The sequence below is a fragment of the Frigoribacterium sp. AP1 genome (assembly GCF_056680555.1).
In genome coordinates this window covers 3,002,781-3,233,466 of sequence record NZ_CM155288.1, presented here as the reverse complement: position 1 = coordinate 3,233,466, position 230,686 = coordinate 3,002,781, and the positions used below count along the sequence as shown (strand labels likewise).

200 protein-coding genes, 7 tRNA genes and 1 other RNA gene (2 of these 208 only partly in view) are annotated in these 230,686 nt (G+C 70.7%); 158 read left to right on the top strand and 50 right to left on the bottom strand.

The features are described 5' to 3' along the window. Positions 1–753, bottom strand: partial view of an aminotransferase class IV gene (locus AC1MBW_RS15295; protein ID WP_480025000.1) — the 5' portion only. The gene continues 75 nt to the left of window position 1, outside the view; 753 of the gene's 828 nt are visible here — the first part of the coding sequence; its start codon is at positions 751–753; its stop codon lies beyond the left edge, outside the window. 32 nt (positions 754–785) lie between these two features. Here AC1MBW_RS15295 and AC1MBW_RS15290 point away from each other — a divergent pair, with 32 nt between their 5' ends. The 5 genes from AC1MBW_RS15290 (at position 786) to holA (ending at position 9,214) form a co-directional block, all read left to right on the top strand. Further along, the gene (locus tag AC1MBW_RS15290; protein WP_480024999.1) at positions 786–2,210 is read left to right on the top strand and encodes an anthranilate synthase component I family protein; all 1,425 of its coding nucleotides are present in this window, start codon (positions 786–788) and stop codon (positions 2,208–2,210) included. Positions 2,211–2,390: 180 nt separating this feature from the next. Further along, positions 2,391–4,937, top strand: a complete 2,547-nt coding sequence (gene leuS / locus AC1MBW_RS15285) for a leucine--tRNA ligase (protein ID WP_152970061.1) — start codon at positions 2,391–2,393, stop codon at positions 4,935–4,937. Positions 4,938–5,043: 106 nt separating this feature from the next. Beyond that, the gene (locus AC1MBW_RS15280; protein WP_480024998.1) at positions 5,044–5,733 is read left to right on the top strand and encodes a ComEA family DNA-binding protein; all 690 of its coding nucleotides are present in this window, start codon (positions 5,044–5,046) and stop codon (positions 5,731–5,733) included. Then, a complete protein-coding gene (locus AC1MBW_RS15275; protein ID WP_480024997.1) occupies positions 5,730–8,279 on the top strand; it encodes a ComEC/Rec2 family competence protein in 2,550 nt (849 codons plus the stop codon). The genes AC1MBW_RS15280 and AC1MBW_RS15275 overlap by 4 nt, the downstream gene beginning before the upstream one ends. Beyond that, positions 8,180–9,214, top strand: a complete 1,035-nt coding sequence (holA, locus tag AC1MBW_RS15270) for a DNA polymerase III subunit delta (RefSeq protein ID WP_480024996.1) — start codon at positions 8,180–8,182, stop codon at positions 9,212–9,214. Before AC1MBW_RS15275 ends, holA begins: the two co-directional genes overlap by 100 nt. A gap of 117 nt (positions 9,215–9,331) precedes the next feature. Here holA and rpsT read toward each other — a convergent pair whose 3' ends face one another. Continuing rightward, a complete protein-coding gene (rpsT, locus tag AC1MBW_RS15265) occupies positions 9,332–9,592 on the bottom strand; it encodes a 30S ribosomal protein S20 (RefSeq protein WP_043596189.1) in 261 nt (86 codons plus the stop codon). Between the two features lie 244 nt (positions 9,593–9,836). Here rpsT and AC1MBW_RS15260 point away from each other — a divergent pair, with 244 nt between their 5' ends. The 9 genes from AC1MBW_RS15260 to hemW all read left to right on the top strand — a co-directional run bounded on the left by AC1MBW_RS15260 (position 9,837) and on the right by hemW (position 18,591). Then, positions 9,837–10,988: a pyridoxal phosphate-dependent aminotransferase gene (locus AC1MBW_RS15260; protein WP_480024995.1), complete on the top strand. Its 1,152-nt coding sequence runs from the start codon at positions 9,837–9,839 to the stop codon at positions 10,986–10,988. A gap of 54 nt (positions 10,989–11,042) precedes the next feature. Continuing rightward, positions 11,043–11,351 carry a DUF4190 domain-containing protein gene (locus AC1MBW_RS15255; protein ID WP_480024994.1) on the top strand — a complete coding sequence of 103 codons (309 nt, stop codon included), beginning with the start codon at positions 11,043–11,045 and terminating at the stop codon, positions 11,349–11,351. A gap of 265 nt (positions 11,352–11,616) precedes the next feature. Next, the gene (gene lepA, locus AC1MBW_RS15250; protein WP_480024993.1) at positions 11,617–13,467 is read left to right on the top strand and encodes a translation elongation factor 4; all 1,851 of its coding nucleotides are present in this window, start codon (positions 11,617–11,619) and stop codon (positions 13,465–13,467) included. Positions 13,468–13,628: 161 nt separating this feature from the next. Further along, a complete protein-coding gene (locus AC1MBW_RS15245; protein ID WP_480024992.1) occupies positions 13,629–13,910 on the top strand; it encodes a recombinase family protein in 282 nt (93 codons plus the stop codon). 571 nt (positions 13,911–14,481) lie between these two features. Then, positions 14,482–14,814, top strand: a complete 333-nt coding sequence (locus AC1MBW_RS15240) for a hypothetical protein (protein WP_480024991.1) — start codon at positions 14,482–14,484, stop codon at positions 14,812–14,814. Further along, positions 14,811–14,945, top strand: coding sequence for a hypothetical protein (locus tag AC1MBW_RS15235; RefSeq protein WP_480024990.1), 135 nt, complete (start codon positions 14,811–14,813; stop codon positions 14,943–14,945). Before AC1MBW_RS15240 ends, AC1MBW_RS15235 begins: the two co-directional genes overlap by 4 nt. Positions 14,946–16,240: 1,295 nt before the next feature. Further along, the gene (locus AC1MBW_RS15230; RefSeq protein WP_480024989.1) at positions 16,241–16,450 is read left to right on the top strand and encodes a hypothetical protein; all 210 of its coding nucleotides are present in this window, start codon (positions 16,241–16,243) and stop codon (positions 16,448–16,450) included. A gap of 138 nt (positions 16,451–16,588) precedes the next feature. After that, positions 16,589–17,362 carry a DUF1990 family protein gene (locus AC1MBW_RS15225; RefSeq protein ID WP_480024988.1) on the top strand — a complete coding sequence of 258 codons (774 nt, stop codon included), beginning with the start codon at positions 16,589–16,591 and terminating at the stop codon, positions 17,360–17,362. 2 nt (positions 17,363–17,364) lie between these two features. Next, complete coding sequence (gene hemW, locus AC1MBW_RS15220; RefSeq protein WP_480024987.1) at positions 17,365–18,591, top strand: radical SAM family heme chaperone HemW; 1,227 nt, start codon at positions 17,365–17,367, stop codon at positions 18,589–18,591. Between the two features lie 123 nt (positions 18,592–18,714). Here the strand turns inward: hemW and AC1MBW_RS15215 are convergent, their stop codons facing one another. Then, the gene (locus AC1MBW_RS15215) at positions 18,715–19,200 is read right to left on the bottom strand and encodes a DUF4870 domain-containing protein (RefSeq protein WP_480024986.1); all 486 of its coding nucleotides are present in this window, start codon (positions 19,198–19,200) and stop codon (positions 18,715–18,717) included. Between the two features lie 180 nt (positions 19,201–19,380). Between AC1MBW_RS15215 and hrcA the strand changes: the two genes are divergently transcribed. From hrcA to leuA, 13 genes are all read left to right on the top strand, one after another. Next, positions 19,381–20,403, top strand: coding sequence for a heat-inducible transcriptional repressor HrcA (hrcA, locus tag AC1MBW_RS15210; protein WP_480024985.1), 1,023 nt, complete (start codon positions 19,381–19,383; stop codon positions 20,401–20,403). A 109-nt stretch (positions 20,404–20,512) separates the two neighbouring features. After that, a complete protein-coding gene (dnaJ, locus tag AC1MBW_RS15205; protein ID WP_054146219.1) occupies positions 20,513–21,631 on the top strand; it encodes a molecular chaperone DnaJ in 1,119 nt (372 codons plus the stop codon). 2 nt (positions 21,632–21,633) lie between these two features. Next, positions 21,634–22,377, top strand: coding sequence for a 16S rRNA (uracil(1498)-N(3))-methyltransferase (locus AC1MBW_RS15200; protein WP_480024984.1), 744 nt, complete (start codon positions 21,634–21,636; stop codon positions 22,375–22,377). Positions 22,378–22,427: 50 nt separating this feature from the next. Next, positions 22,428–22,805 (top strand): histidine triad nucleotide-binding protein, encoded by a 378-nt coding sequence (locus tag AC1MBW_RS15195; RefSeq protein WP_480024983.1) that lies wholly within the window; start codon positions 22,428–22,430, stop codon positions 22,803–22,805. Beyond that, positions 22,795–23,910, top strand: coding sequence for a PhoH family protein (locus AC1MBW_RS15190; protein ID WP_480024982.1), 1,116 nt, complete (start codon positions 22,795–22,797; stop codon positions 23,908–23,910). Before AC1MBW_RS15195 ends, AC1MBW_RS15190 begins: the two co-directional genes overlap by 11 nt. After that, positions 23,907–24,368: an rRNA maturation RNase YbeY gene (gene ybeY, locus AC1MBW_RS15185; protein WP_054146222.1), complete on the top strand. Its 462-nt coding sequence runs from the start codon at positions 23,907–23,909 to the stop codon at positions 24,366–24,368. The genes AC1MBW_RS15190 and ybeY overlap by 4 nt, the downstream gene beginning before the upstream one ends. 7 nt (positions 24,369–24,375) lie before the next feature. Next, positions 24,376–25,674, top strand: coding sequence for a hemolysin family protein (locus AC1MBW_RS15180; RefSeq protein ID WP_480026129.1), 1,299 nt, complete (start codon positions 24,376–24,378; stop codon positions 25,672–25,674). Positions 25,675–25,735: 61 nt separating this feature from the next. Further along, positions 25,736–26,674, top strand: coding sequence for a GTPase Era (era, locus tag AC1MBW_RS15175; protein ID WP_480024981.1), 939 nt, complete (start codon positions 25,736–25,738; stop codon positions 26,672–26,674). A gap of 135 nt (positions 26,675–26,809) precedes the next feature. Continuing rightward, positions 26,810–28,072, top strand: coding sequence for a sensor histidine kinase (locus AC1MBW_RS15170; protein WP_054146223.1), 1,263 nt, complete (start codon positions 26,810–26,812; stop codon positions 28,070–28,072). Beyond that, positions 28,069–28,761 carry a response regulator gene (locus AC1MBW_RS15165; RefSeq protein ID WP_480024980.1) on the top strand — a complete coding sequence of 231 codons (693 nt, stop codon included), beginning with the start codon at positions 28,069–28,071 and terminating at the stop codon, positions 28,759–28,761. The genes AC1MBW_RS15170 and AC1MBW_RS15165 overlap by 4 nt, the downstream gene beginning before the upstream one ends. A gap of 196 nt (positions 28,762–28,957) precedes the next feature. Further along, positions 28,958–30,289 carry an alpha/beta hydrolase gene (locus AC1MBW_RS15160; protein ID WP_480024979.1) on the top strand — a complete coding sequence of 444 codons (1,332 nt, stop codon included), beginning with the start codon at positions 28,958–28,960 and terminating at the stop codon, positions 30,287–30,289. Next, complete coding sequence (locus tag AC1MBW_RS15155) at positions 30,286–32,886, top strand: phosphatidylglycerol lysyltransferase domain-containing protein (protein ID WP_480024978.1); 2,601 nt, start codon at positions 30,286–30,288, stop codon at positions 32,884–32,886. Before AC1MBW_RS15160 ends, AC1MBW_RS15155 begins: the two co-directional genes overlap by 4 nt. A 207-nt stretch (positions 32,887–33,093) precedes the next feature. Then, positions 33,094–34,854 carry a 2-isopropylmalate synthase gene (gene leuA / locus AC1MBW_RS15150; RefSeq protein ID WP_480024977.1) on the top strand — a complete coding sequence of 587 codons (1,761 nt, stop codon included), beginning with the start codon at positions 33,094–33,096 and terminating at the stop codon, positions 34,852–34,854. 271 nt (positions 34,855–35,125) lie between these two features. Here the strand turns inward: leuA and AC1MBW_RS15145 are convergent, their stop codons facing one another. Continuing rightward, positions 35,126–35,788, bottom strand: a complete 663-nt coding sequence (locus AC1MBW_RS15145; protein WP_071253766.1) for a trimeric intracellular cation channel family protein — start codon at positions 35,786–35,788, stop codon at positions 35,126–35,128. Between the two features lie 34 nt (positions 35,789–35,822). Here AC1MBW_RS15145 and recO point away from each other — a divergent pair, with 34 nt between their 5' ends. Both recO and AC1MBW_RS15135 read left to right on the top strand, forming a co-directional pair. After that, positions 35,823–36,566: a DNA repair protein RecO gene (recO, locus tag AC1MBW_RS15140; RefSeq protein ID WP_480024976.1), complete on the top strand. Its 744-nt coding sequence runs from the start codon at positions 35,823–35,825 to the stop codon at positions 36,564–36,566. After that, the gene (locus tag AC1MBW_RS15135; RefSeq protein ID WP_480024975.1) at positions 36,563–37,360 is read left to right on the top strand and encodes an isoprenyl transferase; all 798 of its coding nucleotides are present in this window, start codon (positions 36,563–36,565) and stop codon (positions 37,358–37,360) included. The genes recO and AC1MBW_RS15135 overlap by 4 nt, the downstream gene beginning before the upstream one ends. An 11-nt stretch (positions 37,361–37,371) precedes the next feature. Here the strand turns inward: AC1MBW_RS15135 and AC1MBW_RS15130 are convergent, their stop codons facing one another. Together AC1MBW_RS15130 and AC1MBW_RS15125 are read right to left on the bottom strand one after the other, a co-directional pair. Continuing rightward, complete coding sequence (locus tag AC1MBW_RS15130; protein ID WP_480024974.1) at positions 37,372–38,037, bottom strand: hypothetical protein; 666 nt, start codon at positions 38,035–38,037, stop codon at positions 37,372–37,374. Positions 38,038–38,069: 32 nt separating this feature from the next. Then, the gene (locus tag AC1MBW_RS15125) at positions 38,070–39,026 is read right to left on the bottom strand and encodes a LysR family transcriptional regulator (protein WP_480024973.1); all 957 of its coding nucleotides are present in this window, start codon (positions 39,024–39,026) and stop codon (positions 38,070–38,072) included. 81 nt (positions 39,027–39,107) lie between these two features. Here AC1MBW_RS15125 and AC1MBW_RS15120 point away from each other — a divergent pair, with 81 nt between their 5' ends. The 5 genes from AC1MBW_RS15120 to AC1MBW_RS15100 all read left to right on the top strand — a co-directional run bounded on the left by AC1MBW_RS15120 (position 39,108) and on the right by AC1MBW_RS15100 (position 44,043). Beyond that, the gene (locus tag AC1MBW_RS15120) at positions 39,108–40,148 is read left to right on the top strand and encodes an aminotransferase class V-fold PLP-dependent enzyme (protein ID WP_480024972.1); all 1,041 of its coding nucleotides are present in this window, start codon (positions 39,108–39,110) and stop codon (positions 40,146–40,148) included. Positions 40,149–40,226: 78 nt separating this feature from the next. Continuing rightward, on the top strand, positions 40,227–41,612 hold the full coding sequence (locus AC1MBW_RS15115; protein WP_480024971.1) for a glycine--tRNA ligase: 1,386 nt from the start codon (positions 40,227–40,229) through the stop codon (positions 41,610–41,612). Positions 41,613–42,129: 517 nt separating this feature from the next. Beyond that, positions 42,130–43,098: a hypothetical protein gene (locus AC1MBW_RS15110; RefSeq protein WP_480024970.1), complete on the top strand. Its 969-nt coding sequence runs from the start codon at positions 42,130–42,132 to the stop codon at positions 43,096–43,098. Between the two features lie 106 nt (positions 43,099–43,204). Beyond that, positions 43,205–43,873 (top strand): DsbA family oxidoreductase, encoded by a 669-nt coding sequence (locus AC1MBW_RS15105; RefSeq protein WP_480024969.1) that lies wholly within the window; start codon positions 43,205–43,207, stop codon positions 43,871–43,873. Beyond that, positions 43,870–44,043, top strand: a complete 174-nt coding sequence (locus tag AC1MBW_RS15100) for a hypothetical protein (protein WP_480024968.1) — start codon at positions 43,870–43,872, stop codon at positions 44,041–44,043. The genes AC1MBW_RS15105 and AC1MBW_RS15100 overlap by 4 nt, the downstream gene beginning before the upstream one ends. Here the strand turns inward: AC1MBW_RS15100 and AC1MBW_RS15095 are convergent. Continuing rightward, positions 44,033–44,557: an aminoacyl-tRNA deacylase gene (locus tag AC1MBW_RS15095; protein ID WP_480024967.1), complete on the bottom strand. Its 525-nt coding sequence runs from the start codon at positions 44,555–44,557 to the stop codon at positions 44,033–44,035. The two genes, AC1MBW_RS15100 and AC1MBW_RS15095, sit on opposite strands and share 11 nt — an antisense overlap. 15 nt (positions 44,558–44,572) lie before the next feature. On the opposite strand from AC1MBW_RS15095, the gene dusB reads away from it, so the two are divergent. The 10 genes from dusB to AC1MBW_RS15045 all read left to right on the top strand — a co-directional run bounded on the left by dusB (position 44,573) and on the right by AC1MBW_RS15045 (position 57,086). Then, complete coding sequence (gene dusB, locus AC1MBW_RS15090; protein ID WP_480024966.1) at positions 44,573–45,730, top strand: tRNA dihydrouridine synthase DusB; 1,158 nt, start codon at positions 44,573–44,575, stop codon at positions 45,728–45,730. 47 nt (positions 45,731–45,777) lie between these two features. Continuing rightward, positions 45,778–47,049, top strand: a complete 1,272-nt coding sequence (locus AC1MBW_RS15085) for a deoxyguanosinetriphosphate triphosphohydrolase (protein ID WP_255364116.1) — start codon at positions 45,778–45,780, stop codon at positions 47,047–47,049. Positions 47,050–47,156: 107 nt separating this feature from the next. Next, positions 47,157–49,064: a DNA primase gene (gene dnaG / locus AC1MBW_RS15080; protein ID WP_480024965.1), complete on the top strand. Its 1,908-nt coding sequence runs from the start codon at positions 47,157–47,159 to the stop codon at positions 49,062–49,064. A 229-nt stretch (positions 49,065–49,293) separates the two neighbouring features. Then, a complete protein-coding gene (locus tag AC1MBW_RS15075; RefSeq protein ID WP_054146238.1) occupies positions 49,294–50,916 on the top strand; it encodes an ABC transporter substrate-binding protein in 1,623 nt (540 codons plus the stop codon). 158 nt (positions 50,917–51,074) lie between these two features. Beyond that, positions 51,075–52,169: an ABC transporter permease gene (locus AC1MBW_RS15070; protein ID WP_055972446.1), complete on the top strand. Its 1,095-nt coding sequence runs from the start codon at positions 51,075–51,077 to the stop codon at positions 52,167–52,169. Positions 52,170–52,171: 2 nt separating this feature from the next. Then, entirely contained in the window at positions 52,172–53,185 is a 1,014-nt protein-coding gene (locus AC1MBW_RS15065; protein WP_480024964.1) for an ABC transporter permease, read from the top strand. Then, positions 53,182–54,924, top strand: coding sequence for a dipeptide ABC transporter ATP-binding protein (locus tag AC1MBW_RS15060; RefSeq protein WP_480024963.1), 1,743 nt, complete (start codon positions 53,182–53,184; stop codon positions 54,922–54,924). Before AC1MBW_RS15065 ends, AC1MBW_RS15060 begins: the two co-directional genes overlap by 4 nt. 2 nt (positions 54,925–54,926) lie before the next feature. After that, the gene (locus AC1MBW_RS15055) at positions 54,927–55,826 is read left to right on the top strand and encodes an ATP-binding cassette domain-containing protein (protein WP_480024962.1); all 900 of its coding nucleotides are present in this window, start codon (positions 54,927–54,929) and stop codon (positions 55,824–55,826) included. A gap of 161 nt (positions 55,827–55,987) precedes the next feature. Then, positions 55,988–56,899, top strand: coding sequence for an NAD(P)-dependent oxidoreductase (locus AC1MBW_RS15050; RefSeq protein WP_480026128.1), 912 nt, complete (start codon positions 55,988–55,990; stop codon positions 56,897–56,899). 114 nt (positions 56,900–57,013) lie between these two features. Further along, a tRNA-Asn gene (locus AC1MBW_RS15045) sits at positions 57,014–57,086 on the top strand. A gap of 161 nt (positions 57,087–57,247) precedes the next feature. Here AC1MBW_RS15045 and def read toward each other — a convergent pair. After that, on the bottom strand, positions 57,248–57,814 hold the full coding sequence (gene def, locus AC1MBW_RS15040; protein WP_054146240.1) for a peptide deformylase: 567 nt from the start codon (positions 57,812–57,814) through the stop codon (positions 57,248–57,250). Positions 57,815–57,855: 41 nt separating this feature from the next. Between def and AC1MBW_RS15035 the strand changes: the two genes are divergently transcribed. The 9 genes from AC1MBW_RS15035 (at position 57,856) to AC1MBW_RS14995 (ending at position 66,620) form a co-directional block, all read left to right on the top strand. After that, positions 57,856–58,770 (top strand): DMT family transporter, encoded by a 915-nt coding sequence (locus AC1MBW_RS15035; RefSeq protein ID WP_054146248.1) that lies wholly within the window; start codon positions 57,856–57,858, stop codon positions 58,768–58,770. Positions 58,771–58,865: 95 nt separating this feature from the next. Continuing rightward, a complete protein-coding gene (locus tag AC1MBW_RS15030) occupies positions 58,866–60,149 on the top strand; it encodes a glycosyltransferase (protein WP_480024961.1) in 1,284 nt (427 codons plus the stop codon). A 57-nt stretch (positions 60,150–60,206) separates the two neighbouring features. Next, positions 60,207–60,280 (top strand) — tRNA-Ile (locus AC1MBW_RS15025). Between the two features lie 115 nt (positions 60,281–60,395). Next, the gene (locus AC1MBW_RS15020) at positions 60,396–60,749 is read left to right on the top strand and encodes a hypothetical protein (RefSeq protein WP_480024960.1); all 354 of its coding nucleotides are present in this window, start codon (positions 60,396–60,398) and stop codon (positions 60,747–60,749) included. 688 nt (positions 60,750–61,437) lie between these two features. Further along, entirely contained in the window at positions 61,438–62,574 is a 1,137-nt protein-coding gene (locus tag AC1MBW_RS15015) for an LLM class flavin-dependent oxidoreductase (protein ID WP_054146581.1), read from the top strand. A 19-nt stretch (positions 62,575–62,593) separates the two neighbouring features. Next, positions 62,594–63,235: an FMN reductase gene (locus AC1MBW_RS15010; protein ID WP_071253733.1), complete on the top strand. Its 642-nt coding sequence runs from the start codon at positions 62,594–62,596 to the stop codon at positions 63,233–63,235. 104 nt (positions 63,236–63,339) lie between these two features. Next, entirely contained in the window at positions 63,340–64,215 is an 876-nt protein-coding gene (locus tag AC1MBW_RS15005; RefSeq protein ID WP_480024959.1) for a DUF1684 domain-containing protein, read from the top strand. 42 nt (positions 64,216–64,257) lie between these two features. Further along, entirely contained in the window at positions 64,258–65,919 is a 1,662-nt protein-coding gene (locus AC1MBW_RS15000; protein WP_480024958.1) for a bifunctional 3'-5' exonuclease/DNA polymerase, read from the top strand. 197 nt (positions 65,920–66,116) lie between these two features. Beyond that, a complete protein-coding gene (locus AC1MBW_RS14995) occupies positions 66,117–66,620 on the top strand; it encodes a DUF3145 domain-containing protein (protein WP_054146577.1) in 504 nt (167 codons plus the stop codon). Between the two features lie 106 nt (positions 66,621–66,726). Here the strand turns inward: AC1MBW_RS14995 and AC1MBW_RS14990 are convergent, their stop codons facing one another. From AC1MBW_RS14990 to aceE, 6 genes are all read right to left on the bottom strand, one after another. Then, positions 66,727–67,965, bottom strand: coding sequence for a beta-ketoacyl-[acyl-carrier-protein] synthase family protein (locus AC1MBW_RS14990; RefSeq protein ID WP_480024957.1), 1,239 nt, complete (start codon positions 67,963–67,965; stop codon positions 66,727–66,729). A gap of 156 nt (positions 67,966–68,121) precedes the next feature. After that, a complete protein-coding gene (locus AC1MBW_RS14985; protein ID WP_043592609.1) occupies positions 68,122–68,370 on the bottom strand; it encodes an acyl carrier protein in 249 nt (82 codons plus the stop codon). Between the two features lie 81 nt (positions 68,371–68,451). Continuing rightward, positions 68,452–69,462: a beta-ketoacyl-ACP synthase III gene (locus tag AC1MBW_RS14980; protein WP_480024956.1), complete on the bottom strand. Its 1,011-nt coding sequence runs from the start codon at positions 69,460–69,462 to the stop codon at positions 68,452–68,454. Next, a complete protein-coding gene (locus tag AC1MBW_RS14975; protein WP_054146574.1) occupies positions 69,459–70,379 on the bottom strand; it encodes an ACP S-malonyltransferase in 921 nt (306 codons plus the stop codon). The genes AC1MBW_RS14980 and AC1MBW_RS14975 overlap by 4 nt, the downstream gene beginning before the upstream one ends. 106 nt (positions 70,380–70,485) lie before the next feature. Further along, positions 70,486–71,712, bottom strand: coding sequence for a PucR family transcriptional regulator (locus tag AC1MBW_RS14970; RefSeq protein WP_480024955.1), 1,227 nt, complete (start codon positions 71,710–71,712; stop codon positions 70,486–70,488). Positions 71,713–71,719: 7 nt separating this feature from the next. Next, positions 71,720–74,464: a pyruvate dehydrogenase (acetyl-transferring), homodimeric type gene (gene aceE, locus AC1MBW_RS14965; protein WP_480024954.1), complete on the bottom strand. Its 2,745-nt coding sequence runs from the start codon at positions 74,462–74,464 to the stop codon at positions 71,720–71,722. Between the two features lie 264 nt (positions 74,465–74,728). Between aceE and AC1MBW_RS14960 the strand changes: the two genes are divergently transcribed. From AC1MBW_RS14960 to AC1MBW_RS14950, 3 genes are all read left to right on the top strand, one after another. Further along, the gene (locus tag AC1MBW_RS14960; protein WP_043592615.1) at positions 74,729–75,202 is read left to right on the top strand and encodes a peroxiredoxin; all 474 of its coding nucleotides are present in this window, start codon (positions 74,729–74,731) and stop codon (positions 75,200–75,202) included. 84 nt (positions 75,203–75,286) lie between these two features. Next, positions 75,287–75,359 (top strand) — tRNA-Val (locus AC1MBW_RS14955). Positions 75,360–75,449: 90 nt separating this feature from the next. Further along, positions 75,450–76,412, top strand: a complete 963-nt coding sequence (locus AC1MBW_RS14950) for an alpha/beta hydrolase fold domain-containing protein (RefSeq protein WP_480026127.1) — start codon at positions 75,450–75,452, stop codon at positions 76,410–76,412. Between the two features lie 122 nt (positions 76,413–76,534). Here AC1MBW_RS14950 and AC1MBW_RS14945 read toward each other — a convergent pair whose 3' ends face one another. Next, a complete protein-coding gene (locus AC1MBW_RS14945) occupies positions 76,535–76,816 on the bottom strand; it encodes a GlsB/YeaQ/YmgE family stress response membrane protein (protein WP_043592839.1) in 282 nt (93 codons plus the stop codon). Between the two features lie 119 nt (positions 76,817–76,935). Between AC1MBW_RS14945 and AC1MBW_RS14940 the strand changes: the two genes are divergently transcribed. Continuing rightward, positions 76,936–77,604, top strand: coding sequence for a response regulator transcription factor (locus AC1MBW_RS14940; RefSeq protein WP_396598827.1), 669 nt, complete (start codon positions 76,936–76,938; stop codon positions 77,602–77,604). Between the two features lie 35 nt (positions 77,605–77,639). Here AC1MBW_RS14940 and AC1MBW_RS14935 read toward each other — a convergent pair whose 3' ends face one another. The 3 genes from AC1MBW_RS14935 to AC1MBW_RS14925 all read right to left on the bottom strand — a co-directional run bounded on the left by AC1MBW_RS14935 (position 77,640) and on the right by AC1MBW_RS14925 (position 80,067). Continuing rightward, the gene (locus AC1MBW_RS14935; RefSeq protein WP_480024953.1) at positions 77,640–78,281 is read right to left on the bottom strand and encodes a histidine phosphatase family protein; all 642 of its coding nucleotides are present in this window, start codon (positions 78,279–78,281) and stop codon (positions 77,640–77,642) included. A gap of 30 nt (positions 78,282–78,311) precedes the next feature. Further along, entirely contained in the window at positions 78,312–79,712 is a 1,401-nt protein-coding gene (locus AC1MBW_RS14930) for a dihydrolipoyl dehydrogenase family protein (protein ID WP_480024952.1), read from the bottom strand. An 85-nt stretch (positions 79,713–79,797) separates the two neighbouring features. After that, positions 79,798–80,067: a hypothetical protein gene (locus AC1MBW_RS14925; RefSeq protein WP_054146568.1), complete on the bottom strand. Its 270-nt coding sequence runs from the start codon at positions 80,065–80,067 to the stop codon at positions 79,798–79,800. Between the two features lie 181 nt (positions 80,068–80,248). On the opposite strand from AC1MBW_RS14925, the gene AC1MBW_RS14920 reads away from it, so the two are divergent. Genes AC1MBW_RS14920 through AC1MBW_RS14900 form a run of 5 tightly spaced genes read left to right on the top strand, consistent with a single transcriptional unit; the run spans position 80,249 to position 86,787 of the window. After that, a complete protein-coding gene (locus tag AC1MBW_RS14920) occupies positions 80,249–81,916 on the top strand; it encodes an ABC transporter substrate-binding protein (protein WP_480024951.1) in 1,668 nt (555 codons plus the stop codon). Further along, positions 81,913–82,860 carry an ABC transporter permease gene (locus AC1MBW_RS14915; RefSeq protein ID WP_480024950.1) on the top strand — a complete coding sequence of 316 codons (948 nt, stop codon included), beginning with the start codon at positions 81,913–81,915 and terminating at the stop codon, positions 82,858–82,860. Before AC1MBW_RS14920 ends, AC1MBW_RS14915 begins: the two co-directional genes overlap by 4 nt. Next, entirely contained in the window at positions 82,857–83,825 is a 969-nt protein-coding gene (locus AC1MBW_RS14910) for an ABC transporter permease (RefSeq protein ID WP_480024949.1), read from the top strand. Before AC1MBW_RS14915 ends, AC1MBW_RS14910 begins: the two co-directional genes overlap by 4 nt. Continuing rightward, complete coding sequence (locus AC1MBW_RS14905) at positions 83,822–85,564, top strand: dipeptide ABC transporter ATP-binding protein (RefSeq protein ID WP_480024948.1); 1,743 nt, start codon at positions 83,822–83,824, stop codon at positions 85,562–85,564. The genes AC1MBW_RS14910 and AC1MBW_RS14905 overlap by 4 nt, the downstream gene beginning before the upstream one ends. Next, the gene (locus tag AC1MBW_RS14900) at positions 85,561–86,787 is read left to right on the top strand and encodes an acyl-CoA dehydrogenase family protein (RefSeq protein ID WP_480024947.1); all 1,227 of its coding nucleotides are present in this window, start codon (positions 85,561–85,563) and stop codon (positions 86,785–86,787) included. The genes AC1MBW_RS14905 and AC1MBW_RS14900 overlap by 4 nt, the downstream gene beginning before the upstream one ends. Before the next feature lie 40 nt (positions 86,788–86,827). Here the strand turns inward: AC1MBW_RS14900 and AC1MBW_RS14895 are convergent, their stop codons facing one another. Then, positions 86,828–87,196 carry a winged helix-turn-helix transcriptional regulator gene (locus AC1MBW_RS14895; protein ID WP_480024946.1) on the bottom strand — a complete coding sequence of 123 codons (369 nt, stop codon included), beginning with the start codon at positions 87,194–87,196 and terminating at the stop codon, positions 86,828–86,830. Between the two features lie 91 nt (positions 87,197–87,287). On the opposite strand from AC1MBW_RS14895, the gene AC1MBW_RS14890 reads away from it, so the two are divergent. The 4 genes from AC1MBW_RS14890 to AC1MBW_RS14875 all read left to right on the top strand — a co-directional run bounded on the left by AC1MBW_RS14890 (position 87,288) and on the right by AC1MBW_RS14875 (position 90,398). Then, positions 87,288–88,145 (top strand): NAD(P)H-binding protein, encoded by an 858-nt coding sequence (locus AC1MBW_RS14890; RefSeq protein ID WP_480024945.1) that lies wholly within the window; start codon positions 87,288–87,290, stop codon positions 88,143–88,145. A gap of 142 nt (positions 88,146–88,287) precedes the next feature. After that, the gene (locus AC1MBW_RS14885; protein WP_480024944.1) at positions 88,288–89,010 is read left to right on the top strand and encodes a histidine phosphatase family protein; all 723 of its coding nucleotides are present in this window, start codon (positions 88,288–88,290) and stop codon (positions 89,008–89,010) included. A 33-nt stretch (positions 89,011–89,043) separates the two neighbouring features. Further along, positions 89,044–89,595, top strand: coding sequence for a DUF3090 domain-containing protein (locus tag AC1MBW_RS14880; protein WP_054146561.1), 552 nt, complete (start codon positions 89,044–89,046; stop codon positions 89,593–89,595). A gap of 35 nt (positions 89,596–89,630) precedes the next feature. Then, complete coding sequence (locus AC1MBW_RS14875; protein WP_054146582.1) at positions 89,631–90,398, top strand: SCO1664 family protein; 768 nt, start codon at positions 89,631–89,633, stop codon at positions 90,396–90,398. Here AC1MBW_RS14875 and AC1MBW_RS14870 read toward each other — a convergent pair. From AC1MBW_RS14870 to AC1MBW_RS14855, 4 genes are all read right to left on the bottom strand, one after another. Next, positions 90,367–92,364: a vWA domain-containing protein gene (locus AC1MBW_RS14870; protein ID WP_480024943.1), complete on the bottom strand. Its 1,998-nt coding sequence runs from the start codon at positions 92,362–92,364 to the stop codon at positions 90,367–90,369. The two genes, AC1MBW_RS14875 and AC1MBW_RS14870, sit on opposite strands and share 32 nt — an antisense overlap. Positions 92,365–92,372: 8 nt before the next feature. After that, positions 92,373–93,758 carry a magnesium chelatase ATPase subunit I gene (locus AC1MBW_RS14865; protein ID WP_480024942.1) on the bottom strand — a complete coding sequence of 462 codons (1,386 nt, stop codon included), beginning with the start codon at positions 93,756–93,758 and terminating at the stop codon, positions 92,373–92,375. 100 nt (positions 93,759–93,858) lie between these two features. Then, on the bottom strand, positions 93,859–95,328 hold the full coding sequence (cls, locus tag AC1MBW_RS14860; protein WP_480024941.1) for a cardiolipin synthase: 1,470 nt from the start codon (positions 95,326–95,328) through the stop codon (positions 93,859–93,861). A gap of 75 nt (positions 95,329–95,403) precedes the next feature. Further along, positions 95,404–96,348, bottom strand: a complete 945-nt coding sequence (locus AC1MBW_RS14855; protein WP_480024940.1) for a septum formation family protein — start codon at positions 96,346–96,348, stop codon at positions 95,404–95,406. 170 nt (positions 96,349–96,518) lie between these two features. Between AC1MBW_RS14855 and AC1MBW_RS14850 the strand changes: the two genes are divergently transcribed. From AC1MBW_RS14850 to rnpB, 6 genes are all read left to right on the top strand, one after another. Beyond that, positions 96,519–97,658 (top strand): FAD-dependent oxidoreductase, encoded by a 1,140-nt coding sequence (locus AC1MBW_RS14850; RefSeq protein ID WP_480024939.1) that lies wholly within the window; start codon positions 96,519–96,521, stop codon positions 97,656–97,658. Next, a complete protein-coding gene (locus tag AC1MBW_RS14845) occupies positions 97,655–98,461 on the top strand; it encodes an alpha/beta fold hydrolase (protein WP_054146555.1) in 807 nt (268 codons plus the stop codon). Before AC1MBW_RS14850 ends, AC1MBW_RS14845 begins: the two co-directional genes overlap by 4 nt. Positions 98,462–98,576: 115 nt before the next feature. Next, on the top strand, positions 98,577–99,998 hold the full coding sequence (locus tag AC1MBW_RS14840) for a hypothetical protein (RefSeq protein WP_480024938.1): 1,422 nt from the start codon (positions 98,577–98,579) through the stop codon (positions 99,996–99,998). A gap of 9 nt (positions 99,999–100,007) precedes the next feature. Next, positions 100,008–100,823: a Nif3-like dinuclear metal center hexameric protein gene (locus tag AC1MBW_RS14835; RefSeq protein WP_480024937.1), complete on the top strand. Its 816-nt coding sequence runs from the start codon at positions 100,008–100,010 to the stop codon at positions 100,821–100,823. Between the two features lie 112 nt (positions 100,824–100,935). Next, positions 100,936–101,679 carry a zinc ribbon domain-containing protein gene (locus tag AC1MBW_RS14830; RefSeq protein WP_480024936.1) on the top strand — a complete coding sequence of 248 codons (744 nt, stop codon included), beginning with the start codon at positions 100,936–100,938 and terminating at the stop codon, positions 101,677–101,679. 71 nt (positions 101,680–101,750) lie between these two features. Next, an RNA gene (gene rnpB / locus AC1MBW_RS14825) (RNase P RNA component class A) lies at positions 101,751–102,131 on the top strand. 76 nt (positions 102,132–102,207) lie between these two features. Here rnpB and ppgK read toward each other — a convergent pair. Further along, entirely contained in the window at positions 102,208–102,969 is a 762-nt protein-coding gene (gene ppgK / locus AC1MBW_RS14820) for a polyphosphate--glucose phosphotransferase (protein WP_054146000.1), read from the bottom strand. A 13-nt stretch (positions 102,970–102,982) separates the two neighbouring features. Continuing rightward, a complete protein-coding gene (gene map, locus AC1MBW_RS14815; RefSeq protein WP_054146001.1) occupies positions 102,983–103,846 on the bottom strand; it encodes a type I methionyl aminopeptidase in 864 nt (287 codons plus the stop codon). A gap of 66 nt (positions 103,847–103,912) precedes the next feature. Here map and AC1MBW_RS14810 point away from each other — a divergent pair, with 66 nt between their 5' ends. After that, positions 103,913–104,083, top strand: coding sequence for an SPOR domain-containing protein (locus AC1MBW_RS14810; protein WP_123570143.1), 171 nt, complete (start codon positions 103,913–103,915; stop codon positions 104,081–104,083). A gap of 47 nt (positions 104,084–104,130) precedes the next feature. On the opposite strand, the gene AC1MBW_RS14805 is transcribed toward AC1MBW_RS14810, so the two are convergent. Beyond that, positions 104,131–105,912 carry an NAD+ synthase gene (locus AC1MBW_RS14805; protein WP_480024935.1) on the bottom strand — a complete coding sequence of 594 codons (1,782 nt, stop codon included), beginning with the start codon at positions 105,910–105,912 and terminating at the stop codon, positions 104,131–104,133. A 37-nt stretch (positions 105,913–105,949) separates the two neighbouring features. Here AC1MBW_RS14805 and AC1MBW_RS14800 point away from each other — a divergent pair, with 37 nt between their 5' ends. The 5 genes from AC1MBW_RS14800 to AC1MBW_RS14780 all read left to right on the top strand — a co-directional run bounded on the left by AC1MBW_RS14800 (position 105,950) and on the right by AC1MBW_RS14780 (position 115,407). After that, positions 105,950–107,287 carry a glutamine synthetase family protein gene (locus AC1MBW_RS14800; protein ID WP_043592660.1) on the top strand — a complete coding sequence of 446 codons (1,338 nt, stop codon included), beginning with the start codon at positions 105,950–105,952 and terminating at the stop codon, positions 107,285–107,287. Between the two features lie 21 nt (positions 107,288–107,308). After that, on the top strand, positions 107,309–110,254 hold the full coding sequence (locus AC1MBW_RS14795) for a bifunctional [glutamine synthetase] adenylyltransferase/[glutamine synthetase]-adenylyl-L-tyrosine phosphorylase (RefSeq protein WP_480024934.1): 2,946 nt from the start codon (positions 107,309–107,311) through the stop codon (positions 110,252–110,254). Between the two features lie 507 nt (positions 110,255–110,761). Next, positions 110,762–112,348 (top strand): glycosyltransferase family 2 protein, encoded by a 1,587-nt coding sequence (locus AC1MBW_RS14790; protein ID WP_480024933.1) that lies wholly within the window; start codon positions 110,762–110,764, stop codon positions 112,346–112,348. Further along, a complete protein-coding gene (locus tag AC1MBW_RS14785) occupies positions 112,341–113,921 on the top strand; it encodes a glycoside hydrolase family 26 protein (protein WP_480024932.1) in 1,581 nt (526 codons plus the stop codon). Before AC1MBW_RS14790 ends, AC1MBW_RS14785 begins: the two co-directional genes overlap by 8 nt. A gap of 55 nt (positions 113,922–113,976) precedes the next feature. Then, complete coding sequence (locus AC1MBW_RS14780; RefSeq protein ID WP_480024931.1) at positions 113,977–115,407, top strand: UDP-glucose dehydrogenase family protein; 1,431 nt, start codon at positions 113,977–113,979, stop codon at positions 115,405–115,407. A gap of 190 nt (positions 115,408–115,597) precedes the next feature. On the opposite strand, the gene glnA is transcribed toward AC1MBW_RS14780, so the two are convergent. Then, positions 115,598–117,022, bottom strand: a complete 1,425-nt coding sequence (glnA, locus tag AC1MBW_RS14775; protein WP_123517913.1) for a type I glutamate--ammonia ligase — start codon at positions 117,020–117,022, stop codon at positions 115,598–115,600. 138 nt (positions 117,023–117,160) lie between these two features. On the opposite strand from glnA, the gene AC1MBW_RS14770 reads away from it, so the two are divergent. Then, the gene (locus AC1MBW_RS14770; RefSeq protein ID WP_480024930.1) at positions 117,161–117,604 is read left to right on the top strand and encodes an RDD family protein; all 444 of its coding nucleotides are present in this window, start codon (positions 117,161–117,163) and stop codon (positions 117,602–117,604) included. A 92-nt stretch (positions 117,605–117,696) separates the two neighbouring features. Here the strand turns inward: AC1MBW_RS14770 and AC1MBW_RS14765 are convergent, their stop codons facing one another. Next, the gene (locus AC1MBW_RS14765) at positions 117,697–118,419 is read right to left on the bottom strand and encodes a DUF4191 domain-containing protein (protein WP_071253490.1); all 723 of its coding nucleotides are present in this window, start codon (positions 118,417–118,419) and stop codon (positions 117,697–117,699) included. 122 nt (positions 118,420–118,541) lie between these two features. On the opposite strand from AC1MBW_RS14765, the gene AC1MBW_RS14760 reads away from it, so the two are divergent. Further along, on the top strand, positions 118,542–119,882 hold the full coding sequence (locus tag AC1MBW_RS14760) for a hypothetical protein (protein WP_480024929.1): 1,341 nt from the start codon (positions 118,542–118,544) through the stop codon (positions 119,880–119,882). A 23-nt stretch (positions 119,883–119,905) separates the two neighbouring features. Here AC1MBW_RS14760 and sucB read toward each other — a convergent pair whose 3' ends face one another. The 3 genes from sucB to AC1MBW_RS14745 form a co-directional block, all read right to left on the bottom strand. After that, entirely contained in the window at positions 119,906–121,390 is a 1,485-nt protein-coding gene (sucB, locus tag AC1MBW_RS14755) for a 2-oxoglutarate dehydrogenase, E2 component, dihydrolipoamide succinyltransferase (RefSeq protein ID WP_480024928.1), read from the bottom strand. Between the two features lie 91 nt (positions 121,391–121,481). Next, the gene (lpdA, locus tag AC1MBW_RS14750) at positions 121,482–122,855 is read right to left on the bottom strand and encodes a dihydrolipoyl dehydrogenase (protein WP_480024927.1); all 1,374 of its coding nucleotides are present in this window, start codon (positions 122,853–122,855) and stop codon (positions 121,482–121,484) included. A 174-nt stretch (positions 122,856–123,029) separates the two neighbouring features. Further along, positions 123,030–124,508: a leucyl aminopeptidase gene (locus tag AC1MBW_RS14745; protein ID WP_480024926.1), complete on the bottom strand. Its 1,479-nt coding sequence runs from the start codon at positions 124,506–124,508 to the stop codon at positions 123,030–123,032. A gap of 86 nt (positions 124,509–124,594) precedes the next feature. On the opposite strand from AC1MBW_RS14745, the gene AC1MBW_RS14740 reads away from it, so the two are divergent. From AC1MBW_RS14740 to AC1MBW_RS14720, 5 genes are all read left to right on the top strand, one after another. After that, a complete protein-coding gene (locus AC1MBW_RS14740) occupies positions 124,595–125,521 on the top strand; it encodes a proteasome assembly chaperone family protein (RefSeq protein WP_054146170.1) in 927 nt (308 codons plus the stop codon). A gap of 87 nt (positions 125,522–125,608) precedes the next feature. Next, positions 125,609–126,964 carry an MFS transporter gene (locus tag AC1MBW_RS14735; RefSeq protein WP_480024925.1) on the top strand — a complete coding sequence of 452 codons (1,356 nt, stop codon included), beginning with the start codon at positions 125,609–125,611 and terminating at the stop codon, positions 126,962–126,964. 240 nt (positions 126,965–127,204) lie between these two features. Then, on the top strand, positions 127,205–128,464 hold the full coding sequence (locus AC1MBW_RS14730; RefSeq protein WP_054146171.1) for an RNA polymerase sigma factor: 1,260 nt from the start codon (positions 127,205–127,207) through the stop codon (positions 128,462–128,464). Between the two features lie 4 nt (positions 128,465–128,468). Further along, positions 128,469–129,728 carry a MurT ligase domain-containing protein gene (locus AC1MBW_RS14725; RefSeq protein ID WP_071253479.1) on the top strand — a complete coding sequence of 420 codons (1,260 nt, stop codon included), beginning with the start codon at positions 128,469–128,471 and terminating at the stop codon, positions 129,726–129,728. Further along, positions 129,725–130,477, top strand: coding sequence for a type 1 glutamine amidotransferase (locus AC1MBW_RS14720; RefSeq protein ID WP_480024924.1), 753 nt, complete (start codon positions 129,725–129,727; stop codon positions 130,475–130,477). The genes AC1MBW_RS14725 and AC1MBW_RS14720 overlap by 4 nt, the downstream gene beginning before the upstream one ends. 100 nt (positions 130,478–130,577) lie before the next feature. Here the strand turns inward: AC1MBW_RS14720 and AC1MBW_RS14715 are convergent, their stop codons facing one another. Beyond that, on the bottom strand, positions 130,578–130,805 hold the full coding sequence (locus AC1MBW_RS14715) for a DUF7455 domain-containing protein (protein WP_043592677.1): 228 nt from the start codon (positions 130,803–130,805) through the stop codon (positions 130,578–130,580). A gap of 224 nt (positions 130,806–131,029) precedes the next feature. Between AC1MBW_RS14715 and AC1MBW_RS14710 the strand changes: the two genes are divergently transcribed. After that, positions 131,030–133,144, top strand: a complete 2,115-nt coding sequence (locus tag AC1MBW_RS14710) for a DNA gyrase/topoisomerase IV subunit B (RefSeq protein ID WP_054146014.1) — start codon at positions 131,030–131,032, stop codon at positions 133,142–133,144. An 84-nt stretch (positions 133,145–133,228) separates the two neighbouring features. Here the strand turns inward: AC1MBW_RS14710 and AC1MBW_RS14705 are convergent, their stop codons facing one another. Beyond that, positions 133,229–135,742, bottom strand: a complete 2,514-nt coding sequence (locus AC1MBW_RS14705; RefSeq protein ID WP_054146015.1) for a DNA gyrase/topoisomerase IV subunit A — start codon at positions 135,740–135,742, stop codon at positions 133,229–133,231. 61 nt (positions 135,743–135,803) lie between these two features. Between AC1MBW_RS14705 and AC1MBW_RS14700 the strand changes: the two genes are divergently transcribed. Then, positions 135,804–136,934 carry an alkaline phosphatase family protein gene (locus AC1MBW_RS14700; RefSeq protein WP_480024923.1) on the top strand — a complete coding sequence of 377 codons (1,131 nt, stop codon included), beginning with the start codon at positions 135,804–135,806 and terminating at the stop codon, positions 136,932–136,934. Between the two features lie 25 nt (positions 136,935–136,959). On the opposite strand, the gene sepH is transcribed toward AC1MBW_RS14700, so the two are convergent. Further along, positions 136,960–138,114: a septation protein SepH gene (gene sepH, locus AC1MBW_RS14695; protein ID WP_480024922.1), complete on the bottom strand. Its 1,155-nt coding sequence runs from the start codon at positions 138,112–138,114 to the stop codon at positions 136,960–136,962. A 198-nt stretch (positions 138,115–138,312) separates the two neighbouring features. Here sepH and AC1MBW_RS14690 point away from each other — a divergent pair, with 198 nt between their 5' ends. Beyond that, a complete protein-coding gene (locus tag AC1MBW_RS14690) occupies positions 138,313–138,606 on the top strand; it encodes a DUF4193 domain-containing protein (protein ID WP_043592858.1) in 294 nt (97 codons plus the stop codon). On the opposite strand, the gene AC1MBW_RS14685 is transcribed toward AC1MBW_RS14690, so the two are convergent. After that, positions 138,581–139,036 carry a DUF3093 domain-containing protein gene (locus AC1MBW_RS14685; RefSeq protein WP_480024921.1) on the bottom strand — a complete coding sequence of 152 codons (456 nt, stop codon included), beginning with the start codon at positions 139,034–139,036 and terminating at the stop codon, positions 138,581–138,583. The genes AC1MBW_RS14690 and AC1MBW_RS14685 overlap by 26 nt on opposite strands. Before the next feature lie 39 nt (positions 139,037–139,075). Between AC1MBW_RS14685 and dut the strand changes: the two genes are divergently transcribed. The 5 genes from dut to dxs all read left to right on the top strand — a co-directional run bounded on the left by dut (position 139,076) and on the right by dxs (position 146,060). Next, positions 139,076–139,537, top strand: coding sequence for a dUTP diphosphatase (gene dut, locus AC1MBW_RS14680; RefSeq protein WP_480024920.1), 462 nt, complete (start codon positions 139,076–139,078; stop codon positions 139,535–139,537). Between the two features lie 83 nt (positions 139,538–139,620). Next, a complete protein-coding gene (locus AC1MBW_RS14675; RefSeq protein WP_480026126.1) occupies positions 139,621–140,253 on the top strand; it encodes a DUF3710 domain-containing protein in 633 nt (210 codons plus the stop codon). A gap of 6 nt (positions 140,254–140,259) precedes the next feature. Beyond that, positions 140,260–141,018: a DUF3159 domain-containing protein gene (locus AC1MBW_RS14670; protein WP_480024919.1), complete on the top strand. Its 759-nt coding sequence runs from the start codon at positions 140,260–140,262 to the stop codon at positions 141,016–141,018. 151 nt (positions 141,019–141,169) lie between these two features. Continuing rightward, entirely contained in the window at positions 141,170–143,986 is a 2,817-nt protein-coding gene (gene acnA / locus AC1MBW_RS14665) for an aconitate hydratase AcnA (RefSeq protein ID WP_480024918.1), read from the top strand. A gap of 127 nt (positions 143,987–144,113) precedes the next feature. Beyond that, positions 144,114–146,060, top strand: a complete 1,947-nt coding sequence (dxs, locus tag AC1MBW_RS14660) for a 1-deoxy-D-xylulose-5-phosphate synthase (protein WP_054146020.1) — start codon at positions 144,114–144,116, stop codon at positions 146,058–146,060. An 80-nt stretch (positions 146,061–146,140) separates the two neighbouring features. Here the strand turns inward: dxs and AC1MBW_RS14655 are convergent, their stop codons facing one another. The 4 genes from AC1MBW_RS14655 to AC1MBW_RS14640 form a co-directional block, all read right to left on the bottom strand. After that, positions 146,141–148,264: a 3-hydroxyacyl-CoA dehydrogenase NAD-binding domain-containing protein gene (locus AC1MBW_RS14655; RefSeq protein ID WP_054146021.1), complete on the bottom strand. Its 2,124-nt coding sequence runs from the start codon at positions 148,262–148,264 to the stop codon at positions 146,141–146,143. Beyond that, a complete protein-coding gene (locus AC1MBW_RS14650) occupies positions 148,261–149,466 on the bottom strand; it encodes a thiolase family protein (RefSeq protein WP_054146022.1) in 1,206 nt (401 codons plus the stop codon). The genes AC1MBW_RS14655 and AC1MBW_RS14650 overlap by 4 nt, the downstream gene beginning before the upstream one ends. Before the next feature lie 73 nt (positions 149,467–149,539). Then, positions 149,540–150,859 (bottom strand): HRDC domain-containing protein, encoded by a 1,320-nt coding sequence (locus AC1MBW_RS14645; protein ID WP_480024917.1) that lies wholly within the window; start codon positions 150,857–150,859, stop codon positions 149,540–149,542. A gap of 43 nt (positions 150,860–150,902) precedes the next feature. Then, a complete protein-coding gene (locus tag AC1MBW_RS14640) occupies positions 150,903–151,499 on the bottom strand; it encodes a DUF3000 domain-containing protein (protein WP_480024916.1) in 597 nt (198 codons plus the stop codon). A 111-nt stretch (positions 151,500–151,610) separates the two neighbouring features. Here AC1MBW_RS14640 and AC1MBW_RS14635 point away from each other — a divergent pair, with 111 nt between their 5' ends. Continuing rightward, positions 151,611–152,828: an alpha/beta hydrolase family protein gene (locus AC1MBW_RS14635; protein ID WP_480024915.1), complete on the top strand. Its 1,218-nt coding sequence runs from the start codon at positions 151,611–151,613 to the stop codon at positions 152,826–152,828. Here AC1MBW_RS14635 and AC1MBW_RS14630 read toward each other — a convergent pair. From AC1MBW_RS14630 to AC1MBW_RS14620, 3 genes are read right to left on the bottom strand one after another with little or no spacing between them, the layout of a single operon-like run. Continuing rightward, a complete protein-coding gene (locus tag AC1MBW_RS14630) occupies positions 152,786–153,541 on the bottom strand; it encodes a dihydrofolate reductase family protein (protein WP_054146024.1) in 756 nt (251 codons plus the stop codon). The genes AC1MBW_RS14635 and AC1MBW_RS14630 overlap by 43 nt on opposite strands. Then, entirely contained in the window at positions 153,538–153,981 is a 444-nt protein-coding gene (locus AC1MBW_RS14625) for a SufE family protein (protein ID WP_054146025.1), read from the bottom strand. The genes AC1MBW_RS14630 and AC1MBW_RS14625 overlap by 4 nt, the downstream gene beginning before the upstream one ends. Then, on the bottom strand, positions 153,978–154,877 hold the full coding sequence (locus tag AC1MBW_RS14620) for a sulfurtransferase (RefSeq protein WP_480024914.1): 900 nt from the start codon (positions 154,875–154,877) through the stop codon (positions 153,978–153,980). Before AC1MBW_RS14620 ends, AC1MBW_RS14625 begins: the two co-directional genes overlap by 4 nt. A 176-nt stretch (positions 154,878–155,053) precedes the next feature. Between AC1MBW_RS14620 and zapE the strand changes: the two genes are divergently transcribed. Both zapE and AC1MBW_RS14610 read left to right on the top strand, forming a co-directional pair. Further along, positions 155,054–156,070 carry a cell division protein ZapE gene (gene zapE / locus AC1MBW_RS14615; protein WP_480024913.1) on the top strand — a complete coding sequence of 339 codons (1,017 nt, stop codon included), beginning with the start codon at positions 155,054–155,056 and terminating at the stop codon, positions 156,068–156,070. Between the two features lie 220 nt (positions 156,071–156,290). Then, the gene (locus AC1MBW_RS14610; protein ID WP_480024912.1) at positions 156,291–157,571 is read left to right on the top strand and encodes an ammonium transporter; all 1,281 of its coding nucleotides are present in this window, start codon (positions 156,291–156,293) and stop codon (positions 157,569–157,571) included. Between the two features lie 166 nt (positions 157,572–157,737). On the opposite strand, the gene AC1MBW_RS14605 is transcribed toward AC1MBW_RS14610, so the two are convergent. Further along, positions 157,738–159,432, bottom strand: coding sequence for a glycoside hydrolase family 13 protein (locus AC1MBW_RS14605; protein WP_480024911.1), 1,695 nt, complete (start codon positions 159,430–159,432; stop codon positions 157,738–157,740). Between the two features lie 124 nt (positions 159,433–159,556). Next, a tRNA-Val gene (locus AC1MBW_RS14600) sits at positions 159,557–159,629 on the bottom strand. Between the two features lie 174 nt (positions 159,630–159,803). Here AC1MBW_RS14600 and AC1MBW_RS14595 point away from each other — a divergent pair. From AC1MBW_RS14595 to AC1MBW_RS14585, 3 genes are all read left to right on the top strand, one after another. Further along, positions 159,804–159,875, top strand: a tRNA-Gly gene (locus AC1MBW_RS14595). 65 nt (positions 159,876–159,940) lie between these two features. Beyond that, positions 159,941–160,014 (top strand) — tRNA-Cys (locus AC1MBW_RS14590). Between the two features lie 81 nt (positions 160,015–160,095). Next, positions 160,096–160,167, top strand: a tRNA-Val gene (locus AC1MBW_RS14585). A 133-nt stretch (positions 160,168–160,300) separates the two neighbouring features. On the opposite strand, the gene AC1MBW_RS14580 is transcribed toward AC1MBW_RS14585, so the two are convergent. Together AC1MBW_RS14580 and AC1MBW_RS14575 are read right to left on the bottom strand one after the other, a co-directional pair. Continuing rightward, positions 160,301–161,806: a serine/threonine-protein kinase gene (locus AC1MBW_RS14580; protein WP_480024910.1), complete on the bottom strand. Its 1,506-nt coding sequence runs from the start codon at positions 161,804–161,806 to the stop codon at positions 160,301–160,303. Further along, positions 161,803–163,155 carry a bifunctional phosphopantothenoylcysteine decarboxylase/phosphopantothenate synthase gene (locus AC1MBW_RS14575; RefSeq protein WP_480026125.1) on the bottom strand — a complete coding sequence of 451 codons (1,353 nt, stop codon included), beginning with the start codon at positions 163,153–163,155 and terminating at the stop codon, positions 161,803–161,805. The genes AC1MBW_RS14580 and AC1MBW_RS14575 overlap by 4 nt, the downstream gene beginning before the upstream one ends. Before the next feature lie 177 nt (positions 163,156–163,332). On the opposite strand from AC1MBW_RS14575, the gene AC1MBW_RS14570 reads away from it, so the two are divergent. The 4 genes from AC1MBW_RS14570 (at position 163,333) to AC1MBW_RS14555 (ending at position 166,526) form a co-directional block, all read left to right on the top strand. Next, complete coding sequence (locus AC1MBW_RS14570; protein ID WP_480024909.1) at positions 163,333–164,079, top strand: NRDE family protein; 747 nt, start codon at positions 163,333–163,335, stop codon at positions 164,077–164,079. Between the two features lie 131 nt (positions 164,080–164,210). After that, complete coding sequence (locus AC1MBW_RS14565; protein WP_071254597.1) at positions 164,211–165,065, top strand: amino acid ABC transporter substrate-binding protein; 855 nt, start codon at positions 164,211–164,213, stop codon at positions 165,063–165,065. A gap of 2 nt (positions 165,066–165,067) precedes the next feature. Beyond that, positions 165,068–165,733, top strand: coding sequence for an amino acid ABC transporter permease (locus AC1MBW_RS14560; RefSeq protein WP_055972644.1), 666 nt, complete (start codon positions 165,068–165,070; stop codon positions 165,731–165,733). Further along, positions 165,723–166,526 (top strand): amino acid ABC transporter ATP-binding protein, encoded by an 804-nt coding sequence (locus AC1MBW_RS14555; protein ID WP_480024908.1) that lies wholly within the window; start codon positions 165,723–165,725, stop codon positions 166,524–166,526. Before AC1MBW_RS14560 ends, AC1MBW_RS14555 begins: the two co-directional genes overlap by 11 nt. A 78-nt stretch (positions 166,527–166,604) precedes the next feature. Here AC1MBW_RS14555 and AC1MBW_RS14550 read toward each other — a convergent pair whose 3' ends face one another. Further along, positions 166,605–167,831 carry a cobalamin-independent methionine synthase II family protein gene (locus AC1MBW_RS14550; RefSeq protein WP_480024907.1) on the bottom strand — a complete coding sequence of 409 codons (1,227 nt, stop codon included), beginning with the start codon at positions 167,829–167,831 and terminating at the stop codon, positions 166,605–166,607. A 211-nt stretch (positions 167,832–168,042) separates the two neighbouring features. Between AC1MBW_RS14550 and AC1MBW_RS14545 the strand changes: the two genes are divergently transcribed. From AC1MBW_RS14545 to AC1MBW_RS14475, 15 genes are all read left to right on the top strand, one after another. After that, positions 168,043–169,395 carry an aminotransferase class V-fold PLP-dependent enzyme gene (locus tag AC1MBW_RS14545; protein WP_480026124.1) on the top strand — a complete coding sequence of 451 codons (1,353 nt, stop codon included), beginning with the start codon at positions 168,043–168,045 and terminating at the stop codon, positions 169,393–169,395. Next, the gene (gene sufU / locus AC1MBW_RS14540) at positions 169,392–169,841 is read left to right on the top strand and encodes a Fe-S cluster assembly sulfur transfer protein SufU (RefSeq protein WP_480024906.1); all 450 of its coding nucleotides are present in this window, start codon (positions 169,392–169,394) and stop codon (positions 169,839–169,841) included. The genes AC1MBW_RS14545 and sufU overlap by 4 nt, the downstream gene beginning before the upstream one ends. 193 nt (positions 169,842–170,034) lie before the next feature. Continuing rightward, positions 170,035–171,972 (top strand): threonine--tRNA ligase, encoded by a 1,938-nt coding sequence (gene thrS, locus AC1MBW_RS14535; protein ID WP_235451020.1) that lies wholly within the window; start codon positions 170,035–170,037, stop codon positions 171,970–171,972. A gap of 2 nt (positions 171,973–171,974) precedes the next feature. Next, positions 171,975–172,559: an HIT family protein gene (locus AC1MBW_RS14530; protein WP_480024905.1), complete on the top strand. Its 585-nt coding sequence runs from the start codon at positions 171,975–171,977 to the stop codon at positions 172,557–172,559. Positions 172,560–172,582: 23 nt separating this feature from the next. Next, positions 172,583–173,497 carry a pyridoxal 5'-phosphate synthase lyase subunit PdxS gene (gene pdxS / locus AC1MBW_RS14525; protein ID WP_054146179.1) on the top strand — a complete coding sequence of 305 codons (915 nt, stop codon included), beginning with the start codon at positions 172,583–172,585 and terminating at the stop codon, positions 173,495–173,497. 19 nt (positions 173,498–173,516) lie between these two features. Next, positions 173,517–174,125: a pyridoxal 5'-phosphate synthase glutaminase subunit PdxT gene (gene pdxT, locus AC1MBW_RS14520; RefSeq protein WP_480024904.1), complete on the top strand. Its 609-nt coding sequence runs from the start codon at positions 173,517–173,519 to the stop codon at positions 174,123–174,125. 37 nt (positions 174,126–174,162) lie between these two features. Then, positions 174,163–174,924 carry a YebC/PmpR family DNA-binding transcriptional regulator gene (locus tag AC1MBW_RS14515; RefSeq protein WP_055972661.1) on the top strand — a complete coding sequence of 254 codons (762 nt, stop codon included), beginning with the start codon at positions 174,163–174,165 and terminating at the stop codon, positions 174,922–174,924. Between the two features lie 9 nt (positions 174,925–174,933). Continuing rightward, positions 174,934–175,509: a crossover junction endodeoxyribonuclease RuvC gene (ruvC, locus tag AC1MBW_RS14510; RefSeq protein WP_054146040.1), complete on the top strand. Its 576-nt coding sequence runs from the start codon at positions 174,934–174,936 to the stop codon at positions 175,507–175,509. After that, positions 175,506–176,120 (top strand): Holliday junction branch migration protein RuvA, encoded by a 615-nt coding sequence (gene ruvA, locus AC1MBW_RS14505; protein WP_480024903.1) that lies wholly within the window; start codon positions 175,506–175,508, stop codon positions 176,118–176,120. The genes ruvC and ruvA overlap by 4 nt, the downstream gene beginning before the upstream one ends. Continuing rightward, positions 176,117–177,142, top strand: a complete 1,026-nt coding sequence (gene ruvB, locus AC1MBW_RS14500; RefSeq protein WP_054146042.1) for a Holliday junction branch migration DNA helicase RuvB — start codon at positions 176,117–176,119, stop codon at positions 177,140–177,142. Before ruvA ends, ruvB begins: the two co-directional genes overlap by 4 nt. Before the next feature lie 79 nt (positions 177,143–177,221). After that, positions 177,222–177,635 carry a preprotein translocase subunit YajC gene (gene yajC / locus AC1MBW_RS14495; RefSeq protein WP_055972674.1) on the top strand — a complete coding sequence of 138 codons (414 nt, stop codon included), beginning with the start codon at positions 177,222–177,224 and terminating at the stop codon, positions 177,633–177,635. 96 nt (positions 177,636–177,731) lie between these two features. After that, positions 177,732–179,495: a protein translocase subunit SecD gene (gene secD, locus AC1MBW_RS14490; RefSeq protein WP_054146044.1), complete on the top strand. Its 1,764-nt coding sequence runs from the start codon at positions 177,732–177,734 to the stop codon at positions 179,493–179,495. Then, on the top strand, positions 179,495–180,505 hold the full coding sequence (gene secF, locus AC1MBW_RS14485; protein WP_480024902.1) for a protein translocase subunit SecF: 1,011 nt from the start codon (positions 179,495–179,497) through the stop codon (positions 180,503–180,505). Before secD ends, secF begins: the two co-directional genes overlap by 1 nt. Next, positions 180,502–180,852 (top strand): rhodanese-like domain-containing protein, encoded by a 351-nt coding sequence (locus tag AC1MBW_RS14480; protein WP_082383327.1) that lies wholly within the window; start codon positions 180,502–180,504, stop codon positions 180,850–180,852. The genes secF and AC1MBW_RS14480 overlap by 4 nt, the downstream gene beginning before the upstream one ends. A gap of 237 nt (positions 180,853–181,089) precedes the next feature. Then, positions 181,090–183,234 (top strand): RelA/SpoT family protein, encoded by a 2,145-nt coding sequence (locus tag AC1MBW_RS14475; protein ID WP_235451021.1) that lies wholly within the window; start codon positions 181,090–181,092, stop codon positions 183,232–183,234. Here AC1MBW_RS14475 and AC1MBW_RS14470 read toward each other — a convergent pair. From AC1MBW_RS14470 to AC1MBW_RS14460, 3 genes are all read right to left on the bottom strand, one after another. Beyond that, positions 183,213–183,854 carry a type IV toxin-antitoxin system AbiEi family antitoxin gene (locus AC1MBW_RS14470; RefSeq protein ID WP_480024901.1) on the bottom strand — a complete coding sequence of 214 codons (642 nt, stop codon included), beginning with the start codon at positions 183,852–183,854 and terminating at the stop codon, positions 183,213–183,215. The genes AC1MBW_RS14475 and AC1MBW_RS14470 overlap by 22 nt on opposite strands. A gap of 101 nt (positions 183,855–183,955) precedes the next feature. Continuing rightward, on the bottom strand, positions 183,956–185,185 hold the full coding sequence (locus tag AC1MBW_RS14465) for a DUF349 domain-containing protein (protein WP_480024900.1): 1,230 nt from the start codon (positions 185,183–185,185) through the stop codon (positions 183,956–183,958). Positions 185,186–185,274: 89 nt separating this feature from the next. Beyond that, positions 185,275–186,066 carry a peptidylprolyl isomerase gene (locus AC1MBW_RS14460; protein ID WP_480024899.1) on the bottom strand — a complete coding sequence of 264 codons (792 nt, stop codon included), beginning with the start codon at positions 186,064–186,066 and terminating at the stop codon, positions 185,275–185,277. A gap of 65 nt (positions 186,067–186,131) precedes the next feature. On the opposite strand from AC1MBW_RS14460, the gene AC1MBW_RS14455 reads away from it, so the two are divergent. The 40 genes from AC1MBW_RS14455 to AC1MBW_RS14260 all read left to right on the top strand — a co-directional run. Further along, positions 186,132–187,541, top strand: a complete 1,410-nt coding sequence (locus tag AC1MBW_RS14455) for a replication-associated recombination protein A (protein WP_082383329.1) — start codon at positions 186,132–186,134, stop codon at positions 187,539–187,541. A gap of 220 nt (positions 187,542–187,761) precedes the next feature. Then, entirely contained in the window at positions 187,762–188,391 is a 630-nt protein-coding gene (gene rpsD, locus AC1MBW_RS14450) for a 30S ribosomal protein S4 (RefSeq protein ID WP_043592736.1), read from the top strand. A 123-nt stretch (positions 188,392–188,514) separates the two neighbouring features. Next, positions 188,515–188,706, top strand: coding sequence for a hypothetical protein (locus AC1MBW_RS14445; RefSeq protein WP_054146050.1), 192 nt, complete (start codon positions 188,515–188,517; stop codon positions 188,704–188,706). 56 nt (positions 188,707–188,762) lie between these two features. Beyond that, positions 188,763–191,435, top strand: a complete 2,673-nt coding sequence (gene alaS / locus AC1MBW_RS14440) for an alanine--tRNA ligase (protein ID WP_480024898.1) — start codon at positions 188,763–188,765, stop codon at positions 191,433–191,435. Positions 191,436–191,443: 8 nt separating this feature from the next. Continuing rightward, positions 191,444–191,953 (top strand): Holliday junction resolvase RuvX, encoded by a 510-nt coding sequence (gene ruvX, locus AC1MBW_RS14435; RefSeq protein WP_480024897.1) that lies wholly within the window; start codon positions 191,444–191,446, stop codon positions 191,951–191,953. Positions 191,954–191,956: 3 nt separating this feature from the next. Beyond that, positions 191,957–193,300, top strand: a complete 1,344-nt coding sequence (gene mltG, locus AC1MBW_RS14430) for an endolytic transglycosylase MltG (protein WP_152970227.1) — start codon at positions 191,957–191,959, stop codon at positions 193,298–193,300. Positions 193,301–193,400: 100 nt separating this feature from the next. Continuing rightward, positions 193,401–194,606 (top strand): chorismate synthase, encoded by a 1,206-nt coding sequence (gene aroC / locus AC1MBW_RS14425; protein ID WP_054146052.1) that lies wholly within the window; start codon positions 193,401–193,403, stop codon positions 194,604–194,606. A 32-nt stretch (positions 194,607–194,638) separates the two neighbouring features. Next, positions 194,639–195,118, top strand: a complete 480-nt coding sequence (locus tag AC1MBW_RS14420; RefSeq protein WP_054146183.1) for a shikimate kinase — start codon at positions 194,639–194,641, stop codon at positions 195,116–195,118. Beyond that, positions 195,115–196,203: a 3-dehydroquinate synthase gene (gene aroB / locus AC1MBW_RS14415; RefSeq protein WP_480024896.1), complete on the top strand. Its 1,089-nt coding sequence runs from the start codon at positions 195,115–195,117 to the stop codon at positions 196,201–196,203. The genes AC1MBW_RS14420 and aroB overlap by 4 nt, the downstream gene beginning before the upstream one ends. Positions 196,204–196,288: 85 nt before the next feature. Next, on the top strand, positions 196,289–196,852 hold the full coding sequence (gene efp, locus AC1MBW_RS14410; RefSeq protein WP_043592746.1) for an elongation factor P: 564 nt from the start codon (positions 196,289–196,291) through the stop codon (positions 196,850–196,852). Positions 196,853–196,855: 3 nt separating this feature from the next. Further along, entirely contained in the window at positions 196,856–197,266 is a 411-nt protein-coding gene (gene nusB, locus AC1MBW_RS14405; protein ID WP_480024895.1) for a transcription antitermination factor NusB, read from the top strand. A gap of 132 nt (positions 197,267–197,398) precedes the next feature. After that, positions 197,399–197,992: a bifunctional pyr operon transcriptional regulator/uracil phosphoribosyltransferase PyrR gene (pyrR, locus tag AC1MBW_RS14400; RefSeq protein ID WP_480024894.1), complete on the top strand. Its 594-nt coding sequence runs from the start codon at positions 197,399–197,401 to the stop codon at positions 197,990–197,992. After that, a complete protein-coding gene (locus tag AC1MBW_RS14395; protein WP_480024893.1) occupies positions 197,989–198,945 on the top strand; it encodes an aspartate carbamoyltransferase catalytic subunit in 957 nt (318 codons plus the stop codon). Before pyrR ends, AC1MBW_RS14395 begins: the two co-directional genes overlap by 4 nt. Then, entirely contained in the window at positions 198,942–200,312 is a 1,371-nt protein-coding gene (locus AC1MBW_RS14390; RefSeq protein WP_480024892.1) for a dihydroorotase, read from the top strand. Before AC1MBW_RS14395 ends, AC1MBW_RS14390 begins: the two co-directional genes overlap by 4 nt. Then, positions 200,309–200,830: a PH-like domain-containing protein gene (locus tag AC1MBW_RS14385; protein WP_480024891.1), complete on the top strand. Its 522-nt coding sequence runs from the start codon at positions 200,309–200,311 to the stop codon at positions 200,828–200,830. Before AC1MBW_RS14390 ends, AC1MBW_RS14385 begins: the two co-directional genes overlap by 4 nt. Further along, a complete protein-coding gene (gene carA, locus AC1MBW_RS14380) occupies positions 200,823–202,007 on the top strand; it encodes a glutamine-hydrolyzing carbamoyl-phosphate synthase small subunit (RefSeq protein ID WP_480024890.1) in 1,185 nt (394 codons plus the stop codon). Before AC1MBW_RS14385 ends, carA begins: the two co-directional genes overlap by 8 nt. Continuing rightward, on the top strand, positions 202,007–205,282 hold the full coding sequence (gene carB / locus AC1MBW_RS14375; RefSeq protein WP_480024889.1) for a carbamoyl-phosphate synthase large subunit: 3,276 nt from the start codon (positions 202,007–202,009) through the stop codon (positions 205,280–205,282). The genes carA and carB overlap by 1 nt, the downstream gene beginning before the upstream one ends. Next, entirely contained in the window at positions 205,279–206,133 is an 855-nt protein-coding gene (gene pyrF / locus AC1MBW_RS14370; protein ID WP_054146059.1) for an orotidine-5'-phosphate decarboxylase, read from the top strand. The genes carB and pyrF overlap by 4 nt, the downstream gene beginning before the upstream one ends. Then, positions 206,121–207,035: a guanylate kinase gene (gene gmk / locus AC1MBW_RS14365; protein WP_055972721.1), complete on the top strand. Its 915-nt coding sequence runs from the start codon at positions 206,121–206,123 to the stop codon at positions 207,033–207,035. The genes pyrF and gmk overlap by 13 nt, the downstream gene beginning before the upstream one ends. 77 nt (positions 207,036–207,112) lie before the next feature. Continuing rightward, complete coding sequence (gene rpoZ, locus AC1MBW_RS14360) at positions 207,113–207,379, top strand: DNA-directed RNA polymerase subunit omega (protein ID WP_043592764.1); 267 nt, start codon at positions 207,113–207,115, stop codon at positions 207,377–207,379. Between the two features lie 126 nt (positions 207,380–207,505). Then, on the top strand, positions 207,506–208,732 hold the full coding sequence (gene metK, locus AC1MBW_RS14355; protein WP_054146184.1) for a methionine adenosyltransferase: 1,227 nt from the start codon (positions 207,506–207,508) through the stop codon (positions 208,730–208,732). 2 nt (positions 208,733–208,734) lie between these two features. Further along, positions 208,735–210,810 carry a primosomal protein N' family DNA-binding protein gene (locus tag AC1MBW_RS14350; RefSeq protein ID WP_480024888.1) on the top strand — a complete coding sequence of 692 codons (2,076 nt, stop codon included), beginning with the start codon at positions 208,735–208,737 and terminating at the stop codon, positions 210,808–210,810. A gap of 15 nt (positions 210,811–210,825) precedes the next feature. Beyond that, entirely contained in the window at positions 210,826–211,803 is a 978-nt protein-coding gene (fmt, locus tag AC1MBW_RS14345; protein ID WP_480024887.1) for a methionyl-tRNA formyltransferase, read from the top strand. Further along, positions 211,800–213,170: an RsmB/NOP family class I SAM-dependent RNA methyltransferase gene (locus AC1MBW_RS14340; RefSeq protein WP_480024886.1), complete on the top strand. Its 1,371-nt coding sequence runs from the start codon at positions 211,800–211,802 to the stop codon at positions 213,168–213,170. Before fmt ends, AC1MBW_RS14340 begins: the two co-directional genes overlap by 4 nt. Positions 213,171–213,179: 9 nt before the next feature. Then, positions 213,180–213,845 carry a ribulose-phosphate 3-epimerase gene (gene rpe, locus AC1MBW_RS14335; protein ID WP_054146063.1) on the top strand — a complete coding sequence of 222 codons (666 nt, stop codon included), beginning with the start codon at positions 213,180–213,182 and terminating at the stop codon, positions 213,843–213,845. Continuing rightward, the gene (locus AC1MBW_RS14330) at positions 213,842–214,105 is read left to right on the top strand and encodes a phosphoribosyl-ATP diphosphatase (protein ID WP_480024885.1); all 264 of its coding nucleotides are present in this window, start codon (positions 213,842–213,844) and stop codon (positions 214,103–214,105) included. The genes rpe and AC1MBW_RS14330 overlap by 4 nt, the downstream gene beginning before the upstream one ends. 64 nt (positions 214,106–214,169) lie before the next feature. Next, the gene (gene hisG / locus AC1MBW_RS14325; RefSeq protein WP_054146064.1) at positions 214,170–215,009 is read left to right on the top strand and encodes an ATP phosphoribosyltransferase; all 840 of its coding nucleotides are present in this window, start codon (positions 214,170–214,172) and stop codon (positions 215,007–215,009) included. Positions 215,010–215,011: 2 nt separating this feature from the next. Continuing rightward, entirely contained in the window at positions 215,012–215,818 is an 807-nt protein-coding gene (hisF, locus tag AC1MBW_RS14320) for an imidazole glycerol phosphate synthase subunit HisF (RefSeq protein WP_480024884.1), read from the top strand. Positions 215,819–215,903: 85 nt separating this feature from the next. Further along, positions 215,904–216,320 carry a phosphoribosyl-AMP cyclohydrolase gene (gene hisI, locus AC1MBW_RS14315; protein WP_054146066.1) on the top strand — a complete coding sequence of 139 codons (417 nt, stop codon included), beginning with the start codon at positions 215,904–215,906 and terminating at the stop codon, positions 216,318–216,320. Further along, a complete protein-coding gene (locus tag AC1MBW_RS14310; RefSeq protein ID WP_480024883.1) occupies positions 216,313–217,845 on the top strand; it encodes an anthranilate synthase component I in 1,533 nt (510 codons plus the stop codon). The genes hisI and AC1MBW_RS14310 overlap by 8 nt, the downstream gene beginning before the upstream one ends. Then, the gene (locus tag AC1MBW_RS14305; RefSeq protein WP_071253383.1) at positions 217,845–218,489 is read left to right on the top strand and encodes a Trp biosynthesis-associated membrane protein; all 645 of its coding nucleotides are present in this window, start codon (positions 217,845–217,847) and stop codon (positions 218,487–218,489) included. The genes AC1MBW_RS14310 and AC1MBW_RS14305 overlap by 1 nt, the downstream gene beginning before the upstream one ends. 81 nt (positions 218,490–218,570) lie before the next feature. After that, positions 218,571–218,849 (top strand): DUF6704 family protein, encoded by a 279-nt coding sequence (locus AC1MBW_RS14300; RefSeq protein WP_054146186.1) that lies wholly within the window; start codon positions 218,571–218,573, stop codon positions 218,847–218,849. Next, positions 218,850–219,623: an indole-3-glycerol phosphate synthase TrpC gene (trpC, locus tag AC1MBW_RS14295; protein WP_480024882.1), complete on the top strand. Its 774-nt coding sequence runs from the start codon at positions 218,850–218,852 to the stop codon at positions 219,621–219,623. 2 nt (positions 219,624–219,625) lie between these two features. Next, positions 219,626–220,834 carry a tryptophan synthase subunit beta gene (trpB, locus tag AC1MBW_RS14290; RefSeq protein WP_054146069.1) on the top strand — a complete coding sequence of 403 codons (1,209 nt, stop codon included), beginning with the start codon at positions 219,626–219,628 and terminating at the stop codon, positions 220,832–220,834. Then, on the top strand, positions 220,831–221,637 hold the full coding sequence (trpA, locus tag AC1MBW_RS14285; protein WP_480024881.1) for a tryptophan synthase subunit alpha: 807 nt from the start codon (positions 220,831–220,833) through the stop codon (positions 221,635–221,637). The genes trpB and trpA overlap by 4 nt, the downstream gene beginning before the upstream one ends. 85 nt (positions 221,638–221,722) lie before the next feature. Further along, positions 221,723–222,724 carry a prolipoprotein diacylglyceryl transferase gene (lgt, locus tag AC1MBW_RS14280; RefSeq protein WP_480024880.1) on the top strand — a complete coding sequence of 334 codons (1,002 nt, stop codon included), beginning with the start codon at positions 221,723–221,725 and terminating at the stop codon, positions 222,722–222,724. A 288-nt stretch (positions 222,725–223,012) separates the two neighbouring features. After that, entirely contained in the window at positions 223,013–227,590 is a 4,578-nt protein-coding gene (gltB, locus tag AC1MBW_RS14275; RefSeq protein WP_480024879.1) for a glutamate synthase large subunit, read from the top strand. Continuing rightward, positions 227,583–229,040: a glutamate synthase subunit beta gene (locus AC1MBW_RS14270; RefSeq protein WP_480024878.1), complete on the top strand. Its 1,458-nt coding sequence runs from the start codon at positions 227,583–227,585 to the stop codon at positions 229,038–229,040. The genes gltB and AC1MBW_RS14270 overlap by 8 nt, the downstream gene beginning before the upstream one ends. A 78-nt stretch (positions 229,041–229,118) precedes the next feature. Beyond that, positions 229,119–230,567, top strand: a complete 1,449-nt coding sequence (pyk, locus tag AC1MBW_RS14265; protein ID WP_054146074.1) for a pyruvate kinase — start codon at positions 229,119–229,121, stop codon at positions 230,565–230,567. A gap of 85 nt (positions 230,568–230,652) precedes the next feature. Beyond that, positions 230,653–230,686, top strand: the 5' portion of a protein-coding gene (locus AC1MBW_RS14260; protein ID WP_480024877.1) for a hypothetical protein. It continues 593 nt past the right edge of the window; only the first 34 of its 627 coding nucleotides appear in the window; it begins with the start codon at positions 230,653–230,655; the stop codon falls past the right edge of the window.

Here is a 230,686-nt window from a genome sequence, read left to right as displayed (position 1 = left end):
CGCCGGGCCGTCGACCCAGCCGGTGACGATGCGGATGCCGTGCAGTGCGCTGAGGCTCCACACCTCGAACCCGTCGAGCTCGTCCGGCCGGGTGTGGTCGTGCAGCACGTCGACGCCGAGGACGGCGGCCAGCGTCGTCAGGCTGCGGACCGTCACGCCCGGGAGGCGGGGCAGGTCGTCCGCCGGCAGGCACAGGGCGTCGCCGCGCCACCAGACGATCGAGCTCCAGGCGCCCTCGACGACGTGCCCCTCGGGCGAGAGCAGCACCGCCTCGTCGGCCCCTCGGGACCGGGCGTCGGCCACGAGCGACCCGAGGGCCGCGAGGTCGGGGCCCTTGACCGTGGGCTGCGTGCGGGGGTCACGGTCGGCCGTCGCGAGGACGACCGATCGGCGGCGCGGGGGAGCGGGCCGGAGGCGCAGCCGCAGCCGTGCTCGGCCGTCGGCGTCGGTTCCGTCGCCGGCGACGAGCTCGGCGCGCGGGAACCAGGCACCCGACCGGGGCAGGACCGCCACGGCCGCCGTCCAGAACGCCGAGACCTCGTCCGCGTCGGGCCCCCCGGCCACCTCGGCGACCGAGCCGGCGAACCGGTCGCGGTGCACGTCGAGCGCGAGCGTCGAGCCGTCGTCGACCAGCCACGAGTCGGCCACCAGGAGGCGCGGGTCGGCCTCGCCCGTCGCTCCGTCCCCGCGCGTCGTCAGCTCGTCGCCCTGCCAGACGTTCAGCACGTCGCCTCCCGGCCGCTCGGCACTCATCGGGTCGGGGCTCCACTCATAGGATCAAGGGTATGCGCCCCGCGGTCGTCCGATCCTCCCTGCAGTGGCGCGACCCCGAGGCCGTCGTCCGGCACCTGGCCGCGACCGGCGACGTCGTCTGGCGCGACGCCGGCGTGGCCGCCACCCGGGGCCGGTCCGTCGTCGGGTGGGGCCCGGCCCGGACGGGCGACGTCCGCGACGGTGGCGCCGACCGGCTCTGGCACGAGGTGCGCGACGACCTGGCCGACGTCGAGCCCGACAGCCACCCGCTCGGCTGGGCCGGCTGGCTCGGCTACGGCTTCGGCTGCCGACTGCTCGACCGCGATGCCACCGAGGGGCACCGCCCGGCGGCCACCGCCTCGACCGTCGCCGCCGACGGAGACCCCGCCGACCTCGCCCTGCTCGACGTCGACCGCGCCCTGGTCTTCGACCACGCCGCATGCTCGGTCGAGGCCGTCGCGCGGGTCGGCGACCCGTGGCCCCGCTCGGTGGCCGAGACGTGGGCCGACGTGCCGCCCGAGCCCCCGGTGCCCGGGCCGACCCGCGCCTCCTCGGAGGGCTCCGCCTCGCCCTCCGTCCGCTGGCGACACCGTCCGGACGAGTACCTCGACCTGATCGAGGGCTGTCGGCGGGCCATCGCGGCCGGCGAGGCGTACCAGCTCTGCCTGACGACGGCGGTGGACGTCGACGGGCCGGTGGACGCGCTCGAGGCCTTCGCGCACCTCCGTCGGTCCTCGCCGGCTCCGCACGCCTCGTTCGTGCGCATCGGCGACGTGGCCGTCGTCGGGGCGTCGCCCGAGTCGTTCGTCGAGGTGACGACCGGCGGCCGGGTGTCGTCGTCGCCGATCAAGGGCACGCGACGCCGCGGGTCGGGCGTCGACGACACGGTGCTCGCGCGCGAGCTCGTCGAGAGCGAGAAGGAGCGCGCCGAGAACGTCATGATCGTCGACCTGGTCCGCAACGACCTCGCCCGCGTCGCCCGTCTCGGCACGGTCGAGGTGTCCGAACTGCTCGCCGTGCACTCGTACGAGCACGTCCACCAGCTCGTCAGCACGGTCCGGGCCCGGCTGGGCGCGGGGTGCACCGCGGCCGACGTCGTCGAGGCGGCCTTCCCCGCCGGCTCGATGACCGGCGCGCCGAAGCGTCGGGCCGTCGAACTGCTCGCCGACCTCGAGGGGGCGCCCCGGGGCGTCTACTCGGGCGCGACGGGCTGGCTCGGACGGGACGGCTCGGCGAGCCTCGCGATGACCATCCGGTCGATCGTGGTGCACGGTGCCCGGGCCGCGAGTGCGGGACGGCCCGCACGACCGGCGGGTGCGCGCGTCGGCGTCGGCGGCGGCATCACCATCTCGTCGGTGCCGGTCGACGAACGGGACGAGGTCGAGCTCAAGGCGTCGGCCCTGCTCGCCGTGCTCGGCGTCCGTGCCGCCGACGGGGCCCCGGTGCGCATGTCGTGACGGGGCGCGCCGTTCGGTAGCCTTGGCGAGGATCGCTGAGCCCAGCGCACGTCGCCGTGCCCTCGCGCGGGCGGTCCGCACCCACCGCACCGACTGCCAGCAGTGATTGAGAGCCCCGTGGCACACGAGCACGACACGACCGCGACCGACGCCCCCTCGGCCACCCCGCCCCACGACGGCGTGCCCGAACGCGAGTACGACGTCGCCCGCCTGCAAGAGAAGTGGCAGGCCCGGTGGGACGCCGAGCAGCCGTTCGTCGTCGACCCCGACGACAAGCGCCCCCGCAAGTACATCCTCGACATGTTCCCGTACCCCTCGGGCGACCTGCACATGGGTCACGCCGAGCAGTACGCGCTCGGCGACATGGTGACGCGGTACTGGCGGCAGCAGGGCTTCAACGTGCTGCACCCCATCGGCTGGGACAGCTTCGGCCTGCCCGCCGAGAACGCCGCCATCAAGCGCGGCGTCGACCCCCGCGAGTGGACCTACGCCAACATCGCGCAGCAGAAGCAGAGCATGAAGCTCTACGCCCCCTCCTTCGACTGGAGCCGGGTGCTGCACACGAGCGACCCCGAGTACTACAAGTGGAACCAGTGGCTGTTCCTCGAGATGTACAAGAAGGGTCTGGCCTACCGGAAGGACAGCTGGGTCAACTGGGACCCGGTCGACCAGACCGTGCTCGCCAACGAGCAGGTGCTGCCCGACGGCACGAGCGACCGGTCGGGTGCCGTCGTGGTCAAGAAGAAGCTGACGCAGTGGTACTTCAAGATCACCGACTACGCCGACCGCCTGCTCGACGACCTCAACCAGCTCGAGGGTCGCTGGCCGACCAAGGTGCTCAACATGCAGCGCAACTGGATCGGCCGCTCGATCGGTGCCGACGTGCACTTCACGATCGAGGGCCGTGACGAGAAGGTCACGGTCTTCACCACGCGTCCCGACACCCTGTACGGCGCGACCTTCATGGTGGTCGCCCCCGACTCCGACCTCGCGGCCGAGCTCGTGGCCGACGCGACCGACGACGTCAAGGCGACCTTCGCCGAGTACCTCGTCGAAGTGCAGAAAGCGACCGAGATCGAGCGCCAGTCGAGCGAGCGTCCCAAGACCGGCGTGCCGCTCGGCCGGGTCGCGGTCAACCCGCTCACCGGTGACCCGATGCCGGTCTGGGCCGCCGACTACGTGCTGGCCGACTACGGCCACGGCGCGGTCATGGCCGTGCCCGCGCACGACCAGCGCGACCTCGACTTCGCCCGCAAGTACGACCTGCCGGTGCGCGTCGTGGTCGACACGAACGCGCCCGTCACGGGCGTGATCCCCAAGCTCGAGCTCGACGAGGACGGCCAGGCGATCCTGCCCGACGACCTGCCCGACCTGAACCCCCGCGAGACCGGCGTGGCCCTGACCGGCGACGGTCGACTGATGAACTCGGGCGCCCTGACCGGCCTCAGCAAGTCGAACGCGATCAAGCGCGTCGTCGAGCTGCTCGAGGCGTCCGGCGACGGCAAGGCGGCCAAGACGTACCGCCTGCGCGACTGGCTGATCTCGCGCCAGCGTTTCTGGGGCACGCCCATCCCGATCGTGCACGGCGCCGACGGCGTCGAGGTGCCGGTGCCCTACGACGAGCTGCCGGTCCGGCTGCCGTCGACCGAGGGGCTCGACCTCAAGCCGAAGGGCAGCTCGCCGCTCGGTGCCGCCGAGGACTGGGTGAACGTGCCCGACCCGCGCGACGGGTCACCGGCGCGCCGCGACGCCGACACGATGGACACCTTCGTCGACAGCTCGTGGTACTTCCTGCGGTTCCTCGACCCGACCGACGCCGACCGCGCTTTCGACCCGGCGCAGGCCAGCAAGTGGGCCCCGGTCGACCAGTACGTCGGAGGCGTCGAGCACGCCATCCTGCACCTGCTCTACGCGCGCTTCATCACCAAGGTGCTCTTCGACCTCGGCCACGTCGACTTCACCGAGCCCTTCAGCGCGCTGCTGAACCAGGGCATGGTGCTGCAGGACGGCGCGAAGATGAGCAAGAGCAAGGGCAACGTCGTCAGCCTCTCCGACGAGATCGACAAGCACGGCGTCGACGCCATCCGCCTGACGATGGCCTTCGCCGGCCCGCCCGAGGACGACATCGACTGGGCCGACGTCTCGCCCGCCGGCTCGGCCAAGTTCCTGGCCCGGGCGTTCCGTCTCGCGAGCGACGTCGACAGCTCGCGCGACGTGGTGTGGGCCGACGGCGACCAGGCCCTGCGCCGCGTGACGCACCGGTTCCTCGCCGAGGCCCCGGGGCTCAGCGAGGCGTTCAAATACAACGTCGTCGTCGCGCGCCTGATGGAGCTCACCAACGCCGTCCGCAAGGCCATCGACTCGGGTCCCGGTGCGTCCGACCCGGCCGTGCGCGAGGCGACCGAGACCGTCGCTCTGGGACTGTCGCTGTTCGCTCCCTACACCGCCTCCGAGATGTGGGAGAAGCTCGGCTACGACGGCGGTGCCCTCGCCACGTACGGCTGGCGGAAGGCCGACCCGACGCTGCTCGTCGAGACGAGCGTCACCGCGGTCGTCCAGGTCAACGGCAAGGTGCGCGACCGGCTCGAGGTGTCGCCCAAGATCGGCTCCGACGAGCTCGAGGCGATGGCGCGCGCGTCCGCGGCCGTGCAGCGCGCGATCGGTGAGAAGCAGATCGTCAACGTCATCGTGCGGGCGCCGCGCCTGGTGAACATCGCGGTGAAGTAGCCGCCCGGGGGCGCGTCTCGTCCCCACCCGTCGACGGCCGTCCTGGTTCCCCAGGGCGGCCGTCGACGTCCGTGCGGGCGGGTGCTCGCTCGTACCGTGACGGGTCATGACCGTCAGCTTTCGCACCGCCGTCGACCCGTCCGAGCCGGGTGGTCCGAGGTGGCGTGTGGGGCTCGGCGCAGTCGTCGTCCTGCTCTTCGTCGTGCTGGCGGTGAGCGTCGCCGTGTCGGCGTTCGCCACCCGAGGAGGCGCGGCGGACGAGCTCGTGACGGTCGAGCCGAGCACCGGGGCCGAGGCCGTCGCAGGGGCCGCCACCGCGCCTCCCGGGGGTGCTCCGGTCGTCTTCGTGCACGTGCACGGCCGGGTGGCGGCGCCCGGCCTGTACGAGCTGGCGCAGGGCGCCCGCGTGGTCGACGTGGTCGCCGCGGCCGGCGGGTTCACGGCCGACGCCGATCAGGCGGCCGTCAACCTCGCGCGGGTGCTCGTCGACGGCGAGCAGCTCCGGGTGCCGGCCGTGGGCGAGACCGTGGACGACGGAGCGGCGGGCGGTGGTGACGCGGCGGCGGGTGGACCGGTGCCCGGGGGAGGGGCGGCGGCCGGTGGCGGAGCGGTCGATCTCAACCTCGCGGACGATGCGGCGTTGCAGACGTTGCCCGGTGTGGGGCCGGCGACTGCGGCCGCGATCCTGTCCTGGCGCGACGAGAACGGGCGCTTCCGCAGCGTCGACGACCTGCTCGGCGTGCCGGGCATCGGTCCGAAGACGCTCGAGAAGCTGCGCGACCGGGTGCGGGTGTGACGCCCGGTCGCGTCCTCGACCTGCGGCTCGGGGTGCCCGTGGCCGTGGCGTGGGTGGGGCTCGCGGTCGGCTCGACCCGGCCCGGGCTGCTGCCCGTCGTGGCAGCGGTCGCCCTCGTCGTCTGCGTCGTCGCAGTCGCCCTCGTGGTCGTGGCGCGGGTGGGCGTCCTCGCGGCCGGGCAGGTGCTGCTGGTGGTCGCCCTGAGTGCCGGGGCGTGCGCCGGGCTCACGGGCCAGGCGGCGGTGCGCGACGACCGCCGCCACCCGTCGGGGCTCACGACGTCGGTCGGACACGCGGTCACGGTCGAGGGGCGACTGCTCGACCGGGTCGAGGGGCGGTCCGACGTCCTGACGATGTCGGTCGATCGGCTCGACGTCGGCGCGGGACCCGCGGCGCTCGGGGCTCGTGTGCCGGTGCGGGTGTTCGGGGTGCGACTCGACGGGCGGCGTTCGGTCGAGATCGGCGCCCGGGTCTCGGCACGGCTCGTCCTGGCTCCGGTGCGGTACGGCGAGTCGGTCGCGTTCGAGGGGCGGGCGGTCGAGCCGCTCGGCGTCCGCGCCGAGCCCGGACGGGCGTCGGCCTGGTCGAACGGGCTCCGGGCGGCCTTCCGCGCCGTGGCCGCCGGCCTGCCGGGTGACGGCGGGGCGCTGCTGCCCGGGTTCGCCATCGGTGACACGTCGGGCGTCCCCGACGACCTCGACGACGACATGACGCAGGCGTCGCTCAGCCACCTGACGGCCGTGTCGGGCTCGAACTGTGCGGTGCTCGTCGCACTCGTGGTGCTCGTCGGGTCGCTGCTGAAGGTGCCGCGGTTGCTGCGGCTCGCGGTGGCCGTCGTCGTGCTCGTCGCGTTCGTCGTGCTCGTCACGCCCGAGCCGAGCATCGTCCGGGCCACCGTCATGGCGGTGCTCGTGCTCGTGCACCTCGCCGTCGCCCGACCGATCGCCGGCGTGCCCGTCGTCGCGCTGGCGGTCGCCGGTCTGTTGTTCACCGACCCGTGGTTGGCCCGCGACCTCGCCTTCGTCCTGTCGGTCCTCGCGACGTCGGGGCTGGTCGTGCTCGGTGGGCCGATGACCGTCCTGCTGGCGCGCCTCGTGCCCGAGCCGGTGGCGGCGGCCCTCGCCGTGCCCACGGCCGCGCAGCTCGCCTGCCAGCCCGTGCTGCTCGCCCTCGAGCCGAGCATCGCGCTGCACGGCGTCGTGGCGAACGTGCTCGCCGGCCCGGCGGCTCCGGTGGCGACCGTGGGCGGGCTCGTCGTCTGCGTGCTCGCGCCCTGGGTGCCCGGGGCAGCCACGGCCGTCGCCTGGGCTTCGTGGCTGCCGTCGTCCTGGGTCGCGGCCGTCGCCCGGTCGGCGTCGAGCTGGCCGGGCACGCGACTCGGGTGGGACGCCTCGGCGCTCGGCGTCGCCTCCCTGGTCGGCGTCACGGCCCTCGTCGTCGTCGCCGTGGTGGCCCGAGCCCGGGGGCGCACGCGGGCTGTCGCGACGACGCTGCTGGTGGGCGTCCTCGTGGCGACAGTCGGCGTGGTGGGCGGGCGCACCGTGGTGACCCGCGCTTCCGTACCCGACGACTGGGTCGTGGCCCAGTGCGACGTGGGACAGGGCGACGCCGTGCTCGTGCGCAGCGGGCGGGCCGTCGCCCTGATCGACGTGGGCGACGACGGGGCCGCCCTCGACCGATGCCTCTCGACCTTCGGCGTCCGGCACGTCGACCTGCTCGTGCTCACCCACTTCGACCGTGACCACGTCGGGGCGATCGACTCCGTGGTCGGTCGGGTCGGTACAGCCCTCGTCGGGCCCGTGGGGCGCTCGGACGACGCCGAGGTCGTGACGGCGTTGCGCGACGGTGGTGCCGAGGTCCAGGAGGCGCGGGTCGGCACCCGGGGGCGTCTCGGCCGGCACACGTGGCGGCTGCTCTGGCCGCCGGCCGACATCCCCGCAGGAAACGACGCGAGCCTCGTGCTGCGTGTCGACCCCGGCGCGGCCTGCCGGACCGGGTGCCTCTCGCTGCTCGGCCTGGGCGATCTCGGCGAGACCGCGCAACGCCGCCTGGCCTCGTCGCCCACCGGTGAGGAGGGGCTCGGGCGGGTCGACGTCGTGAAGGTCTCGCACCACGGGTCGGCGGACCAGCACGCCGAGCTGTACGAGCGGGTGTCGGCTCGAGTCGGCCTGATCGGGGTGGGGTCCGACAACTCGTACGGGCACCCGACCGACGTCGCGCTCGACCTGGTCCGGCGCGGCGGGGGAGTCGTGGTCCGCAGCGACGAGGCCGGTCAGGCCGCGGTCACGCCCGTCGATCGTGGGGACGGCGTCGTCGGCCTGCGCATCTGGCGGGAGCACGCGGGCCCCGAGACCGTGACGGCACGTCGGGCACGTCGGTGGCGTCCTCTAGCATCGGAGGTGGCGCGGCGGGCCCCGCGTCCGTGGGACGACGTCCGAGAGGCAGCATGGCAGCGCGAGCGAGTGGCAAGACGGCGAAGAAGGCCTCGGTCGCGATCGACCAGGTGGGGTGGGACAGAATCCGGCCCGCGGCCGTCGTGCTGGTGAGCGGGCCCGAGCAGTTCCTCGCCGATCGGGCCTCACGACAGCTGCGCGACCAGCTCGCCGCCGAAGACCCCAGCCTCGAGGTGCACGACCTCGAGGCCGACCACTACCAGCCCGGCGAACTCGTGACCCTGGCGAGCCCGTCGCTCTTCGCCGAGCCCCGTCTCATCCGCGTCTCGAACGTGGAGAAGTGCACCGACGCGTTCCTCACCGAGACGCTGCGCTACCTCGAGACGCCCGCCGACGACACGACCCTGGTGCTGCGCCACGGGGGCGGTGTCCGCGGCAAGAAGCTGCTGGACGCCGTCCGGGGCGGCACCGGCCGCGGCCTCGAGGTCGTCTGCGCCGAGCTCAAGAAAGACACCGAGAAGCTCGCGTTCGCGGCCGCCGAGTTCGCCGCCGAGCGACGACGCATCTCGCAGGGGGCCCTGCGGGCGCTCGTCACGGCCTTTAACGACGACCTGGCCGAGCTCGCCAGCGCCTGCCAGCAGCTGATCAGCGACGCCGCGGCCGAGATCACCGAGGCCACCGTCGAGAAGTACTACTCGGGCCGGGTCGAGACGAACGCCTTCAAGGTGGCCGACGCGGCCATCGCCGGCCACCAGGGCGAGGCCCTCGTGCTGCTCCGCCACGCGCTGTCGACCGGGGCCGACCCCGTGCCCGTGGTGGCGGCGTTCGCGATGAAGATCCGCACGATGGCCAAGCTGCAGGGTTCCTACGGCGGCTCGGGTCAACTCGCCTCACGCTTCGGGCTCGCCCCGTGGCAGGTCGAGCGGGCGCAACGCGACCTCCGTGGCTGGTCCGAGGACGGGCTGGGCCGATGCATCGAACTGCTCGCCGAGACCGACGCGGCCGTCAAGGGCGCCGAACGCGATCCCGTGTACGCACTCGAGCGGATGGTGACCATGATCTCGACGCGTGGTGCCCTGCTGTCGTGAACCGCGCCTCCTGACCGTCCGGGCGTCGGTCCCGCCGACGTCCGGGTACGACGAAGGCCCCGTCTCGATCGAGACGGGGCCTTCGTCGTCGAGCCCGGGGGCTCGGGGGAGGGGAGCCTAGAGGGCGCCGACCTGCTTCGCGATGGACGACTTGCGGTTCGCGGCCTGGTTCTGGTGGATGACGCCCTTGCTGGCGGCCTTGTCGAGCTTCTTCGACGCGAGGAGCAGAGCCGAGGTGGCCTTGTCCTTGTCGCCGGCGGCGATGGCCTCGCGGGTGGCGCGGACGGCGGTCTTGAGCTCGCTCTTGACCGCGCGGTTGCGGTCCTGGGCCTTCTTGTTGGTGCCGATGCGCTTGATCTGCGACTTGATGTTTGCCACGTGAACTACTTTCTGGATTCTGTGTCTCGGACGGGTGTGCGCCAGCCGAGCGTCCGACCGACGTTGATCGGTGGACCCGGTGCTGCCGCCGGTGATGGCCACCGGAGCGGCTCTCGGCTGCGATCGCGTTCCGCCACTGCAGACGTAACGCGCAAGCCAACAGGCAACGTTACCAGCAGCAGGCCCGACTCTCAACGATCGTCGGCCCGACGGCGTGCCGTGTCGTGCGTAGTACCGTGCCATCATGCCCCAGCTCGCGCCCCACATGACCACCGTGCCCGCATCCGGGATCCGTCGGGTGTTCGAGCTCGCCGCCCAGCTGGACGACGTGGACATGCTCGTGGTGGGCGAGCCCGACGTGCCCGTCGCCCGCCACATCGCCGACGCCGCGCGCCGCGCCTGGGCCGACGACCGCACCGACTACACGCCGAACGGCGGCATCCCCGCCCTGCGCGAGGCGCTCGTGGCCAAACTCGCCCGCGAGAACGACGTGCACGTGGACCTCGAGCAGGTCTGGGTCACCGTCGGCGGGACGCAGGCGTTGCACCAGACGATGGGACTCCTGCTCGCGGCGGGTGACGAGGTGCTCGTGCCGGACCCCGGCTACACGACCTTCACGATGAACGCCCACATGCTCGACGCGGTGCCCGTGCCCTACACGCTGGCACCCGACCTCGGCTTCCACCCCGACCTCGACGAGCTCGAGAACCTCGTCGGGGACCGCACCCGCGCCCTCATCGTCAACAGCCCGTCGAACCCGCTCGGCGTCGTCTACCCCGAAGAGACGTTGCGGCGCCTGCTGGACTTCGCGCGGAGGCACGACCTCTGGGTGATCAGCGACGAGGTCTACGAGTACTTCACCTACGGGCCGAAGCACGTCAGCCTCGCCTCGCTCGACACCGACGACCGGGTGTTCAGCGTCTTCTCGATGAGCAAGACCTACGCCATGACGGGCGTACGGGTCGGCTACCTCGTGACGCCGAAGGGCCTCGCCGAGACGATGCGCACGGTCCAGGAGGCGGCCATCAGTTGCGTCGCCGAGCCCGACCAGCACGCCGCCCTCGCCGCCGTCATGGGGGATCACCAGCCCGTGGCCGACGCCCGCGAGCACTACCGGAGCAACCTCGACCTCGCCACGACGCTGCTCGCCGAGCGGGGCATCCGGTACCTCGAACCCAGCGGTGCCTTCTACCTCTGGATCGACGTGAGCCACGCCACCCAGGGAGACGTCGCGGGGTGGGCCGAGCGCTTCCTGCTGTCGGAGCGCGTCGCGGTCGCACCGGGCAGTGCGTTCGGCCGGAGCGGCGAGGGGTGGATCCGCGTCTGCCTCGCGTCGTCGCCCGAGGTGATCACCCGCGGGCTCGGCAAGCTGCCGGCGCCGGGCGACCCCCGCTGAGATCCGGGGGTCAGCCCCCTGGGGTCGCCTCGAGGGGCTTCCTAGGCTCGGAGCATGACGAACCAACCCGTACACACCACCGTCTCCGCCTCCACCACCGGCGTCCGCTCGCCCCTCGCCGTCTGGAGCCTCGTCCTCGGCCTCGCCTCGATCGGCTTCGGCTTCACCTTCGTCGTGCCAGTCGCCGGCCTCGTCCTCGGCATCCTGTCCCGCCGCCGTGAGCCCGAGGGGCGCACCATGGCGCTCGTCGGCATCATCTCGTCGACCGTCATGCTCGTCGGCACGTTGATCGCCCTCGCCGTCGGCCTGGCCGTCGTCGGAGGCGCGGGCGTCATCGCACTCCTCCCCGGCATCGCCGCCTGACCTGCGACCCCGCCGCCTGGTCCGCCCAGCCCCTCGGCCCCGGACCCCGGCTCGGCGGCCTGACGCGCGGTCCCGCCGACCGGTCCGCGTCGGCAACTCCTGCCTGCAGCCGCCGCCCGAGCGGCGGACCGGGGAGGCGCGGTGCCGTCCGCGGCACCAGGCAGGAGTAGCCGACCGGCGGGCCCCGCGCGGCCCGACGCCCGCTCGGTCGCCCGGGCGTGGGAGAATCGAGCGGTACCCCCGCCCACCACCCCCAGAGGATCGTGTGAGTCCCCAAGCAACCCGCGCACTCGAGCCGGCGTCGACCGAGCCCGAGTCCCTCCGCAACTTCTGCATCATCGCGCACATCGACCACGGCAAGTCGACCCTGGCCGACCGCATGCTCGGCATCACCGGCGTGGTCGAGTCGCGCGCGATGCGTGCCCAGTACCTCGACCGCATGGACATCGAGCGCGAGCGCGGCATCACGATCAAGAGCCAGGCCGTGCGCATGCCGTGGGAGCGCAACGGCGAGACCTTCGCGCTCAACATGATCGACACCCCCGGCCACGTCGACTTCAGCTACGAGGTATCCCGCTCGCTGGCCGCCTGCGAGGGCGCGATCCTGCTGGTCGACGCGGCCCAGGGCATCGAGGCGCAGACCCTGGCGAACCTCTACCTGGCGCTCGAGAACGACCTCGAGATCATCCCGGTGCTCAACAAGATCGACCTCCCGGCGGCCGACCCCGACAAGTACGCCGCCGAGCTGGCGGGCCTGATCGGCGGCGACCCCGCCGACGTCCTGCGCGTCAGCGGCAAGACCGGCATGGGCGTCGAAGAGCTCCTCGACCGCGTGGTCGACCGCATCCCCTCGCCCGTCGGCGTCAAGGACGCACCGCCCCGGGCGATGATCTTCGACTCGGTCTACGACAGCTACCGCGGCGTCGTCACCTACATCCGCATGATCGACGGCACCCTGCACCCTCGCGAGAAGGTGCAGATGATGTCGACGAAGTCGACGCACGACATCCTCGAGATCGGCGTCTCGTCGCCCGAGCCCGTCCCCAGCCAGGGGCTGTCGGTCGGCGAGGTCGGCTACCTCATCACCGGCGTGAAGGACGTCCGCCTGTCGAAGGTGGGCGACACCGTCACGACGGCGGCCAAGCCCGCGACCGAGGCGCTCAGCGGTTACACCGAGCCGCTGCCCATGGTCTTCTCGGGGCTCTACCCGATCGACGGCAGCGACTACCCCATCCTGCGCGAGGCCCTCGACAAGCTCAAGCTGTCGGACGCTGCGCTCGTGTACGAGCCCGAGACCTCGGTGGCCCTGGGGTTCGGCTTCCGCTGCGGGTTCCTCGGCCTGCTGCACCTCGAGATCGTCACCGAGCGCCTCGAGCGTGAGTTCGGCCTCGACCTCATCACGACGGCGCCGAGCGTCATCTACGAGGTCACCACCGAAGACAGGCAGACCGTCACGGTCACCAACCCCAGCGAGTTCCCGGGCGGCAAGATCACCAGCGTCAGCGAGCCCATGGTCAAGGCGGGCATCCTCGCGCCGAAGGACTACGTCGGCGTGATCATGGAGCTCTGCCAACAGCGCCGCGGCACCCTGCTCGGCATGGAGTACCTCGGTGAGGACAGGGTCGAGATCCGCTACGCGATGCCCCTCGGCGAGATCGTGTTCGACTTCTTCGACAGCCTCAAGTCGAAGACGGCGGGCTACGCCAGCCTCGACTACGAACCGATCGGCGACCAAGAGGCCGACCTGGTCAAGGTCGACATCCTGCTGCAGGGCGAACAGGTCGACGCGTTCAGCGCGATCGTGCACCGCGACAAGGCCTACGCCTACGGGGTCCTCATGACGGGCCGGCTGCGCGAGCTCATCCCGAGGCAGCAGTTCGAGGTGCCCATCCAGGCCGCCATCGGTGCCCGGATCATCGCCCGCGAGAGCATCCGCGCCATGCGCAAGGACGTCCTGGCCAAGTGCTACGGCGGCGACATCTCGCGCAAGCGCAAGCTGCTCGAGAAGCAGAAAGAGGGCAAGAAGCGCATGAAGACCATCGGTCGGGTCGACGTGCCCCAAGAGGCCTTCATCGCCGCCCTCAGCGGCGACACGGAGATTAAAAAGAAGACATGAACAAGAGAGCCGCCCTCTACGCCCGCATCCCGCAAGCCGTGGAAGACGTAGACAAGGTAGCGAATCAGGTAGCCCGTCTCCGCGCGAAAGCGCAGGAGGCGGGCTATTCCGTTGTCCACGTCTTGGAGGATGACGATATTTCCGCTTACTAAGGCGAAAAGGTGCGGCCTGGATTCCTCGCTCTTCTCGGAGCCATTTCGGCCGGAGAAGTAGATGTAGTCATGGCCACCGAGCCCGATCGTCTCGTGCGTGGATCGGCCACCGAACTCGACACCCTGAACCTGTTGTGCGCTCAGGCCGGTGCCGTCATTCACTACCTCTCAATGGGTGTGCAAGACCCGTCGAGCCCACACACTTGCCTCATTCTCGGCATCCTCGACCTCGTTCGCGGGGCAGAGGTTGCAATCAAAAACACGACGTCAGTCAGCCCGCAACGAGGATGACCTGTCCAAAGGTGTGCCCCGCCTAGGGCAACGCCCGTTTGGTTTCGAAATCGACAAAATGACTATCCGCGAGTCCGAGACCAAGCACATTCGGGAGGCATACCGCGCGCTCATAGCGGGGGAGTCCACCCTCTAAGGCATTGCCAAAACCTGGAACGCCCTGGGCCTCCGCACTTCCCGAGCCGGTCTCGAATGGAAAGACCGAGACGCACCGGCTAGTGGGCTTTGGAACACGAATAACGTGCGGGCGAACCTGACCCGTCCAGGGGTAGCGGGCATTCTCGTGAGTAAGGGTGTGGAGCGACCGTCCAACCTTCCCGCCATCGTGAGTCGAGAGGATCGAGATACCCTGCTCGCGATCTTGGCCGACCCGTCCCGTGTACCAAAGCACGGACCAAAGGTGACTCATCTTCTGAGAAGCATCCTGACGTGCCCGTGCGGTGGGACCATGCAACGGGCCGTCATCTCGTCCGGACCCAAATATAGGTACGAGACCTATCGGTGCAAGCTGAGCCGGACGCCGGGGTTGGGGTCGCACAGCTACATCAGTCAGGCCGAGGCGGATGCCTACGTGGACTTGAACGTGTACATCCTCATGGCCTCGCGCGCGGCCAAGGGTGCCCCGGTCGAGACCCCGCGGATTGCGAACCTCGTCCGAGACCTGGCAGAGCTTCGGCGGAAGCGTGGAGTTGTTCAGACTATAGCCACGATGGAGGGCGCGGACCTATCCAAGGTCGCCACCGACCTGGCCGACCTCGGGCCTCAAATCTCAGAGGCTGAGTCGGAGCTTGAGAGGGAGTGCTCCGCACAAGCAGGAACGCAGCTTCTCGACCAGATCACGTCGAGCGTCGTCGCCGGTGACATGGCCACGAGGAGAACGCGGCGGTCAAAGAACGCTTCATGAAGTACTGGCACGGACTCCCCATCGAGCAGCGCCGCGAGGTTGTCCGCTCGATCATGAAGCTGCAATTGCTTCCGAAGCTTCCAGCGAAATGGAAAGGCAATTCGAGAATCATTGTCGAATTCATAGTGTGAAGTTGGGCTTCGGGTATCTACCTCTACAGGCAGACAAAAGGCAGGCATGCCCTGATATTTGCTGTAGGCAAACTATCAGGTAGATCGACCAGAACCCCGTAAATACGGGGCTTTAGCTGTGGATAAGTAAGCCTAGTTGGCCCCCACACTGATGACTTGGTCTAGCCCCTATTTGGACACCGCATCTAGTTGTGCCCCCTGATGTCACGCTTCGCCGGTAGACTCGACCTACAAGCCGAAAGCCCCAAATGACTAGCGTCAAATGAGGCTTTCGATCATTCAGGTCAACGAGCTACTTACCAGGGCGGATCGTTGACCGCAATCGGATTGGATGGACATGACTGTCTATCGGCAACCCTGCACCCGTGGGTGCATGTTCCAGAGTAGCAGGATGAGCAATCCTGCCAACCACATCTGTGGAGAAATCCACGAACGGCGAGCCGTAATTTTTACCGTACTTAGAATCGTGCGGTGGATCGGACAGACGGTGTTACTCGTCTACTCCGCGCTGGACCGGCTGGGCATGCTCAGCTAAGCGGTTGGAACGCCCTCACCAGGAATGGTGGGGGCGTTTTCGATTTCCCTCGCCACCGCATGTAACCCTCAACCGACAGATGAGGGTCGTTTCCCTGATCGTCACACGACACGGCGCGCCGGATGGTGCGAATACCAGTCCCGCGACCTACCGTGGTGTAGAGGCGAAAACCCCCCGACCATCAGGCCGAGGGGTTGCGCATAGGAACTGGGGTTGCCGCCCCGGAACCGATGACAGTAAAGGAAGTCCCGTGCTGGACCGCATCGAGATTCACATCACCAGTCCCGCTCAGTGTAGCCACTGTGCCACACACGCTGCACCTGCTCCCCGGCGTGTTTCCTGGGGGTTGGAGGGGGTAATCCCACTCATTCCAGGGATGGCCCGCCTCTACGACACGTTCAGGCGAGACGGCAGCTAGCTAATAAATGAGAAGGTCCCCGCGGTTTTCCGCGGGGACCTTCTCGGTTGGCCTTGAAATATCGATCGTTTGGGATGTGATTCACTTTCAAGAACATTAATGGCAACTCGTCCAAGCTCATCGCGGCTGTCGAGCAGCTTCAGGCGCAGCTTCGAACTACCGTCCTCACGGATGACGAGTTGGACGCACTCAAGAGGGACGCGGACAAGCTGCCGAAGCACCCCGAATAGTCTGACCCCGAACCCCGCTCACGCCCCCGCTAAGCGAGGTTTCCCACGCCGACCGGACTTCTGACCTAGTATCCGTGCGCGGCACCGACGCAGGTGCCCGGACGGAGGACAAGTGGATCAGATCGGCGGCTACCCCTTGGATCACGAGAGGGCAGCGGAAGCAATGAAGAAGCAAGCTGACCAGGCTCTCGCTCAGTTCCTGGAAGTCGAGTTCAATTTCGACCCGGACATGAAGAATGAGCCCTACGCCGACGTGATCGTGACGAGGACTTACCGAGTCTCGGACACGATGGCAAAGGACATCCTTAGGGAAGCTCTCTAGGCGCGTCCAGGAACCCCACCCGGACCGGCCTCCGGGTGGGGTTTTCAAGGCCAGGTAGTCTGTACAGATGCTTGTCGATGTTTATGCACCCAATTTTACTTCCGGTGACGTCGAGAAGAAAGACAAGAAGTAGGGCGCATGCGTCGAGCCACCCACACCGAGACCCGCACGACCTACGGCGAGGTCGGGGCGACGCAGGCCCCCGACCTCATGCAGTACCCGCCGAAGGGCTTCAAGCCGGCCGAGTACCGGGCCCGCGTCGGCCACGGCGACGCCCGCTTCGCCGCGGCCTGGATCGCCACGATGACCTGGCAGATCCAGGAGCGCAGCGGCATCCGTGTCCGGGTCGACAGCGTGCCGCCGGCCGACGAGAGCGAGTACACGCCCGTCCAGTTCGACGAGCACGGGCAACCGGTCGACGCGGCCGGGTGGGCGGCCGCGCGGGACGAGTCGCGGTACTCGCCCGACGGCACGCCCCTCCTCACGGCGGGCACGACGGCCACGCTCAGCATCGAGGCCTACGGGCGCACGGTCGAGGCGCCGGTCCGCGTCGTCTACGTCATCGACGAACCGAAGCGCAAGGGCTTCGCGTACGGAACCCTCGACGGCCACCCCGAGAGCGGCGAGGAGTCCTGGATCGTCGACCAGACCGACGACGGTTCGGTCTGGCTCTCCATCCGGTCGTTCTCGAAGCCGTCGAGCGCGAAGTGGCGCCTCGTGGCACCCTTCCTGCGACGCACGCAGGCGCAGTACACGAAGCGGTACCTGCGGGCCCTGAGCCTCAACGACAAGGGCGAGCAGACCGACGAGGTCGTCGTCGTCGAGGACACCGAGGCCGGGGTCGGCGATCCCCGCGGTGACGACCGGCCCCCGACCGGCCCGCGCGGCGACGCCTCGGGAACCGGCGCCTGACGGTGCCCGGAGCCCTTCCCCTCGGCGATCCCGCCCCCGTCGACGGACGCCTGCCCGAGACCGTCGCGGTCGGCGCGGACGACCGCAACTTCGGGGTCTACCTGCACGTCCCGTTCTGCCGTGTGCGCTGCGGGTACTGCGACTTCAACACGTACACGGGCGACGAACTGCGGGGCGCGCGCCGGGACGACTACGCCGGGCAGGCCGTCGCCGAGATCGAGCTCGGGGGCCGGGTGCTGCGCGAGGCGGGGCTGCCGCCGCGCCGCGCCTCCTCGGTGTTCTTCGGCGGGGGCACCCCGACGATGCTGCCCTCGGGCGACCTCACGTCGATGCTGCACGCGATGGTCGACACCTGGGGTCTCGAGCCGGGTGCCGAGGTGACGACCGAGGCGAACCCCGACTCGGTCGACGCCGCGTACCTGCAGCAGCTCGCCGACGCCGGTTTCACGCGCGTCAGCTTCGGCATGCAGTCGGCCGTGCCGAGCGTGCTCGCCACCCTCGAGCGCACGCACGATCCCGAGCGCATCCCGTTCGTGGTGCGCTGGGCGCGCGACGCCGGGCTCGACGTCAGCCTCGACCTCATCTACGGCACGCCCGGCGAGACCCTCGACGACTGGAGGCGTTCGCTCGACGTCGCCCTCGAGCAGCAGCCCGACCACCTCTCGGCCTACTCGCTGATCGTCGAGGACGGCACGAAGCTCGCCCGCCAGATCAAGCGCGGCGAGGTCCCCATGCCCGACGACGACACGGCGGCCGACATGTACGAGATCGCGGACGACCGGCTCGCCGCGGCGGGGTACGACTGGTACGAGGTCAGCAACTGGTCGCGTGGCGTCGAGCACCGCTCCCGCCACAACCTGGCCTACTGGCAGGGCCACGACTGGTGGGGCGTCGGCCCGGGCGCGCACAGTCACGTCGGTGGCGTCCGCTGGTGGAACGTCAAGCACCCGGCCGCCTATCAGCAGCGCATGGCCGCGGGTGAGTCGCCGGCCGCGGGGCGCGAGACCCTCGACGACGAGACCCGTCGGGTCGAGCGCGTCCTGCTCGGGGTGCGCATCCGCGAGGGGCTGCCGACCACCGAGCTCGACGACGACGGTCGCCAGGCGGTCGCCGGACTCATCGCCGACGGCTGGGTCGAGGGGCGCCCGGCCCTGCAGGGTCGCGTGGTGCTCACCCGCGAGGGTCGCCTGATGGCCGACGCCGTCGTGCGGCGCCTGCTGCCCGACTGACCGCGTGCCCTCCTCCTGCGCTTCGCGCACGGTGGACCGAGGAGGCGCGGGCCGGGAACGCAGGAGGCGCGGCTCCCGGGGGAGTCGCGCCTCGCGTCGTGCCCGTCCGGGCCGGTCGACCGTCTACTTGATGAACTCGATGGTCAGCGGGTACTTGTACCACTGGCCCTTGTTGGCCGCGACGGCGGCGATGATCGAGAAGATGACGACGAGGATGCCGGCGACGAGTGCGAGTACGCCGCCGATGACGATGACCGTCAGGATCGCCGAGATCACGTAGACGATGGCCATGGTGATCTGGAAGTTCAGAGCCGTCTTGGTGTGCTCCCGGATGAACGGGCCGCGGTCCTTCAGCACGAGGTAGCCCACGAGAGCCGGGACGAACGCGAAGATGATGCCGCCGAGGTGGATGAGCGTGGCCCAGAGCTTCTCGTCCTCGGGGCGCATCGGCTGGACGGGCTGTTGCTGGTAGCCAGGCTGCTGACCGTAGCCGACGCCGGGCTGCTGGCCCTGGCCGTAGGGCTGCCCGGGCTGCTGGCCTTGGCCGTAGGGCTGGCCGGGCTGACCGTTCTGCGGGCCGTTCGGCTGGGCGGGAGGGGTCTCGGTCATGGCTGCACCTGTTCGTGAGTGTCCTGCGGATGTCCCCGCCACCCTAGGGCAGCCGGGCGCGGCGCGAGTAGGCCTCGCGACGGAGGTGTCGTACGATTGGCAGTCCGGCACGTCGAGTGCCAGGCCCGGTCGCCCGGCGTGCGGACGACCCGGGGGGCGTCGAGCGAAGAGAGGTGCGTCATGGTCTCCGAACGCGGTCTCGAAGTGCTGCGCGTCATCGTGCACGACTACGTCGCGTCCCGCGAGCCGGTGGGGTCCAAGTCCATCGTCGAGCGACACCAGTTCGGCGTCTCGGCGGCGACGATCCGCAACGACATGGCGCTGCTCGAAGAAGAAGAGCTCATCGCGGCCCCGCACACCTCGTCGGGTCGCGTGCCGACCGACAAGGGCTACCGGCTCTTCGTCAACCAGCTCGCCGACCTGCGACCGCTCAGCGCCGCCCAGCGTCAGGCCATCGAGACCTTCCTCGGCGACTCCACCGACCTCGACGAGGTGCTGGGGCGGACGGTCCGTCTGCTGTCGCAGCTCACCAACCAGGTGGCGCTGGTGCAGTACCCCACCTTCTCCCGGGCCCGCGTGCGTCACGTCGAGCTGGTCAGCCTGGGCGACGGCCGCGTCATGACGGTGCTCATCACCGACAGCGGCCAGGTCGAGCAGCGGGTCGTCGACATCCGCACCACCGTCGACGAGTCCTTCCTGTCCGAGCTGCGGGCCGCCATCAACGCCGCGGTCGACGGACGGCCCCTGGGCGAGGCCTCCACGGCCCTCACCGACCTGCCGACGCGCTTCCGCCCCGACCTCGCGGCGGTCGTCGGCGTCGTCGTCGCGAGCCTCACCGAGCAGATCGCCGCCGGACGCCAGGACCGCCTCGTCATGGCCGGTGCCGCGAACCTGGTGCGCACGGGCGACGACTTCAGCGGCGACCTCTTCCCGGTGCTCGAGGCGATCGAAGAGCAGGTCGCCCTGCTGCGGTTGTTCGGCGAGATGCAACTCGACGCCGTCGACGTGGCCGCGAGCATCGGGCGTGAGAACGCCTCGTTCGGGTTGTCGCAGGCGTCGGTGCTGGCCAGCGGATACTCGACGCAAGGCAGCGAGATCGCGAGGCTCGGCGTCCTCGGGCCCATGCGCATGGACTACTCGACCAACATGGCGGCGGTGCGTGCCGTCGCCCGCTACCTGTCGTCGCTGCTCGCCGAACGGTAGCCGACGCCGACGGCCCCGGCCGTCCCACGACCCCCATCCCCGTCCCGGCCCGCCGGGCCCGGCCCCGCCGGGAAGACCACCACACCACACCAGAGGCAGACGAGAACCAGTGGCAGATCATTACGACGTCCTCGGAGTCGACCGTCAGGCGACCCCGGAAGAGATCAAGAAGGCGTACCGCAAGCTCGCCCGCGAGCTGCACCCCGACGTCAACCCCAGCCCCGAGGCGTCCGAACGCTTCAAGGACGTCACGCACGCCTACGACGTGCTCAGCGATCCGCAGCAGCGCGAACGGTACGACCTCGGCCCGCAGCCCGGTTTCGGTGGCGGTGGGGGAGGCGGGGCCGCCGGCTTCGGCGACATCTTCGACGCGTTCTTCGGCGGCGGGGGTGGCCAGGGTCAGCGCCAGGGCCCGCGATCGCGACGCGAGCGAGGGCAGGACGCCCTGCTGCGCCTCGAGGTCGACCTCGAGGACATCGTCTTCGGCACCCAGCGCGACATCGAGGTCGACACGGCCGTCCTCTGCGACACGTGCAGCGGCTCGTGCTGCGCGCCCGGCACGTCGCCGCAGACCTGCGACATCTGCGGTGGCTCCGGCCAGATCCAGCGCACCGTGCGCTCCCTGCTCGGCAACGTCATGACGTCGAGCCCGTGCGGCACCTGCCGGGGCTACGGCACCGTCATCCCCAACCCCTGCCCGACCTGCCAGGGGCAGGGCCGCGTGCGGGCCCGTCGCTCGATCCCCATCGACATCCCCGCGGGCGTCGACACGGGCCTCAGGCTCCAACTGCCCGGCCAGGGCGAGGTCGGCCAGGCCGGCGGCCCGAACGGCGACCTCTACCTCGAGGTCAAGGTGCGCCACCACGACACGTACAGCCGCAACGGCGACGACCTGCTGGCGACGCTCGAGGTGCAGATGGCCGACGCCATCCTCGGCACGTCGACGACGCTCACCGGGCTCGACGGCGAGATCGAGGTCGAGATCAGGCCCGGCACCCAGAGCGCCGACATCATCACCGTGAAGGACCGCGGGATCACGCGTCTGCGCGGAACGGGTCGCGGCGACCTCAAGATCGGCGTCCAGGTGGTCACCCCGACCAAGCTCAGCCACAAGGAGCGCGAGCTGATCGAGAAGTTCGCCTCCGGTCGGCGCTCCCCGGCTCCCGAGTTGTCGCACTTCCAACAGGGCCTCTTCGGCAAGTTGCGCGACCGCTTCCTGAACTTCTGATCGTGGCGCACTTCTACCTGGTCGACGACCTGGTCGTCGCCGACGTCGGCGGGACCGTCGCGCTGACCGGTTCCGAGGCCCGGCACGCGGTCACGGTCAGCCGCGTGCGGGTGGGCGAGGCACTCACCCTCGGCAACGGTCGGGGCTTGGTCGTCCAGGGCGAGGTGACCGAGGCGGCTCCCGAGCGCTTGGTGCTGCTCTCGACGCGGGTGGTGCGGCACGAGCCGCCGACGACGCGGCTGGTCCTCGCCCAGGCCCTCGCCAAGGGCGACCGCGACGAGCTCGCGGTGCAGGCCGCGACCGAGCTCGGCGTCGACGAGATCGTGCCGTGGGCCGCGGCCCGCAGCATCTCCCGGTGGGAGGGCCCCAAGGTCGCCAAGGGGCTCACCCGCTGGTCGACGATCGTGCGCGAGGCGACCAAGCAGTCCATCCGTCCGTGGGCACCCGAGGTGTCCGGGCTCGCGACGACGCGGCTGCTGGCCGAGCGCGCCTCCCGCGATCTCGTGCTCGTGCTCGAGCCGTCTGCCGAGCAGGCGCTGACGGCGGTCGACCTGACCGCAGGAGGCGCGGTGCCCGACCGCGTCGTCGTGGTCGTCGGTCCCGAGGGCGGGGTGTCGCCCGCCGAACTGCAGCAGCTCGCCGAGGCGGGTGCCCGCGCCGTGCGCCTCGGGGACGCCGTCCTGCGCACCTCCACGGCCGGCCCCGCCGCGCTCTCCGTCCTGAGCGCACGTCTCGGCCGCTGGTGACCTCGACGCCCCCGGGGGCCGTGTCGGCGGTCGTCGCTACGATGGGCAGCATGTCCGAGAACTCCGACGAGCCCACCGTCTTCAGCCGCATCGTCGCGCGCGAGATCCCCGCCGACATCGTGTTCGAGAGCGACACGGTGATCGCCTTCCGCGACATCGCGCCCCGGGCACCCGTCCACCTGCTCGTGGTGCCCAAGACCCAGGCGTACCGCGACGTCGTCGAACTCGCCGCGGGCGACCCGGCGCTGCTCGCCGAGCTGGTGGCGACCGCCTCCCGGCTCGCGGCCGACCCGGCGGCGTTCGGGGAACACTCCGGGTCCGAGTTCCGTTTGATCTTCAACACCGGCGCATCCGCCGGGCAGACCGTGTTCCACGTGCACGCCCATGTGCTCGGCGGACCCCTGGAGGAAGGCACCCTTGCCCACTAGCGACACGAACGCCACCGGCCCCTCGACACCGACGACGGGCGACGACGTCCGGCGCGTCGACGTCACCGTCGACGGCGTCGCCATGGTCCAGCTGCTGGGCCCGCAAGACCGCCTGCTCCGTGCGGTCGAGAAGCAGTACCCCGAGGTCCGCGTGCTCGTGCGCGGCAACGAGGTCACCCTCGAGGGGCCCTCGTCCGCCGTCGACCGGGCCGAGGGGCTCGTCGACGAGCTCGTCTCGATGGTCCGGGGCGGCCACGACCTCGGCCCGGCCGAGGTCGCGACGTCGGCCCGTCTGCTCGACTCGGGGCAGGGCAGCCCGTCCGAGGTCTTCGGTCAGCCCATCGTCACCAGCCGCGGCAAGGGCGTCCGGGCGAAGACCCCGGGTCAGAAAGAGTACGTCGACGCGATCGACCAGCACACCATCACGTTCGGCATCGGTCCGGCCGGTACGGGCAAGACCTACCTGGCCATGGCCAAGGCCGTCCAGGCGCTGCAGCGCCGCGAGGTCCAGCGGATCATCCTGACGCGTCCCGCGGTCGAGGCCGGCGAGCGGCTGGGGTTCCTGCCGGGCACGCTCACCGACAAGATCGACCCGTACCTCCGCCCGCTCTACGACGCGCTCAACGAGATGATGGACCCCGAGATCGTGCCCAAGCTGCTCGCGGCCGGCACCGTCGAGGTGGCCCCTCTCGCCTACATGCGCGGTCGCACCCTCAACGACGCCTTCGTCGTCCTCGACGAGGCGCAGAACACGACGCCCGAGCAGATGAAGATGTTCCTCACCCGTCTCGGCTTCGGTTCGCGCATGGTCGTGACGGGCGACGTCACCCAGGTCGACCTGCCCACCGGGGCCAGCGGCCTCCAGCTCGTCACGACGGTGCTCGGCGGCATCGACGACATCCACTTCGCCCGTCTCACCAGCGACGACGTCGTGCGGCACACGCTCGTCGGCCGCATCGTCGACGCGTACACGACCTACGACGCCGAGCGTCAGGCCCAGCAGCACCGCCGTCACGAGGCGGCACACGAACAGACCGAGTCGGGCAACCGCGCCGAGCGGCGGGCCGACGCCCGCGACCGCCTGCCCAAGAGAGGAACCCGGTGAGCATCGAGGTCGCCAACGAATCCGCCGTCGAGGTCGACGAGGCCACGGTCCAACGTCTGGCCACCTTCGCCCTCGACCAGATGCACGTGCACCCCGAGGCCGAGCTCGCGATCGTCTTCGTCGACGAGGCCGCGATGGAGCAACTCCACGTCCAGTGGATGGACGAACCCGGCCCGACCGACGTCCTGAGCTTCCCGATGGACGAACTGCGTCCGGGCACCGAGGACGAGCCGACGCCGGCCGGCCTGCTCGGCGACATCGTCGTGTGTCCGCAGGTGGCCGTCGCCCAGGCGGCCACGGCGGGGCACACCCCTCTCGACGAGATGCTGCTGCTCACCTGCCACGGCATCCTGCACCTCCTCGGGTTCGACCACGCCGAGCCCGACGACGAGCGCGAGATGTTCGGTCTTCAGCGCGAGATCCTCGCGGCCTTCGCCGCGGCCGACACGAGCAGGTGACGCGGTGATGGTCACGGTCTTCGTCGTCGTGGCGGTCTTCCTGGTGGTCTTCGGCGGCCTGCTGGCCGCGGCCGACTCGGCCCTCGGTGTGCTCAGCCGCCAGGACCTCCTCGACGAGGCCGACGACGATCCGCGTCACGCGACCGCGCTGACCGCCATCGCGGCCGACGTCGGGGCACACGTCAACGCCGTCAACTTCGTGCGCATCCTGGCCGAGACGTCGGCGGCCGTCCTCGTGTCGTTGTCGTTCGCGTTCTCGGTCGAGCCCTGGTGGCTGGCCCTGCTGCTCTCGGCGCTCATCATGACGGTCGTGTCCTTCGTCCTCGTCGGCTCCAGCCCGCGCAGCGTCGGTCGCGCCCACGCCCGTGGTCTCGTGCGGCTCACCTCGGGGCTCGTGCGGTTCGTCCGGGTCGTCCTCGGGCCGCTGGCCGACGCCCTGGTGGCCGTCGGCAACCGGGTGACCCCCGGCCGTCCGCGCAGTGCGTCGTTCTCGTCCGAAGAGCAGTTGCTCAGCATGGTCGACGAGGCGACCGAGCTCGACGTCCTCGAAGAGGACGACCGCGAGCTCATCCACTCGATCTTCGAGTTCAGCGACACCGTGGTCCGCGAGGTCATGGTGCCCCGCACCGACATGGTCACCCTCGACGCCACCGCCTCGGTCGGATCGGCGATGAGCCTCTTCCTCGGCAGGGGCGTGTCCCGGGTGCCCGTCGTCGGCCGCGATTCGGACGACGTGGTCGGCATCGTGTACCTGCGCGACCTCGCCCGACGGTTGCACGAGCACAGCGGCGACGACTCGGCTCCCGTCACGACGCTCGCCCGCCCGGCGGTCTTCGTGCCCGAGTCCAAGAAGGCCGACGACGCGCTGCGACAGATGCAGCTCGACAAGAACCACCTCGCGATGGTCGTCGACGAGTACGGCGGCATCGCCGGCCTCGTCACGCTCGAGGACCTCATCGAAGAACTCGTCGGCGACATCAGCGACGAGTACGACCGCGAGGTCGCCCCGCAGCGCGAGGTATCCGCGGGGGTCTTCCGGGTGAGTGCCCGTCTCCCCGTCGACGAGCTCGGCGACCTCTTCGGCCTCGAGCTCGACGACGACGATGTGGACTCGGTGGGCGGTCTGCTCACCAAGGTCCTGGGGCGACTGCCCGAGCAGGGGTCGGTCGTCCGCGTGTCGGGCCTCGTCCTCACGGCCGATCGCACCGAGGGTCGTCGTCACGATCTGCAGACCGTCCTGGTCGAGCGTGATGCCGACCTCGCGGACGCCCAGGCCGCGTTCGCCGACGCCGCTCAAGACGACTGAGCGCCGGGTCGTCGCGACCCGCCACCTCCCACCCGTTCCACCACGTTCACGAAAGGCCCCCATGTCGACCACCGGAGACGACCTCACCCCCTCGGCCGCGCCTCCTCGGGGGTCGACCTACCGAGCCGGGTTCGTCTCGTTCGTCGGGCGGCCCAACGTCGGCAAGTCGACGCTGACCAACGCCCTGGTGGGCCAGAAGGTGGCCATCACCTCGTCGAAGCCGCAGACGACCCGCCGGGCCATCCGCGGCATCGTGCACCAAGCGTCCGGTCAGCTGGTCCTGGTCGACACCCCGGGCATGCACCGTCCGCGGACGCTGCTCGGCGAGCGGCTCAACGACATCGTCCAGACCACGCTCGGCGACGTCGACGTGATCGGGTTCTGCGTGCCGGCCGACGAGAAGCTGGGCCCGGGCGACCGGTTCATCAACGAGCAGCTCGACCAGTACCCGAGGGCCAAGAAGGTCGCGATCGTCACCAAGACCGACGCGACGTCGCGGCCCGCGGTCGCCGAGCAGCTGCTCGCGGTCAGCCGGCTGCGCGACTGGGAGGCCATCATCCCGTTGTCGGCCGTCAGCGACGTGCAGCTCGACGTCCTCACCGCCGAGCTCATCAAGCTCATGCCGGTGTCGCAGCCTCTCTACCCGTCCGACGCGGTGACCGAAGAAGGTCTGACCGACCGGGTGGCCGAGTACGTCCGCGAGGCCGCGCTCGAGGGCGTGCAAGACGAGCTGCCGCACTCGCTCGCCGTCACGATCGACGACATGGTCGAGCGTGACGACAAGGACCTCCTCGAGATCTACGCGAACCTGTTCGTCGAGCGCGACAGCCAGAAGGCCATCGTCATCGGCAAGGCCGGTCAGCGACTGCGCGAGGTCGGCGAGCGTGCCCGGGCGCAGATCGAGCCGCTCGTCGGCAAGCAGGTGTTCTTGTCGATCCGCGTGAAGGTCGCGAAGGACTGGCAGCGCGACCCGAAGCAGCTCGGTCGGCTGGGGTTCTGACCCGTCTCACCGTCGACCGGCCTCGTCCCTCTCGGACGGGTCGGCCTCGTCCCTGCGGATGATCGCGATGGTCCCGAGGTCGTTCGCGCCCGGCGGCCGGCCCGATCCGGCCGCCGAAGGTCGTACGGTGGTCGGGTGATCTTCCGACGCCTCGCGCCTTACCAGGTCGCCGTCGACCTGTCGGCGGCGTTCCTGCTCGGCGTGGTCGGCTTGGTGTTGAGCGACGGCGTCGCGACGACACCGTTCGTCGTGCTGGGCATGACGGTCACGTTCGCCCTGCGTCGGCTGTCGCCCGGGCTCGCCCTGACCCTCGCCTGGCTGGTCGCCGCGTCCCAGATGATCACGGGCAGCACGCCCGGTGTCACGAACCTCGCGATCTGCGCGGTGCTGTACTCCACGGCCGCGTACGGCACCGACCGGGTCAAGTGGTCGGGCCTGGTCTCCGTGGGCGTGGGGGCCCTCCTGGGCACGTTCTACCTCTCGTTCGTGCAGCAGAGCCTGTTCGGCGTCGACTACGACATCTACGCGGTGACCGACGTCGTCCGCATCCTCCTGCAGCTGGGGATCAGCCTCCTCGGATTCCTCGCCCTGCTCGGTCTGCCCTGGGCCGGGGGACTGCTGGCCCGGGCGCGATGGTCCGAGCGGCTCAGCCGTGAGGCGCGGCTCATCGCCGAACGCGAGACCGCCCGTGCCGAGAACGATGCCGCCCGGGCCGAACGCGAGGCCGCCCGAGCCGAGCGAGACATCGCCGTCGAGCAGGAACGCAACCGGATCGCCCGGGACATGCACGACGTCGTCGCCCACTCGCTGGCCGTCGTCATCGCCCAGGCCGACGGGGCCCGTTACGCCGCCCGGGTCGACCCGACCTCGGTCGACGGGGCGCTCACCACCATCGCCACGACGGCGCGCGAGGCACTGGGCGACGTCCGCGTGCTCCTCGGTCAGCTGCGGCACAGCCAGGGCGAGGCGCCGCAGCCCGCCCTCGGTGACCTCGACCGTCTGCTCGACCAGATGCGCGGCTCGGGCCTCATGGTCGACCTGCGCGTCACGGGCGAGCCCCAGGTGCTCGGGACCAACCGGCAGCTCGCCGTGTTCCGCATCGTGCAGGAGAGCCTGACCAACGTCCTCCGACACGGTGCCGTCGACCAGCCCGTGGGCCTGCACTTCGACTGGCGCTACGAGGCGCTGCACCTGGTGATCTCGAACGTCGTGCGGCCGCCGACGCGTCCGGTCGACACGACCGGCGACGAACGGCGGGGCGGCCACGGGCTCGACGGCATGCGCGAGCGTGCCACCCTGGCGGGCGGCTCGCTCACCACCCAGAACGCCGACGGACGCTTCGTCGTCCACGCCATCGTGCCGACCCTGGCACTGACCCAAGAGGTACGCATCCGATGATCGACATGCCCGGCCGCTCGACGGCATCCATCCGCGTCGCGCTGGTCGACGACCAGGCCCTGTTCCGTGCGGGCATCAAGATGCTGGTCGGCTCGCAGCCCGACCTCGAGTTCGTGGGCGAGGCCAGCAACGGCGACGAGGGCGTGGCCATGGTCGCGCGCACCACGCCCGACGTCGTCCTGATGGACATCCGCATGCCCGTCATGGACGGCATCGCCGCCACCACCGCCGTCCTGGCTCAGGCCGAGGCGGCCTCCCGTCGTCCGCCGCGCATCATCGTGCTGACGACGTTCGACCTCGACGAGGCCGCCACCCGGGCCATCCGAGGAGGCGCGAGCGGTTTCGTCCTCAAGGACGCCGACCCCGAGTTCCTCCTCGCCGCCATCCGGACCGTGCACGCGGGCAACGCCGTGATCGCGGCGTCCGCCACCCGTGAGCTCTTCGAGCACTTCGACGGACGCGCCTCCCGCGCCCGGGCCGTACCCGAGTCGTTCGGCACCCTCACCACCCGAGAGCGCGACATCTTCGACCTCGCGGCGCGGGGCCTCAGCAACTCCGAGATCGCGTCGCGGGAGTTCCTCAGCGAGGCGACCGTCAAGACCCACATCAGTCGTGTGCTGTCGAAGCTGTCCCTGCGTGACCGGGTGCAGCTCGTGGTCTACGCGTACGAACACGGGCTCGCCGAGTAGGCCCGAGACGGCGGCGCGACACGGTCGGTCGTCGACGGAGCGTCGTGCGATCGACCTGCGGGTGCCGTGTGGACGCTGACCGCACCTGATGAGACTGCTGTGATCGAGCGGCACGGTTCGTGTCGACCGGCTTCGTGGCGGCAGAGTGTCACCTGGGTGGTCACCACCCCGACACTCCGCTGAAAGAAGCCCTCGCATGAACTGGTTGCTGTCGGTCCCGTTGCTGTCGTCGACGGTGCTGTGGGTGGTCGACGTCGTCGCCGCCCTGGTCGCGATCGGACTCCTCGTCCGTCCGCGGACCCGCCGGACGTGGTGGCGGTGGATCGCCCTCGCGGTCCTCGTCGGAGCCGCCCTGGGCGCCGTCGTCACGTGGTGGCTCGGCGACGTGCGCGACGTGCTGGGCCTGTCGCCGACCTGGGTGGACCGCCTCTGGGTCGCCGCGGTGGGCGCCGGCCTCGGGGTCGTCGTCGTCAACCTGTTCCGCACCCGGTGGTGGCGGAAGGTCGTGGCCGTGGTGGCGGTCCTGGTGTTCGCCCTGGCCGGGGGCCTGGCGCTGAACCGCGACGGCAGCGTGTACCAGAACCTGCCGCAGGCGCTCGGCCAGGACGAGGTGCCGCCTCTCGCGGCGACCGCCACCGCGCCTCCGTCCGCGGCTCCTGGCTCGACGGAGTTCGACCCGACCCTCTGGTCGACGTGGAAGGCCCCCGCCGACCTGCCGGCCACGGGCCGGTACGGCAGCGTGTCCATCCCCGGGACGGTCTCGCACTTCCCGGCACGCGACGCCGTCGTCTACCTGCCTCCCGCGGCCCTCGTGGCGAACGCCCCCGCCCTCCCGGTGATGATCATGATGTCGGGGCAACCGGCCGAACCGAGCTCGGTGGTCACGGCCGGCCACCTCGTCCGGACGCTGGACGCCTTCGCGGCGAAGAACCACGGTCTCGCGCCGATCGTCGTCGTGCCCGACCAGCTGAGTGCCGACGCGCACAACCCGATGTGCGTGGACGGCGCCCTGGGCAACAGCGCCACCTACATCACCACGGACGTGGTCGACTACATGACGAGCCACTTCCACGTGGCCTCCGGCTCGAGGGCGTGGGCGATCGGCGGGTTCTCGCAGGGGGGCACCTGCTCGATCCAGTTCGCCGCGGCGCGACCCGACCTGTTCTCGACCTTCATCGACGTGTCGGGTGAGCTCGGCCCGTCGATCGGCGACGAGAAGACCACGATCACCCAGGGCTTCGCCGGGAACCGAGCCGCGTACGAGGCCGCTCAGCCCCAGGCGATCATGGCCGAGCACGCGCCCTACGCGGACACCGCGGCGTTCTTCGCCGTCGGTGCCACCGACGCTCGGTACGGTCGGTTCATGACGGCGAACTCGGTGGCGGCGGCGAAGGCGGGCATGTCGGTGACGCGTTACGTGTCACCCGGCAGCGGACACGACTGGACGACCGCGACCGACGGCTTCGCCCACGGCATCGGGCAGTTCTACCCGCGCCTCGGCCTGAGCGCGGCGGTGCAGACCCCGTGAGCGACGACGAGACCGTGGCCGGCCCGGACGCACCGACTCCGCCCGACCCCCGCGAGCCCGAGCCCCACGAGCCGGGGCGGGTGCGACAGGCCGCAGAGGGCATCGGCACCCGCGTCGTTGCGTTCGTCCGCGCCCGTCCCGTGAGTCTCGTCCTCGCCCTGCTGCTCGTCGTGCTGGCCGTCGCCTCGGGCAGCCTCACGCACGCTCCGAGCGAGCGACTCCGGGACCTCGTCGGCGCAGGTCTCGACCCGTTCGAGGACCGCACCTCGTGGCTGCTCGTCTTCGGCTCGGTGTTCTTCGCCGGCGGTCCCGCCCAACTCGTCCTGGCCGTGGTCGGCGTCCTCGTGCTCGTGGGCGCCGCCGAGCGCCGCATGGGCTGGCGCCGCACGGTCGCGGCCTACCTCGTGACGGCCGTCGTGGCGACCGGCGTCGGCGTCGCGGTGCAGGCCCTGGGGCAGGCGGTCGGCGAGACCTGGGCCCTCGAGGTGGCCGCCGAATCCACCCTTCACCCGCTCACGCCCGCCCTCGGCACGATCATGACCGCCAGCGCGTTCTTCGGACCGCTCTGGCGCCGCCGCATCCGGTTGGTCGGCTTCTCGTTCGTGTTCGCCTTCGTGCTGTACGACGGGCATCCCTCGGGTCTCTACGCGCTCCTCGGTGCCCTCGTCGGACTCGTGTTCGGGGTGGTGCTGGCCGGTCGTCCCGCCGAGAGCGGATGGCTGCGCAGCTCGCACCACGAGGTGCGCCGTCTCGCGTCGACCATCGTCGCGGTGACGGCGGTCGGTCCCGTCCTGACCCTGCTCACCCGCAGTCCGATCGGGGCCCTCTCGCCGCTCGGCATGCTGTTCCGCGACGTCCTGCCGGGGCGGTCGCTCTCGGCCGCCTGCGCGGCCGCGGGACAGGGCGCACCCGACCGGCACGCGCCTCCGATAGGGGCCTGCGCGCGGGCCGCGGCCCTCGCCGGCATCGACTCCGTGCCGACCGTCCTGCTCAGCCTGCTGCCGCTGGCCGTCCTGCTCGTGTGCGCCTGGTACCTGCGGCGGGGTCGTCGCCTCGCCCTCGACGTGGCCGTCGCGGTCGACGGGCTGCTCGCGGTCTTCGCCGGTCTCTACTACGTGGTGCTGCCCGTCACGACCGACCCGGTCGTCGACCAGCCCCGTCACGTGGTCGAGAGGGTGGTGCTCGCCGTCCTGGCGGTCGCCGTTCCGGCCGCGGTCGCCGTCGGGCTCTTCCTCCTCCGCCGCCACTTCGGCGTCGGGGCCGAGGGGACGCGACGGCCCCGGTTCGCCCTCGTCGTCGTGCTGTCGGGTGTCGTGCTGGCCGTGACGTTCGCCGTCCTCGCGTGGCTGGGACGCGCCTCCTTCGTCCCGGCGATCGAACCGTGGACGCTGCTGCTCGACGTGCCCGAACGCTTCGTGCCGGTCGGGTTCGTCGGGCTCACCCGCATCGGGCCGGTGCCCGACGGCGGCGTCGTCCGGGCCGCGTTCGAGTGGGTCGGGCCGCTCTGGTGGCTCGTCGTGCTGGTCGGGCTCGTGGTGGGTGCGACACGGCCGGGCGACGTCCGTCCCGACGCGGCGCGTGCCCAGGTGCGCGAGATCATCCACCGGGGGACGTCGGGCACGCTGTCGCACATGGCCCTGTGGGAGGGCAACCGGTACTGGTTCACGGCCGACGGTCGCGCCGCGGTCGCCTATCGCGTCGTCACGGACATCGCCATCACCACGGGTGAGCCGCTGTGCCCGGCCGACCGGCTCCCCGAGGTGACCCGTGAGTTCGCCCGCTGGTGCGACGACCAGGGCCTCACCCCGGTCTTCTACAGCGTGCGGGGCGAGCTCTCGCCCCTCTACGCCGAGATGGGCTGGGCGACGCTGCCCGTCGGCGAAGAGACCGTGCTCCACCCGGCCACCTTCGCCATGACCGGCAAGAAGTGGCAGGACGTCCGGTCGAGCATCAACCGCGCGACGAAGAACGGGGTCCGGGCCGAGTGGACCCGCTACGCCGACCTCCGTCCCGCGGTCGCCCGCCAGATCGGCGAGATCAGCGAGCAGTGGGTCGCCGAGAAGAACCTGCCCGAGATGGGCTTCACCCTCGGCGGCGTGGACGAGTTGCGCGACCCCGACGTGGCGCTGATGCTCGCCCTGGACGAGGACGACTCGGTCCAGGCCGTGACGAGCTGGCTGCCCTCCTGGCGCGACGGAGAGGTCGTCGGCTGGACGCTCGACTTCATGCGCCGTCGACCGGACAGCATGAACGGCGTGATGGAGTTCGTCATCGCGTCGTCGGCCCTGGCCATGAAAGAACAGGGCGTCGAGTTCCTCAGCCTCTCGGCGGCACCCCTCGCGACCAGTGCACCGTCGGACGGCCCGGCGACGCAGACCGAGCGCGTGCTGACCTTCCTCGGGCGCGTGCTCGAGCCGGCCTACGGATTCCAGACCCTGCTGACCTTCAAGAAGAAGTTCCAGCCCGAGTTCGTGCCGCTCGTCATGGCCTTCCCCGATCCCGTGCAGCTGCCGGCCATCGGCACGGCCCTCGGCCGCGCCTACCTGCCCGACCTCTCGGTCGGGGCCGTCGTGCGGCTCGTCCGCACGGTGGTCTGATCGGGCGGGGGAGCCGAGGAGGCGCGGTGCCGGTCCGCGACGAGCCGCGCCTCCTCGGTCGGTGCTAGCCTCGTCACGTGTCCACCGGCCTGCTCCTCCTTAGCTGCCGCGGCGAGTCCTGACCCAGGCCCCCCTCGTCGCGGAGTTCGTCGTCGGCCGACACCCCCGCGAAGAGCAGCCCCTCGAGGGCGAGAGAGACCACAGGACATGAAGAACGCACAGCAGCCGTCGGCCATGCCGATCCACAAGTACCGGCCCTTCCACGAGCAGATCGCGGTCGACCTGCCCGACCGCACGTGGCCCGCCAAGCGCATCACCGAGGCACCGCGTTGGTGCGCCGTCGACCTGCGGGACGGCAACCAGGCGCTGATCGACCCGATGAGTCCCGAGCGCAAGCGCATCATGTTCGACCTGCTGGTCGGCATGGGCTACAAAGAGATCGAGGTCGGCTTCCCGAGCGCCTCGCAGACCGACTTCGACTTCGTGCGCAGCCTCATCGACGAGGGCGCCATCCCGGACGACGTGACGATCCAGGTGCTGACCCAGGCGCGCGAGCACCTGATCGCACGCACCTACGAGTCGATCGCTGGCGCCAAGCAGGCCATCGTCCACCTGTACAACTCGACGAGCGTGCTGCAGCGCGACGTCGTGTTCCGCACCGACCGTCAGGGCATCGTCGACATCGCGCTCGAAGGCGTCCGGCTGTGCCTCGAGGCCGAGAAGACCATCCCCGAGACGGCCGTCTTCTACGAGTACTCGCCCGAGAGCTACACCGGCACCGAGCTCGACTTCGCGCTCGACATCTGCAACCGGGTGATCGAGGCCTTCGACGCGACGCCCGACCGCCCCGTGATCGTGAACCTGCCGGCGACCGTCGAGATGGCGACCCCCAACGTCTACGCCGACTCGATCGAGTGGATGCACCGTCATCTGACCCGTCGCGACAGCGTCATCCTGTCGCTGCACCCGCACAACGACCGGGGCACGGGCATCGCCGCGGCCGAGCTGGGCTACCTGGCCGGGGCCGACCGCATCGAGGGCTGCCTCTTCGGCAACGGCGAGCGGACCGGCAACGTCGACCTCGTCGCGCTGGGCATCAACCTGTTCACCCAGGGCATCGACCCGCAGATCGATTTCAGCGACCTCGACATGGTCAAGCGCACCGCCGAGCACTGCAACCAGCTGCCCGTGCACGAGCGCAGCCCCTGGGCCGGCGACCTCGTCTACACGGCGTTCTCGGGCTCGCACCAGGACGCCATCAAGAAGGGCTTCGAGGCCATGGCCGCGACCGCGGCGTCACGTGGGGTCGACGTCGACGAGCTGGAATGGGCGGTCCCGTACCTGCCGGTCGACCCCAAAGACCTGGGTCGCAGCTACGAGGCGGTCATCCGCGTCAACTCGCAGTCGGGCAAGGGCGGCGTGGCCTACCTGCTCAAGGCGGACCACGCGATCGACCTGCCGCGCAAACTGCAGATCGAGTTCAGCGGCGTCGTCCAGTCACGCACCGACGAAGAGGGCGGCGAGATGACGAGCGCCCACATCTGGTCGATCTTCCAGGACGAGTACCTGCCCGCCGACGACACCGACGACAAGTGGGGTCGCTTCGAGCTGACCCGGACGAGCACCTCGAGCGACATGTCGGGCGAGACCGTGCTCGACGTCGACCTGCGGGTCGGCGAGATCGTCGAGTCGACCTCGGCCCGCGGCACCGGGCCCATCGCGGCGTTCATCGCCGTGCTCGCCGAGCAGGGCGTCCAGGTCAAGCTGTACGACTACGTCGAGCACACCCTCAGCGCGTCGGGCGACGCGCAGGCCGCTGCCTACGTCGAGCTCGACGTCGACGGCACCCGGCTCTGGGGCGTCGGCATCGACGCCGACATCTCGACGGCCTCGCTCAAGGCCATCGTCTCGGCGGTGAACCGTGCCATCCGCACGACGACCGACGTGCGCGAGCTCGCCTCGGTCTGAGCGGCCTGCCCCGTCCGGACCCGCACGTCCCGACCCGCCCCCGGTGCCCTCGGTGCCGGGGGCGTCGTCGTGCCGGACGGGTGCCGGCGTGGGGCCGGGGTGTCGGTCTGCGGCCTGAGGTGCGGGCAACTCCTGCCTGGTGTCGCGCGCGGGTGCGGGTGTGCGGCGTGTCGGGGTCCGCTGGCGCAGGGGGCAGGAGTTGCCGACACGGGCGGCGCCGGGCCGACGGGGTGCAAGGGCCGGTACCGCGCGCCGAGCGCCGGCAGCGGGGTCAGCGGGGCCGGCGCCAGCGGGGGAGCCGGCTGAGGGCGCGCTGTTCGGGCAGGGTCCACCCGAACCGCACCGCCAGCATGCGGATGACCAGCGTGATCGACGTGCCCGCGATGGCGGAGACGGCCACGGGTGCCCCGAGCGACACGGCCACCACCAGGACGACGGTGCCCCCGGCCGCCGCCACGGCGTAGAGCGACCCCACGTGCATCATCGCGATGGTGAGGTTCATCAGCAGGTCGCGCAGCACCGAGCCGCCGACGGCGGCGATGACCCCGACGAACACGGCGGGGATCTCGGGCAGTCCGAGCGAGAGCGCCTTGGTCGACCCGATCGCGCCGAGCAGGCCGATCGTCAGGGCGTCGAGCACGGTGATGACCCCCGCCAGCCGGGTGAACACCCGCTGCAGAGCCATGCCGACGATCGCGGCCGCGACGGCGACGAGCAGGTACCAGTTGCTCGTCATGGCCCGGGGCACCTCGCCGAGCAGGACGTCGCGCAGCACGCCGCCGCCGAGTCCGGTGGCGATGCCGATGATGGCGATGCCGAGCAGGTCGAGGCGGCGGTCCTTGTACTCAGAGGCGAACATCGCCCCCTGCAGGCTGCCGATGCCGACGGCGAGGAGGTCCACCCACAGGGGTACGGCGAAGGCTGTGGCGTGCACCTGACGTTTGTACCACGCGTGCGATGCTTGGTCGGTGCCCGTCTACCGTGATGAATGCGTCGTGTTGCGCACCCACAAGCTGGGTGAGGCCGACCGCATCCTCACGATGCTCAGCCGCAACCACGGCAAGATCCGGGCCGTGGCCAAGGGCGTCCGGCGGACCGCTTCGAAGTTCGGTGCGCGCCTCGAGCCGATGATGGTCGCCGACCTGCAGCTCTACGAGGGCCGGTCGCTCGACATCGTGCAGCAGGCCGAGTCGCTCGGCTCGTACGGTGCCGTGATCGCGGCCGACTACGAGAGCTACACGGCCGGCAGCGTCATGGTCGAGACCGCCGACAAGCTGACCGAGGCCGAGGCGGGTCTGCAGCAGTACCTCCTGCTCGTCGGGGCCCTCCGCTCGCTCGCGCGCCACGAGCACGCCCCCCAGCTCACGCTCGACTCGTACCTCCTGCGCGCGCTCAGCATCGCGGGCTGGTCGCCGAGCTTCGGCGACTGCGCCGTCACCGGTGAACCCGGGCCGCATTCGGCCTTCGTCGTGCAGCTGGGTGGTGTGGTGGCCGACTCGCACGCGCCTCCCGGCGCTCCGCGGTTGACGCAGGAGGCGCTGGCCCTGTTGGGTGCGTTGCTCACGGGGGACTGGGGCCACGCCGAAGACGCGCCCGACGCGACCCGCAACCAGGCGAGCGGCGTCGTCGCCGCCTACACGCAGTGGCACCTCGAACGGGGACTGCGATCGTTGCAGCACGTCGACCGGGTGCCCGGAAGAGAGAGACCGTGAAGAAGACCCACCGCGACGCCGCCGACTTCCGCCCGCTCGACTGGACCGGCGTCCATCCGCCGGCGATGCCGAAGGGCGCCGTGCCTGAACACGTCGCGATCGTCATGGACGGCAACGGGCGCTGGGCCAACGGGCGCGGGCTCACCCGCGTCGAAGGGCACAAGGCGGGCGAGATGTCGCTGCTCGACGTGGTCGCCGGGGCGATCCAGATCGGCGTGAAGCACCTCAGCGTGTACGCGTTCTCGACCGAGAACTGGAAGCGCTCGCCCGACGAGGTGCGCTTCCTGATGGGCTTCAACCGCGACGTGCTGCACCGCCGACGCGACCAGCTGAACGCGTGGGGGGTGCGGGTCCGCTGGGCCGGGCGGAAACCACGGCTGTGGGGGTCGGTCATCAAAGAACTGCAGTTCGCCGAAGAGCTGACGAAGGGCAACGACGTCCTGACGCTGACGATGTGCGTCAACTACGGCGGGCGGACCGAGATCGCCGACGCGATGCGCTCGATCGCCGACGACGTCGCCGCCGGGCGGCTCAAGCCCTCGGCCGTCGGCGAGAAGCTGATCCAGAAGCGGCTGTACGCTCCCGAACTGCCCGACGTCGACCTGTTCGTGCGCAGCTCGGGCGAACAGCGGACGAGCAACTTCATGCTCTGGCAGTCCGCCTACGCCGAGATGGTGTTCCTCGACCAGCTGTGGCCCGACTTCACCCGCACCGACCTGTGGCAGGCCGTCGAGACGTACGCCTCGCGCACCCGTCGGTTCGGGGGAGCGGTGGACGCCCCCAGCCCGGCCTGACCGGTCGGCCGTCAGAACTGGATGTTCGCGCCCAGGAAGATCCGCTCGGCCGGCCACAGGAACTGCAGGGTCAGCGGACCGTCGCTCGCCCGGTGGAACCAGGCGTTGGCGAAGACCGTGGACTCGCCGGGCAGCAGGTACCAGTTCGCGCTGTCGGCCGGGAACTTCGACTCGAGCGAGGTCTCGTAACCCATCTGGGTCAACAGGTCCTGCCCGGCGAAGACGTCCTGCGTGGCGAGGTCGTTGCCGTACGACGAGTAGTCGGCGCTCAGGTCGGTCAGGTCGAGCCGACGCTGCGAGTTGTTCGTCAGGACGTAGGCCGTGACCTCGACGTCGGTGCCCGCCGGGTAGGGGTCGGTGCCGTCGGGGCGGGCGTAGATCGAGGGGGCCGTGGTCGTCAGCTCGCCGACGCCGTAGACGTAGATGGTGAGGTCCTTGTAGTTGACCTGGCCGAGCAGCGTGCCGCCGGGGGCGAGGGCGTCGGGTTGCGACCCGGTGCCCCCGCCGGTTCCGGGCGCGCCTGTCACCTGGGGCTGAGGGGCGCCGCTCGCGCCCGAGGTCGGCGTCGACCCGTCCGCACCGACGGGCGTGAGGTCGTCGAGGCTCGGGAAGCAGCCGGTCAGCCCGACGAGGGCCAGCACCGAGACGGCGATGCCGACGGTCAGTCTTCTGCGCACGACCTGCACCTCTCCTGGTTCGTCGGGCCAGCCTAACCCGGAGCCACGGACAGCTCGCCCCGTCGGACCGGCACGAGGCCCAGCGCGTCGCCGTCCACCTGCTCGAAGGCGTCCAGGACCGCCCGCACGCTCGGCACGCGGTCACCGCCGCGTCCGTGGACGACGTGCACCACGCGGGCGAGCCCCTCGTCCAGGCCGACCACGCGCACCCCGGGAGGCACCGCGGCGGAGATCAACGACAGCCCCGGCAGCAGCGCGACGCCGAGCCCCGCCGCGACGAGCCCCAGCACGGCGAGGGCGTTGTCCGTCTCGAGCACGATCTCGGGCTCGAACCCGGACGCGGCGCACGTGGCGAGCAGGTGACCCCGGCAGCGCGGGCATCCGCCGATCCACCTCTCGTGTGCCAGGCCGGCGAAGTCGTCGCCGCGGACGAACGGGTGCGCCGTCGGCAGGACCAGCACCGTGCGGTCGACGAAGGAGGCGCGGTGCAGCAGCCCGTCGAGGTCGCGTTCGCCCCCGGGGTCGCCCCCGTGGCGGAAGGTGACCGCGACGTCCGCCGAGCCGTCCCGCAGTCGTGCCAGCGCCTCCGGCGGTTCCGCCTCGACGTAGTCGACCGTCAGGCCGGGATGCCGGTCGCGCAGCCGCGACAGCACGTCGGGGACGATCGTCGACGAGGCGCTGGGGAACCCGGCCAGCGTGACGCGGCCCGTGGCGACGCCGCCCAGGGCGTCGAGGTCCTGTCGCGCGGCGTCGAGAGCGGCCTGCACGTGGACGGCGTGGGCCGCGAGCCTCTGCCCGGCCTCGGTCAGGGCGACGCCGCGTCCCGCGCGCAGCACGAGCGGCTGACCGACCTGGCGTTCGGCCCGCCGGAGCTGCTGGCTGACGGCGGGTTGGCTGTAGCCGAGCAGGGCGGCGGCCGCCGTGATCGTGCCGGTGTCCGCGACGGCACGGACGACGCGTAGCGACGCGAGGTCGAGATCGTCGGTCATGCTCGAATCATAAGCCGGTGTGATGGATGACCTCAGACACTGGCGGTTGTCCCGCGATCTCGGCGGGTGGAGCCTGAGGGCATGACCGAGCCCCGTCCCGACCTCTTCGCCCCTGCCCCGGGCTACCTCGCGGCCTGCACCATGGGCTTGCCGATGCGGTCGACGGTCGACGCGCTCCGCATCGACCTCGACCGGTGGTCGTCCGGTCAGGCCGGTCCCGTCGCCTACGGCGCCGTCGTCGAGGAGGCGCGCGCGGCCTTCGCCCGGCTGGCCCGGGTCGACGTCGGCCGCGTCGCCATCGCGTCCCAGACGTCGGCGATGGTCGCCGTGATCGCGGCCTCGGTCCCGGACGGGGCCGAGGTGCTCGTGCCCACGAGCGACTTCAGCTCGATCGTCTACCCCTTCGTGGTTCAGGAGGCGCGGGGCGTCCGGGTCCGGAGCGTCCCGCTCGACGAGGTGGCCGGCTCCGTCGGGCCCGGCACGCACCTCGTGGCCTGGTCGGCCGTCCAGTCCGCCACGGGAGAGGTCGCCGACGACGCGGCCATCGTCGACGCGGCGGCCCGTCACGGGGCGCTCACGCTGTGCGACCTGACCCAGGCCGCGGGCGCGCGACCCGTCGACGCCTCGCGGTACGACGCCAGCGTCACCCACGCCTACAAGTGGTTGTGCTGCCCGCGCGGGGTGGCGTTCCTCACCCTGGGGGAGCGGCTCCAGCGCCTCCTGGTGCCGGCACAGGCTGGCTGGTACGCGGGCGACGACGTGTGGGGCTCGTGCTACGGCCCCGAGATGCGACTCGCCGCGGACGCCCGGGCGTTCGACGTCTCGCCCGCCTGGCAGGCCTGGGCCGGGGCGCTGCCCGCGCTCCGCACGTTCGCCGGGCTCGACGCCGACGAGACCTGGGCGCACGCCGCCGGGACGGGTGACGCGCTCTGCTCGCGGCTCGGGATCGAGGCGCAGGGCCGCGCGATCGTGACCTGGGCCGATCCCGACGGACGCGACCAGCGCCTCCTCGGCGACGCCGGTCTCGTGGTGTCGGGGCGCGCCGGTCGCGTCCGCGTGGCGTTCCACCTCTGGAACGACGAGAGCGACGTCGAGGCCGTCGCCGTCGCGCTCGGCCGGTGACGCGCCGCCGCTAGAGTTGCCGGGTACCTCGACCGACCGGGCACCCAGCTCGGGCCTCAACTCATCGGAGCATCACACGTGGCAGCACCCAACCGTCTCGATTCCGTCATCGCCCTGGCCAAGCGCCGCGGCTTCGTCTTCCAGTCGGGAGAGATCTACGGCGGTTCGCGCTCGGCCTGGGACTACGGGCCCCTCGGCGTCGCCCTGAAGGAGAACATCAAGCGCCAGTGGTGGCAGACCATGGTGCAGGGCCGCGACGACGTCGTCGGCCTCGACTCGGCGGTCATCCTGCCGCGTCAGGTGTGGGAGGCCTCGGGCCACGTCGAGGTCTTCAGCGACCCGCTGGTCGAGTCGCTGCACACCCACAAGCGCTACCGCGCCGACCACCTGCTCGAGGCGTACGAGGCCAAGCACGGCCACCCGCCCGAGAACGGCCTGGCCGACGTCCGCGACCCCGACACGGGGCAGCCCGGCTCGTGGACCGAACCGCAGAACTTCTCGGGCCTGCTCAAGACCTTCCTCGGCCCGGTCGACAACGAGCAGGGCATGGCCTACCTGCGGCCCGAGACCGCGCAGGGCATCTTCACCAACTTCGACAACATCCTGCAGTCGTCGCGCATCAAGCCGCCGTTCGGCATCGGTCAGATCGGCAAGAGCTTCCGCAACGAGATCACGCCCGGCAACTTCATCTTCCGCACGCGCGAGTTCGAGCAGATGGAGATGGAGTTCTTCGTCGAGCCCGGCACCGACGAAGAGTGGCACCAGTACTGGATCGACCAGCGGTTCCAGTGGTACGTCGACCTCGGCATCGACCCCGAGAACCTGCGCCTCTACGAGCACGCCGCCGAGAAGCTCTCGCACTACTCGAAGCGCACCGTCGACATCGAGTACCGCTTCCGGTTCGCCGGCGGCGAGTTCGGCGAGCTCGAGGGCATCGCGAACCGCACCGACTACGACCTTAAGACCCACGCCGCCGCCTCGGGCAAGGACCTGACCTACTTCGACCAGGCCAAGAACGAGCGCTGGACGCCTTACGTCATCGAGCCCGCGGCAGGCCTGACCCGCTCGCTCATGGCATTCCTCGTCGACGCCTACACCGAAGACGAGGCGCCGAACGCGAAGGGCGGTGTCGACAAGCGCACCGTCCTGAAGCTCGACCGGCGCCTGGCCCCGATCAAGGTCGCCGTCCTGCCGCTCAGCCGCAACGAGCAGCTGTCGCCGATGGCCCGAGGGCTCGCCGCCGACCTCCGCAAGTACTGGAACGTCGACTTCGACGACGCGGGGGCCATCGGCCGCCGCTACCGCCGCCAGGACGAGATCGGCACGCCGTTCTGCGTCACCGTCGACTTCGACTCGCTCGAGGACGACGCCGTGACCGTGCGCGAGCGCGACACCATGGCGCAGCAGCGCATCCCGCTGGCCGGGCTGAGGGCCTACCTGGCCGAGCAACTGCTCGGCGCGTAGCCGCCCGGGTCGCCCCCGCCCCCGACGGGCCCTCGTCGTGCACCCGCTGCACGTCGAGGGCCCGTTCCCTCGTGTCGGCAACTCCTGCCTCCTGCGCCGCCGCGCCCCGGGCGCCCGGGTCTCGTCGGCTCGAAGGGCACGGAGCAGGAGTTGTCGACCACCCTGGCCCGCGTCCGCCCTCGCCTCGCGGCCCGGCCGCCTGAGCTCCTGCCCGCACTCGCTCGCGCCCACCCGGCGCTCATCCACCCGGCGCTCATCCACCCCGCGCTCATCCACCCCGCGCTCACCCACCCGGCCTCAGCCCACCCGCCCTGGCGGCAACTCCTGCTTCCTGCCGCGACCTGAGCCCAGCACGCGGCGTGTCGTCCGTGGACGATGCACGAGGCAGGAGTTGCCCGCGCCCGACTGACGCTCCGTGCGACGAGGACTCGCCCCCAGGGTTCCCAGGTGAGGCCGCCGTCCCCAGATCGCCCGTACTCTCCACGGCAGAGGGGTGCCTCCCGGGACGCTGTGGGGCATGACCACGATCTCCGAACTCGTCTCCGACGCCGGTGGCTTGCTGCACAAGCGTGATCTCGTCGCGGCGGGTGCGACGGACCGCCATCTGACCGTCGCCGTCAGCTCCCGCACGGTCCGTCGACCCCGCCGCGGCTGGTATTCGACGTGGCCGCGCCATGATCCGCGTTTCGTGGCCGTCGCGGTGGGGGGACGCCTCACCGGTGCGGCCGCCCTGCACCAGCTCGGGGCGTGGTCGTGGCGACGTCCGCCGATCACGGTCTCGGTGCCCGAGACCGCGTCTCGCCTCCGACGGCGACGGGGCGTCCGCGTCGTCTGGGACCCCGTCGAACTCGGTTCCCGTGGCTCGACCTGGGCGGTGGACCCACGAGACGCTCTCGCCCGCGCGGTGGTCGAAGCGAAGTCCCTCGAGGACGCGGTCATCTTGGTCGACTGGGCACGCAGCGTCGGCATCGTGACCGACGACGAGGACGCCGCCGAGGTCCTGGCACGGAAACGCGCTGACGCTGCTGGGCTGGTGGCCTGGAGCGACGGGGGAGCCGAGAGCATCCTCGAGTCGACGGCCGGGACGAGGCTTCGGCGGGCCGGACACCACGTCGTGCGACAGGTGCCCGTCGGCACCACGGGCAAGATCCTCGACATGCTCGTCGACGGTGTCGTCGGTCTCGAGACCGACGGTCGCGAGCACCACGAGAGCCGCTTCGACCGGGACCGTCTCAAGGACGCAGACATCGCCCTCGACGGACATGTCCCGTTCCGGGCGGGGACGATCATGGTGCGAGACCTGTGGGCCCGCACGTCGGCCGCGATCGAGGCCCTGATCACCACGGCGGGCGGCCCGAGACCGGTGTCACGTGTCGGCAACTCCTGCCTCCCGCGTGTGCTCGGGCCGCGGGGCCGCAGGAACTGGCGGCTCGCCGCCCCGGGCCGACGCAGGAGGCAGGAGTTGCCGACAGGGGAAGGCGGGTGAGGGCCACGCGCGACGGGGTGAAGTGCGTGAGGGCGAAGCGGGACGGGGCGGTCGGAGTGGTGAGGGCGCGGGGAATGGTGAGGCCCCCGCGCGAGTTGGTCCTGCCGTGACCGCAGACTCCGCCACCCCGTCCGCGACCGTCAAGGTCGACATCTGGTCCGACATCGCCTGCCCGTGGTGCTTCATCGGCAAGCGCAAGTTCGAGGAGGCGGTCCGACGTTTCGACGGCCCCGTCGAGGTCGAGTACCACTCGTTCGAGCTCTCACCCGATACCCCGGTCGACTTCGAAGGCAACGAGGTCGACTTCCTCTCGAAGCACAAGGGGATGCCCGCCGACCAGGTCCGCGGCATGCTCGACACCGTCGCCGGCATCGCGTCCGAGGTCGGCCTCGCCTACGACTTCGACCACCTGCAGCACACCAACACGGTCAAGGCGCACGAGCTGCTGCACTTCGCCAAGGCCAACGGTCGCCAGGCCGAGATGAAGGAACGCCTCCTCCACGCCTACTTCGAGCAGGGCCGCCACGTGGGCCGCGTCGACGATCTCGTCGCGCTGGCCGGCGAGGTGGGCCTCGACGAGCAGGAGGCGCGCGAGGCTCTCGAGACCGGGCGCCACCTCGACGACGTGCGGGCCGACCAGGCGCAGGCGCAGGCCTTCGGCATCACCGGAGTTCCGTTCTTCGTCCTCGACGGCAAGTACGGCATCTCGGGCGCACAAGCTCCCGAGACCTTCGTCCAGGCCCTCGAGCAGGTCGCCTCCGAGGTGGCCCGATGAGCGATCCCACCGGGGTCGCGACGCCGCCCGTGCCGTTCACCATGCTCGGCGCACCGGATGCCGCCGCCTGCGAGGGGGACTCCTGCCTCGTCGACCTGCCGAGCACCGCCGGTGGGTCCTCCGACGGGGTCCCGGACGACGAGCCCGGGAGGCGCGGCGTCAGTCGCTGATGTCGGCCACGGTCGCGTCGTACCCGGCGATCAGGTCGTCGGCCTCGACGAAGGCGCTGAAGCCGTGGGCTCCGGCACCCAGGGCGACGCGCCTCCCGACGATGCGGGAGTCCGCGACCACCGGCCACGCGGTGGAGCTGCCCAGGGGAGTGATCGTGCCCCGTTCGTATCCGGTGACCTCGAGGGCGACGTCCGCGCTCGGCATCGACAGCTTGTTGACGCCGACGACCGCTCGGAGCTTCGCCCACGAGATCTGCCGGTCGCCCGGGACGAGCGCGAACAGGAACGACCCGTCGTGGCGTTTGACCACCAGGCTCTTCACGATGTCGGAGGGCTGCAGTCCGAGCAGCGCGGCAGCGGCCTCGAGCGAGTCGGCCGCCGGACGCGCCACGATCTCGACCGCGAGACCGCGTGCGGCGGCGTCCGTGCGCACCCGCCCCGTGCCGTCGACCCGCCCCGGGTCGCCCCCGACGTCCGCGTCGTCCACACCACTCGTCAGCCCGCCGTCGCTCATGGGAGAATCGTAACGATGTCCACCACCACCCTGCCCTCGCGCGGCCTCTCGATCGGTCCGATCGACGTGGCCTCGCCGGTCGTGCTCGCCCCCATGGCCGGCATCACCAACACGGCCTACCGCCGCCTCTGTCGCGAGTACGGCGCCGGTCTCTACGTCAGCGAGATGATCACGAGTCGGGCTCTGGTCGAGCGCACGCCCGAGTCGATGCGCCTCATCCAGCACCACGAGTCCGAGACCCCCCGCAGCATCCAGCTCTACGGCGTCGAGCCCAACACGGTGGCCGAGGCGGTCACCATGCTCGTCGCCGAGGACCGCGCCGACCACATCGACCTCAACTTCGGCTGCCCCGTCCCCAAGGTCACCCGCAAGGGCGGCGGTTCGGCCCTCCCCTGGAAGATCGGCCTCTTCCGCGAGATCGTCGAGGGTGCGGTCGCGGCCGCGGGTGACATCCCCGTGACCGTCAAGATGCGCAAGGGCATCGACGACGACCACCTCACCTACCTCGAGGCCGGTCGTGCCGCGCAGGGCGCAGGCGTGGCGAGCATCGCGTTGCACGCGCGCACGGCGGCCGACTTCTACTCGGGCACCGCCGACTGGTCGGCCATCGCGACCTTGAAGCAGACGATCACCGACGTGCCTGTCCTCGGCAACGGCGACATCTGGTCGGCGGCCGACGCGCTGCGCATGGTCGACGAGACCGGCTGCGACGGCGTGGTCGTCGGCCGGGGCTGCCTCGGCCGCCCGTGGTTGTTCGGTGACCTCGCCGCGGCCTTCCGCGGCGAAGACCTGAAGGCCGAGCCGACCCTCGGCGAGGTGGGTCGGGCCTTCCGGCGTCACGCCGAGCTCATGGTCGAGTTCTGGTCGGGCGACGAGCGGCGGGCCTGCCGCGACATGCGCAAGCACGTCGCCTGGTACTTCAAGGGTTACCCCGTGGGCGGTGAGGTCCGGGCGGCTCTCGCCCTGGCCGACTCGCTGCAGCAGATCGACGACCTGCTCGCCACGATGGACCCCGACGAGCAGTATCCCGGCGAAGCGGCCGAGGGGCCGCGGGGTCGTGCCGGCAGCCCCAAGCGTCCCGCCCTGCCCGACCGGTGGCTCGAGAGCCGCGACCTCGACGAGGCCTTCAAGGCCGAGCTCGCCGCGGCCGAACTGCACCACAGCGGCGGCTAGGCACGCCCGTCCGCGAGATTCCTTCCCGTCCCGACCGAGAGGCCCCGGTGTCCACCGAAGCCCTGCCGAGTGCCGCCCCCGGGTACGACCCCGCCGACTCCGAGCGTTGGTTGCCCGAGCAGCACTCCAACCGGCGCAGCGACTTCGCCCGCGATCGGGCCCGTCTGCTGCACTCGAGCGCGCTGCGGCGCCTGGCGGCGAAGACGCAGGTGTTAAGCCCGACCGCCGGTCTCGACTTCGCCCGCAACCGGCTGACGCACTCGCTCGAGGTAGCGCAGGTCGGTCGTGAGCTCGCGACGAGCCTCGGCCTCGACCCCGACGTCGTCGACACGGCCTGCCTCGCGCACGACCTCGGCCACCCGCCGTTCGGGCACAACGGCGAGCGGGCCCTGAACGAGTGGTCGTCCGACATCGGCGGCTTCGAGGGCAACGCGCAGACCCTCCGGCTGCTGACGCGCATCGAACCGAAGGTGATCGACGCGACCGGGCGCAGTTTCGGGCTGAACCTGACCCGCGCCAGCCTCGACGCCAGTTGCAAGTACCCGTGGCCGGCAGCCCAGGGCATCCCCGACCCGGGCGGTCGGATGAAGTTCGGCTTCTACGACGACGACACGGCCGCCTTCGAGTGGCTGCGCCGGGGTGCCCCGCGTCGGCGACGGTGTGTCGAAGCCCAGGTGATGGACCTCAGTGACGACATCGCGTACTCCGTCCACGACTTCGAGGACGCCGTGGTCAACGGGTACGTCGACGTCGCCGCCCTGGGGGCCCGGGTCGACCACGACTCGCTCGTCACGGCCATGCACGCGTGGGTCGGCGGCGAGCTCAGCCGCGACGAGCTGACCGAGGCCTTCGACCGGTTGCAGGCGCTGCCGTTCTGGCTCGAGTCGTACGACGGCAGCCGGTTCGCGCAGGCCCGCCTCAAGAACCTCACGAGTCAGCTGATCGGCCGGTTCGCCGGCTCGGCCACGCAGGCCACCCGCGACTCGTATCCCGGTGACGCCCTGATGCGCTTCGGTGCCTCGGTCGTCGTCGCCCCCGACGTGATCGGCGAGATCGCCGTGCTCAAGGGCATCGTCGCGGCCTTCGTCATGACGAGCGACGACCGGCAGCCGATCTACCTGCGGCAGCGCGAGGTGCTCACCGGCCTCGCCGACGCCCTCTGGCAGGCGGGCCCTTCCGAACTCGACCGGGGCTTCGCGGCCGACTGGGCCTCGGCCGACGACGACGCCGCGAGGCGTCGGGTCGTCGTCGACCAGGTCGCTTCGCTGACCGACCAGAGCGCCATGGCCTGGCACGACCGGCTCACCGCCGGCCGCTGAGCCCCCCGAGGAGGCGCGGGTCCTCCCCAGCCCCACCGCGCCTCCTCGTCCTCCCGCGGTCGGCCCACCGGGTCGGCGCCGTCGGTCCCGCGACCTAGAATCGACACGTGCCCGGCCTGATCAAACGCAACGACATCGACGAGGTCCGGTCGCGCACCAACATCGCCGACATCGTCGGCGACCACGTCACGCTCAAGGGTGCCGGTGTGGGGTCGCTTAAGGGCCTCTGTCCGTTCCACGACGAGCGAAGCCCGAGCTTCCACGTGCGACCCCAGGTGGGTCGCTACCACTGCTTCGGCTGCGGTGAGGACGGCGACGTCTTCAGCTTCGTGATGAAGACCGACCACACGACCTTCCAAGAGGCGGTCGAGCGCATGGCGGCGCGCATCGGCTTCGAGCTGCACTACGAAGACGGCGGCCAGGCCAGCGACCACGGCAACCGGGCGCGACTGATCTCGGCGAACGAGGCCGCCCGAGAGTTCTTCGTGGACCACCTGACGGCCGCCGACGCCGAGCCCGCCCGGCGCTTCCTCGGCGAACGGGGTTTCGACCCGGCCGCGGCCGAGCGGTTCGGCGTCGGCTTCGCGCCGAAGTCGTTCGACGCCTTGCGGTCCCACCTCAAGGGGCTCGGCTACCGCGACGAAGAACTCGTCACCGCGGGGCTGCTGAGCCAGGGCGACCGCAGTCCCTACGACCGCTTCCGGGGGCGGCTGGTGTGGCCGATCCGCGACGTCACGGGGTCGACCATCGGCTTCGGCGCCCGTCGGTTGCTCGAGGACGACAAGGGGCCGAAGTACCTCAACACCCCCGAGACGCCGATCTACCACAAGTCCCAGGTGCTCTACGGGCTCGACCTGGCCCGTCGTGACATCTCGAAGGGCAAGCAGGTCGTCATCGTCGAGGGCTACACCGACGTCATGGCGTGCCACCTGGCCGGGGTCACGACGGCCGTGGCGACCTGCGGCACGTCGTTCGGCGTCGAGCACATCAAGCTGTTGCGTCCCATGCTCGGTGACGTCAGCGGGGCCGACACGTCGACCGGCGGTGAGGTCGTGTTCACCTTCGACCCCGACGAGGCGGGCCAGAAGGCGGCGTCCCGCGCGTTCGCCGAAGAACAGCGGTTCGCCGCACAGACCTTCGTCGCCGTCGCTCCCGACGGGCTCGACCCGTGCGACCTCAGGCTGAACCGTGGCGACGACGCCGTGCGCCGTCTCATCACGACCAAGCGTCCGATGTTCGAGTTCATGATCCGTCGCCTCATCGACGGGCACGACCTCGAGACGGTCGAGGGTCGCGTGTCGGCGCTCCGGGCGGCTTCCCCGGTGGTGGCCGGCATCCGCGACCGGTCGATGACGCAGGGCTACGTGCGGTCGCTGGCGGGTTGGCTGGGGCTCGATCCGGCCGACGTGGCGAGATCTGTCGACGACGCGGGTCGCGCCTCCTCGGCCCAGAACGCGCTCGAGCGGTCGCAGCCCAAGAGCGTCACCGACGGCCGGCAGTCGATCACGAGCCTGCCGCCGGTGCCCGACGAGCCGGCCGGCCCGAGCCTGCTCACGCTGCCGGGAGACCTGACCACCCGGACCGAGCGCGACGCGCTCATGGCGATGCTCCAGCACCCGGCGACGGTCGGCTTCGAGCTCATGCAGCGAGCGGCCCGGGCACGCATCGAGAACAGCGCCCTGGCGGTCGTCCGCGACGCGATCGGGGCGAGCCTCGACCGCTTCGACTCGGCCGACTGGCTCGACGTCGTCCTCGGCCAGACCCCGTCGCCGTTCGACGCCCTGGCCAAAGAGCTCGCCGTCGCCCCCATCCCCGAGCGCGAGGGGCGCGAGATCACGACCTACTGTCGAGGCATCGTCGTCTCGATCGTCGAACGCGACCTCATCCGCGAGAAGTCCGAGCTGCTCGGTCAGTCGTTCCGCACCGACATGAAGTCCGAGCCCGAACGCTGGCGCGAGATCCAGGTGCGCATCGCCGCGGTCGAGGCCGAGCGCCGGTCCGTCCGTCAAGAGTGACGTCGTCGGACGTGTCGCGGGCCTCCGTTCCTGTACGCGCATACATCGAGTGCGTCCGCCGTCGGGCCCGACCGGACCAGTTGGCAAGGGTTCGTTGCGGGCCTGTAAACAGTTGCGCGATGAGTCCGTCTCAGGCTCACGTGTGTGTTACCAATGGACGTTCCCTGAAACGGCCGCGTCCACAGCACGGCCCGGGGCCCCTTGCACACAGAGAAAGAGGTAACCGGATATGACATCCGACTCCACGCTCGCCCGACGCGCCCTCGCCGTCGTCGGTGGCGCCGCTGCCACCGCACTCGTCCTCTCGGGCTGCGCCTCCGGTGGGGACGCGACCGACGCCCTCGACGGTCTCAGCATCGGCACGACCGACGTCATCACGTCGCTCGACCCGGCCGGTTCGTACGACAACGGGTCGTTCGCCGTCCAGAACCAGGTGTTCGGCTTCCTGACGAACGCCCCGTACGGCAGCCCCGACGTCGAGCCCGACCTGGCCGAGTCCGCCGACTTCACCAGCCCGACCGAGTACACGGTCAAGCTGAAGGACGGTCTGACCTTCGCGAACGGCAACGCGCTCACCTCGAGCGACGTCAAGTTCAGCTTCGACCGCCAGCTGGCCATCGCCGACCCCAACGGCCCGTCGTCGTTGCTCGGCAACCTGGCGAGCACCGATGCGCCGGACGACACGACCGTCGTCTTCACGCTCAAGTCGGCCGACCAGACCTGGCCCCAGGTGCTCTCGAGCCCCGCCGGACCCATCGTCGACGAGGACGTCTTCTCGGCGACCGGGCTGACCGACGCCGACGACATCGTCAAGGGCGACGCCTTCTCGGGCCAGTACACGATCACCGACTACTCGCAGAACGAGACGATCGCCTACGCGGCGAACGACGCCTACGACGGCGTGCTCGGTGCTCCGAAGACCGACTCGGTCACGGCGACGTACTACACCGAAGAGACCGACCTGAAGCTCGCCGTCCAGAACGGTGACGTCGACGTCGCGAACCGCAGCCTGAGCCCGACCGACCTGGCCGACCTGGCCAAGGACGACGCACTCACCGTGCACAACGGCCCCGGCGGCGAGATCCGCTACCTGGTGTTCAACTTCAACACCATGCCCTACGGCGCCACGCAGCCCGACGCCGACCCGGCCAAGGCTCTGGCCGTGCGTCAGTCGGTGGCCGACACGGTCGACCGTGCCGCCCTCGCCAAGGACGTCTACAACGACACCTACACGCCGCTCTACTCGGTCGTCCCCGACGGCCTGACCGGCGCGACCAAGCCCCTCGAGAGCCTCTACGGCGACGGCCAGGGCGGCCCCGACGTCGACAAGGCCGCCGCGGCCCTGTCGGCCGCCGGCGTCAGCACCCCGGTGTCGATCGACCTGCAGTACAGCCCCGACCACTACGGTGCGTCGAGCGACGAAGAGTACGCACTGATCAAGTCGCAGCTCGAGGCGAGCGGCCTGTTCACCGTGAACCTGCAGTCGACCCTCTGGGACACTTACAGCACCGAGCGCCGCGAGGACGCCTACCCCGTGTACCAGCTGGGTTGGTTCCCCGACTTCTCGGACGCCGACAACTACCTGACGCCGTTCTTCAGCGCGGACAACTTCGTCGGCAACCACTACGACAGCCCGACCGTCCAGGGTCTGCTGACGCAAGAGATCGGTGAGCAGGACGCCTCGGCCCGCGAGGCGACCATCGGCCAGATCCAGGACGCCGTCGCGGCCGACCTGCCGACGCTGCCGCTGTTGCAGGGCACGCAGGTCGTCGTCTCGCAGTCCGACGTGAAGGGCGTGGACGACACGCTCGACGCGTCGTTCAAGTTCCGTTACGGTGCGCTGAGCCGCTGACGCGCCTCCCCGTCCCCTGAGCCCCGCCGGTCCGCCGGTCGGTCTCGGGGGCCGGGGGACTCCGCACCACGGCCGTACGCCGAGGGGGCGACCCGCGACACCGCGGGGCGCCCCCTCCGGCCTGCGACCGGCACCACACCATCGAAAGGCCCAACGACGTGACCCTGATCACCGACGGCTCCCTCACGGCGCCGCCCACCTCCAGCCCCGGGAAGTCCCGAAGTTCCGGGGGCGGCGGCCTCGGACGCTACATCGTGATCCGCGCGATCCTGATCGTGCCCACCGTGTTCATCCTCGTCACGCTCGTGTTCTTCCTGATGCGCGTGGTCGGCAACCCGATCACCGCCTCCGTCGGGGGCCGTCTCACCGAGGCCCAGCTGCAAGAGCGTCTCGCCGCCGCGGGCTACGACCGTCCGGTGATCGTCCAGTACCTCGAGTACCTCGGCCAGATCGTCCGGGGCGACTTCGGCACCACCGCGACCGACAACCGCGAGATCAGCGGCATCCTGCTGCAGTACGGCAGCGCCACCATCGAGCTGGTCTTCTACGCACTGATCGTCGCGCTCGTGCTGGGCATCCCGCTCGGCATGCTCGCCGCCTACGTCCGCGACCGCTGGCCCGACGCGATCCTCCGCGTGCTCGCGATCCTGGCCTACGCGACCCCGGTCTTCTTCGCCGGGCTGCTGCTCAAGCTCACCTTCTCGGTCTGGCTCGGCTGGCTGCCCCTCGGCGGTCGCGCCAGCACGCGCGTCGCGATCGCGCTGGGTCGCATCGACAACCCCACGGGCATCTACATCGTGGACGCCCTGCGGACCGGCAACTCGACGATCATCGTCGACGTCCTCTCGCACGCCGTGCTGCCCGCCCTCGCGCTCGGCGTCCTGACCGCCGGCATCTTCCTGCGCCTCGTGCGCACCAACGTGATCGGCACGCTCGGTTCCGAGTACGTCGACGCGGCCCGGTCGCGGGGCGTCAGCGAGTTCCGCCTCGTCCGGGCGCACGCGCTCAAGCCCGCCCTCATCCCGATCATCACCGTCATGGGCCTCCAGATCGCGATGCTGCTCGGCGGCTCGGTGCTGACCGAGACGACCTTCGGCTGGCGGGGGCTCGGCTTCCAGCTGCAGCAGTACCTGTCGGCCCGCGACTTCATCGCCGTGCAGGGCATCGTCGCCGTGCTCGCCGTCATCGTCGCCGTGACCAACTTCGTGGTCGACGTGATCGCCGCCCTGATCGACCCCCGCGTGAGGTACTGACCATGACCGATGCTGCCGTCGCGGCCGACCGCCGCGAACCCCTCTACAAGCGTCTCCCCGTCGTCGCCCAGATCCGCCGCTCGGTGGGACTGCAGCGCGGCATGCTGCTGACCGGCGTCGTCATCGTCGCCGTGTTCGTGCTGCTGGCGATCTTCGCCCCGCTCATCGCCCCCTACGGCTTCGGCCAGCTGCGCGGTGCCACCGAGGCCTTCCCGCGCCAGGCGCCGCCCTCGGCCGAGCACCTGTGGGGCACCACGGTCGGTGGCTACGACGTGTTCAGCCGCGTCATGTGGGGCACCCGCACCGCCGTGGCCGTGGTCATCGTGGCCGTCGTGCTGTCGATCACGATCGGCGTGACGCTCGGCCTGATCTCGGGCTACCTGGGCGGGTGGCTCGACCGGGTGCTCGTCGTCATCGCCGACGCCGTCTACGCGTTCCCGTCGCTGCTGCTCGCCATCGTCGTCTCGATCGTCATCAGCGGCGGCCAGTCCAGCCTCTGGGGCGGCATCGTCTCGGCGGGCATCTCGATCACCGTGGTCTACGTCCCGCAGTACTTCCGGGTCGTCCGCGCCGAGGCCACCAGGCTCAAGGCCGAGGCGTTCGTCGAGTCCGCCAAGGTGAACGGCAGCAGCACGGGCCGCATCATGTTCAAGCACGTCCTGCGCAACGCCACGCGCAGCCTGCCCCTGATCCTCACGCTCAACGCGTCCGAGGCCATCCTGACCCTGGCGGCCCTCGGCTTCCTGGGCTTCGGCATCGGTCCGACCGCGGCGGCCGAGTGGGGCTACGACCTGAACCGCGCCCTGTCCGACACGGCCAGCGGCATCTGGTGGACCGGCGTGTTCCCCGGTGCGGCGATCGTCCTGATGGTGCTCGGCATCACGCTGATGGGCGAGAGCCTGAACGACCTGGCCGACCCGCGCCTCCGGACCCGCCGTCGCGCGAAGCGCAAGACGAAGGCCGGCCGCGGTGCCGAGCAGGTACCGACCACGACGAACGACGAGGTGACCGCATGACCGCCGACACGACCACGACCGGCCGACCGGCGGCCCCGCGCGACGAGCGCCCCGTCGCCGTCGGCATCACCGACCTCGAGGTCACCTTCGCGACCGACGGTGGCGACGTCGCCGCCGTGCAGGGCGTGACGCTCGACGTCCGCGCCGGCGAGGTGCTGGCCATCGTCGGCGAGTCGGGCAGCGGCAAGACCGTGACCGCCAAGACGATCCTGGGCCTGTTGCCCGAGACGGCGGTCGCCACCGGTGCCGTGCTGCTCTCGGGGCAGAACGTCCTCGAGGTCGGCCCGAAGAAGGTCCGCGAGCTGCGCGGCACCGACGTCGCCATGGTCTTCCAAGAGCCGTCCACCGCGCTCAACCCCGTCTACACGGTGGGCTGGCAGATCGCCGAGGGCCTGCGGGCCCACGGCAAGGTCGGACGCAAGGAGGCGCGGGTCAAGGCGATCGACATCCTGCGTCGCGTGGGCATCCCCGACCCCGAGACCCGCGTCGACTACTATCCGCACCAGTTCTCGGGCGGGCAGAAACAGCGCGTGGTGATCGCGATGGCGCTCGTCCTCGACCCGTCGGTGATCGTCGCGGACGAGCCGACCACGGCCCTCGACGTGACCGTGCAGGCCGAGATCCTCGACCTGCTGCGCCGCTGCCGCGACGAGTTCGGCACGGCCATCGTCCTGATCACGCACAACATGGGCGTCGTCGCCGACCTCGCCGACCGGGTCGCGGTCATGTACCTCGGCAAGGTCGTCGAGCAGGCTCCCGCCGTCGAGCTGTTCGCGAACCCGCGGGACGACTACACCAAGCGCCTCCTCGGCTCGGTGCCGAAGCTCGAGGCCCGCGGTCACACGCAACAGGAGCAGCCCGCCGACAGCGAGGTCGTCGTCCGCGCCCGCGGACTCGAGATCGAGTACCCGGGCCGCCTCGGCCGCGGCGGCTTCCGGGCCGTCAAGGGCGTCGACTTCACGATCGCCCGCGGCGAGGTGCTCGGCCTGGTCGGCGAGAGCGGTTCGGGGAAGACCACGATCGGGCGGGCCATCGCCGGGCTGACGAAGGTCACCGGCGGGTCGCTCGAGGTGCTCGGCATCGAGATGAACGGGGTGCACGAGCGCGACTTCAAGCCGAAGCGCGCCGACATCGGCTTCGTCTTCCAGGACCCCGCGTCGAGCTTCAACCCCCTGCTGACGATCGCCGAGTGCGTGGCCGAGCCGCTCATCGTGCACGGCCGCGCGAGGGACGCCCGGGCCGCCCGTCCGCGCGTCGACGAACTGCTCGAGGCGGTCCAGCTGCCCAAGTCGTTCGCCGACCGCTACCCCCACGAGCTCAGTGGCGGGCAGCGCCAGCGGGCGAGCCTCGCCCGGTCGCTCGCCCTCGACCCGACGTTGCTGATCGCCGACGAGCCCACCAGTGCCCTCGACGTGTCCGTGCAGGCCCGCGTGCTCGAGTTGTTCACCGAACTGCAGTCGCAACTGGGCTTCGCCGCCCTGTTCATCAGCCACGACCTCGCCGTCGTCAACATGCTGGCCGACCGGATCGGCGTGCTGTTCCACGGCGACCTGATCGAGAGCGGTCCGAACGACCAGGTCCTCGGCGCCCCCGAGCACCCCTACACGCAGCGCCTGCTGGCGTCGTTGCCGGTGCCCGATCCGATCGAGCAGGCGTCTCGTCGCGAGCGGTTGGCCGCCCTGGACCGGCGGGCGGCGGGCGACGCCGCCCTCGGCACCGCCACCGACGGGGCGGCCTGACGGTGCCGGGTCGCGAGCTCGACCTCGACCAGCCGGTCGTCACCGACGACCTCTCGCTGCTCTACCCGGCGCGGGCGGGCCACCCGGCCGTGCGGGCCGTCGACGGGGTGACCCTGCGGGTCGAGCCGGGAGAGATCGTCGCCGTGCTCGGCGAGAGCGGCTCGGGCAAGTCGACGCTCGCGATGGCCCTGGCCGGGCTGACCGGCACGGGACGCGTCGACGAGGGTCGACCCCGTCTGGTCGGCGGCACCGCGCGCGTCTTCGGCCAGGACGTCGGCAAGCTCTCGGGCCGACGACGCGACCGGCTCTCGGCCATGGTTGGCTACCTGGCGCAGGACGACGGCGAACGGCTGAGCCCCGACCTGACCGTCGGCGAGGCCATCGCCGAGCCGATCTACCAGCGCGACCGGAAGTTCGACCGCACCGAGGCCGGGCGCATCGTCGCCACGCTCGTCGACGGCGTGCACCTGCCGCTCGGCACCATGCTCAAGCAGACCTGGGAGCTCAGCTCGGGTCAGCGTCAGCGCGTCGCGCTGGCTCGCAGCCTCGTCCTCGAGCCGCCCCTGCTGATCGCCGACGAGCCCGCTCGCGGCGTCGACGTGCTCGTCCGCCAGGCCGTCCTCGACGTCATCAAGAACCTCCACGAGGGACGTCAGTTCTCGGCGCTCGTCGTGACGTCGTCGGTGGCCGAGGCGCGGGCCATCACCGACCGCGTCGCCGTCATGCGGGGCGGTCGTCTGGTCGGGCTGGGCGACATCGACGACGTGCTCCGGACCGGCATCGACCCGTACGTCAAGGTGCTCTCGCAGACCACGCCGATCGACATCATCCGCCCCGAAGAACGTGAGTCCGGGCGCCCCCTCGATCCCGACGCCGAGCGCCGCGGCGACCAGGCACCGTGACCACCGAGCCGGCTTCGGGCCCCGCCCCGGCGGACGCCGCCCGCGCCACGGCGGACGCCGCCCGCGAGACGAGCCCAGGAGGCGCGCGCGGCCACCGCGCGGTCGTCACCCCGGGCCCCGTCCTCGCGCCTGCGCGTCGCCCGACCGCGGGCGCCGTGTCGGTGGCCCCCCGCCCGACCCCGGTCTTCGTCGACGCCGTGCGTGCCGGGGGAGCGGAGGTCGTCCCGCTCGGTCCGGACACCCGTGGCCTGGTCTGGCTCTCGTACCGCGACGCCAACGGCCTCGCGCGGGCCCTGGACGAGAACCCGGGCGTCGAGTGGGTGCAGCTGCCCTACGCCGGGGTCGACGCCTTCGCCGAGGTCATCGCCGCGCGTGCCGATCGCGCGCTGCCGCTCTGGACCAGCGCGAAGGGGGCGTTCGCCGAGCCCGTGGCCGAACACGCCCTCATGCTGGTGCTGTCGTTGCTGAGGGTCGTCCCCCAGCGCGTGCGCGCGACGTCCTGGGCCACCGAACAGCAGGGCCGCTCGCTCTACGGCCGGCACGTCGTCATCGTCGGCGCCGGCGGCATCGCGATCGAGCTGATGCGCCTCCTGGCCCCGTTCGACGTCAGCGTGACGATCGTGCGCCGGTCGAGCGAGCCCGTGCCCGGGGCCGACCGCACGCTCCCCGTCGAACGCCTGGACGAGGTGCTGCCCGGGGCCGACGTCCTCGTCCTCGCCGCTGCGGCCACGCCCGGCACGTCGGGCCTCCTCGACGCCCGTCGGCTCGCCCTGCTGCCCGAGACGGCCGTGCTCGTGAACGTCGCGCGGGGCAGCCTGGTCGACACGGACGCCCTCGTCGACGCGGTCCGCGCGGAGCGTCTCTGGGGAGCCGGGGTCGACGTCACGAGGCCCGAGCCGCTCCCCGACGGTCACCCGCTCTTCGGCGAGCCGCGCGTCATCGTCACGCCGCACCAGGCGGACACCCCCGAGATGACGGCCCCGTTGCTGGCCGAACGCATCCGGCACAACGTGCGGGCGTTCCTCGGCGACGGCGAGTTCGTCGGGGTCGTCGACCCGCACGACGGGTACTGACGCCGGGGCCGGAGTCGTCCGACGCGCCGCGTCACCACCGTGGTCCGTGGGGGTCCCAGATCTTTGCTAGAGTTGTCTCCGCTGTCACGGATGAAAGTCCGGGGCGGTTGCCATTCCTCGATAGCTCAATTGGCAGAGCAGCCGGCTGTTAACCGGCAGGTTGTTGGTTCGAGTCCAACTCGGGGAGCGAAGGCCCAGAGGCTCCACCCTCTGGGCCTTTTCTCTTGCTCCGGTCCGTCTCCAGCATTTTTCTCCCGCCCGTTCCGTGCCGGGGCCGAACGAGAAGGAGGCGCGTCCTGCGGTTCGCAGGACGCGCCTCCTTCGTCGTCGGGTCGGCTCGGTCCGAGGTCAGTCCTCGAGGTGGTCGACTCCCGGCAGCCAGGTGCTTCCCGGCTGGCCCCAGCCCTTCTTGCGGACGGCCTTGGCGGCCGCCTTGTGGAACGGGTGCTCGAGCCGGTCCGCGTAAAGGATGCCGTCGAGGTGGTCGTACTCGTGCTGGAAGATGCGCGCGAGCCAGCCCCAGGCCTCGATCTCGACCTCGTCGCCGTCGAGGTCGGTGGCCCGCAGCACGACACCGTCGGCGCGGCGCAGCGGGAACCTCTCGCCCGGCACCGACAGGCACCCCTCGGACTCCGAGTCGTCGTCGAGCGGCTCGATCGAGAGCGGGCTCTGCCAGAGCGTCGGGTTGATCGCGACGCCCCGCCACAGCTCGCCGTCGTCGTCGGTCCACGAGTAGACGAACAGGCGCTTGCCGACGCCCACCTGAGGGCCCGCGAGGCCGACGCCCGGGGCGGCGTCCATCGTCTCGAACATGTCGGAGACGAGGGTGCGGAGCTCGTCGTCGACGACGGTCACCTCGGAGGCGGGGGAGTGGAGCACGGGGTCACCCGTGATGGAAATGGGTCGAACGGCCATTCGTCCAGACTATCCAGCGCCACGGCGCTAGCGTGGACGCCGTGACGACGGACATCGGGGAGCTCACCCAGCAGGTATCCCTGACCCCCTACCAGGCGCTCGGAATCCCCATCGCCCTGATCGGCGCCGTGTTCCTGTCGATCGGCGCGCAGCTGCAACACCAGGGCGTCGCCAAGGTCGAGCGGCGGATCGGTGCGGCCAAGAGCGGCATGAACGTCCGCCAGGTGCTCGCCCTCGTCGGCCGTCCCTCCTGGGTGCTGGGCACGCTGATGCTCGGCCTCGCGATCCTGTTCCAGCTGACCAGCCTGCGCATCGCCCCGTTGCTCGTCGTGCAGCCGCTCGGTGCGGTGGCGCTCGTGATCACGGCGGTCCTCAACTCCCGGTCCACCGGGCGACGGCTCGACCGTCGCGCCAAGCGGGCGATCCTCTTCTGCGTCGGCGGGGTCGGGCTCTTCGTCACCGTGGCGGCCTTCACGGCGATCGAACCCGAGATCACGACCCGACAACTCGTCACCGTGCTCGTCATCCTCGCCGTCGTCGGAGCCGTGCTGGGCGTCGCCTTCGCCCTGCTGCGTCGACGCCGCAGCGCGTTGTTCTACATCATCGCGGCCGGCGTGCTCTACGGCTTCGTGGCCACCCTCGCGAAGGTCGTCCTCAACCGCGTCTTCGCCGGCAACTTCGACTGGTTGACGATCGTCTGCATCGTCTTCCTGCTCGCCGCGGGCCTGCTCGGCGGGTACTTCGTGCAGAACGCCTACTCGTCCGGGCCGCCCGACCTCGTCATCGCCGGCCTCACCGTCGTCGACCCGCTCATCGCGGTCGGCATCGGCATCGTCGTGCTGGGCGAGGCGCAGAACGCCCCCGCGATCGCCGGGGTCTTCTTCGTCATCGCGGCCGCGATCGCCGTGTACGGCGTGTTCCAACTCGCCAAATACCATCCCCAGACCCGAGCCTGAGCTACCGTGGGGTCGTCTCGTCCGTCGGTCCCACCACCGTGCGGATGCCTGACACGACGCACACCTCACCGAGCACGAGAAGGACGCCACGACCCGTGACACCTGCCCCGACGCCCTCGGAACCCGGCCCGACCGACGACGCGACGTCGCCTGACGCCGCGACCCGCGCCTCCTCGGGGCCGTCCGACCGGCTGACCGTCCTGATCGCGGGCGACACCTTCCCGCCCGACGTCAACGGCGCCGCCAACTTCACCGAGAGGCTCGCCGTGGGCCTCGCCCAGCGTGGGCACGACGTCCACCTCATGGTGCCGGCGGCCAGTCGTCACCACGGCACCTTCCTCGAGCAGCACGGCGGCGTCACGCTGACCGTCCACCGGCTCTACTCGACCCGCTGGCCTCTGCACGACTGGCTGCGCTTCGCGACACCGTGGCGCGTGCAGGAGCACGCCGAGAAGATCTTCGACGAGATCCACCCCGACGTCGTGCACATCCAGTCGCACATCGTGATGGGCCGGGGCGTGGCGCAGGTCGCCGAGCGCCGGGGCGTGCGCATCGTCGCGACGAACCACTTCATGCCCGAGAACCTGCTCGAGCACACCGGTCTGCCCAAGGGCCTCCGTGCGAAGGCGACCCAGATGGCGTGGAACGACGCGAGCAAGACGTTCCACAAGGCCGCGGCGATCACGACGCCCACGCAGAAGGCGGCGACGTTCCTCGAGAAGTCGGTCGCGGTCACCGGCGTGCTCGCCGTCTCGTGCGGCATCGAGGCCGGTCACTACACCGCCCTCGACACCCGTCCCGTCGAGAACCGCATCGTGTTCGTCGGCCGGGTCACGGCCGAGAAGCAGATCGACGTGCTGCTCAAGGCGATGACCCTGCTCGACCCGTCCCTCGGTGCCACGTTGACGATCGTGGGCGGGGGAGACCTGTTCAAGCAGCTCCAGGCGACCAGTCGCGACCTGGGTCTGGCCGACGTCGTGACCTTCGTCGGGTACCTGTCGGACGACGAGTTGCGCCGCACGCTCACCGAGTCGACCGTTTTCGCGATGCCGTCGATCGCCGAGCTGCAGAGCATCGCCAGTCTCGAGGCCATGGCCTCGGGCCTGCCGATCGTGGTGGCCGACGCGATGGCCCTGCCGCACCTGGTCGACGAGGGTGAGAACGGCTACCTCTTCCGTCCGGGGGACAGCCGCGACCTCGCCGACAAGCTCACGACGGTTCTGACCGCGACCGACGACGACTACCTCGCCATGCGCCGGGCCAGCCTGAAGATGATCGAGGGGCACGACATCGACCGCACGATCAGCGTGTTCGAGAGCCTGTATCGTGGTCAGCCGGTGGTCCCCTCCACCGACGCGGCGTCCGACCGCGCGCACTGACGGTCGACCGCGGCTCCGCCCCGGCCGACCCCGGTTCGTACCGATGGGCCGACGCGGGGGGCGGTAGCTCAGCCGGTTAGAGCAGTCGACTCATAATCGATCGGTCACGGGTTCAAGTCCCGTCCGCCCTACTCGTCGTCTTCGGTCGCGCTCTGCCGCCGGCATGGGCTCATCCGGCCTACGGGCCTGCTGTGAGCGCGGCCGTGTCGTCGCGTGGCGCCCGTCGCGCATGGCACGATGTCGTCCATGTTCACCAGACGGCCCCGACAGCCGGAACCCGAACCCGACGCCTGGGGTAGCGATTCCTCCTCCCCCTCCTCCGACGACGACGGGCGCTCCGGTTTGGCGCGCATGGGGGTGGGCGCGCAGGTGTACGTGCTCGACTCCGACGAAGACCCGGCGACGCCGTTCCCGTACGGCCCGACCGGCATCGTGGTCCGGGCCGGCGGCAGTGCCTGGCAGGGCGTGTCGGCGATCGGCGGCTCGGCTCGCACCTGGTGGGTCGAGTTCGACTCGCCCCAGATCGACCGTGACGGCGACGGACCCGTCTCGCAGGCGCAGGTCGCCGAGCGCTGGCTACGCCTCGCCCCCCTCGCCTGAACCCCCGCCCCCGCCGCACCCCTGCGCCGCCGGAGCGCCCGGCCCCGCCGCACCCCTGCACCGCCGGACCGCCCGGCCCGTCCGCCCGGCCCGCACCGCCCGGCCCGCACGTCCTCTCGTCCCGCGCCAGCCTCACCCGTACTTCCCGCACGACCTCCCCTCCCGCCCACACCAGCCCCTCCAGCCCCTCCCGCTTCGGACCCCGTCGTGTGGTCGGCAACTCCTGCCTCCTGCAGCACCGGTCGGCTCGGGCGCCGTGTTTTCGGGCCCGGGCTTCGGCGGTGCAGCACCAGTCCGGAGTTGCCGACGCGTGTGGGTAATTCCTGGCTCCTGCAGCACCGGTCGGCGCGGGGCCCGTGTTTTCGGGTCTTGGCATCGGCGGTGCAGCACCAGTCCGGAGTTGCCGACACGAGCCGGTAACTCCTGCCTCCTGGTGCACCGATCGGCGCGGGGCCCGTGTTTTCGGGCCTTGGCTTCGGCGGTGCAGCACCAGTCCGGAGTCGCCGACGCGGCGAACGCCGCACACCGGGGTCGAGGTCGAGGTCGGGGCCGGGGCCGAGGCCGGGGTCGGGGTCGGCGTCGGGCGCGGCACGTTCACGACGACAGTCGCACGTCCGGGAATGCCACGCCCCACGCTCCGGTTCACCGAAGTGCATGCAAACGCATGCAGATGTTCTAAGGTGGAGCAATGCAGTTCGGAATCTTCAGCGTCGGCGACATCACGACCGACCCCACCACCGGCGTCACCCCGACCGAGGGCGAGCGCCTCAAGGCGATGGTCACCATCGCGAAGAAGGCGGAAGAGGTCGGCCTCGACGTCTACGCGGCGGGCGAGCACCACAACCCGCCCTTCGTGAACTCGAGCCCGACGACCCTCCTCGCCTACATCGCCGCGCAGACCGAGCGCATCGTGCTCAGCACGGCCACGACCCTCATCACCACGAACGACCCGGTCAAGATCGCCGAGGACTTCGCGCTGCTGCAGCACCTCGCCGGCGGTCGTGTCGACCTCACGCTCGGCCGCGGCAACACGGGCCCGGTCTACCCCTGGTTCGGCAAGGACATCCGCCAGGGCATAAACCTCGCGATCGAGAACTACGCCCTGCTGCACCGCCTCTGGCGCGAGGACGTCGTCGACTGGAAGGGCCACTTCCGCACCCCGCTCCAGGGCTTCACGGCGACCCCGCGTCCGCTCGACGGCGTCGCGCCCTTCGTCTGGCACGGCTCCATCCGCAGCCCCGAGATCGCCGAGCAGGCCGCGTACTACGGCGACGGCTTCTTCGCCAACCACATCTTCTGGCCCGCCTCGCACACGAAGCAGATGGTCGAGCTCTACCGCAGCCGTTTCGAGCACCACGGGCACGGGCGTGCCGACCAGGCGATCGTCGGTCTCGGCGGTCAGGTCTTCCTGGCGAAGAACTCGCAGGACGCGAAGCGCACCTTCCGCCCCTACTTCGACAACGCCCCGGTCTACGGCCACGGCCCGTCGATGGAGGACTTCACGAGCCAGACCCCGCTCACCGTCGGCAGCCCCCAGGAGGTCATCGACCGCACGCTCGGGTTCCGCGACTACGTCGGCGACTACCAGCGCCAGCTCTTCCTGATGGACCACGCCGGCCTGCCCCTGAAGACCGTCCTCGAGCAGCTCGACATCCTCGGCAGCGAGGTCGTGCCCGTCCTGCGTCGCGAGTTCGCCGCGAACCGTCCGGCCGACGTGCCCGACGCCCCCACGCACGCCTCGCTCGTCGAGGCGGCGACCCGTGCGTCCGAGTCCACGGCCGCACCCACCGCGCACGACGCGCTCATCGCGTCGTCCGCCCGCTGAGACACGCAGGAGGCGCGCCATGAGCACCAAGAAGATCGTCGCCCTGTCCGCGGGGTTGAGCCAGCCCTCGTCCACCCGTCTGTTGGCCGACCGCTTGGTCGAGGCCACCACGCGTGACCTCGTCGGCCGCGGCTCGTTCGTCGAGGTCGAGGTCGTCGAGCTGCGTGACCTCGCCCACGAGGTGACGGACGCGATGCTCACCGGTTTCGCGCCTCCTGCCCTCGCCGAGGCGCTCGAGAAGGTGACGAGCGCCGACGGCGTGATCGCGGTCACGCCCGTCTTCTCGTCGTCGTACAGCGGCCTGTTCAAGTCGTTCGTCGACGTGATGGACCACAAGGCCCTGACCGGCACCCCGGTGCTGATCGGGGCGACGGGTGGCACGGCCCGCCACTCGCTCGCCCTCGAGTACGCGGTGCGACCCCTGTTCGCCTACCTACAGGCCGTCGTCGTGCCCACCTCGGTGTTCGCGGCGTCCGAAGACTGGGGAGAGGGCGACGGCACGTCGACCACGCTGCCCGAGCGCGTGACGCGTGCCGCGGGGGAGTTCGCCGAGCTCGTCGCCCGGCACGAGGGCGCCCTCGACGATCCGTTCGCCGCGGTCGTCCCCTTCGACGAGCAGCTGCGTCGCCTCGCCGTGGGCGGTGACGACCCGCAGCCCTGACACGCCGGACGAGGAGGCGCGGTGCCGGTCTCGACCACGTCCCGCCCGTGGGGCATGAACCGCGCCTCCTCGGCGTTGCCCATCGTCAGACCCCAGGAGGACCGATGACCGACAGCACCGACAGCACCGACAGCGCCGCAGGCACCCGCGCGGCAGGGGACGTCGCCGCGCAGGCCGAACTCGACCGCTTCCACACCCTGCGCCGCGCCCGCGCCGTGTCGCCTCAGGGCCCGCTCGCCCTGACCGGTACGCAGTGGGTCGACCTCGAGCAGACCGTCTGGGGCGTGCCCGGCCGCTGGGCGCCGACCCCGCAGGGCGTGTCGGGGCTGGCGCTGACGGCGACCGCCGCGGACGGCATCCGCGTCGACGGCGACCTGGTGGACGGCACCGTGATCGTGGCGGGTGACGACTCCCTGGCCCCGAGCAGCCTCCGGTTCTCGGAGACCACCACCGGCACGGTGATCGCGAACGACGACCACACCGGCTACGCCCTGCGCGTCTGGGACTCCGCGTCGGACGCCGTCACGGGGTTCGGCTCGATCGACGCCTTCCCGTTCGACCCGGACTGGGTCGTCACCGCCGACTTCGTACCGACCGCGCCGGACGCCCAGGTCGACATCCGCCACCAGAAGGACCTCGACCTCAGCCGCCCCAAGCCGTTGCCCGGTCTCATCCGGTTCACGCGCGACGGGGTCGACCACGAGCTCGCGGCCTTCCCGTCGGGTGACGGCGACCGGTTGCAGCTCGTCTTCGGCGACGCGACCAACGGTGACAGCACCTACTCGGTCGGGCGGTTCCTGTTCCCGACGCCGAACGACGACGGCACCATCACGCTCGACTTCAACCGGGCCGTCCTGCCGCCCTGCGCCTTCTCGTACGCCTTCAACTGCCCGATCCCGCCGGCCCAGAACCGGTTCGCGTCGCCGATCGAGGCGGGCGAGAAGAACGTCCTCGACCCGGCCGGGCACCCGCTGCACTAGGCACGGGCCGACGGTGTCGGTGCGGGGTGGGATGATCAGGCGGTGTTCTTCCTGCTGCGTCGCCTACCGGACGGCGACGTCGAGCTGACGCGCTACGAGCGTGGCCCGTCGGGCCGTCTCGAGGTGGTGGGCGTCGAGACGATCTCCGCGTCCGACCTGCCGACGCGCGTCGCCGGCCTCGAACACGAGGCCTCGCCGCGCTGGGTCTGGGACGACACGCCGCGGTGGTACCCGCGCCTCCTCGACGCCGGGGTCACGGTGGCGCGCTGCGTCGACCTCCGGCTCGTGCACGCGATCCTGCGGCGGTCGACGGCGGCTCCCGGTTTCCCGGTCGGAGGCGCCTCGCCGGGCCCGTGGGACGTCGCCCAGGCGGTGCCCGCCGAGTCGGACGGCCTGTTCGAGGTGGTGCCCGACTCGCTGCCCGACCCGGCGGGCGAGTTCCTGGCCCAGCGCGAGGCGGTCGAGGCGTCGCCGACCCGGGGCCGACTCGAACTGCTGGTCGCCGCCGAGTCGACCGGCGCGTTGATCGCGGTCGAGATGCGACACCGGGGCATCCCGTGGTCGCCCCGGGTGCACGACGAGTTGTTGACGGCCGCGCTCGGGCCGAGGCCCTCCCCGGGTGAGCGCCCGGCCCGCATGCGCGAAGCCTTGGACGAGGTGCGGCAGGCCCTCGACGCCCCCGACCTCAACCCCGATTCGCCCGCCGAGCTGATCCGAGCCCTGAACCGTGCCGGTGTGCTCGTGCAGTCGACGCGTCAGTGGGAACTCCAACGGCACGAGCACCCCGCGATCGAGCCCCTGCTGCGCTACAAGAAGATGCAGCGGCTGCTCGTGGCCAACGGCTGGGCCTGGCTCGACGCCTGGGTCCACGGCGGGCGCTTCCGCCCCGACTACGTGCCGGGCGGCGTCGTGACCGGTCGCTGGGCCACGAGCGGAGGAGGCGCGCTGCAGCTCCCCAGGGCGGTCCGCGGCGCCGTCGTGGCCGACCCGGGCTGGAAGCTCGTGGTCGCCGACGCCTCGCAACTCGAGCCGCGCATCCTGACCGGCCTGTCCGGCGACCGCTCGATGGCGAGAGCCGGGTCAGGCGACCTCTACGAGGGCATCGTGGCCAGCGGAGCCGTCGCGACCCGGGCCGAGGCCAAGGTCGCCATGCTCGGCGCGATGTACGGCGCGACCCAGGGCGAGAGCGGCAGGCTCGTGCCGCGCCTGGCCCGACGGTTCCCCGACGCGATGGCACTCGTCGAGACGGCGGCCCGCACGGGCGAGGCCGGGGGAGTCGTCGACACGCTCCTCGGGCGCAGCTCACCCCGGCCGTCCGACGACCCCGACGCCGTCGGTGGCGCCGGGGCCGGCGCCTTGCCGCCTGAGATGGGCGTACGGCCGGCCGATCGCGACGCGCGTTCGTGGGGTCGGTTCACGCGCAACTTCGTCGTCCAGGGAACCGCCGCCGAATGGGCTCTCTGTTGGATGGGTGCCCTGCGCCGGCGCCTGCACGAGAGGTGGGGGACCGGCGTCGCGGCTCCCCACTTCGTGTTCTTCCTGCACGACGAGGTGGTCGTGCACGCGCCCGCCGCCTCGGCTGACGAGGTCGCCGCTCTGGTCGCCGAGAGCGCGGTCGAGGCCGGTCGACTCCTCTTCGGCGACGCCCCGGTCACCTTCCCGGTGACGGTCGCCGTCGTGGACGACTACTCGCAGGCGAAGTGACCGAGCGGGACATCCGAGCCCGTGTTCTCATTCGCAGGTGTTACACAGTTGTGATTTCTCAGGCGGGTCGGTCATAATTCACAGAACGGGCTCCGTCCCGCGCTCCACCGGGCCCCGGTCCGCACAATCGAAGAACGCACACGAATCACGTCTGACAGGTCGATGGGGAAGTCGCACCTGAACCAGATGGAGGAATCGTGGCTGCTGCAACCGCTCGGGGAGTGCTCTACGTGCACTCGTCCCCTCGTGCCCTGTGCCCACACGTCGAGTGGGCCGTCGGTCGTGCCCTCGGGCACGGCGTGAACTTCGCCTGGGTCGACCAGCCCGTGCTGCCCGGTGCCCGCCGCACCGAGTTCTCGTGGCAGGGCGACGAGGGTTCTGGCGCCCGCATCGCCTCCGCCCTGCGTGGGTGGGAGCACCTGCGCTACGAGGTGACCGAAGACCCGGGTGAGTCCCACGACGGTGGCCGCTGGATGCACTCGCCCGACCTCGGCGTCTTCTTCGCGCAGACCGACACCGCCGGCAACACGGTCATCCCGGAGGACCGCATCCGCTACGCCATGGAGATCGCGGGGTCGAACACCCTCGAGCTGCACCGCGAGCTGCGTCTCGCCCTCGGCCAGGCCTGGGACGACGAACTCGAGCCGTTCCGCTACAGCGGCGAGGGCAACCCGGTCGTCTGGCTGCACAAGGTCGGCTGACCCGCCGCGGCTCGGGCTCCGTGAGCGTCGGGCCACCCAGGTGACGACGCAGGAGGCGCGGGTGGCGTGATCACGCCACCCGCGCCTCCTGCGCTGCCCGCCTCGGTCAGACCGAGCGGAACCCGACGACGGCGTTGTGGCCGCCGAAGCCGAACGAGTTGCTGATCGCGACGATCTCGCCCTGGGGCAGGGGGCGGGGTTCGCCGACGACGACGTCCATGTCGATCTCGTCGTCCATCTGGGTGACGTTGATCGTCTGCGGGGCGACGCGCTCGTGCAGCGCCTTGACCGTGAACAGCGCCTCGATGCCGCCCGCGCCGCCGAGCAGGTGACCCGTGGCCGCCTTGGTCGCCGAGACGATCAACTTCGAGGTGTGGTCACCGAACACGCGCTTGATGGCGTGGTACTCGGCGATGTCGCCGACCGGGGTGCTCGTCGCGTGGGCGTTGACGTGGACGACCTGGTCACGGTCGACCCCGGCGTTCTCGAGCGTCGCGATGACGGCCCGGGCCGCCCCGGTGCCCTCGGGGTCGGGAGCGGTGATGTGGTACGAGTCGCTGGTGACCGCTCCGCCGATGAGTTCGGCGTAGATCCGGGCCCCACGGGCCAGGGCGTGCTCCTCCGTCTCGAGGACGAGCGCGGCGCCGCCCTCTGCGAGGACGAAGCCGTCGCGCGTGACGTCGTAGGGACGCGACGCCGTGGCGGGGTCGTCGTTGCGCTTCGAGAGGGCCTGCATGGCGGCGAACGAGGCCAGGGGCATCGGGTGGATGGCCGCCTCGGAACCGCCGGCGACGGCGATGTCGGCGAGGCCGGACTGCAGGTGCTCGTAGGCCATGGCGATCGACTCGGTGCTGGAGGCACAGGCCGAGACGACCGTGCGGGCTCCGGCGCGTGCGCCCAGGCTCATCGAGATGGCGGCGGCGGGGCCGTTCGGCATGAGCATGGGGACGGTCATCGGCAGGACGCGTCGCGGGCCCTTCTCACGCAGGGTGTCCCACCCGTCGAGCAGCGTCCAGACGCCGCCGATGCCGGTGGCCCAGTCGACGATGAAGCGCTCGGGGACGACCTCGGGCGAGCCGGCGTCGGCCCAGGCCTCGCGGGCGGCGGTGAGCGCGAACTGGCTCGACGGGTCGAGGCGCTTGATCTCTCGACGGTCGAGCACGTCGGCCGAGGGGGTGCGTGCCTGGCCGGCGAAGGTGACGGGCAGCTCGTACTTGGCGACCCAGTCCTGCTCGAGCGTGGTGATGCCCGACTGGCCGGCGAGCAGGTTCTGCCAGCTCTCGGTGGCGGTGCCACCGAGCGGACTCGTGGCGCCGAGTCCGGTGACGACGATCTTCTTGGTCATTGACGTTCCTTCTGGGAGGGCCGGTCGGTGGGCTGTGCCGATGTGGAACGACGCCGTGACCCGGGCTGCAGCCGAGGCTGGTGGCGTGGGGTCGACGGCGTCGAGGGCACAGCGGCGGGGCCCGGTCGCCCGCGGGGCGACCGGGCAGCCGACGTCTTAGTTCTGCGCCTTGTGGATGTACGTGACGGCGTCGCCGACGGTCTTGAGGTTCTTGACCTCTTCGTCGGGGATCTTGACGTCGAACTTCTCTTCGGCGTTGACGACGATGGTCATCATGGAGATCGAGTCGATGTCGAGGTCGTCGGTGAACGACTTGTCCATCTCGACGGTGTCGGTGGCGATCCCGGTCTCGTCGTTGACGAGCTCGGCGAGGCCGGCGAGGACTTCTTCGGTGGACAGTGCCATGGTGTTGTCTCCTTGAGGGGGTGTCGTTGTGACCGGGGTAAAGCCTATACAGCGCCCCGCGGTCGGGCGGGCAGCGGCGCGCTAGGGCAGCACGACCACCTGGGCGCCGAACACGAGTCCGGCACCGAAACCGATCTGCAGGGCGAGGCCGCCGCTGAGTTCGGGGTGCTCGTCGAGCAGTCGGTGGGTCGCGAGCGGGATGCTCGCGGCCGAGGTGTTGCCGGTGGTCGCGATGTCGCGACCGATCACGACGGACTCGGGCAGGCCGAGCTGCTTGGCGAACTCGTCGATGATGCGCATGTTGGCCTGGTGCGGCACGAAGGCCGAGAGCTGGTCGGCGGAGACGCCCGCGCGGTCGAGCGCCTCTTTCGCGACCTTCGCCATCTCCCAGACGGCCCATCGGAAGACCGTCTGACCCTCTTGGCGCAGGGTGGGCCAGGGGATTTCGCCCGCGCCCTCGCGGTACTCGGTCATGGTGTTGGTCATGCCGATGGCGTCCCACTTGGAGCCGTCCGAGCCCCAGACCGTCGGGCCGATGCCGGCGCTGTCGGACGGACCGACGATCGCTGCGCCCGCCCCGTCCGCGAGGAGGAACGAGATCGTGCGGTCGGTCGGGTCGATGACGTCGCTGAGCTTCTCGGCGCCGACGACCAGGACGTATTCGGCGAGGCCCGACTTGACGAACGAGTCGGCCTGCGCGATGCCGTAGGTGAACCCTGCGCAGGCGGCCGAGATGTCGTAGGCGGCGGCGGGGTTCGCGCCCACGCGCTCGGCGAGCAGCGAGGCGACCGAGGGCGTCACGACGCCCGCCCCGATGGTCGACACGAGGACGGCACCGATCTGGTCGGGGCGGATGCCGGACTTGGCGATGGCCTCGGTGGCGGCGGCCTCGGCGAGGTCGACGACCTTGACGTCCTTGCCCGCGCGGCGACGGGTGATCACTCCGGTGCGCTGCTGGATCCACTCGTCGCTCGAGTTGATCGGTTCGATGATGTCGGCGTTCGGCACGACGTTCTCGCCGCGGGCGGCGCCGAGCGCGTAGATGCGGGTGAACTGCGCGCCGGTGGTCTGGTTGAGCTGGGGGGTGGTCATGCTGCTCCCTCGATGAGGTCGACGGCGGCCTGGAGGTCGTCGGGTGTCTTGACGGCGACCGAGGGGACACCCCTCAGCGCACGCTTGGCGAGGCCGGTGAGGGCTCCGGCCGGGGCGAGTTCGATGATTCCCGTGACGCCGGCGTCGGCGAACGACCGCATGGTCGCATCCCATCGGACGGGTGACGAGACCTGACCGACGAGCAGCTCGACGAAACGGGAGCCCGAGTCGACCGTGCTGCCGTCGTGGTTGGTCCAGAGCGACAGCGTGGGGTCGGTGGCCGTGACGGTGGCCGCAGCCGACGCGAGGCGCTCGACGGCCGGCTGCATGTACCGCGTGTGGAAGGCACCGGCGACCTGCAGGGGCACGACGCGGCTCTTGGCCGGCGGGTCGGCCGCCAGCTCGGCGAGGGCTGCGGTCTCGCCGGCGACGACGATCTGGCCGCCGCCGTTGTAGTTGGCGGGGAAAAGACCGAGGGCGTCGAGTCGGGCGAGCAACTCGGCTTCGTCGCCGCCGAGCACGGCGCTCATGCCCGTCTCGACGAGGGCGGCGGCGTCGGCCATGGCTCGGCCACGCTCCGCGACGAGCGTGACGGCGTCGACGTCGGTCAGGACGCCGCTGACGGCCGCAGCGGTGAACTCGCCGACCGAGTGGCCCGCGACACCGGCGACCGCGGACCGATCCACGAGGCGGAAGAGGGCCCGGGCGGTCAGGATTCCCGCTGCGACGATGAGGGGCTGGGCGACGGCCGTGTCACGGATCGTGTCGGCGCCGGACGTCGTGCCGTGGGTGACGAGATCGACGTCGGCGGCGTCGGAGAGCGACGTCAGCAGGTCGCGCTGGTCGGGGTCGGCCAGCCAGGGTTCGAGGAAACCAGGAGTTTGGGAGCCCTGACCGGGCGCTACGACAACGATCACTGGTCCATCATGCCAACGAGTCGCGGGTCTGCGGTGTAGCAACTCGACCAAAGATGCGCATGAACGTTGTCGAAGCGCACAGACGGGCCCTCGGGGCGACCGACGGTCACTTGCGGCGGACGCCGGACCCGTCGGGGTCGGCTATCGATCCGAGCACGAGTGCGGATTGCAGGATGAGCGCCTCGCGAGCACCCGTGGCGTCCCACCCGATCACGTCGGTGACGCGCTTGAGGCGGTAGCGCACGGTGTTCGGGTGCACGAAGAGCTCGCGAGCCGTGGCCTCGAGCGAGCGTCCGTTGTCGAGGTAGCACCACAGGGTGGTCAACAGCTCGGAGGAGTGCGCCTTGAGTGGCTTGTAGATGCGGTTGACGAGCGTCGACCGCGCCACCGGGTCGCCGGCGAGGGCACGCTCGGGCAACAGGTCGTCGGCGAGGACGGGGCGGGGTGCGTTGCGCCAGGCCCTGGCGACCGCGAAACCGGCGAGGGCGGCCTTCGCGCTCTTCGAGGCGTCGACGAGGCTCGGCACTTCGTGGCCGAGCACGAGGTGCCCGTCACCGAAGCCGGGTTCGAGCGCGCGCGCGATCTCGGTGAAGCTGGGGTGGGTCGAGGAGGCGCTGCTCTCGTCGAGAGGGTCGGCCCGTCCGATGACGAGCACCAGTCGACTGCCCTGTACCCCGATCAGCACGTCGGCTTCTCGGTGCCGGGCCGTGCGTCGCAGCATGTCGACGTCGAGCATGCGTGGAGCCGTGCCGACGAGCACGGCGACCTCGCCGTGACCGTGCCAGCCGAGCGCGGCGATCCGGCTGGGCAGTTCGTCGTCGTACTCGCCGCTGAGGATCGAGTCGACGACCAGGGCTTCGAGACGGGCGTCCCAGAGACCGCGGGCCTCGGCGGCCCGGGCGTAGACGTCGGCTGAGGCGAAGGCGATCTCGCGCGAGTAGAGCAGGATCGCCTCGCGGAGCGAATCGTCCCCGTCCTTGACGCGTTCTTCGACGACCTCGACGGTGATGCGGATGAGCTGCAGCGTCTGGGTCAGGCTGACGGAGCGCAGCAGTTCACGCGGGGCCGAACCGAACACGTCCGCCGCGATCCACGGGGTGGACCGGGGGTCTGCGAACCAGCTGATGAACGAGGTGATGCCGGCCTGGGCGACGAGCCCGACCGCTGAACGGCGCCCCGGGGGCATGTCCCCGTACCACGGCAGCGTCTCTTCGAGGCGCTTGATGGTCGCGGTGGACAACTCGCCCGACACCGTCCGCAGCCACGCGAGCGTGCGCTCTTTCGTGGCCGCGGACGGCTGCAGGGGCGACGTGGGCACCCGCTCGGCGCTCACGGGGTCGTCAGGCCTCCCCGCCGGCGGTGCCGCTGGTGCCGGCCGTGACGTCGTGTAGCTGGTACCGGTCGATCGCCTGCTGGACGACGCCCGGGTCGACCTCGCCCCGGCGGGCCAGGGCCTGCAGGGTGCGGACGACGACCGACGGGCCGTCGATCTTGAAGAAGCGGCGGGCAGCCGCACGGGTGTCGCTGAAGCCGAAGCCGTCGGCACCGAGCGTCAGGTAGTCGCCGGGCACGTACTCGCGGATCTGGTCGGGCACGGCCGCCATGAAGTCGCTCGTGGCGATGAACGGACCCTCGGCACCCTGCAACTTCTCGGTCACGTACGGCGTCTTGGGCTCGTCGTTCGGGTGCAAGAAGTTGTGCTCTTCCGCGGCCAGGCCGTCGCGCCGCAGTTCGGTCCAGCTGGTGACGCTCCAGACGTCTGCCGCCACGTTCCAGTCGTCGGCGAGCAGCTGCTGGGCCTCGAGCGCCCACGGCACACCGACGCCGGACGCGAGCAGCTGGGCGCGGGGGCCCAGGTTCTCGGCGTCCTTGAGCTTGTAGATGCCGCGCACCACACCGTCGACGTCGAGGCCCTCCGGCTCGACGGGCTGGGCCATCGGCTCGTTGTAGACGGTGATGTAGTACATGACGTTCGGGTCGGAGTGCGACGCGTTGCCGTGCTCGTCGGTGCCGTACATGCGGTCCATGCCCGACTTGACGATGTGGCCGAGCTCGTACCCGAACGCGGGGTCGAACGAGACGACCGCGGGGTTCGTCGAGGCGAGCAGCGGCGAGTGGCCGTCGGCGTGCTGCAGGCCTTCGCCGGTCAGTGTCGTGCGACCGGCGGTGGCGCCGATGATGAACCCGCGGGCCATCTGGTCGCCGGCGGCCCACATGGCGTCGCCGGTGCGCTGGAACCCGAACATCGAGTAGAAGACATAGACCGGGATGAGCGGTTCGCCCTGCGTGGAGTACGAGGTTCCGACGGCGGTGAAGGCCGCGAACGCACCGGCCTCGTTGATGCCGACGTGGATGATCTGGCCCTGCGGGCTCTCTTTGTAGGCGAGCAGCAGTTCGCGGTCGACCGACGTGTAGTGCTGGCCGTTCGGGTTGTAGATCTTGGACGTCGGGAAGTAGGCGTCCATGCCGAAGGTGCGGGCCTCGTCGGGGATGATCGGCACGATGCGGTGGCCGAAGTCGGGCGAGCGCAACAGGTCTTTCAGCAGGCGGGCGAACGCCATCGTGGTGGCGACCTCCTGCTTGCCCGAGCCTTTCTTGACGACGTCGTACGTCTTCGCCTCGGGAACGGCGATCTGCGTGTACTTGCTGCGGCGTTCGGGCACGTAGCCGCCGAGCGCACGACGACGCTCTTGCATGTACTGGATCGCGTCGTCGTCCTGACCGGGGTGGTAGTACGGCGGCAGGTAGGGGTTCTCGTCGAGCTGGGCGTCGCTGATCGGGATGCGGAGCTCGTCGCGGAACTGCTTGAGGTTGTCGAGCGTGAGCTTCTTCATCTGGTGGGTCGCGTTGCGGCCCTCGAAGGACTTCCCGAGGCCGTAGCCCTTGACCGTCTTGGCGAGGATGACCGTCGGCTGGCCCTTGTGCTCGGTCGCGGCCTTGAACGCGGCGTAGACCTTGCGGTAGTCGTGGCCACCGCGCTTGAGGTTCCAGATGTCGTCGTCGGAGTAGTCCGCGACGAGCTCGAGGGCGCGGGGGTCGCGGCCGAAGAAGTTGTCGCGGACGTAACCGCCGCTCTCGGCCTTGTAGGTCTGGAAGTCGCCGTCGGGCGTGGTGTTCATGAGGTTGAGCAGCGCGCCGCTCGAGTCGTTCGCGAGCAGGGTGTCCCACTCGCGACCCCAGACGACCTTGATGACGTTCCAGCCCGCGCCGCGGAAGAACGACTCGAGCTCTTGGATGATCTTGCCGTTGCCGCGCACCGGGCCGTCGAGGCGCTGCAGGTTGCAGTTGATGATGAAGTTGAGGTTGTCGAGGCCCTCGTTGGCCGCCACCTGCAGCTGACCGCGGCTCTCGACCTCGTCCATCTCGCCGTCGCCGAGGAACGCCCAGACCTGCTGGTCGCTGGCGTCCTTGATGCCGCGGTTGGTGAGGTACTTCGCGACCTGCGCCTGGTAGATCGCGTTGATCGGCCCGAGGCCCATCGACACGGTCGGGAACTGCCAGAACTCGGGCATGAGGCGCGGGTGCGGGTACGAGCTGAGTCCGCCGGAAGCGTGCGACTTCTCTTGGCGGAAGCCGTCGAGCTGGTCGGTGCCGAGACGGCCCTCGAGGTAGGCGCGGGCGTACATGCCGGGGGAGGCGTGGCCCTGGAAGAACACCTGGTCTCCGCCACCGGAATGGTCCTGACCGCGGAAGAAGTGGTTGTTGCCGACCTCGTACAGGGCGGCCGACGAGGCGTAGGTCGAGATGTGGCCACCGACCGAGATGCCGGGACGCTGCGCGCGGTGCACGGTGATCGCCGCGTTCCAACGGACCCACTTGCGGTAGCGGCGCTCGAGCTCTTCGTCACCGGGGAACTCGGGCTCGTCTTCGGGGGCGATGGTGTTGACGTAGTCCGTCTTGGGGACCATCGGCACACCCAGGTGCAGCTCGCTCGACCGGGTGAGCAGGCTCTTCATGATCTCGCGGGCACGTTCGTGACCCTGCGCCTTCACGAGAGCGTCGAGCGACTCGCGCCACTCGGCGGTCTCTTCGGGATCGCGATCGGCCTTGTCGACCGTGTACGGGTCCTGATCGTTAACCGTCACCCTTGACCTCAATCATCTGTGTGGAGCAGCCGTCTCTTGGAGGGCCACCGCGTGGAGTGGACAAACAGATGTCAGGCCCGTCGTGCCCGGGTTCCGAGACGTACTCCGCCTGACCCGACCACTCTAGTTGTCCCGACCGACGCAGGCTCGGCACGCGCTGGGAACGCCCGTCCGTGCCTCCGCTTGAAATCCGACGCGTGAGGCGTAGGATCGGCGATCGTGTCAGTCGCCGACCGCCCGGGTCGACGCGAAAGGAACGCACCCATGGCTCTGGAGAACGCCATCCAGGCTCCCGACTTCGACCTGCCGAACCAGTTCGGCGAGCGAGTGCGGTTGAGCGACTTCCGGGGCGTCAAGCCCGTGGCCCTGGTGTTCTTCCCCCTGGCGTTCAGCAGCACCTGCACCAAAGAGCTCTGCACGTTGCGCGACAACCTCGCGATGTTCCAGGACCACCGCGTCGAACTGCTGGTCGTCTCCGTCGACTCGAAAGCGACGCTTCGTGCGTTCGCCGAGGAGAAGGGCTACGACTTCACCCTGCTGGCGGACTTCTGGCCGCACGGCGAGGTCTCGAAGGAGTACGGCGTCTTCCTCGAGAACAAGGGCTTCGCGACCCGCACCACCTTCTTGATCGACGTCGACGGCGTCATCCGCGAGCACTTCGGCACCGAGCCCGGCCAGGAGCGTTCGCTCGCCGACTACCGCGCCGCGCTCGACCTGCTCGTCCCCGTCACGGCTTGAGCCCCCGGGCGACGGCCCAGGAGGCGCGGGTCGGCTCGCTCACCCGCTAACCTGGACTCGCTCGCCCGGTTCGTCCCGGCGCGAGGGCCTTTAGCTCAGTTGGTAGAGCGCCACGTTTACACCGTGGATGTCATCGGTTCGAGCCCGGTAGGGCCCACCGTTGATCGGTCCTTCGCCCCTGCGCGGTGGTCAGCTGCACCGAAGCCGCGCTCGGGCCCTCGAGCCGGGTATCGTCGCGGCCGTGACCATGCGCCTCCCTCGGATGCCCTCCCGCGCTTCCCGCACCTCCCGCGACACCGTCCGGGTGCCCCTCGCCGCCAGGCTCGTCCTGCCCCGGGCGGCGGTCCCGGTGTTCCTCCGGGCGACCGGGGCGAACCGGACCTTCGTCAGCGAGGCGGGGGCGCGTCGGCGCATCCGTCGCGCGTCCCTCCGGCCGGCACCCTACGGCCCGCCTGCCGTCCTCCGGGACGACGTCCGGGTCGACGTCGAGCAGCGCGGCGGCTGGCCGGTCTACACGATCACGCGGCGGGACGGTGCGTCGCGCGGCACCGTCGTCTACGCCCACGGCGGCGGCTGGGTGGGCGAGATCGTGTCGCAGCACTGGCACCTCGTCGCGCAGCTCGCCGCCGAGGCCCGCACGACGGTCGTCCTGCCGATCTACCCCCTGGTCCCGTACGGGACGGCCGAGGAGGCGCGGGTCGGCATCCTCGACCTGGTCGCCTCGGCAGACGGCCCGGTCGCCCTCGCGGGGGACTCGGCCGGCGGTCAGATCGTGCTGTCGGCCGCCCTGTCGCTGCGGGACGCGGGTGTCGTCGTCGCCTGCACGGTGCTGATCGCCCCGGCACTCGACCTCACCTGGCGCAACCCCCGCATCCCCGAGGTGCAGCCGACCGACCCGTGGCTGGGCACTCCCGGCGGACGCGTGCTCGCCGAGCACTGGCGGGGCGAGCTCGACCTGCGCGACCCCGTCGTCAGCCCCCTGTTCGGCGACCTGGCGGGCCTCGGCCCGGTGACGGTGTTCACGGGGACGCGAGACGTCCTGAACCCGGACGCGCACCTCCTGCGCGACCGTGCTGCGACGGCCGGCGTCGAGCTCGAGTGGCACGAAGGCGACGGCGACGTGCACGCCTACCCGCTGCTGCCCACCCGATCGGGTCGTGCCGCCCGGGCGCAGATCGTCCGCACGCTGCGCCGCTCGCTCACGACCTGAGCCCGGCGCGCGAGCACCGGCCGGGTGCGGGTGGCGGGGTCGGCCGACCGGTGGAGCACCGGCGACCGCGTCGGCGCGGCCCGGGGCGGCTGCGGGACAGCCACCCCGGTGACGACCGGGGGTCAGCGGCGAGCGGCGCCGCGGCGACCCGAGACGGCGACCCAGATCACCAGGACGACGATCGCGCCGATGATCGAGCCGATGATGCCGGCGGGCTGGAAGAACCCGTCCGTCGGGTCGTGCTGGAACAGGAGGAAGCCGAGGAACCCGCCGACGAACGAGCCGATGATGCCGAGCAGGATCGTCATGGCGATGGAGAGGCTCTGGCGACCCGGGACGACCGCACGGGCGATGAACCCTGCGATGAGGCCGACGACGAGCAAGCTGATGATGAGACCGATCATGGTGTTCTCCTTCCGGGAGAGATGAGCGACCGGCACCGTCGGTGCCGTGGCGTCGCAGGACTCAGCAGACCACCCCTGGAGGTGTGGCGGCACACCCCTCGGGGTGGGATGGTGTCCTCATGCCCCTCGCCCCGACCCGGTCGATCACCGTCGCGCTCGTCGACGACTACGACGTCGTGCTCGCCGGCCTCGCCCACATGTTCGACCGGTACCGCGACCGGGTGGTGGTCGCCGAGATCGACGCCACGACGTCGTTGTCCGACCGCGTCGACGTCGTCCTCTACGACTCGTTCGCCCAGCCCGAGTCCGACCACCACGAGCTCGCCGAGCTGGTCGCCAACCCCGCGGCCGGCAAGGTGGTCGTCTACACCTGGAACTTCCACCCCGAGCTCGTCGAGGCGGCGCTCGCACAGGGCGTGCACGGGTACCTGTCGAAGACCCTCGCGGCCCGCGAGCTCGTCGAAGCGCTCGAGGCGGTCCATCGTGGCGAGCAGGTCGTCAGCGACGTGCGGGGTCGCGCGCCGAGCGCGCCGGGCCTCGACTGGCCCGGCCGCCGTGAGGGCATCACCGATCGTGAGTCCGAGATCCTCGCCCTGATCACCCAGGGCAAGAGCAACGCCGAGGTCGCGGCGCTGACCTACCTCAGCCCGAACACGGTCAAGTCGTACATCCGATCGGTCTACCGACGGATCGGCGCGACGAGCCGGACGCAGGCCGTGCTGTGGGGCGTCCAGAACGGCTTCCGCCCGGACCACCACCGCATCGACCACTGGCTCGGCGGCCCCTAGGAGGCGCGCTGCGGCCTGGTCGTCGGACGCGCGGCTCAGTGCGCCAGGGGTTCGCCGTCCCACGAGACGGCGACCCAGCCGCCTTCGGTGGAGCCCTCGAGGACGACCGAGCCGGTGTTGCGCAGCCCCTGGGTGCGGCTGAACTCGGCGTCGAGGTTGCGGGCGGTGTCGGCCGCCCAGACGCAGATGGCGGCTTCGTGCGAGACGAGGACCGCGGTCGAGTCCGCCGGTGTCGACGCGACGACCCGATCGACCGCCGCGTGGAACCGGGCCCTGAACTCGGTGCCGCTCTCGCCCCCGGGGATGCGCGCCTCCGGATCGGTCCACCACTGCTGCATGGTGCCGGCGTACCGGGGCAGGGCCTCGGCGTAGGGCAGCCCTTCCAGGTCGCCGGCGTCGATCTCGTGAGCACCGTCGACCTCCCGGTGAGGCAGATCGAGGCTGTCGGCCACGATCACGGCGGTCTCGCCGGCCCGGCGCAGGCGCGACGAGTGCACGGCGACGATCGGTTCGTGGGCCAGGGCCGTCGCGAGGTCGCCGGCCTGTTCGCGGCCGAGCGGAGAGAGCGGCGGGCCCGGGGGTCGCGAGCCGATGGTGCGGGCGACGTTGTCGGCGGTCTCGCCGTGGCGGATGAGGAGGAGGCGCATCGTGGCTTTCGGTCGGGGCGGGACGCCCATCGTGCCACGGTGCCCGCCGCCGCCCGGTTCCTAGCGCGCGGTGCGATCCGCCAGCACGGCCCGGGCCGCCATGCCGATCACGGCGCTGTAGGTGGGGTAGGCGAAGCGCACCTCGGCCAGGGTGGCGACGTCGACACCGCCGGCCATGGCGGTGGTGACCGCCTGGACCACCTCGACGGCGTTCTCGCCGACGGCGTGGGCGCCGAGCACGAGTTCGCGCCGACGGTCGGCGATCAGCTTGAGGAACCCCGTCTCGCGGTCGTCGATCACGGCCCGGTCCACGGTCGAGTACGGGATCGTGACGACCACGCACGACTCGTCCGCCTCGCGAGCCTGCTCTTCGGTGAGGCCGACGCCGGCGTAGTCCGGGTCGGTGAACCCGCCGGCCGGCAGCAGGTGGTGCGGCGTGCGGCGGTTCGCCCCGAGGACGGCGTTCTCGGCGGCGGCCTCGCCCTCGAACCGGGCGGCCTGGACGAGCATGTCGCGGCCGTTGGCGTCGCCCACGGCGAACACGTGCGGCACGACGGTCCGGAAGTACCGGTCGACGGGGATCGACGAGCGCTCCACCTGGATACCGGCCTCCTCGAGACCGAGGTCCTCCACGTCCGCCGGCCACCCCGTGGCCATGACCACGACGTCGAAGTCGGCCGAGGACGTCGCGTCGTCCTGCCGCCAGGTCAGGGTGATCGACCCGTCGTCGGCCCGGGCGAGGCTCTCGACGCCGTCGATGCCGGTCCACACGTCGATGCCCTGCTCGACGAACGCGGCGGAGACCGCCTCCGAGATGGACGCATCCGACGCCATCAGGACCCGCGGCGCGAGGTCGAGGAGCGTGACGGCGCTGCCGAACGCGTCGAACACGGTGACGAGCTGCGCGCCCGTGTTGCCCGCACCGATCACGGCCACCCGCCGGGGGAGGGCCGGCAGGTCCAGGACGTGTTCGGGCACGGTGGCCAGCTCGCCGCCCGGGATCGGCAGCCGGCGCGAGTGGCCACCGACGCAGATCAGGATCGACGAGGCCGAGATGGTCCGACCGCTGTCGAGGACCAGGGTGGAGTCGTCGACGAACCGGGCGCGGCCCTCGTGGACCAGCTCGACGCCCGCGGTGTCGAACCGCTCGGCCTCCCGCTTGATCGACCGCACCTTGTCGACGCGCTCCCGGACGCGCGCGACGGTCGACGCCCAGTCGATCGTCGGGGGAGTGACGTCGACCCCGTAGACGTCCGCATGTCGGGTCTCGCGGATCAGCCGGGCCGTCTTGGCCAGCACCCGCGTGGGCACGCACCCGGTGTTCACGCAGGTGCCACCGACGTGCCCCGCCTCCAGGACGACGACACGAGCCCCGAGCTCGGCCGCCCGCAGGGCTGCCGCGGTGCCCGCCGGACCGGCACCGACCACGGCCACGTCGTAGTCCTTCTCCGAGATGCCCATGTGCTGCGTGCCCCTTCGTCGCGTCGGTCGTCTGGGCGAACTCAACCAGGTCCGGATGGGCGGGAGCCGTCGACGACAGCGGAGCCTAGGGAGCGTCCCGGGCCGGGGGCCCCGGACGGGGATGCCGGATGGTCGACACCGTGCCCGTCACGCACACCGCGCTCGCCAGCCCGAGGGCGACGAGGAAGAGGACGCCGAGCACTCCGGGAGACCCTTCGCGCATCATGCCGAGACCCGAGCCCACGAAGCAGGACAGCCACACCACGGCCGAGATGCCCCACCCGACCGCCGACCCCCGGAACGTCGGCCGGTGCAGCCTCAGCCGGCCTCGGTCCTGTGGTTTCTCGTCGTCCATGGAGCCCCCTCGCCCTCGTCGACCCCTCCACCGTACGTCCACGACTCGACGTGCTCAAGGGGTCGGCGCAAGTCCCGGGGCCGCGTGTGACGGTTTGAGACGACGGGTGTCGCGTGGCGTCACGCGACTGGTCGGGGGGTCGAGGCGTCCGTAGGTTCGGGCCTCGACGAAAGGTTCGCCCATGTTCCGACCTCCCTCCCGACGCCTCCCCGTGGTCGCCACGGCCGCCACCGCGCTCGTCGCGCTGCTCGCCGGCTGCTCGGGCGCCGCGTCCGCCGACGTCGTCGACCGGGGCCCCGTCCGCGGGGGCACGCTGGTCTACGCGACCGATCGCGAGCCCACCTGCCTCGATCCGCACAACTCCGGCGACATGCCCCAGACCTACGTCGCCCGGCAGTACCTCGACTCCCTCGTCTCGCTGCAGGCGGACGGCAGCGTCGTGCCCTGGCTCGCCACCTCGTGGACGATCTCGGACGACGGCACGCAGTACGACTTCACCCTGAAGGAGGGCGTCGAGTTCCACGACGGCACGCCGCTCGACGCGCAGGCCGTCGTCGACAACTTCACCCAGATCCTCGACCCGGCCACGCAGTCGTCGACCGACCTGCTGTACCTGACCGGGTACTTCGAGAGCGCGATCGCGTTGTCCGAGCACGTCGTCCGCATCGACCTGTCCCGCCCGTACTCGCCGCTGCTCGCCGCCCTGTCGCAGGCGTTCTTCGGCATCGAGTCGCCTAAGGCGATGGCGCGCGGCCTCGAGGAGAACTGCGAGTCGCCGGTCGGCACCGGACCGTTCGAGGTCGTCGCGTGGAACCACGGCCGCGACGTGCAGCTGGTGCGCAACGACGACTACGACTCGGCCCCCGCCGACGCGAAGCACCAGGGCCCCGCCTACCTCGACGGCATCACCTGGCGGTTCCTCAAGGACAACACGACCCGGTACGGCGCGCTCGGCTCGGGCGAGGCCGACGTCATCTTCAACGTGCCGCCCGAGAGCCAGCAGCTCGCCGAGGCCGACCCGACGATCAGCCTGCAGGAGTTCGTCCACTCGGGCTCGCCGTTCAGTCTCGACCTCAACACGACCAGCCCGGTGTTCGACGACATCCGCGTGCGCAAGGCCTTCGTGCACGCCTCGAACGCCCGCGCCGCCGTCGAGAGCGCCTACGCCGGCGTGTTCCCGTACGAGGGCGACGCCGTCTCGTCCGGCACACCGCACTACGACGAGACCTACCACGAGCCGTTCCCGTACGACCCCGACGAGGCGAACCGCCTGCTCGACGACGCCGGGTGGACCGGCCGCGACGCCGACGGACACCGCACCAAGGACGGAGAGACCCTCACCGTGCGCCTGCCCTACAACGCCGACGGTGCCGAGACGCCGCCCGCCGACCTGACCATCCTGCAGAACATCCAGGCGATGGAGAAGGAGGTGGGCATCGAGGTCGACCTCGAGGCGCTGGACTCCGCCAGCATGAACGCCGTCTGGGGCGATCCCGACGCGTACGACCTCATCGGCAACTACTGGAACAGCCCCACGCCGCACGTGATGTACATCAAGTACTCGAAGGCGACCCTCGACGTCGGCAACGGCCAGAACTCGGCCTTCGCCTCCGACGACGAGCTCGACCGCGTCCTGATCGCGGGAACGGCCACCACCGATCCGACCGAACAGGCGGCGCTCTACTCCGAGGCCCAGCGCATCCTCACCTCGAAGGCCTGGAGCCTGCCGCTCTATCCGATCCAGACACGGCTGGGCATCTCGAACCGGGTCAAGGACGTGTGGATCGAGCCCTCCGAGGGCGAGCCGGTGCTGTCGGACGCCTACTTCGTGGACGGCGGCGACCGATGAACCCCTGGGTCCTGCGCATCGTCCGTCGCGTCGCGGAATCGATCGTCCTGTTGCTCGCGGTCGGCACCATCGTGTTCTTCCTCGAGCACGCCGTGCCGGGCGACCCCGCCGTCGCGATCCTCGGGGGCGCGGCCGCCCACCCGACACCCGAGGCCGTCGCCGCCGTCACCGCCCAGTACGGGTTCGACCGTCCCCTGCTCGCGCAGTACGGGTCGTTCCTGCTCGGCCTCGTCCGACTCGACTTCGGCGAGTCGTACACGCTCAAGCAGTCGGTCGTCAGCGTGATCGGCGGCCAGCTCGGCTCGACCCTGGCCCTCACGGCCACCGCGCTCGGTCTCGCCTGGCTGTTGTCGATCACGTCCACGCTGCTCACCGCCGGGAGGCGCGGCCTCCTGGGCCGGATCGGCTCGGTCGTCGAGACGGTCGCGGCCGGTCTGCCGCAGTTCTGGCTCGGTCTCGTCCTGTTGCTCGTCTTCGCGGTGCGCCTCGGTTGGTTCCCGGTGATCGGCACGGGACTGCCCGGACTCGTCCTGCCTGCCCTGACCCTCGCCATCCCGCTGGCCGGGTTCCTCGGGCAGGTCACGCGCGACGAGTTCGAAGACGCCCAGGACCAGCCCTTCGCGCTCTCGGCACGGTCCCGTGGCCTGTCCGAGGCGGCCGTCCGGGCACGTCACCTCCTCCGCCACGCCGCCCTGCCGGGCATCACCCTCTCGGGGTGGGGCCTCGGCTCGCTGATCTCGGGCGCGGTCGTCGTCGAGGTCGTCTTCGCCCGCCAGGGCGTCGGCCAGGTGCTCGTCACCGCGGTGAACGCGCAGGACCTCCCTCTCGTCATCGGCATCACCTTCGTCGTGGCCCTCGTCTACGTCGTCGCGAACGTCCTCACCGACGTCGCGTACGTCGCCGTCGATCCCCGGCTGCGCACCACGATCGGAGCACCCGCATGAGCACCACGTCCACCGCCACCGCGGCGCCCCCCGTCCCCTCCGCGACGGACCGGCCGACCGGTCCGCACGACGCCCGTCCGCACGACGCCGGTCCGCACGAGGCCGACCCGGCGGCCACCGCGTCCGGTCCGCGTCGCGTGCGCCGCGCCTCCCACCCCCTCCGTCGGGTCTCGACCTGGGTGGCCACGGCCTTCATCGCCTTCGTGCTCCTCGCGGCGGTCTGGCCGAGTCTGCTCGCGCCGGCCGACCCCCTCGCGATCGACCTCGCGAAGAGCTTCGCCGCACCGAGCGCCGAGCACGTGTTCGGGACGGACCAGTCCGGACGCGACGTCTACTCTCGGGTCGTGCACGGGGCCGGGCAGTCGGTGCTGATCGGCGTGGGGGCGACCGCCCTCGGGCTGGCCGGCGCCACGCTGCTGGGCCTTCTCGGGGGACTCGGTGGTCGGGCCGTCGACGCGGTCGTCACCCGCGTGATCGAGGTGCTCTACGCGTTCCCCGGCATCCTGCTCGCCCTCATCCTCGTCGCGATCGCCGGCAACTCGGCCGGGACGCAGATCCTCGCCGTCGGCGTCGCCACGATCCCCGGCTACGCCCGGATGGTCCGCGGCCAGGTGCTCGCCGTGCGGGACTCGTCGTACGTCCAGGCCGAGCGCGCCCTGGGCCACGGGCCGGTCCACGTGCTCGTCCACACCCTGCTGCCCAACGCGTTCCGGCCCCTGACCGTGTTGGTCACCCTGGGCATCGGCCAGGCGATCGTCTGGGCGTCGGCGCTGGGCTTCCTCGGCATGGGCGTCCAGCCCCCGGCCCCGGAGTGGGGCGCGATGCTCAACGCAGGACGCAACTACCTGCAGCAGGCCTGGTGGCTCGACTTCTTCCCCGGCGTCGTCATCGTGTTGCTCGCGTTGTCGCTGACGGCCGTCGGCCGCAGCATCCAGACCCTCACCACCCCGGGAGGCGCGCGATGAGCCCCGAACCCGTCCTTCACCCCGAGGCCGTGCGCCTCGACACGGCCGGCCCGCTCGTCGACGTGCGGGGTCTGTCGGTCGCGTTCGGCGGCAACACGGTCGTCCGCGACGTCTCGTTCACCGTCGAGGCCGGGCGCTGCACGGCCATCGTGGGGGAGTCCGGCTCGGGGAAGAGCGTCACGGCCAAGGCGCTACTGGGACTCAACGGCCACACCGCCACGACGACGGCCTCGACCCTCCGCCTCGCCGGTCGCGACCTCACCGACCTCGGCGACCGCGACTGGCAGCGCCTGCGCGGTCGTGAGATCGGTTACGTCCTGCAGGACGCCCTCGTCTCGCTCGACCCGCTGCGCCGCGTCGGGGCCGAGATCGCGGAGCCCCTCCGCGTCCACCGGTACGGCGACCGCCGGGCCCGCGAGGCCCGGGTGATCGAGCTGCTCGAGCGGGTCGGCGTCCCCGAGCCGCGCCTCCGGGCCCGCCAGCTGCCCTCGCAACTCTCCGGGGGCCTCCGGCAGCGCGCACTGATCGCCGCGGCCGTGGCCCTCGAGCCCGCGGTCCTGATCGCCGACGAGCCGACGACCGCGCTCGACACGACCGTCCAGGCGCAGATCCTCGCCCTGCTCGACGAGTTGCGCGCCGGCGGCGCGGGGCTCGTCCTCATCAGCCACGACCTCGGTGTGGTCGAACGACTCGCCGACGAGGTCGTGGTCATGCAGCACGGCGTCGTGGTCGAGCAGGGGCCGACCGACCAGGTGCTCGGGGCGCCGAGCCACCCCTACACACAGCGCCTGCTGGCGGCGATCCCCACGGCGCACGCCCGCGGCAGCCGCCTCTCGTCGGCGGCACCGGCGACCCTCGCGGCGCGTCCCGCGGACCGGCCCGTCCCCGGCCCGGGCACACCCGTGCTCGAGGTGCGTCACGTCACCAAGCGCTACCGGGGGCCGGATCGCGTCACTCGCACCGTCGTCGACGACGTCTCGTTCACCCTGCACGCGGGCGAGACCCTCGGCATCGTCGGCGAGTCGGGCTCGGGCAAGTCGACCACCGCCGCGATCGCCCTGGCGCTGACGGCCCCGGACGAGGGCGAGGTGCTGTTCGAGGGCCGGCCCTGGTCGGCCCTGCACGAGCGGGATCGTCGACCCGACCGGCCGCGCATCGCGACGGTCTCGCAGGACCCCCTGAGCTCGTTCGACCCCCGTCGGTCGGTCGGCCAGCTCGTCACGGGAGCCCTCCGCGCCGCGGTGAGCGCGCGGGGCGGTCAGGGCGCCGCGGCGACGGACGCCCGTGCCCGCGTCGACGACCTGCTCGCCGGGGTCGGGCTCGACCCCGACCTGGCCGGCCGCCACCCGTCGACCCTCTCGGGCGGTCAGCGCCAGCGGGTGGCCATCGCCCGCGCGCTGGCCACCGACCCGGACGTTCTCGTCCTCGACGAGGCCGTGAGTGCCCTCGACGTGTCGGTGCAGGCGCAGGTGCTCGACCTGTTGGCCGACATCCGCGCCCGCTACGGCACGTCGGCCCTGTTCATCTCGCACGACCTCGGCGTCATCCGGCACGTGAGCGACCGCGTGCTCGTCCTGCAGGACGGACGGGTCGTCGAGGAGGGGCGGGTCGAGCAGGTGCTCGAACGTCCCGTCGCCGAGTACACGCGCCGTCTGCTCGCCGCCGTCCCCGGTGGCGGCCTGTCCGCCACCACCCACACCACCACGACCACCACCGATCCCACCGGAGGCCCCCGATGACCCACACGACCACCATCGCACCGACGGCCACGCCGACCCGCGAGGACCTGCTCGCCCGGTTCGAGCCCGTGTTCGACCGCATCGCCGACGGCGCCGTCGACCGCGAGCGGAGGCGCGAACTGCCGTTCGAGCAGGTGCGGCAGCTGGCGGAGTCCGGCTTCACGGCCGTCACCGTGCCGGTCGAGTTCGGCGGCTCCGGGGCCCGGCCGTCCGACCTGTTCGCCCTGCTCGTGCGGCTGGCGCGGGCCGACTCGAACCTGCCGCAGCTGCTGCGGGCGCACTTCGCCTTCGTCGAGGAGTTGCTGCTCGACACCTCGGAGGACCTCGTGCGGCGCGGTCTGTGGTTCGAGCAGGTCGCGGCGGGCGAGGTGTTCGGCAACGCGAGCCACGAGCGGAGTGCCGCCCGGGTGGGGTCGCTCGTGACGCACCTCGTGCCGGACGGTGACGGCTGGCGGCTGCACGGCGAGAAGCACTACAGCACGGGCACGCTCTTCGCCGACTGGACGACCGTGACCGCGACGACGCCGGCCGGCCGGGTCGTCGGGGTGACGGTGCGGGTCGACGACGACGGGGTCGACGTCCGCGACGACTGGAACGGGTTCGGCCAGCGGCTCACCGGCAGCGGGACGACCCGGTTCGACGGCGTGCGGGTCGAGCCGTCCCAGATCAGACCCCAGCGCGACGAGCGGCGGACGCCCCTGCCGGCCTTCCTGCAGACCGTGCTGCTGGCCTCGCTGGCCGGCGTCGCGTCGGCGGCGGAACGCGATGCCGTCGAGTTCGTGCGCACCCGCACCCGCGCCTACAGCCAGGGCGTCGCGGCGACGGCCGCCGCCGACCCGTTGGTCCAGTCGGTCGTGGGGCGGGTCTCGGCGGACGCCCTCGCGGCCGAGTCCCTGGTGCAGAGCGCGGCCTCGGCGATCGACCGCGCACACGACGCCGTGGTGGCCGGCGACACGGACGCGTTCGACCGCATCGAGGCGGCCGAGCTCGTCACCATCCGCGCACAGGTGACGGTGGTCGAGGTGGCCCTCCGCGCGACGACCACCCTGTTCGAGGTCGGCGGAGCCAGCGCCACCGACCGCGACCGGGCACTCGACCGGCACTGGCGGAACGCGAGGACGCTCTCGTCGCACAACCCGGTCGTGCTGCAGCAGCGGGTGATCGGCGACCGTCTCGTCAACGACGCCCCGTTGACCTACTTCTGGTCCACCGGGCAGGCCTGAGGGACCGGCCCGCGCGGGGCGCGAGTGAGGCGGCGACGGGTCACCGGCCCGCGACGATCTCGTCGGCGTTGTCGAGGATCCAGTCCATCAGGGGTACGAGGCGAGCGGCGAGTTCGGTGCCGCGCTCGGTCAGCGAGTAGTCGACCCGCGGCGGGATCGTCGGCTGGGCGGCGCGGTCGACGATGCCGTCGGCCTCGAGGGTCTTCAGGGTCGAGGCGAGCATCTTCTCGCTGACGCCCTCGATCTCGCGTCTCAACTCGCCCCACCGCAGCGGACCGCGTTCGAGCGCCAGCAGGATGAGCACGCCCCACCGACTCGTCACGTGGGTCAGCACCACGCGGCTCGGGCACTCCGCCGGGAAACGACCGGAGGGGGCAGGGCGGGCAGGGTTCACGATTCCGACGTCCACGTCAGTAGCTTACGAAAAGGTGCGTACCTGCAGACGGGAAGTCCCGGTGGATCGTCGTCGTTGTCCCGGGCACGCAACCGAAAGGAACACCATGTCCACGATCGTCACCGCCGCCTCCGGCCAGCTCGGCCGCCTCGTCGTCGAGGCCCTGCTCGCCCGCGGCGCAGCCCCCGAGAGCGTCGTCGCCACGTCGCGCGACGTCTCGAAGCTGGCCGACCTCGCCGAGCGCGGCGTCCGCACCGCCGAGCTCGACTACACCCGACCCGACACGATCGCCGCCGTCATCGGCGCGGGCGACGTCGTCGTCCTGATCTCGAGCGACGCGGTGGGCCAGCGGGTCCCGCAGCACGCCGCCGTGATCGACGCCGCGAAGGCCGCCGGTGCCGCCCGCATCGTCTACACGAGCGTCCTCGCGGCCTCGACCTCGCCTCTGATCCTCGCGCCCGAGCACAAGGCGACCGAGGAGCACCTCGCCGCCTCCGGCGTCCCCGCCACGCTGCTGCGGAACGGCTGGTACACCGAGAACTACGTCGGCGAGATCGCCACCGCCCGCGACTCCGGTGTGGTCGCCGCGAGCGTGGGTGACGGCCGTCTCGCCAGCGCCAGCCGTCGGGACTACGCCGAGGCCGCCGCGGTCGCTGCCCTCGACGACTCGACTGCCGGCCGCACCTTCGAGCTGTCCGGCGACCACGCCTGGGACTTCACCGAGTTCGCCGAGGCGCTCTCGGTCGTCACGGGCCGACCGGTCCGCTACGAGTCGCTCACGCCCGAGCGACACGCCGAGCGCCTGCGCGGTTTCGGCCTGGACGAGGGCACGGTCGGCTTCGTCGTCGCGCTCGACGGCAACATCCGCGACGGGCTGCTCGCCGACACGAGCGGCGACCTCTCCGGTCTGATCGGCCGCCCGACGACCCCGCTCGTCGAGGCCCTCACCGCCGCCTCGGCGTAGTCACGCCGACCGCCGGTCGGGAGACCGCAGGAGGCGCGGTGCCGGGACGACCGGCACCGCGCCTCCTCGTCGGGTCGGTTCCCGACGCGGGTGGGCCGGTCCCCGGAGTCGACGGTCGGGTCCCGGTGTCTAGGCTCGGGGCATGGCCACCCTCGTCCTCGTCCGACACGGACGCACCACCGCCAACGCGAGCGGCGTGCTCGCCGGACGGACGGCGGGCGTCCGGCTCGACGACGTCGGACGCGAGCAAGCGCGGCGCACAGCCGAGCGGCTCGCGGTCGTGCCGCTCGTCGGCGTCGTGTCGAGCCCCCTCGAGCGCTGCCGTCAGACGTCGAGGGCGATCCTCGACCGTCAGTCCGGCGTGCCGGTGACGCCGATCGAGCGAGGCATCACCGAGTGCGACTACGGCGACTGGCAGGGTCGGCCGCTGAAGGAGCTGGCGGGCGAGGCACTCTGGTCGGTCGTGCAGAACCAACCGTCGGCCGCGGTGTTCCCCGGTGGCGAGTCGCTCCAGGCCATGCAGGCCCGGGCGGTGGCCGCGGTCCGGCGGCACGACGCCGCGTTCGAGGCCGAACACGGTCCGGGCGCCGTGTGGGTCGCCGTCAGCCACGGCGACATCATCAAGTCGATCCTCGCCGACGCGTACGGCATGCACCTCGACCTCTTCCAGCGCATCAGCGTCGGCCCGGCCTCGGTGTCGATCGTGCGGTACGGGCCGAACCGGCCCGACGTCGTCGCGACGAACACCGACTCGGGCGACCTCTCGTGGCTGCGGCAGGCGGCTCCCGCGGCCGACGCCGCCGTCGGAGGAGGCGCGGGTCCGGCGAGCGGCGCGGCCGCCGGCGACGAGCCTCCCGCGACCTGAGCGTCGGCGGCGGGGCGCTCGTAGACTCGCGGCATGCCCTCCATCGTCCACACCTTCGACTGGCCGGACCGAGTCGTCGTCGGGACCGTCGGTCGTCCCGGTTCCCGTGCGTTCTACCTGCAGGCCCGTGACGGGGCACGCGTCACGAGCGTCGGCCTCGAGAAGATGCAGTCGGCCGCCCTCGCCGAGAAGATCGACGAGATCCTCGACCAGGTGATGGCCGCCGACGGCAACCCGGTCAGCGTGCCCACCGGCATCCCGGTCGAACTCGTCGACAACGAGCCGCTCGACCAACCCGTCGAACCCGAGTTCCGGGCCGGTGCTCTCAGCCTCGGCTGGGACCCGTCCACCGCGCAGGTCGTCATCGAGGCGTTCCCCCTGGTGGAGGTGGACGGCGAGGCCGAGATCGACGAGGCCGAGCTGGAGCCCGACGAGGTCATGGTCGTCCGCATCCCCGTCGGCACGGCGCGAGCGTTCGCGGCGCGCACCCTCGAGATCGTCGGGGCCGGTCGGCCCCTCTGCCCCTTCTGCGGCCAGCCGATCGACCCCGAGGGTCACGTCTGCGTCCTGCCCGGCGAGGTCTGATGGCGTCGGCGTCGGCTGAGGACGAGCCGACCGACGTGCCCGACACCGTTCCCTCGGACGACGTCGAGCTCGAGCTCACCGGTCGCATCCGCACGGCCTCGAACGCGTCCTTCCTGGCCCGCCTCGGTGACGTGTCGGTCATCTACAAGCCCGTGGCCGGCGAACGGCCGCTGTGGGACTTCCCGGACGGGCGGCTCGCCGACCGCGAGGTCGCGTCCTACCTCGTCTCCGAGGCCTCGGGCTGGGACGTCGTGCCGCGCACCTGGCTGCGCGACGGTCCGCTCGGCGAGGGCATGGTCCAGCTCTGGCAGGACGTCGACCCGGAGCAGGACGCCGTCGACCTCGTGCCGGTCGACGAGCTGCCCGACGACGGATGGCGGCTCGTGCTCGAGGGGGACGGCGACGACGGGCCGGTGGCCCTGATCCACGAGGACACCCCGTCGCTCCGACGCATGGCCGTCTTCGACGTCGTGGTCAACAACGCCGACCGCAAGGGCGCCCACGTGCTCGCTCTGCCCGACGGGCGGCGGCACGGCGTCGACCACGGCCTCACCTTCCACGCCGAGCACAAGTTGCGCACGGTGCTGTGGGGGTGGATCGGCGACCCGCTGACCGCTGACGAGGTCGACGGGGTCGGCCGCGTCCGATCCGCTCTCTCGGGCTCGCTGGGCTCGGCCCTGGCGCCTCTCCTCACCCCCGACGAACTCGAGGCGCTCGACGATCGCTGCGCGCGCCTCCTCGCGTCGCCCGTCTTCCCCGAACCGCGCGGCCCTATGCCGGCGGTTCCGTGGCCCGTGTTCTGACGTACGACCCGACGACGGCCGCTCCGAGGTCGTCCAGGTCGGGGGCGGTCACGGTGCCGTCGACGCGCCGCGCCATGCCCTCGACGAAACGGGCGAGCCCCGGGTCGTCGCCGAGCCGGAAGAACGTCGTGTGCGCGCCGAGGCGGCGGGCCACGTCGAGCTGCTCCACCGCCCGCAGGATCGTCACGGGGTGCGGCGGGTAGTCGAAGAAGACCTCACCGCCGGGCTCGAGGTGCGAGGTCGGCTCGCCGTCGGTGACGATCAACAGGACGGGTTGCGCGGTCGGGTGCTCGCGGAAGTGCCGGTTCGCCAGCAGCAGGGCGTGGTGCAGGTTCGTGCCCTTGTCCCACTTCGCGTCGAGGGCGACGAGCTGCTCGATGGGCATGACCTCGGCGTGCCGGCCGAACCCGATCAGCTGCAGGTCGTCGCCGCGGAAGCGGGACGTGATCAGGGTGTGCAGGGCGAGGGCCGTGCGCTTCATCGGAACCCAGCGGTCCTCCATCGCCATCGAGAACGACGTGTCGACGAGCAGGGCCACACAGGCCTGCGTCCGGGCGTCCGTCTCGTGCACCTCGACGTCGCCGATCTCGATCCGCACCCCGCCGTCGGTCCGGCCGCCCTCGGCGGCGGTCCGCGTGACCGCGTTCGTGATGGTCCGGGTCACGTCCCACGGCTCGGTGTCGCCGAAGGCCCAGTCGCGACTCGCGCCGGAGCGGTCGCCGAGGGCTCCTGCGGACCGCACCTCGCGCCTCCCGGCTCGTCCCGACATCGTCGCCGCGACGTCGCGCAAGAGGTTCTTGCCGAGCTGTCGCATGGCCCGCGGAGTCAGGGCGAGGGTGCCGTCGGCGCGACGGCGGAGGGCGCCGGAGTCTCGGAGGGCCTTCTCGAGCCGCCGCAGGGCCGCGGCGTCGACGGCGGCCTGCTCGCCCAGCTGGCGGCGCAGGGCGTCGAGGTCGACGTCGTCGAGCGAGGATCCACGCGACTGCTGGGCCAGTTGTTCGGCGAGCGCGTCGAGGTCGGCGAGGTCCTGGAAGACCCCCGTGCCGTCGCCGAGCCCGAGGCCGTGTTCACCGTCGAGACCTTCCGATCCGCTCCAGTCCTGGCCCGGCCGGAGCGATCGCAGCGTGCCGTCCAGCTGCTCGAGCGACTGCATCAGCTCGGGCGAGCCGAAGGCCTCCTGCGCGAGCGCGTCCAGCTCGGCACGCTGCTCGGCCGACATCGAGTTGCGCAGCCGCTGGGCGGCCGCGGCCCGGGCGGCGAGGGCGTCGATCAGCTCGTCGACGTCGGACGGCCGTTCGGGGAACGAGTCGCCGTGCTTCGCCATGAAGTCGTCGAACTGCTCAGGGGTGTCCTCGCCGCGGGCGTGCGCGTCGAGCAATGCGTTGAGGTCGCGCAGCATCTCGGCGACGGCCGCGCGATCGGCGTCGGTGGCGTTCTCGAGGGCACCCTTCATCCCTGCGAACCGCTGGTCGAGCATCTCGCGACCGAGGAGGTCCTTGATCTGCTCGTACGCCTGACCGGCCTCGCCGCTCTGCCAGCGGTAGTCCGACAGCTCGGCGACGGCGCCGGCCGGGGACGGCGGCAGGCTGTCGAGCTGGAGCAGGGCCAGGGCGCGGTCACCGTCGTGGAGGTCGACGTCTCGGGCGAGCTGGGCGCGTTCGGCCCGCAGGGCCCGGTCGAGCAGCTCGCGGACCTCCTGGAGCGTGCCGTCGAGGTGGTGGTCCCGGGTGAGGGCCCGTCGGCGTTCGGCGACCTGGCGGGCGAGGTCGTCGAGGCCGGTCTGGTCCTTGCCTCCGCGCCGGAGGAACTCACGGAGCGCCGCCTCGGCGCTCGTACCGGCCATGACGTCGCGCCCGACGGCGTCGAGCGCCTCGGACAGGTCGGCAGGAGGCACGAGCGGGTCGGGACCGTCGGCGTACCTCTGGTAGCGCGCGGCCCGGTGCAACCGCCGGTTCGCCCTAGCCACGTCGCACCTCAGAACCCGTAGGCCGCTTCACCGTCGCCGCTCTCCTTGCTCACGCGTCGGGCCAGGAACAAGCCCTCGAACGCCAGCTCGATCGCACCGGCGCGCCCGCCGTCGGACGACGCGCCGAGCCGTTCGGCGATGCGGTCGTAGAGGTCGTCCTCGCCGAGCGAGGGCAATCCGGCCAGGAAGTCCCGAGCGGTGACCTGCTCACCGGTCGTCACCATGACACCCGACTCGAGGGCGTCGACGAGGGCGTCGAAGTCGAGCCCGCGGAAGTGGGCACGGACGGTCTCGGCGGTCGCCGTCCTCAGCAGGTGTTCGAGGACCTCCTCGGCCCGGTCCTCCTCGCCGGACTCGAACTCGATCTTGCCGCCGAGCACGTCGACGGCCGTCTCGAGGTCGATCGGGCGGGCGACGGCCTCGTCCTCACCCTGTCGGGTCGCGCGGTGCAACGCCGCGGCCGCGATGGTCTCGGCTCCGGCGATCGCGAAGCGGGCGCTGACGCCGCTGCGCTGGTCGACCGAGGGGGACTGGCGCAGCGCCCGGGTGAAGCGGGCCAGGATCTCGACGAGGTGGTCGGGCACCTCGGCGACGAGGTCGGCTTCCTGGCGGACGACCGCGACCTCGTCGACCAGCTCGGTCGGGTAGTGCGTCCGGATCTCGGCACCGAAGCGGTCCTTCAGGGGCGTGATGATCCGACCACGGTTGGTGTAGTCCTCGGGGTTGGCGCTGGCCACGACGAGCACGTCGAGGGGCAGCCGCAGGACGTACCCGCGGATCTGGATGTCGCGCTCCTCCATCACGTTGAGCATCGCCACCTGGATGCGCTCGGCGAGGTCCGGCAACTCGTTGACCGCGACGATGCCGCGGTGGCCCCGGGGGATGAGGCCGAAGTGGATCGTCTCGGGGTCGCCCAGGCTGCGTCCCTCGGCCACGCGCATCGGATCGACGTCGCCGATCAGGTCGGCGACGCTCGTGTCGGGCGTCGCGAGCTTCTCGACGTAGCGCTCGTCGCGCCCTCGCCAGGCCACCGGCAGGTCGTCGCCGAGGTCGGCGGCTCGACGGCGGCTCTCGCTCGTGATCGGCTCGAACGGATGCTCTCCCAATTCGGACCCGTCGATGACCGGGGACCACTCGTCGAGCAGACCTGCCAGCGTCCGCAGCAGGCGGGTCTTGCCCTGGCCGCGTTCACCCAACAGGACGATGTCGTGACCCGCGATCAACGCCCGCTCGAGCTGAGGGATGACCGTCGACCCGAAGCCGTGCAGTCCCGGCCAGGGGTCACGACCCTCTCTCAGGGCGTCGAGCAGGTTGTCTCGGATCTCGGTGCGGAGGGGCTTCGGGACGTGGCCCGAGCGCCTGAGTTCGCCGACGGTTCTCGCGGAGGGAGGCATCACCCCGGCGACGCTACGCTCCCGACCCGGACCTCGCGAGGGGCGCCTCCTGCGAGCTTGCCGAGACGTCTCGATTCGACGACATCCGTCGCGTGACGGTCTACTGCACCGCCGCCGTGAGACGCGCGACGTTGTCGAGCACCTGCAGGGGAGCGGGCCGCGTGAGCCAGCCGGCGAGCGTGATCTCGTGCGACTTCGCGCGGTAGTCCGCCTCGACCTCGCGGACCTGGTCGACGAAGCCCGCTCCACGTACCATGAGCGACACCTCGAAGTTCAGGCTGAACGACCGCATGTCCATGTTGCTCGACCCGATCACCGCCACGTCGTCGTCGACCGTGAAGTGCTTCGAGTGCAGCACGATCGGCTTCTCGTAGAGGAAGATGCGGACGCCGGCCCGCAGGAGCGTCTCGTAGTACGACCGCTGGGCGTGGTAGACGAGGAACTGGTCGGCGACCTCGCAGGCGAACAACTGCACGTCGACGCCGCGCTCGGCGGCCGTCGTGATGGCGTAGAGCATCGATTCGTCGGGCACGAAGTAGGGGCTCGCGATGATCAGGCGTTCTTGTGCACCGTAGACCAGGGCGTTGAAGAGCCGCAGGTTGTTCTCGCCGTCGAAGCCGGGCCCGCTCGGCACGACCTGGCACTCGTAGGCGTCGTCGCCCGTACGGCGTTCGACGAGCGGCTCGGCCTCGGCGTCGGTGGGCAGCTCGTCGGTCTCGCTGTACCAGTCGGTGATGAAGAGGGCGTTGAGGCCGATCGCGGCGGGCCCGTCGACGCGCACCATGAGGTCTTTCCACTGCAGGCCGCGTCGCATGTTGCCGCGCTTGTTGTAGCTGGGATCGGTCATGTTCTGCGACCCGGTGAACGCGACGTCGCCGTCGACGACCACGATCTTGCGGTGGTTGCGGAGGTCGGGTCGCCGCCACATGCCCTTCGTGGGGTGGAACGGCAACATCTCCTCGAAGCGGATGCCGGCGTCACGCAGCCAGGTGCGCGTCACGCGGCCCTGCGGGTTGCGGATCGTCGCCCAGTGGTCGTAGAGCACGCGGACCTTGACCCCGCGGTCGTGGGCCCGCTTGAGGGCGTCGAAGAAGAGGAAGGTCGACTCGTCGCGCGTGAGGATGTAGAACTCGACGTGGACGTACCGCTCGGCCGCGTCGACCGCCTCGGTCATGGCCGCGATCGACCCGGCGTAGTCCGGCAGCAGTCGGGCCGTGTTGCCGGGGATCAAGGGCATGGCGCCGAGCGTGCGGTTCAGCTGGACCACCGTGCCGAACCACGGCGGCTGGGTGTCGGTCGGCACGCGGTTGTCGAGGCCCTGCGTGTTCTCGAGGATCAGCGAGTTGATCTCGCGTTGTTTGTCCCGCCGGTCCTTCGGCAGCTTCGTGCTGCCGAGCAGGCCGTAGAGGACGCTGCCCGGGATCGGCGCGACGAAGATCGCCATCAGCCAGGCCATGGCCGAGCTCGGCCGCCGGTTGCGGGGCACGACCGCCACCGAGACGATCCTGATGAGGATGTCGACCACCAGGATCACGGTGGGGAACGCCTTGAGGAGCTTGCGCCAGGTCATCCGCCGATCATCCCAGGTCGAGGCCGCACGAGGCCGCCCCCGTTCGCGCCGACGTCACCACGGCGCGCCGGCACGTCAGCGCCCGCTGCCCGCCAGGCTCGCCGACTCGCCGTCGGGGGCCGTCGCGAGATAGCAGGTGACCTCGCGGTCGCCGGTGGCCCAGGTGTCCTCGGTCGGCGTGAACCAGCCGTAGTCGAGGGCCGAGTCCTCCCAGGTCGACCCGACGTAGTCGTCGAAGACCTCGTAGCACGCGTCGTCGCCGAGCTGCGCGACCTCGTCGTCGCCCGGGAACGCGTCGTCGTCGAGGACCGGTTCGGCGAACACCTCGAAGTGGTGCACGTCGCCGCAGGCGGTCACGTCGACGAACGTCTGGTACTCGTGGTCGATCCCGTCGGTCATGTCGAAGCAGTCCCCGGTGGTGAGCTCGCTCACGAGCTCGGAACCGGTCTCGATGACGCCCCCTTCTCCTCCGTTCGCCTGGTAGAGGCCGAAGCACACGCCCCCGAAGGCGATGACGCCGACCGCGCCCAACACGCCGAACAGCACGCCTCGCGACCGCTTCGGTGCCGGGACGCCCGCCCCGGCACCGGGCGCGAACGCCTGCGGCGCGGGCCAGGCCGTGCCCAGGCGCGACTCGGGCGGGACCAGGGCGGCCCAGCGCCGCACCGTGGCCGAGGCCGCGTCGAGCACCACGGACGTCGTCTCACCGACACCGACGTCGAGGGGGTCCCGTCGCCGCTGGTCGAGGGGCGTGGGACCCGACGCGTCGATGCGCAGGGGCACCGCGAACCAGTGCGATCCGTCGTGCCCCAGGTCGAGGAACTCGGTGGCGCCCAGCCGCACACGCAGCATCTCGGGGTGGCCGGCCCCCGGGACGTCGACGACGCCGGTCGGGTAGTCGCTCGGCAGGACGCGCATCTCGAGCGGTCCGAACCGCTGCACGAGTCCTTCGGCCACGAAGGACACGGGGGTCGCCCCCGAGGGTCCCGCGGTCGTCGGCTGGTCGTCTGGTCGGTCCACGAGGTCCCCCTGCTGCTGCTGCGCGCACCGCATCCCTCGGCGGCCGTCGAGGGATGTTACCGGCACCCGGCGCGGCGGCAGCAGCCCCCGTCGGCGGGCCAGGGGGCGGGCGTGCCTCGGGGGCGCGAGCCGGCGGGGCCGGGCCGCACCGCGCCTCCTATGCTCGGAGCATGTCGTCCGGTCACCCGAGTCCGTCCCGCGCCGACGTCGACCTGGTCGTCGTCGGCGGAGGCGCCATGGGTCTCGCGACGGCCTGGCAGGCCGCGTCGCGCGGGCACGAGGTCGTGCTCGTCGAGCGGTTCGAGCAGGGGCACCACCGGGGTGCCTCGCACGGCGCCACCCGCAACCTCAACGTCGCCTACGACGACGCCGACTACGTCGCCCTCGTGCAGGAGGCGCGGGTGCGGTGGGACGCGCTGGCCGACGAGACCGGCACCCCGCTCCTCGACCTCGTCGGAGTCGTCAACCACGGTCGCCCGGCGATGCTCCGGCGCATGCAGGCGCTGCACATCGACGCGGGTGTCCCCAGCGAACTCGTCACCGCCGAGGACGCGGGGGAGCGGTGGAGGGGCATCCGCTTCGAGACCGAGGTGCTGCACGTGCCCGGCAGCGGACGCATCCGTGCTGCCGAGGCCCTGGTGGCCCTCGCCCGGGCGGCGACGGCCCACGGGGCGCGACTGCGCTGGTCCACGCCGGTCACGGGCCTGCACGTCGAGGGCCCCGAGCGCGTCCGGGTCGTCACGGCCGACGACGAGATCGTCGCGCGGCGCGTGGTGGTGACGGCGGGCGCCTGGACCGAGGACGTCGTCGGAGGCCTCGTACGTCTCCCTCGGCTCACCGTGACGCAGGAGCAACCCGCGCACTTCGCCGTGACCGACCCCGAGGCCGTGTGGCCGAGCTTCAACCACCGTCCCGATCCCGACCGTCCCCCCGAGTCGTGGTGGCCGAGCGTCGTCTACGGCATGCTCACGCCGGGCGAGGGCGTCAAGGCGGGCTGGCACGGGGCCGGCCCCGTCGTGCACCCCGACCGCCGGTCCTTCGCGCCCGACCCCGAGCAGCTCGAGCAACTGCGGCGCTACGCGCGGGAGTGGCTGCCCGGCGTCGACGCCGAGACGGCGGACCCGATCAGCTGCACGTACACGACGACCGACGACGAGGACTTCGTTCTCGACCGCGTCGGCCCCGTCGTGGTGGGGGCGGGCTTCTCCGGACACGGCTTCAAGTTCACGCCGCTGGTGGGGTCGATCCTCGTCGACCTCGTCGAGGGTGGCGAGGCCCCTGCGCGGTTCCGCCGCCTGGGGCGACCGTGACCCGCCGGACCGCGACGACCCGCGGCACCGTGGCGGGCCAGCCCTTCGTGCGTCGGGGGAGCGGCGCGCCCACGATCCTGCTGCCCGGGGTCGGGCCGGGTCGTCACCACCCCTCGACCTGGGACCGCACCCTGCTGCGGCTCGAGACGGCGCCGCTCGTCCGCGAGGTCGACCTGTGGACGCTGGGCCGTCGCCGTGGGCTGCCCGAGGGCACCACGATGAACGACCTCGCCGACGACGTGGCCCGGGCCACGGTCGAGATCTGTGACGGGCCGATCGACGTGGTCGGCACCTCGACGGGCGGCAGCATCGCCTTGCAGCTGGCCGTCGACCACCCCGAGCTGGTGCGGCGACTGGTCCTCGTCTCGGCCGCCCACCGCCTGGGCGACGGCGGGCGCGAGGCCCAGCGGCGCACGGCCGAGCGCCTCCGGGCCGGCGACGCGCGAGGCGCCTCGGCCGCCATGCTCGGTCAGACGACCACCGGCGTCCCCGCCTCGAACGCCCTGCGGCGCTTCGGGCGCGTGGCGCACCACGTCGTCGTCGGCGACCGGCACGACGACCTGGTCGTGACGCTCGACGCCGAGGACTCGTTCGACGTGGGCGACCGCCTCGGCGAGGTCGCCGCCCCGACGCTCGTCGTGGCCGGGGGCGCCGACGGCTTCTACCCGCTCGACCTCGTGGCACGCACCGTGGCCGGCCTGCCGGACGCGACGCTCGCCGTGCATCCCCGGTCGGGTCACCTCGGCCTGGGGTCGCGCGGCGTCGCGCGCGAGGTGCTCGCCCACCTGACCCGCGCCTCCTGACGCTCCGATCGTCGCGGGCACCGAACGGTCGGCCCATCCGCTCGGAACGGGGAATGTGCCGGTCGGACCGGCGAGTCCGCCCGGCGTGGGACCGTTCGTCACCTACCATCCGAGCATGGCCGACAACGTGCAGACCGCGAGCGTCGGGGGCATCGCACCCCTCGACGACGACGTCACGTTCCACCGGCGCCGTGTGACGTTCGTCGCACCCCTCGACGACACCGTCCCCGAGCCCCCCGCTCGCCCGGACCAGCAGGAGCACCACCCCGTGAACCAGACCCTCGCCCCCGAGGCCTCCGTGGAGGGGCTCGACGAGCCGACCGCGATCGCCCCCCAGGCCGAAGCCGAAGCCGAGCCCGAAGCCGCGACGGCCCGCGCGCCACGCCCCGTCTCGATCCCCTCGCACCGTGCCGACGTCGTCCTCGACGACGTGGTGCCCACCGATGCCTCCGAGGCCCGCCCGGCGAGCGTGGCCCGCCACTCGGTCGACACCTCGGCGATCACGCTGCCGGTGCTCGCCGTGTCCGTGCCCGACGACCTGCCCCAGCCTCCCGAGCGGATGACGCTCGACGACGAGGTCCTCGCCCGCCTGGTCGAGAAGCGCCTCGACGACACCGCGACGATCGATCTGATGGCCGTCGTCCAGGCCCAGCTCGCCCTCCGCCAGGTCGAGGCCGCGCGCTTCGCCTCGTGGGAGGACGAGATCACCCGCGTCGGCACGGACGAGGCGGCCCGCGCACTCGAGGCCACCCGCCTCCGCTTCACCGGGGTCGTCCCCGTCGTGCCCCCCGGCGCGATCCGCGAGGCCCGTCCCGTGGTCGAGGCGGGCCACGCACCCAACGCTCCGCTCGCCCCCGACTCGGACGGCGACCGCCCCACGGCCTCCGCCCCGACCTCGTCTCCCGTGGTGGTCCCGTCGACCGGCCCCCGCGCCCTCGTCCACGACGCGGCCGACGCGGCCGACGCGGTCGACGCGTCCGAGCCCACGGACGAGCAGACGGCAGTCGACGAGCAGGCAGCAGCCGACCAGGAGGCGCTGGTCGCGCCGACCACGTCGGGCCCCGAGGCGCAGGCGGTCGCCTCCGCCCCCGTCCCGCCCCTCCTGCGCCGTCCCCTCGCGCTCGTGGTCGCCGCCACGGCCGCCCTGATCGTCGTCGCGGCCGTCGTGCTGGCCTTCGTGCCGGCCCTCGCTGTCGCCTCGGCCGTCCTCTCGACCGTCGCCGTCCCCGTCGCCACCGGCCTCGTCGGCCTGACCGCGCTCGCGTCGGTCTCGACCCGCCCCGACGACGCGACGCGCGTCGCCCGCCGCGGTCCGATCGGCGTCGTGGCCGGTGTGGTCGTCGGCACCGTCCTGGGCTTCGGGCTGTTGCTGAGCGACCTGGGGTCGTTCGCCTGGCAGGGCTTCCTCGTCCGTGCCGTGGGCCTGACCGGCCTCTCGACGTCGGTGTCGGTCGTCGTCGCCCTGCTCGGCGCCGCGGTCGTGGCGTTCATCGTCGCGGTGATGATCACGGGGTTCCGCTCGACGGCTCGCGACTAGGCTGTCGAGGTGTCCACCCTCGCCTCGGTCAACTCCGTCATCGAACGACTCTGGCCTCTCGCGGGTGCCTCGTCGTGGGATTCTCCCGGCCTGGTCGTCGGTGACCCCGACCAGCCCGTGACGCACGTGCACCTGGCCGTCGACGCCGTGCTCGACACCGTCGACGAGGCCGTCGGCATGGGCGCCGACCTCTTGCTCGTCCATCACCCGCTGTTGTTCCACGGCGTCTCGACGGTCGCCGAAGACACCACCAAGGGCGCCGTCGTCGCGCGGCTCGTCCGGGCAGGGTGCGGCCTCGTCGCCGCCCACACCAACGCCGACGTCGTCGAGACCGGCACGTCCCGCGTGCTCGCCCACCAGCTCGGCCTCGTCGAGCAGCGACCGATCAGCCCGGGCACGAGCGAGGGCACGGGCCTCGGCATCGTCGGCCGTCTGCCGCACGCGATGACCCTCGTCGCCCTCGCCCGCCAGCTCGGCGACGTCCTGCCCCCGACCGCGTCGGGCATCCGCGTGGCCGGTGACGCCGACGGCGTCGTCGAGACGGTCGCCCTCTGCGCCGGTGCCGGCGACTCACTGCTGGCCGACCCGGCGGTGCTCGCCGCCGACGTGTACGTCACGAGCGACCTGCGCCACCACCCCGCTTCCGACGCCCGCGAGCTCATGAGGCTCGGTCGCGGTCCCGCCCTCGTCGACGTGTCGCACTGGGCGGCCGAGTGGCTCTGGCTCGACACGGCGGCCGAACAGCTCCGCCGCGAGCTGCACGACGTCGAGGTCACCCTCAGCGACCTGCGCACCGACCCGTGGGACTTCGCCGTCGTGCAGTGAGCACCCCGAGCCGTCCCCGGCGACGACGGCGCGTCGCGACCCGCGAGACCTCGCGACCCGCGCCTCCTCGTCGCCCCGTCCCCGCCTCCCCCCGACCCCGAGAAGAGTCCCCATGCCCCTGATGAAAGCCAGCTACGAGCACCAGGCCCTGCTGCTCGACCTGCAGCAACTCGACACCGCGCTGCGCCAGATCGCGCACAAGGGCGCCAACCTGCCCGAGATCGCCGTCCTCGCGTCGCTCGAGGGCGACGGCTCGCGCCTGCGCAGCCGCCTCGCGACCGAGCAGGGCGCATGGGAGGACGCGCAGAGCGAGCTCAAGCGCATCGAGTCCGACGTCGCCGTCGTCGAGGCGCGCGTCGCACGTGACGAACAGCGCATCGCGTCGTCGTCGTCGACGAAGGACGTCGCCGCCCTCGAGGGTGAGCTCGCCGCCCTCGCCAAGCGTCGCTCCGACCTGGAAGACCTCGAGCTCGAGGTGATGGAGCGCGTCGAGAGCCTGGGTGCCGTCGCCGCGGTGACGCAGGGCGAGCTCGACCAGCTCGACACCCGCCGCGTCGACGCCGAGACCGGACGCGACGCGAAGCTCGCCGAGCTCGAGGCCGAGCGGGCCGAGGTCGTCGCCAACCGCGAGACGATCGCGGCGACGGTGCCCGCCGACCTGCTGGCCCTCTACGAACGTCAGCGCGACCGTTACGGCGTGGGTGCGTCCCTGCTGCGCGGCGGTGTGTCGAGCGCCAGTGGCGTGGCCCTGACCGGCAGCGACCTGGCGGCCGTGCGCGCCGCGGCCGAGGACGACGTCGTGCTCTGCCCCGACAGCAACGCCGTCCTCGTCCGCACCTACGAGTCGGGCATCTGACCCCTGCCGGTGCCCCGCTGGCCCCACGGCACCACGGGCGGGCGCCGCACCGCTAGGCTCGGTGTCGCGAATGGGTCGACAAGACGGTCGCGTCGGCGGGTGCGAACCCGCCGCCGAGGAACGTCCGGGCTCCACAGAGCAGGGCGGTGGGTAACACCCACCCGGGGCAACCCGCGAGAAAGTGCAACAGAGAGCAGACCGCCACGGGTCGCACCCTCGGGTGCGACACGGGGTAAGGGTGAAACGGCGGTGTAAGAGACCACCAGCGGCTCGGGTGACCGGCCGGCTATGTAAACCTCGCCCGGAGCAAGGTCAAAGAGGGGACGTCGAGGCTGCTCGCCGAGTCCCCGGGTAGACCGCTGGAGAGCTGCGGCAACGTAGTTCCGAGAGAGATGGCCGTCCATGGTGCTTCGGCACCGGGACAGAACCCGGCGTACCAGTCGGCCCATTCGCCTCACACGAGAGAGACCCCGGGTCAGGAGGCGCGCCTCCTGACCCGGGGTCTTCTCGCGTCGGTCGTGCCTCGCCTCAGAACGCCGGGTTCGATTCGGCGGCCAGGGCGGCGGCACCCATGATGCCGGCGTTGTTGCGCAACTTGGCGGGGACGATCTCGGCCCGCAGGTCGAGCAGCGGCAGGAACTCGTCGTGGTGCTTCGACACGCCGCCGCCGACGATGATCAGGCGCGGGTAGAGCAGGGCCTCGAGGTGCGAGTAGTACTTCTGCAGGCGCTTCGCCCAGTGCTTCCAGCTGAGGTCGTCGCGCTCCTTCGCCGCGAAGGAGGCCTTGGTCTCGTAGTCCTTGCCACCGATCTCGAGGTGCCCGAGCTCGGCGTTGACGATGAGCACGCCGTCGTTGATGAGGGCGGTGCCGATGCCCGTGCCGAGCGTCGTCATGATGACGAGACCCTTGACGTCCTTAGCAGCCCCGAAACGCGTCTCGGCGTAGCCCGCGGCGTCGGCGTCGTTGACGAAGTGGATGCCCCGGCCGAGCGTGGTCTCGAAGAGCTTCTCGGCCTCGAAGCCGATCCACTTCTTCGACACGTTGGCGGCCGAGAGGGTCTTGCCGTCCATGATGGCGGCCGGGAAGCAGACGCCGACCGGCACCGAGGCGTCGTCGAGGCCCAGTTCGTCGACGATCTGCTGGACGACCGCGACGATGGCGTCCGGCTCGCCGCCCTCGGGGGTGCTCTTCTTGATGCGGTCCGAGAGGAGCTCGCCGCTGTCGAGGTCGACGATCGCCCCCTTGATGCCTGTGCCGCCGATGTCGATTCCCACTGCGGTGCGTGCCATGGGTGGTCCTTTCTCAGGAGAGCGTGAGGATGTCGGCACCGCGTTCGGTGACGACCAGGGTGTGCTCGAACTGGGCCGTGAGGCTCTTGTCGCGGGTGGAGACGGTCCAGTCGTCGTCCCAGACGTCGGCGTCGATGCCGCCGAGGGTCAACATGGGCTCGATGGTGAACACCATGCCGACCTCGATGACGTCGTCGTACTGCGGGGCGTCGTAGTGGGGGATGATCAGGCCCGAGTGGAAGGCGCGACCGACACCGTGGCCGGTGTAGTCGCGCACGACACCGAGGCCGAAGCGCTTGGCGTACGACTCGATGGCCCGACCGATCACGTTGACCTGGCGGCCCGGGGCGACGGCCTTGATGCCGCGGCGCAGCGCCTCGCGGGTGCGGTCGACCAGCTCGACGGTCTCGGGGGCGGCCTCGCCGACGACGAAGGTTCGGTTGAGGTCGCCGTGCACGCCGTTCTTGTAGGCGGTGATGTCGATGTTGATCAGGTCGCCGTCGACGAGGACGGTGTCGTCGGGGATGCCGTGGCAGATGACCTCGTTCACCGAGGTGCAGACCGACTTGGGGTAGCCGCGGTACCCGAGGGTCGAGGGGTAGGCGTCGTGCGCGACGACGAACTCGTGGGCGATGCGGTCGAGCTCGTCGGTGGTCACGCCGGGGCGGAGGGCGGCCTCGACCGCGTCGATGGCCTGCGAGGCGATGCGGCCGCTCTCGCGGATGAGCTCGACGGTCTCGGCGTCGTACACGTCGCCGTCGGTGTACTCGGCGGGGGCGGCCTTGCCGACGTACTCGGGTCGGGCGATCGACGGGGGGACCGGACGCTGCGCTGAGATCCGGCCCGGGGTCAAGAATCCGTGGGAGTCCCGGGGCATACGATCAAGCTTAGGGGGAGCGCGACGGGCTCGCGTTCTCCACAGCCGCACCGAGAGGACGACACCATGGCCGAGTTCTGGTTCAACACGAAGACGCACGAGGTCGAAGAGGGCAAGGTCTCGCCGGCCGTCGACCGGGCCGGGCCCTACGCCACACGCGACGAGGCGGCCCGGGCGATCGAGACGATCAAGGCCCGCAACGCCGCCCTCGACGCCGAAGAGGCCGCGAACGACTGAGCGGATCGAGCGTCCCGTCGGCGGACCGCCGACGGGACGCCCGGGCGTCAGACCGTCGTCGGTCGGTAGGTGATCGGCAGGCGGCGGTCGCGGCCGAAGGCCATGCCCGAGATCTTGGGGCCGATCGCCCCCTGGCGGCGCTTCCACTCGGACCGGTCGACCAGCTTCGTGATCTCGGCCACCGTGTCGGCGTCGTAGCCGAGCGCGACGACGTCCGCCGCCCCCAGCGCGTTCGTGATGTAGCCCTCGAGGATGCCGTCGAGTACCTCGTACGGCGGCAACGAGTCCTCGTCTTTCTGGTCCGGCCGCAGCTCGGCGGACGGCGGCTTCGTGATCGAGTTCTCGGGGATCGGCGCGGTCTCGCCGATCGACTCGGCGTGGGCGTTGCGCCACCGGGCGAGCTCCCAGACCATCGTCTTGGGGACGTCCTTGATCGGTGCGAACCCGCCGACCGAGTCGCCGTAGATCGTCGAGTAGCCCACGGCCAGCTCGGTCTTGTTGCCTGTGGTCAGCACGAGGTGGCCGTGCAGGTTCGACAGGCCCATCAGCACGAGCGCCCGGGCGCGGGCCTGCACGTTCTCCGCGGCGAGGCCCGTGAGGTGCAACTGCTCCTCGAACGGCGCGACGAGGTCGGCGATCGGCTCGGTCGAGTACCGGACGCCGATCCGCTCGGCGACGTCGTCGGCGTCGCTGCGGCTGTGCTCGCTCGACCACTGACTGGGCATCGAGACGCCGTACACGGCGTCGGCCCCGATGGCGTCGGCGGCGATCGCCGCGCACACGGCCGAGTCGATGCCACCCGAGAGGCCGAGGATCACGCTGCGGAACCCGTTCTTCCGCACGTAGTCGCGGGTGCCGAGCACCAGGGCGTTCCAGAGCTGCTGCCGGTCGTCGGGCAGTTCGGCGACGTCGCGTTCGACCGCGGACGAGGAGGCGCGGCCCGTGTCGGACCCGTGGCCCCCGGCACCGTCGCCGGTCGCCTCGGTCGCCGCCTCGAGTTCTACGCGGCGGATGCCCTCGGGCAGCTCGGTGTCCGTGGCCGGCTCGGGGTCGAGGTCGACGACCAGCAGGTGCTCGTCGAACTGCGGGGCCCGGGCCAGGATCGTCCCGTTGCCGTCGACCACCACGCTGTCGCCGTCGAAGACCAGGTCGTCCTGACCGCCGACGATGTTGACGTAGGCCACCAGGGTGTCGTTCTCGACGGCCCGGCGCGTGACGAGCGGGAGGCGCACCTCGTCCTTGTCGCGGACGAACGGGCTCGCGTTGATCACGAGGAGCAGACCCGCGTCGGCGTGCAGCACGCGCTCCACCGGGCCGCCGTCGCGCCAGAGGTCCTCACAGATCACGAGGGCGACGTCGACGCCGGCCACCCGGACGACGAGCAGCTCGTCACCGGGGATGAACACGCGGTACTCGTCGAAGACCGAGTAGTTCGGCAGGTGGTACTTGGCGGTGGTCGTCACGACACGCCCGCCCTGCAGGACGCTCGCGCAGTTCTTCGCGATGGCCGTGGGGGCGTTGCTCGTGCCCAGCAGGCGGGGCTCGAAGGGGCCGTCGGCATGGCCGACCACGACGGGCAGGTCACCCAGGCCCTCGGCCTGGAGGGTCTCGGCCAGGACCTCGACGGCGTGTCGGCTGGCCTGCAAGAAACTCGGCCGGCTGGCGAGGTCCTCGATCGGATAGCCCGTGACGCTCATCTCGCCCGCGGCGAGCAGGTCGGCACCGGCGGCGCGGGCCCGACGGGCCGCCTCGACGATCTGGGCGGAGTTGCCGGCGAGGTCGCCGACGACGGGGTTGGTCTGCGCGAGCGCCAAGCGGAGTCGGGGCATGTCCACTACCGTAGTGGCGGAGCAGAAAGGCCGTGGCATGGACAAACAGAGGGACTTCGTCCTCCGCACGATCGAAGAGCGCGGCATCAAGTTCATCCGCCTCTGGTTCACCGACGTGATCGGCACCCTCAAGTCCGTCGCCATCGCTCCGGCCGAGGTCGAGGGCGCGTTCGCCGAGGGCATCGGCTTCGACGGCTCGGCCATCGAGGGCCTGACCCGCTCGTACGAGGCCGACGTGCTCGCCCAGCCCGACCCGACGACCTTCCAGATCCTGCCCTGGCGGGGCGAGATCGATCCGACCGCCCGCATGTTCTGCGACATCACGACCCCCGACGGCCAACCTGCCGTGGCCGATCCGCGCAACGTCCTGAAGCGCACCCTGGCCCGGGCCGGCGAGCGTGGCTTCACCTTCTACACGCACCCCGAGGTCGAGTTCTACCTGCTGAAGAGCGCCCAGCTCGGCGCCGACGGACCCCAGCCGGTCGACTCGGCCGGCTACTTCGACAACGTCCCCGGCGGCACCGCCCACGACTTCCGTCGCCGCTCGGTCCGCATGCTCGAAGACCTGGGCATCTCGGTCGAGTTCAGCCACCACGAGGCGGGGCCCGGTCAGAACGAGATCGACCTGCGTTACGCCGACGCGTTGACGACGGCCGACAACATCATGACCTTCCGCACGGTCATCAAAGAGGTCGCCATCGAGCAGGGCGTCTTCGCCTCGTTCATGCCGAAGCCGTTCAGCCAGCACCCCGGCTCGGGCATGCACACGCACATGTCGCTCTTCGAAGGTGACTCCAATGCCTTCTACGAGGCGGGGGCCGAGTACCAGCTCTCGACGATCGGTCGTCAGTTCATCGCAGGCCTGCTCAAGCACGCCCCCGAGATCACGGCCGTGACGAACCAGTTCGTCAACAGCTACAAGCGTCTCTGGGGCGGCGACGAGGCACCGAGCTTCGTGACCTGGGGTCACAACAACCGCTCGGCGCTCGTGCGCGTCCCGCTCTACAAGCCCAACAAGGGCAACTCGAGCCGCGTCGAGTACCGCGCCATCGACTCCGCCGCGAACCCGTACCTGGCCTTCTCGCTGATGCTGGCGGCGGGCCTCAAGGGCATCGAAGAGGGCTACGAACTGCCGGCCGAGGCAGAGGACAACGTCTGGGGCCTGAGCGACGCCGAGCGTCGCGCCCTGGGTTACCGTCAGCTGCCCGCCAGCCTCGACCACGCCCTGTCGATCATGGAGAACAGCGAACTCGTCGCCGAGACGCTGGGTGAGCAGGTCTTCAACTACGTGCTGCTCAACAAGCGGCAAGAGTGGAAAGAGTACCGGGCACAGGTCACGCCGTTCGAGCTGCGCTCGAACCTCGAGATCCTCTAGCCGACCGGCCGCCCCGCCCTCATGCCCCGATCCGCGACCGGTCTCTCCGAGCTGGCGCGGCTCGGGTTCTCCGACCTCGGTGCGGGGCGCGACCGGCTCGACCGCCTTGTCGCCGAAGTGCCCCAGGTGCGCGACCTCGTCCCGTGGTTCGCCACGGTGGCCGACCCGGACGCGGCCCTGGTGCACCTCGAGCGGTCGGTCGAGCGGGATCGTGCCGGCGTGGTCGCGTTGCTCGACGGCGAGGCCGGCCCGCGCCTCCTGAGGGTCCTCGGCGCGTCCGAGGGGCTCGCCGACTTCGTCGCGCGTCGCCCCGCCGAGGCGACCGTCCTGCTCGAGCCCCTGGACGAACCACCGTCGGCAGCGACGTACCGCGACGACGTCCGTCGGTCGGCGACCGGGCTGATCGGCGACGAGGCCCGCGTCGCGCTGCGGGTCCGGTACCGACGCCACCTGCTGCAGCTGGCGTCGTACGACCTCGAGGCCGACGACCCCGTCGAGGTCCTGCCCCGGGTGGCGGCGGCTCTCGCCGACCTCGCGGGCGCCGCCCTCGACACCGCCGTCGACGTGGCCCGACGCGAGGTCCCGTTCCCCGCCGCCGACGTCGATCGCACCCGTCTGGCCGTCATCGGCATGGGCAAGGCCGGGGCCCGTGAGCTGAACTACCTCAGCGACGTCGACGTGGTCTACGTCGCCGAAGGGGTCGACGGGCTCGAGAACGGGCGGGCCGTCGAGATCGGCAGCCGTCTCGCGATGCACGCCGCGCGGGCGATCTCGGACCTGGCCGTCGAACCCGACCTCTGGGAGGTCGACGCGAACCTCCGCCCCGAGGGCAAGGACGGCGCCCTGGTCCGGACGCTCGAGTCGCACGTCGCCTACTACGAGCGCTGGGCGAAGGGGTGGGAGTTCCAGGCCCTGCTGAAGGCGCGGCCCCTGGCCGGCGACGTCGACCTCGGCGAGCGCTACGTCGCCGCCGTCGCCCCGTTCGTCTGGTCGGCCGCCTCGCGCGAGAACTTCGTCGAGTCGGTCCAGGCCATGCGTGAACGGGTCACGGCCCTGATCCCCGCCGGCGAGGTCGACCGGCAGCTCAAGCTCGGCCCCGGCGGGTTGCGCGACATCGAGTTCACCATCCAGCTGCTGCAGCTGGTCCACGGGCAGGCCGACGAACGGGTGCACCAGCGCTCGACGCTCGACGCGCTCGGGGCCCTGGCCGCGCGGGGGTACGTCGGACGGGCCGAGGCCGCCGAGTTCGACCGCGACTACCGCGTGCTGCGCTTGCTCGAGCACCGCATCCAGCTGACGCGGCTGCGGCGCACGCACCTCATGCCGACCGACGAGAACGCGCTCCGGGTGCTCGCCCGCGGCACCGGCCTCGCACCGGGTGCGGCACAGCTCGTCGACCTGTGGCAGGGGGTCAAGCGCCGGGTCCGCACGTTGCACGTGCGCCTGTTCTACCGTCCGCTCCTCTCCGCCGTCGCGGCCCGTCCCGAAGAGGACCTCGCTCTCAGTTCCGACCAGGCGACGGCACGGCTCGCGGCCATCGGCTTCGCCGACCCGAAGGGTGCGCTCGGTCACATCGCGGCCCTGACGGCCGGCGTCTCGCGTCGGGCGAGCATCCAACGCCACCTGCTGCCCGCGATGCTGCAGTGGTTCGCCGACGGCACCGACCCCGACCTCGGTCTGCTCGCCTTCCGGCGCCTGAGCGACGGCCTGGGCGAGTCGTACTGGTTCCTCCGCATGCTCCGCGACTCGTCGGGGGCCGCCCACCGCCTGACGACCGTCCTGTCGTCGTCCACCTATGCGGCCGACCTCCTCGAGCGCATCCCCGAGGCCGCGGCCTGGCTCGAGAACGACGCCGAGCTCCGGGCCCGGCCCCTCTCGAGCCTCCTCGACGAGACGGCCGCCACCCTCGCGCGACATCGCTCGCCCGACGCGGCGGCGACCGTCCTGCGTCAGGCGCGACGCCGCGAGATCCTGCGGCTCGCCGTCGGCGGCATCCTGGGCATCCTCGACATCGACACCCTCGCCCGGGGCCTGACCGCGGTCACGACGGCGTCGGTGACGGGGGCGTTGGCCCTGGCCCGCCGGGACGCCGGCGACCTCGAGTTCGCCGTGATCGCCATGGGGCGGTACGGGGGAGAAGAGCTCGGGTTCGGCTCGGACGCCGACGTGCTCTACGTCTACCGGGCTCCAGAGGGCGACGAGACAGCGCACCGTCGCGCCCTCACGGTGGCCGCCGAGATGAGTCGTCTCACGTCGGACGCTCTCGTGCCGTTCGACCTCGACACCGGCTTGCGTCCCGAGGGGAAGAACGGGCCGGTGGTGCGCTCGTTGTCCTCGTATCGTGCCTACTACGCGCGCTGGTCGCTCACCTGGGAGGCCCAGTCGTTGCTGCGGGCGCGGCCCGTGGCCGGCGACCAGGCCCTCCTCGACGACTTCATGGTCGTCGCCGACTCGGTCCGGTACCCCGCCGAGCTGACCGAGCAGCAGGTCCGCGAGGTGAAGCGCATCAAGGCCCGGGTCGAGTCCGAGCGCCTGCCGAAGGGGGCCGAGCCCTCGCGCCATCTGAAACTCGGGCGCGGGTCACTCAGCGACGTCGAGTGGTTCGTCCAACTGCTCCAGCTCCAGCACGGGGTCGACGTACCCGGCCTGCGGACGCCGTCGACGCTCGACGCCCTCGCCGCGGCCGTGGACGCGGGCCTGGTCGCCGACGACGACGCCCGGCGGCTGCACGAGGCCTGGATCATGGCGTCGAGGGCGCGGTCGGCGGTCACCCTCTGGACCTCCCGGACGCAGGACGTGCTGCCGCGAGACCGACGTCAACTCGAGGGCATCGCTCGCTTGATGGAGTACCCCCCGGGCTCCGCGACCACCCTCGAAGAGGACTACCTCGCCGCCACCCGCCGCTCGCGCGCCGTCTTCGAGCGTGAGTTCTACGGCATCGACGAGGCCCCCGAACCACTCGGCTGACCGTCCCCGGGCCGTGCGACACGCCCGGGGTGCATCGCGACCCCGCGATCCTCGCGGACCGATGTCACCTTCTTTCCGTGTACCCCGAATCGCCCGTCTGTACCCCTCGCTACATGTCCGTCGCGTTTCGGGGAGATGACCCATGTGTGGGGGACGAGCAGGGCTGACAGCACCGTCGGCGATCATTGCCCATTGGGCAACACAAGGTCCATGCATTAAATCGAGGCTTGTGATCGGGACTTTCCACGAACCCTCGATCGCGGATTCGTGGCCAGCCGACAACCACTCCGAACCGGACGGTTCGGCAGCCTCGGTGATGCGCGCGTGTCAGCACTTCTGTCGACAGCACCTTGCCGGACTCGACGTACCCCGACCTGGCCATCCCGCCACCCGCGGTCGGGGGGTGGTTGTGAGCCGCCCGCGTGTGACTCAGAATTCCCTCAACCCGATAGACCAATTCCCCAGCGTTGCGGAAGCCGATCCCTTCTCACACCTCAGGTGGCCATCGTGTTGACCTTCATCCTGCAGATCCGTTCCATGGCGGGCGGATACCCCGAGATCTACCTCTTCGCCGCCTACAGCGCCCTCATCTGGGTGCTCTGGATCATCAAGGTCCTGCTCTCCCGTCGTTACCGTCCCTTCACGGGCGACTTCCGCGGGACCACCAGCGTCGTCGTCCCCGTCGTGGACGAACCGCTTGACCTCTTCCGGGACGTCATCGGCCGCATGGTCGAACAGGGCCCCGGCGAGATCATCGTCGTGATCAACGGCAAGCCCAACCCCGAGCTCGCGGCGGTCTGCGAGGAGTTCGGGCCGCTCGTCCGCTGGGTGCACACGCCGATCCCCGGAAAGCGCAACGCCGTCATGATCGGCACCGAGCTGAGTCGCGGCGACATCACCGTCCTCGTCGACTCCGACACGGTCTGGACGCCGGGCACCCTCTCCGAGCTGCTCCGTCCGTTCGCCCAGGAGAACGTCGGGGGCGTCACCACCCGCCAGCGCATCCTCGAGCCCGAGCGCAGCTGGATCACACGCTGGGCCGACTGGCTCGAGAACTCGCGCGCCCTCTACTCGATGCCGGCACAGAGCGTGCTGGGGCAGATCGGCTGCCTGCCGGGCCGCACGATCGCCTTCCGCCGCGAGATCCTCGTGCGGGTGATGGACAAGTTCATGACGGAGAAGTTCATGGGCGTGTTCCTCGAGGTCAGTGACGACCGCACCCTGACGAACCTCACGCTCAAGGAGGGCTACCGCACCGTGTATCAGCACACCAGCCTGGTCTACACGGACGCCCCGTTGCAGGTGAAGAAGCTCTACAAGCAGCAACTCCGGTGGGCTCGCGGCAGCCAGTACAACACCCTCCGCATGATGCCGTGGATGGTCGGGCACGCCCCGCTGCTCGCGTTCTTCTTCGCGATGGACATCGTGCTGCCCTTCATGCTCATGGGCGTCATCGGCGGCTGGATCTACCGAGGGATCACCGGCCAGGGCGTGAACCTGTACCGGGGCATCCTCGAGGAGTACGGCGTGCAGACGGGCCTCATCAGCATCGTCGTCCTGATGGTGGTCTCGTCGGTCCTCAGCATGTCGATCCGTCAGATGCGCCACCTGGCCGAGAAGCCCTCGGACTTCTTCCGCCTCCCGGTGTTCATCATCGTGTCGACGTTCTTCCTCATGCCCATCCGGGTCATCGGGTTCTTCCGCATGGGTCACGCCAGCGGCTGGGGCACCCGGGCCGGGGCGTACGCAGGAGGCGCGGCGAACGACGAGATGCAGGGTGCGCTCGACGAGGTGGCCGAGGAGGCCCCCATCGACGCCCTCGAACGGCAGTTCCGCGACGGCGTCGACCCCGGCGTCGACACGCTCTTCGACTTCGGCTCGGCGACCGACGAGACCGACGAACAAGGAGCGGTCCTCGTCAAGAGCCGCAAGGCGGCCCTGGCCGCCGAGGCCGAGGGGGCGACCGCTCCGGCACCGGTGGCGGCCGTGACCACCGCCACCGCGCCTCCTCGTCGCCGCCTCAACCCCAAAGCCGGATTCCCGTACCTGATCGGCGCCGCCATCATCGCCCTGGAGGTCTTCTTCATTGTCTGACTCGACGCAGGACTTCGTCACCCCCGTCCACATGCAGTCAGGAGCCTGGTGGGCGACCTCCCACGGCAACGCCCGGCGCACCGCACTCGGCGCCACCGCCGTGGTGGTGCTGCTCGCCATGATCTCGTGGCTCATCTGGGTCTCACCGTCGGACAACATCGTCCGCAGCGCCGTCACCGAGGTCACGGGCGTCGACCCGTCGATCAACGTCTCGTCGCTCAAGGCCGACCGGTCCGCGCTGCTCGACCAACTGGTCTCCGCGAAGAAGCAGCTCGCCGAGAGCAAGGCGGCCCTGGCCGACGTGCAGCAGCAGGCCTGGACGTCCGAAGGGCAGCTGACCGCAGCGCAGGCGAAGCTCGCCTCCGCGGAGTCGGCCCTGGCCCAGGCGCAGTCCGCCGCGGACGCGGGCCAGGGGTCGAGTTCGGGCGCGGCAGGCACCGCGGCCGGTGGACGAGGCGGGGGGAACGGTGCGTCCGGCGGCTCCGGGTCGGGAGGCACCGGCTCGAACGGTGGGGGCGCCACGGGCCCCGTCACGATCGAGACGCCCTCCCTCGCCTCGATCGTCGACCCCGAGTCGCGCTACTTCGGGCTCTTCACGGATCAGGCGCCGTTCAACTGGGCGACCTACGACGCGCAGGAGGCGGCGGTCGGTTCGGAGGCGAACATGGTCGGCTACTTCCAGGGATTCGACCAGGAGTTCCGCGCCGACGCCGTCCGGTCGTCCTGGTCGCGGGGCAAGCTGCCCGTGCTAACGTGGGAGTCGCAGCCGATCAAGGCCGGCAACAACGAGCCCGAACAGCCCGACTACAGCCTGACCAAGATCATCGACGGCAGCTTCGACTCGTACCTGACGACCTACGCCGACGACATCGTCGCGAACGGCATGCCGCTGGCACTGCGGTTCGACCACGAGATGAACGGCACCTGGTACCCCTGGAGCACGGACTACGGCAACAGCAAGGGCGCCGTCAACGGCAACGGGCCCGGGGACTACGTGAAGGCCTGGCAGCACGTCCACGACCTGTTCGAGCGGCAGGGGGCTAACGACCTCGTGGCCTGGATCTGGGCGCCCACGCGCATCGACCGCCTCGCCACCGGCAAGACCGGCGGCAGCGACCACACGACTCAGGCCTTCCTCGCGAGCCTCTACCCGGGTGCCGACTACGTCGACATCGTCGGCATGTCGGGGTACTACCGCCCGCCCTACGACGACAAGTCGAGGCCGACGTTCGACAGCACCTTCGGAGCCACGCTGAAGCAGCTCCGGGCCATCGCACCGGGCAAGAACATCCTGCTCGCCGAGATCGGTGCGAGCGAGACCGGTGGCTCGTCGGACCCCACGGCCACGAGCGAGAAGGCGCAGTGGTTCAACTCGCTCTTCGACGCGCTGGCCGATCCGGCGAACGCGGACATCATCGGCTTCTCGTACTTCGACCTCGTGGCCACCACGGTCGTCGACGGGGTGCGGTCGACCAACGACTGGCGTCTCACGTCACGGTCCGACAGCCTCGCCGCCTTCACCGCGGGGATCACTCGTCGCGACGTCGGTTACGACCTGCAGCCCTCGCCGTGACGACCCTCATCCCCTTCCCCTTCTCCCGCCTCTTCCTCATCCCCAGGAGCGCATCATGAAGAAAGACGCCACCACCCCCCAGTCCGCCGCCACCGAGACGGCAGTCGACGTCGCCTCGGTGAAGCCCCGCATCAGCGTCATCGGCACCGGCTACCTCGGCGCCACGCACGCCGCGGCCATGGCCGAGATGGGCTTCGACGTGATCGGGGTCGACACCGACCCCGCCAAGGTCGCCGCCCTGGCCGAGGGGCGCGTGCCGTTCTTCGAGCCCGGCCTGCCCGAGCTCATCCTGGAGCACGTCGGCTCGGGCCGGCTCACCTTCACGACCGACCTCGCCGAGGCCGTCGCCCTGTCGGACGTGCACTTCGTCTGCGTCGGCACGCCGCAGCGCCGGGGGAGCCACGCCGCCAACCTCTCGTACGTCGAGGAGGCGACCCGCAACGTCGCCGCCGCCCTGAGCCACGACGGCCTGATCGTCGGCAAGTCGACCGTCCCGGTCGGAACGGCGGCGCACCTGCGCGAGATCGTGGCGGGCGTGGTCCCCGCCGGTGTCTCGGCCGACCTCGTCTGGAACCCCGAGTTCCTCCGCGAGGGCCACGCCGTCGAGGACACCCTGCGTCCCGACCGCATCGTCTTCGGCGGGACCGACGTCCGCACCGAGGCCCTGATGCGCGAGGTCTACGCGATGCCCATCGCCACGGGAACCCCCGTCATCTCGTGCGACCTCCCGACGGCCGAGCTGGTCAAGGTCAGCGCCAACGCGTTCCTCGCCACGAAGATCTCGTTCATCAACGCGATCAGCGAGTTGTGCGAGGCGGCCGGCGCCAACGTGTCGACCCTCGCCGACGCCCTCGGTTTCGACGACCGCATCGGACGCAAGTTCCTCAACGCCGGCCTCGGTTTCGGCGGCGGCTGCCTGCCCAAGGACATCCGCGCCCTGATGTTCCGGGCCAACGAGCTCTCCGCCCACCGCGTCGTCGGGCTCATGCAACAGGTCGACGAGATCAACATGGCGCAGCGCCAACGGGTCATCGACCAGGCGATCGACGCCTGCGGCGGTTCGGTGCTCAACCGGCGCATCGCCGTGCTCGGGGCGGCGTTCAAACCGCACACCGACGACGTCCGCGACTCGCCGGCCCTGAACGTCGCGGCGGCCCTGCACCTGCGCGGCGCCCAGGTGCTCGTGGTCGATCCCGAGGCCACTCAGACGGCCCAGCGCAGCTTCCCGACGTTGTCGTTCGCCGACTCGGCCGCCGAGGCCGTGACGGACGCCGACGCGGTGCTGTTGCTCACCGAGTGGCCCGAGTTCGTCGGGGCGGATGCGGCCGGACTCGCCGAGCTCGCCGCCAACCCCGTGGTGATCGACGCACGCAACGTGCTCGACGCCGAGGTCTGGTCGGCCGCCGGGTGGGAGGTCCGTCCGTTGGGCGGCCGTCGCACCCCGGCTCAGCGCCGCGCGCTGACGCCGACCGCCGTACCCGCCTGACCGGATCGTCGGGCACGGGCTGACGGGCCGCCTCCCGAGGGAGGCGGCCCGTCCTGCGTCCGGCACCCGCGCCTCCTGGTCCTCGGTGGCCTCGAGGAGGCGCGGCTCGCGTCCCCGAGGACGCCTGCGCCTCCGACGCGAGAGGCCCGCACCCCCTCGGGGATGCGGGCCTCTCGTGATGCCGATCGGATCAGACGCCGAAGTACAGCTCGAACTCGAAGGGGTGGGGACGCTGCGCCATGGGCAGGATCTCTTTCTCGCGCTTGTACGCGATCCAGGTCTCGATGAGGTCCTCGGTGAAGACGTTGCCCTTGGTCAGGAACTCGTGGTCGGCCTCGAGCGCGTCGAGCGCACCCTCGAGCGACGCGGGCACCTGCGGGATGTTCTTCGCTTCTTCGGGGGGCAGCTCGTACAGGTCCTTGTCGACCGGCTCGTGCGGCTCGATCCGGTTCTGGATGCCGTCGAGGCCGGCCATCAGCTGCGCGGCGAACGCGAGGTACGGGTTCGAGGCGGCGTCGGGGACGCGGAACTCGATGCGCTTGGCCTTCGGGTTCGTGCCCGTGATCGGGATGCGGATGGCCGCCGACCGGTTGCCGGCCGAGTAGACCAGGTTGACGGGGGCCTCGAAGCCCGGGATCAGACGGTGGTACGAGTTGATCGACGGGTTCGTGAAGGCGAGCACCGCGGGGGCGTGCTTGAGCAGGCCGCCGATGTACCAGCGCGCGAGGTCGGACAGGCCGCCGTAGCCGTTCTCGTCGTAGAACAACGGCTTGCCGTCGTTCCAGAGCGACTGGTGGGTGTGCATTCCCGAACCGTTGTCGCCGAAGAGCGGCTTCGGCATGAAGGTCGCGACCTTGCCCCACTGCTCGGCCGTGTTCTTGACGATGTACTTGAACTTCAGGATGTCGTCCGCGGCGTGGACCATCGTGTCGAACTTGTAGTTGATCTCCTGCTGGCCGCCGGTGCCCACCTCGTGGTGCGCGCGCTCGAGCTCGAGGCCCGAGTCGATCAGCTTGAGGCTGATGTCGTCCCGCAGGTCGGCCGTCTTGTCGACCGGGCTGACCGGGAAGTAGCCACCCTTGTAGGCCGTCTTGTTGGCGAGGTTGCCGCCCTCTTCGACGCGGCCGGTGTTCCAGGCGCCCTCTTCGGAGTCGACGCTGTAGAAGCTGGCGTTCTGCTTCACCTCGTAGCGGACGTCGTCGAAGATGTAGAACTCGGCCTCGGGGGCGAAGAACGCGGTGTCGGCGATGCCGGTCGAGGCGAGGTACTTCTCGGCCTTCTTGGCGACCTGACGCGGGTCACGGCTGTAGAGCTCGCCGTTGCGTGGGTTGAAGATGTCGAAGACGAGGACGAGCGTGCGCTCGACGCGGAACGGGTCGACGTACCCGGTCGTGACGTCGGGGATGAGCTGCATGTCCGACTCGTGGATGGAGGCGAAGCCCCGGATGGAGGACCCGTCGAAGAGCTGTCCGACGGAGAAGAACTCCTCGTCGACCGTGGAGGCGGGGATGTTGAAGTGCTGCTGGACACCGGGAAGATCGGTGAAGCGGATGTCAAGGAACTTGACGTCGGTGTCCTTGATGAACTTCAGCACCTCGGAAGAATCAGTGAACATCTAGATGTCTCTCCAATGGGCTTGGAACGGATCGGATGCGGGACGCAGCCTCCGACGAGGCTACGGAGGGGCCGTTTCGCTGCGGTGTCCCTCATGTTTCCGGCATGTTACGGCTCGGCCCCTCGGTAGGCTCGGAGCATGCCCGATCGCACCGCGCCTCCTTCCCGTCCCGCCTCCGTGGGCGGCCCCGACGACGGAGCGCAGCGCTGGCCGGGCGAGCGGCTCGGGCTGCCCGAGAAGGGGCCCCGCTCCGTGGCCCGACTCGGGCGGCGCGTCGCCGGGCTCGCCCTCGACTGGGCGATCGCCTACGCGGTGGCCGCGCTCTTCTTCGGTGGCGAGGGCCTCGCCATCACCGGGGTGTTCCTGCTCATGCAGATGCTCTTCCTCGTGCTGTTCGGCGGCTCGCTCGGGCACCTGGCCCTGGGCATGCGTCTCGTGCCGATGGCCGGCGGCCGCATCGGCGTCGGACGGCCCGTCCTGCGGTCGGTGCTGCTCGTGCTCGTCATCCCGGCCGTCGTCTGGGACCTCGACCAGCGGGGCCTGCACGATCGCGTCGCCGGGACGATCCTCGTCCGCGTCTGAGGCGCCCCGCCGACCCGACGAACGCGCGACGGCGCCCCTCCTGGTCGGAGGGGCGCCGTCGTCACGTCACGTCGAGGCGGATGTCGCCGGGGTCAGCGCGGACGACCCGACCGCACCTTGAAGGGGTCGACGCCCTTGGGGATGGGCAGGCCGTTCTGACCGAGGGACTGGAGGCGGTTGCTGACGGCGAGCACCTCGTTGCGGTTGATCGACGACTTGAGCTTGTTCATGCGTCCTGCGAGCTTGTGCAGGGGCACGGAGTCGGCGTCGGGGCCGACGTTGAGGACGTGGACCGGGACGTTCGGGAGGATGCGGGTGACCTTGCGACGCTCTTCGTCGACGAGTCGGCGCGTCTGACCGGCGCCACCCTCGGCGACGAGCACCACACCCGGCTTGCCGACCGCTCGGTACACCGCGGCCTGGCTGCGTCCCTGGACGGCCACGGGCATCTCGGCGGCGCGCCACGCACGACGCAGGCCGCTCTTCATGACGGCACCCACGGCACCGGGCTGCCCCTCGATCTGCGAGTACGCCGCGCGCTCGGCCTTCCGGCCCAGCACGATCAGAAGCAGCAGGAACCCGAGCATGACGCCGACGACGATGTACAGCACGAGGGCGAGCACGTTGCCGCCCGTGAGCAGCAGCGCCGCGACCACACCGAGCAGCACGGGCACGAAGAACGCCAGCAGCATCATCGGCAGCGCCGTCTTGTCGACGCGGCGGGTCATCTGGAAGACCTGCCACATCTGCTTGAGACGGCCGGGTTCTTTCGGCGGTTTCGGGGACGTGTTCTCGGGGGACGTGCGACGAGCCATGTGGACCAGGATACGGGGTAAGCGGTCCCGACGAGTCCTCCCCAGGGACTCCGATCCGTCGACGGTCGACAGCGGTCGGCGGCGGCACGACGCCGCCGGCCACGGGACGACACCATCGCTTCATGACGAGCGAGTCGATCGGCCCTTACCGCGTGCTCTCCCGGCGCCTCGACGGCGGGGTGGAGCGCATCCTCGCCGAAGCACCCGGCGGGTCGCGCGTCGTGCTCAGGAGGCGCGGGTCGGGCTCGGCAGGACGCTCTCCCGTCGCCGAGGCGGTCGCCTTCGCGCGTGCGGACCACCCGCACGTCGCCTCCCTGGTCGACGTGCTGACGAGTGCGTCGGGCGAGCTCGTGCTCGTCTTCGAGGACCTCGGCGGGGACCCGCTCGCCTCGTGGCTCACCGCCCGGGGGCGTCCCGAGCCGGGGGAAGCCATCACCCTCGTCGTGCCCGTGCTGGATGCGGTCCAGCACCTGGCCCGTCGGGGGACGGCCATCGGTGCTCTCGACGTCGACGACGTCGAGATCGACGCCCGTGGGGCCCCTGTGCTGGTGGGCGCGCAGCAAGCGGCCGCCGGGCCGGACGCCGAGCGCGTGTCGTTGCCCGTGGCGGCGCAGTTCGCCCGGGCCGTCGTCGAGCGGGCGGCACGACCGGCGTCGCGGGACTCGACGCCGACCCTGGACGCGACGAGCTTCGAGTCACTCGTCGAGTCGGTCTTCGACCTCGGCGAGGCCGTTCCGCTCTCGAGCGTCGACGACGGTCTCGGGGGAGGCCCCCTCGTGTCTGCCCCCGAGGACGAGCCGGTCGTGCGGAGCTGGCTCGCGCTCCTGCCCGAATCGGAGGCGCTCGACCGTGTGATCGCCGGTGTGCGGGACCTGCGACCGCGACAGGTGATCCCCGCCCTCGGGGCCGTCCGAAGGCGGTATCGACTGCTCGCAGCCGGTGCCGTCGTCGTCGCCGGTGCGACGGTCGTCCTCGGGCCGGCTTCATCGGCACGCCACGACGGCTCCGACGACAGGGTGAGTACGGTCTCGGCCGGCGCCGAGTCCTCCACGCCGGGAAATCCTGCAGGCGACTCCCCGGGGACCGTCACGACAGCACCTCCTCGGTCGGGTGCAACCGGATCTCTCGACGAGGTTGAGGCGCTCGTCGTCGGTGACGATGCCGGCGCAGCCGCCGAGGTGCTCCTGGCGGCGCGTCTGGAGTGCCTGCGCGACGTGACACCCAGCTGTCTCGACGCCGTCGACCAACCGGGCTCCCCGATCGCGCTCCGCGACGCGGCCGTGCTCGGCGACCCCTCGCTTGCCGGCGCGGCGACGGTCCAGCTCGAGTTGACGGGCGGGGCGTCACGAGCCGGCGGGACGGTCGTGCTCGAGGCGACGGGCCCCCACGGCGAACCGGCCTCGGTCCTCGTGATGAGGACCGAGGCCGGTTGGCGGCTTCGAGACGTGTTCGTCGATCGGTGAGGCCCGGCCTCACCCGACGGGCGTCAGATGCCGAGCTTGGACGAGAAGTCCCCGCCCTCGAGACGCTCCTTGACGGCGACCAGGAAGCGCGCCGCGTCGGCGCCGTCGACGATGCGGTGGTCGTACGACAGGGCCAGGTAGACCATCGACCGGATCGCGATGGACTCCGATCCGTCGGCCTTGATGACCACCGGTCGCTTGACGACGATGCCGGTGCCGAGGATGGCCACCTGCGGCAGGAAGACCACCGGGGTGTCGAACAGTGCACCGCGCGAACCCGTGTTCGTGACGGTGAACGTGCCACCGGCCAGCTCGTCGGGCTTCAGCTTGTTGTCCCGCGTGCGCTGTGCGAGGTCGGCGATCTGACCGGCGATGCCCGCGAGGTCGAGGTCGGAGGCGTTCTTGATCACCGGCGTCAGCAGGCCTCGCTCGGTGTCGACGGCCATGGCCACGTGCTCGTGGTCGGGGTAGACGATCGAGTCGCCGTCGACGGTCGCGTTCAGCTTGGGGTGCGCCTTGAGTGCCTCGGCGGCCGCCAGGGTGAAGAAGGGCAGGAAGGACAGCTTGTTGCCGGTCTTCTCGAGGAAGGCACCCTTGTTCGCGTCGCGGAACGCCGCGACCTTCGTGACGTCGACCTCGACCACGCTGGTGAGCTGGGCCATGGCCTGCATCGACTGGACCGCGCGCTCGGCGACGACCTTGCGGAGGCGCGACATCGGGACGGTCGTGCCCCGCAGCGGGGAGACCTCGATCGGAGCGGGACCGGTGGAGGCCGGTGCCGAGGTGGTCGAGGACGCCGCGGCCTCGGCGGCGGCGAGGACGTCCTCCTTGCGGATTCGACCCCCGACACCACTGCCCGTCAGGGTCGAGATGTCGACGCCCTTCTCGTTCGCCAGCTTACGGACGAGCGGGGTGACGTAGCCGACGGGCGCACCGCTGCTCGGGGCCGGGGTGGCGGGTGCCGACGTCTCGGACGAGCCCGTGGCAGGCGACGGGGTCGGTGCCGAGGGGGCCGGCTGCTCGCTGCTGGGCCGGGAGGCCTCGGGCTGCGCTGCGGCGGGCTGCTGGCCCGCGGCGTCCTGCTGTGCCGCGGGAGCCGGGTCCACCGCGGGGGCGGGCTCGGGTGCGCTGGCTGCGGAGTCCTCGCCGGGGGCGGGAGCGGCGGACGAGGCGACCTCCGGCTCTTCGGCCTCTGCTTCGGCGGGGACCTCGGGAGCCTGTTCGGGCTCTGCGGCGGCCTCGGGCTCGTCCGCGGGGGCCTCGGAGGCGCTGCCGTCTCCGATGCGGACCAGGGCGGTGCCGACCTCGACGGTCTCGTCCTCGGCGACGAGGATCTCTTCGATCACACCGGCGACGGGCGAAGGGATCTCGGTGTCGACCTTGTCGGTCGAGACCTCGAGCAGCGGCTCGTCGACCTCGACGCGGTCACCGACGTTCTTCAACCAGCGGGTGACCGTACCCTCGGTGACACTCTCACCGAGTGCCGGGAGGTTGACGGATTCGCTCATCTGTGGGGCTCCTTTGACGACATTTGTGTGTCTGTGATTGCTGTGGTGGTGATGCGGGCCCCTGCTTCGCAGGAGCTATGGTGCTCTGGATCTACATCGCGTGGAGCGGCTTGCCCGCGAGGGCCAGCATGGCTTCTCCGAGGGCTTCGTTCTGGGTGGGGTGCGCGTGGATTAGGGGGGCGACGTCTTCCGGGTAGGCCTCCCAGTTGACGGCGAGCTGTGCCTCGCCGATCAGCTCTCCGACGCGGGCGCCGATCATGTGCACGCCGACGACGGGGCCGTCGACCACGCGGACGACCTTGATCGAGCCGCTCGTGCCGATGATGTGGCTCTTGCCGTTGCCCGCGAGGTTGTAGTCGTAGCTGGTGACCTTGTCGGCGCCGTACTGGTCGGCGGCCTTGACCTCGGTCAGGCCGACCGATGCGACCTCGGGGTCGGAGTAGGTGACCTTGGGGATGTTCACGTCGGAGATCACCTGCGGCTTGAGGCCCGCGATCTCTTCGGCGACGAAGATGCCGTGCTGGAAGCTGCGGTGGGCGAGCTGGAGGCCGGGTACGATGTCGCCGAGGGCGTAGACGCCGGGGACGTTGGTCGCGAGGCGTTCGTTCGTCAGGACGAAACCGCGGTCCATCGTGATGCCGACCTCTTCGTAGCCGAGACCGGCGGTCGAGGGGCCCCGGCCGACCGCGACGAGCATGAGGTCGGCCTCGAACGTCTTGCCGTCCTCGAGGGTGACGACGACGCCGTCGTCGTTCTGCTCGACGCCCTGGAACCGGATGCCCAACGAGAAGGCGATGCCCCGCTTGCGGAAGGCACGCTCGAACTGCTTCGAGATCGACTCCTCCTCGTTGGGGACGAGGTGGGGCAGGGCCTCGACGATGGTCACGTCGACGCCGAAGCTCTTCCAGACGCTGGCGAACTCGACACCGATGACACCGCCGCCGAGGATGACGACCTTGTTCGGAACGTGGTCGAGCGCGAGGGCGTGCTCGCTCGTGATGACCTTGCCGCCGATCTCGAGACCGGGGAGGCTACGCGAGTACGACCCGGTGGCGAGCACGACGTTCTTGGCCTTCAGCGTCGTCTCGCCGACCTGGACGGTGGACGGCGAGGTCAGCTTGCCCTCGCCCTCGACCGTCGTGATGTCCCGGGCCTTGACGAGTCCCTGGAGGCCCTTGTACTTGCTGGCCACGATGCCCTCGCGGTACGAGGTCACGGCGGCGATGTCGATGCCGTGGAAGTCGGTGTTGACGCCGTACTTGGCGGATTCGCGCGAGACGTCGGCCACCTCGGCCGAGTGCAGCAGCGCTTTGGTGGGGATGCAGCCGCGGTGGAGGCAGGTGCCCCCGACCTTGTCCTTCTCGACGAGTGCGACGCTCAAGCCCAACTCGCTCGCTCGCAGCGCCGCAGCGTATCCGCCGCTCCCGCCGCCGAGCACCACCAGGTCAAAATTCTGTTCCGACACCCAGCAACTCCCTCGTGCGTCCGCGGTACCCCGACGCCGAGGCGGGGCCGTCGCGGTGGCGACGACGCCCGTCCCCGAACCGACCGCACCGTTCGGCGGCGTCGTCGTGACGCACGTCGGCGGATGCCCTCGGGGGACCGATCTCAGCGGGTTTCTCCCGCCCCTACGACCCTACTACGCAGCGGAAAACTTGTCGGCCAGCTCGATCAGGGTGCGGACGGTCACGCCCGTCGAGCCCTTGGCCGTGTAGCCGTAGCCGCCGCCCTTGTTGTTCGACGGCCCCGCGATGTCGAGGTGCGCCCAGGGGATCGGTGTCGACGTGCCCTCACGCGATCCGACGAACTCGTTGAGGAACACGCCGGCCAGCAGCATGCCGGCCGCCGTGTTTCCCGGGGTCGCGTTCACCAGGTCGGCCACGTCGGAGTTCAGGCGCGCACGCAGCTCGGCGGCCAGCGGCATGCGCCAGAACGTCTCGCCCGTCGTGTCGGCGAGCGACACGATCTCGGACGCGAGGTCGTCGTTGCCCATGACCCCGACGTAGCGCATGCCCAGGGCGACGACCTGGGCGCCCGTGAGGGTGGCCACGTCGACGATGGCGTCGGGCTGCTCGTCGCTCGCCGCGACCAGGCCGTCCGCCATGACCAGTCGGCCCTCGGCGTCGGTGTTCGTCACCTCGACGGTGGTGCCGCCCTTGATCGTGAGGACGTCGTCAGGTCGGATCGCCGTGCCGCTCGGCATGTTCTCGGCGATGCAGAGCCACGCGGTCAGCCGCACGGGCAACCGGAGCTTCGCCACGGCCACCGTCACGGCGAGGACCGTCGCGGCCCCGGTCATGTCGTCCTTCATGCCGAGCATGCTCGCGGCGGGCTTCAGCGACAGCCCGCCCGTGTCGTACGTGATGCCCTTGCCCACCAGGGCCAGGTGCTTCGCCGCTCCGGCGGGGGAGTACTCGACCTTGACCAGCCGGGGTCCGCGACTCGACCCCTGGCCGACGCCGAGGATGCCTCCGTACCCGCCGTCGCGGAGACCGTCCTCGTCGAGGACCGTGACCGAGAGGGCGTCGTCCGAGGCATGCGCGACGGCGAAGTCGGCGAGCGCCTGGGGGTACATCTGCTGAGGAGGAGTCGTGGCCAGGTCTCGCACGGTGTGCACCGCTTCGGCCACCACGGCAGCACGCTCCAGGACCGGGTCGGGCACGTCCGTCGACGTGGCCAGGGCGATGTCGCGCGCGTGTCGACGCGTGTCGGAGGCCGACGAGTGGCGGAACGTGTCGAACTCGTACGAGGCGATCGCGGCACCCTCGAGGGCGGCGAGGGCTTCGGCGTCGTCGGCCACGGGGAGGGCCAGGACGACCCGGTCGACGGCCGTGAGCTGACGGATCGCAGAGCCCGCGGCGTAGCGGAGGCTCTCGGCCGAGACCGAGTCGCCCAGGCCGACGAGGGCCACGACAGAGGCGGTGACGCCGTGCCCGGGGACCTTGACGAGTTCGTCCCGGGCGCCGGACACACCCAGGGCGGCGAACGTCTCGGCGAGCCCCGGGACCTCGAGGGTCGGCTCGGGGCCGTCGGCCCCCTTGACGACGCCGACGACGAGGACGTCGGCCTCGGCGGCGGTCGGATCGGACGGCAGGACGGAGAGCGTGGCGACGGTCATCGCCCCATCGTATCGACCGAGGTGTTCGCTCTCGGCACGTGGTCACGGGGCCCTCCCGTCGACGCCCGGTGCCTAGCATGGTGACCATGCACGACCCCGCAGCTCTCTACGACATCACCCCCGACGCCGACGACGTACCCGAAGGCCTGCCGCTCGTCGCCGGCCTGACCGGGTTCGCCGACGCGGGCTCGGCGGTGAGCCAGCTGGCGGAGTACGTCCTCGACACCCTCGACCACACCCTCGTGGCGACCTTCGACGCCGACGAGCTCCTCGACTACCGGGCCCGTCGCCCGACCTTCACCTTCGACCAGGACCACATCTCCGAGATCGAGCCCTCGACCCTGTCGCTGTACCTCGTCCGCGACGACCTCGGTCAACGCTTCCTCCTCCTGGCGGGGTTCGAACCCGATTTCCAGTGGCAGCGCTTCACCGCGGCCGTCGTGCAACTCGTCGAGCGCTACCGGGTCTCGACCACGACCTGGGTGCACTCCATCCCCATGCCCGTGCCCCACACCCGTCCGATCGGGGTGACGGTCAGCGGCAACCGCTCCGACCTGGTCGAGGCGATGTCCGTGTGGAAACCCGTCACCCAGGCGCCCGCCAACGCGTTGCACCTGGTCGAGCACCGCCTCGGCGAGACGGGTCACCCCACGGCGGGCTTCGTCCTGCTCGTGCCGCACTACCTGGCCGACACCGAGTTCCCCGACGCGGCCGTGGCGGCGCTCTCGAGCATCAGTGCCGCGACGGGGCTGATCTTCCCGACCGACCGCCTCCGCGAAGAGGGTCGCGACTTCATGGTCAAGGTGGACGAGCAGGTCGCCGGCAACCACGAGCTCTCCCGGTTGGTCGCCACGCTCGAGGAGCGTCACGACACCTACATGCAGGGCAACCCGCTGCCCTCGCCGCTGACCGACCAGGACGGCCAGGTGCCCTCGGCGGACGCCCTGGCCGCCGAACTCGAGAAGTTCCTCGCCACGCGGCGGGTGGACGGCGAGGGCGACGACCGCTCCTGACCGGCACCGCGCCTCCGGGTCCGTTCCGATCCGGGAGCGCAGGAGGCGCGGGCCGGCGGCCAGCCCCCGGTCGGCTAGGGTCGCGGGGTGAACTCCGCACGTGCCTGGCTCGTCTGGGGAGCCGCCGTCTTCGCCTACGTCGTCGCCGTCCTGCAGCGGTCGTCGCTCGGCGTCTCCGGCGTCGAGGCGCAGCACCTCTTCGGCGTCTCGGCCTCCACCCTGTCGACCCTGGCCGTCGTCCAGCTCGTCGTCTACGCGGGGCTGCAGATCCCGGTGGGCGTCCTGCTCGACCGGGTGGGACCCAAGAGGCTCATCGTCGCCGGAGCCGTCCTGCTGGCCGCGGGCCAGCTCGTCGTGGCGCTCTCGCCGCCGACCATCGGCGTGGCCGTCGTGGGCCGGGTTCTCGTCGGCGCCGGCGACGCGATGACCTTCATCTCGGTGATCCGCCTGCTGCCCTCGTGGTTCCGGGGCCCGATCCTGCCGCAGGTGTCCCAGTGGACCGGCAACGTCGGACAGCTCGGCCAGGTGCTGTCCGCCGTGCCCCTGTCGATCGTCCTGCACGGGGCGGGGTGGGGCCCGGCCTTCCTCAGTGCGGCATCCCTCTCGGTCGTCGCCGCCGTGGTCGTGCTCCTGGTCGTGAAGGAGTCGCCGACCGGACGCGTCCGCTCCGAGGCGGTCGTCAGCTGGGCCGACGCGGGCCGACAGCTGGGGCAGAGCGTCCGTCGTCCGGGGACCCGGCTCGGGTTCTGGTCGCACTTCGTGACGCAGTCGTCGGGCACGGTCTTCAGCCTCCTGTGGGGCGTCCCGTTGCTGGTCGGCGGTCTCGGCTTCTCGACCGGGGAGGCATCCGGCATGCTCTCGCTGCTCGTGCTGTCGGGCGTCGTCGCGGGGCCCGTCCTCGGGGTGCTGGTCGCCCGGTACCCGATGCGACGTTCCAACCTCGTCCTCGGGATCGTCACGGTGCTCGCCGTCGTCTGGACGACGTTGCTGGCGTGGCCCGGGACGCCCCCGCACTGGCTCGCCTACGTGCTCGTCGTCGTGCTGGGCGTGGGCGGGCCGGGCTCCCTGATCGGCTTCGACTTCGCGCGGACGTTCAACCCGCTACGGAGTCTCGGCGTCGCCAACGGCGTGGTCAACGTGGGCGGCTTCCTGGCGAGCTTCGTCATGATGTTCCTCATCGGCGTCGTCCTCGACCGACTCGACGCGGCCCGCATCGCCTCGGGGCAACCGAGCGACCTCTTCGCCTTCGAGTCGTTCCGCATCGCGCTGCTCGTCCAGTACGTGGTGGTCGGAGGCGGCGTGGTGGCCTTGCTCGTCGAGCGCCGTCGCACCCGTCGGGGCCTACGCCTCGAGGAAGGAATAGAGGTGGCGCCGCTCTGGGTTGCCCTGAACAGGAGATGGCAGGCCGCGCGCAACCGGCCCCGACGGGGGCCGGACGCCTGACGTCCCCTTTGTCGTCCGACACCGGTCGGACGTGCAATAATGGGATACGGACCCGTTCATGTCCATCGATCGAGTTCACGAGTCGACGCAGTCGGCGCGCTTTCGATCGGGGACTTGACATGGGTCCTAGTACTGCCCGAATTCGGCCGACGCCCAGTGCCGGTCGACGTCCCCACCGGCGCACGTGAACGCGACGATCGCGTCCGGTCCGGAACGTACCGAGAACTGAAAGGTGTTCGCATGGCTACACGCAGCAAAGCGACCGCGGCCCCCGACGAGGCCGTGACCGACGACACGTCCGTCGAGCCCGAGACCACGGCTCCCGCCGCCAAGAAGGCTCCGGCCAAGCGGGCTCCCGCCAAGAAGGCGGCGACGAAGGCTCCGGCCAAGACCGCAGCCGCCAAGAAGGCCGCCGCGGCCGAATCCGCCGACGACGAGGTCGACGCCGAGGCCGTCGTCGACCCGGCTGCCGCCGACGACGCCGACGGCGAGGGCACGAAGCCCGCCCCCGAGATCCTGCCGACCGGTGCGCTCGTCATCTCGCAGGACGACGACGACGAGATGCCCGTCTACTCGACGACCATCACCGGCGCGACGGCCGACCCCGTCAAGGACTACCTGAAGCAGATCGGCAAGGTCGCCTTGCTGAACGCGGCCGAAGAGGTCGAGCTCGCCATGCGCATCGAGGCGGGCCTGTTCGCGGACGACAAGCTCGCCAACAGCACCGGCCTGAGCCGCGAGCTCGAGCGTGAGCTGCGCTGGGTGTCCCGCGACGGTCAACGGGCCAAGAGCCACCTGCTCGGTGCCAACCTCCGACTCGTGGTCAGCCTGGCCAAGCGCTACACCGGCCGTGGCATGCAGTTCCTCGACTTGATCCAAGAGGGCAACCTGGGTCTGATCCGCGCCGTCGAGAAGTTCGACTACACCAAGGGCTTCAAGTTCTCCACGTACGCCACCTGGTGGATCCGTCAGGCCATCACGCGTGCCATGGCCGACCAGGCCCGCACGATCCGCATCCCGGTGCACATGGTCGAGGTCATCAACAAGCTCGCCCGCGTCCAGCGCCAGATGCTGCAAGACCTGGGACGCGAGCCCACGCCCGAAGAGCTCTCCCGTGAACTGGACATGACGCCCGAGAAGGTCGTCGAGGTCCAGAAGTACGGTCGCGAGCCCATCTCGCTCCACACGCCTCTGGGTGAAGACGGCGACAGCGAGTTCGGCGACCTCATCGAGGACACCGAGGCCGTGGTGCCCGCCGACGCCGTCGGGTTCACGATGCTGCAGAAGCAGCTCGAGTCGCTGCTCGACAGCCTGTCCGAGCGTGAAGCCGGCGTCATCCGCATGCGCTTCGGCCTGGGCGACGGCATGCCGAAGACCCTCGACCAGATCGGTGACACGTTCGGCGTGACGCGCGAGCGCATCCGCCAGATCGAGTCCAAGACGATGGCGAAGCTCCGCCACCCGTCGCGTTCGCAGTCGCTCCGCGACTACCTCGAGTAGGCCCGTGCGTTACCTGGTCCCCGTGCTGGCCGGCCGACTCGTCCGGGCGGTCGCCCGGTTGCGGGGCGGCGGGTCCGCGTACCCGGGGCAGACCGTCCTGAAGCTCGCGCCCGATTTCCTCACGCACGTCTCGTCGCAGTTCGAGCGCGGCGTCGTGTTCGTGCTCGGATCGAACGGCAAGTCGACGACGACGATGATGCTGACCGAGACGCTCCGGGCCCACGGGCTCAAGGTGTTCACGAACCCGACGGGTGCCAACCTGCCTCAGGGCATCGCGTCGGCCTTCCTCCGCGAGGTGACGCCGTTCGGTCGTGTCCGCGACGACATCGGCGTCATCGAGGTCGACGAGGCGTTCGCCGTCGAGTTGACGAAGTCCCTGCACCCCTCGACGGTGCTCATGCTGAACGTGCAGGTCGACCAGCTGTACCGGTTCTTCGAGACCGAGCGGGTCGGCACGATGATGACCGACACGGCTGCCGTGGCCACCGCCGCGGTCGTGACGAACCGCGACGACCAGCACCTGGGCCCCTACCAGGCCGTCGGTCGCCAGACGGTGACCCGTTTCGGTGCCTCACCCGAGGTGGTCTCCGCGTCACCCAACGGCCTCCAGAACGCCAACGACTTCAGCCGTGAGGCCGACACCTCGCTGACCGCCGAAACCGAGGTGACCGCTCTCACGGGCACGGGCGCCACCATCACCGTCTCCGGCACCCCGATCGACGTCCGGCTGCCGGCGCGCGGTCTGCACTACGCCGTGGACGCCGCGGCGGCCCTCCAGACGGCCTCGATCGTCCTGGGGCACCCGGTCGACCCGACTGCCGTCCAGCGGGCCTTCGAGAGCATGAAGCCGGCCTACGGTCGCGGTGAGCGCATGTCCCTCGGCGCCGACGAGGCCGAGTTCATCATGTTCAAGAACGCGGCGAGCCTCCAGATGAACCTCGACGCACTCCCGCAAGGCGTTGAGCAGGTCATGTTGGCGATCGACGAGGGCACGCCCGACATCTCGTGGATCTACGACATCGACTTCTCGCACCTCGACCACGTCGACGTCCTCGCGGGTGCGAAGGCCTGGCAGTTGGCCTTGCGGCTCGAGCACGAGGGCATCCCCGTCCACGTGATCGAAGAGGACATCTCGAAGGCCATCCGCCTGATGCGGGCACTCCCGTCCCCGAGCGACAACACGAAGCACTTCGTGACGAACTACGAGCAGATGATGCTGGCCCGCCGCATCCTCGGCCACCCCGACCTGGAGAAGACCGCGTGAGCGACGACGTCCTCCGAATCGTCCACCTCTATCCGGAAGAGCTCGGTGTGAGCGGTGATCGGGGCAACGTGACCACGCTCGCGGTGCGCGCGCGCCGGGCCGGGGTCGACAGCACCGTCCTCGAGTACCGGGTGGGTGACGACGTGCCGACCGTGGCCGACGTGGTCGTGGTGGGGCACGGTCCTTTGTCCGGGGTCCGAGCCGTCGCCGCCGACGCTCGTCGCCTCGCGCCGGCACTGGAGTCGTTCGCCGCCTCCGGCGTCCCGGTGGTGGCGGTGGGAGGCGGTCTCGAGCTCCTGAGCCGCGGAGTCGAGGGCGTCGACGGCGAGTCGGTCGAGGGAGTCGGCTTCTTCGACGCCGTGGTCCGCCGTGGGGCTCCTCGTCGGACGAACTACCTGCAGGTGACGACCGACTACCAGGGTGACGCGATCACCCTCTTCGGCTTCGAGGACCATGCCGCCCACCTCGAACTCGGGACGGACGCCGAGCCTTTCGGTTCCGTCGTCCACGGTGGTGGGAACGGCGACGGCCGCGAGGGTGTGCGCCGGGGCGTGTCGTTCGGCACCCAGCTCAAGGGACCGGTCCTCCCTCTCAACCCCGCTCTGACCGACCGGGTCCTGCGAGTCGCGCTGAGCCGCCGCATGATCTCCTACTCGGCGGGCGCCGGGCACGCCAAGCTCGACGAGTACGCCGCCGCGTCGCAGAAAGTGATCGCCGACAACCTCGAACGCTCGTTCAAGGCCATGTGACGACGTCCGCACGGCGACATGACGAAGGCCCCGCATCGATCGGATGCGGGGCCTTCGTCGTGCTGCCGACCCGGGCTGTGGACCGGGGCGGCGCCGTGTCTCAGTGCGCGAGGAGCTTGGAGCTCTCGTCGAGCCATTCGATGGCGGTGGGCTGCAGCTTCTCTTTGAACTTCGCGCCGTGGTGGGCGCAGAAGAGCAGTTCGCCGGTGGCCATGGTCGCGCGGATGTAGGCCTGGGCTCCGCAGCTGTCGCAGCGGTCCGCAGCGCTCAACTGGTAACGGGAGCCGAGCTCGTCGACGGCGGTCTGGTCGGTGGCCATCTGAGTCATGTGATGCTCCTCCTGACGGTGGTGCGGTGGGTGAGACACTCATCAAAACACGCCGACGTCCGTATCGCGTGACATCGGCCCCGGATTTCGCTCATCGCGTAGCGGGGACCGGGCCGTCGAGTGTCGGGACTGCCGTGTCGGCGGCCCTCGGTAGGCTGTAACGCGGCCACCGCCTCCCCGCATTCCCGTCGTCGAGAGATGACGGCGGGCCCTTCAGGAGAACCATGCCCCCCACCTCGTCCGCACCCGCCTCCGACTACTCGGCCCGGCACCTCTCGGTTCTCGAAGGCCTCGAGGCCGTGCGCAAACGCCCTGGCATGTACATCGGGTCGACCGACTCGCGCGGCCTCATGCACTGTCTCTGGGAGATCATCGACAACTCGGTCGACGAGGCCCTCGGGGGGCACGGCGACACGATCGACGTCGTGCTGCACTCGGACGACAGCGTCGAGGTCCGCGACGGTGGGCGCGGCGTGCCCGTCGACATCGAACCCAAGACGGGCCTCAGCGGCGTCGAGGTCGTGTTCACGAAGCTGCACGCCGGTGGGAAGTTCGGCGGCGGCTCGTACACGTCGTCAGGTGGGCTCCACGGCGTCGGTGCCTCGGTCGTCAACGCCCTGTCCGAGCGGCTCGACGTCGAGGTCGACCGGGGCGGCAAGACGTACGCCATGTCGTTCCGCCGCGGCGAACCCGGCACGTTCGACGACGAGGGCGAGCCCACCCCCGATTCGCCGTTCACCCCGTTCGTCTCGGGCAGCGTGCTCCGCGAGGTCGGCAAGACCAAGCGCGGTGTCACCGGCACCCGGGTGCGGTACTGGGCCGATCGGCAGATCTTCACCCGGGGGGCCTCGTTCCAGACCGACGAGCTCTCGGCCAGGGCCCGGCAGACGGCCTTCCTCATCCCCGGGCTCACGCTCACGCTGCGCGACGAGCGTGCCGGCTCGCTCACCGACGGCGGCTTCCCCCTCGAGAGCACCTTCCGTTTCGACGGGGGCATCAGCGAGTACGTCGAGTTCCTGGCGCCCGACACGGCGGTGACCGACACGTGGCGCCTGACCGGGTCGGGCACCTACACCGAGACGGTGCCGGTGCTCACGGACGGCGGTGCCATGATCGCGACCGAACTCGAGCGCCAGTGCGACGTCGACATCGCGCTGCGCTGGGGCGGGGGATACGAGACCGTCTTCCGCAGCTACGTGAACATCATCGCCACGCCGAAGGGCGGATCGCACCAGACCGGCTTCGAGGCCGGCCTCCTGAAGTTCGTGCGGCAGCAGGTCGAGGCCAACGCCCGCCGCCTCAAGGTGGGTACCGACAAGATCGAAAAGGACGACGTCCTCGCCGGTCTGACCGCCGTTCTCACCGTGCGCCTGCCCGAGCCGCAGTTCGAGGGCCAGACGAAAGAGATCCTGGGCACACCCGCCGTGCGGGCCATCGTGGCCAACGTCGTCGCCACCGAGTTCGGCAAGCTGTTCACCTCGACCCGCCGTGAAGACAAGGCCCAGACCGCCCTCGTGCTCGACAAGGTCGTCGCCGAGATGAAGACCCGCATCGCCGCCCGGGCGCACAAAGAGACCCAGCGTCGCAAGAACGCCCTCGAGAACTCGACCCTCCCGGCCAAGCTCGTCGACTGCCGGTCGAACGACGTGGCCAACAGCGAGCTGTTCATCGTCGAAGGTGACTCCGCACTGGGCACGGCCAAGGTCGCCCGCAACAGCGAGTTCCAGGCACTCCTACCCATCCGGGGCAAGATCCTCAACGTCCAGAAGGCCTCGGTCAGCGACATGCTGTCCAACCTCGAGTGCGCCTCCATCATCCAGGTGCTGGGGGCCGGGTCCGGACGGTCCTTCGATCTCGAAGCGGCCCGCTACGGCAAGGTGATCATCATGAGCGACGCCGACGTGGACGGTGCCCACATCCGGACGCTGCTGCTCACGCTGTTCTTCCGGTACATGCGACCGATGATCGAGGCCGGTCGCGTCTTCGCGGCCGTTCCACCACTGCATCGAGTGGTCGTGATGCACCCCGGCAGCAAGCCCAACGAGACGATCTACACGTACTCCGAGAAAGAGCTGCACGGCGTCCTCGCGGGGCTCAAACGCACCAACAAGAAATTCCAGGACCCCATCCAGCGGTACAAGGGTCTCGGCGAGATGGATGCCGAACAACTCCGGACCACGACGATGGAACGTCAGAACCGCATGCTGAGGCGCGTCAAGGTCGACGACGCCGAGAACGCCGCACGGGTCTTCGAGTTGTTGATGGGCAACGACGTCGCCCCTCGCAAGGAGTTCATCATCGACGGAGCCGGTCTCAGCCGCGACCGCATCGACGTCTGAGCCCCGAACGACTCGTGGCCGACGAGGACGGCGCCGCCTCTCGACTTCGAGGTGCGGTGCCGTCTCGGTCGGTCGTCCGACGCGTCACTCGCCGGGTTCGGCGCCGGCCTCGAGGCCCGTGGCCGAGTCGGTGATGTGGGCCACCGAGGCCCCGACGGATCCGACGGGTGCGTCGAGGGGCGTGCCCGACCCGTCGCGGCGTGACAGCTCGGTCGGCAGGCTCCGGACGGAGCCGTCCGGGCCGACCGCCTGCGCGGGGGCCGGTCCGACCCAGGCCAGCGACAGGGCGTCCTCGCCCTTGAGCAGCGAGTGGGATCGGACACCGCCCGTGGCGCGCCCCTTGCCCGGGTACTCGTCGAAGGCGCTGAGCTTGGCACGTCCGGGGTCGGTGCCGGCGATCGTCGAGCTGCTCGACGACACCGTCGCGACGACGGCCTCGTGACCCGCGGGCACGGCGCCGAAGAAGATGACGCTCGCGTCGTCCGGGAGGTTGATTCCGGCCACCCCACCGCCGGCGGGCCCCTGCGGTCGGACCGCCGAGGCGGTGAACCGGAGCAGCTGCGCGGCGGAGGTGACGAAGACGAGCTCGTCCTCGTCGACCCCCTGGGCGACGCCGACCACCTGATCGCCCTTCTTCAGACTGATGACCGGGAAGTCGGGTCGGGCGGGGTACTGGCCGGTCGCGACTCGTTTGACGACACCCCGGGCCGTGCCCAGCGCGATGCTCCGATCGGCGGTGAGCGAGACGAGCCCGAGCACACGTTCTTTCTTGTCGACCAAGCCGATGTAGTCCCTGATCGGGACGCCAGCACCGAGCTGGACCGACGTGGGGGGCACCGACGGGAGGTCGACGGGGGTGAGGCGGACGAGACGCCCGAGGTTCGTCACGGCTCCGATCTCGGTCCGCGTGGTCGTGTCGATGGACGACAGGACCGCATCGTGCTTCGTGCGCCGGGCCGGGGGAGTGGGGGCCGCGGAGTCGGGGTCGAGGTGGTCCACGCGCAGGACGCGGCCCGTCGTCGAGAGGAACACCCGGGTCGGGGTGTCGGCGATCTCGAGGACGGGGGTGGACCTGCTGCCGCGACCCGTCGTGGCGACGCTCGGCTTGGCCTCGGTGAGGAGGGTCCGCCGCGGGGTGCCGAACTGCTCCGCGATCTCACCGAGCTCGCTCGAGACGAGGGCGCGGAGACGCGCGGGGTCGGCCAGCAGGTCCTTGAGGTCGGCGATGGCCGCGAGCAGCTCGTCACGTTCGGCCTCGAGTTCGATGCGACTGAACCTGGTCAGTCGGCGCAGCTGCAGGTCGAGGATGTACTCGGCCTGGATCTCGCTGAGGTCGAACACCTCGCGCAGCCGAGCGCGGGCGGCGGCCGTGTCGTCGCTCGTCCGGATCACCTGGATGACCTCGTCGATGTCGACGATGGCGATGAGCAGGCCCTCGACGAGGTGGAGGCGATCCTCTTTCTTGGCCAGCCGGTAGCGGCTGCGACGCGTCACGACCGACAGGCGGTGGGCGACGTAGACCTCGAGCATCTCCCTCAGCCCGAGCGTGCGCGGTTGCCCGTCGACCAGGGCGACGTTGTTGATGCTGAAGCCGTCCTCGAGCGGCGTGTACCGGTAGAGCTGCTCGAGGACGGCCTCGGGGCTGAACCCCGTCTTGATCCCGATCACGAGACGGAGACCGTGCTTGTGGTCGGTGAGGTCGGTGACGTCCGTGATGCCGGTCAGCTTCTTCGCCTGCACCCCGTCCTTGATCTTCTCGATCACCTTCTCGGGCCCCACCAGGTAGGGCAGCTCGGTGACCACGAGACCGTTCTTCCGTGCGGTGATGCTCTCGACGCCGACCCGCGCCCGGGTCTTGAAGCTGCCCCGACCCGTCGCGTAGGCGTCGCGGACCCCGGCGAGCCCGGCGATCGTGCCGCCGGTGGGCAGGTCGGGCCCGGGCACGAACGCCATCAGGTCGTCGAGGCTCGCGTCGGGGTGGTCGATCAGGTGTCTCGCGGCGCCGACGACCTCGACGAGGTTGTGGGGCGCCATGTTCGTCGCCATTCCCACCGCGATGCCGCTCGCACCGTTCACCAGCAGGTTGGGGAAGGCCGCGGGAAGCACCTCGGGCTGCATCAACTGGTTGTCGTAGTTGGGGACGAAGTCGACGACGTCCTCGCCGAGTCCCTGTGTCATGGCCAGCGACGCCTCGGCGAGACGGGCCTCGGTGTATCGCGGTGCGGCGGGCCCGTCGTCGAGCGAGCCGAAGTTGCCGTGCCCGTCGATGAGCGGCACGCGCATGGTGAAGGGCTGCGCCTGACGCACCATGGCGTCGTAGATCGCGGTGTCGCCGTGCGGGTGGAGCTTGCCCATGACCTCGCCGACGACGCGCGCGCTCTTCACGTGGCCGCGGTCGGGCCGCAGGCCCATCTCGGACATCTGGTAGAGGATGCGGCGCTGGACCGGCTTGAGGCCGTCCCGGGCGTCGGGGAGCGCCCGTGAGTAGATGACCGAGTACGCGTACTCGAGGAACGACCCCTGCATCTCGAGCGAGACGTCGATGTCCTCGATGCGTTCGCCGTGGTCGGGGCTGCTCGTGTTCTCAGTGGTGGTCATGCACTTCTCACGGATCGGGGTGGACGGGGCACCCGATCGTCGCTGTGCCAGACTGGGGCCGGTGTCCTCCATCGTACCGGCGCGCCCCCGGGGGGCCGTGAGCCTGGCCGACGTGGTGCCCTCGTGTCTTGCGTCCCTCCGGGGTGAGGTGAACGCGCTCCGCCTGCCCGCCGCGCGGGCCGCCGTCGTCGTCCTGGTGGACGGCCTCGGCCAGGCCGCCCTCGGAGTCCGCCGAGGCCACGCCCGGACGTTGTCGGGCGTGAAGGGCAGCCTGTGGTCCGGGTGGCCCACGACCACCGCGGCGGCGCTCACGACGCTGACGACCGGGGCGCTCCCCGGCGAGCACGGCCTCGTCGGCTACTCCGCCCTCGACCCCGAGAACGATCGTGTGGTCAAGCAGCTCTCGGGCTGGGACGAGCGCATGCGACCCGACGTGTGGCAGCGCCGTCCCACCCTGTTCGAGACGTCCCCCGACGTGGAGTCCCACGCCGTGGGCCCCAAGCGCTACCGATCGTCAGGCCTGACCGAGGCCATCCTCCGGGGCGCCACCTACGACGTGGCGGAGAGCGTGAGCGACCGCTTCGAGACCGCGGCGAGGCTCGTCGACTCGACCCGCGCCTCCTTGGTGTACCTCTACGTCCCCGAACTCGACATGATCGCCCACCGTGCCGGATGGGAGTCCGACGAGTGGATCGACGCCCTCGAAGGCGTCGACGCCGAGGTGCGGAGGCTCGAGTCCACGGTCGCACCCGACGTCGGGGTGATCGTGACGGCCGACCACGGGATCGTCGACGTCGCCGAACGGCGACGCATCGTGTTCGGGGGGACGCCGGCCCTGGTCGACGGGGTGAGGCACGTGGCGGGGGAACCTCGCTGCCTGCAGCTGCACCTCGAACCCGACGCGGACGAATCCCGACGGAGCGCGCTGCTCGACGCCTGGCGGGCGGCCGAAGGAGATCGGGCCTGGGTCCTGACCCGGGCCGAGGCGGTCGAGGCCGGTTGGTTCGGGGCCATCGACCCCGCGGTGCTCCCGCGCATCGGCGACGTGATCGTCGCCGCACGCCGGGGCGTCGCCTACTACGACGGACGAGATCGCGGCGGTGAACCCGGCACGATGGTCGGTCATCACGGGTCGTGGTCCGACGACGAGACCATGGTTCCCCTGCGGACGTTCGGCGCCTACCGGCGGTGACGGTCGCAGACCCCGGGCAGAGGGGTCAGGCGGGATCGTCGTCCGAGCGCGCTCCGAAGACGATCTCGTCCCAGCTCGGCATCGAGGTGCGCCCGCGCGTCTTCTTCGCCGCCGGAGCCGCGCTGGGCATCTCGCGACGGCCGGTCCTCCCGCGGCTGCCCCGGATGCCCGTGGGTTGGACCGGTACGTCGGTCGTGCGCGCGTCGCCGTGGTGCGACGAGTCGGGCAGAACGGGCGTGGGCTTGGTGGCCCCCTCGGGCAGGTCGAAGTCGTCCAGGGGGACGTCGATCACGCGGATCGAGCCGGTGACCGGGTGGTCCGAGCGCCCGTCGTCGTCCGAGAACCGGGCGGCCTCGCGTTCTCCGCGACGACGACGCAGGGCCTCGAGCAGGTCGGCGGTCTGGTCGTGCCCGCTCGCGTCGTCCGGCGCTCGGTTGGCGGCAGCGAAGGAGGCGGTGCCCCGGACACCGGGACGCAACCGGTCGGTCGCGGTCTCGGCCGGGAGTTCGACCTCGTCGAGCTGGTCCACCAGGAAGGCACCGCTGTCGAAACGCCCCGAGGTGTCGTCGTGACGTGGCTCGCGGGACACGGCTCGCAGACGCGGGACGAGCGGACCGGCCTCCTCGCCGTGCTGGGAGAGTCGGTGGGCGTCGCCGCCGAGGGGGGCCAGCACCGACTTCTTCGGGTCGAAGCGCCACGTCGCATCGCGCTCGACCTCGTGCGTGACGAAGGCCAGGTGGACCACCCAGCCGTGCTCCGCGTCCTTGTAGGCGCTCCACTCGCGCTGCGAGGTCTCGGCACCGTCGAGTCGCTCGTCGATGACGGCTCCGAAGGTCGTCGCCTGCACGCCGGAAGCCGCGTCGTCGGCGACGGAGACCGTGACGGCCCGTGCGCTCTCGAGGACGAAGGCGCGCTCGGCCAGGACCGGACCCTCGAACCGGTGCACGTAGTCGAGGTCGGCGCCGGTCAGGTCGGCGACCTGCTGCGGGGTCCTGCCCGCCCTGACCAGGGCCTGGATCTCGCGCGGCGGTGCCTTCCGCTCGACCGGCGCGTCACCCGGGTTGGCCGCCCGGAGTTGGGAGTGGAGGGTGTGGGTGACGGGAAGGCGGTACTCGCCACCGGCGTCGGTGGAGACGAGCAGAGCTCCGCTCTGGACGCCGATGACCCTGAGATCCTGCATTTTCCACGCCTTTCACCGTCGTGATCCGGTGCCAAGAATCGCACGTCGCCACTCGTTCTCGCGGGAATACGACGGGCGTGCCGTCAGTTCTTCCGAGGCGGCTGAAAGGCCGTGGGAACGGGTTTGCTATTCGACAACGAGTGATGCAAACTGCACCCGCCGAATCGGGCACACGAACGACCGAAGAACTGGATGGGCATGGCCACCGACTACGACGCACCTCGCAAGAACGACGACGACGGCTCGGAGTCGATCGAGGGGCTCAAAGAGAGGGTCCCCGACAAGATGACCGGCGTCGTCGACGACGACGCCGACAACCCGGGCTCGTTCGAGCTCGCCGGACAGGACCTCTCGGACCTCGACCTCGACGTCGTCGTCCTCCCCCCGCAGGTCGACGAGTTCACCTGCGTCGAGTGCTTCCTGGTGAAGCACCGCTCGCAGCTCGACCACGAGACCAAGCTGGGCGCTATCTGCCGGGAGTGCGCCGCCTGAGCGCCTCCAACCGTCGGACGACCTCGTCAGGACGACGGGTCGACACCAACCAATAGGGTGCCGGGTCGTCGAGGTCCGTCAACGAGATCTTGACGACCGGTCGCACCCAGCCTCTGAAGAGGGTCCAGGCTCGCGCGTCGAGCCGGGGCCCTCTTTCTCGTGTCGCGTCGGCGCCGGTGAACCCCTCGGCCTCGCCGATCTCGTGGGCGTACAGACGGGCACGACCCGCCGTGAAGCCCTCGTCGTCGATCGTCAGCACGGGCGAGGTCAGGACGAGCAAGACGATGGCGGCCACGTAGAACACGACGGCCATCACCACGCCCACGGTCGAGTTGATCGGCAGGAAGACCAGCAGGGTGGCAGGGACGAGCAGCGCGCAGGCGATGAAGACGGAGAGCGGCGGGAGCAGGCGCTCACGGTAGGGGTTCATGACGTCCATTCGACCAGACTTCTGCACTACCCTCGACACGTGCCCCAGACCCTCGACGTCCTCATCGCCGCCGAGGCGACCTCGGTGCCCGTGTACTCCCACCCGGGCGACGCCGGCGCCGACCTGCTCTCGACACAAGACCTGGTGTTGCGTCCCGGGCACCGCGCCCTCGTCGGCACGGGCGTCTCCATCGCGCTGCCCGAGGGTTTCGCCGCGTTCGTCATGCCCCGCAGCGGACTGGCCGCCAAGCACGGCATCACCGTCGTGAACGCTCCGGGTACCGTCGACGCCGGCTACCGCGGCGAGATCAAGGTCTCGCTGCTGAACACGGACCTCGAGACCGAGCACCACGTCGCCGTCGGCGACAGGATCGCCCAACTCGTCATCATGCCGGTCGTCCGCGCGACCTTCGTCCCCGTCGCCGCGCTCCCCGAGAGCGTACGAGGGGCCGACGGGCACGGCTCCACCGGATACGCACACAACCCAGGAGGCACCGCGTGAGGAAGTCCAAACGCCGCGAGCAAGAACTGGCCGCAGTCGAGATCGACGTCGAGTCGGCGGACGTCGACGACGTCGAGGTCGACATCGAGTCCCTCGACGACGCCGAGGTCGAGGTGTTCGACGACTCGAAGTCGGCACCCGAGGACCGTGCCGACGTCGGCCCTCTGGACGAGACCGAGGCCAACCCCGTCCGTCCTTACGTCGACCTCGGTGGCGTCAAGATCCTGCCCCGAGAGGGGCTCCACCTCCGACTCGAGGTCGAAGAGGGAAGCAAGCGGGTCGTCGCCGTCGGCCTCGACTTCGCCAAGTCGACGCTGCAGGTGCAGCCGTTCGCCGCGCCGCGCACGACGGGCCTCTGGAACGAGATCCGGGGGCAGATCAGCGAGCAGATCGAGAAGCAGGGCGGTACGACGGCCGAGGTCGAGGGGCCGTTCGGTCCCGAGGTCCGCGCCGAGATCCCGGTCATGGGTGGCGACCCCGGCACGACCAGGCGAGCCCGTTTCATCGGTGTCGACGGTCCCCGATGGTTCCTCCGCGGCGTCATCGCGGGCGACGCAGCCCACGAGGGCGAGGCTGCCGAGAAGATCGAAGAGCTCTTCCGCAGCATCGTCGTGGTCCGCGGAACGACCCCCATGCCTCCGCGCGAGCTGATCCCTCTGGCCATGCCGAAGGCCGGCCCGACCGACGCCCCGGGCACCACGCCCTCGGTCGTCTGACCCGACGTGTCCGCGTCCGACGAACGGCCCGACCCGGCTGATCCGTCGCCGCTCGACGACCCCCGGGTGTCGCTCGCGGCTCAGTTGCAGGCCGCCGCGCGGCGAGCCGGCATCGGCCAGGTCGCACCCGGCGAGGTGCCCACGGCGGCAGCGCTCCTGACGGCGATCGGTGGGGTGCGCGGGCTCGTCGAGTCCATCGTCCCCGGCCTCGGCTTCGTGGTCGTGTACACGATCACCCGCGACGTCGTGCCGTCGGTCCTCATCCCGTTGGTCCTGGCCGTGGCGTTCGTCGTCGCCCGAGCCGTCCAGCGTGGCCCGGTCGCCCAGGCACTCGCCGGCGTCTTCGGCATCGCCCTCTCCGCAGGGATCGCGTTGCTCTCCGGCCGGGCCGAGAACAACTTCGTCCCCGGGCTGCTGATCAACGCCGCCTCGCTCGCCGCCATGCTGGTCAGCATCGCCGTGCGTTGGCCCCTCATCGGCATCGTGGTGGGACTCCTCACGAACGACGGCACGGGCTGGCGGGCCGATCGGGCGAAACGGCGCGTCCTCGTCCTGGCCACGTGGTTGTGGGCCGGGCTCTTCGCCGCACGTCTCGCCGTCCAGGCACCCCTCTGGCTGGCCGGTGACGTGGCCCTGCTCGGCACGCTCAAACTCGTGATGGGCGTTCCCCTCTACGCAGGGCTGCTCTGGGTGACCTGGCTGCTCGTCCGGACGGTCTACCGCGGACGCGAGGCCGCGGACGACGCGCGAGGCCCCTCGGACTGACCCGCGCCTCCTGGTGCTATGTTTTGTCTCGACATCGAGACAAATCGCTGGGATCGGCCCCGGGGACACCCCGCGGACTTAGGCTGACCTCGCTGGTGGGCGTCGCGCGCACCGGCCAAGATGAGGGCGTAGTCAGCAAGGGAGACGGCACGTGTCTGCAATCAACAGTTTCGGCTCGAAGAACACCCTCACGGTCGGGTCCACCGACTACGAGGTCTACCGCATCGACGCGGTCGAGGGTTCTTCGACGCTTCCGTTCAGCCTCAAGGTCCTGCTCGAGAACCTGCTCCGCACCGAAGACGGTGCGAACGTCACGGGCGACCAGATCCGGGCACTCGGCTCGTGGCAGCCCACCGCCGAGCCCGACACCGAGATCCAGTTCACTCCGGCGCGCGTCGTCATGCAGGACTTCACAGGGGTGCCCTGCATCGTCGACCTCGCCACCATGCGCGAGGCCGTCGCCGAGCTGGGTGGAGACCCCACCAAGATCAACCCGCTGGCACCGGCTGAACTCGTCATCGACCACTCGGTCATCGCGGACCTCTTCGGCTCCGAGAACGCGCTCGAGCGCAACGTCGAGATCGAGTACGAGCGCAACGGCGAGCGGTACCAGTTCCTCCGCTGGGGCCAGACGGCCTTCGACGACTTCAAGGTCGTGCCGCCGGGCACGGGCATCGTCCACCAGGTCAACATCGAGTACCTGGCGCGCGTCACCTACAGCCGTGAGGTCGGCGGCGTGCTGCAGGCCTACCCCGACACCCTCGTGGGCACCGACTCCCACACGACGATGGTCAACGGCCTGGGCGTGCTCGGCTGGGGCGTCGGCGGCATCGAGGCCGAGGCGGCCATGCTCGGTCAGCCCGTGTCGATGCTGATCCCCAAGGTCGTGGGCTTCAAGCTCTCCGGTTCGATCCCGACCGGCGTGACGGCCACCGACGTGGTGCTCACCATCACGCAGCAACTGCGTCGTCACGGCGTGGTCGGCAAGTTCGTCGAGTTCTACGGCGAAGGCGTGGCCGAGGTCCCCTTGGCCAACCGCGCCACCATCGGCAACATGAGCCCCGAGTTCGGTTCGACGGCGGCGATCTTCCCGATCGACGACGTGACGCTCGACTACCTGCGTCTGACCGGACGCTCGGACGAGCAGATCGACCTCGTCGAGCAGTACGCCAAGCTGCAGGGTCTCTGGCACGACCCGTCGACGGAGCCCGTCTTCAGCGAGTACCTCGAACTCGACCTCGCGACGGTCGTCCCCTCCATCGCCGGGCCCAAGCGCCCGCAGGACCGCATCGAGCTCACCGCGGCCAAGTCGCAGTTCGAGGTCGACCTCGAGAACTACGCCAGCACGGACCACTCGCACGTCGACGCCGCGGTCGAGGGCACGTTCCCCGCCTCGGACCCGATCGGCTTCACCGCCGAGGACGACGACGAGGCGCAGCCGCACTCGATCTCGCACACGTCGCATGCTCCGGCCAAGGTGTCCAAGCCGACCTCGGTCGCCCTCGGTGACGGCTCGACGTTCACCCTCGACCACGGCGCGGTCGCCATCGCTGCCATCACGTCGTGCACGAACACGTCGAACCCGTCCGTCATGCTCGCCGCGGGCCTCCTCGCCCGCAACGCCAGCAAGAAGGGCCTCAAGGCCAAGCCGTGGGTCAAGACCACCCTCGCGCCCGGGTCCAAGGTCGTCACCGACTACTACGAGAAGGCCGGCCTGACCGCCTACCTCGAAGATCTCGGCTTCTACACGGTCGGCTACGGCTGCACGACCTGCATCGGCAACTCCGGCCCCCTGCTCGACGAGATCTCGACGGCGGTGCAAGACAACGACCTGGCCGTCACGGCCGTCCTGTCCGGCAACCGCAACTTCGAGGGTCGCATCAACCCCGACGTGAAGATGAACTATCTGGCCAGCCCGCCCCTGGTCATCGCGTACGCCCTGGCCGGGTCGATGAACTTCGACTTCGAGAACGACGCCCTGGGGACGGCCGACGACGGAACCGACGTCTACCTGCGGGACATCTGGCCCGACGCCGCCGAGGTGCAGCAGACGATCAACTCCTCGATCGACACCGGCATGTTCACCCACGAGTACGCGGGGGTGTTCGACGGTGACGAGCGCTGGCGTTCCTTGCCGACACCCACCGGCGCCACCTTCGAGTGGGACTCCGAGTCCACCTACGTCCGCAAGCCCCCGTACTTCGAGGGCATGACGATCGAGACCACCCCGGTCACCGACATCCAGGGCGCCCGTGTCCTGGCGAAGCTCGGCGACTCGGTCACGACCGACCACATCAGCCCGGCCGGGTCGATCAAGGTGGACAGCCCGGCAGGCCACTACCTCGACGAGCACGGCGTCGACCGCAAGGACTTCAACTCGTACGGGTCCCGTCGCGGCAACCACGAGGTCATGATCCGGGGCACCTTCGCGAACATCCGCCTCAAGAACCAGCTGCTGGACGGTGTCGAAGGCGGTTACACCCGCGACTTCACGCAGGCCGAGGGCCCGCAGTCGTTCATCTACGACGCCAGTGCTCGCTACCAAGAGCAAGGGACGCCCCTGGTCATCCTCGGCGGCAAGGAGTACGGCTCGGGATCGTCCCGGGACTGGGCCGCGAAGGGCACGAGCCTGCTCGGGGTCAAGGCGGTCATCACCGAGAGCTTCGAACGCATCCACCGGTCGAACCTCATCGGCATGGGCGTGGTCCCCCTGCAGTTCCCTCAGGGCGAGAGCTGGGAGTCGCTCGGACTCGACGGCACCGAGCAGATCGACATCGCCGGGATCGAGCAGCTGAACGAGGGCACGACGCCGAAGACGGTCCACGTGACCGCCACTCCGACCGCCCACTCGCCCGAGGGCAAGCAGCCGGTCGAGTTCGACGCCGTCGTGCGCATCGACACCCCCGGCGAGGCGGACTACTACCGCAACGGCGGCATCCTGCAGTACGTCCTGCGCAGCCTGGTCTGATCGACAGACCCCGCACCGACCAGACCTCCGGACGATCACCCGCATCGTCCGGGGGTCGTACGGCGTTCTCGCCGGTCGCGTGCCTAGACTGGCGGGATGCCCGAGAGGGCCGAAAGGGAAGGCCAGCATGAGCCTGTTGCAGACGATCACGGGGCCTCGTGACCTCGACCGCCTGACGAACGAACAGATGGTCGAACTGGCCGCCGACATCCGCCGGTTCCTCGTGACCGAGGTGTCGAAGACCGGGGGCCACCTCGGGCCGAACCTGGGCGTCGTCGAGCTGACGTTGGCCATGCACCGGGTCTTCCACTCGCCGCACGACGCCTTCGTCTTCGACACCGGCCACCAGTCGTACGTCCACAAGCTCCTCACCGGTCGGCAGGACTTCTCCGGCCTCCGCCTCCGGGGCGGCCTCGCCGGTTACCCGCAGCGCTCCGAGTCCGAGCACGACATCGTCGAGAGCTCGCACGCCTCGAGTTCGCTCTCGTGGGCGGATGGCATCTCTCGAGCGTTCCAGCTCACCGGCCGCGACGACCGGCACGTCGTCGCCGTCGTGGGCGACGGCGCGTTGACCGGGGGCATGACGTGGGAAGCCCTGAACAACATCAGCGACGACAACGACCGTCGACTCACCATCGTCGTGAACGACAACGGCCGGTCGTACGCCCCGACCATCGGGGGAATGGCCCGTTTCCTCAACACCGTCCGCACCCGCCAGGCCTACCGCGAGCTCCACGTCGGCAGCCGGGCCGTCTTCGACCGACTCGGACACCCGGGTCGCGCCGTCTACCGCGGTGTCCGGGGTGGACTGCACGGTTTCTTGAGCCGGTTCACCAACAACGAGGCGCTCTACTCGAACCTCGACATCAAGTACATCGGGCCGGTCGACGGTCACGACCAGGTGGCCATGGAAGAAGCCCTCCTCCAGGCGAAGAACTACGGTGCCCCCGTGATCGTGCACGCGATCACCGAGAAGGGCCGCGGGTTCGATCCCGCGCGCGCCGACGTGGCCGACCAGTTCCACGCGGTCGGGCAGATCGACCCCGAGACGGGCGAGCCCCTCGAGACGGCCACCTCGCCGTCGTGGACGTCCGTGTTCGCCGACGAGATCGTCCACATCGCCGAGCACGACGCGAAGGTCGTCGGCATCACGGCCGCGATGCTGCGCCCCGTGGGCCTGCACAAACTGGCCGAGCGGTTTCCGAAGCGCGTCTTCGACGTCGGGATCGCCGAACAGCACGCGGTGACGAGCGCTGCGGGGCTGGCGTTCGGCGGCCTCCACCCCGTCGTCGCCCTGTACGCGACCTTCGTCAATCGTGCCTTCGACCAGGTGTTGATGGATGTCGCCCTCCACCGGGCGGGCGTCACCTTCGTCCTCGACCGGGCCGGCGTCACCGGGCCGGACGGTCCGAGCCACCACGGCATGTGGGACCTCGCGCTGTTGCAGATCGTGCCGCACATCCGGTTGGCCGCACCCCGAGATGCGACGCGCCTCCGCGAAGAACTCCGGGAGGCCGTCGCGGTCGACGACGCTCCCACCGTCATCCGGTTCTCCAAGGGAGCCGTCGGCGTCGAACACGAGGCCGTCGAACGTCTCGAGGACGGTGTCGAGGTGCTGCGTCGTGCGGGCCACGACGACGTCCTCATCGTCTGCGTCGGCCCGATGGCCGGGATCGGGCTCGAGGTCGCCGAACGCCTGGAGGCCCAGGGCATCGGCGCCACGGTCGTCGACCCGCGATGGGTCGTCCCCGTGCCGGGGAGCATCATCGAACTCGCGGCGACCCACCGACTCGTCATCACGATCGAGGACGGAGTCCGGGTCGGCGGGATCGGCACCCGGGTGCGGCAGGATCTCCGTGGCGCAGGCGTCGACACGGCCGTGACCGAGCTGGGCCTGCCCGACGAGTTCCTCGAGCACGGGTCCCGGGCCGAGATCCTCGAGGAGGCCGGCCTCACCCCGCAGCACATCGCCCGCGACGTCGTGGCCCAGGTGCTCGGCAGTCGCATCCCCGTCGCGAGGCCTTTGGACGAGACCGCCGCCGCGACGAGGCACGAGGACGCCCGACACGACTGAGTCCCGGTGCGGTGGCACACCACAACGATCGACGTCGAACGCCCCGTCTCGTCCGAGACGGGGCGTTCGACGTCGGTGGGCTACTCGACGCCGCGGATGGCCGGCTCGTGGAAGTCGCGACCGCGCACGCGCCGTGAGGCCCCGACGCGATCGAGGTACGGCGTGACCCCGCCCATCTGGAACGGGTACCCGGCTCCCAGGATCAGGCAGAGATCGATGTCCTCGGCGGCGGCGACCACGTGGTCGTCGAGCATGCGACCGACCTCGTCGGCGAGGCCGTCCTCGATGCGGATGCGCAGCTCGTCGTCGGTGAGTGCCGTGCCCGGCCCGGCGGCGAGGGCGACGGCCTTCTTGTCGAACCCCTTGCGACGGCCCTTCGAGTCCCGCTCGAAGATGGTGCCGTGCTCGGCCAGACGGTGCAGTCCCTCACTGGCGAAGAACCGGTCGGGGAACGCGGCGTGGTGGGTGTCGAGCACGTGCGCCCCGACGGTCAGTCCCACCAACTCGAGCAACTCGAACGGCGTCATCGGCAGGCCGAACGGGGCGGTCGCTCGATCCACTACCTCGAACGGCGTCCCCGTCTCGACGGCGTGCATGGCCTCGCCCAGCACCTTGGCCAGGATGCGGTTGACGACAAAACCAGGGGTGTCGGCCGTGATGACGGCGTTCTTCCGAAGAGCCTTCGCCGTCACCATCGCCGTGCTGAGCGTCTCGTCGTCCGTCGCCGGGGTCTTGACGACCTCGACGAGAGGCATGACCGCGACCGGATTGAAGAAGTGGAACCCGACCAGGCGCTCGGGATGCGCGAGGCGCGCCCCGATCTGCTCGACGCTCAGCGACGAGGTGTTGGTCGCCAGCACCGCGGTGTCCGAGACGACGGCCTCGACGTTCGCGAAGACCTCTTGTTTGACCGACAGCTCTTCGAAGACGGCTTCGATGACCCAGTCGGCGTCGGCGAAGTCGGCCAGGTCGGTCGTGCCCGTGATGAGCGCCTTCAGGCGGTTGGACTCATCGCGCGAGATGCGCCCCTTGCCCTGCAACTCGTCGATCTCTCCTCTGATGCGGGCGAGCGCCGTGTCGACCCGGGCCTGGTCGAGGTCGGTGATGACGACCGGGACGCGCAGGCGCCGCACGAAGAGCAAGGCGAACTGGCTCGCCATGAGTCCGGCACCCACGACGCCCACCTTGCCGATCTTCCGGGCGAGGTCGGGGGAGGGGGCTCCGGCGGGCTTCTTGGCGCGCTTCTGGACGAGGTCGAAGGCGTACATGCTCGCGTGGAACTGGTCGCCCGCCACGAGGTCGGCCAGTGCTTCGTCCTCCGCCGCGAAGCCGGTCGCCCGGTCGGTGTTCTTCGCGGCCTTGAGCAGGTCGAGTGCGGCATAGGGCGACTTCGCGACCGTGCCGATCTTCGACTCGAGTGACTTGCGCGCGACCGAGATCGCGACGTCCCACTTGACCGCACGTTCGAGCTTGCCCGGGACGTTCGGTCGCTTGACGGTGACGCGGCCGGTCAGCACTCCGTCGGCCCACCGGATGCTGTCCTCGAGGAAGGTCGCGGGGCCGAACATCACGTCGACGATGCCGAGTTCGAGCGCCTGGGCGGGCTTCAGCGTGCGGTTGTTCTTCAGGGGGTTCTCGATGACGACCTTGAGCGCGTTCTCGATGCCGATCAGGTTCGGCAGCAGCCAGGCGCCTCCCCAGCCGGGGATGATGCCGAGGAAGACCTCGGGCAGGGCGATGGCCGCCGCCGACGAGTCGACCGTCCGGTAGTCGGCGTGCAGGCCGATCTCGACGCCGCCCCCGAGGGCGAGGCCGTTCACGAAGACGAAGGTGGGCACCGCGGCGTCGTGCAGCTTGCCGAGGACCGCGTGCCCGAGCCGGGCGAGTTCGCGGGCGACGTCGCGGCTGGGGATGGCGCTGACCTTGCTGAGGTCGGCGCCCGCCGCCAGGAAGTAGGGCTTGCCGGTGACGGCGATCGCCGCGATCTCACCCGAGGAGGCGCGGGTGCGGACGGCGTCGAGGGCCGCCCCGAACTCGTGCAGCGTCGCCGGCCCCAGCGTGCTCGGCCGGGTGTGGTCACGACCGTTGTCGAGGGTGATGAGGGCGAGGACGCCACCGGAGGGCAACGGGACGTCGCGGACGTAGGAGTGCGTGACGACCTCGTCGGCCGACAGCTCGGTCAGTTGTTCGGTCGCCGAGCTCATGCGCGCGCCGCCTTCCGCGAGTAGTGGGGGTTCTCCCAGATGACGCTGCCGCCCTGGCCGAGGCCGATGCACATGGCCGTGAGGCCGTAGCGCACCTCGGGGTGCTGCTCGAACTGGCGGGCGAGCTGGATCATGAGCCGGACGCCCGAGGACGCGAGGGGATGGCCCACGGCGATGGCGCCACCCCAGGGATTCACGCGCGGATCGTCGTCGTCGATGCCGAAGTGGTCGAGCAGGGAGAGGACCTGCACCGCGAACGCCTCGTTCAGCTCGAAGAGGCCGATGTCGTCGATCGAGAGCCCGGCCTTCCGGAGCGCCTTCTCGGTGGACGGAACGGGGCCGATGCCCATGACCTCGGGCTCGACGCCGGCGAAGGCGAAGCTGACCAGGCGCATCTTGGGGGTGAGTCCGAGCTCTTTCGCCGCGGCACCGGACGCCATCAGGCTCACCGTCGCACCGTCGTTGAGACCGGACGAGTTGCCGGCGGTGACGCGACCGTGCGGCCGGAAGGGGGTACGAAGCCCGGCCAGACCCTCCATCGTGGTCTCGGGACGGGGTGCCTCGTCGCGCGTGGCCAACCCCCAGCCCTGATCCGTCTTGATCGCCACCGGGACGAGGTCGGGCTGGATCTGGCCGGCGTCGTAGGCGGCCGCGAGTTTCTGTTGCGATCGCAGGGCGTAGCGGTCGGACCGCTCCTTGGTCAGCTGGGGGAACCGGTCGTGGATGCGCTCCGCGGTGTTGCCCATGTTGAGTGCCTCGCCGCTGACGAGCTTCTCGGCGACGAACCGGGGGTTCGGGTCGGCGGCGAACCCCATCGGGTGCCGACCCATGTGCTCCACCCCGCCGGCGAGGGCGACGTCGTAGGCACCGAAGGCGATGCCGCCGGCGACGCTCGTCACACTGGTCATGGCACCGGCGCACATGCGGTCGATGGCGTACCCGGGCACGGACTGGGGGAGCCCTGCGAGCAGCGCCGTCGTGCGCCCCAGGGTGAGGCCCTGGTCGCCCTGCTGCGTCGTCGCGGCGATGGCGACGTCGTCGATGCGTTCGGGCGGGAGGGACGGATTGCGTTCGAGCAGACCCTTCATCGCCTTGACGACCAGGTCGTCGGCGCGGGTCTGCCAGTACATGCCTTTGTCGCCGGCCCGCCCGAACGGGGTGCGTACCCCGTCGACGAACACGACATCGTTGCTCTCGGCCACATTGCCTCCAGTGTCAGGATCTGATCCCGATCTTAGGGACGACACCGAGGGGCCGAGAATCGTTCGAGCAATCCTACGAAGCGCTGTCGCCCGTCGCCTCGGGCTCTTGGTGGGCGTCGACAAAGGCCTCGGCGACCGCCTCGGCGACGGCCTCGACCTGCCAGGCCCGGGCACCCAGCTCCACCAACGCGGCCGCGATGGTCGGTGCGTCGAAGGGGATGGGCGGGTCCCAGGCGAGCCGCCGCAGGGTCTCGGGCGTCAGCAGGTTCTCGACGGGCAGGTCGAGCCCCTCGGCGATCTCGGTGACCTTGGGGCGGACCGCCTTGTAGCGCGCGTCGGCCAGCGGGTTCTTGTCCGCCCACGATCGCGGCGGGGGGAGGGTGTCGCTCGCCGGCCCTCGGTGCGAGGGCAGGTCCGTCGTCTCGCGGCCCCGTTCGATCGCCGCGAACCAACGGTCGAGCTCACTGCGACTGGCGCGACCGACGAACTCCTTGATGCCGGCCAGTGACCGTTTGTCGGTGGGCATTGCTTTGGTGGCGGCCACGAGAGAGGAGTCCGGGACGAGACGACCCGGTGCCGTGTCGATCTCGCGGGCGTAGTCGTCGCGTGCCTGCCAGAGCTCCCGAGCCACGGCGAGCGAGCGGGATCCGCGGACGCTGTGCAGCCCGGTCAGTCGGCGCCACGGGTCGACCTTCGCCGGCTTGGCCTCGCGGCGCAGGGTGGCCTCGAACTCCTGACGCGCGATGTCGAGCTTGCCCGCGTCCGCGAGCACCGCCTCCATGGCGTCGCGCAGGTCGACGAGCAGCTCGACGTCGAGCGCCGCGTAGACGAGCCAACTCTGCGGCAACGGCCTCGTGGACCAGTCGGCGGCACTGTGCTCCTTCGCGAGGTGGATGCCCAGCAGCTGCTCGACGACGGCACCGAGCCCGACCTTCGGCAGGCCGGCGAGGCGTGCGCCCAGTTCGGTGTCGAAGATGCGGCTCGGGTCGAGGCCGACCTCGCGCAGGCACGCCAGGTCCTGGCTGGCGGCGTGCAGCACCCATTCCTCGTCGCCGATCACGTCCTGCAGTTCGGCGAAGGAGCCGATGGCGGGCGGATCGAGCAGGAACACCCCCGAGCCGCGTCGGAACACCTGGATGAGGTAGGCCCGCTGCGAGTAGCGATAGCCGGAGGCGCGTTCGGCGTCGATCGAGACCGGCCCGGTCCCGGCGCGGATCGCCTCGACGGCGGCCAGGTAGCCCTGCCGATCGTCGATGACCGTGACCTCGCCGTGCAGCGAGTCCGCGGTCTCGACGACGGGTCGGACGGTGACCCGGGGTCGTGAGCCGCGCGTCGCGGAGCCGTCGGGTGCCGACTCGTCGGGTGCTGACTCGTCTGGTGTCGCTGTGGTCATGTCTCCGCTGTTCTCTCCGGGGGCGCTGTTCTGTTCCGGTGGTTCAGTCTCGTCCGACCCGCCGCGAGGCGAGGAGCGTGACTCCTTCGACTGTCGGGGGCAGGCCGGCGAGCGTGCAGATCAACTCGCTCCAGGCCTCGATGTGCGGGGCCAGGTCGGTGGTGGTGGGGCTCCAGGACGCCCGGAGCTCGAGCTGGGCCCCGTCGCCGTGGCTGGCCAGCTCACCGTAGCCGGTCGAGAGGATCTTGGTCGCGGTGCCCGATGCCTGGTCGTAGGAGGCTCCGCGGGCGTCGAGGCTGTCGACGAGCCAGGACCACGCCACGTCGGCCACGAACGGGTCGAGCGCGATCTCGGTCTCGAGGGGCGCCTGCGCGAAACTCACGACCCGGAACGGTCCGCCCCAGGCCTCGGGTTCGTCGTCGTCGTAGAGCAGCACGAAGCGGCCCGTGCCGAGGTCGGGGTCGGGACGGCCGGACGCGCCGACGACGTCCCCCGCGAGGGCCAGCGCGTGGGGGGCGAGGCCCTTCGGGGCGGGGATCTCGGTCACGGCGAGGGCGTCCCGCGCGGCGGCACGGTGGACGGACTCGACGGCCGCGGCGAAGGCGGGCGGCCGGGTCGGCGTCGGGGGGATCTCGGACACCCTGGAAGACTAGGGTCGATCCCGAGGGCGACCCCCGCGGCACGCCGCGCCCGGCTCAGCAGATCCACAGGTCACCCTCGACCCCACCTCACGCCCCACGAGGAGTCGCCCGTGAACCGCCCCGCATCCACCGACCGACGGGGCATCGGCCCGCTCGCCGTCGTCTCGATCACGGTCGGGGGCACCGTGCTCGCGTCGTCCGCGGCCCTCGCGTCGGGGATCGTCGCCATCGCCCGCAAGATCGTCACGCCGGCCCGCAGGCGGCGAGACGACGTGCGAGTCGACGCCTACGACCCCGTCGCCGGGACGATCACCCTCCGTTCGACGCCCGACACGCGCCTCCCCGGTCGCTACAGCTTCTGGTACGCTCGGGGTCGAGGCCACGCCCGCGTGGGCGACGTCGTCCGCGACGACGGCCGGTCCGTCGAGCGTCGCGTCGAGGGCGTCGACGGGCCCGGTCTCGACCGGGCCCACCGGGGCCGCATCGGTGGCTGGCTGTTCCCGACACCCCGGGACGCGGGCCTCCCCGCGGAGGAGGTCGCGATCGCCACGGAGGTCGGTCAGGCCCCCGCCTGGCTCGTCCCCGCCGCGGGCGGCCTCGAGGGCCCGTGGATGATCGGGGTGCACGGTCGTGGGGTGACCCGCGCCGAGACGATCCGGGCGGCTCCGGTCTTCCACCGAGAGGGCCTGACCTCGCTCCTCGTGTCGTACCGCAACGACGGCGAGGCACCCCGATCGCCGGACGGACGCTACGCCCTGGGCGACTCCGAATGGCGCGACGTCGAGGCGGCGATCCGGTTCGCCCTCGACCACGGTGCGACGTCCGTCGTGTTGATGGGATGGTCCATGGGCGGAGCGCTCGTGCTGCAGGCAGCCACGCGCTCCTCCCTGCGCGGCGTCGTCTCGGGCCTCGTGCTCGAGTCGCCCGTCGTCGACTGGAGGACGACCCTCGCCTACCAGGGGGCGGCCATGCGGGTGCCGCAGGTCGTCCAGGGTCTGGTGCTGCGCCTCCTGGGCTCGCCCCTGCTCTGTCGGTTGGCCGGCAGCGCCGAGCCGATCGACTTCGACCGGCTCGACCTCGTCTCGCGGGCCGGAGAGCTCGACCTGCCGGTGCTGTTGCTGCACAGCGACGACGACGGTTTCGTGCCGTCCACCGCGTCACACGCGTTGGCCGAGGCACGGCCCGACCTCGTGACCTTCGAGGTGTTCGAGGTCGCGCGGCACACGAAGCTCTGGAACCTCGACCCCGAGCGCTTCGAGGGGGCGATCACCGGGTGGGTCGGTCGTCACCGACTCGCGGGGCCGCCGTCGACCGACCACCGCGCGTAGAGCGTGCTCTGCTCGTCGACCAGCAACTGACCGAGCACGAGCGACGCGGGGTCGAAGCGTTCGCGACCGAAGACGGGCAGGCCGCTGCCGATCACGACGGGCGAGGTCGACAGGCACAGCTCGTCGACCAGGCCGTCCCGCAGGAACTGACCGGCGAGCGAGGGGCCGCCCTCGCAGACGAGCGAACGGAGGCGCTGCTCGCGCAGGCAACGCAGGATCGCGGCGGGCTCCAACCGTCCGTCGGCGTCCGGTGCGGTCAGCACGGTGGCGACCGCCCAGATCTCGTCGCCGAGGGTCTCACGGACCCGGTCCCGGGCGGATCCGGGGCACACGACGACGACCCGACCGGCCTCCGACGGGTCCATGCGATGGCCCGAGAGGTCGCCCGACGACGTGACGACGACGAGTCGTGAGGACTTCGGCACCCGGTAGCCCTCGGCCCGCACGCTGGCCGCACCCACGAGGACGCCGTCGGCCAGCGAGCGGATGGCCGCCAGGATCGTGCGGTCGGTGGCGTTGCTCAGCGTCTCGGAGGTGCCGTCGGAGCCCGCGGCGTCACCACTGACCGCGGCGATCAGGTTGAGTCGCAGCCAGGTCTCGCGGGGTGGGGCGTACAGTTCGCGGATCCGGGCAGGGGTCGAGTCCTCGTCGATGTCGAGCTCCAGCCCGACGTCGCCTGGACGCTCGAGGGCGTGCAGCACCCGGAGCGTCACGCGCCGGCGGTCCGATCGCGGATCTGGCGCTTGGCGCGACCGAGCAGGGCGGTCATGCCACGGATCCGCAACGGGCTCACCGCCTCGGTCAGACCGATCGTCTGCGGGTAGTCGTCGGGGACGTCGTCGAGGACCTGGGCGACGGTGAGCCCGTCGAGCCCTTGGGCGAGGATCGACGCGAAGCCACGGGTCGTGGGTGCTTCGCGCGGTGCCGTCGCGTGCAGGTGCACCCGACCGTCGGTCACCTCGACGAACAGGAACACGGGGGACTGGCACTCGACCACCCGCTCGAGCAGGTCGGGGTGGTCGGCGTACCGGGCCGGCAGTTCGGGCAGCTCGTTCGAGAACTCGAGCAGCAGCTGCAGACGGTTCCGCACGTCCAGGGCGAGGAACTCCTCGCGGATCTCGACGAGCGGCTCGGGCAGGGCGACGTCGGTCACCGGGCCGGCACCTCGCCGGGCTCGGTGCCCTGCACGATCGGCACGCGGACGGCGCTGCCCCACTCGGTCCAGGAGCCGTCGTAGTTGCGCACGTCCTCGAAGCCCATGAGGTGCTTGAGCACGAACCAGGTGTGGCTCGACCGCTCGCCGATGCGGCAGTAGGCGACGACCTGGTCGCCGCCGGAGAGGCCCGCGCCGTCGCGATAGATGGCGTCGAGCTCGGCGAGCGGCCGGAAGGTGCCGTCGTCGGCCGCGGCCTTGCCCCACGGCACGTTCTGCGCGCTCGGGATGTGACCGGCGCGGAGGGCCCCCTCGTCGGGGTAGGCCGGAGCCGTGGTGCGCTGACCCGAGAACTCCTCGGGGGAGCGCACGTCGATCAGCGGCTTGCCGAGGTGGGCCAGCACGTCGTCCTTGTAGGCGCGGATGACGCTGTCGTCTCGCTCGACGACGGGGTAGTCGGTGGCTTCGACCGCGGGGGCGTCGGTCGTGTAGTCGCGGCCCTCGGCCTCCCACTTCGCCCGCCCGCCGTCGAGCAGGCGGACGTCCTCGTGCCCGAACAGCGAGAACACCCAGAGCGCGTAGGCGGCCCACCAGTTGTTCTTGTCGCCGTAGATGACGACGGTGCTGTCGCGCGAGATGCCGCTGCGGGCCATCAACGCGGCGAAGCCCTCGCCGTCGACGTAGTCGCGCTGCACCGGGTCGTTGAGGTCGAGGTGCCAGTCGATCTTGACGGCCCCGGCGATGTGGCCGGTCTCGTACAACAGGACGTCCTCGTCGGACTCGACGACGACGAGCCCGGGGGTGCCGAGGTGCTGCTGCAACCACTCGGTGCTGACGAGACGCTCGGGGTGGGCGTACTCGCCGAAGCGGGCGGACGTGTCGTGCTCGACGGCCATGGTGTCTCCTTGTGCGGGTGTCGGGATGGAGCCGACGTCGGGCGACGGGTGACGCCCGGCGGCGTAGGATCGCCTCTGGTCGGCCCCGTCGAGGTTACGCATGCCGCGTGACCGTCGCCCGGGAACCGTACGACTCTGACACAGATCCCCGCCCACACCGTTGCGAGGCCGCGCCCATGCCCCCCGAATCCGTCAGCACCCTCGTCTCGTTGACCGACCGCACGCCGACGATCACGGGGGCCGAGATCGTGACGCAACTCGTGCCTCCTCGTCAGTTCGCCGAGGCCTCGCTCGAGAACTACCGACCCGACCCGGACTTCGCCTCGCAGGCCGAGGCGGTCGCCGCCGTGACGGCGTTCGGAGGCGCGGGTGCCGACGCCCCGCGGAGGGGTCTGTTCCGCAAGAAGCCGCCCGCCCCGGCCGTGCGTCCCGGCCTCTACCTCGACGGCGGGTTCGGCGTGGGCAAGACCCACCTGCTCGCCGCCCTCTGGAACCGCACGCCCGGACGGCGTTACTTCGGCACGTTCATCGAGTACACCGCGCTGGTCGGCGCCGTCGGCTACGCCGGTGCCGCCGCGCAGCTCAAGGGCGCCGCCCTGGTGTGCATCGACGAGTTCGAGCTCGACGACCCGGGCGACACGATGATGATGACCCGGCTGCTCGGCGACCTGGCCGACGACGGCACCCGCATCGCCGCCACCTCGAACACGCCGCCCAACGCCCTCGGCGAGGGCCGGTTCGCCGCGGCGGACTTCCTCCGCGAGATCCAGGGGCTGAGCGACAAGTTCCTCACCCTGCGCATCGACGGGAACGACTACCGGCGTCGAGAGGTCGAGGCCCGGGCACACGTGGTCGACGACGTCGACGCGGCGGCGGCGTCCCTCGGCGGCACCGTGTCGCTCGACGACTTCGACGGCGTCGTCGCGCACCTCGCGACGGTCCACCCCAGCAAGTACGTCAAGCTCGTCGACGACCTCGACGCGGTGGGGCTGCGTGACGTCCACGTCCTCACCAGCCAGGTCGACGCGTTGCGACTCGTGGCTTTCGTCGACCGTCTCTACGACGCGCAGATCCGGGTCGTCGCGTCGGGCACGCCCCTCGATCAGGTCTTCTCGGACGAGATGTTGGCCGGCGGCTATCGCAAGAAGTACCTGCGGGCCGTCTCGCGCCTGGTGGCGCTCACCTCGCTCTGAGGACATCCCCACCCGGCACGGGGTGAGCCGAAACACGTTGTTTACCTGCGCCCGAATCGTGTTACATCGGGGAAACAATCCCGCACACGGCTGGAAACCTCACCCCGCGACACTGGGGGCGCACCGGACGAGAGCGTTCGTCACCACAGCCCGCGAACCCGCGCGGTCGACCTCGACGTCGGTGCCTCCCTGGCTCAGAAACTCGAGAGGTGACCCACCCATGGACCAAGGCAACACCGCCTTCATGTTGATCTGTGCAGCACTCGTGCTGCTCATGACCCCCGGCCTGGCCTTCTTCTACGGCGGCCTCGTCAAGGCCAAGAGCGTCATCAGCATGATGATGCTGAGCTTCGGTGCGATGGGCCTCATCGGCGTCCTGTGGGTGCTCTTCGGCTACGCGATCGCCTTCGGCAACCCGACCTCCATCCCCGGTGGCAGCGAGAGCTTCGTGGGCGTCCAGGGCTTGTTCGGCCTCGACGTCGCGAACCTCGGCCTCGGTGCCGCCTTCGAGGACAGCCTCGACCCCACCGGCGCCTACCCGACGATCGCCTTCGCCGCGTTCCAGGCCACCTTCGCGATCATCACGGTCGCCCTCATCTCCGGTGCCATCGCCGACCGCGCCAAGTTCGGCGCGTGGATGATCTTCGCGGGCGTCTGGGCCACGGTCGTCTACTTCCCGGTCGCCAGCTGGGTCTTCAACTTCACCAAGGACGCCGACGGCAACACGGTCGGTGGCTGGATCGCCGCCATGGGCGTCATCGACTTCGCCGGCGGCACGGCCGTCCACATCAACGCCGGTGCCGCAGCCCTCGCCCTGGCGCTCGTCCTCGGCAAGCGCGTCGGCTTCGCCAAGGGTGCCGACAAGCCGCACAACCCGCCCTTCGTCCTGCTGGGTGCCGGTCTGCTCTGGTTCGGCTGGTTCGGCTTCAACGCGGGCTCCGAGCTCGCCGCCGACGGCGTCGCCGCCCTGGCGTTCCTCAACACCATCGCCGCTCCCGCCGCCGCCGTGCTCGGCTGGCTCGTCGTCGAGAAGCTGAAGGACGGCAAGGCCACCTCGGTCGGTGCCGCCTCGGGTGCCGTCGCCGGTCTCGTGGCCATCACCCCGGCCTGCGCCGCCCTCACCCCGGGGTGGGCCGTCGTCCTCGGCGTCGTCGCGGGTGCCGTCTGTGCCCTGGCCATCGACCTCAAGTTCAAGCTCGGGTTCGACGACTCCCTCGACGTCGTGGGCATCCACCTCGTCGGTGGCCTCATCGGGACGCTGTACCTCGGCATCTTCGCCAACGACACCGGCCTGATCTTCTCGCACACCTTCACGCAGCTCGGCATCCAGGCCCTCTCGGCCGTCGCCGTCATGCTCTACTCGTTCGTCCTGGCCTTCGTCATCGGCTTCGTGATCGAGAAGACGATCGGCTTCCGTGTCAAGAACGAGGACGAGGTGGCAGGCATCGACCTCGCCCTGCACGGCGAAGAGGGCTACGTCCTCGAAAACGCGCGCGCCTGACCCACCACGCCCGACGAACGGCCCCGGTCCTCGGACCGGGGCCGTTCCACGTGCCGGCCCCGTGGACCGCGGCAGACCGCAGGAGGCGCGGTGCGAGACCCCTCGCACCGCGCCTCCTGCGGTCGCCGCGTCGTGCGACCGGGCCCTTCGCCCCTCCTGGTCGCCCTCAGACCAGGGAGAACCAGACCGTGGTCTCGCCCGGCACCTCGGTGACGCCGGCGAGCGTGTCCTGCAGCGGCTCGCTGGACGCGAGCACACGAGCGCCGGAGGGCAGGTCCACCGGGCCGCCGCCGAAGTTCGTCAGCGCGTGCCAGCCGTCGTGACGGGCGACGTGGACGACCTCGTCCGACGCGTCGTCGATCCAGGCGAGCTCCTCACCCCGCTGCAACTCACGACGGAGCGCCAGGGCGCGCCGGTAGATCGACAGCGTGGACTCGTCCTCGTCGTCCTGCACCGAGACGGCGAGGTCCTCGAACCACTCGGGCTGCGGCAGGTGCGGGGCGTGGTCGCCGAAACCCAGGGCGGGCTCGCTCGTGTCCCAGGGCAGCGGCACCCGGCTGCCGTCACGGCCCTTGCGCCGGTGGCCCGTGCGCGTCCAGACCGGGTCCTGCAACTGGTCGGGGCGCAGGTCGGCCACCTCGAACAGGCCGAGCTCCTCGCCTTGGTAGACGTAGGCCGAGCCCGGCAGGGCGAGCATCAGCAACGTCGCCGCACGAGCCCGTCGGAGTCCCGCGTCGGGGTTCAGGGTCGGGCGTCGTCCGTCGCTCAGCACGAAGGCGTCGAGGTCCTGCCCCTTCGGCAGGCCGTAGCGCGTGGCGTGACGGACGACGTCGTGGTTCGAGAGCACCCAGGTGCTCGTCGCCCCGCTCACCGCCGCCTGCTCGAGGGTCGACGCGATGATCGCGCGGTACTGGTCGGCGTCGAAGTCGGCCCGGGTGAGGGCGAAGCTGAAGGCCTGCCCGAGCTCGGTGGGGCGGGCGTAGAGCGGGACGCGCTCCGGCTGCACCCAGGCCTCGGCCACCGCGCTGCGGGGCGGGTCGTACTCGTCGAGGACACGGCGCCAGCCTTCGAAGATCGCGTGCACCTCGTCGCGGTCGTAGAGCGGGTCGCTGCCGTCGACCGGCAGGACCTCTCGTTCCGCGGCGTCGCGGAGAGGTTCGGTGAGGTCCTTCGCGAGCCCGTGGGCGACGTCGACCCGGAAGCCGTCGACGCCACGGTCCGACCAGAACCGCAACGTCCGCTCGAAGTCGGCGCGGACCTCGGGGTTGCTCCAGTCGAGGTCGGGCTGCTCGGGGGCGAAGAGGTGCAGGTACCACTGCTCGGGTGTGCCGTCGGGGCGCGTCAGACGGGTCCACGCGCCTCCGCCGAAGTTCGACACCCAAGTGGACGGAGGAGTGGCACCGCCGTCACCGAGGCCGTCCCGGAAGACGTAACGGGCCCGGGCGGCGCTGCCGGGTTGGGACGCGACGGCCTCGCGGAACCACTCGTGGTCGCTCGAGGTGTGGTTGGGGACGATGTCGACGACGACTTTCAGCCCGGCCGCGTGGAGGGCGGCGACCATCTCGTCGAAGTCGTCGAGGGTGCCCAGGCGGGGGTCGACGTCACGGTAGTCGGCGACGTCGTAGCCGCCGTCGGCGAGCGGGGACGGATAGAACGGGCTCAGCCAGACGGCGTCGACCCCGAGCCGCTGCAGGTACGGCACCCGTGAGGTCACGCCGGGCAGGTCGCCGATCCCGTCGCCGTTCGCATCGGCGAAGCTGCGCGGATACACCTGGTAGACGACGGCCTGGCGCCACCAGTCGGCGTCGGGGACGGTCGTCGGGTGGGTCGTGGGCGCACGGGAGGCGGGGGAGTCGGTCATGGGGTGAGGATGCCACGTCTCGGGAGCGAGCGATGTCGATGCCTCGACGGCGGCGCCGGGCCGGGGATCTCGGTCCGGGAACGACGAAAGGCCCTGCGGATGCAGGGCCTTTCGGTGATGGTCGTGGGCGATACCGGGCTCGAACCGATGACCTCTTCCGTGTGAAGGAAGCGCGCTACCAACTGCGCCAATCGCCCGTGTGGGACTCGACGATGCTAGTGCATCGCGGGGCTCGAACGCCATTCGGTCCGTCGTCGAGGCCCCCGTCGTGAGCTGCCCCACGACCGGTCAAGACACGAACTTCCCTCGATTTGGTTTCTGCCCCAGGGTGTGGGTATTGTTCTTTTGCACGCAGAAATGCAAAGCGAAATGCGGATGTGGCGCAGCGGTAGCGCATCACCTTGCCAAGGTGAGGGTCGCGAGTTCGAATCTCGTCATCCGCTCGAGTGTAATGCTCACCAGAGGGTGGTCCACCGACTGGTGGCCTCCCTCTGGGGGCTACTCGTATGGTGGAGTGGCCGAGAGGCGAGGCACCGGCCTGCAAAGCCGTTCACGCGGGTTCAAATCCCGTCTCCACCTCCATTCGATCCAGACCTAGGTCTAGAATCGATGTTGCAATTGAATAGTGCGGTTCGAGGGGTCACTCTCGCATCGTTGAGACATGAGCGATTGGCGCAGCGGTAGCGCGCTTCCCTGACACGGAAGAGGTCGCTGGTTCGATCCCAGTATCGCTCACACACAGAAAGCCCCGGCCTCGGCCGGGGCTTTCGTCATGTCCGGGCCGAGCGCTGACGTCCTGCCCAGAAGTCACGACGTGCCGCTCGCCCCGAGAGGTGAGCGGCACGTCATGACATCTCGCGGCTTCTCTCTAGGGGGTGCCGGTCCCGGTCCCGAGACCGATTCCGTTGCCGCGGCCGTTCCCCTTCCCGCTGGTGCCGGGCCCGCTGTTCCCGTTGCCGTTCCCGCTGTTGCCGGGCCCGCTGTTCCCACCCGGGACGTCGACACCCGGGACCTCGACCGTCGGGGGCGTCACGGGGTCGACCGTGGGCTGCGTCGTCGGCTCGACCGGCGCCTCCTCGGACGGGCTGACCTCGTCCGAGGGCGTCGGATCCGCCGGTGACTCGTCGGTGGAGTCCTCCGACGGCGACGACGACTCGTCGTCCGACGACTCGGAGGGCGTCGTCGACGGTTCCGTGTCGACACTCGGGCTCGCGCTCTCGGTCGGACCGACGACGTCGCCGTCGCGCGTGGCGGCCCAGCCGATGCCCACCGCCAGCAACGCGGCGACGACGACCGCCGCCAGCACGAGGGGCCAGCGCCGGCGCTTCCGAGTCCCGTCGTCGGGCTCGACGTCGGCGACGAGGTCCGCGGCATCCGCCCCGGACGCCGCCCCGGCTCCGAGCACCTGCGTGCGAGCGTCGTCCCGGGGCAGGACGCGAGTGGGCGTGTCACCGCCGGGCAGGGCGGCCGTCGGCACGTCGGGAGCGGCCATGACCCGCGTGACGGCATCGGTCGACCCGGCACCCTCGACGGCCAACGTGCGGGCGGCCCGTGCCACCTCGGCGGCGGCGGGACGGTCCTCCGGTGCGCGCGAGGTCATGCGCGTCAGCAGCTCCGCCCACCCCGAACCGATCGAGGCCGGGATCTCGGGGTCGCGGGTCAGACGGGCCATGACCGACTCGACGACCGAACCCGTGAAGACGCGCTGCCCGGTCAGTGCCTCGACCAGGACCAGTCCGAGTGAGTAGACGTCGGACGCGGGGGCCGGCGGTCGCCCCTCGGCCTGCTCCGGGCTGACGAAGGCGGCGGTGCCCATCAGGGTGCCCGTGGCCGTCACCCGCGTCGAGTCGATCAGGTAGGCGATGCCGAAGTCTGCGAGCTTGGCCCGGCGGGGGTCGCCCTCGTGGTGCGGCGCCGCGAGCAGGATGTTCGCGGGCTTGACGTCCCGATGGACGACGCTGGCGCGGTGGACCGCCGCCAGGCCGTCCGCGACGTCGCCGAGCAGCGCCGCGGCCTCGGCGTGCGACAGCGGCCCGTCGGCGAGCACGGTCTGCAGGGTCGGGCCGTCGACGTACTCCATCACGAGGTAGGCGTCGTCGTCGTGGCCGTCGCCCTCGACGCGGGCGTCGTAGAGCGTCACGAGTCCCGGGTGGTTCAGAGAGGCGAGGAGGCGCACCTCGCTGACCTGTCGGCTGAGGTCGTGCACGTCGTGCCCGTCCGACGAGAAGAGCTTGACGGCGACGTCCCGGCCGAGCTCGAGGTCGTTCGCCCGGTAGACGGCCCCCATGCCTCCGCGCCCGACGATCGCGTCGAGACGGTAGCGACCGCCGACGGTCGTGCCGAGGCGGGGGTCGGCCTGCTCACGCGGGCTCATGCGCCGGCTCCCGTCGAGGCGTCGGGGAGCGTCGGAGCGGTGCCGCCACCCGACCCGCGACTCTTCGCGAGACGTGAGGCGACCGCGTCGAGCACGGTCTCCGCCACGGTGGCCTTCGATCCCTCGGCCTCGGACACCACGTCACCGTCGGCGTCGATCACGACGACAGCCGTGTCGTCGCTGCCGAAACCGGTCGTCCACCCCACGGAGTTGAGCACGAGGAGGTCCGCCCCCTTCCGTCGCTGCTTGGCGCGCCCGAGCGACAGCAGTCCGTCGCGGTCGGCCGCCGTCTCGGCCGCGAAGCCGACGACCACCTGCCCCACGGGACGACGGACGACGAGTCCGGCCAGGACGTCCGGGGTCCGGACGAGGCGGACGACCAGTTCGTCGCCCGAGTCGTCCTTGCGGATCTTGCCGTCCGCCACCGAGAGGGGCCGGTAGTCGGCGACCGCGGCCGCCATGATGACGACGTCCGCCGCGGGGGCGTGCTCGGCCATCGCGGCCTCGAGCTCGAGCGCGGTGCCGACCTCGACGAGGTCGACCCCGGCGTCGGTGTCGAGCGTCTGCCGCACGGCTCCGTCGAGCGCGGCGGCCACCACGGTGACGCGGGCCCCGCGTCGGGCCGCGCGGAGGGCGAGCGCCGCTCCCTGGGTGCCGCTCGATCGGTTGCCGACGAACCGGACCGGATCGAGGGGCTCGCGGGTGCCACCGGCCGAGACGACCAGCCGCAGGCCGTCCAGGTCGCCGACCCGCGCCTCCTGAGCCCGCGCGTCCTCGTGCCGGGCACCGGGGACGGAGGCGGGAGAGGCGTCGAGGCCGGCCGGGCCGGTCACGCGGGCGAGGGCCGCGGCGACGATCTCGTCGGGCTCGCTGAGCCGGCCGGGCCCCACGTCGCCCCCGGTCAGCGGCCCGTCGTCGGGCCCGACGACGGTGACCCCGCGCGACCTCAGCAGGTCGACGTTCGCGACCGTGGCCGGGTTCAGCCACATCTCGGTGTGCATGGCGGGTGCGACGACGAGCGGTGCGGTGCTCGCGAGGATGGTCGTGCCGAGGAGGTCGTCGGACAGCCCGTGCGCGATCTTCGCCAGGGTGTGCGCGGTCGCCGGCGCCACGACGATCAGGTCGGCCCGTTGCCCCAGGGCCACGTGCCGCACCTCGGCGACGTCGTCGAAGACGGACGTGTGCACGGGGTTGCGGCTCGTGGCCTCCCAGGTCGGCGCCCCGACGAAGCGCAGTGCGGCCTCGGTCGGGACGACGTGCACGTCGTGTCCACGAAGCACGAGGCCGCGGACGACCCCGACGGCCTTGTACGCCGCGATGCCGCCCGAGACGCCGACGACGACGGACAGGCGACGCGGGGCGTCGGCGGGGGAGGAGCGGGGGTGGTCGTGCGTCACGGTGGGCCTCGTCGATCGATGCGTCGGTCGGCCGACCCGGTGCCGGGTCGGTAGCGTTGCCCCCCACGATGCCGCATCCCGCGGCCGAGCGTCGGCCCCGACCCGACGAGCCCCCACCGTGAGGACCCCATGTGCACCGTCGTCGTCGCCGTCCAGCCGGGCGCGCCCTGGCCCGTCGTCTTCCTGGGACTCCGTGACGAGTCGCCCGACCGCCCCTGGGACGAGCCGGGCCCCTGGTGGCCCGACCTCGGCGAGCGGGTGTCCGGGGTGCACGACCGCGAGGCGGGCGGCGCGTGGTTGGCGACCGCCCGGGGGCCGAGTCGCGCGAGCGTCGTGCTGAACCGTCACGAGGCGCCCGTACCGCCGCCCGGCGGATGGACCACCCGCGGTGCCCTGCCTCTGAGGGCGGCCGCCGACGGCGTCCTGCCCGACGGGCCGCAGACGACCCGCACCTTCAACCTGCTCACCGCGGACGCAGGAGGCGCGGTGCACTCCGTATGGGACGGTGCCGCCACCGAGACGGCCCGCCTCGCCCCCGGGGTGCACCTGCTGACGCACGCAGCCCCCGACGACCGGTCCGTGCCCCGGGTCGACCGCTGGCTGCCTCGGTTCCGCGACGTCGCGCCTCCGACCGGTCCGCTGCCGACGGCGGCCGAGGGCGAGGGCAGCTGGACGCCGTGGCTCGACCTGCTGCGCGAGAGCAGCGCCCTGCCGACGGACGACGACGACGCGCTCGTGCGGGCCGACCTCGTCGACGGGCACCTCTTCCACTCGCTGTCGCTCAGCACCGTCGCCGTCTCGGCCGACGACGTGGCCCACCGGCACGTGCGTCTCGACGGCGCCCCTTCGGTCGCGGAGGCGATCGCCCGGCGCTGACGGGCGCGTGGCGACGCCGGACCGGGGCCGTCACGTCACGCGAAGTCATCGGGAATCACGCCCGCCCCCGCGGCGTTAGTGTCGGGAGGCTCGTCCGACCCCCGAGCCGCAGCAAAGGAACCCTCGTGAAGATCACCGCCGTCCGCACCGTCCGTCGCCTCGCCTCCGTCGGCGTCATCGCCGCCGCCGCCGTGGCCCTGGCCGCCTGCGCGCCCGCCTCCACCGACGGGGTCGTCCAGTCCACCGGCAGCGCGACCGCCGACACGAGCGCGGCGAAGAGCCTGTCCGACATCCAGGCGGCCGGCGAGATCGTCATCGGCACCGAAGGCACCTACCAGCCCTTCACCTACCACGAGGGCGGGGCCGGCGCGCTGACCGGCTACGACGTCGACGTCGCCACGGCCGTCGCCGAGAAGCTCGGCGTCACGCCGACCTTCGAAGAGACGCAGTTCGACGCCCTGCTCGCCGGGCTCACCGCCGGCCGCTTCGACCTCGTCGCGAACCAGATCTCGATCACCGACGAGCGCGAGGCGACGTACGACTTCTCGACGCCCTACACGGTCAGCCGCGGTGTCGTGATCACGCCCGCCGACAACACCGACATCACCTCGCTCGCCGACCTGAAAGGCAAGACGACGGCCCAGTCGCAGTCGAGCAACTTCTACACGACCGCCAAGGACGCGGGTGCCGACGTGCAGGTCGTCGAGGGCTGGGCCCAGTCGGTCGCGCTCCTCGAACAGGGCCGCATCGACGCGACGGTCAACGACGAGCTGACCTTCCTCGACTACGTCAAGACCAACCCGGACCAGGCCGCCGGCATCAAGATCGCGGCGACCACCGACGACGTGTCGCGCTCGGCCCTGGTCACCACCAAGGGCAGCGACGACCTCGTGACGGCGATCGACGACGCCCTCGCCGAGCTGAAGGCCGACGGCACGCTGGCGACCATCAGCGAGAAGTACTTCGGCCAGGACGTCAGCGAGTAGGCGTGCAGTCCTCCCTCGACCTCTTCCTGCGGTCGCTCTGGCCGATCGTGTCGGGGGCGCTCGTGGCGTCGATCCCGCTCGCCTTCGCGTCGATGGCGATCGGCCTGGTCATCGCCGTCGTCATCGCGCTCATGCGCCTGTCGGGCAAGGCGGTGCTCGCGGGCATCGCCCGGGTCTACATCTCGATCATCCGGGGCACGCCCCTGCTGGTGCAGCTGTTCGTCGTCTTCTACGGCCTGCCGTCGATCGGCGTGAGACTCGATCCCTGGCCGAGCGCGATCATCGCGTTCTCGTTGAACGTCGGCGGGTACGCCGCCGAGGTCATCCGGGCCGCGATCCTCTCGGTGCCCAAGGGGCAGTGGGAGGCCGCCCACACGATCGGCATGTCGCGGGGGCTCGCCCTGCGGCGGATCATCCTGCCGCAGGCGGCCCGCGTCTCGGTGCCGCCGCTGTCGAACACCTTCATCAGCCTGGTCAAGGACACCTCGTTGGCGAGCGTCATCCTCGTCGTCGAGCTCTTCCGTCAGGCGCAGCAGATCGCGACGGTCTCGAACCAGTTCCTGCTCATCTACCTCGAGGCCGCCCTGGTCTACTGGGTGATCTGCCTGATCCTGTCGTTCGGGCAAGACGCCCTCGAGAAGAGATTGGACCGCCACGTTGCCCGCTGACGTCACCCCGCCCCGGCCCTCCGGCGCGACCGGCGCCCCCGTGCTGACCGTCCGCGGCCTGCACAAGGCGTTCGGCGCGAACGAGGTGCTGCGCGGCATCGACCTCGAGGTGCGGCGTGGACGCGTCGTCGCGATCATCGGCCCCTCGGGGTCGGGCAAGACGACCGTGCTGCGGTCGCTCAACAGCCTCGAGGTGCCCGACGGGGGAGTCGTCACGCTCTCCGACGGTCGGTCGATCGACTTCGGGGCCAAGGTCGGCAAGCGCGACCTGCTCGCCCTGCGCGACCGGTCGTCGATGGTCTTCCAGCACTTCAACCTGTTCCCGCACCTCACGGTGCTGCAGAACGTCGTCGAGGGCCCGGTGCGCGTCCAGGGACGCGATCCGGAGGAGGCGCGGGCCGAGGCCGAGGCGCTCCTCGCGCGGGTGGGCCTCGCCGAGAAGGCCGACGCCTACCCGTCCGAGCTCTCGGGCGGCCAGCAGCAGCGCGTCGGCATCGTGCGAGCACTCGCGCTGCGGCCCGAACTGCTGCTCTTCGACGAGCCGACCTCGGCCCTCGACCCCGAACTGGTCGGTGACGTGCTCACCGTCGTGAAAGAACTCGCCGACGAGGGCTGGACGATGATCGTCGTCACCCACGAGCTCGAGTTCGCCCGCCGGGTGGCCGACGAGCTGATCTTCATGGACGCCGGTGTCGTCGTCGAGCGGGGACGTCCTGCCGACGTGCTGTCCCGCCCGCGCGAGGCGCGCACGCAGCAGTTCCTGCGGCGGGTGCTCAAACCGCTCGACGACTGACGGGCGTCCGCTCGCGAGTCGACCCGCGCCTCCTCGTCCACCGGACCAGGAGGCGCGGGTCGTCTCTCCGGCGGACGCTCAGCCGAACAGGCGGTGCGACGCGATGCGCGCGCCCTCGCCGAGCGAGGCCAGCTTGGCCACGGCGATCTGCGGGTGGATGCGACCACCCAGGCCGCAGTCGGTCGACGCGACGACGTTCTCGGGGCCGACCAGCGACGCGAACCGTTCGATGCGGTCCGCCACGAGCTCGGGGTGCTCGACCACGTTCGTGGCGTGGCTGACGACGCCCGGCACGATCTTCTTGCCCGCGGGCAGCTCGACGTCGCGCCAGAGCTTCCACTCGTGGTCGTGGCGGACGTTGGCCGCCTCGAACGAGTACGAGCCCGCGTCGATCTCGAGCATGAGGTCGACGATGTGGCGGAACTCGACGTCGGTCGTGTGCGGGCCGTGCCACGAGCCCCAACAGAGGTGGAACCGCACCTGCTCGGGCGGCAGGCCGCGGAGGGCGTGGTTGAGCGCCTCGACCCGGATGCGCGTGAAGGCACGGTAGTCCTCGACGCTCGGCTCGGGGTTGATCTGGTCCCAGTTCTCGGCGATCGAGGGGTCGTCGATCTGCACGGTCAGGCCGGCCTCGACGATCGCGGTGTACTCCTCGCGCAGCACCTCGGCCCAGGCCCAGATGTGCTCCTCCTCGGTGGCGTAGAAGTCGTTCGCGATGCGGGCTCCGCTGCCCGGTGACAGCGAGGTGACGAAGCCCGAGGGCGAACCGCTCGCCTCGAGGCCGGCCTTCAGGTTGGTGATGTCCGAGGCGATGGCGGCCTGGCCGACGTACGCCAACGGGCCCGTCGTGCTCGGGAACGGCGTGGCGCCCGAGCCCGTGCCGATGCCCGAGGTCGGGTCGGTGTACGCGTCGTGGAACGTCTGCCAGTCGCGGCGGTCGGGGAACGACGTCAGCCGCACGTCGCCGGGGGAGGACCGCACGGCCGGCTGGCTGAAGATGTCCGACCCGGTCAGCGAGAGCCCGCTCACGCGTTGGAACGAGTACGACCACCAGGCGCCGTAGTCGACGGCGCTCGTCATCGCCTTGCCGTACTCGCCGTCGCCGACGATCGTGATGCCGAGATCGTCCTGGCGCCGGACGAGATCGACGACGGCGTCGGTCAGCAGGGCGTCGAACTCGGGGGTGCGCTCGAGGGTGAAGCCGTCCTCGCCGAGGGCGCGCGCGTCGTTCGCGGCGATCAGCTCGAGCGTGCGCGGCAGGCTTCCCGCGTGGGTGGTCATGATGCGGCCGGGGGTGGTCGTCATGGGGTGCTCCGTTCGTCGCCACCACTCTGGCCCTCGACCCCCGCCGGGGGCGACGTGCACGACACGGGGCGTCACAGCCGCGGGGTCGGGAACACCGGGCGGTCGGGAACACCGGGCGGTCGGGAACACCGGGTGGTCGGCGACCGTTGCGTCCTGTGTCGGCCGACGCCGGCCCCTTCGGGGTGCCTCGCTACGATCGACGGGAAGGGACATCGTGACCACCACCTCCTCCGCACCATCCACCGCCCGTCCGGGGCTGTCCGACGACGACGCCCGCCGTCTGCGCGCCGACTTCCCGCTGCTGCGGCAGGACGTCAACGGCGAGCCGCTCGCCTACCTCGACTCGGGGGCGACCGCACAGCGACCGACCGCCGTGCTCGACGTCGAGCGCCGCTTCCTCGAGACGACCAACTCGGCCGTTCACCGGGGCGCGCACACGCTCGCCGCCCTGTCGACCGAGGCCTACGAGGAGGCGCGCGAGACGGTCGCCCGCTTCGTCGGTGCCGACGTCGACGAGATCGTCTGGACCTCGAACGCGACCGACGCCCTCAACCTCGTGGCGTACGGCGTCGCGAACGCCACGCACGGCCGGGGCGGTGAGACCGCGCGACGCTTCGCCCTCGCGCCCGGTGACGAGATCGTCGTCACCGAGGCCGAGCACCACGCGAACCTCGTCCCGTGGCAGGAACTCGCCGCGACGACGGGCGCCACGCTGCGGTTCGTGCCCGTCCGGGACGACGGCACCTGGACGGTCGCCGACGCGGCGTCCGTGATCGGACCCCGCACGCGCCTCCTCGCCTTCGCCCACGTCTCGAACGTCACCGGCTTCGTCGCGCCCCTCGCCGAACTCGTGGCGCTGGCGCACGCCGTCGGTGCCCTCGTCGTCCTCGACGCCTGCCAGTCGGTGCCGCACCGCCCCGTCGACCTGCACGGCCTCGACGTCGACTTCGCCGCCTTCTCGGGTCACAAGATGCTGGGGCCCACGGGCATCGGCGTGCTCTACGGTCGGGCCGAGCTGTTGAACGCCCTGCCGCCGTTCCGCACCGGCGGCTCGATGATCACGACGGTCACGATGGAGGGCGCGGACTACCTCCCCGCCCCGCAGCGCTTCGAGGCCGGCACGCAGCCCGTGTCGCAGGCCGTGGCCCTCGCCGAGGCCGTGCGCTACCTCGACGCCGTCGGCATGGACCGCGTGCGCGAGCACGAAGAGGCCCTCGCCGACCTGCTCGTCCGCGGTCTCGACGCGATCGACGGCGTCACCGTCGTGGGACCGCCGGCAGGGGTGCCCCGGTCGGGACTCGCCAGCTTCGTCGTCGACGGGGTGCACGCCCACGACGTCGGCCAGTTCCTCGACGCCCGGGGCATCGCCGTGCGCGTCGGCCACCACTGCGCCCAACCGCTGCACCGGCGTCTCGGGGTGACGGCCACGACGCGGGCCAGCACCTACCTGTACTCGTCGAGCGACGAGGTCGACCGGCTGGTCGCCGGTGTCGCCGAGGTCCGCGACTACTTCGGCGTCGCGGGCCAGACGGCCCTCGACCAGAAGGCCGAGGAGGCGCGGTGAGCGCCGCCCTCGACGGCCTGTACCAGCAGGTCATCCTCGATCACGCCAAGGCTCGGCACGGCGACGGCGAGCTGCCCGGGGCCGACGCGCAGCACCACGAACGGAACCCGACCTGCGGTGACGAGATCACCGTCCGCGTCGCCCTCGAGCCCGGCACCGACCGCATCGCCGACCTGCGCTGGCAGGGCGCGGGCTGCAGCATCTCGATGGCCTCGGCCTCGGTGCTGGCGCAGCTGGCCCCGGGCCGCACGCTGGCCGAGCTCGACGCGCTCGTCGCGGAGTTCCGCGAGATGATGCGGTCCCGGGGCGCCGGTGAGCCCGACGACGAGGTCCTCGGCGACGCCGTCGTGTTCCACGGGGTCTCGAAGTTCGTCATGAGGGTGAAGTGCGGCATGCTCGCCTGGGTCGCGGCCGAGGCCTGTTCGACCGAGTTGCGCGCCGCCTGACCCGTCCGCGGCCGCGCCGTCCGTCGGGGTGGCCCCGGCCGGGCGGCGCTTCGCCGACGGCTAAAGTGGTCACCGCCCCTCGACGATAGGAACCACCGCCGTGTCCGACCAGACCGACCTCGACCCGACCGCCTCCCCAGCCCCGTCCGGCCTCTCGGCCGTCGAGGCCACCGAGACGACGACCGGCTTCGACCTGTTCACCGACAAGGCGGTCGTGGCCGTCCGCGTGGCCGGCGAGCTGCGCGACCTGGCGACCGAGCTGCAGCCGGGCGACGTCGCCGAGCCGGTCACGATCGACTCGCCCGACGGCCTGGCGATCCTGCGGCACTCGGCGGCGCACGTCATGGCCCAGGCCGTGCAGCAGATCAACCCCGAGGCGAAGCTCGGCATCGGGCCGCCCGTCACCGACGGCTTCTACTACGACTTCGACGTGGCCGAGCCCTTCACCCCCGACGACCTCAAAGCGATCGAGAAGGGCATGGAGCGCATCATCCGCCAGGGCCAGCGCTTCCGTCGCCGCGTCGTCAGCGACGACGAGGCCCGTGAACTGCTCGCCCACGAGCCGTTCAAGCTCGAGCTGATCGGGCTCAAGGGCGGGTCGGCCGACGAGCTCGGCGCCGACGGGGAGTCGGTCGAGGTCGGCGGGGCCGAACTCACAATCTACGACAACCTCGACCCGAAGACCGGCGACGTCGTGTGGTTCGACCTCTGCCGCGGTCCCCACGTGCCCAGCACGCGCCTCCTCGGCAACGCCACGAAGCTGATGCGCGTCGCGGCCGCCTACTGGCGCGGGTCCGAGAAGAACCCCCAACTGCAGCGGATCTACGGCACGGCCTGGCCCACCAAGGACGACCTGCGCGCCTACCAGGCCCGGCTCGAGGAAGCCGCCAAGCGCGACCACCGCAAGCTCGGCGCCGAGCTCGACCTCTTCTCGTTCCCCGACGAGATCGGCTCGGGCCTCGCGATCTTCCACCCCAAGGGCGGCATCATCCGTCGCCAGATGGAGGACTACTCGCGCGAGCGCCACGAGAAGGCCGGCTACGAGTTCGTCTACACCCCGCACATCACCAAGGCCGCCCTGTTCGAGACCTCGGGCCACCTGGGTTGGTACAAGGACGGCATGTTCCCGGCGATGCATCTCGACGAGGCTCGCAACGACGAGGGCGAGATCACCCGTCAGGGCGCGGACTACTACCTCAAGCCGATGAACTGCCCGATGCACATCCTGGCGTACCGCTCGTCGGCCAAGTCGTACCGCGACCTGCCGCAGCGCCTGTTCGAGTTCGGGACGGTGTACCGCAACGAGAAGTCGGGCGTCATCCACGGCCTCACCCGCGTGCGCGGCATGACCCAGGACGACGCGCACATCTTCACCACCCGGGACGACATGGCGGCCGAGCTCAAGGGCACGCTCGACTTCGTCCTCAGCCTGCTGCGCGACTACGGCCTCGACGACTTCTACCTCGAGCTCTCCACGAAGGACCCCGAGAAGTACGTGGGCGACGACGCCACCTGGGACGAGGCGACGGCGACCCTGCGACAGGTCGCCGAAGAGACCGGCCTCGAACTCGTGCCCGACCCGGCCGGGGCGGCGTTCTACGGGCCGAAGATCTCGGTCCAGGCGCGCGACGCGATCGGGCGCACCTGGCAGATGTCGACGGTCCAGCTCGACTTCAACCTGCCCGAGCGCTTCGACCTCGAGTACACGGCGGCCGACGGGTCGCGTCAGCGACCGGTGATGATCCACCGTGCGCTGTTCGGCTCGATCGAGCGCTTCTTCGGCGTGCTCACCGAGCACTACGCGGGTGCGTTCCCGGTCTGGCTGGCACCCGTCCAGGTCGTGGCGATCCCCGTCGCCGACGAGTACGGCGACTACCTCGACGAGGTCGTGGCACGCCTCCGCGAGGTCGGCGTCCGGGCCCAGGTCGACCACAGCGACGACCGCATGCCGAAGAAGATCCGCACGCACACCAAGGCCAAGGTGCCGTTCCAGCTGATCGCCGGCGAGGACGACCGTGCGGCCGGTGCCGTGAGCTTCCGCTACCGCGACGGCTCGCAGGAGAACGGCGTGCCGCTCGACGAGGCGATCGCGAAGATCGTCGCGGCCATCGAGACCAAGGCCCAGGTCTGAACGTGGGCGCCGACGGGACCACGGCCGAGTCCTCCTCCGACTTCGCCGCGGTCCCGGACGCCTTCCAGCGACTCTGGACGCCCCACCGCGCCGTCTACGTCGAGGCGGGCCAGGACGCCCACGACGACTCCTGCCCGTTCTGCCGTGCGCCGTCGAGGTCCGACGACGAGGCCCTCATCGTGGCGCGGGGCGAACACGCCTACGTGCTGCTCAACCTGTACCCGTACAACCCCGGCCACCTGTTGGTCTGCCCGTACCGGCACGTCTCGACCTACGATCTCGCCACCACCGACGAGGTGGCCGAGATCGCGTCGTTGACGCAGACCGCCATGCGGGTCCTCACCAGGGTGTCACATGCCCAGGGCTTCAACATCGGCATGAACCAGGGACAGGTCGGCGGAGCCGGCATCGCCGCCCACCTGCACCAGCACGTGGTGCCACGCTACGGCGGCGACTCGAACTTCTTCCCGATCATCGCGCAGACGAAGGCCGTCACGCAGCTGCTCGGCGACGTCCGCGTCGCGGTCGCCGAGGCCTGGCCGACCGGAGGCGCCGGTCCTGTCCCGGCGGCGTCACCCGTCCGCTGATCGGGCCTAAGATGGGGGCCATCATGAGCGACACGACCCCTGCCTCCAGCCAGTCCTCCACCACCGGTTCCAGCCGCGTCAAGCGCGGCCTCGCCGAGATGCTCAAGGGCGGCGTCATCATGGACGTCGTCAACGTCGAGCAGGCGAAGATCGCCGAAGACGCCGGGGCCGTCGCCGTCATGGCCCTCGAGCGCGTCCCCGCCGACATCCGCTCGCAGGGTGGGGTCGCCCGCATGAGCGACCCCGACATGATCGACGAGATCGTCGCCGCCGTGTCGATCCCCGTCATGGCGAAGGCCCGCATCGGCCACTTCGTCGAGGCACAGATCCTGCAGACGCTCGGCGTCGACTACATCGACGAGTCCGAGGTGCTGAGCCCCGCCGACTACGTGAACCACATCGACAAGTGGAACTTCACCGTTCCCTTCGTCTGCGGGGCCACCAACCTGGGCGAGGCGCTGCGCCGCATCACCGAGGGTGCGGCCATGATCCGCTCCAAGGGCGAGGCCGGTACGGGTGACGTGTCCGAGGCCACGAAGCACATCCGCACGATCTCGAAAGAGATCGCCCAGCTGCAGGGCCTCAAAGCCGACGAGCTCTACGTCGCCGCGAAAGAGCTGCAGGCGCCCTTCGAGCTCGTGAGAGAGATCGCCGAGACCGGCAAGCTGCCCGTCGTCCTCTTCACCGCCGGGGGAGTCGCCACGCCTGCGGACGCGGCGCTCATGATGCAGCTCGGTGCCGACGGCGTCTTCGTCGGTTCGGGCATCTTCAAGTCGGGCAACCCGGCCGATCGGGCCAAGGCCATCGTCAAGGCCACCACCTTCTTCGACGACCCCCAGGTCGTGGCCGACGCCTCACGCGGTCTCGGCGAGGCGATGGTGGGCATCAACGTGCCCGACCTCCCCGCGCCCCACCGCCTCGCCGAGCGCGGCTGGTGACCCCCGGGGTCGATCGTCGGTGACCACCGAACCAACACCTCGCGTCGGGGTCCTGGCCCTGCAGGGCGACTTCCGTGAGCACCTGACCGTCCTCACCTCGTTGGGGGCCGAGACCGTCCCCGTCCGCCGTGCGTCCGAACTCGACGACATCGACGGCCTGGTCATCCCAGGTGGCGAGTCCAGTGTCATGGACAAGCTGTCGCGCATGTTCGACCTCGACGAACCCCTCCGACGAGCCATCGGGTCAGGGTTACCTGTCTACGGCACGTGTGCCGGGCTCATCATGCTCGCCGACCGCATCGTCGACGGCATCCCGGGGCAGCGGAGCCTCGGCGGCCTGGACGTCTCGGTGCGGCGCAACGCCTTCGGCTCGCAGACCGAATCGTTCGAGACCGACGTCGACGTCCCCGTGCTCGACGGTCCGCCGGTGCACGCGGTGTTCATCCGGGCCCCGGTGGTCGACGAGGTCGGGCCGGCCGCGACGGCCATCGGCGTCCTCGAGGACGGCCGGGTCGTCGCCGTCGAGCAGGGCCCCCTGATGGGCACCTCGTTCCACCCCGAGGTCACCGACGACCTCCGGTTCCACGCGCGGTTCCTCGACAAGGCCCGTGCGCGGGCGTCGCGGTAGACTCGTCGCGATCCACGTCAGCATCTGAAGGAGCACCGTGTCCGGGCATTCCAAGTGGGCAACGACGAAGCACAAGAAGGCCGTCATCGACAGCCGCCGTGCCAAGTCGTTCGCCAAGCTCATCAAGAACATCGAGGTCGCGGCCAAGCAGGGCGGTGCCGACATGTCCGGCAACCCCACGCTGGTCGACGCCGTCCAGAAGGCCAAGAAGACCTCGGTCCCCAACGACAACATCGACCGCGCCATCAAGCGCGGCGCCGGTCTCAGCGGCGAGAGCGTCGACTACCAGACCATCATGTACGAGGGCTACGGCCCGAACGGCGTCGCCCTGTTGATCGAGTGCCTCACCGACAACAAGAACCGCGCGGCCGCCAACGTCCGCACCGTGATGTCCCGCAACGGTGGCACCATGGCCGACCCCGGCAGCGTTGCCTACAACTTCAGCCGCAAGGGCGTCATCGCCGTCATGAAGACTGGCGACCTCACCGAGGACGACGTCCTCACGGCCGTCCTCGACGCCGGGGCCGAAGAGGTCACCGACCGCGGTGAGGGCTTCGAGATCGTGACCGAGGCCTCCGACCTCGTCCCGGCCCGCTCGGCCCTGCAGGACGCCGGCATCGACTACGACTCGGCCGACATCGAATTCGTCCCCGGGCTCAAGATCGAGGTCGACCTCGAGACGGCCCGCAAGGTCTTCCGGCTCATCGATGCCCTCGACGACGACGACGACGTGCAGAACGTCTACGCGAACCACGACGTCCCCGCCGACGTGCAGGCCGCGCTCGACGACGAAGAATAGGTCGCCGCGGTGACGCTCCGGGTGCTCGGCATCGACCCCGGGCTCACCCGGTGCGGGGTGGGGGTCGTCGAGGTCGACGCCCAGCGACGCGCGACCCTCGTCGACGTGCAGGTCATCCGCACGGCCCCCGACCTCGCCCTCGAACTGCGTCTCCTCGCCCTCGGTCGTGGTCTCGACGCACTCATCGACGAACACCGACCGGACGCCGTGGCGATCGAGCGGGTCTTCGCCCAGCAGAACGTCCGCAGCGTCATGGGCGTCGCGCAGGTCAGCGGTCTCGCCCTTCGTGCCGCGGCCGAGCGCGACATCCCCGTCACGCTGCACACACCGTCCGAGGTCAAGGCGGCCGTGACCGGGTACGGGTCGGCCGACAAGAAGCAGGTCGGCACGATGGTCGCCCGGTTGCTCGGGCTCGCCGAGGCGCCCCGACCGGCGGACGCCGCAGACGCCCTGGCCCTGGCCATCTGCCATGCCTGGCGGGGCGCGCCCGTCGCGGCCCGCGCCTCCTCGGGGTCGCTCACGCCGGCCCAGCGAGCGTGGCGCGACGCCGAGAAGTCGGTGCGCACTCCTAGGCTGGGGGCATGATCTCGAGTGTCCGCGGTACCGTCCTGTCCGCGTCCGGCACGTCGATCGTGGTCGAGGTCGGCGGGGTGGGCCTCCGGGTGTCGGTCACGCCACAACTCGCGTTGACGGTCCGCGTCGGCGAGCAGGCGCTCGTGCACACGGCGTTGATCGTCCGCGAGGACGACCTCTCGCTCTTCGGGTTCGCCGACCGTGAAGAACTCGAGGTCTTCGACCTGCTGCGCAGCGTCACCGGTGTCGGGCCGAAGTCGGCCCAGGGCGTCCTGTCGACTCTCACGCCCCACCAGGTCGCCACCGCCGTGGCGGACGACGACGACGCAGCCTTCCGCCGCGTCTCGGGCATCGGCCCCAAGACGGCCAAACTGATCGTCCTGTCGTTGGCCGGCAAGCTCGATGTGGCACCGAGTGCACCGACCGTCACGGCCGCGTCCACGACCGCCGCCGACGTGCTCGTCGCATTGGTCGGGCTCGGCTGGTCCGAGCGCGAGGCCCAGGCCGCCATCGACGCCGTCGTGGCCGACCGGGGTGATGCCGTCGCGGTCGCCGTGCCGCAGCTGCTGCGTGCGTCGCTCGGCCACCTGGGTCCGCAGAAATCCGCCGGGGCCCGCTCGTGAGCGACGACGACCTGACCCGCCCCACGCTCGAATCCGAGGCCGAGTTGGCCTTCGAGGGGGCGCTGCGGCCCACCTCGCTCGGCGAGTTCGTCGGCCAGACCAAGGTGCGGGGCCAGCTCGAGCTGCTGCTCAAGGCTGCGACGATGCAGGGCCGCACCCCCGACCACATCCTCCTCGCGGGGCCGCCCGGGCTCGGCAAGACGACCCTGGCCATGATCGTGGCCCACGAGGGGTCACGGCCGTTGCGCATGTCGTCGGGTCCGGCGATCCAGCACGCGGGCGACCTGGCCGCCGTCCTCTCCGCACTCGTGCCGGGCGAGGTGCTCTTCATCGACGAGATCCACCGCATGGCGCGGCCGGCCGAAGAGATGCTGTACCTCGCGATGGAGGACTACCGCATCGACATCATGGTGGGCAAGGGAGCGGGCGCGACCAGCATCCCGCTCGAGCTGTCGCCCTTCACGCTCGTCGGCGCGACCACCCGCAGCGGACTGCTGCCGAACCCCCTGCGCGACCGATTCGGCTTCACGGCGCACCTCGAGTTCTACGACGAGGCCGAACTGACCGAGGTCCTCCGTCGGGCGGCTTCGCTGCTCGACATCGTCATCGACAGTGCCGCCCTGGCCGAGATCGCCGGCCGCTGCCGCGGCACGCCCCGCATCGCGAACCGCCTGCTCCGGCGCGTGCGCGATTACGCGCTCGTCCACGGGCGGGACGCCGACCTGACGACCGTGCGCGAGGCACTAGACCTCTACGACGTCGATTCGCTCGGGCTCGACCGCCTCGACCGCGAGGTCGTCCAGACGGTGTTGACCCGTTTCGGCGGCGGGCCCGTCGGCCTGAACACGCTCGCGGTCTCGGTGGGCGAAGAGGCCGACACGATCGAGTCCGTCGTCGAGCCGTTCCTGGTCCGCGTCGGCCTGCTCACCCGCACGCCTCGGGGCCGCATCGCGACTCCCGAGGCCTGGCGGCACTTCGGTCTGGCGCACGCCTCAGGGGCGCTCTTCGGCGATGACCTATAATTCCTCCAGGTCCGAGGCCGTCGCTCGCTGAAGCGAGTCCCGCTCGGCCCACACCCCCAACAGCGAAAGGGAGTTCCGCATGGATCCCGCAACCCTCATCATGGTCCTCCTCCTGGTGGTCCTCGTGTTCTTCATGTTCCGCAACAAGAAGAAGCGCGACCGTCAGCAGGCCGAACTGCAGAACAAGCTGGTCCCCGGCGTCGAGGTCATGCTGTCGTTCGGCGTTTACGGCACCGTCGTCTCCATCGACGACGAGAACAACGTGGCCGAGGTCGAGGTCTCGCCCGGCACGGTCCTGAAGGTCCACCGTCAGACCCTGGGTCGGGTCGTCGAGCCGGTCATCGACGAGCCCGTCACCGACGACGCCGACTCGCTGACCGAGGGCAGCACCGAGCACGACCGCGTCATCGGCGACGCGCCCGAGTTCGGTGAGCGCGCCACGTCCGCACCGGTGGACTCGACCGTCACCAAAGACACCGACAACAAGGCCTGACCTGACGACCGTCCCGACCGCCTGGCGCGGTCGGGCCCGATCCACGGCGCGCGCTCCGGGTGGGCGCGCGCTCCCATGAGAAAGCAGAGTTCCTCCGTGGCACGCTCGACGCCGGTGAAGAAAGCAATACGATCCCTGACCTGGTTGTTGGTCATCATCGCCGGCCTCACGGCCCTGAACGGCACGGCCACGTTCCTCAACGACTCCGGTCGTGACGGCTGGTGGGACGGGGCCAGCTGGGTGCCCGAGCTCGCCCTCGACCTGCAAGGCGGGACGCAGATCACCCTCGCGGCCCAACTCCAGAGCGGCGAGACGGTGTCGTCCCAGCAACTCGACCAGGCGGTCACGATCATCCGGCAGCGCATCGACTCGGCCGGCGTCTCGGAATCCGAGATCACCAAGCAGGGCACGCAGAACATCGTCGTCTCCATCCCGGGGCGACCCGACAACGCGACCCTCGAGCGCATCGAGGCGTCGGCCAAGCTGACCTTCCGCCCCGTGCTCTACACCGAGGCCGTGTCGAACGCCGCGGTCGGCGGAGAAGGCGACGGTGCCACGGCCAGCCCGACCGCCACGCCCTACACCCCCAACCCCGACCTCGAGAGCACGCCGACGGCGTCCCCGACGAACGCGTCCGACCTGTCCTGGATCACTCCTCAGCTCGCCGACCTCTACCAGAACTACGACTGCGCGGCCGAGAACGACCTGGCCACCGCCCGTGACGACGAGCCGCTCGTGACCTGCTCCACCGACGGCACGGCCAAGTACATCCTCGGTCCGGTCGAGGTGCAGGGCTCGGACATCAGCGACGCCACGAACGGTCTCGCCGCCGACTCGCAGGGCAACTCGACGAACACCTGGGCGGTCAACCTCGAGTTCGACGGTCAGGGCACCGACCGGTTCTCCGAGGTCACCTCGCGCCTCGTCTCATTGCAGGCGCCGCAGAACCAGTTCGCCGTGACCCTCGACAACCAGGTCATCACCGCTCCCTCCGCCAACGCCGCCATCACCGACGGCCGGGCCCAGATCACGGGCCAGTTCACGCAGGACTCCTCGAAGACCCTCGCCGACCAGCTGAAGTTCGGCGCCCTGCCGTTGAGCTTCTCGGTCCAGAGCAACGAGACGATCACCGCGACCCTGGGGCAGACCCAGCTGGTCAGCGGTCTCATCGCCGGGCTCATCGGTCTGATCCTGGTCGTCATCTACTCGCTCATCCAGTACCGGGCCCTCGCCTTCGTGACGGTGCTGTCGCTCGTCATCGCCGCTGTCCTCACCTACCTCGTGATCGCCATCCTGTCCTGGCGCGAGGGGTACCGTCTCTCGCTCGCAGGGGTGACAGGTCTGATCGTGGCGATCGGCATCACGGCCGACTCTTTCATCGTCTACTTCGAACGCATCCGCGACGAACTGCGCGACGGCCGCATCCTCGAGAGCGCCGTCGAATCGGGCTGGAAGCGCGCCATCCGCACCATCGTCGCCTCCGACACGGTCAACTTCCTGGCGGCCATCACGCTCTTCATCCTCGCCGTCGGCAACGTCAAGGGCTTCGCGCTCACCCTGGGCATCACCACGGTGATCGACCTCATCGTCGTCTCGCTGTTCACGCACCCCATGCTCCAACTGATCGCCCGGACGCGGTTCTTCGGTGAGGGGCACTCGTTCAGCGGGCTCGACCCCCGTGCCCTCGGCGCCGTCTACCGTGGGCGGGCGCAGTTCCGCACCCCGGCCGTCGCCGGCCGCAAGGGAGCGGGCGGCCGCGAAGCCGTCAAGCGTCAGACCATCGCCGAGCGCAAAGCCGCCGAGAAGAACACCGAGCGCGTCGACACGTCGACCGCCGGTGAAGGGAAGAAGGACTCCTGATGGCCAGTTTCTCGAAATTCGGCAACGACCTCTACACCGGTGCTCGGTCGTACGACATCGTCGGTCACCGCCGCCGCTGGTACTGGATCGCGGCCCTCGTCATCCTCATCTCGGTCACCGTCCCGTTCCTCCGTGGAGGCTTCCACTTCGGCATCGAGTTCACGGGCGGTTCGGAGTTCCAGATCGCTCAGCCGGCGGAGCTCGACCAGGACGTCGCATCGGCGACCGTGGACGAGGTCGTGCCGGGGTCGAACCCCCGGGTCACCCAGGTGGGCACCGACACGATCCGCGTGCAGACCTCGCAGCTCGAGGCCGCCCAGACGAACGACGTGGCGGCAGCCTTGGCCACGGCGTACGACGTCCCCGACGACCGGGTCACCTCGTCCTTCATCGGTGCCTCATGGGGTGCTGACATCACGAGCCAGGCGATCAAGGGGCTCGTGATCTTCCTGATCCTCGCCGCGATCGGCATGACCCTCTACTTCCGCACCTGGAAGATGTCGCTGGCGGCCATGGCCGCCCTGCTTCACGACCTCGTCCTGACCGCGGGCATCTACGGCATCGTCGGCTTCGAGGTGACTCCGGCTGCGGTCATCGGCTTCCTGACGATCCTCGGCTACTCGCTCTACGACACCGTGGTGGTGTTCGACAAGATCCGGGAGAACACGACCGACGACGGCGAGGGTTCACGACGCACGTTCGGGCAATCGGTGAACCTGGCGGTCAACCAGACGCTCGTCCGGTCGATCAACACGTCGGTGGTGGCGCTCCTCCCCGTCGCGGCCATCCTCTTCATCGGCGCATTCGTCCTCGGAGCCGGCACCCTCCGCGACATCTCTCTGGCCCTGTTCATCGGCATCCTGGTCGGTACCTATTCGACGATCTTCATCGCCTCGCCGCTCTACGCCACCCTGCGCCTGCGTGAGCCCGACATCGCCAAACGCGACGCCCGGAAGCTCGAGGCACAGAAGACCGAACCGCTCACCGTCGACGAGACGGTGGGCGCATGAGCGGCGGCGACCGTCGACCCGAGATCGGGGCCGACGCGGCCATCGAGGCCCTGACCGCGGGCGAGTACCTGCTCGACGTCCGAGAGCAGCACGAGTGGGACGAAGCGCACGCGCCCGGCGCGACGCTGATCCCGCTCTCCGAGCTGAACGATCGGGTCGACGAGGTCCCCACCGATCGCCCCGTCCTCGTCGTCTGCCACTCGGGCATGCGCTCGGCCCGTGCGACGGATGCCCTCCGCGGCATCGGTGTGGACGCCCGGAACGTCGTCGGGGGGATGCTCGCCTGGCGTGACGCCGGCGGTGTGGTCGTGGCCGGGGACGAACACCCCGTGTCGTCGGCCGACTGACTGCCGGCGGGTACCCTTGACCGCACGGAGTCCCCGACCGGCCCTGACGGCCGGTGGCGTCACTCCGACCCGAGAGAACGAGGTGCTGCCGTGACCGAGATCACGACACGGAACAACTCCGCACCGTCCGAGGTGCCCGGTGGTCAGAACACGGCCTCGTTGCGGACGCTCCTGCCCCGTCTCTTCTCACGGAGCCAGCCGGCGGGCGCCGTCGACCGGTTGATCAAGACGGTGCGCATGCACCATCCCAAGGCCGACGTCGTCCTCATCGAGCGGGCGTACTCCGTCGCCGAGAAGGCCCACACGGGTCAGCTCCGCAAGAGCGGCGAGCCCTACATCACCCACCCGGTCGCGGTGGCACAGATCCTCGCCGATCTGGGCATCGGTTCCAAGACCATCGCGGCCGCGCTCCTCCACGACACCGTCGAGGACACCGACTACACGCTGGCCATGCTGCAGCGCGACTTCGGTGACGAGATCGCGATGCTGGTCGACGGGGTCACCAAACTCGACAAGCTCAAATACGGCGACAGCGCGCAGGCCGAGACCGTCCGCAAGATGGTCGTCGCCATGTCGAAAGACATCCGGGTGCTCGTCATCAAGTTGGCCGACAGGCTCCACAACGCGCGCACCTGGGGCTTCGTCGAGTCGGCGTCGGCCACCCGCAAGGCCACCGAGACCCTCGAGATCTACGCCCCCCTGGCCCACCGACTCGGCATCCAGACCATCAAGTGGGAGCTCGAGGACCTCTCGTTCGCCGTTCTCCACCCCAAGCTCTACGTCGAGATCGACAACCTGGTGAAGCAGCGCACGCCGCAGCGCGAGCAGTTCGTCCAGAACGTCATCAACGCTGTCAAATCCGACCTCAAGTCGACGAAGATCAGGGGCGACGTCATGGGTCGACCCAAGCAGTATTACTCGATCTACCAGAAGATGATCGTCCGGGGTCGCGAGTTCGACGAGATCTACGACCTCGTCGGCATCCGCATCCTCGTCAACTCGCTCCGCGACTGCTACGCCGTGCTGGGGTCGATCCATGCCCGGTGGAACCCCATCCCTGGCCGTTTCAAGGACTACATCGCGACGCCGAAGTTCAACCTGTACCAGTCGTTGCACACGACCGTGATCGGCCCCAAGGGGCGACCCGTCGAGATCCAGATCCGGACCCACGAGATGCACCAGCGGGCCGAGTTCGGCGTGGCCGCCCACTGGAAGTACAAGCAGCGCATGAACGGTGGGCGTGACGACCAGGGCGGCGCCAAGACCGAGACCGACATGGCCTGGCTCGCACACATCTCGGACTGGCAGGCCGAGACCGCCGATCCCAGCGAGTTCCTCGACAGCCTCCGGTTCGAGATCGGCGCCAAAGAGGTCTACGTCTTCACGCCCCAGGGCAAGGTGATCGGCCTTCCGTCGGGTGCCACCCCGGTCGACTTCGCCTACGCCGTGCACACGGAGGTCGGCCACCGCACCATGGGCGCGAAGGTCAACGGACGACTCGTGCCGCTCGAGAGCGTCCTGTCGAGCGGTGACGTCGTCGAGGTCTTCACCTCCAAGAACCCCGACTCGGGGCCGAGTCAGGACTGGCTCGCCTTCGTCAAGAGCCCCCGCGCCCGGAACAAGATCCGTCAGTGGTTCACGAAAGAGCGCCGCGACGAGGCCATGGAGCAGGGCAAGGACGCCATCGCCCGGGCCATGCGGAAGCAGAACCTGCCGCTCCAGAAGCTGATGACGCAGGACAGCATCGCCGAAGTCGCCGCCACCATGCGATACGACGACGTGTCGAGCCTCTACGCCGCCGTCGGCGAGGGCCACATCTCCACCCAGTCCGTCATCGAGAAGATCCTCGCGGCGGTCCACACGCAGACCGAGGTCGACGAGGGCGAGTTCGAGTTCCCCAGCCAGGGTCGGGCACGACCCCTGCGCAACAGCGACTCGGGCGTGCTGGTCCGTGGGGCGCCCGACATCCTGGTGAAGCTCGCCAAGTGCTGTACGCCGGTGCCCGGCGACCAGATCGTCGGCTTCGTGACCCGGGGTCAGGGCGTCAGCGTCCACCAGGCCAACTGCCACAACGTCCAGGGGCTGCTGAAAGAGCCCGAGCGGATGATCGAGGTCGAGTGGGCCCCGTCGTCGAAGAGCGTGTTCATGGTGCAGATCCAGATCGAGGCCCTCGATCGCAGCGGATTGCTCTCGGACGTCACACGAGTGCTCTCGGAGCACCACGTGAACATCCTCTCCGCGACGGTCTCCACCTCGACCGAACGGCTCGCTCTCAGTCGGTTCGTGTTCGAGATGGGTGACACCACGCACCTCGACCGCGTCCTGAACGCGGTCCGACGCATCGACGCCGTGTACGACGTCTACCGGGTCAGCGCCGGCTGAATCCCGATCGCCGCCGCCCGACGGGGCGGATGTGCGTCGTCTCGAGGCGATTCGACACCCACCTGGGTGGGAGCATCGCCCACACAGACGTGGACGAGGCGGTGGACTGTCCGCGCTCGGTGGGGGAGCCGTCCGCGGCGATCGAGGACGGCCACCGCCTCGGCGGATGTGACGCCCTGCTGAGTCGACACGTCGCCTGCGGCCGTCTCGTCCTGTGGCGTCCAGTCGTCGCGGCGGGCCAGGTCGACCACGGTCCGGGCCGGGGTCGTGACCGCCACACCGTGGACGGTGACGATCTCGTCGTCGTCGATGACGACCTGTCGGATCACCGAACCCCGGCCTCGATGTTTCACTCTGGCCGGCGACACCACCAGACCGGAGTGGGGGAGTGGCGCCGGCCCTCGCGCGCCCCAGACCCAGGCGGCCGTCCGCTCGGCGGCGACGACTCCGGCCCCGAGGGCGGACCCCACCGCGATGGCTCGACCGACGTGGTCATCGATCTCGGCGATGCTGCGCCACGAATCACCGACGGCGTAGACCTGGCCGTCCAGCGCTGCCGCCCGGAGTTCGGTTTCGGGCAGGTCGTCGTCCGTCAGGACCAGGGGGAGTCGCACAGGCATGTGCCCACCCTGGCCGACCCCGCCCGAGACGACGAACCGCCCGACCCTCCCTGTGGAGAATCGGACGGTTCATGACGACGGTGGGCGACGGGCCTTGGCGGTCAACCGATGGCGTCGAGCCAGACCTTCCGGGCGTCGAGGGCTTCACGAGCCTCTTTCACCCGACGCGCGTCGCCGCTCGCCTCGGCCGTCGCGAGCTCGTCCTCGAGCTTGCCGATGGCATCGTGCAGCTGGCTCGCGAGCCCCTGGGACCGTGCCTGACGCTCGGGGTTGTTCTTCTCCCAGAACTGCTCGTCGAGCTGGCGCACGTGGGATTCGACCTTGCGGAGGCGGTCCTCGACGCCCCGGACCTGCTCACGGGGAACGCGACCGATCTCGTCCCACCGCAGCTGGATCGAGGTGAGGGCCTCTCGGGCCGGGACCCGATCCGTGACCGTCAGGATCTTCTCGGCCTCGGTGAGCAACTCGAGCTTCAGCTCGAGGTTGCCTTCGTATTCGGCAGCGTCCTGGGCGACGACCTCGGACTTGGCGGCGTAGAGCACGTCGCCTGCCCGCTTGAACTTCGCCCACAGGGCGTCGTCGTACTTCTTGCCGGCGCGACCGGCGCGCTTCCAGTCGTCGAGCAGCCCCCGGTAGGCGGGGATGCCGTCCACGCCCTTCGGCGCGAGGGCCTCGGCCGACTCGACGAGGGCCTGTTTGCGCTGACGGGCGTCACGGTGCGTGGCGTCGAGGTCGGCGTAGAAGGCCTTGCGGTGCTGGTCGATCGTCGTGCGCGCGGCACGGAAGCGCTTCCAGAGGTCGTTGCCCTCGCCCTTCGGAATGCGGGGACCGTCCTGCTGGTGCTTCTGCCAGCGGGCGAAGATGTCGTCGATGCTGGCCGTCACCTGCTTCCACTGCACGCGGGCGGGGTCCTGGGCGGCGAGGGTCTCGGCCTCGGCGACGAGGGCGGTGCGGTAGGCGACCGCTTCGGTCAGGGCCTTCTGCGCCTCGGCGCTCTGCTGCTGCGTGAGCTCGTCGACCGTCGAGTCGAGTGCCGAGACACGAGCACGGAGGGCCTCGAGGTCACCGACCGCGCTCGGTTCGACGAGTTGCTCACGCAGGTGGGTGACGGTCTTGACGACGTCGCCCGCCGATGCGCCGCGCTTGATCCGCTGCTCGAGCAACGTCACCTGCCCGGCGAGTTCGGTGAACTTGCGCTCGTAGTACGCGAGAGCCTCGGCAGGCGTCGCGTCCGGGTACTGCCCCACGGCGCGTTCGCCGTCGCCCTCGCGGACGTAGACCGTGCCGTCGTCGTCGACGCGGCCCCAGGGTGCCTGATCGTCAGTAGCCACTTTTATCCCTTGCTGAAAGTGCTCGTCGCGGAACCAGGACAGGCCACCGCGATGGGTGCCCAGCCTATTGCACGGCGGGCCGCGGCGGACTACTCGATGGTGGCTCGTGTGATCGTGGTCGCCACGACGGGGGCACCGTCGGTCTCGCTGGAGCCGGGCGTGAGGCCCGCGTCCGTGATCTGGGCCTCGAGCTGGTCGAGTCCGCTCGTGACCTGTCCGACCACGGTGTAGCCGCCCGTCGAGCCGTCGAGGGTCGTGTCGCCGTAGGTGATGAAGAACTGCGTCGACTGCGAGTACGGGTCGGTGCTGCGAGCCATGGCGATCGTCCCGGTCGGGTACACGCCGTCCGTGGGGACGTTCTCGAGCGGGCCGAACGTGAAGCCGGCGTCACCCGTCCCGTCGCCGTTGGCCGAGCCGCACTGGATGAACTTCGCCGTCGCGGCATCGCTCATGCGGTGGCAGGTCGTGCCCGTGTAGAAACCCTTCTGGATCAGATCGATGACGACGCTGGCCGCCTGGGGGGCCTTCGCCCCGTCCAGTTCGATCCCGAGGTCGACGCCGTCGTTGAGCGTCAGCCCGCCGGTCCAGGTGCGGCCCTCGGCGATCGACTCGTTGGGCACGTCTCCGACGTTCATGCCCGCGGCGGGCGTCGAGGAGGCGCTGGGGACGCCCGAAGGAGTCGCCACGGGGGCACCGGGGCCACTCGTCGACCAGAAGACCTGCGACACGGCCGCCAGTCCGACCACGACCACGACGGCGGTCACGGCGAGGACGTTGTCCCGACGACGCCGGGCGACCTGCGTGGCGTGCACCTGCTGACGAGCGGTGTACCTGCGGAGCCGGTCTCTGTTCTCACGGTCCGGGTTCTTGCTCGGTGCCACGGGTCCTCCAGCTCGGTGATGTCCAGCCTGCACTGTATCGGAGGGCCGGTCTAGCATGGGTCACCATGAGCCCGCTCCCGCAGAGCTCGACCCCTCTCGCGGTCCGCATGCGTCCCACCACCCTCGACGAGGTCGCCGGCCAACGGCACCTGCTGCGGCCCGGGTCACCTCTGGTCACCCTGGCGTCCGACACGGGTGCCGACCAAGGTGCGGTCTCCGTCATCCTCTGGGGTCCGCCGGGGACGGGCAAGACCACCCTCGCGCAAGCCATCGCACGCAGCTCGGGGCGACAGTTCATCGAGCTGTCCGCCGTGACCGCGGGCGTCAAGGACGTCCGACAGGTGATGGAGAAGGCGCTGTCGAACCGAGACCTGTACGGCACGACGACGGTGCTGTTCCTCGACGAGATCCATCGCTTCACGAAGGCGCAGCAAGACGCTCTGCTGCCGGGCGTCGAGAACGGTTGGGTCATCCTCATCGCCGCCACGACCGAGAACCCCTCGTTCTCGGTCATCACGCCGTTGCTGTCCCGCTCGCTGCTGCTGACGCTCGAACAGCTCAGCGACGACGACCTGGCCCAGCTGGTGCAACGAGCGGTCGTCGACCCCCGCGGTCTCGACGGAGCCGTCCGGCTCGACGACGAGGCCCTGGCCACGATCGTCCGGCTGGCCTCGGGCGATGCACGCCGTGCGCTCACGGCGCTCGAGGCATCCGCCCAGTCGGCGTGGGCCACGAAGCTCGAGGCCGAGGCGGTGCCGTCCTCCTCGCCCGACGACGCGGCCGACGCCGACTTCGACCCCGACGCCGAGTACGACGAGACCGATCCCGACGACGACCGCCCCGCGATCACGTCCGAGATCGTCGCCCAGTCGGTCGACCGGGCCCTGCTGCGGTACGACCGGAACGGGGACGAGCACTACGACGTCATCAGCGCCTTCATCAAGTCGATCCGGGGGTCCGACGTCGACGCGGCGCTCCACTACCTCGCCCGGATGATCGAGGCGGGCGAGGACCCGCGCTTCATCTGCCGACGGATCATCGTGTCGGCGGGCGAGGACATCGGCATGGCGGACCCGAACGCGCTGACCGTGGCGGTCTCGGCCGCGACCGCCGTGCAGATGATCGGCATGCCCGAGGGCCGGATCCCCATGGCTGAGGCCGTCGTCTACCTGGCGACCGCGCCCAAGTCGAACCGGTCCTACTCCGCGCTCGACGCCGCCATCGCCGACGTCCGGGCCGGCAAGGCGGGCCGCGTGCCCAAACACCTGCGCGACGCCCATTACCCCGGGGCCAGGCGCCTCGGCCACGGGAAGGGCTACCGTTACGCCCACGACTCCGAGTTCGGCGTGGTCGAGCAGCAGTACCTCCCGGACGAACTCGTCGGACACGAGTACTACGACCCCACCGCCAACGGCAACGAGCGCGACGTGGCGGCGCGCCTCGAGAAGCTGCGCCGCATCACGCGGGGGTACTGACGGCACGATCGACCCGCTGCTCGCATCCGCGCCCGGGCTCCTGTATGCTCGGGTGGTTGCCTGTTCTCGGGCGTCGACGCGCGGCTGCTGACGACGACCCGATCAAGGTGCGACGACCTGTAGCCGGTCGCCACCGCGGCACTCACCCCTCTTGTTACGCCGCTCGGCGCTCGCGCGCTGGGGCGGTCCCTGACGAACCACCGACAAGAAAAAGGAACAAGTGTCCACCAAGTCACGTACCCGCAGCAAGACCCGTCTCTCGCGTGCCCTCGGCATCGCGCTGACCCCGAAGGCCGCTCGCTACCTCGAGAAGCGCCCCTACGCGCCCGGTGAGCACGGTCGCACCAAGCGCAAGACCGACAGCGACTACGCCGTCCGCCTGCGTGAGAAGCAGCGCCTGCGCGCCCAGTACGGCATCCGCGAGGCCCAGCTCAAGATCGTCTTCAACGAGGCGCGCAAGGCCTCGGGCCTGACCGGTGAGAACCTGGTCGAGCTCCTCGAGACCCGTCTCGACGCCCTCGTCCTGCGTGCCGGCTTCGCCCGCACGACGGCTCAGGCCCGTCAGATGGTCGTGCACCGTCACATCCTCGTCGACGGCAAGCTCGTCGACCGCCCCTCGTTCCGCGTCAAGCCGGGTCAGATGATCCACGTGAAAGAGCGCAGCGAGAAGACCGAGCCCTTCCAGGTCGCCGCGGCCGGCGGTCACGTCGACCTGCTGCCCAAGGTGCCCGGCTACCTCGAGGTCGAGATCGACAAGCTGCAGGCCCGCCTCGTGCGCCGCCCGAAGCGCGTCGAGGTCCCGGTGACCTGCGAGGTCCAGCTCGTCGTCGAGTACTACGCCGCGCGCTAGAACTCGTCACCCCGTCAGGAGCGGGCCACGGTCGTGGCCCGCTCCTTTCGCGTTCCCGGGGCCGGGTAAGCTGATGTGTCGTCGCGCTCGCACGTCGCGGCACCAGCCCCAAGAGGAGTCCCCGTGAAGAGCCTGTTCCTGCTCGCCGTCGGTGTCGTCGGCGGCTTCGCCGTCGCCCACCAGTTCAACAAGACACCTCGGGGTCAGCAGTTCTTCGGCGGCCTCGACGGCAACGTGAAGTCGTTCCGCGCCGCCGTGGTCGACGGCTACAAGGCCCGTGAGGCCGAACTGCGCACCGACCGCGACGAGTCCTGAGCGCCCTGCCGCGCCCCCTCGTCCTGACACTCGACCAACCCACCCTCGGGAGAACCATGCAGACCGCCGAAATCCGCCGCCGTTGGCTCGACTACTTCGGCGATCGGGGCCACACCGTCGTCCCGTCCGCGTCCCTGGTCAGTGACGACCCGAGCCTCCTCTTCACGGTCGCGGGCATGGTCCCGTTCATCCCGTACCTCACCGGGCTCGTCCCCACGCCGTACCCCCGCGCCACGAGCGTCCAGAAGTGCATCCGCACCAACGACATCGAAGAGGTCGGCAAGACGCCGAGACACGGCACGTTCTTCCAGATGAACGGCAACTTCTCGTTCGGCGACTACTTCAAAGAAGAAGCGATCGGCTACGCCTGGGAGCTCTTGACCTCGAGCGAGGCCGACGGTGGCCTCGCGTTCTCGCCCGACGACCTGTGGGTGACGGTGTACGAAGAGGACGACGAGGCCATCGCCCTCTGGAAGAAGGTCGCCGGCCTGCCCGACGAGCGCATCCAGCGCCTCGGCAAGGACTCCAACTACTGGCACACCGGTCAGCCCGGGCCTGCGGGGCCGTGCTCCGAGATCTTCTTCGACCGTGGTCCCGCCTACGGGGCCGACGGTGGTCCGGCGACCGACGACGACCGCTACGTCGAGATCTGGAACCTCGTGTTCATGCAGTACCAGATCGAGAACGTCCGCTCGAAGGTCGACTTCGACATCGTGCGCGAGCTGCCGAACAAGAACATCGACACCGGCATGGGTCTCGAACGCGTCGCCTTCCTCAAGCAGGGCGTCGACAACATGTACGAGATCGACCAGGTGCGCCCGGTCCTCGACAAGGCCGCCGAGCTGTCGGGGCGGCGCTACGGCGCGGTCCACGACGACGACGTCCGCATGCGGGTCATCGCCGACCACGTCCGCAGCTCGCTCATGCTGATGTCCGACGGGGTGCGCCCGTCCAACGAGGGCCGCGGCTACATCCTCCGCCGTCTCCTGCGACGCACGGTGCGTTCGATGCGTCTGCTCGGCGTCGACGGCCCCACCTTCCCCGCGCTCTTCCCGGAGTCCCGCGACGCGATGAAGGCCGCCTACCCCGAGGTCGAGACCGACTACGAACGCATCTCGCGGCTGGCCTACGCCGAGGAGGAGACCTTCCTCCGCACCCTGGCCGCCGGCACGAACATCCTCGACATCGCCGTCGACGACACGAAGCAGCGCGCCTTGGCGGGCACGACCCCGCAGCTGCAGGGCGACACGGCCTTCCTGTTGCACGACACCTTCGGGTTCCCGATCGACCTCACCCTCGAGATCGCGGAAGAGAGCGGCCTGACGGTCGACCGCGAGGCGTTCGACCGGCTGATGTCCGAGCAACGCGCCCGGGCGAAGGCCGACGCCAAGTCTCGGAAGGTGGCCCTGGCCGACCTGAGCGTCTACAGCGCGTTCCGCGCCCAGGGCGAGACGGTCTTCACGGGCTACGACGAGCTCGACACCGAGACCCGCGTGCTCGGCCTGATCGTCGACGGGGCCGACGTCGACCGCGCCGTGGCGGGCGACATCGCCGAGGTGATCCTCGCCGAGACCTCGCTGTACGCCGAGTCCGGCGGCCAGGAGGCCGACTCGGGCCGCATCGTCGGCGTGGGCTTCGACCTCGAGGTCCTCGACGTGCAGAAGCCGGTCAAGGGTCTCATCAGCCACCGCGTCCAGGTCACCTCCGGCGAGGTGGGGGTCGGCGACACGGCGACCAGCGTGGTCGACCCCGCCTACCGCCGGGGCGCGACACAGGCGCACTCCGCGACGCACCTGATCCACGCCGCCCTCCGAGAAGTGCTCGGCCCCGAGGCGCACCAGGCCGGGTCCTACAACAAGGCCGGCTACATGCGGCTCGACTTCAACTGGAACCAGGCACTGAGCCCGCAGACGCGGTCCGAGATCGAGGAGATCGCCAACAACGCGATCCGCGACGACCTGCACGTCGTCACCCGCGAGATGCCCCTCGACGACGCCCGCGCCCTGGGTGCCATGGCACTGTTCGGCGAGAAGTACGGCGAGACCGTCCGCATGGTCGACATCGGTGGTCCCTGGTCCCGCGAGCTCTGCGCGGGCACCCACGTCTCGACCAGCTCGCAGGTCGGCCTCATCAACCTCGTCAGCGAGACCTCGGTGGGGTCGACCAACCGGCGCGTGGAGTCGCTCGTCGGCATGGACGCGTTCCGTGAGTTCGCCGCCGAGCGTGCCCTCGTGTCCCAACTGACCTCGTCGCTCAAGACCCCGCGCGATCAGCTGGCCGACCGCGTCGGTGACCTCGTCACGAGCCTCCGCACGGCCGAGAAGAAGATCGCCGAGTTCGAGTCCGCCCGCCTCGCCACACGCGTCCCGGCGTTGGCCGAGACGGCGACCTCGATCGGCGACCTCACCGTCGTCGCCGAATCGGTCGGGTCGCTCGGTTCGACCGACGACCTGCGGTCGCTCGCCCTGTCGGTGCGCGAACGCCTCGGCGCCTCCAGCGCGGCGGTCGTCGCCCTGGCAGCAGACGTCGCGGGCAAGCCCGCCGTGATCGTGGCCACCACCGACGGCGCGCGCCGGGCCGGAGTCAAGGCCGGCCGTCTCGCCAAGGGTGCCGCCTCGGCCCTCGGTGGCGGCGGCGGCGGCAAGGACGACCTCGCACAGGGCGGCGGATCCGACGTCTCGGCGATTCCCACCGCGCTGGCCGGCATCGTCGCCGAACTCGGGGCCTGAGGACGGCCGTGCGCCGAGGCGTCCGCATCGGCATCGACGTGGGCAAGGCCCGGGTCGGAGTCGCTCGCACCGACCCCGACGGTCTGCTCGCCACCCCGGTCGAGACGCTCGCGCGTTCCGCCGACGGTGTGGCCGACGTCGGTGCCGTCCGCGACCTGGTCGCCGAACTCGATGCGCTCGAGGTGGTCGTCGGCCTGCCCATCGCCCTCTCGGGTCGCGACACGGCGTCGACGCAGGACGCGCGGGACTTCGCGGCGGCCATCGCGCAGGCCGTCACGGTGCCCGTCCGTCTCGTCGACGAGCGTCTCTCGACGGTCAGCGCCCAGGGTGCCCTCCGGGCCTCGGGCCGGAAGGGCAAGAGACAACGGTCCGTGATCGACCAAGTGGCCGCTGTTATCATCGTCCAGCACGCGCTCGACCTCGAGCGCTCGAGCGGTCAGCCGCCCGGGCGGGCGGTCGACGTGACCCGAGAGACGGGCGGCGACGTTGCCGCACCCGCCACCGACGAAAGACAGTGATTCGTGGCCGACGAACCCGATTGGGACGACATCTTCGCGTCCCAACCCCAGAACGACCGCCCTGCCGACAGCTCCGGACGCCGCCGAGGCGAGTCGGTCGACCACCTGCAGGATGACGGCGACGGCGCACCCCTCCGGCGCAGCACGCACGTCGAGGTCCCCGCTCTGTCCCGCCGTGAACAGCGGGAGCGCGAACGACGGGCCGAGCCCGTCGTCGTTCCGCCCTCCGACGGCGACGGCGATCGCGCACGCGCGCGCGCGACGCGGGAACCGCGCGAACGACGGTCGAAGAAGGGCCCGATCGTCCTCGCCTCGATCCTCGTGCTCGTCCTGGCCGGGGGCACCGCCGGCGTCGCCGCCGCCTGGGGGCAGGTCCAGCCGCTGATCGCCAAGTTCACGGGTGACGACGAGCCGGCCGACTACGCCGGCAGCGGCAACGGCACGCCCGTCGACTTCGCCATCGTCTCGGGCCAGGTCGGCTCCGACATCGCGCAGAACCTGGCGGACGCCGGCGTCACGCAGAGCTATGAGTCGGCCTACTCGCTCCTGCTGTCCGACCCGTCGATGACCTTCCAGCCGGGCACCTACACCCTGCAGCAGCAGATGAGCGCCCAGTCGGCCCTCGACGCGCTCCAGGACAGTGCGAACCGCATCACCAACAAGGTCGTCATCCCCGAGGGAACCGTGGCGGCGGACGTCTACGAGCTCCTCGCCTCCGCGACGTCGATCCCGATCGCCGACGTCCAGGCCGCCGCCGCGGACTACACGACGTTCGGTCTGCCCGCCGAGGCCACGAGCCTCGAGGGTTGGCTCTTCCCGGCGACCTACGAGCTCGACCCGGGCAAGACGGCCCACGACTACCTCCAAGACATGGTGACGACCATGACCCAGCACCTGCAGTCCGCCGGTGCGCAGCCCGCCGACTACCAGAAGACGATCGTCTTCGCGTCGCTGATCCAGAAAGAAGCCGGTCTCGCCGACGACTATCCCAAGGTCGCGCGGGTCTTCCAGAACCGTCTCGACCAGGGCATGCTCCTGCAGTCGGACGCCACGGTCGCCTACGGAACGGGGAACACCCACCGGGTCACGACGACCGACGAAGAACGCGGCGACGCGAACAACGCCTACAACACCTACGTCCACGAGGGACTGCCGGTCGGACCGATCTCGAACCCGGGCGACCTCGCCCTGAACGCCGCCCTGAAACCGGCCGACGGTACCTGGCTGTTCTTCGTCACGGTCAACCTCGACACGGGCGAGACGGCCTTCTCGACCACGTACGCCGAGCACCAGGCCGCGGTGAAGCAATGGCAGGCCTGGATGCGCGAGCACCCCGAGTACCAGTGACCGACCGACGGTCGGCCGTCGAACACTCACGCCCGTCCTGAGGGGCCGACCGACCGTCACACGGTCGGTCGGCCCCTCTCTCTGTGGGAAGATCGACACCATGCTTCGTTGGTTGACCGCTGGAGAATCTCACGGGCCCGAGCTCGTCGCCGTCCTCGAGGGGCTGCCGGCCGGCGTGCCGGTGTCGCTCGACGCGATCCGTGCCGACCTCGCCCGCCGCAAGCTGGGCTACGGTCGCGGCTCCCGCATGAAGTTCGAGCAGGACGAGCTGAACATCTCGGGCGGCGTCCGCCACGGCCTGACGATGGGCAGCCCCGTCGCCCTGCGCATCGGCAACACCGAGTGGCCGAAGTGGGTCGAGGTGATGAGTCCCGAGCCCGTCGACGTGAGCGACGCCTCACGGGGTCGAAGCGCGCCACTCACGCGACCCCGACCCGGCCACGCCGACCTCGTCGGCATGCAGAAGTACGACTTCGACGAGGCCCGGCCGATCCTCGAGCGTGCGAGCGCACGCGAGACGGCGGCCCGCGTCGCCCTCGGTGCCGTCGCTCGGTCCTTCCTCGCCGAGCTCGGCATCGAGCTCGTCAGCCACACCCTGTCCATCGGCCCCGTGCGCGTGCCCGACGGCAGCCCGGTGCCCGTCCCGTCGGACGTCGACCGTCTCGACGACGATCCGCTGCGCTGCTTCGACCAGGCGACCAGCGCCCTCATGGTCGACGAGGTCGAGGCCGCCAAGAAAGACGGCGACACCCTCGGGGGCGTCGTCGAGGTGCTCGCCTACGGCGTGCCGCCGGGGCTCGGCTCGCACGTCCAGTGGGACCGTCGTCTCGACTCGCAGCTGGCCGCCGCGTTGATGGGCATCCAGGCGATCAAGGGCGTCGAGGTCGGGGACGGCTTCGAGACGACCCGCAGGCGCGGGTCGGTCGCCCACGACGAGCTCCACCGCACGGGCGGGGTCATCTCACGCGACACCGATCGCGCCGGGGGGACCGAAGGGGGCATGAGCACGGGCACCGTCCTCCGCGTGCGTGCCGGCATGAAGCCGATCGCGACCGTTCCGCGGGCACTGGCCACGGTCGACGTCACGAGCGGCGAAGAGAGCAAGGCGCACCACCAGCGTTCCGACGTCTGTGCGGTCCCGGCCGCCGGCGTCGTCGCCGAGTCGATGGTCGCCCTCGTCCTGGCGAACTCGATCCTCGAGAAGTTCGGCGGCGACTCGCTGGGCGAGACGGCTCGCAACCTGCGGGGCTACCTCGACGCCATCCCCGAGAACCTGCGGACTCAGCCGGCGTCCGCCGCCGAGTGACGACCACGCGGCCGGTCGTCCTGATCGGCCCCATGGGGGCGGGCAAGACGAGCATCGGCAAGAAGCTCTCGCGCCGCCTCGACGTCCCGTTCGTCGACAGCGACCGCCTCGTCGTCCGACGGCACGGGCCCATCGCCGAGCTGTTCGAACGTCACGGCGAGGCACACTTCCGGGCGCTCGAACACGAGGCCGTGGTCGAGGCCCTGGCCGGTGACGGGGTGGTGTCGCTGGGTGGGGGAGCCGTCCTCGACGACCGCACCCGCGCCTCCTTGTCAGGGTTCCCCGTCGTCCTGCTCACCGTGACGGCCGAGGCCGTCGAATCGCGGTTGGCCGGCAGTGCCCGGCCACTGCTGCAGCGAGGGGGCATCGAGGCCTGGCGCGCCATCGCCGCCGAGCGCGATCCCGTCTACCGAGCACTGGCGTCCGTCGTGTTCGACACGTCCCACCGGCCCGTCTCGACCGTCGTCGACGACATCGAGACCTGGCTCGACTCCGAGAGAGGCACCGCATGACCGACGCGACCGACACCACGACCATCCACGTCGAGGGAGACGCCCCCTACGACGTGCTGATCGGTCGGGGACTCACCGGCCACCTGCCGGGCGTCCTGCACCCGCAGACGAAGAAGGTGCTGATCGTCCACGCGCCCACGCTGGGCCGCAAGGCGGGCGAGGTGCGCGACTCCTTGGTGGCGGCCGGCTACGAGGCTCTCATCGCCGAGGTGCCCGACGCCGAGGACGCCAAGCGCGTCGAGGTCGCCGCCTTCTGCTGGCAGGTGCTGGGCCAGGCCGACTTCACCCGCACCGACGCCGTCATCGGTCTCGGCGGCGGGGCCATCACCGACCTGGCCGGCTTCGTCGCGGGCACCTGGCTCCGGGGCGTCCCGCTCGTCCAGATGCCGACCAGCGTGCTCGGGCTCGTCGACGCGAGCGTCGGCGGCAAGACCGGCGTCAACACCGCCGAGGGCAAGAACCTCGTCGGTGTCTTCCACCCGCCTGTGGCGGTGCTGGCCGACCTCGACCACCTCGACACGTTGTCGAAGAACGAGATCCTCGCCGGCTTCGCCGAGGTCGTGAAGGTCGGGTTCATCGCCGAACCCGAGATCCTCGACATCGTCGAGGCCGACGTCGACCGGGCGACCGACCCCACGACGCCCGAGTTCCGTCGGGTCGTCGAGCTGGCGATCGGGCTCAAGGCCCGCGTCGTCGGCGAAGACCTCACCGAGCAGGGTCTCCGCGAGATCCTGAACTACGGCCACACCCTCGGCCACGCCGTCGAGCACGCCGAGCGCTACCAGTGGCGCCACGGGGCCGCGGTCTCGGTGGGCATGGTCTTCGCCGCCGAGCTCGCGCGTCTGACCGGACGCTTGTCCGACGAGGCGGTCGACCGTCACCGGCGCATCCTCGAGTCGCTGACCCTGCCGGTCTCGTACCCCCTGGGCCGCTGGAACACCCTGCTCGCGACGATGCAGCGTGACAAGAAGGCCCGCGCGGGCCTGTTGCGCTTCATCGTCCTCGACGAGATCGGTCGGCCGACCGTGCTGCAGGGGCCCGACCAGAGCCTGCTGTTCGCGGCCTACCAAGAGATCGGTTCGTAGCCCTCCGGCCCGTCAGGGCGTCCGCTACACTCGACGATGGCCGATTCCGGCCGACCTCCCACCACCCCGAACGGATCATCCGCGCATGGCGACTACCAACGACATCAAGAACGGTGCCGTCCTCAACCTCGACGGTCAACTCTGGAACGTCATCGAGTTCCAGCACGTCAAGCCGGGCAAGGGTGGAGCGTTCGTCCGCACGAAGATGAAGAACGTGATGTCGGGCAAGGTCGTCGACAAGACGTTCAACGCCGGCACCAAGATCGACTTCGCCAACGTCGACCGTCGCGAGTACACGTACCTCTACGCCGAGGCCGACGGCTACGTGTTCATGGACACGAGCGACTACGACCAGATCAACGTGCCCGCCACGATCGTCGGCGACGCGAAGAACTTCATGCTCGAGAACCAGAACGTGCAGATGGCCCTGCACGACGGCGACCCGCTGTACATCGAGCTGCCCGCCTCGGTCATCCTCGAGGTCACCTACACCGAGCCCGGCCTCCAGGGCGACCGGTCGACCGGTGGCACGAAGCCCGCCACCGTCGAGACCGGCTACGAGATCCAGGTGCCGCTGTTCCTCGAGACCGGCACCAAGGTCAAGGTCGACACGCGCGACGGCGGCTACCTCGGCCGCGTCAACGACTAGTCGGTGAGCGCACGCACCAAGGCGCGGAAACGTGCCCTCGACGTCTTGTACGTCGCCGACATCCGTCAGATCAGCATGACGGACGCTCTGGTCACCGAGACCCAACGGGCACTCGACCAGCCCGAGCGCGGGTCGAGCTGGGGTTACGCCCGCGACATCGTCCAGGGAGTCATCGACCACCGCGACGAGATCGACGAACTGATCGAGACGTACTCGCAGGGTTGGACCCTCGCGCGCATGCCCACCCTCGACCGCGGAATCATCCGCATCGGCATCTGGGAGCTCCGCCACAACGACGAGACGCCCGACGCCGTGGCCATCAGCGAGGCCGTCGAACTCGCCCAGACTCTCAGCACCGACGACTCGGCCTCGTTCGTCAACGGACTGCTCGGCCGAATCGCGACCGCCGACTGACGGTCGGAGGAAGATCACCACCGACCGATCGTCACCGGTCGACTCGTCGGTCGTACGACGAACCGATAGGCTCGATCCACCCACACCGACATCCTTTAAATTCCGTCCCGAGAGGCGGGGAAGGAGGTCCGATTGAGCACCCGTACCGTGCTGAGTCAGGCTGACATCGCGCGTGCCCTCACGCGCATCTCGCACGAGATCCTCGAGTCCAACAAAGGCGCCGACGACCTGGTCGTCCTGGGCATCCCCACACGCGGCGTCGTGCTCGCCGACCGTCTCGCCGCGACCCTCTCGTCCATCTCGGGCAGCACCGTCCCCGTCGGGTCGGTCGACGTGACGATGTACCGCGACGATCTCCGGCGCCAGCCCACCCGGTCGCCCCGCCCCACCTCGGTGCCCTCCGGTGGCATCGACGGCAAGACCGTCGTCCTCGTCGACGACGTCCTCTACTCGGGCCGCACCATCCGTGCCGCGCTGGACGCGCTGAGCTCGATCGGTCGGCCCCGGGCGGTCCGCCTCGCCGTCCTCGTCGATCGCGGGCATCGAGAGCTCCCGATCCGCGCGGACTTCGTGGGCAAGAACCTGCCCACCTCGACCGTCGAGCGCATCTTCGTGCGACTGCACGGCGTCGACGACGACGAGCTCGTCGCCATCGACGACGGCACGACCGCAGGAGGCGCGGGCCCCGACCCGGCGCCCGTCGCCACCCCGGGGGCGAACCGATGAGGCACCTGCTCAGCACCGCCGATCTCTCGCGCGACGAGTCGATCCGCGTCCTCGACGTGGCGGAGGACATGGCCGACGTCGCCACCCGCGAGGTGCGCAAGCTCCCGACGCTCCGCGGCATCACGGTCGTCAACCTGTTCTACGAGGACAGCACCCGCACGCGCATCTCGTTCGAGGCCGCGGCCAAGCGTCTCAGTGCGGACGTCATCAACTTCGCGGCGAAGGGATCGAGCGTCTCGAAGGGCGAGTCCCTGAAGGACACGGCCCAGACCCTCGCCGCCATGGGGGCGGACGGCATCGTGATCCGCCATCCGTCGAGCGGTGCCCCACGCGTGCTCGCCGACAGCGGCTGGGTCGACGCCGGCATCGTCAACGCGGGTGACGGCACCCACGAGCACCCCACGCAGGCGTTGCTCGACGCCTTCACGATCCGTCGTCGCGTCCACGGGGCGGCGAGCCGAGGGCGCGATCTCGACGGTGTCGAGGTGATGATCGTCGGCGACATCCTGCACTCCCGGGTCGCCAGATCCAACGCGTGGCTGTTGCGGACGCTCGGCGCCCACGTGACGGTGGTCGCGCCTCCCACGTTGATCCCGGTGGACGTCAGCCGCTTCGGCGTCGACGTCCGCTACGACCTCGACGAGGCCCTGGCCGAGGTGCGACCGGACGTCGTCATGATGCTCCGCATCCAGCAGGAGCGCATGAACGACGCGTTCTTCCCCAACCCACGCGAGTACGCCCGGTCCTGGGGCCTGGGCGCGATGCGGTTCCGGTCGCTGCCCGAGTCGACGCTCGTCATGCACCCCGGCCCGATGAACCGCGGCCTCGAGATCAGCGACGAGGCCGCCGACTCGCCGCGCTCGACCGTCCGCGAGCAAGTCACCAACGGCGTGGCCGTCCGCATGGCCGTGCTCTACCTCACCCTCGCCGGCGACCGAGAGGACGCATCGTGACCACCACCCACCTCATCCGGGGCGCCGAGACCGTCGACGGCAGCCGGACGGACGTCGTCGTCCGCGACGGCGTCGTCGTCGAGCTCGGCACCGGTCTGACCGCCGCCGGCGCGACGGTCACCGACGCCGACGGCCTGCTCCTGCTGCCCGGCCTCGTCGACCTGCACACCCACCTGCGCGAGCCCGGCGGCGAGGGCAGCGAGACCGTCCTGACCGGGTCGCGCGCAGCGGCCGCCGGTGGGTACACCGCCGTCAACGCCATGGCGAACTCGTCGCCCGTGGCCGACACCGCGGGGGTCGTCGAACAGGTGCAGGCGTTGGGGGAGCGCGCCGGCTTCGTGACCGTCCGACCGATCGGTGCCGTCAGCCAGGGGTTGAAGGGCACCCACCTCTCCGAGATCGGCGCCATGGCCCGCTCCCGTGCCGCCGTCCGGGTCTTCTCCGACGACGGGTCCTGCGTGGCGGACCCGCTGCTGATGCGTCGGGCACTCGAGTACATCAAGGGCTTCGGAGGAGTCCTCGCCCAGCACGCCCAAGAGCCCCGGCTCACCGAGGATGCCCAGATGAACGAGGGCGCCCTGTCGGCAGAGCTCGGCCTGGGCGGCTGGCCCGCGGTCGCCGAAGAGGCGATCATCGCCCGCGACGTGCTGCTCGCGGACCACGTCGGCGCCCGACTGCACGTCTGCCACGTCTCGACCGCGGGCAGCGTCGAGGTCATCCGCTGGGCCAAGTCGCGCGGCATCGAGGTCACGGCCGAGGTCACTCCGCACCACCTGCTGCTGACCGAGGACCTCGTGTCGGGCTACGACTCGCGGTACAAGGTCAATCCACCTCTGCGACGCTCGGAAGACGTCGACGCGCTGCGTGCCGCCCTGGCCGACGGCACGATCGACATCGTGGCCACCGACCACGCCCCGCACACCTCCGAGGCGAAGTGCTGCGAGTGGGACGCCGCCGCCAACGGCATGGTCGGTCTCGAATCCGCCCTCTCGGTCGTGCACCACACCATGGTCGACACGGATCTGATCGGCTGGGCCGACGTGGCCCGGGTGATGTCGATCACCCCGGCCGCCATCGGCCAGGTGGCCGGGCACGGGCGCCCCCTCGCCGTGGGCGAGCCCGCCGAGCTCACGCTCTACGATCGTGGGGTGACCCGCACGTTCTCGACCGAGCATCTCGCGGGCAAGAGCCGCAACTCGCCCTACCTCGGTCGCGTCCTGCCCGGTCAGGTGCGGGCGACCTTCCACCAGGGCTACGCGACCGTGGTCGACGGCCACGTCGTCGACAGCGAGGTCGTCGCCCGTTCGGCTCGACTCGTCGACAGCGCCGCCGCCCTCGCCGCCACCGAGGGGACGCCCGCCCGATGAGCCAGTGGATCATCGCTGCCCTGATCCTCGTCGGCGTCGGGCTGCTGATCGGCCTGATGGCCCGGTCCTGGCGGGCACGCGGGCGCCGTCAGTCCGACATCCCCGCACCCGACCGGGCGCCCGACGACCTGTCGGACCCCGTCGTGGCGGTCGACGCCCTCTACGTCGCGACGTCACGAGGCGGCGAGCCGCTCGACCGCGTCGTCGTCCACGGCCTCGGGTTCCGCGGTCGGGCGGTCGTGTCCGTCCACGCCGAGGGCGTGCGCCTCGAGATCGCGGGCGAACCCGCCGTGCTGATCCGCGCCTCCTCGATGCGGGGCGTCGACCGCGCGACCTGGACCATCGACCGCGTCGTCGAGCGCGACGGACTCGTGCTCGTCGGCTGGCGCCTCGGCGACGTCGACCTCGACACCTACCTGCGCTTCACCGACGACCCGACCCCCGTCGTCGCGGCGATCCGCACCCTCGTCCCCACGGCCCCCGGGGCCGGCACCACCAAGGAGAAGACCATTGACTGACGCCTCCACCACCGACAGGGCCGTGCTGGTCCTCGCCGACGGCACCCGGTACACGGGTCGCGCCTACGGCGCCGTCGGACGCACCCTCGGCGAGGTCGTCTTCGCGACCGGCATGACCGGCTACCAGGAGACCCTCACCGACCCCTCGTACGCCGGTCAGATCGTCGTCATGACCGCCCCGCACATCGGCAACACGGGCGTGAACGACACCGACCCCGAGTCGCGCCGCATCTGGGTCGCCGGGTACGTCGTCCGGGACGCGAGCCGCGTGGTCTCGAACCACCGCGCGCAGGGCAGCCTCGACGACCAGCTCGTCGCCGACGGCATCGTCGGCATCCGCGGCATCGACACCCGCGCCGTGACCCGCCGTCTGCGCGAGGTGGGCTCGATGAAGGGCGGAGTCTTCAGCGGGCCCGACGCCGGGCTCGACCCCGACGAGCAGCTCGCCCTCGTCACCGCCGGGGCCGACATGCGCGGCCTCAACCTCTCGAGTCGGGTGTCGACGGTCGAGCCGTACGTGCTGCAGGCCGAGGGCGACCGCATCGGGTCCGTCGCCGTCCTCGACCTGGGCGTGAAGACCTCGACGCTGCGCTACCTCGCGCAGCGCGGCTTCGAGGTCCACGTGCTGCCGCAGTCCACCACCCTCGACGAGCTCCGCGCCCTCGCCCCCGACGCCCTCTTCTACTCGAACGGCCCCGGTGACCCGGCGGCGAGCGATTCGCAGGTCGAGCTGCTCCAGGGCGCCCTCCGCGACGGTCTGCCGTACTTCGGCATCTGCTTCGGCAACCAGCTGTTCGGCCGGGCACTGGGCTTCGGCACCTACAAGCTGCCCTTCGGCCACCGCGGCATCAACCAGCCGGTGCTCGACAAGACCACGAACAAGGTCGAGATCACCAGCCAGAACCACGGGTTCGCGGTCGACGCGCCGATCGACGGCGTCCTCGACTCGCCGGCCGGCTTCGGCCGGGTGGAGGTGAGCCACTACAGCCTGAACGACCAGGTCGTCGAGGGCCTCCGCGCCCTCGACATCCCCGCGTTCTCGGTGCAATACCACCCCGAGGCCGCCGCGGGCCCCCACGACAGCAACCACCTCTTCGACCGCTTCCGTGAGGCGGTCGTCGCCCGCACGAACGGCCAGGCCGTCGACTTCGGCTCCGACATCGAAAGCAGCAACTGATGCCCAAGCGTGACGACATCAACTCCGTCCTCGTGATCGGCTCCGGGCCGATCGTCATCGGTCAGGCGGCCGAGTTCGACTACTCGGGCACCCAGGCCTGCCGCGTGCTGCGCGAAGAGGGCGTCCGGGTCATCCTCGTGAACCCGAACCCGGCCACGATCATGACCGACCCCGACTTCGCCGACGCGACGTACATCGAGCCCATCACGTCCGAGGTGCTCGAGGCCATCATCGTGAAGGAGCGCCCCGACGCGATCCTGCCGACCCTCGGCGGGCAGACGGCCCTCAACGCCGCCATCGCCCTCGACGAGGAGGGCATCCTCGCCAAGCACGGCGTGGAGTTGATCGGCGCCAAGGTCGAGGCCATCCAGAAGGGCGAGGACCGCCAGCTCTTCAAGAAGCTCGTGCTCGAGTCGGGTGCCGACGTCGCCAAGTCGTACATCGCCACCACCGTCGAGCAGGCCGTGGAGTACGCCGAAGACCTCGGGTACCCCCTGGTCATCCGTCCCTCGTTCACCATGGGCGGGCTCGGGTCGGGCTTCGCTTACACCCGCGACGAGCTGATCCGCATGGTCACGGACGGCCTCCACCAGAGCCCCACCACCGAGGTCCTGCTCGAGGAGAGCATCCTCGGCTGGAAAGAGTACGAGCTCGAGATGATGCGCGACACGGCCGACAACACGGTCGTGGTCTGCTCGATCGAGAACGTCGACCCGGTGGGCGTCCACACCGGTGACTCGATCACCGTCGCGCCGGCGTTGACCCTGACCGACCGCGAGTACCAGAACCTGCGCGACATCAGCATCGACATCATCCGCCGTGTCGGGGTCGACACCGGTGGCTGCAACATCCAGTTCGCGGTGGACCCGGCGGACGGCCGCGTCATCGTCATCGAGATGAACCCCCGCGTGTCGCGCTCCAGCGCCCTCGCGTCCAAGGCGACCGGCTTCCCGATCGCCAAGATCGCGGCCAAGCTGGCCCTCGGATACCGCCTCGACGAGATCCCGAACGACATCACGAAGGTGACCCCCGCCTCCTTCGAACCGACGCTCGACTACGTCGTCGTCAAGGTGCCCCGGTTCGCGTTCGAGAAGTTCCCGGCGGCCGACACGACGCTCACCACGACGATGAAGAGCGTGGGCGAGGCGATGGCCCTCGGCCGCAACTTCACCCAGGCGCTGCAGAAGTCGCTCCGGTCGCTCGAGAAGCGCGGGTCGAGCTTCCACTGGCAGGGAGAGCCCGGAGACCAGGAGGCGCTGCTCGCGTTGTCGTCGACGCCCACCGACGGCCGCATCGTCACCGTGCAGCAGGCCCTGCGGGCCGGTGCCACCGCCGAGCAGGTCTTCGACGCCACGAAGATCGACCCCTGGTTCATCGACCAGATCGTCTTGATCAACGAGATCGCCGAGCAGGTCGCCTCGGCCGCCGAGCTCGACGCGGACACCCTCGTGCTCGCCAAGGACCACGGCTTCAGCGACGACCAGATCGGCCAGTTGCGCGAGCTCTCCGAGCAGCAGGTGCGCGATCACCGCCACGCCCTCGACGTGCGCCCCGTCTTCAAGACCGTCGACACCTGCGCGGGGGAGTTCCCCGCCCTGACGCCGTACCACTACTCGAGCTACGACACCGAGACCGAGGTCGTGGCCAGCGACCGCCGCAAGGTGATCATCCTCGGCTCGGGTCCGAACCGCATCGGGCAGGGCGTCGAGTTCGACTACTCGTGCGTCCACGCGAGCTTCGCCCTGAGCGACGCCGGCTTCGAGACGATCATGATCAACTGCAACCCCGAGACGGTCTCGACCGACTACGACACGAGCGACCGGTTGTACTTCGAGCCGCTCACCCTCGAGGACGTCCTCGAGGTCGTCCACGCCGAGAGCGCCAGCGGCGAGCTCGTCGGTGTCGTCGTGCAGCTCGGCGGCCAGACGGCTCTCGGCCTGTCGAAGGGACTCGAAGCGGCCGGCGTGCCCATCCTCGGCACGACACCCGACGCGATCGACTCGGCCGAAGAACGGGGCCTCTTCCAGGGCATCCTCGACGCCGCCGGCCTGCTCGCACCGCGCAACGGCACGGCGACCGACTACGACAGCGCGGTCGCCGTCGCCGAAGAGATCGGCTACCCGGTGCTGGTGCGACCGTCGTACGTGCTCGGCGGACGCGGCATGGAGATCGTCTACGACAGCCCCTCGCTCGCCGACTACTTCGAACGGGTCGCGGACCAGGCCATCATCGGCCCCGACGCGCCCTTGCTGGTCGACCGCTTCCTGGACGACGCCGTCGAGATCGACGTCGACGCGCTCTACGACGGCACCGAGCTCTACGTCGGCGGCATCATGGAGCACATCGAGGAGGCCGGCATCCACTCCGGCGACTCGAGCTGCACCCTGCCGCCCGTCACGCTCGGGAAGGGCGAGATCGACCGCGTCCGCGACGCGACCCTCGCCATCGCGAAGGGCATCGGCGTGTCCGGTCTGCTCAACGTGCAGTTCGCGATCGCGGCCGGCGTGCTCTACGTCATCGAGGCCAACCCCCGGGCGAGCCGGACGGTGCCGTTCGTCTCGAAGGCGCTCGGCATCCCGCTGGCCAAGGCGGCCTCGCTGATCATGGTGGGGCACAGCGTGCGCGACCTCGTGGAAAGCGGTCTGCTGCCCGAGCAGGACGGCTCGGACGTCCCCCTCGACTCGCCGATCTCGGTGAAGGAGGCCGTGCTGCCCTTCAAGCGGTTCCGAACGAAAGAGGGGCAGGTCGTCGACAGCGTCCTCAGCCCCGAGATGCGCTCGACCGGCGAGGTCATGGGCATCGACCGCGACTTCCCCCGGGCGTTCGCGAAGAGCCAGACGGCCGCCTACGGTGGGCTCCCGACGTCGGGCACCGTCTTCGTCAGCGTCGCGGACCGCGACAAGCGGGCGATCGTGTTGCCGGTCCTGCGCCTCCAGCAACTCGGGTTCCGCATCCTCGCGACCGAGGGGACGGCCACCGTCCTCGTGCGCAACGGCATCCACGCCGACACCGTCGACAAGTTCAGCGCCGGGGGCCACTCGGTCGTCGACCTGATCAACGCCGACGAGGTCGACATCGTGATCAACACCCCGAGCGGGTCGAGCGCCCGAGCCGACGGGTACGAGATCCGCGCGGCGACCGTGGCGGCCGACAAGGCCCTCTTCACGACCATCGCGCAGCTCGGAGCGGCCGTCGCCTCGATCGAGGCCGTGCAGAGCGACCTCGAGGTCACGAGCCTGCAGGACTACGGTCTCGCCCGGGCGGCCCGACGGTGAGCTCGTCGTTCGGCGACCGGCTCGCGGCGGCGTTCGCCGCGACCGGTCCGCTCTGCGTCGGCATCGACCCCCACCCCTACCTCCTGGACCAGTGGGGTCTCTCGTCCGACGCCTCGGGCGTGCGTGAGTTCGGCCTGCGCGTCGTCGACGGCCTGGTCGGCTCGGCATCGATCGTCAAGCCGCAGGTCGCGTTCTTCGAACGCTGGGGCTCCGCGGGGTTCGCAGCCCTCGAGGACGTCCTCGAGGCCGGTCGCGAGCGGGGCCTGCTGCAGATCGGTGACGCCAAGCGGGGCGACATCGGCTCGACGATGGACGGCTACGGTGACGCGTGGTTCGACGAGTCGTCGGCGTTGCGGGTCGACGCCCTGACCGTCTCGCCCTATCTCGGCTTCGATTCCATGACCGGGCTGGTGACGCGGGCACGGGCCGTCGGCGCAGGTGTGTTCGTGTTGGCCGCGACGTCCAACGTCGAGGCGCTGGCGACCCAGACGGCCGTGCGGACCGACGCCCACGGCGCGGAGGGCACCGTCGCGAGCGGTATCGTCGACGACGTGCTCCATGACAACCAGACGGCGGGCGACGCCCCGTTCGGCAGCGTCGGCCTCGTGCTCGGCGCGACCGTCGACCTCGACGACTACGGCATCGACACCACGCGGCTGACGACGACGCCGGTGCTCGCCCCGGGGTTCGGCCACCAGGGCGCGTCCTATGCCGACCTCCCTCGACTCTTCGGCCCTGCCGCCGGCGCCGTGCTGGTCTCCGCCTCCCGTGCCCTCCTCTCGGCGGGTCCGGCGGGGTTCGCCGACGCGGTCCGTCGTGACGCCGACGAGGTGCGTTCGTGCCTCGTCTGACCCCGCCCCCCGTCGACCGTGCCGCGGCGGCCCGCGCCGCCGTGGCCGCACGACGTGGGCGCGCCGCCGTCAAGAACGCCGTCGCCTCGCGGACCCGGAGCGCCCTCGACGTCGCCGAGGCCGCCTGGGCCGGTGAACCCACGAGCCCCGAGGGGTCGCTCAGGGTCCGCGAGCTGCTCACCAGCATCCCGGGGATCGGCCCGACCCGCGTCGCCCGCATCATGACCGAACTCGGCATCGCCGAGTCGAAACGGGTCGGCGGGCTCGGGGTCAGGCAACGCCGCATCCTCGGCGACTGGCTCGCCGTCCGCGAGGCCAAGGGACGCCTCCGGTCCCGGCTGGTCGTCCTGGCCGGTCCCACGGCCGTGGGCAAGGGCACCGTCTCGACGTACATCCGCGAGAACTACCCCGACGTGCACCTCAGCGTGTCCGCGACGACCCGTGCCCCGCGACCCGGCGAGGTCGACGGGGTCCATTACTACTTCGTTGACGACGCCGAGTTCGACCGCATGATCCGCGACCGCGAACTGCTCGAGTACGCCACGGTCCACAACTCCTACCGCTACGGCACGCCCCGCCCCCCGCTGGACGCCGCGTTGAACGAGGGTCGCAGCGTGCTGCTCGAGATCGACCTGCAGGGCGCCCGTCTCGTCCGGGCCGCGATGCCCGAGGCCGTGCTCGTCTTCCTCCTGCCCCCGACCTGGGACGAACTAGTCCGTCGACTCATCGGTCGAGGCACCGAGGACGCCGCCGAACAGCAGCGCCGACTCGAGACCGCGAAGGTCGAGCTGGCCGCCCAGGACGAGTTCGACGCGCGTGTCGTGAACCACGACGTGGCCGAAGCGGCCCGCGAGGTCGTAGAATTGATGACTGCGCCCGAACCGGGCCGTACCCGCGCGTGACCCGCGCCCCGATCTTGGTGCCCACGCTCGTCCCGAGCGGTGGCGGCACCGACCCCCATCGACACGAGGAGCAACCAATGGCCGACAAGAACCAGGGCATCATCGATCCCCCCATCGACGAGCTGCTGTCGAAGGTCGAGTCGAAGTACGCACTCGTCATCTTCGCCTCCAAGCGCGCGCGTCAGATCAACGACTACTACGCCGACCTGCACGAGGGCAGCCTCTTCGACAACGTCGGCCCCCTCGTCGACAGCTCGATCGACGACAAGCCCCTGTCGGTCGCCATGCACGAGATCAACGAGGACAAGCTCGAGGTGAAGCCGCTCGCGGCTCCGGCCGAGTAGCTCGACGACACGACCAGCCTCTCTGACGGTGGTCGGTCCTATCATCTGACGAGGCCCCCGGGAGTCCATCCCGCGGGGCCTCATCGCGTCCGCACCCCGATCGACACCCAGAGGAACACCGTGAGCCTGACCGACACGACGACCGACCCCGCCACGACGGCATCGACCTCCCTGCGACTGTTCACGTCCGAGTCGGTCACCGAGGGCCACCCCGACAAGATCTGCGACCAGATCTCGGACGGCATCCTCGACGCGCTGCTCGCGGTCGACCCCGCCAGCAGGGTCGCGGTCGAGACGATGGTCACCACGGGGCTCGTGCACGTCGCCGGCGAGGTCACGACCAAGGGCTACGTCGACATCCCGACGATCGTGCGCGACCTCATCGTGGGCATCGGCTACGACTCGTCCGCCGTGAGCTTCGACGGTCGCACCTGCGGCGTCGAGGTCTCGATCGGATCGCAGTCTCCCGACATCGCCCAGGGCGTCGACACCGCCCTGGAGGCGCGTGGCGGCGATGACGATCTGCTCAACCGTCAGGGGGCGGGCGACCAAGGCATCATGTTCGGCTACGCCACCAACGAGACGCCCCAGTTCATGCCTCTCCCGGTCTGGCTCGCCCACCGGCTGGCCGAGCGTCTCGCGGCCGTGCGCAAGTCGGGCACCCTCGACTACCTCCGGCCCGACGGCAAGACCCAGGTGACGGTCGGTTACGACGGTGTCGTACCCAAGACGGTCGACACGGTCGTCCTGTCGACGCAGCACTCACCCGCGGTCTCGAGCGAACAGCTCGAGTCCGACGTCATCGAGCACGTCATCCGCCCCGTCCTCGGCGAGGCCGGGCTCTCGTCCGCCGACACGCGGTTCATCATCAACCCGACCGGCAGGTTCGAGATCGGGGGCCCACAGGGCGACGCCGGCCTCACCGGCCGCAAGATCATCGTCGACACCTACGGCGGCGCGAGCCGTCACGGCGGGGGCGCGTTCTCGGGCAAGGACCCCTCGAAGGTCGACCGCTCCGCCGCGTACGCCATGCGCTGGGTGGCCAAGAACGCCGTCGCCGCCGGTCTCGCCGACCGGCTCGAACTCCAGGTGGCCTACGCGATCGGGCGGGCCGCACCCGTCGGTCTCTACGTCGAGACCTTCGGCACGGGGCACGTCGGCGACGACGTCATCACGGCCGCCATCGAGACGGTGTTCGACCTCCGCCCGGCGGCGATCATCCGCGACCTCGACCTGCTCCGGCCGATCTACTCGGCGACGTCGACCTACGGCCACTTCGGTCGCGACCTGCCCGACTTCACCTGGGAGGCGCTCGACCGCGTCGACGCCCTCCGGGCCGCCGCCGGGCTCTGACCGTGGCGGCGGTCGCCGAGGCCCTCGTCGAGGGCGGCCCGCGCGTCGTCCGGGTGATGGTCGAATCGCCCCTGCCGCAGCTCGACCGGTTGTTCGACTACGCCGTGCCCGAGCGGCTGCGCGACCAGGTCGCCCCGGGCATCCGCGTCAAGTTCCCCCTCCGCTCGGCCGGACGCATCGCCGACGGATTCGTCGTCGAGGTCGCGTCGTCGTCCGAGCACGGTGGTGACCTGTCCGAGATCGAGGACGTCGTGTCGACCGTGTCGGTCCTGGCACCCGAGGTGTGGCGCCTGGCGCGTGCCGTGGCCGACCGGGCCGGCGGGTCGGCCAGCGACGTCGTGCGGCTCGCGGTCCCTCCGCGTCAGGTCCGAGTGGAGAAGGCGTACCTGGCGGCCGCCGAGAGCCCGTCCTCGCCGACACCGGAACCCGCCGACCCGACGCCGTCACCCGCGGACGCCGCGCCCACACCCGCGGACGCCGCGCCGCCCGTCCGGGACGACGATCCCGTCCCGGTCGTCGTGGGCTACCGCTCGACCGACCTCGCCGGACTCGTCGCTGCCCGTGGTCGCGCGGCGGTCGACGCCGTGCCCCTGCTGGTCGAGTTGCCCGACGGAGCCTGGGTGGGTCACTGGGCGCTGACGGCCGCCCAACTCGCCGCGGTCGCTGTCGCCGCAGGCGAGAACGCCGTGGTCGCGGTCCCCGACTACCGCGACGAAGAGCACGTCCTCCAGGCCCTCACGGCCGTCCTCCCGCCCGACCGCGTCGTGCGGCTCGACTCACGGCAGTCCAACGCCGACCGGTACCGCGCGCTGCTCCGTGCCCGGGGCGACGAGCCCGTGGTCGTCGTCGGCAACAGGTCCGTCCTGCTCGCGCCCTCGGCCAGGCTCGGGGTCGTCGTGGTGTTCGACGACGGCGACCCGTCCTTCGGCGAGCCGCTCGCCCCCTACGTGCACGCCCGCGACACCGCCCTGCTCCGACAGGCGCAGCAAGACACGGCCCTGGTGTTCCTCGGCCACTCGCGCAGCACCGACGTCCAGCGCCTCGTCGAGATCGGCTTCCTGGCCGAGGTGCGTCCCGACCCGCGCTACCAGCCCCGGGTCGTGCCGACCGTGCGTCAGGCGGCCACGGACGGCTTCGCGGCGCAGGCTCGCATCCCCTCGTCGGCCTATGCCGAGGCGCGGGCCGCGGTCGAGCACGGGCCCGTGCTGATCCAGGTCGCCTCTCCGGGCTACTCGCCTCGTCTGGCCTGCGTCGACTGCGGCGACACGGCGCGCTGCCTGCGCTGCAACGGCCCCCTCCAGCAGCGCGAACGCGGGGTGACCCCGGCCTGCGGCTGGTGCGGCGCCCTGGCCGTCTCGTGGCACTGCCGCACCTGTGAGGGCACGCGCATGCGGGCCGTCGGCACCGGTGCCTCGCGGACGGCCGACGAGCTCGGCAAGGCGTTCCCCGGGGTCCGCATCATCGTCTCGGACGGCACCCGGGCCCTGACCCACGTCGACGCCGACCCGGCCATCGTCGTCGCGACCCGCGGGGCCGAGCCGGTCGCCCCGGGTGGCTACCGGGCCGTCCTGCTGCTCGACGGCGAACGCATGCTCGCGCGCGAGAGCCTCCGCGTCGCCGAGGACTGCCTCCGCTGGTGGGCCAACGCCACGGCCCTGGCGGCACGACGGGCCCCGGTCGTGCTGGTCGGGGTGGGCGGCGCCATCGCCTCCGCCCTGGCCACGTGGGAGCTCGCCCGGTTCGTCTCCGCCGAGCTCGCCGATCGCCGCGTCCTGCGCTTCCCGCCGGCCGTCCGCGTGGCCACCGTGACCGGCACGGTCGACACCGTCGCGCGGGCACTCGACGACCTGCCCGACGAAGTCCGTTCCGAGACCCTCGGCCCGGTGGACGTCGAGTCCGCCGGGGTCCGTGCGATCGTCCGCTTCGACTACTCGCGGGGTCACGACGTGGCCCAGGCCCTCCGCTCCCAGGTCATCCGTGCGGCGACGGACCGGCGCAAGGCGCTCGGTCAGAAGCGCGCACGCGCCGTCCCTACACTCAGAGTGCGGTTCGACGACGTCGAGCCGTTCGCCGACTGACCCGCCAGGAACCCCATGCGCCTCGTCTTCGCCGGCAGCCCCGCCGCTGCCGTGCCCTCGCTCACCGCCCTCGCCGACGGCCCTCACGAGGTCGTCGCCGTGCTGACCCGCGACGACACCCCCCAGGGACGCCGACGCGTCCTGACCCCCACGCCCGTCGCCGTCGAGGCCGACCGCCTCGGTCTCCGCGTCGTGAAGGCCCGACGCATCACACCCGAGGTCACGGCCGATCTCTCGGCGCTCGATCCCGACCTCGGCGTCGTCGTGGCCTACGGTGCCCTGCTGCGTGAGCCCCTGCTCGGTGCGCCCCGCCTCGGCTGGGTCAACCTGCACTTCTCCCTGCTGCCCGCCTGGCGCGGTGCGGCCCCCGTCCAGCGGTCGCTCATGGCGGGCGACGTCGTGACGGGCGCGGCGGTGTTCCAGCTCGTCCCCGAACTCGACGCGGGTGACGTCTACGGCACCCTCGAACGCCGTCTCGACGGCACCGAGACCGCGGGGGCGCTCCTCGCCGAACTCGCACGGTCCGGGTCCGACCTGCTGGTCGACGTCGTCGCCCGCCTCGCCGACGGCACGGCCGTGTCGAAGGCCCAGACCGGCGAGGTCACGCTCGCCCCCAAGCTGACCCTCGCCGACGGCGTCCTCGACGTCTCGCGTCCGGCGGCCGAGCTGATCGACCGTTTCCGCGGCGTGACGCCCGAGCCCGGTGCCCGCGTCGACCTCGACGGCACGGTCCTCAAGATCACGGAGGCGCGGGTGACGTCGGTCGACGAGCCCCCTCTCGAGGCCGGTCGCCTCGAGTCCCGGGGCCGCCGTGTGCTGCTGGGCACCGCCTCCTCGCCCGTCGAGCTCGTCCGGGTGCAACCGGCGGGCAAGAAAGAGATGTCGGCAGCCGACTGGTGGCGAGGGCTGCCCGGCGGGGTCGACCGCCGCGTGACCCCGCCCACCGCGGCCGCCCGGGCCGACACCGACACCGACACGAAGAGCGCCTCATGAGCCGAGTCCAGCCCGCCCGTCAGGTCGCCCTCGACGTCCTCCGGGCCGTCGAGCAGGACGACGCCTACGCGAACCTCCTGCTGCCGCAACGCATCGTCCGGGCCCGTCTCGGAGCACAGGACGCGGGGCTCGCGACCGAACTCACCTACGGCACCCTGCGCCTCCGGGGCTACTACGACCGCGTGATCGCGCTGGCAGCCCGCCGAGGCACCGACGCGATCGACCCGGCGCTCCTCGACGTCCTGAGACTCGGCACGCACCAGCTGCTCTCGACGCGGGTGGCGGTCCATGCAGCCGTCGACGAGAGCGTCGAGCTCGCGCGTCAGGTGGGCAGCCGGTCGGGTACGGGCTTCGTGAACGGGGTGCTCCGCACCATCTCGCGGTCGACGCCCGACGAGTGGCGCGAGCGCGTCCTGGCCGACACGACCGGTGACGACGACCGTCTGGCGGCGGAGTGGTCGCACCCCGCCTGGGTGGTGCGGGCGTTCCGTCGCTCGCTGGCCGCCGAGGGCCGCGAGGACGAACTCGTCGACCTGCTGTCGGCGGACAACGACGCCCCGAAGGTCAGCCTCGTCGCCCTGCCCGGGCTCGCCGAGGTCTCCGAGCTCGGCGCCCCGAGCGGCCGTCTCTCGCCGCTCGCCGCGACGAGCGGTGGGGGAGACCCGGCCCAACAGACCGCCGTCCGCGAGGGGCGCGCCCGCGTGCAGGACGAAGGTTCACAGCTCGCGGCCTTGCTGCTCAGCCGTCACCGGCCCGCCGGGCCCGGAGAACGCTGGCTCGACATGTGTGCGGGCCCCGGCGGCAAGGCCGCCCTCCTGGGCGCCGAGGCCGCTCGGGCAGGCGCCCACCTCGTCGCCAACGAGCTCGTCCCGGCCCGGGCCGGTCTCGTCCGACAGGCCCTCGAGGCCGTCCCCGGCGACGTCGAGGTGCTCGAGGGTGACGCCACCCGGTTCGGGGCGGAACAGCCCGGGGGCTTCGACCGCATCCTGCTCGACGCGCCCTGCACCGGTCTCGGGGCCCTGCGGCGACGGCCCGAGGCCCGGTGGCGCAAGCAGCCGGCCGACGTCGGACAGCTCACGGCCCTGCAGACGCGCCTGTTCGCCAGCGCACTGGACGCTCTCGCACCCGGGGGAGTCCTGGCTTACGTGACCTGCTCGCCACACACGGCCGAGACCCGCGGCGTCGTCGAGGCGGGGCTCCGGGGCCGTGACGACGACCTCGTGCTGCTCGACGCGACGGCGGGCGTCGAGCGCATCGCCGGACGGTCCGTCGACCTCGCGTCGGCACCGTTCGTCCAGCTCTGGCCGCACCGTCACGGCACCGACGCCATGTTCGTGGCCCTGATCGAGAAACGCGCCGGACGGTAGGCTCGTCCCGTGTCGATCCGCATCAGCCCCAGCATCCTCTCGGCCGACTTCGCCAACCTCGAACGCGACCTGCAGCGCATCTCGACCGCCGACCTCGTGCACGTCGACGTCATGGACGGCCACTTCGTGCCCAACCTCACCCTCGGTCTGCCCGTCGTGCAGCGTCTCGGCGAGGTCAGCCCGGTGCCGCTCGACCTGCACCTCATGATCGACGACGCCGACCACTGGGCGCCTCGCTACGCCGAGACGGGTGCCTTCTCGGTGACCTTCTCCGCCGAGGCCGCGACCGACCCCGTGTCGACGGCGCGCGCCATCCGCAGCAACGGGGCACGTGCCTCCGTCGCGGTCAAGCCGGGCACCGACCTCGAGCCCTATCTCCAGACCCTCGACGCGTACGACATGATCCTCGTCATGACCGTCGAGCCGGGCTTCGGTGGGCAGTCCTTCATGTCCGAGACGATGACCAAGCTGGCGCGCGCCCGCGACGCCGTGCGCGCCTCCGGGCTCGACGTCTGGCTCGAGGTCGACGGCGGCATCACGACCGAGACGATCGTCACCGCCGTCGAGAACGGTGCCGACACGGTGGTCGCCGGGTCCGCCGTCTACGGTGGGTCGCCCGTCGACAACATCGCTGCACTCCGGGCGGCCGCCGCGACGGTAGCCTTGACGTCGTGAAATCCTTCGACGACCTGTACCTCGAGCTCAGCGACAAGGCCCTCGACCGGCCCGAGGGGTCGGGCACCGTGGCCGAACTCGACGCCGGCGTGCACCAGATCGGCAAGAAGATCGTCGAAGAGGCCGCCGAGGTCTGGATGGCCGCCGAATACGAGGGTGACGTCGCGACCGCCGAAGAGATCTCCCAGCTGCTCTACCACCTGCAGGTCATGATGATCGCCAAGGGCATCACCCCGGCCGACGTCTACCGACATCTCTGAGTCGGCCTCCGTCACCCCCGTTCGTCACGCCGCTCGCGCGGCACCCCAGCAGACAGAGAACCCCATGCTCCGCGTCGCAGTGCCCAACAAGGGATCGCTCAGCGAGACCGCCTCCGCCATGCTCGCCGAGGCCGGCTACACCGGTCGCCGAGACCCCAAGACCCTCCACGTCGAAGACCCGCGCAACGGCGTCGAGTTCTTCTACCTCCGTCCGCGCGACATCGCGACCTACGTGGGGTCGGGCGCCCTCGACGTCGGCATTACGGGCCGCGACCTGCTGCTCGACTCGCACTCGCCGGCCCACGAGGTCGCCCCCCTCGACTTCGGTGGCTCGACCTTCCGCTTCGCGGGCCCTCCCGGCCGTTTCGCCGATCTCCGCCAGCTCCAGGGCACCCGGGTCGCCACCAGCTACGCCGGCCTCGTCGGCTCGTTCCTCGAGAGTCACGGAGTCACGGCGACGCTCGTACCGCTCGACGGCGCCGTCGAGAGCGCGGTGCAGCTGGGCGTCGCCGACGCCGTGGCCGACGTCGTCTCGACCGGCGCCACCCTGCGTGCGGCGGGGCTCGAGATCTTCGGGCCGGTCATCCTCGAGTCGACCGCCGTCCTCATCTCGTCCGATGCCGAGGTCGACGGCCTCGCGGTCCTCCACCGTCGCCTGCAGGGCGTGCTCGTCGCCCGGCAGTACGTCCTGATGGACTACGACGTCCCGGTCGCCAAGCTCGACGCCGCGACCGCCGTGGCCGGCGGCATGGAGTCGCCGACCGTCTCCCCGCTGCACGATCGCGACTGGGCCGCCGTCCGTGTGATGGTCCCGCGGTCCGACACGAACCAGGTCATGGACGCCCTCTACGACCTCGGTGCCCGGGCCATCCTGGTCAGCCCGATCCACGCCGCGAGGCTGTAGCCGTGCCCGCCGACGACGCGGTCGCCACCGGCGCGGTCGCTGCGGACGCGTCCCTCGCCGTCCGCGTCATCCCGTGCCTCGACGTGGCCGCGGGCCGCGTGGTCAAGGGTGTCAACTTCCTCGACCTGCGAGACGCGGGCGACCCGGTCGAGCTGGCCCGCACCTACTACGAGCAGGGTGCCGACGAGATCACCTTCCTCGACGTCACGGCCACGGTCGACGAACGGTCGACCACCTACGACGTCGTCCGGGCGACGGCCGAGCAGGTCTTCATCCCGTTGACGGTCGGTGGCGGCGTTCGCACCACAGACGACGTCGCGCGGCTGCAGGCGGCCGGGGCGGACAAGATCGGCGTGAACAGCGCCGCCATCGCCCGACCCGACCTCATCGGCGAGATCGCCGACCGGTTCGGAGCACAGGCGGTCGTCCTCTCGCTCGACGTCAAGCGGTCCACCGGCACCCCGTCGGGCTTCGTCGTCACGACCCACGGCGGCCGCACCGAGACGACCCTCGACGCGCTCACCTGGGCCCGTGAGGCCATCGAACGCGGGGCGGGCGAATTGCTCGTCAACTCGATCGACGCCGACGGCACCAAGCAGGGCTTCGACCTCGAACTCGTCCGTGCCATGCGCGACCTCAGTCGGGTGCCGGTCATCGCGTCCGGAGGCGCGGGTCGGCTCGAGCACTTCGCCCCCGCCATCGAGGCGGGTGCCGATGCCGTGCTCGCGGCCTCGGTCTTCCACAACGGCGAACTCACCGTCGGCCAGGTCAAGGACGAGCTGGCTCGATCCGGGGCGATCGTCCGCTGAAGCGGGCCGTCATTCCTCGGAAACCGCACCCGACCACGCGACACCGCACCGCACCGCACCACCGCATCGCACCGAGGAGCACACCATGACCGACCAGCTGACGCGTGAGACGGTCGAGCCCGTCGTCGCCCGTGCCCGGTTCGACGCGTCGGGCCTGCTGCCCGCCATCATCCAGCAGGAGGGCACGAAGGACGTGCTCATGATGGGTTGGATGGACGCCGAGGCGCTCCGCCGCACGCTCACCGAGGGGCGCGTCACCTTCTGGTCCCGGTCTCGTCAGGAGTACTGGCGGAAGGGCGACACGTCCGGTCACGCGCAGTTCGTCCGCGCCGCCGCCCTCGACTGCGACGACGACGTGCTGCTCGTCACCGTCGAGCAGATCGGTGCGGCCTGCCACACGGGTTCCCACTCCTGTTTCGAGGTCGACCCGCTCGAGCCGGCCACCGCCTCCTCGTCCCTGCCGTCCGGCGACACCGACCCCACCGGAGGCCTCCGTGGCTGACGCCCCGATCCGCACGTCGACGACCCGGGCCCAGTTCGACGCGCGGCTGGCCGGCCATCGGGTCGTCCCGGTCGTGCGCGACCTCTTCGCCGACGGCGAGACCCCGGTCGGGGTGTACCGCAAGCTGGCGGACGGCCGGCCCGGCAGCTTCCTGCTCGAGTCGGCGGCCCAGGGCGGCATCTGGTCCCGGTGGTCCTTCGTGGGCGTCTCGTCCTTCGGCGTCCTCACAGCCGACGACGGCGAGGCCCGGTGGATCGACTACGGCATCGACCGCGAGCGGGCCCTGGGCGACGCCACGGGCCGCCCGCTCGAGGTGCTCTCCGCCCTGCACCACCGGTGGGCCACCCCGCGCATCGACGGGATGCCGCCCCTCACCGGCGGCCTGGTCGGTTTCATCGGCTGGGAGGCCGTGCGCGAGCTCGAGCACCTGCCCGACGTGCCGCCGGCCGAGTTCACGGTGCCCTCGCAGGCGCTCAGCTTCGTCTCCGAGCTCGTGGCCCTCGACCACCGCACGGGTGCCGTCCTGCTCGTCGCGACCGCGTTGAACGACGGCACCGACGAGCCCGACGTCCTGTGGGCCGACGCGCAGTCGCGACTCGACGACCTGCAGTCCCGCCTCGCGGCCCCGAGCGAGGCCTTCCTGTCAGACGTCGACCTGACGGTCGAGGCCACGCCCACTCGACGCTCGACCGACGACGAGTACGCGCACGCCATCCAGCGGTCGAAGCAGTTCATTCACGACGGCGACGTCTTCCAGGTCGTCATCTCCCAGCGCTTCGACCACGAGGTCACGGCCGAACCGCTCGACGTCTACCGGGTGCTGCGGACGCTCAACCCCAGCCCGTACATGTACCTGGTGACGCTCGACGACGTGCAGGGCCGTCCGTACACCATCGTCGGCTCGTCGCCCGAGGCGCTGGTCAAGGTCGACGGCCGCCGGGCCTACACACATCCCATCGCCGGGTCGAAGCCCCGGGGCGCGTCGCCCGACGAGGACCAGCGCTACGCCGACGACCTCGCCTCGGACGAGAAAGAGCGCGCCGAGCACCTCATGCTGGTCGACCTGGCCAGAAACGACCTGCTCAAGGTGTGCACGCCCGGCACCGTCGAGGTCACCGAGTTCATGCAGGTCGAACGGTTCAGCCACATCATGCACCTCGTGTCCAGCGTCGAGGGCGACCTGGCCCCCGGCAAGGACGCCATCGACGCGTTCCGGGCCACCTTCCCGGCCGGGACGCTGTCGGGTGCCCCCAAGCCCCGGGCCCTCGAGATCATCGACGAGCTCGAGCCGGCCCAGCGCGGCGTCTACGGGGGAGTCGTCGGTTACTTCGACTTCGCCGGCTCGGCCGACGTCGCGATCGCCATCCGCACCGTCCTCCTGCAGGACGGCGTGGCCCGCGTCCAGGCGGGCGCCGGACTCGTCGCCGACAGCGACCCGGTCGCCGAGAACCAGGAGGCGCGCAACAAGGCCGCGGCCCCCTTGCGTGCCGTCGCGGTCGCCAACGCCATGACACGGCTGCACTGATGCCCGCTCGTCGCCTCAAGCTCACGACGATCCTGGCGGGCATCCTGCTCGCGGGGCTCGCCCTGCTGTCCTGGACGCAGGACTGGTTCCACGTCGTCGTCGCGTCACCCCAGGGTGGAGACCTGCCCCTCGCCGTCGCCGGCGACGTCGCCGGTGCGCCGCTGTCCGCCCTCTCGCTGGCCAGCCTGGCACTCTTCGGGGCGCTCACGATCGCCGGTCGGGTGTTCCGCGTCGTCCTGGGGGTGCTGCAGGTCGCGCTGGGAGTCAGCGTCGTCGTCACGACGGCGACGGCCCTGGCCGACCCCGTGCGCGCCTCGGGCAGCGCCGTGACGACCGCCACGGGCGTCGACGGCACCGACTCGATCCGGGGCATCGTCTCGTCGGTCGAGCCGACGGCCTGGCCCTGGCTCGGGCTGGTGGCCGGCGTGCTGGCCGCGCTCCTCGGCGTCGCCACCGTGCTCCTCGCGGGCGCCTGGCCCCAGGCCACCCGGAAGTACTCCGCGACGCGACTCGTCGCCGCAGATCCCGCGGCCGATCCCGCGGCCGCCTGGGACGCGCTCTCGGGCGGCGACGACCCGACCGACGCCCCCTCGCGCCCCGACGAGGGCGGGTCGAGCCCCACCGAGCCGGGCCGTACCCGGTAGACTCGGCCCCCGTACCGACCTGATCCAAGGAGCACTGTGAGCACGAACACGACGAGCACCCCCTCCGGTGGCGACGCGCCCCTGAAGAACGCCCCGGCGAAGGTCGACTCCGGCTCGAAGGGCCGCGACACCGAGACGGCCGACGACCTCGGGCACGGCAACTCGCCCGCGGCCTGGACCGCCGTGGTCATCATGCTGGTCGGCTTCGCCATCGGCACCCTGGCGTTCTTCCTCGACGTCCCGTGGATCGTCTGGGCTTCCGCCGGCCTGGTCGTCGTCGGACTGATCGTGGGTCTGGTGCTCAAGAAGGCCGGTTACGGAGTAGGCGGCCACCGCTACGTGCCGAAGGCCCACAACTAGGTGCTCGACGACCTGTACGCGGGTGCGGTGGCCGACGCCGCAGCACGCCGTGAGTCCCTTCCGTTCGCCGCCGTCGAGGCGGCAGCTCTGTCGCGCGACCCCGCCCTCGACGCCCGCGCCGCCCTCGCCCCGGCCGACCGCGTCAAGGTCATCGCCGAGGTCAAGCGTGCGAGCCCGTCTCGCGGCCACCTCTCGACCATCGCCGACCCGGCGTCGCTGGCCCTCTCCTACGCGGCCGGGGGAGCGAGCGCGATCAGCGTGCTCACCGAGGGCCGCAAGTTCAAGGGCTCTCTCGCCGATCTCGAAGCGGTCCGAACCGCCGTCGACGTCCCCGTCCTCCGCAAGGACTTCATCGCCGACGCGTACCAGGTCTTCGAGGCCAGGGCGGCCGGTGCCGACCTCGTCCTGCTGATCGTGGCCGGGCTCGAGCAGCCCCGTCTCGTCGAGTTGCACGACCTCGTGCGGCAGCTGGGCATGACGGCCCTGATCGAGGCGCACTCCGCCGACGAGGTGTCACGAGGCCTCGATGCCGGCGCCACCGTCCTCGGCGTCAACGCGCGCGACCTGACGACCTTCGAACTCGACCGTGACCTGTTCGGTCGCTTGTCCGACTCGATCCCGTCGGGCGTCACCCGCGTCGCCGAGTCGGCCGTCTCGTCTCCCGACGACGTCGCCCACTACCGTCGTTCGGGTGCCGACGTCGTTCTCGTGGGCGAGGCCCTCGTGACCCACGGCGACCCCGCCGACGCCATCACCCGCTTCCTGGAGGTCTGACCATGGCATTACGCGACGAGACGGGCCCGTACTTCGGTTCGTTCGGTGGGCGCTTCGTGCCCGAGTCCCTCGTGGCCGCTCTCGACGAGCTCGACGCGGCCTACAAGGCCGCAGCCGTCGACCCCGAGTTCGCCGCCGAGTTGACGGCTCTGCACGCCACCTACACGGGTCGGCCGTCGATCATCACCGAGGTGCCGCGGTTCGCCCAGCACGCAGGCGGCGCCCGCATCATCCTGAAGCGTGAAGACCTCAACCACACGGGCTCGCACAAGATCAACAACGTGCTCGGGCAGGCCCTGCTGGCCCGCAAACTCGGCAAGACCCGTCTGATCGCCGAGACCGGTGCGGGTCAACACGGCGTCGCCACGGCCACCGCGGCCGCCCTCTTCGGCATGGAGTGCGTCGTCTACATGGGGCAGGTCGACACCGAGCGCCAGGCGCTCAACGTCGCGCGGATGCGCCTGCTCGGGGCCGAGGTGGTCTCGGTCACGACCGGCTCCCGCACCCTCAAGGACGCCATCAACGACGCCATGCGCGACTGGGTCGCCAGCGTCGACACCACGCACTACGTGCTGGGCACCGTCGCCGGCCCGCACCCCTTCCCCGCCATGGTGCGCGACTTCCACAAGATCATCGGCGAAGAGGCCCGCCAGCAGGTCCTCGACCTGACCGGTGCGCTGCCCGACGCCGTCACGGCCTGCGTCGGCGGCGGCTCGAACGCGATGGGCATCTTCCATGCGTTCCTCGACGATCCCTCGGTCCGGCTCTTCGGCTTCGAGGCCGGCGGCGACGGCGTCGAGACGGGCCGCCACGCGGCCTCGATCACGCTCGGCCGCATCGGCAACCTGCAGGGCACCAAGTCCTACCTCATGCAAGACGAGGACGGTCAGACCCTCGAGAGCCACTCCATCTCGGCAGGTCTCGACTACCCGAGCGTCGGCCCGGAGCACGCCTGGCTGTCCGAGTCAGGTCGGGCCGAGTACCAGCCGATCACAGACGACGAGGCCATGCAGGCTTTCCGTCTGCTCTCGCAGACCGAGGGCATCATGCCGGCCATCGAGTCGGCACACGCCCTGGCGGGCACGATCAAGCTCGGCCTCGAGCACCCCGACTGGACGATCCTGGTCTCTCTCAGCGGGCGTGGCGACAAGGACGTCTCGACCGCGAGCCGGTACTTCGGCGTCCTCGACGAGAAGGCGCAGCAGCTGTGACCGCGCCGGGCGCCAGCAAGGTCGGCGACGCGATCCGGGCTCGGCGAGATGCCGGGAGCGGTGCCGTCGTGGGGTACCTGCCCGTCGGGTTCCCCGACCTCGACACGAGCATCGACGCCGCGGTGGCGATGGCCGAGAACGGCATCGACGTCATCGAACTGGGCATCCCGTACTCCGACCCGGTGATGGACGGGCCGGTGATCCAGGCTGCGACGCAGCGGTCCCTCGCCGAAGGGTTCCGCGTGCGCGACGTCTTCACGGCGATCCGCGAGATCACCTCGCGCGTCGACGCCCCCGTCATCCCCATGACCTACTGGAACCCGGTCGAGCAGTACGGCGTCCAGCGCTTCGCCGACGATCTCGCGGCCGCGGGCGGTGCCGGGCTCATCACCCCCGACCTGATCCCCGACGAAGCCGACGCATGGATGTCCGCCGCCCTGGCCGCCGATCTCGACCGCGTCTTCCTGGCCGCTCCGTCGTCCAGCGAATCGCGCCTCCGACAGGCCGTCGCGAGCAGTCGCGGCTTCGTCTACACCGTCTCGACGATGGGCATCACGGGTGCCCGCACCGACGTCGACGCAGCGGCCAGCACGCTCGTCGCCCGACTCCGCGAGGTGGGCGTCGAGAACGCCTGTGTCGGCCTCGGCATCTCCACCGCCCAGCAGGTCCGAGAAGTGCTCGAATACGCCGACGGTGCCATCATCGGTTCGGCCTTCGTGCGCGCCCTCGCCGACGGCGGGGTCGAACGCCTCGCCGAGGTCTCCGCCGACCTCTCGTCCGGCGCGGCCCCGTCCGCTTCCTGACCTTCTCGGGGCCGACGCCCTCGCGCTAGAGTCGTCATCCGTCGGGTGACCGACGCCCCGCACCCCTCCGAAAGGCACCACGCCCGTGTTCGTTCCCCTGAGCATCCCGAGCCCGTCGGCCGCCTGGCAGTACTTCGACGTCACCGCCTGGTTGAATTCGACCTTCGGGGCTTCGCTGCCCGGCTCGCTGCGCATCCACGCCTACGCCCTCTGCATCCTCGTCGGCATCGTCGCGGCGGTCGTCATCACGAACCACCGCCTCAACCGGCAGGGGGCCGAGAAGGGCATCGTCATCGACGTGGCCATCTGGGCCGTGGTCTTCGGCATCGCGGGGGGACGCCTCTTCCACGTCATCACCCACCCGGCGGACTACTTCTCGTCGCCCGACCAGTACATCCACGTCCTGTTCGTGTGGGAGGGCGGCCTCGCCATCTACGGAGCTCTCCTGTTGGGCGCCGTGGGCGTCTGGCTCGGCTGCCGCTTCACCGGTCTGCGGTTCACGGTGTTCGCCGACGCCCTCGCCCCCGGACTGCTCGTCGCGCAGGCCTTCGGACGCCTCGGCAACTGGTTCAACCACGAGCTCTTCGGCATGCCGACCGACCTGCCCTGGGGCCTCGAGATCGAGTCGACGAACGCCGCCTTCCCGACCGGCCTGCCCGAGGGCACGCTCTTCCACCCCACGTTCCTGTACGAGATCGTCTGGATGCTCGCCGGGGTCGCGATCCTGTTGCTCCTCGAGAAGAAGGCCCCGATGCAGTGGGGTCGGTCGCTCGCCTTCTACCTGATCTGGTACGGCATCGGCCGCGCCTGGTTCGAGTCGATCCGCACCGATCCCAGCCTCCTGTTCTTCGGCATCCGGACGAACGTCTGGATGAGCTTCTTCGCCGTCGTCCTCGGCATCGTCCTCTTCGTCGTCGCCGCACGTCGTCACACCGGCACCGTTCCCGGCCCCTACGTGCCCGGTCGCGCACCGAGCGAGCGGGCGTCTGCTGTAGACTCCGACGACACGTACACGGAGAACGACGAACCCGAGTTGGTCACCGTCGGCGCATCGGACGACAACACCGATCGCTCACCGCGTCCCTAGGTCGTCCACTCCACGACGACCGCGGGCCCGGCGCCCCACCGTCGTGGCGCCCGATCCTCTCCACCCCATCCCGGTGCGAACGATCCGCCCGCGACACGGTTCTGTGCACTCACCCGCGCCTCGTAAGATCGAGCGCAGTCGGCCCCTCCTGCCGGCGTGCACGCCCACGGTCGCCACGAGCCGACCTCTCCCGCCGAGTCGGGGCCGCCTACAGACCGCGGCCCCGTGAGGCACCTCGGGCCGACGTCGTCCCGCCCCCTGTCGGATCTCTTCGTGAGGACGGATTCCATGGCTCTCACGCCAGCACACCAGCAGTTCAGCACGGTCCCGGAGGCCAGCGGCCTGTACGACCCGCGCAACGAGAAGGACGCCTGCGGCCTCGCCATGGTCGCGACCCTCCGCGGAACCCCTGGCCACGACATCGTCGACACCGCCCTCCGCGCCCTTCGGAACCTTGAGCACCGAGGCGCCGTCGGCTCCGACGCCGGCACCGGCGACGGTGCGGGCATCCTCTGCCAGGTGCCGGACGAGTTCCTCCGCCACGAGGTCGACTTCGACCTGCCGCCGGCAGGTCAGTACGCGGTGGGCATCGCCTACCTGCCTCTCGACGAGCAGGAGCGCTCCGAGCTGAAGACGGGCATCGAGCGCATCGCCGACCTCGAGCACCTCGACGTGCTCGGCTGGCGCGAGGTCCCCGTCCGACCCGAAGAGCTGGGCACTCTCGCGCGGAACGCCATGCCCGCCTTCGAGCAGCTCTTCGTCGCCAGCAGGCACCACGACGCCGACGGCGTCCCGCTCGCCGGAGTCGCGCTGGACCGCCAGGCGTTCCGGCTGCGCAAGCGTGCCGAGCGCAAACTCTCGGCCTACTTCACCTCGCTGGGCAGCCGGACCATGGTCTACAAGGGCATGGTCACCACGTTGCAGCTGGAGCCGTTCTACCCCGACCTGAGCGACGAGCGCTTCGCGTCCAAGCTCGCCATCGTGCACTCTCGCTACTCGACGAACACGTTCCCGTCCTGGCCGCTGGCGCAACCGTTCCGCATGATCGCGCACAACGGCGAAATCAACACGGTGCGGGGCAACCGCAACTGGATGCGCGCCCGTCAGTCCCAGCTCGAGAACGAGCTGATCGGCGACCTCAAGCCCATCCTCCCGATCGTCAGCCCGGGGGCGAGCGACTCGGCGTCGTTCGACGAGGTCGTCGAACTGCTCAGCCTGACCGGCCGGTCGCTGCCGCACGCGGTCATGATGATGGTGCCCGAGGCGTGGGAGAACCAGGTCGACATCGACCCCACCCTGCGCGACTTCTACGAGTACCACTCCATGCTCATGGAGGCGTGGGACGGCCCGGCGGCCATCACGTTCACCGACGGCACGCACGTCGGTGCCACCCTCGACCGGAACGGTCTGCGCCCGGGCCGCTACCTCGTCACCGACGACGGCCTCGTGGTCCTCGCGAGCGAGATCGGCGTCATCGACGTCGATCCCGCCAAGGTGGTCCGCAAGGGTCGGCTCCGCCCCGGCAAGATGTTCCTGGTCGACACCGAGGCCGGGCGCATCATCGAGGACGACGAGATCAAGCGCGATCTCGCCACGGCGGCGCCGTACGGCGAGTGGCTCGCCGAGGGACGCATCCACCTCTCCGAGCTGCCCGAGCGTGAGCACATCGTGCACACCCCCGCGTCGGTCACCCGCCGTCAGCGCACCTTCGGGTACACCGAAGAAGAGGTCCGCATCCTGCTGACCCCGATGGCGAAGACCGGTGCGGAGCCCCTGGGGGCCATGGGAAGCGACACGCCGATCGCCGTCCTGTCGGAGCGCCCGCGCCTCCTGTTCGACTACTTCACGCAGCAGTTCGCCCAGGTGACGAACCCGCCTCTCGACTCGATCCGCGAGTCGGTGGTCACGTCGCTCAAGCTGGGCCTCGGCCCCGAGCGGAACCTGCTCGCCGCGACTCCAGAGCACGCCCGTCAGGTGATCCTGGACTTCCCGGTCATCGACAACGACGAGCTCGCGAAGATCCAGCACATCGACCCGAGCCCCGGGTCCCGCAAGACGTCGACCATCCGTGGGCTCTACCGGGCGGACAAGGGTCCGCGGGCGCTCGAGAAGCGCATCGCCGCCATGTGCAACGAGGTGGACGACGCCATCGAGGCCGGCGCCGAGTTCATCGTGCTCTCCGACCGCGACTCGAACGCCGACTTCGCCCCCGTACCGTCGCTCCTCATGATCGCCGCGGTTCACCATCACCTGATCCGCACCGAGAACCGCATGAAGGTCGGCCTGATCGTCGAGGCCGGCGACGTGCGCGAGGTGCACCACGTGGCCACCCTGATCGGCTACGGCGCGTCCGCGGTCAACCCGTACCTCGCGATGGAGACCTGCGAGAACCTCGTGCGCGCGGGCATGATCACGGGGTTGAGCCCCGAGGACGCCGTGCACAACCTCATCAAGGCGCTCGGCAAGGGTGTGCTGAAGATCATGTCGAAGATGGGCATCTCGACGGTGTCGAGCTACGCCGCGGCACAGGCGTTCGAGGCCGTGGGCCTCAGCCAGGAGTTCGTCGACACCTACTTCACCGGAACCTCGTCGATGCTCGGCGGCGTCGGCATCGACGTCATCGCGGCCGAGAACAAGCAGCGTCACACGAGCGCCTACCCCAGCGACGGCTCCGTCATCGCCCACGAGCGGCTGGCCACGGGCGGCGAGTACCAGTGGCGCCGCGAGGGCCCTCGTCACCTCTTCAACCCCGACACCGTGTTCCGGCTGCAGCACGCCACGCGCACGCGCCGCTACGACATCTTCCGTGAGTACACCAAGCTGGTCGACGACCAGGCCGAGCAGCTGATGACGCTGCGCGGGCTGTTCCGGCTCAAGCACGGCGTGCGGCCGCCCGTACCGCTCGACGAGGTCGAGCCCATCGAGGCGATCGTCAAGCGGTTCTCGACAGGGGCGATGAGCTACGGCTCGATCTCGCAAGAAGCCCACGAAACGCTCGCGATCGCGATGAACCGCCTCGGCGGGAAGTCCAACACCGGCGAGGGCGGTGAGGACGTCGACCGTCTGCTCGACCCCGAGCGCCGCAGTGCCGTCAAGCAGGTGGCCTCCGGCCGGTTCGGCGTCACGAGCATGTACCTGACGCACGCCACCGACATCCAGCTGAAGATGGCGCAGGGCGCCAAGCCCGGCGAGGGCGGTCAGCTGCCGCCGACCAAGGTCTACCCCTGGGTCGCGCGCACCCGCCACGCCACGGCGGGCGTGGGCCTCATCTCGCCGCCGCCGCACCACGACATCTACTCGATCGAAGACCTGAAGCAGCTCATCTTCGACGTCAAGCGTGCCAACCCCAAGGCCCGCGTCCACGTCAAGCTCGTGAGCCAGTCGGGCATCGGTGCCGTCGCGGCGGGGGTCACGAAGGCCCTGGCCGACGTCGTGCTCGTGTCCGGTCACGACGGGGGCACCGGCGCCAGTCCGCTGAACTCGCTGAAGCACGCGGGCACGCCCTGGGAGATCGGCTTGGCCGAGACCCAGCAGACCCTGATGCTGAACGGGATGCGCGACCGTGTCGTCGTGCAGGTCGACGGTCAGATGAAGACCGGTCGCGACGTCCTCATCGCCGCCCTGCTCGGCGGCGAGGAGTTCGGCTTCGCGACGGCGCCGCTCATCGTCGAGGGCTGCATCATGATGAGGGTCTGCCACCTCGACACCTGCCCGGTGGGCGTGGCGACGCAGAACCCCGAGCTCCGTGCCCGGTTCTCGGGCAAGCCCGAGTTCGTCGTCAACTTCTTCGAGTTCCTCGCCCAGGAGGTGCGTGAGTACCTGGCCGCCCTGGGGTTCCGCAGCCTCGACGAGGCCATCGGCCGGACGGACGTCCTCGACGTCGACCGCGCCGTCGACCACTGGAAGGCCTCGGGTCTCGACCTCGCCCCGGTGCTGGTCGGGCCGACCTTCGCCGACGACGAGCCCCGCCGCAACCACACCACGCAGGACCACGGCCTCGACGAGCACTTCGACGTCCAGTTGATCGAGCGCAGCGCCGACGTGCTCGAGAACGGCGGACACGTCGAGATCACCCTGCCCATCCGCAACACCGAGCGCGCGGTCGGCACCATGCTCGGGCACGAGGTCACCCTGCGACACGGCGAGCACGGGCTGCCCGACGGCAGCATCGAGATCAACCTCAGCGGTTCGGCCGGTCAGTCGCTCGGCGCCTTCCTGCCCTCCGGCATCACGCTGCGACTCGAGGGCGACAGCAACGACTACGTGGGCAAGGGCCTCTCCGGCGGCAACGTCGTCGTGCGCCCGCCCCGCGGCAGCGCGTTCGCCGCCGAGGAGAACGTCATCGCCGGCAACGTCATCGGCTACGGTGCCACCCAGGGCAGCATGTTCCTGCGCGGCATCGTGGGGGAGCGCTTCCTGGTCCGCAACTCCGGGGCCAGCGCGGTCGCCGAGGGCGTGGGCGACCACGCGCTCGAGTACATGACGGGCGGCCTCGCCGTCATCCTGGGCGACACGGGCCGCAACCTGGGTGCGGGCATGTCGGGAGGCACGGCCTACGTGCACCGGCTCAAGCCCGAACGGGTCAACGCCGAGGCGCTCGCGTCGGGTGAACTCGAACTCCACCCGCTCGGCAGCGCCGACGTCGAGATCCTCACCGATCTGCTGCAGCGGCACCTGACCGAGACCGGATCGCCCGTGGCCCAGCGCATGCTCGACGACCTCGACGCCATCATGGCGGAGTTCGTCAAGGTGCTGCCCCGCGACTACGCCGCCGTCCTCGCCACCCGGCAGACGGCCGTCGACGAGGGTCTCGACCCCGATGGCGACGAGACATGGAAGAGAATCCTGGAGGTGACCGGTGGCTGACCCCAAAGGCTTCCTGAAGACGCAGTCCCGCGAGCTGCCCAAGCGCCGACCCGTGTCGGTCCGGCTCATGGACTGGAAAGAGGTCTACGAGCAACAAGAGAGCGGTGAACTGCGTCGTCAGGCGGGCCGCTGCATGGACTGTGGTGTTCCGTTCTGCCACCAGGGCTGCCCGCTGGGCAACCTGATCCCCGAGTGGAACGACCTCATGTGGCGCGGCGAGGGCCGTCAGGCCGTCGAGCGATTGCACGCGACCAACAACTTCCCCGAGTTCACGGGTCGTCTCTGCCCCGCGCCGTGCGAGTCCTCCTGCGTGCTGGGGATCAACCAGCCCCCGGTGACGATCAAGCAGGTCGAGGTCTCGATCATCGACCAGGCCTTCGCCAACGGCTGGGTCACCCCGCACCCGCCCGAGCGCCTGACCGGCAAGACCGTCGCGGTGGTTGGTTCGGGCCCCGCCGGACTCGCGGCTGCCCAGCAGCTCACCCGCGCGGGCCACACGGTCGCCGTGTACGAGCGCGAGGACCGCATCGGCGGACTGCTGCGCTACGGCATCCCCGACTTCAAGATGGAGAAGAAGCAACTCGAGCAGCGCATCGCCCAGATGCAGGCCGAGGGCACGCGCTTCCGCGCCCGGGTCGAGATCGGCCGCGACATCGCCTGGGACGACCTCCGGGCCCGCTACGACGCCGTCGTCGTCGCGACGGGGGCCACGGTTCCCCGCGACCTGCCGATCCCGGGGCGCGATCTGTCCGGCATCCACTTCGCCATGGACTACCTCGTGCAGCAGAACAAGGCCGGCGCGGGCGACGCGGTGTCCGACCAGATCACGGCCGAGGGCAAGCACGTCGTCGTCCTGGGGGGCGGGGACACCGGTGCGGACTGCATCGGCACCGCGCACCGTCAGGGTGCTCTCTCGGTGACCAACCTCGCGATCGGCCAACAGCCGCCCGAAGAACGCCCCGAGGCCCAGCCGTGGCCGATGTTCCCCACGCTGTTCGAGGTGTCCAGCGCCCACGAAGAGGGCGGCGAGCGGGTCTACCTGGCCTCGACGGTCGAGTTCCTGACGAACGAGGTCGGAGAGGTGCGGGCCATCCGCGTCGCCGAGACCGAGTACGTCGACGGGCGGCGGGTCCCCAAGGCCGGCACCGAACGCGAGGTCCCCGCCGACCTCGTCCTCCTCGCCCTCGGTTTCACCGGGCCCGAGCGCGACACGATCGAGGAGCAGCTGCGGCTCACCTTCGACGGTCACGGATCCCTCGAGCGCGGTGCCACGTACGAGACCGGCGAGCCCGGCGTCTTCGTGACCGGTGACGCCGGCCGCGGGCAGTCGCTCATCGTCTGGGCGATCGCCGAGGGTCGGGCCACGGCCTCGGCCGTCGACGCCTACCTCGAGGGCGAGACCGTGCTGCCCTTCCCGGTGAAGCCCACCGATCGGTCGATCTCGGTCTGATCCGGCCTTCCGACGGGAATAGGGTGGGAGTCGGGCTGTAGTCGTCCCACCCCCTTTCCCCCCACACGAACGGAACACATGAGACGCGCAAAGATCGTCGCCACCCTCGGGCCGGCGACGTCGAGCTACGACGACATCCGGGCGATCATCGACGCCGGCGTCGACGTCGCCCGCATGAACCTCAGCCACGGCAGCTACGACGTCCACGAGGGCGTCTACGCGAACGTCCGCCAGGCGTCCGCTGACTCGGGCCGCGCCGTCGCGGTCCTCGTCGACCTGCAGGGCCCCAAGATCCGTCTCGGCAAGTTCGCAGACGGCCCCCACGACCTCGAGGTCGGCGACGTCTTCAAGATCACCACCGACGAGATCCTGGGCTCTAGAGAGATCTGCGGCACGACGTTCAAGGGGCTTCCCGACGACGTCAAGGCGGGCGACCCGCTCCTGATCGACGACGGTCGCGTCAAGCTCCGCGTCCTCGAGACCGACGGCACCGTCGTGACGACCGAGGTCGTCGTCGCCGGCACCGTCTCGAACAACAAGGGCATCAACCTCCCGGGCGTGGCGGTCAACGTCCCCGCCCTCTCCGACAAAGACGAGGCCGACCTGCGCTGGGGCCTCCAGCTGGGTGCCGACCTGATCGCCCTCTCGTTCGTGCGGGACGCGGACGACGTCGTGCGCGTGCACGAGATCATGGCAGAAGAGGGCCGCAAGGTCCCCGTCTACGCGAAGATCGAGAAGCCCCAGGCCGTCGACAACCTCGAGGCGATCATCGACGCGTTCGACGGCATCATGGTCGCCCGCGGCGACCTCGGCGTCGAGCTGCCCCTCGAGGCCGTGCCCATCGTGCAGAAGCACGCGGTCGAGCTGTCTCGTCGCATGGCCAAGCCGGTCATCGTCGCCACGCAGATGCTCGAATCGATGATCTCGAGCCCGATCCCCACGCGCGCCGAGACCTCCGACGTCGCCAACGCCGTCCTCGACGGCACCGACGCGGTCATGCTCTCGGGCGAGACGAGCGTCGGTGAGTACCCCGTCATCACGGTGCAGACCATGGCGCGCATCGTCGCCTCCACCGAAGAGCACGGTCTCGAGCGCATCCCCCCGCTGGGTACCCGTCCTCGCACCCAGGGTGGCGCCATCACTCTGGCCGCGGCCGACGTCGCCGAGTTCGTCCAGGCGAAGTTCCTCTGCGTCTTCACCGAGTCGGGTGACTCGGTCCGTCGCATGTCGCGTCTGCGCCACTCGATCCCCATCCTGGCCTTCACTCCCAACGAGGCCATCCGTCGCCGCATGGCGATCAGCTGGGGCGTGCAGTCCTACCTGGTCGAGACCGTCACGCACACCGACGCGATGTTCGCGCAGGTCGACGACATCCTGCTCGGCAACGACCTCGCCGAGTCGGGCGACAAGGTCATCGTGATCGCCGGGTCCCCCCCCGGGATCGCGGGCTCGACCAACGACCTCCGGGTGCACCGTGTGGGCGACGCCCACGGCGAGGCCGCCCCGGCGTACGCGTCGCAGCCCTGACACACCGCGAGATTCCTGGCGAAGCCGGGGCGATCCCACCGGATCGTCCCGGCTTCGTCGTGTCCGCGGGGCGTACGCTCACCGCATGTCCGTGGACGCCCGACACCCCTCGTGCTTCG

Excerpts from the sequence above, each read along its gene's own strand:
- AC1MBW_RS15260 (WP_480024995.1), top strand. The coding sequence starts at position 9,837 with ATGCCCCAGCTCGCGCCCCACATGACCACCGTGCCCGCATCCGGGATC.
- secF (WP_480024902.1), top strand. The coding sequence starts at position 179,495 with ATGGCCAGTTTCTCGAAATTCGGCAACGACCTCTACACCGGTGCTCGG.
- aroB (WP_480024896.1), top strand. The coding sequence starts at position 195,115 with ATGACCGACGCGACCGACACCACGACCATCCACGTCGAGGGAGACGCC.
- AC1MBW_RS14765 (WP_071253490.1), bottom strand. The coding sequence starts at position 118,419 with ATGGCTCGTCGCACGTCCCCCGAGAACACGTCCCCGAAACCGCCGAAA.
- AC1MBW_RS14605 (WP_480024911.1), bottom strand. The coding sequence starts at position 159,432 with ATGACCGACTCCCCCGCCTCCCGTGCGCCCACGACCCACCCGACGACC.
- AC1MBW_RS14900 (WP_480024947.1), top strand. The coding sequence starts at position 85,561 with ATGACCCACACGACCACCATCGCACCGACGGCCACGCCGACCCGCGAG.
- AC1MBW_RS15290 (WP_480024999.1), top strand. The coding sequence starts at position 786 with ATGCGCCCCGCGGTCGTCCGATCCTCCCTGCAGTGGCGCGACCCCGAG.
- aroC (WP_054146052.1), top strand. The coding sequence starts at position 193,401 with ATGCTTCGTTGGTTGACCGCTGGAGAATCTCACGGGCCCGAGCTCGTC.
- AC1MBW_RS15065 (WP_480024964.1), top strand. The coding sequence starts at position 52,172 with ATGACCGATGCTGCCGTCGCGGCCGACCGCCGCGAACCCCTCTACAAG.
- AC1MBW_RS14385 (WP_480024891.1), top strand. The coding sequence starts at position 200,309 with ATGAGCCAGTGGATCATCGCTGCCCTGATCCTCGTCGGCGTCGGGCTG.
- AC1MBW_RS14610 (WP_480024912.1), top strand. The coding sequence starts at position 156,291 with ATGGACCAAGGCAACACCGCCTTCATGTTGATCTGTGCAGCACTCGTG.
- AC1MBW_RS14960 (WP_043592615.1), top strand. The coding sequence starts at position 74,729 with ATGGCTCTGGAGAACGCCATCCAGGCTCCCGACTTCGACCTGCCGAAC.
- AC1MBW_RS14745 (WP_480024926.1), bottom strand. The coding sequence starts at position 124,508 with ATGACCGTCGCCACGCTCTCCGTCCTGCCGTCCGATCCGACCGCCGCC.
- AC1MBW_RS14890 (WP_480024945.1), top strand. The coding sequence starts at position 87,288 with ATGTCCACGATCGTCACCGCCGCCTCCGGCCAGCTCGGCCGCCTCGTC.
- AC1MBW_RS14880 (WP_054146561.1), top strand. The coding sequence starts at position 89,044 with ATGCCCTCCATCGTCCACACCTTCGACTGGCCGGACCGAGTCGTCGTC.
- AC1MBW_RS14580 (WP_480024910.1), bottom strand. The coding sequence starts at position 161,806 with ATGAGCCCGCGTGAGCAGGCCGACCCCCGCCTCGGCACGACCGTCGGC.
- hisG (WP_054146064.1), top strand. The coding sequence starts at position 214,170 with ATGCTCCGCGTCGCAGTGCCCAACAAGGGATCGCTCAGCGAGACCGCC.
- carB (WP_480024889.1), top strand. The coding sequence starts at position 202,007 with ATGCCCAAGCGTGACGACATCAACTCCGTCCTCGTGATCGGCTCCGGG.
- AC1MBW_RS15195 (WP_480024983.1), top strand. The coding sequence starts at position 22,428 with ATGTCCGAGAACTCCGACGAGCCCACCGTCTTCAGCCGCATCGTCGCG.
- AC1MBW_RS15075 (WP_054146238.1), top strand. The coding sequence starts at position 49,294 with ATGACATCCGACTCCACGCTCGCCCGACGCGCCCTCGCCGTCGTCGGT.
- AC1MBW_RS14925 (WP_054146568.1), bottom strand. The coding sequence starts at position 80,067 with ATGGACGACGAGAAACCACAGGACCGAGGCCGGCTGAGGCTGCACCGG.
- dusB (WP_480024966.1), top strand. The coding sequence starts at position 44,573 with ATGTCCACCACCACCCTGCCCTCGCGCGGCCTCTCGATCGGTCCGATC.
- dxs (WP_054146020.1), top strand. The coding sequence starts at position 144,114 with ATGAGCCTGTTGCAGACGATCACGGGGCCTCGTGACCTCGACCGCCTG.
- AC1MBW_RS14550 (WP_480024907.1), bottom strand. The coding sequence starts at position 167,831 with ATGACGACCACCCCCGGCCGCATCATGACCACCCACGCGGGAAGCCTG.
- AC1MBW_RS14865 (WP_480024942.1), bottom strand. The coding sequence starts at position 93,758 with ATGCCTCCCTCCGCGAGAACCGTCGGCGAACTCAGGCGCTCGGGCCAC.
- AC1MBW_RS15225 (WP_480024988.1), top strand. The coding sequence starts at position 16,589 with ATGCGTCGAGCCACCCACACCGAGACCCGCACGACCTACGGCGAGGTC.
- fmt (WP_480024887.1), top strand. The coding sequence starts at position 210,826 with ATGCGCCTCGTCTTCGCCGGCAGCCCCGCCGCTGCCGTGCCCTCGCTC.
- AC1MBW_RS14980 (WP_480024956.1), bottom strand. The coding sequence starts at position 69,462 with ATGACCACCCCCCAGCTCAACCAGACCACCGGCGCGCAGTTCACCCGC.
- glnA (WP_123517913.1), bottom strand. The coding sequence starts at position 117,022 with ATGTTCACTGATTCTTCCGAGGTGCTGAAGTTCATCAAGGACACCGAC.
- yajC (WP_055972674.1), top strand. The coding sequence starts at position 177,222 with ATGGATCCCGCAACCCTCATCATGGTCCTCCTCCTGGTGGTCCTCGTG.
- AC1MBW_RS14730 (WP_054146171.1), top strand. The coding sequence starts at position 127,205 with ATGGCTACACGCAGCAAAGCGACCGCGGCCCCCGACGAGGCCGTGACC.
- AC1MBW_RS14305 (WP_071253383.1), top strand. The coding sequence starts at position 217,845 with ATGCCCGCTCGTCGCCTCAAGCTCACGACGATCCTGGCGGGCATCCTG.
- sucB (WP_480024928.1), bottom strand. The coding sequence starts at position 121,390 with ATGAGCGAATCCGTCAACCTCCCGGCACTCGGTGAGAGTGTCACCGAG.
- AC1MBW_RS14805 (WP_480024935.1), bottom strand. The coding sequence starts at position 105,912 with ATGCCCCGACTCCGCTTGGCGCTCGCGCAGACCAACCCCGTCGTCGGC.
- AC1MBW_RS14420 (WP_054146183.1), top strand. The coding sequence starts at position 194,639 with ATGGGGGCGGGCAAGACGAGCATCGGCAAGAAGCTCTCGCGCCGCCTC.
- AC1MBW_RS14620 (WP_480024914.1), bottom strand. The coding sequence starts at position 154,877 with ATGGCCGTCGAGCACGACACGTCCGCCCGCTTCGGCGAGTACGCCCAC.
- AC1MBW_RS14830 (WP_480024936.1), top strand. The coding sequence starts at position 100,936 with ATGCCCCTGATGAAAGCCAGCTACGAGCACCAGGCCCTGCTGCTCGAC.
- hisI (WP_054146066.1), top strand. The coding sequence starts at position 215,904 with ATGACCGACCAGCTGACGCGTGAGACGGTCGAGCCCGTCGTCGCCCGT.
- AC1MBW_RS14810 (WP_123570143.1), top strand. The coding sequence starts at position 103,913 with ATGGCCGAGTTCTGGTTCAACACGAAGACGCACGAGGTCGAAGAGGGC.
- AC1MBW_RS15255 (WP_480024994.1), top strand. The coding sequence starts at position 11,043 with ATGACGAACCAACCCGTACACACCACCGTCTCCGCCTCCACCACCGGC.
- AC1MBW_RS14795 (WP_480024934.1), top strand. The coding sequence starts at position 107,309 with ATGCCCCGATCCGCGACCGGTCTCTCCGAGCTGGCGCGGCTCGGGTTC.
- AC1MBW_RS14570 (WP_480024909.1), top strand. The coding sequence starts at position 163,333 with ATGTGCACCGTCGTCGTCGCCGTCCAGCCGGGCGCGCCCTGGCCCGTC.
- AC1MBW_RS14655 (WP_054146021.1), bottom strand. The coding sequence starts at position 148,264 with ATGAGCTCGGCGACCGAACAACTGACCGAGCTGTCGGCCGACGAGGTC.
- holA (WP_480024996.1), top strand. The coding sequence starts at position 8,180 with ATGGCAGCGCGAGCGAGTGGCAAGACGGCGAAGAAGGCCTCGGTCGCG.
- AC1MBW_RS15160 (WP_480024979.1), top strand. The coding sequence starts at position 28,958 with ATGAACTGGTTGCTGTCGGTCCCGTTGCTGTCGTCGACGGTGCTGTGG.
- AC1MBW_RS15110 (WP_480024970.1), top strand. The coding sequence starts at position 42,130 with ATGACCACGATCTCCGAACTCGTCTCCGACGCCGGTGGCTTGCTGCAC.
- AC1MBW_RS14920 (WP_480024951.1), top strand. The coding sequence starts at position 80,249 with ATGTTCCGACCTCCCTCCCGACGCCTCCCCGTGGTCGCCACGGCCGCC.
- ppgK (WP_054146000.1), bottom strand. The coding sequence starts at position 102,969 with ATGGCACGCACCGCAGTGGGAATCGACATCGGCGGCACAGGCATCAAG.
- AC1MBW_RS14455 (WP_082383329.1), top strand. The coding sequence starts at position 186,132 with ATGAGCCCGCTCCCGCAGAGCTCGACCCCTCTCGCGGTCCGCATGCGT.
- AC1MBW_RS15235 (WP_480024990.1), top strand. The coding sequence starts at position 14,811 with ATGAAGTACTGGCACGGACTCCCCATCGAGCAGCGCCGCGAGGTTGTC.
- AC1MBW_RS15010 (WP_071253733.1), top strand. The coding sequence starts at position 62,594 with ATGAGCACCAAGAAGATCGTCGCCCTGTCCGCGGGGTTGAGCCAGCCC.
- AC1MBW_RS14915 (WP_480024950.1), top strand. The coding sequence starts at position 81,913 with ATGAACCCCTGGGTCCTGCGCATCGTCCGTCGCGTCGCGGAATCGATC.
- AC1MBW_RS14770 (WP_480024930.1), top strand. The coding sequence starts at position 117,161 with ATGCCCGATCGCACCGCGCCTCCTTCCCGTCCCGCCTCCGTGGGCGGC.
- AC1MBW_RS14690 (WP_043592858.1), top strand. The coding sequence starts at position 138,313 with ATGGCCACCGACTACGACGCACCTCGCAAGAACGACGACGACGGCTCG.
- AC1MBW_RS14885 (WP_480024944.1), top strand. The coding sequence starts at position 88,288 with ATGGCCACCCTCGTCCTCGTCCGACACGGACGCACCACCGCCAACGCG.
- trpB (WP_054146069.1), top strand. The coding sequence starts at position 219,626 with ATGGCATTACGCGACGAGACGGGCCCGTACTTCGGTTCGTTCGGTGGG.
- AC1MBW_RS15020 (WP_480024960.1), top strand. The coding sequence starts at position 60,396 with ATGTTCACCAGACGGCCCCGACAGCCGGAACCCGAACCCGACGCCTGG.
- AC1MBW_RS14715 (WP_043592677.1), bottom strand. The coding sequence starts at position 130,805 with ATGACTCAGATGGCCACCGACCAGACCGCCGTCGACGAGCTCGGCTCC.
- AC1MBW_RS15005 (WP_480024959.1), top strand. The coding sequence starts at position 63,340 with ATGACCGACAGCACCGACAGCACCGACAGCGCCGCAGGCACCCGCGCG.
- map (WP_054146001.1), bottom strand. The coding sequence starts at position 103,846 with ATGCCCCGGGACTCCCACGGATTCTTGACCCCGGGCCGGATCTCAGCG.
- AC1MBW_RS14945 (WP_043592839.1), bottom strand. The coding sequence starts at position 76,816 with ATGATCGGTCTCATCATCAGCTTGCTCGTCGTCGGCCTCATCGCAGGG.
- AC1MBW_RS14850 (WP_480024939.1), top strand. The coding sequence starts at position 96,519 with ATGTCGTCCGGTCACCCGAGTCCGTCCCGCGCCGACGTCGACCTGGTC.
- leuA (WP_480024977.1), top strand. The coding sequence starts at position 33,094 with ATGAAGAACGCACAGCAGCCGTCGGCCATGCCGATCCACAAGTACCGG.
- AC1MBW_RS14740 (WP_054146170.1), top strand. The coding sequence starts at position 124,595 with ATGCACGACCCCGCAGCTCTCTACGACATCACCCCCGACGCCGACGAC.
- alaS (WP_480024898.1), top strand. The coding sequence starts at position 188,763 with ATGCAGACCGCCGAAATCCGCCGCCGTTGGCTCGACTACTTCGGCGAT.
- AC1MBW_RS15120 (WP_480024972.1), top strand. The coding sequence starts at position 39,108 with ATGACCGAGCCCCGTCCCGACCTCTTCGCCCCTGCCCCGGGCTACCTC.
- AC1MBW_RS15215 (WP_480024986.1), bottom strand. The coding sequence starts at position 19,200 with ATGACCGAGACCCCTCCCGCCCAGCCGAACGGCCCGCAGAACGGTCAG.
- AC1MBW_RS14480 (WP_082383327.1), top strand. The coding sequence starts at position 180,502 with ATGAGCGGCGGCGACCGTCGACCCGAGATCGGGGCCGACGCGGCCATC.
- cls (WP_480024941.1), bottom strand. The coding sequence starts at position 95,328 with ATGACCTGGCGCAAGCTCCTCAAGGCGTTCCCCACCGTGATCCTGGTG.
- AC1MBW_RS14910 (WP_480024949.1), top strand. The coding sequence starts at position 82,857 with ATGAGCACCACGTCCACCGCCACCGCGGCGCCCCCCGTCCCCTCCGCG.
- pdxS (WP_054146179.1), top strand. The coding sequence starts at position 172,583 with ATGAGCGACACGACCCCTGCCTCCAGCCAGTCCTCCACCACCGGTTCC.
- AC1MBW_RS14780 (WP_480024931.1), top strand. The coding sequence starts at position 113,977 with ATGAAGAAAGACGCCACCACCCCCCAGTCCGCCGCCACCGAGACGGCA.
- zapE (WP_480024913.1), top strand. The coding sequence starts at position 155,054 with ATGCCCCCCGAATCCGTCAGCACCCTCGTCTCGTTGACCGACCGCACG.
- gltB (WP_480024879.1), top strand. The coding sequence starts at position 223,013 with ATGGCTCTCACGCCAGCACACCAGCAGTTCAGCACGGTCCCGGAGGCC.
- ruvA (WP_480024903.1), top strand. The coding sequence starts at position 175,506 with ATGATCTCGAGTGTCCGCGGTACCGTCCTGTCCGCGTCCGGCACGTCG.
- AC1MBW_RS14395 (WP_480024893.1), top strand. The coding sequence starts at position 197,989 with ATGAGGCACCTGCTCAGCACCGCCGATCTCTCGCGCGACGAGTCGATC.
- AC1MBW_RS14470 (WP_480024901.1), bottom strand. The coding sequence starts at position 183,854 with ATGCCTGTGCGACTCCCCCTGGTCCTGACGGACGACGACCTGCCCGAA.
- sepH (WP_480024922.1), bottom strand. The coding sequence starts at position 138,114 with ATGCAGGATCTCAGGGTCATCGGCGTCCAGAGCGGAGCTCTGCTCGTC.
- AC1MBW_RS15100 (WP_480024968.1), top strand. The coding sequence starts at position 43,870 with ATGAGCGATCCCACCGGGGTCGCGACGCCGCCCGTGCCGTTCACCATG.
- AC1MBW_RS15180 (WP_480026129.1), top strand. The coding sequence starts at position 24,376 with ATGGTCACGGTCTTCGTCGTCGTGGCGGTCTTCCTGGTGGTCTTCGGC.
- AC1MBW_RS14985 (WP_043592609.1), bottom strand. The coding sequence starts at position 68,370 with ATGGCACTGTCCACCGAAGAAGTCCTCGCCGGCCTCGCCGAGCTCGTC.
- AC1MBW_RS14935 (WP_480024953.1), bottom strand. The coding sequence starts at position 78,281 with ATGGGCGTCCCGCCCCGACCGAAAGCCACGATGCGCCTCCTCCTCATC.
- AC1MBW_RS15060 (WP_480024963.1), top strand. The coding sequence starts at position 53,182 with ATGACCGCCGACACGACCACGACCGGCCGACCGGCGGCCCCGCGCGAC.
- AC1MBW_RS14760 (WP_480024929.1), top strand. The coding sequence starts at position 118,542 with ATGACGAGCGAGTCGATCGGCCCTTACCGCGTGCTCTCCCGGCGCCTC.
- era (WP_480024981.1), top strand. The coding sequence starts at position 25,736 with ATGTCGACCACCGGAGACGACCTCACCCCCTCGGCCGCGCCTCCTCGG.
- rpoZ (WP_043592764.1), top strand. The coding sequence starts at position 207,113 with ATGGCCGACAAGAACCAGGGCATCATCGATCCCCCCATCGACGAGCTG.
- AC1MBW_RS14905 (WP_480024948.1), top strand. The coding sequence starts at position 83,822 with ATGAGCCCCGAACCCGTCCTTCACCCCGAGGCCGTGCGCCTCGACACG.
- pyk (WP_054146074.1), top strand. The coding sequence starts at position 229,119 with ATGAGACGCGCAAAGATCGTCGCCACCCTCGGGCCGGCGACGTCGAGC.
- AC1MBW_RS14950 (WP_480026127.1), top strand. The coding sequence starts at position 75,450 with ATGCGCCTCCCTCGGATGCCCTCCCGCGCTTCCCGCACCTCCCGCGAC.
- AC1MBW_RS14645 (WP_480024917.1), bottom strand. The coding sequence starts at position 150,859 with ATGACCACAGCGACACCAGACGAGTCAGCACCCGACGAGTCGGCACCC.
- AC1MBW_RS14340 (WP_480024886.1), top strand. The coding sequence starts at position 211,800 with ATGAGCCGAGTCCAGCCCGCCCGTCAGGTCGCCCTCGACGTCCTCCGG.
- AC1MBW_RS14475 (WP_235451021.1), top strand. The coding sequence starts at position 181,090 with ATGCACCATCCCAAGGCCGACGTCGTCCTCATCGAGCGGGCGTACTCC.
- AC1MBW_RS14990 (WP_480024957.1), bottom strand. The coding sequence starts at position 67,965 with ATGACCAAGAAGATCGTCGTCACCGGACTCGGCGCCACGAGTCCGCTC.
- AC1MBW_RS15095 (WP_480024967.1), bottom strand. The coding sequence starts at position 44,557 with ATGAGCGACGGCGGGCTGACGAGTGGTGTGGACGACGCGGACGTCGGG.
- AC1MBW_RS15165 (WP_480024980.1), top strand. The coding sequence starts at position 28,069 with ATGATCGACATGCCCGGCCGCTCGACGGCATCCATCCGCGTCGCGCTG.
- AC1MBW_RS14705 (WP_054146015.1), bottom strand. The coding sequence starts at position 135,742 with ATGACCACCACTGAGAACACGAGCAGCCCCGACCACGGCGAACGCATC.
- AC1MBW_RS14840 (WP_480024938.1), top strand. The coding sequence starts at position 98,577 with ATGGCCGACAACGTGCAGACCGCGAGCGTCGGGGGCATCGCACCCCTC.
- AC1MBW_RS14940 (WP_396598827.1), top strand. The coding sequence starts at position 76,936 with ATGCCCCTCGCCCCGACCCGGTCGATCACCGTCGCGCTCGTCGACGAC.
- AC1MBW_RS14710 (WP_054146014.1), top strand. The coding sequence starts at position 131,030 with ATGCCCCCCACCTCGTCCGCACCCGCCTCCGACTACTCGGCCCGGCAC.
- AC1MBW_RS14685 (WP_480024921.1), bottom strand. The coding sequence starts at position 139,036 with ATGAACCCCTACCGTGAGCGCCTGCTCCCGCCGCTCTCCGTCTTCATC.
- efp (WP_043592746.1), top strand. The coding sequence starts at position 196,289 with ATGGCGACTACCAACGACATCAAGAACGGTGCCGTCCTCAACCTCGAC.
- AC1MBW_RS15280 (WP_480024998.1), top strand. The coding sequence starts at position 5,044 with ATGACCGTCAGCTTTCGCACCGCCGTCGACCCGTCCGAGCCGGGTGGT.
- hrcA (WP_480024985.1), top strand. The coding sequence starts at position 19,381 with ATGGTCTCCGAACGCGGTCTCGAAGTGCTGCGCGTCATCGTGCACGAC.
- AC1MBW_RS14800 (WP_043592660.1), top strand. The coding sequence starts at position 105,950 with ATGGACAAACAGAGGGACTTCGTCCTCCGCACGATCGAAGAGCGCGGC.
- def (WP_054146240.1), bottom strand. The coding sequence starts at position 57,814 with ATGGCCGTTCGACCCATTTCCATCACGGGTGACCCCGTGCTCCACTCC.
- AC1MBW_RS15015 (WP_054146581.1), top strand. The coding sequence starts at position 61,438 with ATGCAGTTCGGAATCTTCAGCGTCGGCGACATCACGACCGACCCCACC.
- AC1MBW_RS14930 (WP_480024952.1), bottom strand. The coding sequence starts at position 79,712 with ATGGGCATCTCGGAGAAGGACTACGACGTGGCCGTGGTCGGTGCCGGT.
- AC1MBW_RS15125 (WP_480024973.1), bottom strand. The coding sequence starts at position 39,026 with ATGACCGACGATCTCGACCTCGCGTCGCTACGCGTCGTCCGTGCCGTC.